Consider the following 230,686-nt stretch of genomic DNA (forward strand, 5'->3'; position numbering starts at 1 on the left):
ATCAAACAAATTTATCAATCACTGGATGCATTTTTTAAAGTTGATCATACTGCACTTGAAGCAGCTGGATTCTTGTACAGTTTCTTGGAACAATATGGCGTGTTCAAACAAATGGGCAACTGGCAACAACAAGCAGTCGACCAAAATGATCTAACTAGTGCTGGACAGCCTGAACAAGTTATCGAGGAATTCAACACAGTTTTAGATGAATATGTGAGCGTATTTGGAAGCGATAAATTTAATAGTCAAAGTTTCATTGAGATTTTAGACGCTGCTTTTGAAAGTTCCCAATATTCGCAAATTCCATCGACTCTAGATGCTGTCAACATTTCAGAAATAGGTATGGTGCAGCCTAACAATCGAAAAATAACCTTCATTTTAGGTGCCACAGTTAACAATATGCCTGGAACATCGGTCTCTAATGGCATAATTGCTGACGATGAAAGGGAATTGATCTCTGAAAATCTTGAAGATGGAAAGTATCTAAATGCTTCTGATGAGGTGATGAATAATTCGGAGCCATATTTGCATGATCTAACTTTTACGACGCCTTCCGAGCGCTTGATTTTTACCTATCCAAATTACACGGAAGATAATAAGCAGCAAGACCTTTCTAGCTACGTTGTAAGAATTGCGGAGCATTTTAATTTGCATGAACAAGATATCTTGCTGAATCCTGATCCTAACGAAGAACAAGAAAATGAGATCCTGCGCTATGTAGGTTCTCCAGAATCAAGCTTGAACTACTTGATCAGAGTTTCTCGTTCGGCAGCAGATAACAAACTTCAACTGTCTAATCAGTGGAAGTATATTCAAAATCGTTTGTTAGACCAAGATCCAGAACAATCTCGATTTGCTTTAAGTTCGTTGGATTATCAAAATATCCCAGTCGATTTGAAGCCAGAAACAGTTGCTAAACTATATGGCGACAATATCAACGTTTCAATTTCTCGACTTGAGACTTTTTATCAAAACGAATACGAATACTTTTTGAAGTATGGATTAAGGTTGCAGCCACGTTCGATTTTTGAGATCAATTCTGCACAAACGGGATCCCTGTATCATGCAGTCCTAGATGGTCTAGTTAAAGTTATCAATGAGCAAAAAGTAAATATTAGAGACTTAAATGATGAACAGTTGTTTGCCTATGTCAAAGACGTTTTTCAAGAACAAATGGAACGTTCTGAAAACAGAATTTTTCAATCGTCAGAACGAATGGGTTACATCTCACAAAAAGCTCAAGATACATTGTTGCAGCTGGTTAAAGCTATTAAACAACAACTAAGTCGCAATAATTTTATTCCTAGAGCAACTGAAGTAGCGTTTGGAAAAATGAATAATACTAAACAAGATCTTCCTGGACTCTCATATCAGATTCCGGGAAATCATTGGATCAACGTCCGTGGAAAAATTGACCGGATCGACGAGATGGAGTTGTCCGATGCAGACTATTTAGCAGTCATTGATTACAAGTCAAGTATGCATGCGTTTGACTTTGACAGCTTTTTAAATGGATTAACCATGCAAATGCCAACTTATCTTGAGAACTTGGTCGCAAATAAAGATAAGTTCTCGACCAGAGAACAAGTGAAAATCGCCGGGGCATTTTATTCACATATTCAAAATCCGAAGATCCAATTGAAAAAAGGAGTTAACGTTCAACAAGAACTGTTGAAGAAATTCAAATTGGATGGCTTGATCGTTGACGACGAAGAGCTTTTGGATAATTTAGACAATTTGCTTGAAAGAACCTCATTGATCTTGCCAATCAGCCAAACTAAGTCCAAAGGCATCACGATCAACAAAAAGAATGCCATTTCTAATGATGACTTATTTAGGATCTTAAATTACAACAAGCATTTAATTACTCAAGCTGGTGAAAAAATTTATTCAGGAAAACTACGGATAAATCCATATCGAGATAGTAACAATCGTACTGGTTTGCAAAACAGCGATTACAAATCGATCTTGCAGTTTGATGCGATGTTGCCTGAAAACGAATATCACGAAATCATTAATCATGGTCGTGAAGCTAAAAAAGAAGTCCTAAAACAAATCCAACAAATTTTAGAGGAAGAAAACAATGCCTGAGTGGACAGAGAATCAGAAAAAAGCAATCTATCATCGTGGTCATGACATCCTAGTTTCAGCCGCAGCAGGTTCTGGTAAAACGACAATTTTGATCGAACGCATCATCGAACTCATCAAAAGCGGCGAAAACGTCGATAATTTACTTGTCGCAACCTTTACCGAACCCGCCGCTCAGGAAATGAAAGACCGTTTGGTCAATCGGATCAAAGAATTAGTGACTAGCTCTGAATTGAACCCTGATGAAAAACAACATATGCAGTCGCAAATTTTTAAAGTGGCGACCGCTAACATCAGTACTTTGCACGCATTTTGTCTAAGCATCATCAAAAAGTATTATTACGTGATCGACTTAGATCCTAACTTCCGATTATTAAGCGATGAGACTGAAACTTCTTTGTTGAAGGATCAAGCTTTTGACAATGTTAGAAACAAATATTATGAGAAATTCGATCAAGATTTTATCGATTTGACTGAAAACTTTACCGATAACAAAAGCGATGACGGCCTTTACCAGACAGTTGACCGCTTGTATAACTTTGCAATCACGAATGAGAACACTTCTGCTTGGTTAGAATCATTGACTCATTCTTACGACATAGGTGACGATTTGATAAATTCTGATTTTTATCAGACATACGTCAAGCCCCAGCTACTATCCGATTTTAATAATTTAATCGAAGAACTAGACAGTTTGCGTGAAATCGCAGCTGACGATACGTTGAGCCAAAATTATGCCGATGTCCTAAAAGAAGGTATCGATAAGTTAAAAGCAATCGAACAAGAAATTCAATCAGATGCTGATTATGATTCTGTGCGTGAGGAGATCGATAAATTCAAATTCGCCCGCGTCAAAGCATTGCCGAAAGACATTCGGGAAACTTCAGACGACGATTCGATTTTGAAAACGGTCAAAGCTCAAAAGACTGACTTAAAAAAACAACTGGACGAACAAATCTACAATGGTTATTTTGTTCAAAATCAAGCCGATACGATTCAAACAGTCAAAAATGCCCGTCAATTGATCGTTAAACTAGTCGAAGTGGAACGCGCATTTATCAAGGAATTCGACCGACTTAAAAATGATGGTCATACTTTGGACTTCAACGACTTGGAACACAAGGCAGTTGAGATCTTAACAACAGAAGTCGATGGCCAAAAAATTGCTTTGGATTATTACCAAAACAAGTTTCATGAGATCATGATCGATGAGTATCAAGACGTAAATGCAATGCAAGAACAAATCATTCAAAAGCTTTCAAACGATAACAACCACATTTTTATGGTTGGTGATATCAAGCAATCGATTTACGGATTTCGCCAGGCAGCGCCTTATATCTTTACTGGCAAATATCAAAGATTTCAGGAAGACGACAATCCTGATGAATTGATCCAACTGTCGAAAAACTTTCGTTCTTCGGTCGCAGTTGACGATTTTGTCAATTCAATTTTTGAACGAATCATGGACCAAAATATCGGTGATATTAATTATGACAAGAGCGTCCAACTGATACCTGGTACAAATTTCCCAGAAGATGTCGATGATCGTAACGAGATGTATGTTATCAACGAAAACCCTGATGATGATGAAGAAGAGTCAGTCGATCTTGAAGAGGTAAATACTGATAAACGGGTCGCAAAAATCGAATTCGCAGCCAAAAGGATCAAGTCCTTAATGGCAAACGATTTTCAAGTTTACGATGCTAAAAAAGGACATTATCGGTCTTTGAAGTATTCAGATATCGCCATCTTGATGCGAAACAAGAATAGCAATACGGATTTGATTTCTTATTTTGCAAACGCCGAAATACCTGTCATGGTAACCGACGCACAAAATTATTTTCAAACTACTGAATTGCAGATCATCATGTCGATGCTAAACATCATTGATAACCCAAGACAAGACATCCCACTAGTTGCTGTCTTGCGTTCGCCGATTGTCGGCTTGAACGAAGAAGAACTAGCCGAGATCAGAATTGTCGATCAGGGCATAGACTATTATTCAGCAATCATCAAGTTTATTAACGATGATAATTCAAATGAAAATTTAACCAAAAAATTGATCTCGTTTATTGAACGTCTTGAAGGTTATCGCGACTTTTCGAACAAGAATAGTCTCGTTAAACTGATCTGGAAAATTTATCAGGAGACTGGGATCTTGGAGTACGTTTCAGGCATGCCTGGAGGAAAACAACGTGCTGCCAATTTACATGCCTTGTATCAACGTGCAAATACTTATGAAAAAAACAATTTCATGGGTCTTCACAAATTCATCACTTTCATTCAACGAATGCAAGATATGAATCGTGATCTTGCACAACCAAATAGTATTGAAACAACTGACGACAGCGTCAAAGTCATGACGATCCACGCTAGTAAAGGTTTGGAATTTCCAGTCGTGATGGTTCTAAATATCGATGATAACTTTAATAACAAGGACTACACAGCCGACACACTCTATGACGTCAAATTAGGGATGGGAATCAGCGTGCTGGACCAAGAGACACGTGCCAATGTCAGAACAGTTCAGCGTGCAGTTATCAGCGACAAAAAACAAATTTCATCAGTTTCTGAAGAGATGAGATTGCTGTATGTCGCTTTGACTCGTGCTAAACAGAAATTGATCTTAGTAGGATACACCAAGGACTCTGTCAAAATGGTCAACAATTGGGAACATGTCCAAAAAAATCAACAAGGAATCATCAATGAAGGCTTTAGATTATCAGCTAAAAACTACCAAAATTTAGTTGGAATGAGCATTTTGCCTGAGTCTGATACTACTAACGAAATTGACGGGTCCATCTATCATAATGAAACTAGTCAACTAGATCTATACCTGGTTAAACCAGGGGATATCGAGCAAACAGTGCTCAACAAACCTCAATTGTTGACTGAACAAAAAGCTGCTAGCGATATTTTTAAAAACACGGTCGATCATACTTTGAACTTTGAATATCCTCATCAAGAGGCAGTCAAGACGACCGCTTATCAATCTGTTTCTGAGATAAAAGGATTGTTCGCTGATCCGGATGAGGCCGAGATGGCAACAGCTGAGATCATCGATCACGGCCGTTATGTCACCAATCAATTTAAAAAGCCAAAGTTTTTGGCTGAAAATAAAAAGGTCTCCGCAACCGATATCGGTTCAGCAACTCATTTGGTATTGCAAAAAATTAACATTGAAAACAAGCCTAGCTTAGATGATTTTGAAGAATTGCTATCAGAACTAGTCCAAACGAAAGTAATCGATAGTGAAGTGGCCAAAAAAATCGATTTAAGTTCCTTAGTCAGCTTTTATGACAGTGAATTGGGAGACGAAATTATTGAAAATAACAACAATGTTGCACGTGAATATCCATTTTCAATTTTGGCCCCAGCTCAAAAGTTATTTAAATCTTCAAAAGATACGTCGACAAATGACGATAAAATACTAGTTCATGGTATTATTGACGGAGTGATTGAACTAGAGGACGGAATAATAATTTTTGACTATAAAACCGACAATGTTAATAGTCAAAACTTAGATGAAAAAATCCACGATTATTCCGGTCAATTAAATTTATATGCTAAAGCTATTTCCATAATCAAAAACAAACCGGTTATCGGAAAATATCTTTATTTCTTAAAGATCAATCAAATAGAGAAATTAGATTAGTGGTGAATTAGTATTGAAAAATTCTTACGCTGTTGTTGATTTAGAGACAACAAATGCCAACTGGCATGACAACGGCCGTATTATTCAATTTGGTTGTGCTTTGATCGAAAATGGGGAAATAACAAAGATATTTAATCAAAAGGTAAATCCAGAGGTTCCAATACCAAGTCGGATTACCGCACTGACTGGATTAAGCGATGAGGACGTCAAGGATGCTCCGACGTTTAAAGAAATTGCACCAGATATATTCAAATTATTAAAAGATAAGATTTTTATCGCCCATAATGTTAATTTTGATCTGCCGTTTTTGAATCGTGAATTAAATCGCGTCGGATTAAATGAATTGAACGTCAAGGCAATCGATACAGTCGAACTTGCGCAGATCATGTTTCCGACTGTTAGCAGCTACAAGCTTCAAGATTTGACCAGCTATTTAAGCATTGAGCACGATAATCCACATAGCGCTGATAGCGACGCTTTGGTGACTGCTAAACTCTTCTTGATCATAGAAAGTCAGATTCGAGACTTGCCAATGACGACACTCAAAAGCTTAGTTAATTTAGGCACACAAACAATTCGTGAAACCAATCTTGTTTTCAAAAATATTTATGAGCAACGTAGTGGCTCGCAAAAGTTGTTGCCAGATTATTTATATGAGAAAAATGGACTAGTTTTGCGCAAAAAGAACTTTCATATCAGCGACCAGATCGATAAACGGAGTTCATATCCAAATACAGAGAATAAAAAACGTGCTGCTTTAAAGGGCAAGCTTGATTACCGTCAAAACCAAGCCGATTTGATGGATCATATCTACAAAACAGCTAACTTGCGTCAGAAGAACAAAAAATGGAATTTGATCGAAGCTCCAACAGGATCAGGAAAAACTTTGGGTTATTTGTTGCCACTTTCTTATATGATCAACAGTGGTCAAAAGTTAATAATTGCAACGACCACCAAAGTATTGCAACAACAAATAATCGAACAGTCCATCCCTTTATTGAATCAAGTTACCAATAATAGTTATCATGCTGAGATCGTTCGAAGCAGTTACAACTTTATCGATCTTGACCGCTTTTATGAATCCATCGAAAATTATCAAGGCCATCGTCACACCGCATTACTGAAAATGAAGATCATGGTTTGGTTGACGATAACAACTACTGGTAATTTAGATGAACTCCATCTGACCAATTACAACAATCCGTTATTTACGATCATTCGTCACCGTGGCGAGGTCAAAGAAAATACGATTTTTGCAAAAGACGATTTCTGGTACTATCAACAAAATCGTTGCCAAGAATCGTTGATTTTAGTAACTAACCAAGCTTATTTAGCTAGACATTTAGATAGTACTCTGTGGGGAGATAACTCTTATTTAGTGATCGATGAGGCTAATCATTTTGCCGATAACCTTCGCAATGTAGCATCGCCAACAGTCGATTTCTTCAGACTAAACGAATACGTCAAAAAATTGAGCGACATCTTATATCAAAACCGAGTCACTCTAAGATATGCGTTTACTGAAGTCACGACTCAGCTTTGGAATTATCAAGATCTCCAAGACATGGAGACTCATTTTGAAGCTATCGATGAATTGATGCAACGTTTGGAATTCAATTTGTTTGAAAACAACGTTGAGAACTTCGTTGGCTTTGAAGATCGAAGCTCATTCGTTCATCTTTTGCTGCAACAGGCAGATTTTCAAAAGGATAATCCGGATTTGATCAATTTGTTGTCAGATCTTATTGTTGAATTGTCGATGGTGGTCAATCGGATCGACGTCTTATTCGACCAGTATAATTTCCAACGCAATTTTATTTCCGTTGAATTATCACGCGTGATTTCGAACTTGATCATTGAAAACGCTAAAATCCGGACGACCTTGGAATCGATGGATGAGTTATTGCAAGTGATCCAAGAACCCGATGCTGCATTTGGTATCGAGATCGATATGAGAGATTATTATGAACCCAACACTTTGAAATTAAGTTGGCGCCAATATGACATCACTGATTTGATCACTGAGACTACCGACTCATTCAGTCAAATTTTTGCAATTGGTGCAGCTATAACCATTCAAAAAGATTTTTCGCATTTTATTTTGGATCTGCAGCTCGATGAGGAACAAATCAATGAAATGCTGATTTTACCAGATTCAAATGATATGGCTCATAACAGCAAGATTTACATTCCAAAAGATGTACCTGACGTAACTAAATTATCCAATGATGATTACTATTCAATGGTCACCAAACATATCGTTGAAATTCTTGATAACATGGATCATCAAACCATGATCTTGTTTAACTCGCTCAGCACGCTTGAGGCAGTCTATAACAAGTTGATGGAAACAGACGTCAAAGAAAAATGGGAGATCTTGGCTCAAGGAGTTACCGGTACCAACGAAAAAATCAAAAAGCGTTTTGCCATTGGCAATCGTTCGGTACTCTTAGGCGCCAACTCATTTTGGGAAGGCGTAGATTTTCCTAATAAATTACTAGAAATTTTGATTGTCACACGAATTCCGTTTGAATCTCCTGAAATGTTGGATGTGAAAGTGCGCCAAGAAGTCATGGCAAAAAATGGATTCAATGTCTTTCAAGCTGACACTTTGCCACGAGCCATCTTGCAATTGCGTCAAGGTTTGGGACGTTTAGTCAGAACGCCACACGATCGTGGTGTGATTTTATTGCTTGATAATCGGATCCTGACGAAAAATTACGGAAAAACGATTGTTAATTCTTTGCCAAGTGGTCTTCCGATTGTTGAGGACAACATGCGTTCCATAAAAAAAGATATAAATAAGTTTTTGAAATAATCAAAAATTGCTATACTATGATTGTTAACTAATTCAAAGGAAAAATTTATGAATAGAAGTACAAAGATTTTACTAACTATTTCATTGGTGATTTTGGCTTTGGTTTCCATGATCACATATGTTAATTTGTCATCTGCCCCGTACTCAAGTGCAAGATCGCAGTCAAACAAGATTGCCAATACGAGCGCCGGAATCGTCAATCCAGATTATTTTGGAAATTATAGTCGGACTGACCAATATTATGCAGTTGGTGGTTTGACACAAAAGAAACAGTATCGCTACGTGATCATCAATGCTAAAACTGGTAAGACTCAAACAGTGAACAAAGGTAATGCGCCAATGAGAGAATCAATTATCAATGGCGTTTCAGAACGTTACGATCCTACTAAGATTTTACATATCGATCTCGGTTTATATAAAAAGAAACCAACTTGGGAAGTAGCATTCAAAAACAAAAATGGTACGATCGGCTATAATTTGGTCGATTTTAAAACAGGCAAGAGCGTACAAGTAATAAACAATATTTAAAGGTACAGGCAGCAATGTCTTGGCCTTTTTTGTTTGGAGTGTATTTATGGACGATAAATTATTCAACCGCTTTTTAAATAGCGGCAGTACAAATATCAGCAATCTGATTATTGAAAATTATCGAAAGCTGGGAATGACCAATCAGGAATTGATCATCTTTTTAAATTTACAGATGTATGCCCAACAGGGAAACCAATTTCCCATGGTGCAAAATATTTCTAAAAATACTGGATTTGAAGAACCAGCAATCTACAACAGTATTCAAAATATGATCAAATTAGGCATTGTTGAGTTGCAGACAGTGGTCGAAAATCACCAGCAACGTGACATATATTCCTTAACTCCAATTTTTGAACGAATCGATGCTCTGCTCAAACAGGAAAATGATTCTAATGCTGAAAAGAAATTAATGAGCGATACCGAAGAATTATTCAAAAAAATCGAAGTAGAATTTGGTCGACCAATCTCGCCAATTGAGCAAGAACAAGTTCATCAGTGGATCGATGACGATCATTACAGCATCAAGCTCATTGAGCTAGCCTTGCGAGAGGCCGTCTTAAATCAAGCTTATTCACTCAAATATATGGATCGGATCCTGATTAGTTGGGAAAAGAGTAATATTAAAACAGCTGAACAACTACAAGAAAGACGAAAGAAGTTGGGATATTAATGTTAAATGACGAACAAATTGCTTGGGCAATCCACCAAATGGAAGACGATATTGGACCTGTTGGTCCTTCACTAGACTCCAGAACACCATTTCAATACTTAGTTTCGGTAATTTTGAGTGCTCAGGCAACTGACGTCTCCGTCAACAAGGTCACGCCTGTTCTTTTCGAAAAATATCCTGAGCCTAAAGATTTAATGGCAGCGGATATTTCCGATGTTGAACAAATTATCAAAAGCGTTGGTTTATTTCATAACAAGGCCAAAAACATTATCAAAACTGCTGCGATAATCCACACGCAATATAATGACGTTGTGCCAGAAGTTAGAACTGAAATAATGAAGTTACCAGGAGCAGGTAGAAAAACTGCTAACGTTGTTTTAAGCGACGTATTTGGTCAACCCACGTTTGCAGTCGATACTCATGTTTCAGCAATTTCAAAACGCCTCCATTTTGTAGATCAAAAGGCTACGCCGATTCAAGTTGAAAAAACCATTGTTAATGCATTAAACCCTGAAGAATTGCACCAAGCTCACCATACGATGATCGAGTATGGGCGAAAATATTCGATGAAGACGCCAGTAGAAAAAGAAACCAATCAGTTGATTTTGGATTGCGATAAATTGAACGAACAGAACGAAGATAAATAAAAAGCTCGAAGTAGGAAAGATTCCTTACTTCGAGCTTTTCGTTTATTCTGGATCAAATGTTTGAGTTGATTGTGTGTTACTTCCTTGAGTACCACCAGTATTACCAGTGTTGCCAGTGTTTCCACCGGTATTCCCGGTTCCACCTGTATTGCTACCAGTATTATCAGTATTTCCACCAGTGTTGCCAGTACCGCCAGTATTTCCGCCTGTAGCAGGTGGGGTAGTAGTGGTACCAGAATTATTATTGGAATTGCCATTATTAGTAGAATTTCCGTTATTCAACGTGCCATCCCCAGTATTGGTATTTCCATTGGTTTCATTAGTATTTGTGTTGTCTTCAGTATCATCATCGTCAGTATTAGTTCTTCTGTTTGGAATTACTTCTTCTTCAGAACTTGAACTTGATGATCTGCTGGAGCTATAAGATTCACCCTTATAAGGATTGTTTGGTGCATGTCCACGAACGAATAGCTCAGTAGTGTACATATTCGATGGAAGTCGTGGGGAAGCTACGATTGGAGTTGCTGATCCGCCTGTTCTGATTGGAAGTGAAACGACCGAACTAGGTTTTTTCCAATTTTTGTTCGTAACTTGTTTGCTGAGATATTGCATCTCAGCTTTATAAATTTTACCAGCGACGTCCTGGTAGTTTGCGGAAACACCGTGAGCATTTGGCGAATCGTAACCTGTCCAGACACTTATAGAATAGTTTGGCGTGATTCCGTTATACCAAGAATCTTTGGCCGTATCGTTCAAATCTGGATTAGCTTTTAGAGCATCATCAGAATAGTTAGTGGTACCAGTTTTACCAGCTTGGTGCAATCCTGAAATTGCTGCATATTCTGCAAATCCTTCACTAGTAGGTACACCCTTAAGAACGTCAGTGATCATGTAAGCAGTTGAAGCCTTCATAACACGTTTTGGTTCTGAGTGATAAGAATGGGTGATACCATCGGCTGTTTCAATTTTTGAAACATAAGTTGGCTTGTAATAATTTCCACCATTTGAAAAGGCTGCATAAGCAGCTGCACCCTGCAAACTAGAGGCATCGGTACCAATACCTGCAGAAGTACCTGAGGTATCAGGGATAGTAATGCCTAATTTTTTAGAGAAGGCCTTGGCTTTTTCAAAACCAACCGCATCTAAAGTCTTAACAGCAGGAACATTACGAGATGTGACTAAAGCTTCTCGTAAACTCATTTGGCCTTTGTAAGTCTGATCCCAGTCCTTTAAGACGATATCAGTACCAGGGTAGACGTAACGTTCATCATCCAATTGATGATAAGTTGACCAGTTCAGATATTCAAAAGCTGGACCATAATCAAGAATTGGCTTATTAGTTGATCCATTACTACGAGAAGTTTGAACTGCTCGATTAAGTCCAAATTGAATGTTTGAGAGTTTTCTACCACCGATCATGGCAATGACTTTACCATTGTTAGGATCAACGATCGAAGCTCCGACCTGCATTTTTGAGTCGGGGAATTGAACGTAATTAGAAGAATTTACGATGTTATACAAACGTTTTTGAGCATCGTAATCCATATTGATGGTGATCTTTAAGTTGTCACGGTAGGGGTCAAAACCTTTATCGTGAACTTCTGAGATAGCTTCTTTGATATATGGATCGGTCATCATCTTATCAGCATCGTTGCCAGTAGTATTTTCTTTGAATGGCTGCAAACCATCATCGATCGGTGTGGCAATGGCTTCCTCAGCTTGAGACTTCGAAATTTTATCGTTATCATACATTGCACGAAGGACCAGGTCGCGACGTTGCTTAGCTTCTGTCGGATGAGTGTATGGATCATAATCGCTAGGCGCATTAGGCAAACCTGCTAGTAGCGCCATTTGTGGCAAGGTTAGTTCCTTAAGAGACTTGCCGTAGTAGTATCTGGAACCAGTTTCAATGCCGTAAATACCATTATTCATATAAACCTTATTAACATAAAACTCAAGAACTTGTTGTTTTGAATAATCATGGCTGACTTTCATTGCTAACCAGGCTTCTTGCATCTTTCGCTTGAAGGTCTGATCTTTAGCATCCGTCGAAAAAGCCGTTAATTTGATCAATTGTTGCGTTAAGGTACTTCCACCTTGCAATGTTCCTTTAGAGACATTGTTGAAGGCAGATTTGACGATTCGGACTGGATCAATTCCGAAAGTTTCACTATAGAAATTTTTATCTTCGATTGAGATAACTGCATCTTGCATTTGTTGCGGAACTTTGTCGATCGTCACGTAATTTCGTTTATTGGATCCCAAAGAACCAATTTGATTTCCTTTAGAATCTACAATTGTTGAAGAACCTCCGCTTTGGAGTGTTTCTTGACTAATTGCAGGTGCTTTGAAGGCGTAAAAAACAAATATTGCTAAAAAAATAGTGACTAACGTTCCTAACAAAATACCGATCCACTTCATCAGGCTTTTGAAAGGAGAAGAAGCTTTACGAGTATTCGGATTATTAGGTGTATTATTCATTATTTCTCCTTTCTGCTTTCAATTAATTTATTTATAGTTTCAATGTAAGGCAAAGTCGGATTGTAATTTGCCGTAATTTCATAAGAATCGTTTACCACTTCTGACAATTGAATGGATTTCGGTCCGTCATTTCTCTGGGCTTCCCAATGAACGAACAGTTTTTGGGCAGGCATGATAAAATATCTTTTGAGAGTGACGTATTTGATAATTACGAAACAAATCCCACCTTGCTTTTCACAAGCACGCAAATGATCGATTTGATGCTGATGAAAGTTCTTGAGAGGAAAAGTATTTTTGTTGGTCGTTTCCTTGGCCTCAAAATCTAAATAATGTCCTTGATAGACTCCATTGTAATCAGTCGTTGACGCCTGGCGAAAATATGCTTCCTTTATTACTGCTTTACTTCGCTTGGGATAATCAACTTTCACAATTTGAATCGGCGTCGGTTTCTTGTAGATGACTGCAATATCGTGTGCTCGATAATACTTATTGCTTTCATTTATCTCATCTTCTAAACGCATGCCACGGTCACCAAAGATGACCTTCTTAGCACCTGTAGTAGTGAGATTTGACGGTTCTGTATGTTGTTTAAACTTACGTCCGTCAGGGTAGTTAAATTTCAATATATCAACTCCTACTTTCAGAATTATACCATGATAGAAGAAATATAAATTATTGGAGCGATCTAGATGATCAAGAATTTGTGGGTCACGGGTTATAGATCCTATGAACTTGGGGTGTTTAAACCAGATGATCCAAAAGTTGAAGTAATTAAAAAATTCTTATATGAGCGATTGATCAATTATGCCGAAGAGGGCACCGAATGGGTTATTACTGGTGCTCAACTAGGGACTGAACAATATATCGGTCCGGTGGTTCAGCAAGTTAAGGATAAGGGTTATAATATCAAACATGCTGTAATGTTGCCATTCGCAAATTTTGGAGACCAGTGGAACGAGTCAAATCAGTCATTACTAAATATTTTTTTAAGAAATGCCGACTATGTCAATAAAATTACTACTTTAGGTTATCATTCAAGTATACAGCTCAGGACTTGGCAGAATTTTATGCTGCAGCATACTGATGGCTCATTGATTTTTTATGATCCAGACAGTGGTGGAAAACCTAAGTATGATTATTCAGCAATGAAAGATTACATTGATAGGGGGAATGATTACTCCTTAGAGTTGGTAGACTTCGATGCAATGCAGGATTTTGCAAACAACCTGTCAGAAGAGTAATTTTACAAATACAAGAATACATAAATACAATTGGGGTGCAAACAATGAACAATATGAATCAAATGAACGGAAATGGATTTAATCCACAACAACCACAAAATAACGCCGGTAAATTCTTCTTGAATTTCCAACCTAACGATATCTTACAAAAAGAATTCAAAACTAAGATGCGTGGATATGACCAAGCTGAAGTTGATCAATTCTTAGATGGCATCATCAAAGATTATGAATCATATTCTGGCGAATTGAATCGTTTAAAGGCCGAGAACAATCGTTTACAATCACAATTGAACTCAATGCCTCAAAACAATCAAGCAGCCAACAATGTTAACCAAACTCAAAACCAAACAACTAGAAGAACTAGCAGAACTATTCCAGTTCAACCAAAAGCTTCTACTATGTCAAACATGAACAATACTGCATCAAAGACTGATGCCTCAACATACGATATTTTAAGACGTATCTCTAATCTTGAAAAACATGTTTTTGGTCATGACTTTGCTAACGGTGTATCAAATCAAAATGTGAACACTACTAAGAATGACGATACTGTGAAGCAATTTGCTTCTGCCGCTGTTCCAAATAACAATATGAACAATAGTAATGTTCATAATCCATTTGAGAGCGGACATAACGAGATCAACCCAGATATGTCAAATATGAACAATAATAATACCACTGATCCTAATAATTTAAACCCAAATCATTTTGATGCAGGACGTCAAAATATGGGAAGTTTCAATCCAAATCTAAATAACAATGGAAATGTAAGCCAATTTTAGGTATAATACTTGCATTGGTAAATTTTGAGTAATCGCGGTCTAGTTATCTAGGCTGAGGAAGGTCCACGCCAGCACGAGCTGAGATGCTTGTAGTGTTCGCGCTTAGCCTAATAAGCTAAGGTACCTTATGGTAACGGCAGTGAAAGCACTAAGGTTAATTCTATGTGTTAATAGCTTGAAAGTGCCACAGAGACGAAGTATCAAGGGAAACCTTGATAGTGGAACGAGGTAAACCCCACGAGCTGGCAACCCAAACTTTGGTAGGGGCGCTTCATAACGAGAAATGAATCTACTGTGAAGGCTTAATTGTAGATAGATGATTACTGACTGTATCGGAAGACCGAGCCGATACTCGAACAGAACGTGGCCTATAGAAATTTATCTGGTGAGGGACGACTTGCTCGTCCTTTTTTTGTACGTAAATTTAACTTTCTTAAAAAAGAGGACAAATATGAAATTAATTGCGACTATGTCGAGTGGTTTTGAATCAATTACTAAAAAAGAACTACAAGATCTTGGTTATGATGTAACTACTGAAAACGGAAAAGTTTATTTTGAAGGCGACTATGAAGACATTGCTAAGACTAATCTTTGGCTACGCAGCGCTGACCGTATCAAAGTAGTTATTGCTACATTTGAAGCACGAAGTTTTGAAGAACTTTTTGATAAAGTCAACGACATCGACTGGGATTATTGGTTGCCACTAAATGCTGCTTTTCCAATTAAAGCAAGGACTGTCAAGTCGCAATTGCATTCTGAACGTGATATCCAGGCAATCACTAAAAAAGCTATTGTCAACAAAATGTCTGATGTTTATAAACGTCGTGGTCGCTTGCCTGAATCAGGTGCAACCTTCCAAATTGAAACGCGGATCCATAAAGACGTTGTCGAAGTTACACTAGATACAACTGGCGATTCATTATATAAACGTGGATACAGAATTGAACATGGTGCTGCTCCTATGAAAGAAAACTTTGCGGCAGCATTGATCATGCTTACAAACTGGCATGCAGATATGCCTTTTGTCGACCCTACCACAGGTTCTGGTACCATCGCGATTGAAGCAGCATTGTTAGCAAAAAATATTGCTCCAGGGATGCTCAGACATTTCTCGTTTGAAAATTTTGATTGGTTTGATCCCAAGATTTTAGAGAAAGAAAAAGAAGCGGCCAAAGAATTGCAGGTCGCTCCTGAATTAAATATTTTTGCTAGCGATATTGATGGTTCAATGATCGATGTTGCTAAACTCAATGCTCATGGTGCTGGAGTATTGCATGATATTAACTTCAAGCAAATCGCAGTCAAGGACTTAAAAATCGAAGGTGAAGATGGCGTAATAATCTCTAACCCTCCATATGGACAAAGAATGAGCGACATGGAAAGCGTCCGCGTACTTTACAAACAAATGGGGGACGTCTTTGAAGCAGCCGGTCCTTCTTGGAGCAAGTACATCGTTACTAGCGATTTGGAATTTGAACAATACTACGGTAAAAAAGCTACTAAGAAACGTAAATTATATAATGGCTCAATCAGAACTGATTATTATCAATATTGGGCTACAGAAAGATAACATCATAAACTATTTCGACGATGAAGGTCCCAGAGTACGAAAATTATCATGGCAATTGTAATGATAATCGACAGTACCCAGGACCATTTTTTGTCTGCAACAGGAAGTCCCATATTCATCCCATAAAAACCTGAAACGATCGTTGGAATACTGAGAACGATCGTGTAGATGGTTAATACTTTCATGGTGTTGTTGACTTGGTTGTCCAAAATGTTATTACTGGTGTTTGATACTCGGTCGATAACATCAGAAGCTAAATCAGCTTCATCTTTGATTTGTTCAATTTCAACCACAGAGTCATGCAGCCGTTCTTTAGTCTTGTCAGTCAAATTGACCGTTTCAGCTTTGCTATTGGCAATCGTATCGATCTGTCGAGCCACGCTGTAGTCGCTGTTGATTGCAGAACTAACATAGATCACTGAATCTTGTAAGTTGGCTAAATCAATGATCTGCGTGTAATTAGTTTTGCGTCGTTCGATGTGAGCTTGGATCCTATCTCGGTGATTATTGATGTCATTGATGGTATCGCTAAAATCATCTGAGATCCGGTCAAACGAATTGAACATCAAGGCCCAGATTCGATCCTCGATATCAGCTGGAAAGTGATTATCAGCACTCATGATATAGTCTTTAACGTAATGCGTGTATTTATTGGTAAATAAAAATAATTTATTCTCTTTGATTACCAAGGCAACTGGTCGGGTAGCCTTTGTAGAATCCTCTTTGGACAACTCATTTTGGACATAATATACCACGAGCCAGATTTGGTTAACATCATCAAATTCCAAACGAGCGCGCTCATTTTCGTCATCAGCGTAATCTAAAATTTCATTAGTCAAATTATATTTTTCAATCAGTTTGGTTCGGTCTTCACTATCAAGATTTACTTTTGAAGAAATATCTATCAATTGGATATCTTGTTTTAATTGTTCTATTTTGATCATAATAAATTCCTCTCAACCAAAATATTATCATAGTTAACGGATACTCCTACGTGTTTATGAACGAAAAAATCTCACCTTCTTGAATTCAAGAATAGGTGAGATTTTTTATTTGAATAAGTCTATCACATCAGATGCGGGGATCCCGCTGAAATATTGATCTAAGTCGATCGACTCGAGTAGCTGAGTAATTTTATCTGAATTATATTCAGTCCCGACTAACAAATTTTTAACATCCTGCGAATCCTTTTTGCCAAAATAATCGCCATAGATCTCAACTGATTCAATCTTTCCGTTTGATACTAAATATCTAACGTCGATCGTACCCATCGTAAAATGTTTACGATTCTTGACCGTAAAATCAGGAGATTTTCCATAGACCCAATCCCAGTTGTAATAATAGTCGTCGTTTAGTTTCTTGATTGCTGCCTTATCGGCATCGGTTAGTTGATATTCCTTGTCGGCAATCTTTGACAAATCATCAGTATGGAACAGTTCCATGATCAAACGGTCTCGAAACTGCTCAGTTGTCAGATCCTGAAATTCTGGCTTCAAGTAAGGCTTTACGTTAGTAACTCTTGATTTAACTGACTTGATTCCTTTTGATTCGATCTTGTCCTTGGGGACATTTAAAGCTTTTGCCAAAACAGATAGATCCACGTCGTAGGCGAGGGTACCATGAGAAAACATCTTTCCGTTTTTAGTGTACATAGCATTTCCAGAAAATTTCTTGCCATCGACCATCAAGTCGTTTCGTCCTGAGACTTCGGCGGTCGTTGCACCCATATCCTTTAGAGCATCGATGATCGGCTTGGTAAGTTTTTGGAAATCTCCAAAATTGTCATCGTCTGAATTGACTACAAAGCTGAAACTAACATTGCCCAAATCATCGTAAACAGCACCACCACCGGAGAATCTCCTCGTGATGGTAATATCGTGCTCTTTGACGTAATCAGAATTTATTTCTTCAAGTGTATTTTGATTGTGGCCAACGATAATGCAGGGCTTTTGAATGTAAAAAAGCACTAGTGGCTCATCAAAGTCGACGTTGTTCATCAGATATTGTTCAGTAGCTAAATTATCACGGATATCATTTGATTTCATTCTATAAAAATACATATTTGCCATCCTTCAAAAAAAGCCTGAGTTTTAGAAAACTCAAGCTGCGGTTAAATTTATGGAGTAAATAATTTGCTTAATTCATCTTGTGGGATGCCCTTGAAGTAATCGTCTAGGTTAAATTTGGCGAGGACGGATAAAATTTCGTCTCGGTCGAATTTAACGCCTAAAAGAGCTTTTTTGATATCATTGGCATCTTTCATTCCAAAGTAATCGCCATAGATCTCAGCATTTTCGATCTTGCCATCTTCAACGTTATATCTAACATCGACTGTACCCATATCGAAATGCTTACGTTGTTTGGCAGTGAATTTAGGAGATTTTCCGTAAACCCAATCCCAGTTGTAGTAATAATCTTCTTTGATCTTGTCGATTGCTTTTTGGTCTTCGTCAGTTACGACGTATTCCTTGTCCTTGATATCTTCAATATTGTCAGCATGGAATAGTTCAAGCAATAGACGGTCTCTGAATTGTTCAGTCGTCAAATTTTGATACTTTTCATCCAGATAAGGCTTGAGGTTAGTAACACGACTTCTGATCGATTTAATACCCTTTGAAGCAATCTTGTCAGCAGGGACATTCAAAGCTTCTGTAAGGACGCTTAAATCAACGTCTAGTGAAAGGGTACCGTGAGAGAATGTTTTGCCATTCTTGGAGTACATTGCGTTACCAGAGAATTTCTTGCCATCAACAAGTAAATCGTTACGACCAGAAACCTCGGCAGTAGTTGCACCCATATCGTGCAATGCATCAACGATAGGTTGGGTGAATGACTTGAAGTCACCGAAGTTTTTGTCGTCAGAATCAACCACGAAACTAAAACATAAATTGCCAAGGTCTTGATAAACCGCGCCACCACCAGAAATACGGCGAGTAACAGTAATATTATGATCCTTTACGTAATCGCTGTTGATCTCTTCCAAAGTGTTTTGGTTATGACCAACGATAATACAAGGCTTTTCAATGTAAAAAAGCACCAATGGTTCATCGAATTCAACATTGTTCATCAAATATTGTTCAGTAGCTAAATTATCACGAATGTCGCGATCTTTCATAAGAACATAGTACATGACAAAAATCCCTCCTTGCTTATATTTGTAAGCGATTTAATATTATCACAACAAAAAAGGATTTGATAATAAGTATACTTATGATTTTCTTAAATGAATTAATTCTTGATGTATTAATGAATGTGCAGCACGATTATCCTTATCAGAAATATGCTTCGCAAAGTACATCGGAAATTTTTCTAGCATGGGCATAATCACATCCACTTGTGCTTGATAGTGCTTCGAATATTTTTTATTGATGCTGTCGATCACGATTTTGCTATCAGAGTGTAACTGGATAATGTCATCTTGCAAATCTTTGTCTAAAATATCTTTTAAAGCGACCTCGACTGCCAAAAATTCTAGGTAGTGATTATCATTGCTATCTTCTCGTCGAACGAATTCTTGAGAGTCGTTTTCAGTTTTGTAAACGTAGGCGATCGCAGCTAAGTTTTGATTAGTATTTAATCCTGCGTCGGTGTACAATTTAATCATGTCAATTAAACCTTTCGGGGGTATTTTATGTCGAAAAAGTACTACATTCAGCCCACTGGGGCATGGGGTATCATACTTTGGTCAGTTGCACTCATTATCATCTTTTTCGGGGTGATTTTGCAATTGGAAATATTTAGCTTAAATGTTATCCCCATTTTGATTTGGATCATTGGGTTAGTTTACATTTTTTACATCATCAAGAGTTCCTGGATCAAGGTCTCTGATAATCAGATAATTATCAAAGCGCCAAATTACCACCGCACGCGTAGCTTTGATCTAAAAAATGTTTCTGTCAGATCAACCAACAAATTTCAGTTGGAATTTGATTTTGACAACCATGATTATTTTCCAGTCAAGATAACCTCAACCACTAAGGTGCTTGAAGAAATTAAAAAAAGAGTAGGTGATCAATAATGGCATTTCCTAGCGATATTGAAATCGCACAAATTAATGAACACGATAATATGAAAGATATTAACGAGATTGCCGAAAAAGTCGGCTTGGACTCTGCTGATATTGAACCTTACGGACACTATAAGGCAAAAATCGGCCGTTCAGGTATCAACAAAGCAATGAAAAATGACGATGGCAAATTGATCTTGGTAACTTCGATCAATCCAACTCCAGCTGGAGAAGGTAAATCCACTGTAGCAATTGGTTTAGCTGATGCATTGCAACGCTTAGGCAAGAAAACTATGCTTGCTTTGCGTGAACCATCATTAGGTCCAGTAATGGGTATCAAAGGTGGTGCTACTGGAGGCGGTTATGCTCAAGTAGTTCCAATGGAAGATATCAACTTGCACTTCACCGGCGATATGCACGCCTTAACTAGTGCAATCAATACATTAGCCGCATTGATCGACAATCATCTTCATCAAGGCAACGAACTTGGGATTGATCCTCGTCGGATCATTTGGAAACGTGCGTTAGATATCAACGATCGTGCATTGCGTGGAACTGTCATTGGACTTGGCAGCCCAATCAATTCAATTCCGCGAGAAGAGCATTTTGAAATTACCGTTGCCAGCGAATTAATGGCGATCTTATGTTTAGCACAAGACATCGACGATCTAAAGGAACGCATCGCTAGTATCTTGATTGCATATACTTATGATCGAAAGCCGATCTTTGTTCGTGACCTTCATGTCGAGGGCGCAATCACGATGCTATTAAAAGATGCTTTAAAGCCTAACCTAGTCCAAACTCTTGAAAATACACCAGCTATTATTCATGGTGGACCTTTTGCCAATATCGCTCACGGCTGCAACAGTATCTTAGCTACAAAATTGGCCATGAAACTCAGCGACTATACTGTCACTGAAGGTGGCTTCGGTGCTGACCTTGGTGGCGAGAAGTTCATGGATATCGTCACTCCTAAACTCAATCACGCACCAAATGCCATTGTTATTGTGGCTACGATCAGAGCACTTAAATACAATGGCGGTCAAAAATTAGCCGATCTCAAGGGTGAAGATCTCAAAGCGTTGACTTTAGGATTTAAGAACTTAAAACGTCATATCCAAAATATGCGATATTACAACGTGCCAGTGGTTGTTTCAATCAACAGATTTGAAACAGATACTGATGAAGAAATCAAATTATTGACAAGTCTCTGTGATGAGGTTGGCGTTGATGTTCAACTCACTGAGATCCATCATAAAGGTAGTGCCGGTGGAGTTGACCTAGCTAAGGCCGTTATCAAAGCGACTGAACAAGAAGCTAACTACACGCGTCTTTATGAAGATGAACAAACTACTGAAGAAAAGATTGCAACAATTGCATCAGAGATTTACGGTGCCAATAACGTTGAGTATTCCGATAAAGCACGTAAACAACTAAAGACTTTGAAGGATAACGTTTGGGATGATCTGCCTGTATGTATTGCTAAAACGCAATATTCATTAAGTGATGATCCAAAACAATTGGGAAGTCCCAAAGACTTTACGCTTCATGTTAAAGAATTGATTCCAAAGCTTGGTGCAGGATTTATCGTTGTATTAACTGGAAATGTTATGACCATGCCTGGATTGCCAAGCAAGCCTGCAGCATTGAATATGGATGTTGACAATACTGGAAGGATAAGTGGATTGTTCTAATGCCCTTTGTATATTTAATTGTATTGATCGGCCTGATAATCGGAGATCAAGCCTTGAAGTTTTACGTATTTTATAATGTACCGTCATTAGGGGAACAACAATTTATCCCTGGTATTTTGTCATTAACTAACATTAGAAATACTGGTGCTGCTTGGAGCATGATGGAAGGGAAGATGTACTTTTTCTACATCATTACCGCGATTGCTGTAGTTGTACTGATCTATCTATTTATCAAATCTGAAAAAAATCAGTATTTGTATCGTTTCTCATTGCTGTTCCTATTTGCAGGAACCATCGGCAATGCAATTGATCGATTCACCAGACAATATGTTATTGATATGTTCAACTTACAATTTATTAATTTTCCAATTTTTAACTTAGCAGATACTTACATCACCGTTGGTGTGATTTTGCTACTGATTTACTTATTCCGTTCGACAGCAGGTGAAAAAAATAGCAAATAATTTAATTACTTTAAAATTTGAGGACGAAGGCAAAATTCGTTTAGACAAATTCGTTGACCAAGAAATGGACGAGCTATCTCGTTCGCAAATCACAAAATTTATTAAAGATGGCGAAATTTCAGTCAACGATAATGTTGTCACTAAAGCTGGCTATAAGTTAAGTTCTGGGGATGTCGTAACATTTACCATTCCAGAAGAAAAACCGATTGAGGCAGTTCCTGAAGATATCCCGATCGATATTGTTTATGAAGATCAAGACGTTTTGGTCGTTAATAAGCCGCAAGGGATGGTTGTTCATCCAGCAGCTGGTCATCCAGATGGAACACTAGTAAACGCCATTTTGTATCATAGTCAAATAAATGACGATGATATGATCAGACCAGGAATCGTTCATCGGATCGATAAAGATACCTCTGGTTTGTTGATGATTGCCAAAAATAATCTCGCAAAACAATCATTGATGAAACAATTGAAAGATAAAACTAACCTCAGAGAATACGTGGCAATCGTTCATGGCAATTTCAAGGAAAAACGTGGGGTGATCAACGCTCCACTGGGACGTGCCAAAAACGACCGTAAGAAACAAGCAATTGTTGATGATGGTCGTCATGCAGTCACGCACTTTGAAGTCATCGAACAATTTGAAGGCTATTCGCTGGTAAAACTAAAACTTGAAACTGGTAGAACTCATCAAATTCGTGTTCACATGCAATACATCGGCCATCCGGTGGCAGGAGATCCTCTATACGGACCTAAGCATACATTGCCAGGACATGGTCAGTTCCTGCATGCAGAGACTTTAGGGTTTGATCACCCAAGGACGCATGAATGGATGCAGTTTTCAGTTGAACCACCTAAGATCTTTCAAGATACTGTTAAAAAATTGCGTGGTTGACACGCAAATCAACATAATTTAATCTAAAAACGTTAATATGATTTTGGTAAAATTATTTATAGCTTACGTTAAGAGAATTTTATTTTGGTTAATACGAAAAAATAAAGCTGGGGCAGTCGTCCTAGCTTTTATTTAGGATAGGGAGTTTTTCTATGGCAAAGGAAATTATTGATGGTCAAACCATGACTCGTGCACTAACACGGATCACATATGAAATAATTGAACGTAACAAGGGTATTGAGGACTTGGTGCTAGTAGGTATTAAAACACGTGGAGTGTTCGTTGCACATCGAATCGAATCTCGACTTAAACAACTCGAAAACATCAGCATTCCAGTTGGAGAACTAGATATCACTCCATATCGGGATGACGTTAACGAAGATGATAAGGATGGCAAGGAATTCAAAGCTGCACCTTTAGACTTCGACATCACTAATAAACACGTAATTTTAACTGATGACGTCTTATATACTGGTAGAACTATCCGTGCTGCAATGGATGCACTTATGAAATCTGGACGTCCTAAAAAGATCTCATTGGCAGTCTTAGTCGATCGAGGACATCGGGAATTGCCAATTCGTGCAGATTTCGTTGGCAAGAACATTCCTACTTCTCAACGTGAAAAAATTAAAGTATTCATGAAAGAAATCGATGGAGAAGACAAAGTCGAAATCGAGTAATTAATTGGAGTTGGGAAAATGAAACGTTATTTAATTTTAGAAGATGGAACAGTTTTCCCTGGCGAAGGTTTCGGATCGTCAGCTATTACCACCGGACAGTTGGTAGTATCAAATAATCGAACTGGAATTGAACAATCTGTTACCGATCCGGATGCAGAAGGACAGATCATTGCCTTTACAATCCCTGGAATTGGCAGTTCAGGTATTAATCGTGACTTTTATGAATCAATTAACTACCAATGCAAAGGCGTTGTAATTGGTTCAAGCAGCTCCGATAGCGTCGATGGTTCGATCCCGTTTGAAGATTGGATCACTAGCCTAAATATTCCTGGCATTAAAAACGTCGATATTCGTGCCTTGTCAAAATATATTTTTGAACATGGCGAAATGAAAGCATCAATCATGGACACTCATGATGAACATGCTATCGACCAGATCAAAGCTCTAGTATTGCCATCAGATTTAGTAAAACAGGTTTCAACTAAACAATCATATCCAAATCCAAATATTGGTTTGAAAATGGTTATCGTCGATCTGGGATTGAAATATTCCATTCTACGACAGTTATCGTACCGGGATTGTAATTCAGTCATTGTTAACTACAATTCAACACCTGAAGAAATTGCTAATTTACATCCTGACGGAATAATTTTTTCAAATGGGCCTGGTGATCCCAACGATCTTCCCAAGACCATTGAAAACATCAAAACGTTGCAAAAACAATTTCCAATCTTGGGAATTGGACTTGGAAGTTTTCTTGTTGCTTTGGCAAATGATTGTCAAATCACTCGATTGGAACAACCACACCACGAATCCTCATTGGCGGTCAAAGAAGTTGCCAGTGGCAAAATTGATTTTGTTAATCATAATCACTCGTATACGATTGATCAAAAGTCAATTGGATCATCAGATTTTATCGTTACCAACATTTGTGTCGCTGATGGAAGCATTGAAGGTATTCGTCACGAGTACTTGCCAATTATCAGCGTTTTATTTGAGCCGGAAGCTGCACCAGGACCAACTGACGGCTATTATGTTTTTGATGAATTTATCGATTTGATACATTCCATCAAGAACCAAGATTGGAGTAGGTAGTTTGGTTACAAGTGGAATTCATAACATTTTGATTATTGGTCCTACCAATAGTGATAAAAATGTCGATCTTTCTACTGCCTTGTACGATACTGCAGAGATTTTGCATAAATTAGGGTACAAAACCACGATCATGGTGGAAAACCCGACATCTTTATTATCTTCTAGTGACTTTTTCGATCGAATTGTCGTCGAAAAAGTTAATGGAGAAAATATCTTGGCATACGTGGATCAATTTCATCCTGATGCGATATTGCCAACCGTCGGCGACAAAAATGCCTTAGGTATCATTTCTGGTCTGAACGGAAAGATATCTTCGACAAAAGTATTGGGGACCGATTATTTTGCTTCGCTATGTACTTTTAAACGTGAAATGTTCATTAGTAAACTGAATGAAAATGATCTGCCGGTCATCAATTTTATTTCTTCAGACGATGAAGACGAATTGTATGACTTCATTCGATCAATCGGTTTTCCAATCATTGCCAGAAGAAGATTCTCAAATCGACATTCAAGTGGATGGACCAATATTAATAACCTATTTGAATTAGATAATTTTATGGCTTTGGAAGATTCTCAAAATGCCAAAATTGAAATTGAACGTAGTATTCGTGGATTTAGCGAATATTCTTGCACAGTTGTCCGTGACCGATTCGACAACTCGGCATTGATCGGAACAATTGAAGACGTTGAACCGATCGGTATCCATCATCTCGATTCCAACCTGGTTTCGCCCGCACTTTCATTAAATGATTCTAAACTTCAGAAATTACGAAATTTAGCAATCAAATTGGCTCGAGTTTTTAATATTGTTGGTGTATGTACAGTTCATTTTGCTTACAATCATAAGTCTGGAGAATGCTATATCACCGAATTTATTCCCAGACTGAGCGAGGAAACAAAATTTTTGGAATACGCAACTAGTTATCCTTTAGCAACGGTCAGCGTTGAACTCAATTTAGGATATCAACTAGACAAGTTGCAACTAGATTCTGGAAATAGTTTTAATGGTGCCAGTGAGCCTTTTATGGATCACATTACTTCAAGATTCCCACAGTGGAACACTACTGAACAAAGATATATTGGACCTAGCAAAACTTCAGATTCGAGTATCATTGTCAGTGGTTTTAGCATAGAAGAAGTTTTCAATAAGGGTGCTTTGAACGACAAATTGAACGACACCTTAAATCGCTATGAGAAATTGCATCAAATGGACGATGACCAACTTTTTGAAAAAATTATTCATCCAACTAATTGGATGCTCGACGTTTTAGTCGAAGCCATCAGGCGTGACTTTGAATTGCCAGTACTCTCGGAAGTCACTGGAATCACAATTCCTTATTTAGTGGCTTTAAAAAATATCAAAGACAACAGTGCTTTGATCCGTGACGATGAGATCGATGAAGATAACATCGAAAAACTCGTTAGCATGGGAGTCAAAGGTGTAGGGTACAGCAAATTACTGTTGGATCGCGATGATGTCGTTACTAAGACTGTTGTCAAAAGCAAAAAATCTGTATCGGTAAATATGGATAAACTGCATCAACAGAACTTTTTCGTCACTAGCGGCATTAGCAATGACTTAAAGTTTTCTGAACGGAATAAAATTGTCGTTCGTTCACCGATCATTACTTCTAAACGAAACATCATGGTCAGACAATTTGTGCTGCTGCAGTTAGTCAAATCAATCACTCAAAATGGATTAGAAGCAATTATCATCGGTCGCGAACCCTGGAGTGCACCATTAGAAATTCGCAATGTTGCATATGAAATTGCCGACCCACATATGGAATTGCAGCATCTCAATTTGATTCATGAAAAACAAATTTTTAAAATAATCGATTTTTCGAAAACTCTCAGTGAAGAAGACACTGAAAATAACGAAGTATTTCAAATCAGTACTAAGCCTATCAAGTCGCTGGACTTAAAAGCTGATATCACGATGCGCGTCATTGTGGTATCTGACGGCAAAAGTTTCACCGTACCATCAGTAATCTTTCGGAAGATGGTTGGAGATAAGAGTTATGAAATCAGTTCATACAACAAATTTATGTCCGAATCCGGTAAAAGAGAAATTCGTGAGATCATTGAAAATGAACTGTCCGAGCAAAATCAGATCAACACTTATAACTTTGACTTTGCCTACAGTCATGATCACTGGATGATCACGAAAATATCTTCAGGAATGAACCAAGATATTATTCGTCACGAATTAGCTAGCTCGGTCCATGTTATTGATACATTGGTTAAACTGATACTTGGTAATAATCTTGGCAAAGATTTGAGTACCGATGAAATTTTTGAAAATGACGATACTGATTTTCTAGTAACGATCAATGACCAAAAATTCACTACTTATGATGAACAAGGTATTTTAGATTTATTGGAAAATACTATCCGTAAGTAAAAATATTAATTAAGCTATAAATACAAAAAGTTCAGAACCTGCATCGATGGCAGATTCTGAACTTTTATTTTTGTCTCAATTTATCTACTAAATTACGATCTGGATCAACTAAGATCGTTGTTTGTCCCTCAAAAATTACGAAACCAGGTTTTGCTCCATTTGGTTTACGAATATTTCTAACTTGCAAATAATCAACAGGGACTTTGGCTGATTCCCGTGCTTTAGAATAATATGCAGCAATCGAAGCTGCTTCAACAATTGATTGTTCGTCTGGATCACTCGATTCTAAGATCACGTGAGAACCTGGCATATCCTTAACGTGGAACCAATAATGATTTTTTTGAGCTAATTTCATCGTTAATTGATCATTTTCAATGTTGTTTTTACCAACAACGACTGGGATACCATTAGAGGTTTCAAAACGTTCTCCGATAGTCTTCTTCTTTTTACGACGGGCGTGTTTCTTCTTCTTCTTGATATAGCCGGATTCTTCGAGTTCAGCAATGATTCCGTCAACATCTTCAATATCAACGTACTCAAGCGATGCCAGAACTGATTCCAAATAGTTAACTTCTGAAGTAGTTATTTCCAATTGCTCATTAATATGCGGAATTGAATTTTGCAACTTCCGGTAACGCTTGTAATAGCTTTGAGCATTTTCAGAAGGCGAAAATTCGGGATTAAGTTTGATTGTTACTTCTTCATTGTTGTAATAGTTAGTCAAAGTGATCGATTTTGAACCACGTTGAATTTGTGACATGTATGTAGTCAACAATTCTCCATACAGATTGTATTCGTCCATGATCTTGGTTTGTTTAAGCTGTTTATTAAGCTTTTTGATCTTGGATTTATCTTTTTTAAGGATAATACTCAAGCGATGGGTGACGCTTTTAGTCTGTTGTTCAATTCGGTCGATCCTGGCGCGATCTAAATAATAATTATCCAGTAATTCGGCTAGGGTAGGGTAGAAACCAACTAGGTTAGTCGTGTTTTTGTATTCGACTGGGAAAAAACCGAGTTTGTTGTTTTTTGATTGTTTAGCAGTATTTGGAGAAACCACCTCATCAAAACTATTAATAAACTCTTTTGGATCCTGTTTTGCCTGCATAATGCTAAGCAACTCATCTGAAGTATCTAGTCCGATACCTTCAAATTTATTTCTAATATCTGCTGCGGTCTCTAAGCCCTGAAAATCTCCATCTTCAGCCGCAAACGGATTCTGCTTGTGTTGTGAAGGTGGTAGTTGATACGTATCTCCCGGCAGTAAGCCTCTAAAACTATTGTTTTCGGGAGAAACACGTTTTACTAAATCAATAATTCTTCCATCGTCATTATTGACTAAGAAGATATTGCTGTGACGGCTCATGATCTCGATCGTCATCGTATAAGAGTGGATATCGCCTAATTCATTTTTAGCACTCAAATCGATGCTGACAACTCGGTCGTTGTTGAGTTGTCTAAATCCTTGAACGATGGCACTAGTAATATATTTTCTTAGCGACATGACAAAAGTCGATGGTTTAGCCGGATTTTCAAATGGTTGATTGGTTATTTGAATTCTGGCATAACTTGGATGTGCAGATAATAATAATTGTTGATTCTTACGTTCGCTCCGAATCGTTAAGATCAATTCGTTTGCAAAAGGTTGTTGAATTTTAGCAATTCGACCGCCTTTTAATTTTGTGTTTAATTCGTTTACCATTGAATGAGTAAACATTCCATCAAATGACATTAATTGTGACCTCTTAATAATTCTTTTTTTAATATGGAGATATTATAATTTGTTGCTATGAATGTGTTAATTCTTATTTTATACTTAATTTTGAATTAGGCATTGATTTTAGAGTGCGATAAATATATTATGCCTTTCATATGATATAATCAAATGGTTATACATCCATTATACGTGAGTAAACGAGGAATTGATAAATTTATGAAAATTGCCATTGTAACTGATAGCACGGCTTACTTGCCAACAGAAATAGTCGAGAGATACAACATCACTGTTGTGCCAATTGAAGTTGTGTTTGATACAAAGTCATATCGTGAAGATATCGACATAACAACGTCAGAATTTTACGATCTTTTACAAAAATCACCGGAATTACCTTCAACAGCACAGCCTCCAATTGGCGAAATGTTGAAACTTTACGACAATTTAGCAAAAGAAGGCTATGATGCGGTTATTTCAATTCATCTTGCCGCTTCGATCTCAGGATTTGTAAATAATCTTAAGAGTGCCGCCGAAACAGTCGAAAACATCAACGTAGTTGTGTACGACTCATGGATCACAGTTCGATTAATGGGTTACCTAGTTCAAGAAGCTGCCGAAATGGCCCAAGATGGAAAAGCCTTAAACGAGATCATCAAACGACTAAATATTTTACGAAACACCATCGACGAATCATTTGTTGTGAGTGATCTTAAGAACTTAGTTAAAGGTGGAAGACTTTCAAATGCTTCTGCCGTGATCGGAACAATGCTTAATATCAAGCCACTTTTGGAATTTGATTCAGTTAGTCACCACATTATTGCTTATGACAAGGTTCGTTCCTTGAAAAAAGCTAAGGGTAAAGCTGAAGACAAACTGAAAAAGGCAGTCAAGGAATCTGAATATCCATTACGTCTATTAGTGATTGATGGAGATGATAAGGAAGCTGGAGATGAATGGGCTGACCATTTACGTCAAAAGTATCCTGATCTAACCCTTGACCGATCATACTTTGGACCAGTCATCGGAGCTCATCTTGGTCGAGGAGCACTGGCAATTGCTTGGATCAGAGATTTTGATAAATCTTAATTTTACGGGATTATTTAGTGCTTAAATTTTATGGGGGATATTATGAAAATTAATAAGAGAAGTATTGCTGTACTTTTTTCAACTGCATTATTAATAACAACAACATTTGGCACAGCTGCAACTAGTTTTGCTGATACTACTACGTCTGACGCCACAACATCTACCGAACAAGTCCAAACAGCTAATCAAAGCTCAGCAAACGATTCTGCAACAACTGCCAAAACACAAGCAACTACAGCTGTTGATGCATCTGCAATCAAAACTGCTATGCTTTCTGAGATCAATGACCTACGTGCACAAAATGGTCTCAATGCTTTAACGGAAGTTGGCGTACTAAATAACTATGCGCAACAAAGAACTGATAGTTTTGCAGGTAATGGTACCGGTATTGACAACCATGTTGGCTGGGATTCAAGCAATATGGCTCCTTACAATTTAACAGCTGAAGAAAATATCGGCCAATTGCCATTGGGCACCTTATCAAATGATCCAACTGAAATCGCTAAGACGATAACTCAAGAATTTTATAACGAAAAAAATGACACGATTCCTAATTATGGACATCGCAAAAATATGCTGAACCCATACGTAGGTTATATCGGAATTGGTGTAACTATTGGTACTAACGGCATGATTTATTTTAGTCAAGAAATTGGAAACGATGCTACATATGCTGCAAAAAGTAGTTTTAATGACCGTAATGTATATTATTTAACTACCAAAAACGATTATGCAAATGCTTCTAAATACGCTTCAGTAGATGCTGAACGTAATAACTCGAATGCTGCTGCGGATTACCAAGCAAAGAGTGATAACAGCTATGTGTTCAGCGATATTCGTGGTGGAGCAAGCACACGAAATAGTTATGTAAATATGTACGATCGCGATGGCAAACTATATACTAACCTTCGACTAGCACCTGGAACCGATTGGGGATCTGACATTGTCGCTGTTATTAATGGTTCTTATTACTTACACGTCTCAAATAACGGTTTCGTTAAAGCCGCTGACGTGTTGCCTTGGGCAAGTTTTTTAGCTGGAAAAGTTATCACCGCAAACAACAACGCTGTTATTTACGATGATTACGGCAACCCAACATCCAGAACTGTTTCAACCGGTTCAAGATGGGCCACTGACCGTAGATCGATTGACTTTAATACTAACGTTAAATATTATCGAATCGGTACGAATGCCTGGTTACTCGAATCTGACTTAGTAAATACTAAAACAAATCCACTTGATTAAGAGATGCTGATGCATCTCTTTTTTAGTGAATCAATTATAGGGGAGATTTATTTTTGACTGAAATATTCGATGATTATATCCACAAAAGCGTAACAAAATATCGACTAAATACGAAATTATCCGATTGGTACCTTGCTAACAAATGGCCTTTGATCGTATTTTTCATTTTTCCAATCATTTTAGACTTAATATTCAATACTTTTGCTGTTTTTAGCATAATCAAAGGTATAATTATATTAATAATCATTTCCGTTTGGGTCTACTTGAAGTACCTTTTTATCAAACATGTACTGGTAGACCGAGACAAACTAATAAAGCCTTGGAAATACAATTTATATAATGCATTATTATGGGGATTAATAATTGCAATTTTAGCTATTCCTTCAACCTTGCAAGATACCTTCAATGGAAGTTTTATCTTAAATCTAGTTATTGTTTATATCTTTGGTGGCCTGTTTTCACTCATTTTTACTAGTTTAGAAATTCCAAGATTTAGAATCTATCTCAACGAAGAATAGAATAAGTTGTTTTTCCAAACAGGGGGATCTATGCGGAAAAACAACTTTTTATTTGCCATAATAATTTTATTTGCTACTTTTACATTCTTCTTGAATCACAATGAGTCACAAGCTAGCAGTTATTCGATCGACCAATATCAGACATTTGTGACCGTTAATTCTAATGGCAGTGCTGATGTTCGCCAGTTGATCAAGTATCACGTTTCCGGCAGCAAGAAGAATGTTGCCTTTAGTCAAAGTCTAAAAAAGGGTTCCAATCCTAGTTTAACGTCGATTCAACTTTTTGATGGGAAAAATGAGGTCCCTTTACGCTACGAAACCTCAGGGGATAACACTTATGATTCGGTGACTGGCGACCACCTGCTGGCGGCTAATATTCGGCATACTATCACTAACAATTCCGCAACTGCCATTTACAAATACCATGTTAAAAAATTCGTGACGAATTATTCCGATACTGCTGAAATATATTGGAGGGTAGTTGGTAATGATTGGGAAAAGAAGATCTCCCACGTAAAAGTTACTTATCAATTCCCAAAGAAAACTCTCAAATCAGTTAATATGTGGGTCAGCGGTCCGAGTGTGTACAATTTGAATAAGAACGAAAAAGCTGGTCAAATGAGTGTTTATATCTCTAAATTGACTAATCATCAACCACTAGACAACCGACTAATTTTTCCGGTGAGTTGGGTGCCTCAAAATAAAAATATCGTTCACCAAAACAAACGTCAGAACATTCTCAATCAACAGCATAAAATTGCACAACGAATAATTTTTAAAAAAGTCGTATTTTGGATGATTGCTGCTGCTTTTATCATTGTGACCGCCATAGTCTATCGGAACCGATTTAAACATTTAAATTACGATAAGTTTGATACCGATTATCAGCTAGGTGATTTACAAAATTGGTTTGATACACCTGACGTTTCTCCTAGCATGGCAAAAATAATTTTGACTAAAAATGAAACTGCTGATCTTTCTAGCTTTATTGGAGAATTAATGATTCAAGTAAAACGAAACCATCTGGGATTAAAACAATTATCTGATACTTATGAAATTTCTTTGATCAAAAAGCCTGATGATGAATTTTACGAATTTCTAGTCACTCGTGTTGGTGACGGAAAATCAGTAACGACCAAACAAATTGCTGAGTATCAAGGATTAGACCTCTGGTATGAATTTCAAAAATGGCGCCGTCGAGCAGCAATTGGTCGTTCAAAATACATTGACGAAAAAAATGATCATGTAAAATCAATGTTAGCTAGCTTAGCTTTGATGACGACTACGTTTGCTGCGATCCAGTTCATTTTAGTGCCGTTCTTGGCTCCTAGTTATTTGATTGCTACTGGAATAATTTGTGGCTTAGTAATAATCCTGAGCTGGTTTATTTTCTATCGTATAAATCGAAAAATAACCGTCTACACCTCCTTAGGACAACGCGAGGCAGCCGAAATAAAAGGATTCAAACATGTCTTGAAATCTATCTCATCTTTAAATTCTGCAAAAATAGGAGATTTGACGCTTTGGGAAGATGTTTTACCATATGCTGTCGCATTTGATCTATCATTAAAAGTCCTTGAAGATCTGCGGATAAATTTTGACACGTCACAATTGACTGATTCACCGTTGAGCATTTATTACGATACCAATCCTGCACTCGGATATGGCTTCATGATAAGCTTGGCTGACGCATTTTACTCCAACGATTTTATCAATCTTGGCGGTTCAAGCAATGATATCTCATCGATGGGTGTACCAACCGGTGGCCTCGGAGATTCATCTGGAATAGGTGGAGGTTCCAGTGGGGGACTTTCATAAGACACTTTAAAAAGCGTGCAACAAAACATGGTGCTTGATGGAATCAGCACATTGTTTGTGCCTGAGCATTAATGTAAAAGAGGATCTAATTCGTATTTTGAATTAGATCCTCTTCGTAGTTAAGCGGAGGGCGCTTTGTTTTGTCGCACGTTTATGCTGCATGTTTGTAGAAAATAGCAGTTATGTCACAGCCCTTTTAGAATACTTATAAATTTTGTAGAACTGCAGCACCCATGGCTTTAGCCGCAATAATTAAACAATCCTCATCCATATAGAAATTGGGACTATGATGCGGGTGATTGGCACCATCTTTAGTTTGACATCCAACGTAGAAAAAGCAGCTCGGACGATCTTGCGCAAAATAAGCAAAGTCTTCAGAGGGGTCTTGTGGACCGCAGTCAAAAATCTTCGTCAATTCAGGAATCTTTGCACCGTCTATTGCTGAAACGACCCTTTGCGTTAAATCAGGATCATTGTATAAGACGGGATAATTGTCATCGTAATCGATTTTAGATGTGACATTGAACATGTCGCAAATGCCATCCGCAATTTTTTCAATCCGTTCTCTGATCAGTTTTCTGGTTGACTCTTTCATGATCCTAACATCGCCTTTGAGTTCAACAGAGGCTTTGATAGCGTTATTTGATCCAACTCCATCAAATGATCCTATTGTTACGCTAGCTGTATCAAATGGGTCAATATTGCGTGATACAACCGTTTGTAATGCGGTAACAAAATAACTTCCCGCTACGATGGCATCTTTTGCTAGATGAGGCATTGAAGCATGTCCACCAGCCCCGGTAAATGTAATAGTAAAGCTGGCTCGTCCAGTTTGGGTTTCTTTTGTGTGATATGCAATCGTACCAGTGGGCATTGACGACATTACATGAGCCCCAATTACATTATCGACATCTTCTAAAACTCCAGCATCGATCATTGACTTGGCGCCACCTGGTGAGATCTCTTCAGCTGGTTGATGGATAATTCTAATTTTTCCATGCAGCTGATTCTTTAATTCATTTAATGTTTTCGCCAAAACCATCATATAAGCTGTGTGACCGTCGTGACCACAAGCATGCATAACACCAGAATTTTCTGACTTGAACGGCAAATCATTGTCTTCTTGGATAGCTAAAGCGTCAAAGTCGGCTCTTAGAGCAATCGTTTTGCCAGGTCGTCCAGAATCGATATCAACTACGATTCCGTATCCAGATCCATAGTTCTTAGTTTCAATTCCTAAATCGTGATAATAATTTTTGATATACTCAGCAGTATGCTGTTCCTTAAATGAGACCTCTGGATGCTGATGAAAATAACGTCTCAAATTGATAATTTCATCTTGATACCCATCTAATTTCGTGAACAATTCTTCCTCTAGTTTCATCTAATGTCCTCCTTGAAAACACCATTACATATACCCTAACACTACTTGATAGTAGAGTGGGGGGAACAATTATAGGACTTATTACTTCGCTTTTATTACAAGACTGCTTATATTCATGGTCAATATAAAAAGAAATATTGATGGTGACTAACAAAAAAATTTAATTAGCTCTGATCATGTTATTCCTGATTGGACTACAGCACTAGATATTGAAGGTTTAAATGCATTTTTAAATGACAATCCAATATTTTATACATACTCAAAATTTACCCAACTGTATAAATTATTCGTTAATGCTTATTGGAAATTCATCAGGGATAAAAACGTACATACCAGAAATGTGTAAAAAATTGCAAACTTAAAAAGGATATTTCTCAAATGTATAAAAGGAGAAATACCCTTTTATTTTTTATTAATATATTCATTGGTTGTTGCTGTAGTTTTGAGATAAAGTGGCATATTCTTATTACGAAACATGAATCATTATCGTTTTTTAGCTGGTGATTCTACTTAATAAGGGGGGGTTCCATTAATAAATAAATTTGGTAAAAAAGAACCCGGTTTTGTAATTCCAAGTTGAGGTAATCATCCCAATGGATGAATCAATTTTATATGTTATAGCTTCAAAATACTTGGATATAATGTTTTAGCGCTTAATTAATGATAGGGAAAAGGGAGAAATTTATATTATGTTTAATACATTACAAGGTAACAACGCTAAGAAAGCTGTTAAAATCAGTGTCATTACATTAGCATCAGCAGTCGTACTTTCAGTCCCATTTGTTGGAACCACCGTTAAAGCTGCAACCGTTGATGGTGCAGCCGCTAAGACAGAACAAGTATCACAAGAACCAGTACAAAAGCAAGAAACATATAAATCAGTATCAGTAACACCTAAAGCAACACAAGAAGTTACACCAGAACAAACAACACCTAAAACAACGGTAACACCTGTAACTTATAATGTTAATTATGGTTCAATAGCTAACGAAACTGATGATGTAAATGGTGGCGTATTTACAGGAGAATCACAAGATACAGGAGAATCACTAGATAATGGTATGGTAAAGAACCAAGATGGTTCATATGGTGTCAAACCTATTGAAAGTGACTTTACACATCAATGGGCACTTCCACATGATTCAGAAGGTTCAGAACCTGTCCAAGGTGCTGCTGCCCCAGCAACTAATTCTTCATCACGCGCAATAAAATCATCTACTACTCCTTCAGTTACTGGCCAATCAACATCATTATCAGCCCCAGCTTCACAATCAGGAATGAAGACGTTCCCTCAAACTGGTGAAGATCACAATCCCATCATTGGTGCTTTTGGTGGTTTATTAGCTGTTATCGCTTCAGTACTGGGATTCAAGAAACGTAACGCATAATTGTATATTAAAAACTTTTCTACAGACATTTTAAAACTTCAAAAATTAACATTAATGAGATTGGGAATACCCGGTCTCATTATTTATTTAAATTACTTAATAACTTTTAGTATTATGGGGATCGAGTGTATACAGATCCATTATTCATTTAAACGACAATTCAATCGATTTAATGGAAAGTACAAATGATTTTGTCAATAATTCCTGCTATAATTTCATCTAATTTTCTGCTTATTAAACCCATCGTATGTGCCCTAACAATTCTTGATAGTAGAGTGGGGGGACACCTTTTTAGAACTTATTACTTCACTTTTATTGTTAACCTGCTTATACTCATGGAGCAATATAAAAAAGGAGTATTGATGATGACTAACGAAAAGAATTTAATTAGCTCGGATGATGTTATTCCTGATTGGGCAACATCAATTGACATTGATGGTCTAAACGATTTTTTAAATGATAATCCAATTTTTCAAAAAACTAAACATCACACTTATACGCAGACAGAAATGGATAATAAACACAAGCTCTTAGTCAGTGCTTATTGGAAATTTCTCTTGGATAAAAAGGATCACACAAAGCAAATTTAAAAAGCAAATGAGATTGAATTTTACGATCTCATTTGCTTTTTTGTTATTTTAATTCATTCCAAGGTATTAGATGATTTTTGAAATAATATTTTTGATCATGCTCGTTGACTTCACGAAGCACTCGAGCTGGATTACCAACAGCGACAACATTGTCAGGCAGATTTTTGGTAACGATTGCTCCAGCACCAGCAATCACGTTATCACCAATTGTGATGCCTGGTAGTACGATTACGCCGGCACCAAGCCAACAATTTTTTCCAACATGGACAGAAGCATTGTATTGGTAGCCAGACTTTCTCAAATCTGGTTGAATTGGATGTCCAGCGGTAGCAATTGTCACATTTGGACCAATTAAAGTATAATCGCCAACATAAATGTGCGTATCGTCAACTAAAGTGAGATTAAAATTAGCATAGACATTTTTACCAAAATGCACGTGGCGACCGCCAAAGTTAGCATAAAATGGCGTTTCGATATAGCAATTTGGACCAATGTCAGCAAACATCTCTGACAAAAGAGCTTGTTTTTTTGCTGATTCTGAATGCCTTAGCTGATTGTAATCAAATAGTTGATCCATGTACTCAGCTTGTTTGTTTGATAATTCCGGATCATCTGGTAGATATAATTCTTCGGTGTGGAGTTTGTCGTGGTTTTCAGTCATAAATTGATCCTCTCAACAAAATTATTTGTGTTCTATGTTTTTTATTATCTCATGAGTTAGTGAGGATTGCGTCAGAGATTTTTGCTTGAGGGGAGAGCTAAATACGATGTAGATTCAATAATCATATTCAAGGTTACATAATATATATTATACGAAGTAACATTTTTGAGAAAAATAACCGACCTCGCGATCAGTTATCTGCCTAATATTAAAAATGATGTTTCCGTAACTTTTTAAAGTAATTAATAACGTCTTCTCGATATCCATATTGCTGATTATATTTTTTCAAGGAATCTAAATCATGTGTACTAGCTTTACCTGTATGCAGCAAATAATCATATAACTCGATATATGGCAACTGCAATTGCTTAGCTAAATCTAGTTCTGCTTTGACGTCGTATGAGGCGCGTTTAAAGGACACGTTCGAATATCCAGACGAATCAATGTCCAAGATGGCGTATTCTGCACGAAGATCATCGCTAAACTTTTGCCAACGTGTGTATGGTTCGCCAATCGATCCAGGGTTGATGATCATCTGGTCCTCAGAAGTCGTACGCATAACTTGATGATGCGTATGACCATAAAATGCCATATCGACCGAGTTATTTTCCACGAGCTCATCAAAGTTTCCTTGGATCTCGTAAGGCAACAGTTCATGTCCAGAATTCTTGAAGGTGAAGTTATGCGATAACTGGAGGTTCAGACCGTTGATCGTCAAATTTTTGTAGGTCGGTGCATTCTTTAATTGCTGATAATTTGCTACGGTCATGGTATCGGATAAGTATTCGACCATTCTAGCAACATGGATGTACCCGTCATTGTCAAAGTCGAGATACTTTTCATTGTCATGCATGATATGAATTACGATATCGTCCCAATTTCCACGAATAAACGCCGTTAAATTAAGGTTATTGAGCCGATCAAAGATATCATTTACTCCAGGTCCAGGAGTCAGAAGGTCGCCTAAAAACCAATATTCGGTAATATTTTCGGTTTGCAGCTGCTTTAAAACTGTATCCAATGCAGTCACATTGCCATGTATGTCAGATAAAATTGCAATTCTATGGTCCATGGTTCTTCCTCCTAGGTGTGGGATTTGTTTGTTTTAGATGTTTTCGTAAAACATTTATTCAAACAAATACTACGAAGCTTGATATTCTTTGATCTCGTGAATGAATTTGTCGCCATATCTTTCTAATTTGGCATGACCCACGCCAGAAACTGTCAAAAATTCTGAGCTATTTTTAGGCATGATCTGCGCCATATCACGTAATGTACGGTCAGAAAAAATCACAAACGGCGGAACGTCAGCTGCATGCGCCAAATTAAGTCGCAATTTACGGAGGCGTTCGAATAATTGTTGATCGTAATTGCCATCATCATCCATGATCGGACGTCTAGCTTGTGTGATTTTCGTCTCTCGACGTTTAACTTCTAACTCGCCCTTGAGTACTTTTAATCCCTTGTGCGTCAACTGGATCAACGGATAAGGTCCTTCAGAAGTTCTCAAATAATCATTGGCAGTCAAAAAATCGATGAACTCTTCAATAAACTTCAAAGTTTCATCGTGCATTAGCCCAAAAGTACTTAATTTACCGAAATTGCGCCAGTCATTTGCAACATCAGGCTTGCCTGCTAACACGCTTGAAACAGTCTTTTTACCATACTTTTGGTCCATTCTGACGACACAGCTCAAAGCCTTTTGAGTTTCTGAAGTCACATCATGTTCTGGCCTTTCATCCAAACAATTCGAGCAATGGCCACAAGGCTCAGTTTTGGTTTCACCAAAATACTTCAGGATATAATTCATCAAACAAAGTTCTGTTTGAGCATATTGATTCATTTCGCGAAGTTTCTCAGTCAAACTTTGCTTGTACTCATCATCTGCATCTGACTGTTCGATAAAGAAACGGTGAAGTCGCAGATCTGCTGGAGAATACAGCAAGATAGCCTCAGATGGTAAACCATCACGCCCTGCCCTACCTACTTCCTGGTAGTAACTTTCGATCGTACCGGGGATAGAATAGTGGATCACATAGCGGACGTTAGTCTTGTTGATTCCCATACCAAACGCATTAGTAGCAATGATCACATCAACTTCATCAAATAAAAATGCTTCTTGCATTTGGTGACGCACATCATCGTCTAAACCGGCATGATATTTACCAACTTTGACACCCTTTTCTTTTAGATCCTCGTAAATTTTTTCAACATCTTTTCGCTTACCAGCATAGATGATTCCCGCTTCTCCAGGATGAGCTTGAACGTACTCTAAAATATAACGTGGTTTATTGACTCCACGTTCAATTTTCAAAGCTAAATTAGACCTTTCAAAACCAGTTTTGACAACATCAGCTGCATCGATGCCTAAAATATTCATCAAATCCTCTTGCACACGGTTAGTCGCAGTAGCCGTCAAAGCTAAAATTGGTGGATTCGTTGGCAATTGATTCAAAGGTTCAATGATATTCAAATAGCTCGGACGAAAATCATGTCCCCAAGAAGATAAGACGTGAGCTTCATCGACGGCAATTAAATCAATTGGCAGATTTGTCAGCCAATTAGAAAAATCCGGATTCTCGATCCGTTCAGGAGCAACGTACAGTAGTTTGACGGCCCCAGATTCGATATACCGCATTCTTTCATTTGCTTCAATGTAATTTAACGTACTATTAATAAAAGTTGCTGGAATATTCATTTCGTTAAGTCCATCAACCTGGTCTTTCATTAACGAGATCAATGGCGAGACCACTAAAGTAACACCTGAAAACATCAAGGCTGGGATCTGGTAGCAAACTGATTTCCCGCCACCAGTTGGCATAATGCCTAAAGTTCTTTTACCATCAAGGACGTTTTGAATTATCTGGAGTTGTCCAGGTCGAAATTCATCGTATCCGAAAGTGTCTTTTAATATTTCATTTGGACTGCTAATCATGAAGACTCCTTAAACATAATTCTTCGTCGTTTGAAAACAACGCCATTGGTTGCATGAAAACTGCAACTATATAATAATAGAATATCATTAACCGACGCAGTTAGTCGACGAAGTAAACTCATCAAAATAATCGAGGTAATCAAGATCCAAACTCAAATTGAAAAAGCCGATGTTGGCGACTTTATGAAGGTATTTGCTTGTACAGCAGTTATCCTCCAATCTGTCCTAGCTTTTGGGATCACGAAAGATCCTTCACAGTTAAGTCAAAGTCTGATCGGCATTATTTACAACTTAGTCAAATTTACGGCACCAGTCTTTATCTTTGGCATTTTATACACCACGATTCGTACCACGCCGGATCAAGAAGAACGTGACTGGATAAATTACGCTAAAAATCAGTGGTCTGCTTTGTTTGTCCCGACGATTTATTGGACATTGATCTATCTAATACTGATACCATCAGTTCAGCAAAAACATCCCTACAATGATCTAGTTAGCTTTTTGTGGCAATTCGTTAATGGCAATGCTGCACCGCACCTTTGGTACAACACGATGATGTTGCAATTTATCATCTTAATGCCGCTATTTGTCTGGATCTACGATCAAAGTATTCGCTCAACCAAATTTTCTCTAATATTTTTCATTGTGGCTACATTGTTGTTCTTGACCTGGATCGGTTTTTATTACGAAAACATCTTTACTGGCAAGCTATCTAACGAGCTGTACTTGTTTGATCGAGTCTTTATCAGCTTTTTCATTTATGCGCTCTTAGGCCTAATGTTCGTCAGATACCAAAATTTCTGCAAAAAAATTTTGACAAAATATTTATGGCTAGTCGTGATAATATTCGCAGTATCATTTCTGTACATCAACTGGGAACTAGCTAAATTCGGTTATCCAGTCAAATTGTCAAATGCACCGTATTACAAATATTCGATGGTTGTTTATGACCTTTCGATAATTTTTTTGATAGCGGGACTAGCCTATTACTTGATCGAACGACAGAGTAAAATTTTACCTCTGATCCATTTCCTCAGTCAATACGCATATCGAGCCTATTTATCCAATGTCTTCTGGCTTTTTATTATCTGGAAATTGCTTGACCTAAATACAAAGTCAACCAACGTCTGGTCAGCAATCATCGTCAGCTATTGCTTTACTTGGCTGTTGTCATTTGCTTCAGCTTACTCATTTCACGAAGCCTGGCAATGGCTCAAACAGCATTTATTACAGATCAAGATTTAAGACGGCGTTTAAAATGCCGTCTTTTTTAATATCAGAAGTAACATAGTCAGCCGCCTTTTGCACATATTCATCAGCATTGCCCATGGCAACTGAATAACCCACGCAATCAAACATTTCTAGATCGTTTTCCTCATCGCCAAACGCAATTGCATTGTCTGGGTCAATTTGAATCTGCTGCAAAAATTTTCTCACGCCGACAGCCTTATTAGATTGAGCCTTGGTAATATCGTAAACAGTCGGAGCAACTTTGACAGCTTTTGCACCAACAGTTTTTAATTGTACCTGTTGGTCTGGTTTGTTTTTGCGGTAGATCATCTGAATGACTTTTTCTGGCAACGTCCCATCAGCAATTTCGACTAGGTCCATGGAACTATCAGGTTCAAACGTATTAGAGCGATGTTTGTACAGAATATCTGCTGTTTCAAAACAGAATGGCACTTGTTGTTGATTCAGTTCGGAGACGATAGACCTTAATTGTCCGTCCTCAAAATAATCCTCCATGATTATTTGACCAGATAATTCAACGAATCGGCCATTATTGGCGATCAAATTATTCAACTCTAATTCCGTCAATAATTCCTTGATCATCCCTCGATTTCTCCCGGTGGCAATAACTGGCAATATCTGATGTTTTTTGAGGATCTTGATAGCCTTTTTGGCAGAATCTGGAACTCGATCTAGTATCGAGGTATTTTGACCATGATTATGAGTAGCCAAAGTTCCATCCACATCAAAAAAAGCGACTTGAATTTTTTTCATGTTTTTCCTTCATCTAAATAATATTAATTCAATTATATCCAAGATTAAGAGTAAATTGTATTTTTTCAAAATTAGTTTCCCCCTAATTTAGTTGACATTTTATTAAAAATAGACCAAGATATTTTTATTCAGCTTTAATATATCTTCTAAGGGGTGCTTTTAATGAGTAAAGTTGCAATTATTGGTTTAGGCCATGTTGGCAGTACAACAGCCTACACTTTGGTCAGTCGTGATTTGATCGATGAACTAGTATTATTTGATAAACATGAGAAAATCGTGACCGCCCAATATAAAGATCTTAAAGATGGCCAAGTCGGATTAAATTCACATGTTGATATCATCCGTCCTGATTTGTCAGAGCTAAAAGATACCGACATTATCATTTTTTCAGCCGGAAAAATTGCTGTTCAACAAGGAAGCGGAAATCGTTTCGACGAATTGAACTATACTAAAAAAGTTGCTGAAGAATGGGGACCAAAGATCAAAGAATCTGGCTTTAACGGCATCTTGATCAACATCACTAATCCTTGCGATGTAATTGCCAGACATTTGCAAGAATTGTCAGGACTTCCTAAAAATCATGTCTTCGGAACTGGTACTTCCTTAGACACCGCTCGGATGAAACAAGCCGTCAGCGATAAGTTGGGCGTGCATGCCAACAGTGTTCACGGTCATGTCTTTGGTGAACATGGTATGACGCAATTTGTTCCTTGGACAAAGGTCAGAATTGAAAACACCATCCTGTCAGATAAGTTGACTCAAGAAGAACAAGATGATCTTGAGAACCAAGCTAAGCAAAACGGCGTAGATATTTTCTTCGGCAAAGGCTTTACTTGCTACGGAATCGCTAATCAAGCTGCTTTGATCGTCCAAACTGTGCTTAGCGACAGTAAAAAAGTTATGCCAGTGTCTGTCTTTAATGAACAAGAAGGCATTTACATTGGCGAACCTGCTATGATCGGTGCAGATGGCATTGAAAAGATCTATCCACTCGATTTCACAGATAAAGAACAAGCCAAATGGGACGCATCAGTTGCCAGTATCAAGGAAATGTATGCTGCAATTTAATTGATTTATTTAAAATATAATGTACGTAGCTATCAAATCAGGTCGATTTTTCGACCTGATTTTTTTTGCGTAATAATAATATTTCATAATTTAATATATTTTTAAACAATTATTGAAATATTGTTTCTTAAGGAATATTCTGTCTTTGTTAAAACGCTTACAGGGGTGATGTTTATGCTGGGATTTTCGTATTACTTAAATGATCCAATCGATACAAAAGCACAAATGTACTTTCAACAGATGGCCGATCACGGTTTTGAAGAAGTTTTTACTTCTTTGCATATACCAGAAGATGATCCGCAAGTTAAAACCAAACGCATGCAACAATTGATGCAGCTGGCTGAAAATGATGGTCTGAGCGTTGTCGTCGATGTCGATAAAGATTCATTGAAGTACTTGCCGCATAATTTAACGGCGAAACTAACCTTAAGATTAGACGATGGCTTTTCACCTGAGGATATTCGCGATATCAGCCAAGAAATGCCGATTGCGTTAAATGCTAGTACCATCAACAAAGATTTGTATTCACAGCTGCATGAATATCAGGTGGATTTTTCACGAATAGAGGCCTGGCACAATTTTTATCCGCGGCCAGAAACCGGTTTGGGGATCGACTGGTTTGCTAAAAGAAATCGTTGGCTAAAATCGTTGGGCTTTAAGACTCAAGCATTCATACCTGGTGACCAGCATTTGCGAGGACCATTAAAGCTCGGTCTCCCTACCCTAGAATCGCAACGAAACAAAAATCCTTTAGCCAACACGATCCAACTACTTGAACTCGGAACTGATAAAGTCTTTATCGGAGACCCAGGACTTTCAACCTCGATGCAGCATAAGTTCAAACAATATTTCGTTCAACACTGCCTAGTTTTGGATTATCAAGCATTTGACGAAACTGTTTTATCTGAGTTGCCAGATATCTTGCACAATCGCTTAGATCCCGCATTAGACGTTATTCGTATTGTTGAAGGACGACAAAGACGGGTTCCAAACATCCCTGCTCAAAATAACGTTGAACGGTCAATCGGTGCTATCACTGTCGACAACGAATTATACGGTCGCTACATGGGAGAATTACAAATTGTTAAAACCAATCTGCCAGGTGATGAAAAAGTCAATGTGATTGGATCCATCACCAAAACCGATCAGTCGCTTTTACAATATGTTGGCGCAGGTCAAAAAATCTTTTTAAATAAATTATCAGGGGGAAATGATGGATCTATCTAAATTATCAACCGAACAAAGAAATCCGAAGTCAATGAACTTAGATCAGATGAGTACCAGCGAGATCTTGCACGTGATGAATCAAGAAGATCACAAGGTCCCCCAGCAGATCCGAAAATCATTGCCGCAGATCGATGAAGCTGTAAAACAGATTATCCACAGTTTCAAACTTGGCGGCAGATTGATTTATTTAGGTGCTGGGACTAGTGGCCGTTTAGGTGTTCTAGATGCTGCTGAATGCGTACCGACTTTTGGAACTGATCCAGACATGGTTCAAGGTCTAATTGCCGGAGGTCCTACTGCGATGACAGTCGCGGTCGAAGGTGCAGAAGATTCGCTGACACTAGCACAAACAGATCTTGAAAAAATCAATTTGAGCAGTACGGACTGTGTCGTTGGTATTGCCGCAAGTGGCCGGACGCCTTATGTGATCGGCGGATTAAAGTTTGCCAATGATTCTTTGGCAACAACGATCAGTATTGCTTGTTCCAATGATTCCGAGATCGGAAAAATTGCCAAATATCCGATCGAAGTGGTATCCGGACCCGAAGTTTTGACTGGATCGACACGTTTAAAAGCTGGTACGACTCAAAAGTTGATCTTAAACATGCTTTCAACTACGGCAATGATCAAGATCGGCAAGGTCTACCAGAATTTGATGGTCGATGTCAAACCGACCAACGAAAAATTAGTTGAACGCGCCAAACGGATCATCGTCACTGCTACTGATTGCGAGTACTCTGACGCAGAAATTGCGCTTAAACAAGCAAACAATGATGTTAAAGTTGCGATCATCATGATCCTAACTGGGAGTTCGGCTGAATCAGCTAAGAACAAATTATCGAAAAACCAAGGCTTTGTTAGAAAGTCGATCGAGGGGGAATAATTATGTCAGAACCAAAAGAACAACGCTTAGCGCGTGAAATATATGCTGCTGTCGGGGGACCGCAAAACGTTCAAAAATTGATCCATTGTATGACTCGTGTTCGAATGACTATCAAAGATTACGATAAGGTCAATATGGACCAATTAAAGGCAATTGACGGGGTTATTGGCGTCATTGAAGAAGATACGCTTCAAGTGGTCGTCGGTCCTGGTATCGTCAACAAAGTCGCTCAGATCATGGTCGATCAAGTCGGCGTGAAATTAGGAGAAGATTTTCCAACAGATTTAAAGGACGATTCTGCTGAACCTGCAAAATCTGAACATCAAAAAGCTAAAGAAGAAGTTTATCAAAAAGCTGCAGAGGTCAAGGCCGAGCATAAGAAAAATATCAAGCCTTCAAAAACCAAGGCTGTATTGAAATCAATCTCGAACATCTTCGTTCCACTGATCCCCGCCTTCGTCGGTGCTGGTTTAATTGGTGGTATTGCTGCCGTGTTATCAAACTTGATGACCGCAGGAACCATCGGCCAAAACTGGTCTGAATTTATCATGGTACTTAAGGTGATCCAAAATGGATTGTTCGCCTACTTAGCCGTTTATGTTGGTATCAACAGTGCCTCTGAATTTGGAGCTACTCCAGGTCTTGGTGGTATCGTCGGTGCAGTTACTCTATTGACCGGCGTTGATCCAAAAGCTCCATTGACCAATATCTTTGACGGTCAGCCATTAGCTGCTGGTCAAGGTGGTATCATCGGTGTTATTTTTGCAGTCTGGATCCTTTCAATCGTTGAAAAACGACTACATAAGATTATTCCTGATTCGATCGATATTATTGTTACGCCATTTTTATCGCTATTAGTTATTGGCGTTTTCACCATCTTTATCGTCATGCCGATTGCGGGTGTAATTTCTAACTCATTAGTCGGTGCAATTATGTGGGTCTTAAAAGTTGGCGGAGCTTTCTCTGGATTTATTCTGGGACTGTTCTTCTTACCAATGGTTATGCTTGGACTTCATCAGATCTTAACTCCAATCCATATCGAAATGATCGACAAAACAGGTTCAACTTTGTTGCTGCCAATTCTGGCTATGGCTGGTGCTGGTCAAGTTGGTGCTGCCTTAGCCTTATGGGTTCGTTGCCATAAAAACAAGAAATTAACTAACATGATCAAAGGTGCGTTGCCAGTAGGATTTCTAGGAATCGGCGAACCACTGATCTACGGTGTTACTTTGCCACTAGGTCGTCCATTTATTACTGCCTGTATTGGTGGTGGTATCGGCGGTGCTGTCGTAGGTGCCTTTGGAAATGTCGGGGCAATTGCCATTGGACCATCTGGTTTAGCTTTGATCCCATTGATCACCAACGGTCATGTTATGGGCTACATCTTTGGTTTGTTAGCAGCTTATGCTGGCGGATTTGTCGTAACGTACTTCTTTGGCGTTCCTAAAGATGCCAGAAAGGCAACTGAATTAGATTAATGCAAAGCGTCTTATTAAATATTCAGCAATCAAGATCTGACCTCACGAAGACCGAACAGACAATTGCAGATTATATTTTGAAAAATCCGCATTTAGTCATCAAAGACAGCGTCCAGGAACTAGCGTCTAAGATTCCTACTAGTCCAGCCTCAGTGGTCCGATTCAGTCAAAAATTTTGTGGAGACGGTGGCTTCTCTGAACTAAAGATCCGACTCTCCGCCGAATCTGGTCTAGAGACTGAATTATACAAAGAGCTATCTCCAAATGATTCGTTTGAAGAACTGGAAAAAAAGCTATCTTTTCGGATCAATCAATCGATCAGTAAGACTAGCGACATCTTAGACGAATCAGCCTTGGAACAAGCTGTTAAATTACTAGATAATCACGAAACTATCCTAGTATTTGGGATCGGTGCTTCAGCTCTTGCTGCCAAGGATCTGCAACAAAAATTTTTACGGATCGGCAAAACTGTTTTAGTGATGGAAGATGTGCATCTATTAAGCACTACCCTACTAGGGCATCCAAGTTCGACTGCGCTGATCTTGATCTCAAACTCTGGAGAAACCGCCGAAATTATTTCTTCTGCAAGTTTGGCCAAAGAACAAGGCGTTCCGTTGATAGCAATCACACAAGCTTCTCAAAACACGCTAAATTATTTGGCTGACGTCAAATTAGAGACTGACAACAGCACCGAAAACGTTCATTTAAGAAGTGCTGCCACCACTTCATTGATTGCTCAGCTTTACACAGTTGACCTTTTGTACTACCGCTTTTTTGCAAACAGTTACGACAATAACGCAAAGTTAATATCAGCTTCACAAAAATTTATCATGAATAATTTCAGGAGATAATAATTATGGGTTTATTCTCTAAAAAGAAACTTGAAACAACTTTAACAGCCCCAATCGATGGACAATTGATCCCGTTAGAAAAAGTTCAAGATAGCGTTTTTTCACAAAAAATGATGGGCGACGGCTTTGCAGTTGAGCCATCTGATGACAAAATCGTATCACCAGTTTCTGGGACCGTGGAATCGATTTTTCCTACCAAACATGCCTTAATGATTCAATCTAAGCGCGGCTTAGAGATCATGGTGCATCTTGGCATTGATACCGTGGAATTAAACGGCGAGCCTTTTGAGATAGAGGTCAAAAAAGGCGACCAGATCGAACAAGGCTCAGCAATTGGCGAAATGGACATTGATGCGATCAAAGCCAAGCAAAAATTACCAACTGTGATCGTTATCGTTTCAAATATGGATCAAGTTAAAAACATTTCTGAAATCACTCCTGAACAAGTTTCAGCCGGGAAAGATGTCCAAACGATCCAATCAAAATAAGTTATTTAAAAATCGAAAGTGAAGACTTTCGATTTTTTATTGCCATCATTAAGTTGAACAAATGTTCTCATTACCCTAAAATTGAACTATCAACTATCGAGGTTACTTATGACAAAAATACCTTTTATCCCAGGCTTTAATGCTTACTTACGGACTCGACGGATCTCAAAACGAGCACATGATGAGTATTTAAACTCGTTGCACGATTTTTTTGATTATCTAGTCGAACACAATAATCAGTTCAAGGCGACATTAAATGTTGCAAACATTCATGACGGCGATATCGTTTCATACAAGCAATACTTGGAGCATGAGCTTTCATATAGTCCGAGTACTATCAACAAAATTCTCAGTAATTTGAATGTTTATTTTGCCTACCTATTTTCTAATAAGATCACCAAAGAATTTCCAACGCTAAATATTAAAAGCCTGACCGTCGAAAAACAATCGGATTTTCCCACTGATGTATTTATGGATTTGCCAAAATATCTCAACGATATCCACCTGCACATCTACACGAGATTATTGATCTTGATCATTTCAAAGGGCTTTAATTACCAAGAGGCCCTATCCAGCGGATTTTATCAAACGTTCGAACAATTAACTTTTGATAGTGATGAAAAATCATTTTTATCAGAATACCGAGAATTCATTGAACCCTGGCAAAGTTTTTGGGGTACCAAAAATCTCTTTTTGAGTCGCAATAAAGGTGCTCAATCGCCGCTTCTTAGCGTCAGTGCCCTTTATCGAAGCTTGAAGGCAGATAGTGAGAAATTAAATTTGGATCTATCAGCTAAAAAATTATCAACCACCATCGTTTTGATTGCACTGAGCCAAAAACGTCCCAACCAAGAGCAATTAAAAATGATCGATAAATTGGATGCTAATTCGTTGCTCTACTATCGCAGACTGCTTCGGGAAACTGACTTCAAAATTTAACAATCATTTAATTAATAGGCAAGGAAAAATTATTTCATTTGAATTATAATATTGTTATCAATCTCATTAATGAATTTATTTAAGGAGCTCATCTATGTTTAAAAAAGCATTATTAAAATCAATTGCCGTATCAGTCGGACTTGTTAGTCTTTCAATCGTTTCACTGGCCCCTCAAGCCCAAGCTGCTGTCGACCAAAATGAAGCTGAAACTACTAATCAACTTTTTCCAACTGACTATCTGAATAACTTTCTCGACGGCGTGCAAACAAACGTCACTCTGTCTAGTTACGATCTAGCTGATAACGTTGACGGCTATTACCGGACTTACGATCAATTCATGAATGGCGACATGGCTAAGTGGCTCGGTGCTCAAAACGTTGCTTATGCTAAGAGCGTACGTAACAGTTCCCTAGTAAACAGTTTCATGTATCGTGTCAGCCCAAGCGATGACGACTACAATACTTTTTACAACACTACTGTCCCCAATCTGAAAAAAGATGGCGGTACTGCCGAATTAAAACTACAAGTATTGAACAGCGATAATTACAGCCAAGTACTCAAAGAATTGCCAATTACCATTACAGTTCCTGCTCCTGAACAGTTAAATGTTGATTACAGCTCAACTACAACCTATACAAATAATGCTACTAAAAACATTTTTACTAGCACCTACCAATTGCCAAGCTTCACGATTACTGATTCAGCAACAGGCAAATCTTATAAGGCAACTAACATAACGCCAGTCAACAACGTTTATATCGATGGTAAAAAGACGGCATTGACTGATCTGCCAAATAACCTGACTGCTGGAACTTACACACAAAGTATTTACTTTACTGTTGCTGGATTTAACGCAACCCAATTAAAGCAACTTGCAGCTAATTCAAAGATAACTGGCAATAATGGCGACTCAACAATTCGTTACTCAAACGGTCAATTGATCGCTGCCAGAACTATTATCGTTAAATAATCGAAAAGTCGAGCTAAACTCGGCTTTTTTGCTATGACTATAGGAGAATTTCATGAAAAAAATTGCAGTGTACTGTGGAGCAGCCACGGGAAATAATCCCATCTATTTACAAGCAGCAAAAGACTTAGGCCACTGGTTGGTGAAAAATGATTACGGTCTGACTTATGGCGGCGGAAGATTAGGCTTAATGGGTGCCCTAGCTGACACAGTTTTAGAAGACGGCGGATACGTCCACGGGATCATTACCGAGGACTTAGCTAACAAAGAACTAACTCACGACAATCTCAGTGAGATCGAAATCGTCAAGTCGATCGACGAACGTAAAGAAATCATGTTGAAAAACTCAATTGCCAGCGTCGCTTTACCAGGTGGGCCAGGAACATTAGAAGAAATGTCGGATGCCTTCTCCTGGACCAGGATCGGTTTGAACCCTGACCCTTGCATTTATTTGAACATCAATCATTATTACGACCCATTATTAATGATGTTCAATCGCATGGCCAATGAAGGTTTCATTTCGGAAAAAGCGAAGAACACCTTATTATTCACTGAATCATTCGACGTTGCTGGAAAATTTATAAAAAATTACGTGACGCCTGCAAGTAGAAAATATAATGTAAAATAAATATGCGTAATGTTTAACATTGAACTGATTGCGTTTTACTATGAAAGTGTCAGGTAGGTATTGGTGATTTCCCTATTTGACACTCCTTAGATTTCTACTTCGTATCAAAAGTATTGGACTCATCACCAAAACTTTGAAGTGGAGATCCCCCACATTATTGGATAGAAGTATTAAGGGCCAGCAGAGATAATCTGCTGGCTCTTATTTTCTACTCACACTAGCATCTACGATGCGTAGTGTGAGTATACGGCAACGCTGCGGAGCACGTTGGCGATTCCCTGCTTTTAAGCACCTATGGTGCATAGTGCGAGTAAACGGCGATACGCGTAACGTAGTGAAGCCATCGGCGATTACTTGATTTTTTAATGATGATCAACAAAAAACGGACCTAATTCAAAATATGAATTAGGTCCGTTTTGTATAAAATCCCAAGAGTCACGATTATCGGTCGCACTCCTGTCAAATTCGATAGATTAGTTTATAAATGCTGTAAGAACTCCGGCAATTACGACTAGCAATAAACCAGCCAAAACTGCACCCATCTCTTTTTTAGTTTTTCTTTCATGAAGAATGTAAATACCACCAAGTGTGGCTAAGATAACGTTCATTTGTGAAAGAGTGAATCCAGTGGCAAGTCCGTTAACTTCTGGACGAGCTGAGATCAAGTATGTCAAAGCTGCCAATGCAAAGAAGAAACCACTGATAATGTTAGTGTATGAACTCTTTGTTCTGAATGGTTTTGAAGCACGATTGCCTTTTGTAGCAAGTGCAAAGATCGTTGCTGCAACTGCCATACCTAAAGCTTGTGGTAGAAAGGCTTCAAATCCGGTAACTTTAACAGCTTGTGGAAAGGCTGAATATGCAAGGTATCCAATTTCAGCACAGAATACTAATGCTACACCTTTAACTGCATTAGTTCCACCGGCTGATTTTGTTTTTCCTTCAGTGTAAGTAGTGAACCAAACACCGACGATGATCAAAACAATTGCAAAAAATCCAACTGCTAGTGATGACATTCCAAAAGTATTTCCACGCCATTCACCTAGGACGATAACGCCCCATAATGAAGCTCCGATCAACTGGAATCCAGTTGAGATCGGCATGGTTCTTGAAACTCCCATTTCAGTAAATGCATAGAAGACAAAAATTTGTCCGATTGACCATGCCATACCAGAAAGGAATGTGAACAAGAACTCTTTGCCTGTTAACAGAGGCGTCTGCGTGAACAGCGCAACGACAATCGCACCAATCAAAGTACCATATGTCGCACCCAAAATTTGATTTACCGGTTTCCCACCAAAGTAACCAGTAAGTACTGGGAAGACACCCCAACCGATCATTGGTATCAGACCAATTAGTATGTTCGTAATGCTCATTGTATATCCCCTTTATATGTAAAAAGTATCTAAAACACCAAAAATGCTGGGGGTCAAAAAACCACCAGCAGTTTTAATGATATATAGATTATACTAAACGGCTACTTTGTTTTCAATGTAAACGTTTAACATAAGTAAAATTTTTTAATACTTTTTTAGGAAAGTTTTACTAAAACTCGTTGTCCAATGGAGGAACAATTTGCTTCTTACGTGAAACTACTCCAGGTAAGGCAGCCTTGTTGTCAGTAACCTTAGTGTTCAAAGCACTTTCAAATTTAGCAATCGCAGCATCGTCACCAATGATCAAACCTGTTGTGTCACTAGTCATAATGTTTGTGATCAACAATACGAACAAGTTGTAGCCATTTGAACTGTTTTCAGCAGTGATATCCTTAACGAACTCAGCTTCTCTTTCAAGTGTGTGTTCAACATCAACTGTGTTTACTTGAGCAATACGAACTGAGTTTCCATTCATATCAAAGCTCTTAGCATCCATATCGATCAACTCTTGAGTCGACTTGTCGTCAAGGTCTGTACCTGCTTTAAGCATGTCCATACCATATGATTCATAGTCGATACCAGCTGTTTCAGCTAAGCTCTTCAAAGCAGCCTTGTCTTCATCAGTAGTTGTTGGTGATTTTAGTAAAAGTGTATCTGAAATAATAGCAGAAGCCATCAAACCAGCCAAGTTACCAGGGATTTCGATCTTTGATTGGTTGTACATCTTCCAAAGAATTGTGCTTGTGCACCCTAGTGGTTCAGCGTGGTAATACAATGGTGATTCAGTTTGGAAATTAGCAATACGGTGATGATCAACAACGTGTGTAACTTCAAGGTCATCGATATCGTCGAAACTTTGTTGTTTTTCGTTGTGGTCAACTAGCATAACTTTTTTAACTTCGCTACCAGCGGCTGTGACAATACGTGGATAATCGTAGTTAAACTTTTCAAAAACAAATTTTGTTTCCTTGTTAGGTTCGCCTTGAGCAACAGCTTCAGTGTTCATGCCCAATTCGTTTTGATAATGTGAATATGAAATTGCTGCAACAACAGCATCTGTATCAGGACTCTTGTGTCCAACTACTAATTCTTTTTCTTTTGCCATTAATTCAATACTCCTTTATTTTATAAAGATTTTAAGCGATCAATATAGCTCTTCTTGCTTAAGAAAGCATCCCATTCGGTGAAGAATTGCTTGATACGTGGAATCTTGTCCTTATCTTCGTGATAAACAAACGTCAAATCACTCGAAATTGCAGGTTCCAGTGGCGTGCGATAGAACGTGAAGTTGCTTTCATTTGCAATACAAAAACTAGCTGGTAATCCTGTATTGACGCCATCAGAATCTTGAACGAATTTCAATAATTGATAAGGTGAAGAAAATCTTGCTACCACCTTAGGAACATCCACTAATGAGTTCTTGAACTTCTCGGTCATCAGATCTGTGAAATAATATCCACGTAAATATGAGACCCAAGGATTTTCAATTGCTTCTTTGTAAGTAGCTTTGCCCTTCTTAAAAATCTTTTCGTTATTGTGAACCAACATTATCGTATCATTAATAATCTTTTTTGACTTATAAGATTTCCAACTTTTGATGGTATTGTCTGGTAAATACATCACAGCGATATCAATCTTGTTGTTTTGGATCTGATCCCAGATCTCGTTACGTTTCAAGAGGATCAAGTCAATTTCGACATTTGGATTGATTCGATTAAATTCAACGATGAAATCTTCGATTACTTTTGATTCAACTGCAGCGATAATTCCAATATTGATCGTACCAGAACTCTCGGAAGATTTTTGCTGAATTTGATCAGTAACGGTATTTATGACATGAAAAATTTGATGAGTTGCATCTAACAAAATTGAACCAGCATCAGTTAGGTAGATTTTTTTACCGACACTATAAAAGAGCGGTGCACCTACGACCTTTTCAATTTTTTTGATTTGCTGGGTCAAGGCAGGTTGCGTGATACCTAAAGATTGGGCAGTTTTGGTGTAACTCATGTTCTTGGATAATTCGTCAAAATAATTCAGTGCTTTAGAACTAAATACTCGTCGTGCATCTTCATCTAACAAAAAATTTCACTCCCTTCAAACAATCAAATATTAACATTTTCTTATTATAATCATACTATATATAATAAAAAAATTATAGCTTTGCTTATTTATTAATATTGATTTTTTCAAATCTCAATGGGTTGCCGTCGCTGTCCGGATCAAGAATAAATGATCCATTAGAATAACGGTCAGCATCGCTATGGGCTGAGAAATCAATTGCAATATCTTTGTTTTGATCAGTGATCACGTGTAATTCGATATCCGGATTAGTCTTTGTGATCAATTTAATTCTATGTGGCGAGCGTTTCAATTCCCGCAATGTCAATACTCCTCGACGAGCGCGGCTAGTAATCGGGATCTCTGAAAGCTTCATCTGCTTGTATGATCCACGTTGAGTCAGTAGTGCAATCTTATCGTTAGTATCATCAGAATCAGCAATAAAGTAACCTGCAACTTTGTCGTCAGTTTTAAGACTCACGAATTTAACGCCGACAGCTTTACTACCAACAACTGGTATTTCGCTCAATGGGAAGGCTGAAGCATAAGAATGTTCTGTAAAGACAAACAACAGTTTTCGTTCGGCTTCTTCTGGAGCAATGTAATCCACATCGATAACGCTAGTTTCAGGATCTTTAAGTTTGATGTATCGACTTGCCCGAGACTTATAAGTTCTTCCTGGCAAGAGATCTTGGAAGTCAACTTGTTTAACATAGTTGTCATTTGTACCTGTGACAAATGTTCCTGTCTCTTTCAAGTCCTTAAAGATAAATGCCTTGAGTACTGATTCGTCATTAGCCAATCCTACTTCTTGCGATAAATGAGAACCAGTATCTTTCCAGCGACTATCATCGAGCTCAAAAATCTGACGATAAATCAAATTACCTTTATCTGTGAAAATAAAAATATGATTCAACGTGTTAGCTTCAACATCCAAAACTGGATAATCTTCGTCTTTTAGACCATTATCTGATGGATCAGAAGCCATAAATGATCGTTGACTACTACGTTTAACGTAGCCGTCGTGACTGACCAAGACGCGGACGTCCTCACTAGCAACCATGACTTTAGTGTCGACCTTGATCTCATCAACTTTCGCTTCGATCTTCGTGCGACGGTCATCAGCGTAATTATTTTTAACTTCCAGCAATTCCTTTTTGATGACTTTCATCAAAGTTGAATGGTTGTTGATGATCTTATCCAACTTGTTGATCAATGCAGTAAGTTCTTTGTTTTCTTTTTCAAGCTCAGTTACGTCGGTATTCGTTAAACGATAAAGTTGTAGAGATACGATAGCTTCAGCTTGAGGCTCAGTAAATTGATATTCCTTCACCAAATTGTTCTTGGCGTCAGACTTATTTTTGCTGGCACGAATCGTTTTGATGACTTGATCTAAGATCGACAGAGCCTTGATCAGACCTTCAACGATGTGCAAACGTTTCTTAGCTTTATCAAGGTCAAATTTCGAACGACGTAAAACAACGTCTTCTTGATGCTTGATGTATTCTGTCAGCATTTGTACCAAACCGACTTGTTGTGGTCTCATGTCAGCAATCGCAACCATGTTGAAGTTATAAGAGATCTGCAAGTCAGTGTTTTTCAATAAATAATTCAAAATTCCTTGTGCATCGACATCTCGTTTAAGTTCGACTACGATCGACAATCCTTGACGATCACTTTCATCACGAACTTCAGCGATTCCATCGACTTTTTTGAGAACACGCACTTCGTCCATTTTTTTGACCAGCACAGCCTTGTTGACTTCATATGGGATCTCAGTGATCACGATCTGAGACTTGTGTCCACGTAATTCTTGAATTGATGTTTTCGATTTCAAAAATACTTTGCCACGACCGGTTTCATAAGCTTCCTTGATTCCACTGGCACCTTGCAAAATACCTCCAGTCGGAAAATCAGGACCTTTAACGATCTGCATCAAATCTTCTAACGTTGCATCGGGGTCATCAATCAATTTGACTGTTGCATCAATTACTTCGCCTAAATTATGCGGTGGGATTTCTGTAGCATATCCAGCTGAAATGCCAGTAGCTCCATTAACTAATAAATTAGGAAAACGAGCTGGTAATACCTTTGGTTCTTTTTCGGTATCGTCAAAATTCCATTCTTCATCAACGGTGCCCTTATTGATATCTCGTAACATTTCAGCAGAAATTTTACTTAAACGGGCTTCAGTATAACGCATTGCGGCGGGTGGATCACCATCCATCGAACCATTATTTCCGTGCATTTCGATCAATGGTGCACGTAACTTCCAATCTTGGGAAAGTCTGACCATTGCTTCGTAAATAGATGAATCACCATGGGGATGAAAATTACCCATGACGTTACCAACACCCTTAGCGGATTTTCTGAATCCCTTGTCGTAAGTGTTGCCATCTAAAAACATTGAGTACAAAATTCTTCTTTGTACTGGTTTTAATCCATCACGAATGTCCGGCAAGGCACGTTCTTGAATGATGGACTTTGAATATCTCTCAAAACGATCCCCCATAATTTTTTCTAATGGGATGTCTTGGATCTTAGGAGAATTATTTGCCAATATGTATCACCTATTCCTTGTTCAATAAATCATCAACGATCTTGCTGTCCATGTGATCAGTGTCATCGACTTTTTCCAAAATGTTGTCGCCCTCTTCAGTACCGTTAAAGCGGACATTCTTCTCGATCCAATCACGTCTAGGCTTAACTTTATCACCCATCAAAGTCGTTACTCGACGTTCAGCTAAAGCAGCATCGTCGATATTGACTCTGATCAAGATCCTAGATTCTGGATCCATAGTTGTTTGCCATAATTGATCGGCATTCATCTCGCCTAATCCCTTAAATCGTTGTAAGTCGTAACCTTTACCGACCTCTTTAATTGTCTTAGTCAATTCTTCTGGCGTCCAAGCATACTTGATTTGTGTCTTTGCTCCGCGACCCTTTTGAACTTTATAAAGCGGTGGCAGTGCAATGTAAACATGTCCAGCCTCAACTAATGGACGCATGTAACGATAAAAGAAGGTCAACAATAAAATTTGAATATGCGATCCATCGTCATCGGCATCGGTCATAATAATGACTTTATCGTAATTTCGGTCTTCTAATTTGAAGTCAGCACCAACACCTGCACCAATCGTGTAGATCATGGTGTTGATCTCTTCATTTTTATAAATATCTTCCAGCTTGGCTTTTTGAGTATTCAAGACTTTACCACGCAGTGGTAAAATTGCTTGAAATTTTCGATCTCGACCTTGCTTTGCAGAACCTCCGGCAGAGTCACCCTCGACTAAAAAGAGCTCGTTTTTATCGGAGTTTTTAGACTGTGCAGGTGTAAGCTTTCCAGAAAGTAAACCGTCAGTCTTTTTGTTTTTCTTTCCATTTCTGGTCGATTCACGTGCTTTTCTGGCCGCATTACGTGCCTCACGCGCCTTGAGAGCCTTTTTAACTAATGTTTGGGCCTGTTCCCCATTCTCCATCAAATAAAAGCTCATCTGCTCGTATACGAGCTGATCAACGGCGGAACGAGCTTGAGGTGTTCCCAGTTTTCCTTTAGTCTGACCTTCGAATTGGAGAATCTCTTCGGGAATACGCACAGAAATAATAGCAGAGAGTCCTTCACGGACATCGCTACCTTCAAGATTCTTGCTATTTTCCTTGAGCAAACCAACTTTGCGCGCATAGTCGTTAAAGGCTTTTGTCAGACCGGATTTCATTCCGGCTTCATGCGTCCCGCCATCAGCAGTCCGAACGTTGTTTACAAATGAAATAATATTCTCGGAATAGCCATCATTGTATTGGCCGGAGAATTCAATCTCAATTCCAGAATTTTCACCTTCAACGTAGAAAATTCCACCAAGCGTATCCTTATCCTCGTTCAAATATTTAACAAAGGATTGAATTCCATCTTCGTAGTGGAAAATTTCTTCACGAGGTTCCTCGCCACGTTTGTCAGTGATTGTGAATTTAACGCCCTTGAGTAGAAAAGCTGATTCACGCAGACGTTCAGCTAGAGTGTCAAAATTAAATTTAGTCGTTTGAAAAATTGAGGCATCAGGTTTGAAGCTGATAGTTGTTCCACTATCCTCTTTAGTCTTGCCAGTCATTTTAAGGGTGCCAACTGGATGGCCACCATTTTCAAAACGTTCCTGATAAACTTTGTGATCACGAACGACCCGAACAGTCATCCATTCAGACAAAGCATTAACAACTGAAGAACCAACACCATGTAGTCCACCAGAGGTCTTGTAACTATTCTCTGAGAATTTTCCTCCGGCATGAAGGACCGTCAGGATAACCTCGATGGTTGGTTTACCTGAAGAATGCATCCCTGTAGGCATTCCACGACCGTGGTCTACTACTGTGATACTTCCATCAGCGTTGATAGTGACATTGATTTCCTTACCAAATCCTGAAAGAGCCTCATCGACAGCATTGTCGACGATCTCATAGACAAGATGATGCAAGCCGCGTCCATCGGTCGAACCGATATACATACCTGGACGCTTACGAACCGCTTCAAGTCCTTCAAGGATTTGAATTGAAGAATCATCATAAGATGATTTAGGCATTTAAATCATTCCTTTTTCAATAAGCTTAATAACAGTGTTTAATTATAGCATGGATCTGCAAATGTAAAGCAAACATATGTTCATTTTTAATTTCTTATTTTTTATTAATATTCCAGAATTTCCTAATTTATTTTCCAAAAAAGGGTATTATGTTCATTAATGGTTTAATTAGTTTCCAGGATGTACACTTTAGATAAATAAGAAATGAGAGCGTGATTCTATGTTTTTAACTAAACTCTTTATTTGTATAATTCTAGCATACCTGATTGGATCTTTTCCGACCGCTTACATTGTTGGAAAAGTATTCTTCCACAAAAATATTTTTGATTATGGCAGCGGAAATGTTGGAACGACCAATGCCTATCGAGTATTTGGACCGATTGCCGGAACGGTAGTACTGTTTGTCGATATTCTCAAAGGAACCTTGGGAGCATTCTTACCCATCTTCATCGGTTTAGATCGTCCTTGGATGTTGTTTGTGGGATTATTTGCAGTCATTGGCCATGTCTTTTCAATTTTCTTGAAATTCAAGGGTGGCAAGGCTGTGGCAACTAGCGCCGGAATTTTATTAGCCTATAGCCCGATCCCCTTCATAATTTGCTTTTTATGTTTTGCATTGATCGTTTACATTACTAGCATGGTCAGTGTTGCCAGCTTGGTAACTATCGTTGTATTTACTGTTTCATCGCTGTTCATGCACGATTGGATCTTAACTTCCGTGGCCTGCGTGGTCACGGTGATCATTTATGTCAAACATATTCCAAACATCAAGCGACTTCTCAAAGGAAAAGAAAATTTAGTTTCAATTGGATTAGCCTATAAGCGACAGCAACGTAAAGAACAAGAAAAAGACGACCACTAGTTGGTCGTCTTTTTCTGTTATTTAAATGAAATGCTGTAATAAGCTTCAAATGTTTGTTCTGGATCTAAAGTGTTAATACCGTATTTGTTGACTAGTTGATGGTCAGTGTCGATCTTGTCAGCAATGCCCCACCAAGGTTCAATACAAACAAAATCGCCCTTTTCAGGATACTGCGACCAAATGCCAACAAATTTAGCATTTCCGGTATCCAATTGAATTTTTTTATCAGTCAGATCACTTTTAATAGTGATAACTGAAGGTTGGCTCAGACTATAAATGATTGCATCATCGACAAAAGCATCATGAGTTAAAGTAAAATCTTGGTCCTCAACTCTTTGTTCCTGGCTTAGATCAATATTGCTGTCCTTTAAAGCGATTCTCGAACGAGTCTCCTTCGGGTCCAATTCAATCTTAAAGTCCGAATACTGCAAACCTTTGACGAATGGCACTGAAAATCCAGGATGTGCACCAATAGCGAAATACATTTTTTCAGCAGTATCTTTATTCTCTACAATATAGCTGATCTGCAGAGTATCCTTCACCAATTGATAAATTATTTGCAATTTAAAATGGAATGGATAAATCGACAACGTCTCTTCGTCATCGTTTAATTCCAAGACCAACTTATTATCATTTTGAGATGCCAGTGAAAAATCACGATCTCGAGCAAATCCATGCTGCGACATTTCAAATTTTTGATCATTGTAGTAGTAATGATCGCCCTTCAAACGACCAACAATGGGAAATAATACTGGCGCATGACGGTTCCAGATCTCAGGATCAGCCTGCCAAATATATTCATTTTGAGCTTGGTCTTGAATGCTAATGATCTCAGCACCAGCTGATTTTACTTGAATCTTTAAAAAATCATTTTGGACAGTGTATGTTTCCATCATCTTCACCTCTAAAGGATATAACGTGAAAGATCTTTGTCTGAAACAATCTTACCAACTTGTTCTTTGACATATTCACGAGTAATTGTAATGTCGCCCATTTGCATGTCAGGGCCTTCATATAAAATGTCACTCAGAATCTTTTCAAGAACAGTTGAAAGTCTTCTGGCACCGATATTTTGGTTAGTATTATTAAGATCAAATGCTACCTTAGCAATTTCTTCAACGGCCTCTTTAGTAAAGATCAAATTGATACCGTCTGCCTTAGTCAAGGCTACGTATTGCTTGGTCAAAGCATTATCAGGTTTTGTCAAAATTTGAACGAAGTCGTCTTCTGTCAAATCTTGCAACTCGACACGAATTGGGAAACGACCTTGAAGCTCAGCAATCAAGTCGCTAGGCTTGCTCTCGGCAAAGGCACCTGAAGCAATAAATAGAATATGGTCAGTTCTTACTGCACCATATTTAGTATTAACTTGAGAACCTTCAACGATTGGCAAGATATCACGTTGAACACCCTCACGAGATACTTCACCAGAAGTACGTTTGTCGCCAGGTGCAATTTTATCGAACTCATCGATAAAGATGATTCCATTATTCTCAGTACGGTCGATCGCACCTTGATAAATTTCATCATGATCAACACGTTTAGCTGATTCTTCACGGATCAAGACTTCACGAGCTTCTTTAACGGGTAAAGTTCTTGAGATCATCTTCTTAGGAATCAAGTTATCCATCATTGAACTCATGTCAATGCCCATTTGTTGCATTTGGTCGTTCATTGGTGCTTTACGAGATTCCTCAACTTGGATCGTAACCTCTTTATCTTCAAGAAGGCCCTTGTCCAATTGTTCCTTGATCGACAAACGTTGGTTTCTGATATCATCAGTAACATCGCGTCCTTCATCAGGATCATCGTTACCGGCTTGGTCGCCGGTATGAAGCATGTCGCCAAGATTTGAAGCGTTGCCCATATTAGTTAGCATTGACATGAAATCGTTCATGCCGTTTTCTTGTTTAGTTTCCTTTTTAATGGCAGGTACCAACAATTTAACTAACTTCTTATCGACTTTACGTTTGACCTCTGGTCTGATCTCAGCGTATTTTTCGTCTTCTTCCATCGTGACAGCGACGTCCATCAAATCACGGACCATAGATTCAACATCACGACCAACATAACCGACTTCTGTAAACTTAGTGGCTTCAACTTTAACGAATGGAGCATGAACAACTTTTGCCAATCGGCGAGCGATTTCTGTTTTACCAACACCAGTTGGTCCGATCATCATTAGGTTCTTAGGTGTAATTTCTTTTTGCATTTGGTCAGGAACTTGCATACGGCGGTATCTATTATACAAAGCTATGGCAACCGCGCGCTTGGCATCGCCTTGGCCAATGATATATTTGTCTAGTGCTTCAACAATTTGTTTTGGAGTTAGATTTTCCATTTATGAGTCTCCTCTAGAATTTGTCTGTAATGATATTTGTATTAGTGAAAATATCGATTCCTGAAGCAATATTTACGCCTTCACGTGCAATATCTTCAGCAGTCATATCCTTAGCATGTCTTTGCATAGCAACTGCGGCAGCTTGTGCAAAGTTACCACCCGAACCGATTGAAATAACATCTTCATCTGGTTCGATAACTTCTCCACTACCAGAAATTAGTAAAACAGTGTCTTTATCTAATGCAATCAACATTGCTTCTAACTTTTGCAATTGTGGATCTTTACGCCAGTCTTGGGCTAATTCAACTGCGGCACGTTTAAGATTTCCAGAGTAAGCCTTTAATTTCTTTTCCAACCAATCTTGAAGAGTGATAGCGTCAGCAACCCCTCCCGCAAATCCGATGATTACTTGGTCATCGAAAATACGTCTGATTTTATGTGCGCTACCCTTCATGATGAACTTTTCACTCAATGTTACTTGTCCATCACCAGCAATAGCAGTTTTTCCATTATGCTTTACAGCTAAAATTGTTGTCATAAAACTATCCTCTCTTATCTAGGAAAATATTTCTTATAGTCTTTTTGTAAATGCTCCATAGTTACATGCGTGTAGATCTGCGTGGTTGACAGACTAGAATGGCCGAGCATTTCTTGAACCGTCCGTAAGTCTGCACCGTTATCTAAAAGATGCGTTGCAAACGTATGACGGATCATATGGGGATGTATATCCGCAGTCAAACTAGTCTTTTTAATGATCTTATCTAAAATATATTCAATTCCTCGACTCGTGATCTGTTTACCACGGTTATTAATAAAAACAAAATCGTGATCTTGTTCATACTTATTCATGATAACTTTACGAGCGTCTTGAAAATATTTCTGTAAAGCAGTCTGAGCATATTCGCCAAAGGGAACGTAGCGATCTTTGTCACCTTTACCGTGAATCAAAACGACCCCGTTAGCAAAGTCCAGCTGCGACATGGTCAAATTAGCACATTCGCTAACACGCATCCCTGTCGCATATAACAATTCTAACAAAGCTGAATCCCTTTGTGAAAGAAGATCGTCACCTTTGACTGCTTCAAAAAGCTGTTTCATTTCATTTTCATAAAAAAATCTTGGTAATTTTCTTCCCTTGCGACGAAGTTGAACTAGTTCAAAGGGATTCTTCGTCAAAAAATTGTTTCTGACTAAGTAATTATAAAAGGAACGCAACGACGAGATTCGACGAGCAATCGTGTCGTCAGAATATTCTTGTTCATCCATAAAAGTCAGATAAGTTTCAACGTCGAATCGATTTACAACTGAAAATCCCTGAAAACCTCCATTTTGGTCCAATGCATGGACAAAATTATTGATGTCTTCTAAATAAGATTTCTTAGTATCATCAGAATAATGACGGTTGATCACTAAGTAATCAATGTACTTATCGACTAGATCTTGTTCGATCATTATTTTTGAACTGCCTCTTCATAATCTCCGTTAGGACAAATAACTTGGCGTCCACCTTTAACTTTCTTTTCAACTAAGTAATGTTGATCCTTAGGACAATTTCTACCGACTGGCTTGTCCCATGAAACGAAGTCGCAGTCAGGATATCTGGAACAACCGTAAAAAATTCGATTCTTCTTTGATTTTCTTTCAATGACTTGACCCTTTTTACACTTAGGACAAACTACGCCGATCTCTTTAACGATTGGTTTAGTATTACGACAGTCTGGAAATCTTGAACAAGCGTAAAACTTACCGTAGCGACCAAGTTTGATGACCATGGGTGCACCACAGATATCGCAATCGATACCAGCCGGTTCATCTTTGATCTGAACTTTTTCAATTTTATCTTCAGCAGATTTCAATTCTTTTTCAAAAGGTTTGTAATAACGGTCAACTACTTTGACCCAATTTTCCTTGCCTTCTTCAATGTTATCCAACTCATCTTCAAGATTAGCCGTGAAGTCGACGTTAACGATATCAGGGAAATAATCTTGGATCAAATTATCAACAATTCCACCTAGTTCAGTCGGTTCAAAGCTTTTACCATTTAATTTAACGTAATAACGTCTTTGGATAGTATCAATAGTAGGAGCATAAGTTGATGGACGACCCACGCCGTTTTCTTCCAAAGCCTTAACTAATGAAGCTTCGGTATATCTTGCAGGTGGCTGCGTGAAATGTTGCGAAGGGTCGTTAGATTGTAGCTTAACTTTGTCGCCTTCTTGTAGGTCAGGCAAGATGTTATCCTTACTATTTGATTCAGCTGTACTTTGATAAACTTTACGATATCCTTGGAATTTCATCTTTGAACCATTGGCTCTAAACATGACGTCATTTTGAGTAATATCGACTGACATCGTATCGAATACGGCTGGTGTCATTTGACTGGCAGCAAATCTAGACCAGATCAAATCGTACAAGCGATATTGATCACGTGTCAGAATATCTTTCAAAGATTTTGGTGTCCTATAAATGGATGAAGGTCTAATAGCTTCATGGGCATCTTGGGCGCCTTCTTGGTTCTTATCTTTACGCATCTTAACTGCTGCAAATGGTTCGCCATATTCTTCATGAATAAATTGCGAAGCCTCGTGGACAGCCACTTTTGAGATACGCTTTGAATCAGTACGCATGTATGTGATCAGTCCTACAGTTCCCTCTTTTTTGCCGAGGTTGATTCCTTCATATAATTGCTGAGCGATCATCATGGTTTTTCGCGTTTTGAAGTTCAATTTACGGTTAGCCTCTTGTTGCAAAGAACTAGTCGTAAATGGTGCAGCAGGGAATCTCTTACGTTCTTTCTTGGTAACTTTTTCAACATCAAAGTCAGCCTTTTTATCGATCTTGCCTAAAACTTCTTGAACCTTGTCGTTGTTAGGTAGATCCATCTTTTTATGGTTAAGTCCATAAAAATTAGCTTTGAATTTTTCTTTATCATGTTTAAAAATCGATTCGATCGTCCAATATTCTTCAGGAACGAACTTCTTGATCTCATTTTCGCGTTCGATCACTAATTTCAAGGCAATCGATTGAACACGTCCAGCACTAAGCCCTTTTTTAACTTTAGCCCAAAGAATTGGTGATATTGAATATCCCACCAATCTATCTAGGACACGACGTGCTTGCTGGGCATCAACTAAGTTCATGTCAATGCTTCTAGGACTCTTGAATGCTTGTTTAACTGTATCTTTAGTGATTTCGTTAAAAACCACACGATTCTTTCCATCAACATCTAATCCGAGTAGATGTGAAACATGCCAGGCAATTGCCTCGCCTTCACGATCCGGATCGGCTGCCAGATAAACACGTTTGGCTTTTTTGGCTTCTTTTTTGAGGTCCTTAATAACAGGACCCTTTCCACGGATGGAAATATACTTAGGCTCGTAGTCGTGTTCGACATCGACACCCATTTGACTCTTTGGCAGATCACGCACGTGACCTAAACTAGCAACTACGTGGTAATTTCTACCGAGGTATTTCTCAATGGTCTTTGCTTTGGATGGTGATTCTACGATCACCAGATTTTTTGATGATGGCACGTAGTGTGCTCCTTTCTGTATAACAATTGGCTCGTTTAAGAAAACTGAACTAATATTAATTATCAATTATTGTTTTGTCAATCAAATAATACATTTAATTTGAATTTTTCGGAAGCGTTTCCTAAATTTCAGTAAAATTGATCAAGGGAATTGCCCCTTGTTGGATCAAATGATTGCATCCTACTGAAAGACTGGAATCGATCGGACCGGGAATGGCATAAACATCTCGATTGGAATCAAGTGCCATTTCAGCGGTTATCAACGCACCCGAGCGATTTTTGGCTTCTGTAATAACAACTTTATCGCTCAAACCAGCAATGATCCGATTACGCTGGGGAAAATGCCAACGATTGATCTTGCTCCCTGGTGGATATTCTGACAGCAATAAACCAACTTCGGAAATTTTTTTCTGAAGCTGTTTATTTTCCGCCGGATAACAGACATCTAATGAACTGCCAATTACAGCAATGGTCTTGCCAGAATTATCCAGGGTCGCTTGGTGGGACCAGGAATCTACGCCTTTTGCTAGCCCGCTTACAACAGTATACCGACCAGTAATTTTTGGCACAAGTCCCCGAATGCAACGGCGACTGTACTCGCTCGCATTCCTAGAACCAACAATAGCCAAACACGGCGTTAAAAGCAAATTTTTATTTCCTCGATAAAACAAAAGTGCCGGCGGATTGTATATATTTCTCAACTTTTCTGGATAGCTTGGGTCTAAAAAAGTAATTGCTGAAATATTCATTAAGTCCGTCTTACTAAATAATAGAAGAAACTGGTTAAACTTCTGCGGACCTAATAAATCTGCCACAAATTTTAATGCATCCGACTCAAAGTGGGCAGATTCCAAATAAAATTTGATAATTTTTAGCATTTGCTGATTTGATACTTGCCGTGTTAAGCGACATCTAGTCAAAAATTCTGTTAATTTATCCATAAAAAAACCACCTTCGTAATTACAAATTACGTAAGTGGTGTTTGATATGACTTATGAATATTTTTGACTGGAGCGAAACTTTCCCGATGGATCGAAGTCTTGCCATATTTTTCTAGGGCATCTAAATGCTTACGAGTACCGTAGCCATCATTATGAATAAAATCGAATTCAGGATAGATACGATCGTATTCTTGCATCAATCTATCACGTGCCACTTTGGCAACAATACTAGCAGCACCGATGGTTAACGATTTAGAATCCCCCTTGATCAACTTGGTCTGAGAAACATTGACCGGTATAGTCATCGCGTCAACTAATATATGACTTGGTTTTAAGTATAAATTATTGATTGCATCTGCCATGACTAATTCCGTCGCATGATAAATATTTTCGGTGTCGATCAAGCGTGGTGAACCTACAGCTACGCTGATATCAATCGCTTGTTGACAGATCAGCTTATACAATTCATTTCGTTTAGCAATCGATAGTTTTTTCGAATCATCGACTTCATATAGCGTATTATCAGGCGGTAAAACTACCGCTGCTGTGACAACTGGTCCAGCTAAAGGTCCACGTCCAACTTCATCGACCCCAGCAACGTACTGACCACGTTCCCAGTAAGGATGCTCAAGATGTTCTTTTTGATGAAATTTCTCAATCAATTGCTGTTTAGCGACTATTTTTTTTTGATAAGCAACCAACAGCTTTTGGACGCCTTTGCGTTCATCAGCTGCTAATTCTTCTAAAATATCATCATTAACGTCTTGTTTTAATAAATCTTTTATTTCGGAGATGGTCCGACTATTCTTCATAAAACTCTCCAGGCACATCGAATGTCAATCGACCGAATTTGAGATTTCTCACGTCCATGATAATTTTTCTGGAAGCTCGATCATAATCTTCTTTGTAGCCAAATTTTTTCGTTAAGTTCATCAACAATTCTGGTGTCGTATGATTAAAAATATCGGCTCTTTCAAGATTATAAACTGACATTACTCGTTCCAAATAATTAGTTTCCAAGAAATTCAAGGCAAATATTGCTACATCATCTGGTGGATAGATCTTATCCTTGATAGCTCCAGACAATGCCAATTTCATACCAACCTTTGGATCTGTAATTTTAGGCCATAAAATACCAGGGGTATCTAGTAAGTCGATTCCATAATTGGTTTTAAGCCAATTTTGATTTTTGGTAACACCGGGTTTATTACCGGTAACGGCAACATTTTTCCCAACCATTTTATTCAGGATCGTCGACTTACCAACATTAGGTATCCCCACGCACATCGCCTTGATCTGATAATTCTTGACTCCGTTACGTTCATACTTGGCGATTTTTTCGGATAATTCTGAACGGATCATAGCATTCAAATGCGCTAATTTATTGTCGTGTTTAGCATCAGATTCAATTGAGGCCGTTCCCTCTTGTTTAAAATTCAAGATCCAATCAGATGTTAACTTAGGATCTGCTAAATCAGATTTGTTTAAAATAATAATGTGCTTTTTCTGATTGATGATTTGTTCCAAGACCGGATTCCGCGACGAATAAGGCAGACGAGCATCAACTATTTCTAAGACGATGTCGACCACTTTGAGCCGGTCTTGAACTTGATTTTTTGCTTTGTTCATATGTCCTGGATACCACTGTAGGGCCATATTTATCACCTATTTTCTGTCTATGTCTTTGTACTTAGCATACGCTTCGTCAAAAATGGTCATCGAAGGTAGATAACCGGCATTTAGTTCCAAATATTCGGAGATTTTCTCATAATCTTGCTCCTGCTTTGGAAACGATTGATCATGAAATGCGTTGTTGGCAAATTCTGCCTCTGGTTCGACACTTTCTGGATTGCGAAGCGTCATTAAAAATTGATAAAAACTTCTTTTCATTTTATTCCTCGTTTGAGTTACTGGTCGTCAGTCATTTTCTTATTCATGACATTAAAGACTAGTTGGTCATTTTTCAGATCGATCTTCTTTGCTCTAAGACTGTATCCCTCTTTGGTAGTAAACTTAGTAAATTTCAATAAAATCGTTTTATCGTTGCTGTTAACATCGACCCAATTGGGAATCTTAAAGCTATTTTTAGCATAGTTCATTACAAATTTAATTGGTAGCGATAATGCCCCAACCTTGATCCTTTTTGCCTTCAATAAGACATCGCCATTAGTTTTTGCATATGGTTCCATTTCCAGATCGAAGTGGATCTTGGAACCTAAGAAGGCGATTTGGCCAGACATGACAGCATCTTTTTTCAATTTGAAACTGTATTGAGCCTTGCCGTTATTTAAGGTGTGCTTCAAATAATACTCCGCCATTTGATTGGCTTGTCTCTTGTCCATATTGACGGTGAAAACTTGTTGACTCTTGGGTTCCATGGTCGAACTGACTTTATAAGTCTCATTAGGAGCGCTGAAAATCTTGGCACTCAACAGACCGCCAAATACGATCAAAATCGTTAATAATGTTAAAAAAGCATACATCCAATAGTTTCTTTTTTTCATATGATTACTTCACTAGCCACTCTTTCTTGGTATTTTGTACTTGTTCAAAAATTTTATTTGTCATCATATCATATCCGGTTGCATTTGGATGGAAATGATCGTCATTTGATAAATAGGGGTTGATCCCAGTTTTTTCAGCTTTTTTATCAGCATATTTAGTCTGGTATAGGCTATTGATATCAACGTAATAAGTATCATTTACTGTATTTGCAACATCTTGAGTGCCTTTGCCCCAATTGATAAAGGCAGTTTTAGCATCTTTAACGTTAGACAAATAAATACTGAAGGGATTATAAATACCAACTAAGTAAATCGGTGCGTTGGCATTATAATGACGGATATCAGCTAATAAGACGCCTAATCTTTGATCGAACGCTTCTTGTTCAGTTGCGATATCTTTTTCAGTCAGATCCATGCCCTTCTTTTTGAGCAAATGCATAAAGTCGTTTCCACCGACTGTGACCGTAATAATGTCAGCTTTTGGCAAAGCGTCGTGAATCTTTTGGTCAAATGAGATGCGGTCAATTATCTGGCTGCTAGTGTTTCCTGAAACCCCAAAATTATCCGAAGTAGCTTTAACATTATATGTCGAGGCAACTTTTCTTTGTAATCTAGTTACATATCCGCCACCGACTGATTTAGAATCGCCGATTCCTTCGGTCAACGAGTCGCCAATGGCGACAATTGAAATATTTTTCTTAGTTGGAACGACTTTTTTCTTCTGACTAACTTTCTTAACGTCTTGTTCTTTTTTGGTAGTAATTTTGGTTTTTTCGGTAGTTAACTCAGAACTACCTGGTCCTTTAGTAAAGTAATATCCACCGCCTACTGCTAATAAAATAACGACGACTAGGATACTAATGATCCATAATTTCTTTTTTCTCATAATAAATCCAATCTTTCAAAAAAAGCTGATGATAAACATCAGCTTTTACTCGGTATAAAATTCAATTGCAAATGCTCCAGAACCCGCGTGGGTCGCAATTACAGGACTCGTAACCCGAATCAACAATGGCACATCCGGTACTATTTCTTGAAGCTGTGCCTTCAACTCGTTTACGTAATCCATACTGTCAACATATGAAATACCAATAGCTTTAATATTTTTCAGTTCTTTGATCTCGGCCATGACATTTTTCATATACTTCTCGATTGTCTTGCGTCCGCGCCCACGTTTAGCAATATCCAAACTGTTATTCTTTAATGTTAACACGAGGTTCAAATTCAAAAGCGTTGATAATGTTCCCGCAAAACGACTTAATCTGCCGCCACGAAGGATATTTTCAATACTCGTAACTCCCATATAGAGATATGTATGATCATGAACATTATTTATTGCTTCTTTGATTTCGTCAACTGATTTGCCTGCTTTGGCCAATTTAGCAGCTGTCAAAACCTGAAATGCCAACGCACGATCAGTAAATTGAGTGTCAATAGCTTCAAAATTTCGATCTGTCATCGTACTGACTTGACGTGCAGCGTTGATAGTCCCGCTGATAGCTTCAGTCATGTTCAATGAAAGAATGTCGGTATAATCATCAGGAACTGCATCGATCACTTCCATAAATGTTCCAATCGACGGTTGGGAAGTTTTGGGCAATTCTTTTGATGAATCCATTTCTTTGACAAACTCCGTACGTGAAATATCAACACCATCTGTGTATGTATTACCATCGATCTCGATTGTCAAAGGAACAACACCAATATTGTTTTCTTTAATTTCTTCTTCAGTCAACTGAACTGAAGAATCAGTGATAATTTTAACCTTGCTCATATTCTCCCTCTTTCATAGGGTTTTCATTGATTGATTGTTTAAATTATACCAGATTTGTACATAATGTATTAACTTTACGATAAAGTATTATTATGGAATTAAACAAATTGAAAGACGGTAATCATTTTGAATAACAAAAGTGTCCAAAAAAATAATCCATCCAAAAAGTTTACTAAAAAATATCGAATTTTAAATGAGATTTTCAGTGCCGTCACGCACGGTATTGGAATCGTACTTGCAATAATTGCAGCCGTATTTTTGCTGATCAAAGGATTTAAAACTGGCAATCCACTGACAATTACAGCATTTTTCATTTATGCATTCACATTATTTTTCTTATATTTGAGTTCGACGCTTTTTCATAGCTTATATTTTACTAAGGCAAAGGGCGTCTTTCAAATATTCGACCACAGTTCAATTTTTCTCATGATTGCCGGAACCTACACGCCTTATTGCCTCGTAGCACTAAAAAGTTCCGCCTTTGCGATCACCCTATTATCGATTATTTGGGCTTTAGCAATCGGCGGAATACTTTATAAGATATTTAACGTTGGGCGATTTAAGTATTTCGAAACCTTACTGTACGTCCTGATGGGCTGGGCAATCGTCATTGCCATGAAGCCACTGTATAGTGCCATTGGCGCGACTGGAACCTGGCTTTTGATCTTTGGTGGCATTGCATTTACACTCGGCGCTGGCGTTTACTTGATCAAAAATTTAAAATTCGTTCACGTCATTTGGCACGTGTTCGTAATGATTGGTACAGCCTTAATGTATTTCTCAGTTTACTTCTACGTTGGTTAAACGCTGATAAGTTTCGAAGGTATATGGATAAAGATTTTTCGCATCCATGGTACCTTCTTTTTTTTCGACCAATTTAAAGTCTTTGTAGTCGATCTCAGACATTTTCGTATCGCCAGAAAACTCATGGTGGATCTTGGTCACGTACAAGGTGTCGACATCGTCTTTAAACATTTCAAAAATACCCTTGCCGCCGATCACCATGATCTTATCATCAGGGTCAACGTGATCATAAAGCTCGGACTTTGAGTTGATCAAAATAGCCGGCTGTTTCACCTGGTAATTTTGATCTCTAGAAACGACGATATTTAATCGATTAGGCAATGGACCATTTGGAAAGCTCTCAAAAGTCTTTCGTCCCATCACGATCGTATTTCCAGTAGTCAAATCTTTGAAACGTTTCATATCGTTTGGCAAGGACCATGGCAAGTGTCCATCGATGCCAATATTGTGCTGTGTATCTTCTGCCCAAACAAATCCTATCATTAAAAAACATCCCATCTAAAAAATTTATACAGCAACTGGCGCTTTAATTGCTGGCTGTGGATCATAGCCATTTAAGGTTATATCTTTCACATCCAGATCAAAAATACTTTTATCGGTCGCAATATTTAATTGAGGACCAACATTTGGCGTCCTTGATAGCTGCTCTTTAACTTGGTCAAGATGATTTAAATAAATATGAGCATCCCCAAATGTGTGGATGAAATCGCCTACTTCAAGTCCAGTCTCTCGAGCGATCAAGTGCGTCAACAATGCGTAACTGGCAATGTTAAACGGAACGCCTAAAAATAGATCTGCACTGCGTTGATAAAGCTGACACGATAGCTTGCCATCATTGACGTAAAATTGGAACAACGTATGACAAGGTGGCAAAGCCATTGTGGGCACATCTTCTGGATTCCAGGCACTAACGATCATTCTTCTTGAATCAGGAGTGGTTTTGATCTGGTCGATCACATTCTGGATCTGGTCAATTATTCCGCCATCGCGTTTTTGCCAGTGACGCCATTGTGCTCCATAGACAAATCCCAGATCACCGTATTTTTCAGCAAATTGGTCGTCATGCAAGATCAAATCGTCAAAGCGACTTTTCTGTTCTTTATACTGTTGATTAAATTGGTCGTCGACTAAAGACCGTCGACCAAAATCGGTCATATCTGGTCCACTGTAGTCTGGGCTCTCGATATATTTTTTAAAAGCCCATTCGTCCCAAATATGGTTCTTGTGCTCTAACAAATAACGAATGTTGGTATCACCATGTAAAAACCATAGCAATTCGCTTTTGATCAATCCAAAAGGAACCTTTTTAGTGGTTAGCAGCGGAAATGATTTCGATAAATCAAATCTGGCTTGATATCCAAACACGCTAATAGTTCCCGTACCTGTTCGGTCACTCTTTTTATGGCCATTATCTAGCACGTATTGTAATAAATCTAAATATTGTTGCTCGTTATTCATGGTGACCTCCTATTCGAATTGACTCAAATATTCCCAGCGTTCCATCATTGTATCGGCTTCTTTATTTGCCTCATCCAGTTCACGCTGATAATCCATTAACTTAGTATAATCATTGCTATCGTCATTTAACTGCGCTTTCAAATTAGAAATCTTATCGTCTAATTTCTCGATCTGAGGTTCTAATTTATCCAGTTCCATCTTTTCAGCGTAAGTAAGTTTGGTTTTTTCGGTCGTTTCATTTTTTTGTTCAGCATGTTGCTCAGATTTCTTTTCTTTTGACTGCTGATGTTTTTCTTGTTCTTTTTTTGCCATCTCTGACAAATATCCAGAATATGAATCGTAGCTTTCAACGATTTGCCCCTGGCCTTCAAAAATCAATAATTTGTCGGCAACTTTATCTAAGAAATAGCGATCATGAGAAACTGCCATTACAGTTCCCTTGAAGTCTTCCAAGTAATCTTCCAAGATTGTCAATGTTTCAATATCCAAGTTGTTAGTTGGCTCATCAAGCAACAATACGTTCGGTTGCGTCATCAAAATTGCTAATAAGTATAAGCGTCGTTTTTCACCGCCGGACAATTCACGAATAAATGCGCCTTGCATCTGATGGTCAAATTTAAAAGTATCCAATAACTGGGAAGCCGAAACCTTGTTGCCTTCCGTAGTATGAACGTTTTGTCCAATATCTTCCAAGTAACGGATCACTCGTTTATCTGGATCCATGTCTTGCGTATATTGCGTGTAATAGCCTAATTTGACCGTCTGACCAGTTTTGACCGAACCTGAGTCTAGTTGTACCTTACCAGCCAAAACGTTTAAAAACGTCGTTTTACCAGATCCATTGGAACCAGTGATCCCGATTCGATCGCCTTTGGTAACTAAATAGCTAAAATCATCGATGATGTCTTGATCGTCGAATTTTAACTCAGCGTCATCGATCTTAAAGACATCGTTACCCAAACGTTGTTGGGCAATATCGATCGACATTTCGCCAGATTCTTCAGGTTTATTCTGCAAGTCGTCTTTCAAGTCATTGAATCTGTCGACACGGGCTTGCTGACGAGTACCACGAGCTTTAACGCCGGCACGCATCCAATCAAGCTCTTTTTTATAGAGCTGTTTCTTATGCTGTTGCACTGCAGCCATAGTTGCTTCATTGGCTGCTTTTTGTTGGAGATATTTTTCGTAGTTACCATCATATTCAGTCACATTTTGATGCTCTAATTCAAAAATTCGATTAGCAACTTTATTCAAGAAATAACGGTCATGGGTAACAAACATTACTGACCCTTTAAATTTATTCAAATAACCTTCAAGCCAGTCAATCGCTTGATAGTCTAAATGGTTAGTCGGCTCGTCTAAGATCAACAGATCAGCATCTGAGATCAATGTCTGTGCCAGAGCCACACGTCTTTGTTGGCCACCCGACAAATCGCCAACGGCCTTGTCCAATTCAGTGATCCCCAATTTATTCAAAATTGCTTTAACGTCTGATTCCATTTGCCAAGCATCAGCGGCATTCATTTTCTCTTGGAGTTCAAAAAATTTCTTTTGGATCTTATCATCATTCGGATGCTTATTAAAATCGTTTAAAGCTGCCTCATATTTTCGGATCAGCTTAAACTGCGCATTTTCACCCTCAAAAACAGCATCCGTCACTGACAATTTTTCATCTAGCTCAGGCTGCTGTCTTAAATAGTTGATCTTGTAATCCTTAGGCTTTTCGATATCGATCGAATTGAGGTCCTCATTGTTGACCATGCCGTCTAAAAGCGCAGTTTTACCGACACCATTAAGTCCTAGTAGTCCGATCCGATCATTTTCACTGATCGTAAATGTAACGTCTTTAAACAACGTTCGATCTCCAAAACTTTTTGAAGCATTTGATACATTTAATGTTTTCACGTAACTCACCACGTATTTTCAAAGTTAATTAATATTTTAGTCGAAATTGGAGCTGAAAAAAAGAGTTGTGCTATAACTTTATATTTATCCAAGATGCAGCATAAACGTGCAACAAAACATAGATCACTGTGCTTAATTACAAAAGGTAGCCAATTCAAATTTGAATTAGCTACCTTTTTACATTAATGCTCATGATCTGACCATGTTTTGTCACACTCTGAACAAAAAAAGCCTCTTGCGTAAAGAGGCTTAATTTAGTGATTATAGTTGGTCTTTGTAGATGTCGTAAACAGTCTTTTCTTTGTTAACTGCAAGATATAACTTGCCGTTCTTCTTAGAAATTGCTGATGATTGATAAGCGTTATCCAATCCTTCGGCATCCTTTTGCTTGAATGGAAGATAAATTTGCATTGGCTCTTTACCTTCTTCTTCGCCAAAGACAATGTCAACCTTTTCTAGATCTTGATATTTAATGATTCGATTGAACATACCATCTGCCATTGCACCCGTTGATACATCAGTATCTTTAATGTAATCAGCTTCAGGTAAGATCTCGATTCTAAAACTCTTGCATGGATGAATCTCTTCCATACGTCCACCATTGATACGTCCAAAACTAGTTGTAACACGTGAAATCCAGACATCACTCATTTCACCATGATTTACTGTCCAAGTATCTTCATTTCTGAAGTAAAATTTCAATTCCTTAAATACGTGTTTCATGCTACCACCCTTTCGAATACTAAAATACTTAACATGGTAATGATACCACGGTTGTTACAATATTAACAAATATCTTTGCAAATCTTTGTAAGAATTTGTAACCGCTTGCGTAACCACAGCTTTTTCAAGGCTGTTCATGTATTCGCCAATTTTGGGACCCGGCTTGATCTGAAGGATATCAATGACATCCTTACCCGTAATTTTCAATGCATGTGAATTTTTTATCGGAATTTCTGAAACCGACTTGTTGATTTTATCTTTATCAATTTGAATCTTAAATAGCTGACAAAGCTCTTCAACTCTAGGGATATTTTGAATCCCATTTTGATAAATATTCCAAATATCAAAATTTCCAGATTGAAAATCATTGAGAGTATTTTCAGTGGCTAGACATTCTTCTCTGACTTGGTTTGAGACTTTCCATAAACGCAAGAAATGATTGAGGTCGTCTCCTGACAAGTTTAATACATGTCCGATCGATACCCAGACCATCGTTTCGTCCAGCATTTGTACGTCATCAGTTTTCAACAATTTTGTCAAATTATTGATGGCATCATGAAAACCGGGACAATGAGCCGCAAGATCTAATCTCAAAAAATCTTTGAAGCCTTTCTTCCAAGCTCGACCAAGCATCATTTTAACGAATTCTTCATGAACTCTTTCAACAGCAATTTTTTCTAGCAATGGTGCATTATCGGCGATTGCTTGTTCAGTTTTTGACTCGATCGAAAAATCCAGTTGCGACTGAAATCTAACTGCACGCATCATCCTTAAAGCATCTTCGTGAAATCGTTCTTCTGCTACTCCAACTGCCTTGATCAGATGATTCTTCAAGTCAGTTAGACCATCGAACTTATCAACAACGTTACCATCGTGATCAACTGCTAGTGCATTAATCGTAAAGTCGCGCCGTTTTAGGTCATCAGTTAATGATCTGACAAAAGTAACTTTGTCAGGACGTCGATAGTCTTGATAGCCTGACTCAGTCCGAAAAGTGGTGATCTCGTAAGATTCATCGTCCATTAACACGGTCACGGTCCCGTGCTTGATCCCAGTATCGATCGTTTTTTTAAAAATTGACTTGATCTCCTCTGGATAGGCGCTAGTAGCAATATCAACGTCGTGGATTGGTAGTCCTAAGATGTGGTCGCGAACGCTCCCGCCCACAAAATAAGCCTCAAATCCAGCCTCTTCGATATTTTTGAGTATTGGTAGTGCCTTTTGAAAATCTTTTGGAAGTTGTTCAAGTCGCATTTAATTACCCCATTTGATCTAATAGTTCTTGCATAGACTCATCGTCAGGATCTTTCCGCAAGTATAGCTTTAAGGCAGCCTTTAGAGCTGGCTTATCTCCACTAGCACGTAGAATATCGATCATATCGTTTAAAAAGTCGAGATTATCCTTATATTCATCAAATACTAATCCAATATTTTCTTGAGCTTGCTTGATGTCATCTGTTTCATAATAAGACTTGGCCAAATTCCAGATCAATTTTGGATTGTTGTTAGTATCAACGCTCTGCAATAGATCCAAATTATTCTTATATTGACCATGAGTTACGTAGAAATCACTCAATTTAATGATCAATGCTAATGGATGCTCGACCGTCTTGATTCCTTGTTTGATGATTTTGAGTGCTTCGTCAGTATTCTCAGACAATCCTGAATCAAAAGCAATTTCATAAAGTTTATCATCAAGCTCATTCAAATTTAGGCCTAGCTGTGCATATTTGAAAGCTTGTTGATTGTTTTTAATATTCAAATAGTCGTCAGCAATAACCGCATAGGCTGTCGGATAATCACGATTAGTATCCAATAACTTTTCTAACGTTTCGATGGACTTATTATAGTTCTTAACTTGATTATACAAAAATCCTAGTTGATATTGGGCATCTTCGTTAAGTTCGATTGCATTTAGCTCCTCGAATTGACTGATGGCTTCTTCATATTTACCCATGCCGGCTAGCGAACTGGCCTTTCTCAATTTCAAGGAAATACCAGAATAATCTTCGATCCCATCGTCTAGAAGAAAGTCGTAGAAGACAATTGCCTTTGCAAACTTATTTTCATCAAAATATAGTTCTGCGATGGCAAATCTGAAAACATCCTCATCAGGATACTTTCTAACGCCCTCTAACAGCTTTTGTTCACTAACTTCATACATTCCTTGCGATTGATAAATATCAGCTGAGACTAGTAAATTTTCGGCATACGAAGGAGAATCCGGACCGATCTGTGAAATATAATCCAGGGCCTGGTCTGAATCGCCGTCTGATACCGATATCTCTGCTAGCCTTGACAAAATTTGTCCTTCATCGGGATACAACGTCAGTAAATGTTCATAGACGACCTTTGCCTGGACTGAAAGCCCACAACTAAGTAAAGTTTCTGCCAATGAGAATTTAGTTTGGTCGTCATCTTGTTCAAGCGATTGTTGGATCAGACCATCTACATCTGAAAAGTCGCCTGCGTCAATTGTTTCAATAACTTCATCTGCTTTACTCAATTTTTTTCCTCCAAAAAATTAATTTTTTCGATAAAAAAAGCGGTCATTCGACCGCCCCCAAGAAATAATACTATTTTACTGAATCCTTTAAAGCTTTACCTGGTTTGAATGCAGGTACTTTGCTTGCAGGAATCTTAATTTCTTCACCTGTTTGTGGGTTACGACCCTTACGTGCAGCACGTTGACGTACTTCGAAGTTACCAAAGCCGATCAATTGAACTTTGTTTCCTTCTGATAAGTTTTCTTGGATTGATTCAAAAACAGCATCTACTGCTGAAGTTGCATCTTTCTTTGTCAATCCTGTTTTGCTAGCAACACTGTCGATAAGTTCTGCTTTGTTTGCCATGTTTGATAACCTCCGGAGATAAAAAAATTTTTAGAAACTATGAACAATTGACGTGTGTGTTCATCATTCCAACTACAAAAATACCATAGCCACGGGCATTGAGCAAGCTTTTACCCGGTTAAAGTGCATAAAACAGGTATTTTTATAAAAATTTTAATCAGTTTTCTGAATATTTGGTCAAAAACCCTTACTTACGCTTTCTAGGAAGGATTTTAATTGGTGTTCCCTCAAAGTCAAAGGTCTCTCTTAATTGGTTGATCAAGAAACGTTCATATGAGAAATGCAACAATTCATTGTCATTGACGAAAACTACAAACGTTGGTGGTTGAATTGCCACTTGCGTCATGTAGTAAATTCTCAATCTCTTACCATTAACAACTGGCGTTGGTGCAATCGAAGTTGCACGCAGCAATAAGTCATTTAACATTGCTGATTGGATTCGACGATGACGGTTGTCGTAAACTTTAGCTACCAGTTCAGGGATCTTTTCTAATCTCTGTCCCTTAATAGCGGAAGTAAAGAGAATTGGTGCATATGATAAGTATTGGAACTCGGTTCTTATTTGATTCTCAAAGTCCCGCATAGTGTAAGTGTCTTTTTTCAAAGCATCCCACTTATTAACTACGATGATGACACCCTTGCCGGCGTTGTGAGCATATCCTGCAACGCGCTTGTCTTGTTCGCGGATGCCTTCTTCGGCATTCAAAACCACGCAGACAACATCAGATTTATCAATGGCACTCAATGCCCGTAATACTGAGTATTTCTCGGTATTTTCATAAACTTTACCACGTTTTCGGATACCGGCAGTATCGATCATGGTAAATTCTTTATCTAATCTTTCATCGGTGTACTTGGTATCAATAGCATCACGAGTCGTACCTTCAATGTTAGAAACGATCACGCGATCGTCTCCTAAAATAGCATTGACCAATGATGATTTACCAACATTTGGACGACCGATGAAACTGAATTTGATCGAATCATCTTCTTCGTGAGTCTCATCGGTTGGAAATGCCTTAACGACCTCATCCAATAGATCTCCTAATCCGGTACCTTGTGAACCGGAAACTGGATTTGGATCACCAAATCCCAATGAATAAAAGTCATAAATATTTTGACGTTGCTCTGGATTATCGGCTTTATTGACCGCTAAAATAACCGGTTTCTTAGTCCGATAAAGAATCTTGGCCACGTCCTCGTCTTCTTTTGTGACACTGTTTTGACCATTGACAATAAATACGATCACGTCGGCCTCATCGATCGCAATTTCGGCCTGATTCTTGATCTGAACTGTCATTGGTTCATCCGACATGTCGATACCCCCGGTATCGATCAAACGAAATTCTTTTCCTAGCCAACTTGCACGTGCGTAAATACGATCCCGGGTAACGCCAGGCGTATCTTCAACGATCGAAAGACGTTCGTTAATGATTCTGTTAAAAATAGTTGATTTTCCGACATTAGGTCGACCAACTAATGCAACTACTGGAACTGCCATGTGCATCCCTCCTTATTTGTGTGAATTAACAATTTCTGAAACTTTTTGAACAACTTGTTCGATGGTCATATCCGACGTATCGACTTCGATGGCATCATCGGCCTTTTTGAGAGGAGAAATTTCACGATGTGAATCCTTGTAATCACGTGCCTCAATTTCATCTTCTAATGTTGACAAAGGAGTATTGATTCCTCTTTCAACGTTTTCTTTGTATCTTCTTTGAGCCCTGACCTTGACGCTGGCGATTAAAAAGATCTTGACTTCTGCATCAGGTAAAACTGTTGTGCCGATATCTCTTCCATCCATGACAATGTTAGTATCATTAGCTAAATCACGTTGCATGTCAACTAATTTTTCACGGACTTCTTTGATTGCTGAAACTTGTGAAACGTTATTAGTGATAACTTCGCTTCTGATCTCATCTGACACGTCTTGTCCATCTAAAAGAACTCTTTGACCATTATCAGTATTTAAAAATGTGATCTCATGTGTATCCATTAATTGTAAAATACCAGACACGTTACCATAATCCACTTGATTATTTTTTGCAAGCAAAGTGACTGTTCGATACATTGCACCAGTATCGCAGTACACAAAGCCTAGATTTTTGGCGATCAATTTTGCGATCGTACTTTTTCCAGCTGATGCTGGACCATCAATTGCAATTTGCATTCGAATTTACTCCTATTAATTATAAATATAAAAAAAGACAGGAATTGACCTGTCTTTTATTTTACATTATTTTGTGCGTAATTGTGTACCTGGAGATAAAGTTGATACTCCTGGATTTAATCCTTTAAGAGCTTCAATAGTCGTTCCGTTATTAACAGCGGCACGATACCAACCCTCGCCTTGCTTAACAGTGTAGTATGATGATCCACTTCCTGTTGAAGCTTGGCCAGATGATTGGGTACTGTTTGAAGCAGTTGTTCCGGTTGAACCAGTTTGGCCATAGCCAGTTGATCCCGTTTGACCGGATGTTTCTGTTCCATAATTACTTGAAGAATTATCAGAGCTTGTTGAATCAGTAGTTTCATTTACAGTACCAGAACCATTGGAGCTGTCGGAGTCTGAGCTAGACTTCTTAGAACTGCTAGATTTCTTGGTAGTAGAACTCTTCTTTTTGGTCGAAGCCTTCTTCTTGGCTGATGATTTTTTTGAGTTTTTATCTTGCTTTTCAACTGATTGCTCAGTTTGATTATTGTCTAAATTGCTGTTGCTGCTGTCCCCATGAAAAAAGTACATTGCAACTGGAATAAACATCAAAGCAATCAAAATAATTACCAAGACTGCAACTAAGGTGTGATTTCCACGTTGCTTACTCTTGCTGACAGCTCGAGAAACATGGCCAGATTCATCTGTATCAGAGTCAAAGGTGTTTTCCCATGGCTTGTCATCTTCTGAATTATTCGCATTTTCTTCACGAGTTGGAGTAGCTTGAGCATTTTCTGCAGAATTCATAGCAGAACCTGCTGCAACTCCAGCTCCAACGGCTGCGGCTTTTTTCTCATCACTTTGTTTGCTGGCTTGTAAATGATCGACTGACCCCTCAGGTACTTGATCATTGGCAGTATTTTGGGTATTCGGATTTGAACGAGGAACGTTGTTCACAAAATCGGAACTTGTCCCAACGTCTTTACCCACAACGCTGTCGGAATTATCAGGCGCTGATTCGTTCTCTGAAGACACCAGATTATACTTACGTAGATCCTCTGGGCTAACCGAACCTTTCCGACTTAATCCCTCAGTCGATGCAGGGATCTTTGAACCGGAAAAATTATTATTGTTATTCTCGGGCATTAAAATCCAACCTCCTAATTTCTATCCTTATTAGAATAGCATATTAAGTTAAATTTTTTCTTAAAAGATTTTTAAAAATGCCTAAGATTGATGCTGAAATTTGAAATGTCCTTGTAATCTTGGATAAATTACCAAGACACCAACGCAAGTCAATAATGACTTAATTACATTAAATGGAATCACACCAGTAGCTACGTACTGTGGAAGTCCCATGTTTAAATGCATCCCGACAACATTCATGTATAGCGGCATCACCACGAATAAATTCAACAATGACATGATGATCGTCATAACCACTGTTCCAGAAACAATCGCCATGGCCTTTTTATTGCGATTCCAAAAATAAGTAAATGGCAGCAATAACGAGACTGCACCCACAAAATTAGAAAAATCGCCAATTAACCCGGCAACTCCTTGACCAGTAATGATCCAATGACAAAGAGTTTTGATAAATGCGATTGAAATTCCTCCGACAGGTCCAAAGAACAATGAACCAATCAGGGTCACGATATCGCTGAGATCAACCTTCAAAAACGGTAGCCAAATCAAAACAGGAAACTCGAAAAACATGATGATCGTTGCTAATGCGGCTAAAATTGCAACTCCAACTAAACTGTGAAACCGATAAGTACTTCTTCCCATAAAATCAACCTCTCCGCTGATTTCCGAAGAAAAAAGGCCTATTTTGGGCATACCAAAACAGACCTTCTCTGTTTTCTTCCATCTAGACTTTAACTATCGGTTTAGGAATCTCACCTAATCAACCAGAAAAACTGGGTAGCGGACTGTACCGCCGGTCGGGAATCTCACCCTGCCCTGAAAACCAACTATTTAATTTATAAATTCACTATATCAGATTATTTTCTTTCCTTCAATAGGGCAACTTCCTGGCGTGTTAAATTGCGATATTTACCCGAAACTAACCCATCTAAAGTCAAGAAATCGTAACGTTCACGCGACAACTTTTCAACTGGATGCTTCACACGTTCGAACATATTTTTAACTTGATGATTATGACCCTCATGGATCGTTAATCTTACTAATGAGGAGTTCTTCTTAGTATCCTTTGATAGCACTCGGACTTTAGCAGGAGCTGAAGTATAATCCTTGAACTTGATCCCGCCCTCAAGCTGCTTGATCTCTTCAGTCGTCAACTGACCTTCGATTTTGGCAACATAAGTTTTGTCGACATGATATCTAGGATGCATCAATTGATTTGCAAATTCCCCGTCGTTTGTTAACAAGATCAAACCTGAAGTATCGTAATCGAGACGTCCAATTGGATAAACCCGTTCAGGAACGTCTTCCTTTAAAAAGTCGGTAATAACTTTACGATCCTTATCATCTTTAACTGCAGAAATAACTCCACGTGGTTTGTACATTAAGATGTAACGTTTTTTTTCAGATCTTAATGGAACTCCATTAACCTCGATTTTGTCATGGTTATCAACCTTAACGCCCATTTCGCGAACGATTTTTCCATTAACGCTGACTTCGCCGTCAGCAATCATTTGCTCTGATTTACGACGGGATGCGATCCCTGCATCTGACATCGCTTTTTGCAAACGAACTTTATCTCCACTCATTTGATTTCCTCGTTTTTTTAAATTATAGAACTTGGTATATTTCTTATTCATTGAACATTGTATAGATTGAGTCTGCCACACGCAACCAATGACCTGATCAAGACCTTAAATTTGCAAAAAAATATAGTCGAACCTTGATTCGACTATAAACATTAAAAATTTACTATTGGTCCATTTCCACGTTGTCAAAAAGATCAATGTTGCCTTGGGGATTTTCAAAATGTTCAATTTTAGGTAATTCATCCAACTCTTTGATTCCAAAATAATCAAAGAAATAATCGGTTACCACATATAAGTTTGGATGACCTGGAACGTCTTTTTTACCATCTTCTTGGATCAATTTTCTGGCGAACAAGGTATTGACGCTTCCAGAACTTTGTACGCCACGAATTTCATCGATCTCGATCCTTGTGATCGGTTGTTTGTAAGCAACGATCGATAACACCTCAAGAGCTGCTTGACTCAATTTGGTTCCGAGACCAGATTTGAAAAATCTCGTCAATAAGTCAGCATATTCACTCTTAGTGACCAATTTAAAAATCTTGTTATATCTGACTAATTTGATGCCAGATGACGTATCGTTTTGTAATTTGATCTCGAGCTGTTCCAGATTTTGACGAACAGCCGAAATATCCATCCCGGTCAAGGTCGCGATATCGGATTCCGTAATGCCTTGATCTCCTGCGACAAATAATAATGCCATAATTTCTGCTTGATACAATGTTAATTCCTCAATTCAATAAATAACTCGCTTCTTAAATCTGCTTGATGTGCTACGATAACTTGATTTCTGACCATTTCCAAGATTGCCATAAAGTCAGTCACGACTTCTTCAACATCGTTCTTGGCTTTTAATAAGGACTTAAAGGCAATCTTACGCTCATGTCCCAAACGACTTAAAATCGACTTTTGCGCAGCTTCAATCGAAATGCTTTCTTCTTCGATCATTTCTGTTTTGGGTGCGTGTTTTGCCTGATTGTGGAGCAATTCAGTATAGACGTTTGCTAAATCGTCAATTGCAACTGAACCAGGTAGTAAAAACTGCTCCAGTTGCGTCTTCGGAACGCTTGGTTCTTTATCGAACAATCTGTCTCTTTTGGCTTCTTTTTCTTGAAAATACTCTGCCACACGTTTAAATGTTTGATATGTCAAAAGTTGCGACACCAACTCATCACGAGGATCAGACTCGTCAAGATCGTCTTCGATCTCATCGGGCGCTTTGGGTAATAAAAGCTTACTCTTGATCGACATCAACGTCGAGGCCATAACTAAGTAGTCGCCGGCAATATCCAGCTGCAAAACTTTCATATTATTCAAATAATCTAAATATTGCTGCGTAATATCAGCAATCGGGATATCATAAATATCAATTTTAGATTCCTTGATCAAATGAAGCAAAAGGTCGATTGGCCCTTCAAAATCAGTCAGCACTAATCGTAATTTTTCCATTTAGTCTGATTCCATTTCTTCTTTTTGACTCTCAGTCCATTTTCTGAGTTCGTCCACTAAACTAAAGCTTCCTAATATGGTGTAATTAGGAAATTTACGTTTGATGTCGTCAAATATTTTGAAATGATTTGACTGTGAACGATAGGAAGGGTTTAAAGAAATATATTCGATAAAAACTGTCTTGGTTGAAAATGACAATGCTACGATTCCAGAATAATCTTCAACATTGCTTTTCCAAAGGTACAATTGGCGATTTTCATCCTCATCGTAGAGTTTCAACTCTTGCTCCAAATTGGACATGTCCTTTAAATCAGGGATATATGACAAAAATCCCATCGCAATTTTCTGATTTTCTTCTCGATTATACTTGGTTAACATCCCTATTTCACCTCCTAAGCACGTGGATGTGCTTGTTCATACACTTGTTTCATTCGAGTCTGATTGATATGAGTATAAATTTGCGTGGTCGAAATATCTGAATGCCCAAGCAATTCCTGGACGACTCTTAAGTCAGCTCCATTAGCCAATAAATTCGTGGCAAAGGAATGTCTTAATGTATGTGGAGTTACATCCTTAGTAATGCCCACTTGTGCAATGTACTTTTTGATCATTCTCCAAATCGATTGGCGCGTTAATTGCTGACCACGGAAATTAAGAAAAACTTGTTTCTTATCGCCATATCTTTCGATTAAATCATTTCTGGTTTTATCAAAATAAATATTTAACCACTTGATGGCAGTCTTCCCAATCGGCAATAAACGTTCCTTGTCGCCTTTACCGATGGTTTTGATCAAACCTAGGTCAAGATGCAAGTCGTCCATTGTCAAATTGATCAATTCGCTGACCCGTAGACCTGTCGCGTACATCACTTCAAAAATTGCCCGATCACGGATACCCAAAGGTTTATCAACGTCAGGAGATTCAATTAGTGAAACGACTTCCTCCATTGATAGGACAACTGGTAAATGCTGCGCTTTTTTAGGTGCATCAAGTTCAGCCATTGGATTAGCTTCGATTTTCCCAATAAGTTCCATCCACTGATAAAACTTCTTTAAAGTCGAAAAAATCCTGATCTCGCTAGTCTTGGATTTCCCGCTCTGATCTTGATATGCAAAAAAATTAGTTATCTGGAAGTGGTCCTCAGGATAACTCTGCATATTATTTTGTTCTAAATAATGACTGTATTCTAATAGATCCTGTCGATAGGATAAAATCGTATTTTGAGATAATCCTCTGTCAAGCCTTAAATATCTTGAATAATCATTAATTACATCTTTCATATATTGGCAGTTTACTTGTACCTTCTCACTCACTCAAAACACTCCTACCCATCACTTCAAATATGTGAAGCCATCCTTTTGTTCAATTTTATTTTGTTTCATTAAATTACCTAATGCTCGTTTAAAACTACCCTTGCTAATACCAAAGTATTCTTTGATATCGTTGGGGTCGCTTTTATCGGTATATGGTATTTTTTTGTCTCTAGCATGTTCTAAGACGGCCATGATCATTTCTGCATCCGGCGTGATCTCTTCGTAAGCACGTGGCTTCATCGATAAATTCAAGCGACGGTGACTAGAACCGATGACACGAGTTTTAACTTCTTGGCCAATTCTTAATGGTCCATCTTGTTCATTAGAGTGGATAAAGCCTAAATAATAGCTGTCAGTCAAAACAAATGTTCCTGATTCGCGAATCGCAATTACGTGGCCAGTTTCATCACGATTTTTTTCCTTATCGCTGGCTGAACGAGCTAATTGCATGTATAAATTCAAGTCAGCCAATTTGCCCCAAAGACGTCCTTTGTGGTCGACGTCAAGCGCAACCATGACACGGTCGTCTTTTTTAGGCCACTCAGAATGCTCGAGCGGCAGGTCATCTAAGGAAACCACGATATCTTTGTCCTTTAAACCAGAATCGACAAAGACACCCAAGTCAGTCCGAACTTCTTTGACTGTTGCGTAATCCCAAATTCCCTTCATGACTTTAGGCATAATAGTAGTTATTTTGTTTTTGTGGCCTTTGGTCTCGTAAACGAAACCAGATAATTCATCCCCAATTTCCGGAATTTCATCTAGTTCGCTTAGATCCATGGCAAAAGTAATACCTTCGATCTGAACAAAGGCTTCATCTTTATTTAAGTCAGTAACTGAGCCTGACAATACATTACCGTACATCTCTGAAATATCCATAGTTCACCAATTTTCTTTAATTTGCTACTTTATTTTACCAGTAAAAATGGTATATATGGCGATTTAACACAATTGTTAAAAGATATTAATAAAAGAATCAAAATTTGCTAAAACACGGAGTAAAATTTTTGAAAAAAAAAGAGTGTGACAAAACATGGTCAGAGCCCTCCGCCTAACTACGAAATCGACCTAATTCAATTTTGAATTAGGTCGATTTCGTAGTTAGGCGGAGGGCTCTATGTTTTGTTGCACGTTTATGCTGCAAGTTTGTAAAAAATAGCAGTTATGTCACAGCCCCTTTGGGATATTAATTATTAATTGGTTCCATCGATAAGAAATCTGGGTTTGGAGTAACACCGAATGATTTAGCGAGATCACGTAGATCATCGTCAGTGATGCTTTGTTCGATGTTGCCGCCTTGGCTTTGAATTGCAGTGTAGATCATGCAGGCCTTTTCGACTGTCTCGATCAAGCCGTATACTTCATCCATGCTGTCTCCACAAGCAAAGATTCCGTGGTGTGGCCACATAACTACTCTAAATTCGTTCATCTTATCGGCAGTTGCTTGGCCAATTTCGTTTGTTCCAGGAGTCATATAAGGGATGATACCAACTCCTTCTGGGAAGACTACGAGAGATTCAGCTTGCATCTTCCATAACAAACGACTTACTGAAGCTTCGTTCAACTCATGAGTAAATGATAATGCGACCCAATTAGTTGGGTGACAGTGCATAACGACACGTTGGTTATTGTCGACTTTTTGACGAGCAATATGCGTCATCAAGTGAGCTGGGAATTCGCTAGTTGGTTGTCCACCGTCATTAAAGCCCCAGATCAAATCAACTGAATTTCCTTCTTCAGTGATTCTAACTAGTCCGGCATCACGTTCTGGATAGTTATGAACATTCTTGAAGTAACGTCCGGTACCAGTTACTAAGTAATATTGACCTGCTAGAGGGGAGGCGTCGAATTTGATTGGAATGTTTCTCAATGTCTTGCCCAAGTCATCAAATTGATCGACTTCGTCTTGAGTCAAACGAAGACTGACGTTACCCCCATTTCTTTCATCCCAGCCATGTTTGTGTAACTCATTAGTGATCTCAGACATTTTTTCAACATATTTTGAATCAATAAACTTCATAATCAAATGCTTCCCTTCTACTTTTTTGAATTAGTTATTTACAAGATTTGTATCACGTTTGAATTGAACGTCTTTTTCATATTGGTGAATGTTGTTCAACCAGTCAGTGCCAACAGGTACATCGTTTTGGAGACAGAATTCATCCCAAACTGCGCCGAATGGATATGATTTAAGTTCTTCTGTTTCAGCCAATCTAGTTGTGAAATCAAAATTTAACTCAGCCTGTTTCAATGAATCGATTGGTTCAAGCATTGCTTGCAAGATTGCCTTTTGAGTTGCACGAGCTCCAACAACCCATGCAGCAACACGGTTGATCGTAGCATCGAAGAAATCAAGTCCAATGTTGGTCTTGCTTAATTCGTTATCGCGAACAAGTGAACGTGCAATACGTACTAAGGCTTCATCAAAGATAACAACATGGTCACTGTCCCAACGTACTGGACGTGAAACATGTAGCATCAAACCTTTGCCGAATGGCAAGAAGGCTGAGAACTTATCAGAAACATCTTCTGTTGGGTGCCAGTGTCCGGCATCAATTGTCCAGAGCTTGTTTCTGCTGATTGCGTAATTGTTATAGAAGAGATGTGAACCGACTGTGTATGATTCGATTCCAGTACCGAATAGCTTACCTTCAAAGGCTTCGATCGTATTCTTTTCGTCGTAATCTTTAGCAATGATCTGGTCGAGTGAATCGATCAATCTCAAACGAGGGGATGCCTTGTCAATTGGGTTGTCTTTAAATCCATCTGGAATCCAGAAGTTATTAACTGATTGTTGACCTAATTCTTTACCAAAGTAGTTAGCAATGGCACGACTTCTCTTACCATGTTCGATCCAGAAGTCACGAACATCTTTGTCTGGACTAGCCAAAGTAAAGTTATCTTTGACCATTGGATGTGAGAAGAATGTTCCGTTCATATCTAGTCCAACATGTTGTTGTTTAGCCCAGTCGACCCAATAGCTGAAGTCTTCGGGTTCTAGTTCATCAAGGTCTTTTTTCTTATCGGTAACCGCATAGATAGCATGCAATTGAACCTTGTGGTCGCCAGGGATCAATGAGAGTGCTTCGCTAAGGTCGCCAGACAATTCATCTGGGGTTCTGGCGATTCCGGGATAATTACCACTTACGCCAATACCACCTGTTAATTCTTGATTTGGGAACAAGAATCCATGGATATCATCTCCTTGCCAGCAATGAACTGACAATTTAACTTTCTTTAAGTCTTTTAGTACTTTGTCTGTATCAACGCCAATTTCTGCGTAACGATCTTTGGCTACTTGATAGGCTTTTTCTACGTTTTCTGTACTTGTCATTTCAAATTCCTCCATTAATCTAAGTGAAATACTTCGTCTAAGTCGACTGTTACAGGACTCTTATCTGGATTGGTATCCATGAGTGGTTCCATATAAGCCCACCATTTTTTAGCTGCGTCAGTTTTAGCAATATCGTTGTACTTTTCAATATCGTCAACTTCTAGATAAGCGAACAATTCGCCGTTATCTTTGTTTAAAAAAATCGAATAGTTGTGTGCTCCGGCAGCTTTTAAGGCTGCTCTCATTTCTGGAAAAAGATTATTGTGTCTCTTGGCGTATTCGTCATAGGCATCTTTATGTAAATACATGATTTGTCCTAATCTTTTCATTTCACAGTCGCCCTTTCATTATTTTCAAGAAATTCTTGATATTTCTGTAAGACATCCCCATATTTATTAGTTTCAGGATGGAACGTCTTGACGCCATATGAATCGCGAATCAATTTTCGAGCTTCAGCAATATTTGTCAAATCGTTTTTCGTGATCATCTGAACGATCAAATTGCCAATTGCGGTAGCTTCGCTAGGCCCAGCATAAACGTTGATGTTAGCCAAAGTACTAGTTAACTGATTCATTAATTTAACGTTTGAGCCACCACCAACAATATTTAGGGACTCCAGTTTGTAGTCCAAGATCTTATTTAGTTGTTGGATCTCGTTTGCATAATAAAGTGCGAGATTTGAATAAATTGCCATTGCTAATTCACCGGGTGTTTCTGGCACCTTTTGATTAGATTCTCGACAATAAGTCTGGATCGCATCGATCATGCTATCTGGATTAGTAAACCGTTCGTCATTAACATTGATGAATTGTTGAAATGGCGTGACTTCCCCAGCTTGTTCAGCTAATTCTGCAAAGCTATATTCATCATTTAGTTCATGTTTGAGACATTGAACCATCCAAAGTCCCATAATATTTTTCAAGAAACGATAGGTACCATAAGCACCCCATTCATTGGTGTAATTACCCTTAAAGGCTAGTTCGCCGTTTTCTGGAACGTTCAATTCGGTTCCTAATAGCGACCATGTACCTGAACTAAGATATGCCCAGTGGTCTCCTTGACCTGGTGTACCTAAAACTGCTGAGGCAGTATCGTGAGTCGCTACGGTAACGACCTCTGTTTCTGGCAAGTTGTACAAGGTATGCCACTTGTGACGAACATTTCCGAGAATAGTTCCAGCTTCAACCAGACGTGGGAACTGATCTTGCGAAACGTTGACCTTGTCCAATAAGTTTTCATCGAACAATCCTTCACGAAGGTTCAGCATTTGCGTAGTTGAGGCATTTGTAACCTCAGTTACGGCATTACCAGTTAATACATAACCAATATAATCTGGGATCATCATGATCTTGTCGGTGTTTTTGAGATCCAATTTGCTTTCTTCATATAATTGATAAAGCGTGTTGAAGTTTAAAAATTGAATCCCAGTCTTTTTGTAGATGTAACTTTTTGGCAGATCCGAGGTTAATTCTTGCATCGCATTCTTAGTTCTCGCATCGCGGTAACTGATTGGATCTTGGATCTTTTCACCATTCATACCGACTAAGACATAATCGACTGCCCAGGTATCAATTCCTAAGGTAACTTTGTCATATCCTGCTTCTTTGACTTTTTCTAGGCCCTTGAAAATCTCATCTAGAATTGAATCGATTGCCCAACGGTCATGGCCATTTTCTTTTGTAAATCCATTTTTAAAACGATGCATTTCTTGAAGCTTCAATTTCTTATCTTCGATCGTACCTAACATGAGACGACCGCTTGAAGCTCCAATATCAACAGCTACATAAGCATTTGCCATATCTAGGCCTTCTTTCCGTCAGAAGTTTCTTCAGCAGTAACGGATGATTCATTAATTGTCTTATCAGTTGAAGTTGATTGATGATATCTTTCATAAGTGATCTCATCAAGCGACTTGCCACGAGTTTGTGGTGTCCAGATTGTACCAATTACTAGTGAAATCAGTAGTAGGACGATCATGAAAATACCGGCTGCTTTGAAGCCCATGGTCGATAAGATAGTTGGGAAAATTATTGACCAAACACCTGTCGTTGCCCGAACAACGAAGAACATAACACCTTGTGAACCGGCACGATATTTAGTTGGGAATAGTTCAGTTGCCCATAATGCATACCAAGCTTGAGCACCAATTCCGGCAGAAACACCCCAGAGGATTACGAATAGCCAAAGGCTAGTCCAACTCATTCCAGTAAAGGTCAAGATGATCCAAGATGCGGCAGCCATTGCAGCACCGACAAAGAAGAAAATTCTGTGGTTAGCTTTGTCGCCATATCTAGCAAATCCAAAGTAAGTAGCTAAGGCTGTAAAGATCCAAAGTACTGCTTGTAGTAAGTTAGCTTGTAGATTAGTTAATCCACCGGCTGTTTCGTAGACGTATGGCATAAAGAATCCCATTGCCCCGGCAACCAAGTTCCAGAACATGTAAACGCCGATCAAGAATAACAATGATTTAACGCTGACTGAACTTGAAAATAGATCTTTATAAGGATGTGGCTTTTCGCCAGTAAGTTTTTCTTTAGCTTTTTGTTCTTCCCACTCTTCTGATTCGTGGAGTTTTCTTTGTAGCGACCAAGCAATAAAGGCAACTACAAACAAGATACCGAATAAAATACGATTACCTAATAAACCAAGTGGAGCAAACAATACTCCGAGAATAAAGATTATTGCTGGACCCATTGACCAAGCAAACTGCGAAATACCAATATTCCTTGCCCGATCATTAGTTTCAGAGGTTTCTGAAATGTAGGTCCATGATGCAGGAACACCAGCACCAACGGCGATACCAGTAACGGTAAATCCTAATAGAAGCATTGGAAAATTCATCGAGAACATTACGATCAATGCCCCTAACATGTATACCAACATGTCATAAGTATAAATAATCTTACGTCCGTACTTATCTGATAGATGTCCACCAAACAAAGCACCGATAGCTGCACCAAACGCGTTGGCGCTTAAAGCTCCCAATAGCCCAACTTCAAAGGTATTGAGATTAAACTGATTTGTCCAAAGAGTTAACCCACTGGCTCCGGCAACAATACAACCTGAATCTAGGAAGTTTGTTAGCGAAACTGTAAAGGTCGTCTTCAATGAACTTTTATTTGAATCACTCATAAGTTCACCCCATTTAATTTTTTGAAGAAAACGCTGTCACCAAATTGCAAGTTAAATATAACCGCTTACATCAAAGTGATACAATAGCAGTTGAACAGATGTTTAGTAACAAATTTACAGGAGGAATATTCATGGATTCACGAGTGTTAGGGCGTTTAAGGCAACATGAATTAGTCGAAAATGAGCAATTAAAAACAGGTCATCATGTCTCTGACCTGCCTAATAAAGCGATAAGCAAACAAAACTCCACTCAAAAAGTTAAAGTCTTGAATAACTATTTTTTTAGAAATAGGGATGTTTATATTAGTAAACACGACCGCTTTGCTGATTACCCGACCCATTCTCATCAGTTTTTGGAGATGAACTATATGCTTAATGGTAGCTGCGATCAAATCGTGGATGGCAAAGAAATTCACCTAAATAAGGGAGATCTACTGCTGATCGATGTCGGCTGTTCTCATTCAATCAAAAAATTAAACGAAGCTGATCTATTGATCAACCTGCTATTTCGTGATCAATCTATTAGTATTAATTTGTTAGATGATATGCGCCGCAGTAATTCAGTTTTGTACGATTTTTTGATCAACCGTGTTTCTGGCTCTGATAATTCGCTAAAATACATCATTTTTCGGAATAATATCGATAACGATATCCAATACACGATGGAGGACATCATAACTGAGTATTACTCCAAACGAGAATTCTCGGATTCCATCATCAAATCCTATCTATCCATACTATTAACGAAACTGGTTAGACACTATCATGTTCCGACGGATCAAAAAAATCCTCAGCAAAAATTAATGGTCCAGATCTTAAAGGATATCTCAACTGACTTTCGAACGATCAATCTGACTGATCTTGCTAAAAAATATGGATATAACAAAAATTACTTGAGCAATTTTATTAAAAAAGAAGCTGGAAAATCCTTTAGTACCTTGGTCATGAACCAGCGCTTGATTCAGGCTCATAGTCAGATCACTTCGACTACCCTGCCGATTTCAGAAATTATTGATAACATTGGCATGAAAAACAAAACTAGTTTTTATAAAAAATACAAAGCCTACTACTTAATGATGCCTGGCGATGAAAGAAAATAACGAAAATCGATTTGCATTTTCTGAATAAATGTGAAATAATACACAACTGAAGAAAGCGTTGCCATAATTTACATTAATTTATGAGGTGGATATTAATTATGAAAATCAAAGCAGCAGTTGTAGATAAGGTCAACGACCCATTTGTCATTAAAGATGACGTTGAGTTAGCTGACGTAGAAGATGACGGTTTACAAGTTAAGGTCGTCGCTTCTGGTATTTGTCATTCTGACGAAGCATTAAGAAAAGGCGATGCAGCTTTTAGTTTCCCAGTAGTCCTTGGGCATGAAGGTTCAGGTATCGTTGAAAAAGTTGGTAAGAACGTTAAGAACTTTGAAGTTGGCGATCACATTATTATGTCATTTTATTCATGTGGCGAATGCGATAACTGTTTAAGAGGAATTCCTACACAATGTCGTAAATATGCCGCATCAAACTTGAGTGGTACTCGTCCAGATGGTTCAGACCACTTTACTGAAGATGGACATCACGTAAGCGATATGTTCAACCAATCATCATTTACTACTCATACCGTTATCAATAAGAGAAACGCCGTTAAAGTTCCTAAAGACCTTGACCTCCGTAAACTTGGACCTCTTGGCTGCGGCTATGTAACTGGTAGTGGTACTGTCTTTAATACTTTACAACCAAAACCTGGCGATACAATTGCCGTATTTGGTACAGGTGCTGTTGGTTTAGCTGCCATGATGGCAGGTAAAATTTCTGGATGTGTCAACGTCATCGCTGTCGATATCGTTGAATCACGTTTGGAACTGGCTAAAAAGCTTGGTGCTACTGACGTTATCAATAGTTCTAAAGAAGATCCCGTTGAGGCTATCAAGAAGATCACTGGCGGACTTGGCGTTAACTGGTCAGTTGATACTACCGGTGTTTCAAAAGTTATGATGGATTCAATCGGTGCTTTGACACAAGGCGGAACTTCAGCAACAATTGCAGTTACTCCACATAATATCGATCTAAGTACTTGGAACGACCTTTGTGTTGACGATAAAAAGGTTGTCGGCGTCAACATGGGTGACTCAATTCCACAAATTGATATCCCTCGTTTGATCAAGTTCTACAAGATGGGGATGTTCCCATTTGACTTAACTGAAAAATTCTTCGACTTTGACCAAATCAATGAAGCTGACGCTGAATCTGTCAGTGGCGAAACGATCAAACCAGTCTTGATCATCGATAAGGATTATCAACCTGGAAAATAATCACCCTTAAACGAGACCTCAGTCTCGTTTTTTGTTTACCCATTTAACGCAAAAAGGGATCTAGAATTTAATCTAGATCCCTTTTTGCGTTTAATTATTTGAATTTATTTCCTGACAATGAGCATTTTCTTGTAGTCTTGATAATAAGACATCGCGAATCCCACTGACCTGCTTATCGCCATCGCGTTGAGATAATCGATAGCCAACAAAGTATGGAGAAACGACATATCGAGGAACGACTTTACAAATTATTTTTGAATACTCTTTGTAAAAGAAAATATTGTAAGAATCGAACTTCCCTCCATAAAAATCATCAAGTACATATTTAACGGTAACTCGAGCGAATTCTGCTAAGTTATCGATATTTGCTGCATCTGTGATAATAATATTAAATTCCACAAATCCCATAATTGGCTTTTTGGAAATGTTTAATTCAATTCGATCGGATTTATAGACACGCATGCCATTAAAGTTTTCAGCCTCGACATGCTTGTAGCCATCGACCTTCTCTAATCCGATGATCTGAAAATGTGGATGACGTAAACTGCCCCCAGACAATGGACCAAAATTTTTGTACATCAAAACACTAGTATATTTATGGCTCTTGATCATTTTATTCCAGCACTTATAAATATATTCAAAAACCTGGCGATTCTTTTCAACGGAATACGTCGAAATATCTGCATCATGGTCACTGGATTCGATCAGTACTGTCTGATTAGTATCGAGCAAAGTTTTATATTTATTTTCCAACCAGATCATATCGTCTTTTTGATCGATGATATTAGTTAAATGTTCAACATCGCAAAATGGACAGTATCCAGAAGCATGTTTAATGTTTTCGGGTTTCCCCTTTGCTTGTTCAATTTCGAACACAAGTACATCTTTATTTGACAAAATTTCACCTCAACATGAATTCAATAATAAAATCATAACTCAAAATAACAAAATATGTTGGAAAATCATCTCAAAAAAAAGAAAGAGACTCGTCAGTCTCTTTCTTAAATAAATTTATTAATTATTGATTAAAGTGAACGTGAAGCACCTTTGTATACAACACCACGTCTTGAGTCAACAGTAACTGTTTCGCCATTTGTGATGATTGATGTAGCATCTTTAGCACCAACAACTACAGGTAATCCCATAGCAATACCAACAACAGCAGCATGTGAAGTTAAACCACCGTTTTCAACAACAACGGCACTAGCTTTTTCAAGAGCTGGTAGGTAATCTTTGTCAGTTGTTTCTGTAACAAGGATGTCGCCTTCGTTAACGTTTTCGTTAGCTTCTTTAGCATTGTGAGCAACTACTGTCTTACCAACAACAGCTTCTTCACCAACACCTTGTCCTTTGACCAATTGTGAACCGATCAATTGAACCTTCATTACGTTTGTTGCACCACTTTCACCAACTGGTACACCGGCAACGATAAGGATCAAGTCTCCTTCTTTAGCAAAGCCAAGTTCTTGAGCTTTCTTAGAAGCAAGATCGAACATTTCATCAGTGTTTTCTGGTCTTTCAGCAACGATAGGATCTACACCCCAGTTAACTGTTAAACCACGTTGTGTCTTTTCATCGAATGTGATTGCCAAAATATCAGCACTTGGACGATATTTTGAAATCATACGAGCTGTGTAACCTGAAGCAGTTGCAGTAACAATTGTGCTGATGTTTAATTCTTCAGCAGTTCTAACAACTGATTCACCGATTGATTCTGTAACGTTTGAACCCTTGTATTCTTCGAAACGTTGGATAGCAAGTTGGTTCTTCTTGTCAAGTTGCTTTTCTGTACGTTCGTCGATGTTAGCCATTGCAGCAACAGCTTCAACAGGATAATCACCGTTAGCACTTTCACCAGAAAGCATAGTTGCATCTGTACCATCAAGAACAGAGTTAGCAACATCAGTAACTTCGGCACGTGTAGGACGTGGGTTTTCTTGCATTGAGTCAAGCATTTGTGTAGCTGTAATAACTGGCTTGCCAAGTGCGTTACACTTCTTGATCAAGTCTTTTTGAACGAATGGTACGTTTTCAAATGGAATTTCAACACCCATGTCACCACGAGCAATCATTAAACCATCAGATACTTGCAAGATTGAATCGATGTTGTCGATACCTTCTTGTGATTCGATCTTAGGGAAGATTTGTACATATTCGCAGTGTTTTTCTTCAAGAATTTCACGAATATCAAGAACATCTTGAGCCTTACGAACGAAGGAAGCTGAGATAAAGTTGATTCCGTTGTCGCAACCGAAACGAATATCTGAAGCATCTTTTTCAGTGATACCAGGTAGACGGATTTCAACACCAGGAGCGTTAACACCTTTTCTTGAACCGATCATACCTTCGTTTTGTACTTCTGTAACTAATTCACGATGTTCGTCATCTTTTTCAGTGATCTTCAAGTCAACAAGACCATCATCGATCAATACGTGACCACCAACATGTGTATCATCATATAGACCAGGATATGTAACAGCAATTTTTTGTGGATTACCAGTTAATGAGTCGTCCATTGAGATACGGATAACGTCACCAATTTTTGCTTCGAACTTGCCACCCTCTTGAGGTGTTGTACGAATTTCAGCACCCTTAGTATCAAGAACGATACCAACAGTCTTGCCAGTGATCTTTTCAGCTTCGTGAACCATCTTCATACGTGAAAGATGTTCTTCATGGTCACCATGAGAGAAGTTGAAACGGAAGATGTTTGCTCCGGCTTCGATCAATTTTGTGATTGTTTCTACATCATTACTTGCAGGGCCAAGTGTACTTACAATTTTAGTTCTTTTCATTAGAATCCTCTTTCCAATTTTTTTATCTGTTACTAGATCTACTATCTACTCAATGATTTGTTCAAATCATAGAGATCAATATCTGGTTTGTGCTTTCCATCGAATAAATCAAGCATATTGTGATATGTCAACTTGTTATCTTCGATACCAATAGCAACTCCACCCTTGCCTTCTTCAAGAAGGTCAACGGCATAAGCACCCATCTTACTTGCTAAAACACGATCTCTGGCAGTTGGTGAACCACCACGTTGAACGTGTCCTAGAACTGTGGCACGAGCTTGGAAGTCTCCATATTGATTAAGTTTATCCATAAACTCATCAGCATGCATAACACCTTCAGCCAAGACAACTAGCATATGCTTCTTGCCTTTTTCACGGCCACGTTTGATACGATCAGCAATTTCTGCGATGTCGAATTCACGTTCAGGAACAACGATCTCTTCAGCACCACCAGCAACACCAGACCATAAGGCGATGTCACCTGCGCCACGTCCCATAACTTCGATAACGAAAGTTCTTTCATGAGATGTAGCAGTATCTCTGATTTTATCGATTGATTCGATAACAGTTGATACAGCTGTATCGAAACCAATTGTAAAGTCAGTGTATGGAATATCGTTATCGATCGTACCTGGAAGACCGACAGCGTTATATCCATGTTCTGTTAGACGCAAAGCACCGTGATATGAACCATCACCACCGATGACAACTAATGCATCAATTCCAAATTTTTTAAGTTGTTCGATACCCTTTAATTGACCTTCTTCTTTAGCAAACTCTGGATATCTTGCTGAATACAAGAAAGTTCCACCGCGTTGAATACGATCAGATACATCTGATGCAGTTAATGGGAAAATATCACCCGCAACTAGACCAGCGTAGCCATAATTGATACCAAACACTTCAAGACCCTTGTCTAGGGCTCTACGTGTGACTGCTCTAATAGCAGCGTTCATGCCAGGGGCGTCTCCACCACTGGTCAATATACCAATACGCTTCATTTATTCACACTCCAAATTTATTTGTTTCTAAAACAAAACCTTATAAAATATAACATTTTTTTCACATTCTTTGTAGGTTTGAAAACGTTTTAATCACAAATTAGTTACCTTTTTTTAGAAAAACGTTCTTTTCACCCAAAAATGTTTCCAATTTTAGTTTAATAGCTTTGTCATATTTAATCCAACGATTTTGCTTGAGAAGTACAGATTGTTTATCAGATTCTCGATAAACGATGACTGGCATGTCGCCGTGAGAAGATTCGACTAAATCGTATAATTCAGTCAACTTATCAGGTTTATCGAGATATTTAGGGACTTTCAAGTACAAAACATCTTTTGGCAAACGAACCATATATTGCTGCGGATCATTGATTCGATCAGCTATTACCTCAAGATCGCCACGCATTCCAGTATTTGGCTTTCCGACAATGACTAAGATCTTTCCTTCTAACGGCTCTGATTGAATCTTTTTGTAAAGTCTTGGAAAAATCGTGATTGAGATACTGCCCGTTTCATCTTCGGCAGTCGCAAATGCCATTTGCTCACCCTTCTTCGTTCGAATCACTCGCATCGACTTGATCAGACCAAGCAAATTGACATTTCTTCCTTGATAATCACTTAGATGACTAATTTTGACCGTGTCTAAATTCAATAATTTATTGCGGTATTTTTCAACCGGGTGTCCCGAAATATAAATACCCAAAAATTCCTTTTCTTGATTGAGCTTTTCAGTCAGCGAATAATCGTCGACTTGATGTTTCTTAGGCTCCAAGGTATCAAACAAGGAGATATTATTGCCAGCCAGCTGCATACTCTCGACCAAGTCACGAATATCCAGCAGCATTTCCTTACGATTACGATTGAATTGATCAAACCCACCAGTTAATACCAAGGGTTCAATATAATCGCTTTTGACAAATCGAGGGTCGATCCGCTGTAAAAAGTTGATTGGACTAATGAACTGTCCGCGTTGGCTTCTTTCATTAACGATCGACTGAGAAAAATCTCGTCTCATCCCTTTAATACTGAGAAATCCAAATCTGATCGAGTCCTTTCCAACTTTGAAGTTGTATGTACTCTGATTAATATCAACATTCAAGATCTTGATTCCTCGATCTTTGGCAGCCTGAACATAATTTGCCGTCTTAGTTTCATTATTCAAATTTGAATTCATCAAGCAAGTAAAGAAGATATTTGGATAATGAACTTTAATATATGCTAGCCAAAATGCAATCATCGAGTATGCAACTGAATGCGACTTATTAAATCCATAATTACCAAATGTCTCAATATAGTCGTAAACATTTTCGGCTGCCTGACGATCGTGGCCAAGTTTGACAGCACCATCGACAAACTTCTTGTGGTTAGCATTCATCAAGTCTTCATTCTTTTTACTAATTGCACGACGTAACAAATCAGCATCTGCCAGTGAGAATCCAGCCATCTCAGAAGAAGCTTGCATGACTTGTTCTTGATAAACTAAAACTCCATAAGTCGGTTTTAAGATTTTCTCCAATGAAGAATCTGGATACTCGACCGGTTCATCCCCATGCTTACGTTTGATGAAAGTATCAATATTTTGCATCGGACCTGGACGATACAGGGCATTAGTTGCCACCACATCGTTAAAATGAGTCGGTTTAAGACGTCTTAATACACTCTTGATACCATCAGATTCAAATTGGAAAACGCCGTCAGTATCGCCCTTTTGGAACAATTCCAGAGTTTCTCGATCATCAAGTGGTATTTGTTCAGGGTGGAATTGCTGACCTGTTTGTTCTGATATCAATCTGATGGAATTATCGAGTATCGTTAAGTTCCTTAATCCTAAAAAGTCCATTTTCAAAAGTCCGAGACTTTCGACGTTATTTTTAGTCTGTTGAGTCAAGTTGATCCCATCGTCTTCCAACTGAACAGCCACGATGTCCGTCATTGGCGACTTACTTAAAACAATTCCGGCTGCATGGGTCGAATAATGTCTGGGAATACCCTCGATCCTCTGAGCCACTTTAAAAATCAATTTATTCTCTTCAGAGTCATTCGTGATCGATCTTAAGGTCTCCGATTGATCCAGCGATTCTTTCAACGAAATATTCAGTTGTTTAGGAATCGCCTCTGACCAGCGAGACATTTGGAATTGGTTTTGACCAAACGTTCTGGCGATATCCCTTAAAGCCATCTTTGCGGCTAAAGTCCCAAAGGTAATGATCTGGGCCATGTGATCGGCACCATACTTATCGTGCATGTATTGGACCATCTCATCCCGCCGGTCATCAGGCAAGTCTAAATCGATATCAGGCATGTTAACCCGTTGAGGATTTAAAAATCTTTCAAACAATAAATCATATTTAATTGGATCAACTTGAGTTATCCCCAAGGTATAGGCAACTAACGAGCCAGCTGCTGAACCACGTCCTGGACCAGTTTTAATTCCAGATTCATGCGCATGTTTGATCACATCCCAAACGATCAAAAAATAATCGGAAAAGCCCATTTCTTCAATTACGCCCAGTTCGTATTTCAAACGCTTTTGATATTTTTCAGAGACTTGTCCATTTAATCGTTTTGACAAACCTCTGACCGTCAGACTCATTAAAAATTGAGCAGATGTTGTGCCAGCGGGCGTTTTGAATTCTGGCAATTCCGTCGACTTAAACTCAATTTTGACATTGCACCGCTGTGCGATCGAGTCTGCAGTTTTGACTGTTTCGATCATATCGACATTACTAAATTCAGCATCCATTTCTTCTGCAGAACGTAAATAAAATTCGCCATTTTCAACTACGTCGTCCAAACTTTCAAATTTATTTCCAGTTCGGATATTGTTCAAAACTTGATAAGCTAGATGGTCATCTTGCTTTAAATATCTAATATCGCTCAATGCAACCATAGGAATTTCGGTTTCATCACTGATTTTTTTAATCCGACGAACGTTGTTGATTTGTTGTCCGAACAATCCTACGCCCAGATAAAGCGAATGAGGATCACTATTTTGTCCAATAATCTGACAATAACTGACGTATTCATTGATGGCTAATACTTCTGAATTTTGTGCAGGCGTAATAATGAACAGATCATGCAAAAAATCTGCGATGACTGAAAACTCAACTGGATCTTCGCTAGACATGATCCGGGAAGAAATCTTGATCAAGTTGTGATAGCCAACATCGGACTTAGCCAATAATATAAGCGGGTAAACATTTTGAGTATCAGTTACACCTAAAGTATTAATTGTTAAACCAATAATTGGTTTTATACCGGCATTTTGACAATATTTATAAAAGTCGATCGAACCATATAAATTATTATTATCAGTCAAAGCCAATGAACTATAACCCATCTGCTTAGCCGAATCTATCAATTCGGGCAATTTTATGGGACTTTGCAATAAACTATAGCTACTCGTTATTTGTAATTGTGTTTGCAATCGTAAGCCCCCTTCGGTTAAAATTATAACAAAATTGATTCAAACTTTATTGGTGAAAGACTTAATTTATGTTAAACTACACAAGAAAGTGAGATGGAAATAATGAGATATGTTGCTGTATTTTTTTGGGCAATCGTTTTAGGACAAGTTGCTGGATTTATTGGTGGTGCTCTTAACCAACAAACCTATAATTTCCAAATGACATTAATTGTTTCAATAATTTTTGCCTTTATTTTCAGTTTTATTCCATTGATGTTAAAAGATAAAAATAGTACTAAGAAAAAAGACGCTTAATCGCGCCTTTTTTTGTTGCTCAGGAGAATTTATAAATGAAAATTTCAAAGCTTGACCATCTTGTTTTGACCGTGCAAGACATTGATGCTACTTGTCACTTTTACGGTGATATCTTAGGAATGGATGTCATTACTTTTGACAACGATCGTCGAGCATTGCGCTTTGGGGATCAAAAAATCAACTTGCATCTCAAAGGACACGAATTTGAACCTAAGGCAGAACATCCAACCTTAGGATCAGCAGATTTTTGCCTGATCAGTTCAACTAAACTAGATTTAATTATTGACGAACTGAATTCGCATCGAATACCAATCGTACAGGGACCCATTGACAAGCATGGTGCGCTAGGTCCAATGACATCAATCTATGTCCGCGACCCAGATAAAAACCTCGTTGAGATCTCAAATTATCAAAATACGTAAAGAGGTTGTGACATAACTTCTATTTTCTACAAATATGCGGCATAAACGTGCGACAAAACATAGCTCCTTCCGCTTAATTTCAAAGAGCCCCTAATTCAAAATGCGAATTAGGGGCTCTTTGAAATTAATGCTCGGGAGCTGACCATGTTTTGTCCCACTCTCTTTTTTGACAGAACTATTTCGTAATATAAATGTAGATTCCATTTGTCGCTAAATTGATATTGTAATGAATTCCATTGGAACTGATCTGTTTCATATTGGAACTATTGCCATCTTTAGCGTTCTTCAATTGCTTGTTAAGATTTTTTAAGACTGATTTACTGTCAGCACCGATCAGCGATGACATCGAATAAAGACTAGTCTCAAAATCCTTCATTCCATTTTTGGATTTCATATTCGACAACGAGCTATATACTGAAATACCCATCAAGTATGATCCTTGCACATTAAAGTGGAATACAGTCCCATTAGGACGTGTATATTTAAAGATTCCATCCTGAGCCACTAATGGTATTTGATCTGTGGGACTACCAGAACTCAAGGCATAATAGTTATACTCCTGAGCAAGCGAAGTATAGTCAGCAATTGGTTTAGCTGACCGGATAGTAATTATTTTAGTAACTTGCTGCTGACCGTCGCTTGCAGTGATCTTGATATCTTGCTCAGAACTAGATACTGGCACTGAGAAGGCAAAATGGCCATCGTTCATTTTGACGGTATGCTGTTTGCCGTCAAGTCCATATGTCAATTTGCTAGCCTTGGTTGCCTTTCCTTTGACAACTGCCACTAATCCTGAAGGCGAATAACTATTGCTTGTGGTATGAATTGCCAGATCAGAACAGCCACTTAGAACTATGAAAAAAATTGGAACTAACAAAATTAGAAAGTACTTTAATTTTTTCATCAGAATTCCCCATTTTATACAAAAAAAGCCAAGCCATTTACGACTTGACTTATTTTAATTAAGCTTCTTGATCGTTTTTAACGTCAACTACTTTTTCACCCTTGTACATACCTGATGGTGAAACGTGGTGGCTTAAACGATATTCACCTGTAGCAACATCAAATTGCATGTTAGGTGTGTTCAATTTAATATGTCCACGTCTTTGACGTTTTCTTTGTTTAGATGTCTTTCTCTTTGGAACAGCCATATGTAAAAACTCCTTTATATTTATATTACTTAATCAAATCTAACGTTTAATATAATACTATCATAATACCTTGACGGCAAGCAAAAATCTAATTTTGTTTGTTTTTTGTTTCGTTTTTCTTTAATGCATCAGCAATTTGATTGTCGCCAGAGATCTTCACGTTAGATAATTCTTTTTTTGCGGAACGAGATAATTTCTTCTCATCTTTGTCTTTTGAACCAGTATTGGCAAGCAACACTGTGATCAAAGCCCCTAAGATCAATGTCACAATGATCAAGACGATCAGTGGCAATTTGATATGTGTAAATCCGAAACTAATCGTAACTGGATTAACGTTTAAGATTGCAAAAATCACTACGATCAACGCAATGATCAAACCTATAACGAATCTCCATTGTCTTTTTTTATTATCCATAATCAAAATCCCCTATTTTCGATTTCCAAACGTTCCTGCTAAATAGTCTCCCACACTTGGAGCCATTTTGTAAAGAATGCTTGCAAGTTCCATATATCTTGGTCGATTGATCTCACGCTTTTTTCGGTTGAAAGAATTGACAATTTCTATCGCCAACTTATTTGGATCAAGAACAAAATTCTTCACAGATTGAAGATAAGTACCACTGTGATCAGCCACTTCAAAAAAGTTTGTATCCACGGGACCAGGATTGACTGTAGTCACCCAGACGTTAAGTGGATTTAATTCCAATCGTAAACCATCTGAAAAGCCAATAACGGCTGCCTTGCTTGCGGCATATGCTGCTGACTTAGGCGTGGCAATTTTACCTGCCATCGAACCGACATTGAAAATATGACCATGTCCTGCAGCCACCATCTGTTTGGCAACTAATCTAGTCATCAACATCAGTCCTAAAACATTCACTTGAAACATTTTTTCAACTGTGTCGAAATCCGTATCCAAGTAATTAGAGAAATCTCCAAATCCAGCCGCATTAACTAGAACGTCAACGGTAGCAAAGTTATCTTCTATAGTTTCCACGCCATCAACGATAGCTTTAGGATCGGCCATGTCGATCGATAAATATTCATGATTAGAGTATTCGCTACCGACTTCGATACACTCTTGTTTGACGCCAGCCAGCTTGTCGCTATTTCTTGCAACTAAGATCAAGTTTGCTCCTGCTTGGGCGGCATTAATGGCAACCATACGTCCAATTCCAGATGACGCACCTGTAACTAAGACCGTTTGATCTAACAAATTGACCATGACAATTCCCCTTTTCTAATTATTGAACGGAACCTCATAAATGTCGAAATCATTGACGACTCTGCTGTTATCAAAAATCTTTCTAGCTTCATTTTGCAAAGTTAAAGCAGCCTTGCCGGTGTAGCGTGCTGAGATGTGGGTCAAAAGCAATCCTTTGGCATGACATTTTTTTGCAACTCGGGCAGCTTGAGAAGCAGTTGAATGAAAATAATTGTAAGCCATTTTCTTATCTTCTTCTGAAAAAGTCGATTCATGAACGATCACATCAGCGTGATCAGCCAATTTATCGATCTCAGGTGTATATCTAGTATCTGAAATCACGGCGACCGTTTTGCCAGGCTTGTCTGGACCAATAAAATCTTTACCGTTAAGCTTCGTGCCATCTGTTAGAGTTACCTCTTGCCCAGCTTTCAACTTACCATAAATCGGTCCATTAGGAATATTATATTGCTTCAGCTTATCAACTAGCAATTCGCCTGTCCGTGGTTTTTCAACGATCCGATAGCCGAAACAAGTGATCCGATGTTCCAGTTTACCGGCATAAACAGTGAATGTCTTATCATTAAAGATCTCGCCGCCATCTTTTAGTTCAATATAGTTGATACGATATCCCAATTTAGTTCCAGTGACCGCTAATGAAGTCTCCACGTACTTTTTTAGGCCAACTGGTCCGTATAGGTCTAGCGGAGTGTTTCCGCCTTGATTGGCCCGACTAGACAATAGTCCCGGCAAACCAAAAATATGATCGCCATGTAAATGAGTAATGAAGATCTTCGCAATTTTTCGAGGTCGAATGGTAGTCTCTAAAATTTGATGCTGAGTGGCTTCACCCACATCAAAAAGCCAAACCTCATTGCGTTCATCAAGTAATTTCAATGCTGTGCTGGAAACATTCCTTCCCTTAGAAGGAACACCTGCACCAGTTCCTAAAAATTCTAATTCCATATAAAAATCCTATCTATTTTTTATCTAAATCTTTCAAGATCTGTTTAGCAACAAACGATGAATAATACATTGAACCATCTGGATTTGGATGGACTTGATCGTCGTAGAACCAATCTGGATGTCCTTTAGCATATCCATTCCAGTCGATCACGGAAAGATTCTTATATTTCTTCTGTGCTTTGAACAATAATTCATTAACTGGTTTTTCCCAAGGTCTAGTTGGAACAAACACGTTGATCCAGAAAACATGCGTCTTTGGACCGACCAGTTTCATGACTTGATCCAATTGTTCTTCGGTGAACGGACCGTTAGTACCAAGACCGACCATGACGTTTGGTGCTAAAGCACCTTTATCCTTGTAGTCTTGTAAAATGTTGACACTGGCGTCCAACTGACGACTGACGGCAGCATCGATCACGACATTTTTATCGTTGAACAGTTTATGGAAGTTATCCAATCCATCAGCCATAACTGAGTCTCCGACACCAGTTAGATGAATGTCTTGAAGTCTTTGAAGATCAAATTGCGACAATCCATACTTTTCAAATTCTTTGTTGACTGGATGAGTCTTGGCAAGCTTCTTGTACTTAGCAATTTGTTCAGGAGTAAGCTTGCTGCCATCTTGTTTGTTTTTATTTTTTCGAATATTTTCAAGAGCCTTTTTATTCGATTTAGTACTATTCTTAGTGTTTTTCTTGATAGTTTGAGCTAATTGACTGTCGTTAGCTTTTGGCTTTGGTACAGTCGTTGCTTTAACGACGCCGTAGCCTCCAGTAATGCAAATCAATGCAATCACGATTGCCAAGACACGGCTAATGGCTGAACTTGACTTGAAGAATTCCTTAACATCTGACCAGCTGGCTTTAGACAATGGTCTTTCAACGAACCGATAAGAGAATTCTGTGATCAAGAAGATCAAAATCACTTCGATGACCGGATAAAGTACCGGATGATCGGCGATATTTTTGAACTTCGCTTCAAAGAAGATCATGACTGGGAATTGGTACAAATATAAGCCATAACTTCTTGCTCCGATATAATGGAACAATTTATTCGACAAAATTTTATCCCAAATTGCACTTGGATGTGCAACCACCGCAATAAAAATACATGTAACTACAGAGAAAATAAACATTCCGCCACGATACAAGAATGGCGATGAATCTTTAACTGTAAAGATCATAAATACCATCAGTGAAAATGATAATAAACCGACAATATTCAAAATTGCTTTATCACTTTTAATGACGCTCTTTTTAAGCTTTTCAGCGGGCCAAATAATTGCTAGACCACAGCCTAAAAGAATTGAAAATAGACGAGTGTCTGTTCCATAGTAAACACGACTAGGATCAACGCCAGGTTGATAAAGAACCGCCATCAAGATTGCAGATGCAATCGAAACGATCATTGCAAATCCAAAGATCCGACTCTTTTTGACACCAAATTTGATGAACAATAATAACAACAATGGCCAAACAATATAAAATTGACCTTCTATTGATAATGTCCACAAATGAGTGAATGGTGATTCGTTGTTTGCAAATCTTTCAAAATAAGACTGTCCATTAAAAATTTGCCACCAATTATATACATTCAAAATATTCGTAACAAATATTTGATCCAGGTGATACAGAAGATCTTTCAAGAACAATACGATATAAGCTCCGGAAGCTAATAGGACAAACACGAGTCCTGGGTACAATCTGCGTACACGCTTCACGTAAAAATTCCCTAATGAGAATTTGTTGCCGGCATCAACGGTATTAAAGAAATGATCCGTGATCAAATAACCTGAAATCAAGAAAAAGATGGGTACGCCTAGGTACCCACCAGAAAAGACGGTTGGATTCAAATGATACATGATAACGCCAATCACACCTAAGGTTCTTAGGCCATCGAATCCACCAATAAATCTTCTTTTTGGTGACTTATTCATAATATATATACCCCTAAACTACTAAATAAACTCAAACGTGAAATCAAGAATTGTAACTGAATCGCCTGATTCGGCACCAGCCTTCATTAATGCATCTTCAACACCCATACTCTTAAGCTTGCGAGCAAAGCGCATAATACCGTCTTGATGATCTAAATTACTCATCTGCAGCATTCTTTCAACTTCGTCACCAGTAACTTCAAAGTCGTGTTCGCCAACACGTTGAACTTTGAACTTGTCAGCCTTAGGTTGATAGTTGTATTCGACCGTTTCATCGCTGACCACATCAAAATGAATTGGTTCAGCTTTAGAAAGAACTTCACTAGTATGGTTCAACAATGCTTTAACACCTGTATGTTGAATACTTGAAATAGCAAAGATATCGGCATCGTCAGGTAATTTTTCTTTAAATTCTGCAAGTCGTTCTTCTGAACCAGCAATATCCAATTTGGTAGGAACGATGATTTCTGGACGACTGAGGATATTTTCATCATAAGTTCCTAATTCTTTTCGAATCGATAAATAATCTTCATAAGGATCACGACCATTTTCAGGATCCATATCGACTAAATGCAGAATAACTCGAGTCCGTTCAACGTGGCGTAAGAATTGAATTCCCAATCCAACACCATTTGAAGCTCCTTCAATCAAACCAGGTAAATCAGCAATAACAAAATCGTTACCGTTATCCAATTTAACCATCCCAAGATTGGGATTTAAGGTTGTAAAATGATACGCAGCAATTTTGGGCTTGGCCGAAGTTGCCACTGACAGTAAGGTTGACTTCCCGACTGATGGAAATCCAACTAAACCAACATCAGCAATCAGTCTCAATTCAAGTCTGAGATGCTTTTCTTGGCCTGGTTCACCATTTTCAGCAACTTCAGGAGCACGATTCTTAGAATTGGCGAAATGAATATTTCCACGTCCGCCCTTTCCACCTTTAGCTACGACTAATTCCTGATTATTTTCAACTAAATCACCGATCAATTTACCGGTGTCTTCATCATAAACAGCAGTACCAGTTGGCACTACGATGAATACGGGGTCCGCTTTGCGACCATACATCGCTTTGATCTGGCCATTTTGTCCAGGATCAGCTTTAAAAATTCGTTTGTAACGAAAATCCATTAATGTATTCATACCTTCATCAGCGCGAAGGATAATATCGCCTCCACGTCCACCATCTCCTCCGGCAGGTCCACCGAGCGGAACATATTTCTCATGTCTAAAGGCAACTGAACCATCACCGCCTTTTCCAGATCTAACGGTGATTTTGACATTATCTACAAACATTTGACCCCTCCTTTCTTCCTATTGTAATTTATTTGATTATCATTTTTAAATTCTAGCACAAAAACACTACTCATAATACTTCAAAACCCAAATGACTGTCCACAACTTTAAATCAAAGATGAATGATTTTGAAATAATTTGAATGTTTTTGAAAGATTATGATTGATTTTGAATGAATTTGATGTATTATTATTTCAGGAGGTGAATGTAAGTGCTTACCGAAGAAAGACATCAAATTATCTTAAAGCAATTGCAGCTTCATAATATTGTTAAGCTGCAAGACCTGATACCACTAACTGGTGCATCAGAGTCGACTTTAAGACGAGATCTGCAAGATCTTGAGGAATGTCACAAGCTTTTGCGGATCTATGGTGGTGCTCAAAGCATCGTGTCCTTTCACGATGAGCCTGCGCTTTCGCAAAAGATAACTGCAAATCCTGATGCTAAAGCTAGGCTTGGCAAGGTTGCAGGTGAATTCGTCAAAGATAATGAAGTAATTTTTCTAGATGCTGGAACGACGGTCCAAACAGTCATCCCTTACCTAGCAAAGTTAACCAATATCTTAGTCGTCACCAACAGCGTTGTGAATGCTTCTACATTAGCCGACTATCAAATTGAAACTTTTGTCCCCGGTGGACGTCTTAAATCGAGCACTAAGGCAATCGTTGGATCTTCCATGACGAAAACCTTAGAGAATTATCATTTCGATAAAGCGTTCATTGGTACCAACGGTTTCTCCGTCAAGGCCGGATTTACCACTCCTGACCCTGAGGAAGCTTCTACTAAAGAGATTGCACTGCAAAATTCAGTTGAGAAATTTATTTTAGCTGATAGTTCCAAATGCGGACAAATCAGTTTCAGTCGCTTTGCTAATTTAAATGAAGCAACTTTGATAACTAATGAGTTGCCAGTAAAATCTCTCGAGTTATTAAATAAATATACTAAGGTTATGGAGGTCAAGTAATTGATTTACACTATCACAGCCAATCCTTCGATCGACTACGTCTTGCAATTAGACGAGTTGACTCCTGGAGCGGTAAATCGAACTACTAGCGATGTAAAATTGCCTGGAGGAAAAGGGATCAACGTTTCACGGATCTTGCATGAACTACAATTGGATTCAACAGCACTTGGTTTTGTCGGTGGAGCTACTGGTTCAATGTTTGAAGAATTGTTAGCTCAACATCATCTTCAGACTGATTTCACAAAAGTTGCTAACGACACAAGAATCAACGTTAAGATCAATGCTACAAAACAAAATGAAGAAACTGAGATCAATGGTACTGGACCAGAAATTTCTGCAGAAGAAAAATCTACTTTTATTGATCAGCTTAAATCAGTTGGTTCCGGAGACGTGGTCATCATGTCCGGAAGCTTACCAAAGAAAGTCGAAGATACATTCTACTTAGATATTGCTAAGATGATCCAAGACCAGGGTGCTGATTTTGTTATCGACACAACTGGCCAAGCATTATTAGATACTTTGCCATTGAATCCTTTGGTAGTTAAACCTAACAACCATGAATTAGCTGATTTATTCCATACCACTTTTAAATCAGAACAAGACATTGTTGATAATGCCCGAAAGTTATTGGAACAAGGTGCCAAGCACGTGTTAGTTTCAATGGCTGGTGACGGCGCTCTTCTAGTTACTAAAGAGCACGTTTACAAAGCCAACGCACCAAAGGGAACTGTCATTAACTCAGTTGGTGCTGGAGATTCAATGATTGCTGGTTTTGTAGGAACATTTATGAAGACTAACGACCCTATCGAAAGTTTCCATGAGGGAGCTGCTTGTGGTTCAGCAACTGCATTCAGTCAAGATATCGCCGTTAAGTCGAAGATCGACGAAGTTTATCAAAATATTAGTATTACTCAGTTAAGTTAAGGGGGAAAAATTAATGGACCTGAAGGAATTACTTCTTAAAGATGCCATGATCATGGATCTTAAGGCTACCACTAAAGCTGAAGCCATTGATGAAATGGTCAGCAAGTACTTTGATATTGGTGTGATCGATGATAAGGAACTATATAAAGCCGATATTTTAAAGCGTGAAGCTCAAACATCAACCGGTATCGGAGACGGCATCGCAATGCCTCACGCTCGTGATAAGGCAGTTAAACGAGCAACAGTTTTATTTGCCAAAAGTAAAGACGGAATCGATTACGATTCACTCGATGGACAACCTACATATTTATTCTTCATGATTGCTGCACCAGACGGTGCCGACAATTTGCATTTACAAGCATTAGCTGCTCTTTCGTCACTTTTGATCAACCCTGATCTAGTTGCTAACTTGAAGAAAGCTACAACTGCTGACGAAGTTCAAAAGCTATTCAACGATGCTATGGCTGCTAAAGAAGCTAAAGACAAAGCAGACGAAGAAAAAGAAAAGGCTCAAGCAAAAGCTGCAGAAGAAGAAGCTAAAAAGACTGCTGCATCTGCTGATAAGAAACCATTTGTCGTTGCGGTTACTGCTTGTCCTACTGGAATTGCCCATACGTACATGGCTGAGGCAGCCTTAAAAGAACATGCTGAAAAACTCGGAGTTGACATTAAAGTCGAAACGAATGGTTCTGAAGGCGTTAAGCATAAGTTGACTGCAGCCGATATCGCTCGTGCCGATGGTGTCATCATCGCAGCTGATAAAAAGGTCGATATGCCTCGTTTTGACGGCAAGCACTTGGTCAACCGCCCTGTTACCGATGGTATCAATAAATCGGACGAATTGATCAACCTAGCCGTTGATCAAAAGGCTCCTATCTTCCACGCTGAAGGTGGTGCAACTCAAGAAGAAGAAAGTACTGAGAAGAAATCTCTTTGGTCAAAAATTTATGCTGACTTAATGAACGGTATCTCCAACATGTTGCCATTCGTTGTCGGTGGTGGTATTTTAATGGCCCTCTCCTTCTTGCTAGAACCAGGAGTTGGTTCACATTCACAATGGTTCCTATTCTTTAATAATGTTGGTAATTACGCATTTAGTTTCTTGATCCCAGTTTTAGCAGCTTATATTGCTGAGTCAATTGGTGATCGTCCAGCCTTACTACCAGGTTTTGTTGGTGGTTATATGGCATCTCAAGCTAGTGCTTCAGTTGTCAGTTCAAAAAGTCCTGCCGGATTTATTGGTGGATTGTTAGCCGGTTTCATTGCCGGATGGGTCGTTATTGGACTTAAGAAGTTACTCAAGGGTCTTCCAAAAACACTTGATGGTCTCAAACCGATCTTGCTTTACCCTGTCCTAGGTTTACTAGCTACAGGTGCTATCATGTACTTTGCAGTCGATCCAATCTTCGCCGTTGTTAACCATGCAATCACAGCCTTCCTAGAAAATATGGGAACTGGTAATGCGGTCATTCTCGGAGGTCTTCTCGGAGGAATGATGGCTGTCGATATGGGTGGTCCTTTCAACAAAGCTGCTTATACTTTTGCAATTGGTACATTTACAGCTACACAAAACGGTGCTTTGATGGCCGCAGTTATGGTTGGTGGTATGATTCCTCCACTAGCAATTGCTATTGCAACTACTTTCTGGGGTAAGAAATTTACCGAACAAGAAAGACAAGCTGGTCTTTCAAACTACGTTCTAGGAATTTCATTCATTACTGAAGGTGCCATTCCATTTGCTGCCGGAGATCCATTGCACGTTATCGTTTCAAGTGTGATCGGTGCTGTTATTGGTGGTGGATTAACACAACTATGGCACGTTAATGTTCCTGCTCCACACGGTGGAATCTTTGTAACCTTACTTGCAAATCACCCACTACTTTACGTCTTGGCTGTTGTCATTGGTGCTGTCATTGCCGGTGTTATCTACGGCGTTTGGAAACCAGCACTCAAACAAGACGCACCTGCTTCAAAATAAAAAAATAACTATTCCGATTGGGACAAAATCCCGATGGAATAGTTTTTTTTTACATTTTTTTATACTTTTTGTGAGTTTCAATATTTGCCAAGGTGATCTTTACTGTCTGAGCAGTCGTTTGCGGAATACCTAAACTAACAATATCCTCCACTGGAGCCTCTTTGATCTTCTTGACCGAACCATATTTCTTGAGCAATTTGGTCCGAGTCTTTGGACCAACTCCTTGAATACCATCAAGTTGTGATGATAAAGCGTTCTTGCTGCGAGTTTTTCTTTGGAAAGTAATGGCAAAACGGTGGACTTCATCCTGAATTCTTTGTAGCAAATAGAATCCCTGACTCTTTCGATCTAAGGTAACTGCTTGCCCTTCTTCGCCAAAAATAAGATGCGAAGTATTGTGGTGATTATCCTTGACCATTCCAGCGACAGGAATGTTGATCCCTAATTCATTTTGCAAGACATCCATCACAGCACGCAATTCAATGATGCCACCATCCATTAAGATCAGGTCAGGCAAGTTCTTTTCCTCTTTTAATAAACGAGAATAGCGACGATAAATAACTTCTCGAGTATTAGCCGCTTCATCAGCTCCTGAATGATTTTCTAATTCATCCTTGATCTTGTACTTTCGATACATACTCTTTTCAGGTCGTCCATCTTGAAATACAACCATGGCAGAAACTGGGTTAGTCCCTTGAATATGCGAATGATCAAAAGATTCGATCACGTGGCCATATGGTAAATTCAAGGCTTTAAAAATTTGTTCTTGTGCACCGTAAGTTTGACGGTTATCTAATTCCATCAATCTAAACTTCTCTTGCAGAACTAGCTTGGAATTTTCCGCTGCCATGTCCATCAAGGCTTTTTTCTGACCACGTTGAGGCGTTCTAAACGGTACGTTTAAAACATCTGACAAAGTCTTCTTATCAATATTATCAGGTACTAAAATTTCCTTTGGCAACACTTGATTTCGCCGATTGTAGAACTGCAAAATAAACGTCGACAGTTCTTCTTCTGGTGAATTAACACAGGCAAAGACACGCTTTTCACGTTTCATCAATCGTGCCTGTCTGATAAAGAATACTTGGATCGAGATCCAGCCCTTTTCAACGTAATAATTAAAGATGTCGCGAGGAGTCGAATCATTGGAGATGATCTTTTGTTTTTCAACTGTGGCTTCAATATATTGGATCTGGTCGCGCAACTCAGCTGCACGTTCATATTCGTGTTTTTGAGCGGCTTCCATCATCTTATTATTTAGATCAGCCTTGACTTCGCCAACATTTCCATCCAAGAAACGTTTGATTTTTTCAATTTGCTGGTCGTATTTTTCCTTAGGGACTTCTTTAAAACAGGCACCTAAACATTGTCCCATATGATAGTACAAACAAGGACGTCCGATATGTCCTTGACAACGACGCAATGGATAAACCTTCTGCAAGAAGTTTAAGGTTCCTGATGCTGCATAAACATTAGGATAAGGGCCAAAGTAATAGGCACCATCTTTTTTTATTTGACCGGTAATCTCCATCTTTGGATCTCGTTCATTGGTGATCTTGATATAAGGATATCCAGTTCCCTTCTTCAGGCGAATATTGTAATAAGGTTGATGCTTTTGAATTAATGTTATTTCTAATAGGAAAGCTTCTTTATCGTTTGAGGTGATGATCGTTTCAAAATCTCTGATCTCAGAAACTAATTTGGCCGTTTTTCCTTCATGAGAACTTTTGAAATAAGAACGGACCCGATTCTTGAGATTTTTGGCTTTCCCAACGTAAATTATCTTTGAATTGATATCTTTCATTAAGTAGCAGCCAGGACGATCTGGTAATAAACTTAATTTATGCTCTAGATATTCAGTTGCCAATTTATGACCTCGTTTCGTTTGATACTAATACATGCTTATATTATTTTAATCTTATATTAAAGAGTTGCAAGCAATTGAGATTTTGAGGGAAACGTTCTATAATGTATTTAAATAAATAGTAAGCACACTAACCTGAAAGGGGCTGATACCGATGGGCTTAACAGTGAAACGTGAAAATGATTTTGGAAGTTTATTTGATAAATTTGCCTCACTTCCCGATGATGTTAAAAAAAATGTAGAACGTGTCGATTCTGCAGATAAGAAATCTTCTAAAAAAACAACAGATTCAAAAGATAAAAAGTAACTTCTCTTATATAGTCTTGTTAACAACCTGCCTGAATTGTTAATGGCTCTATGTATGATATCGTTAGTTCTAAACAAAACCTTTTGATAGTTTTTTAAACGCCATTCAATTATGAATGGCGTTTTGTTTTGTTCAATTTGTTGTAGTAAGATTGAGTTGAAATCGATTACACAAGGGAGAGGATATTTATGGATTTTGTGGATAGAAATTTAAGTAGACATTTTGAAGAAATGATCGAATCTTCGACTAAAGGAACTAATTTGTATCAACACACGGATCTAACTAATTTTCCATATGCCAACGTTGTGATTGCTCACGGCCTAGCAGAACATTCAGGTCGTTATGAAACTCTGGCAAACTTTTTCTTAACACATCATATGAACGTCTTTCGCTATGACCAAAGAGGTCATGGCAAGTCTGAAGGAAAACGTGGCGACCTGACTAACACTCACGAACTTCCGGATGACTGTAAGATTGTCGTCGATATTGCTAAATCGCAATTTCCTGATCTACCGACCTTCTTGCTAGGTCATAGCATGGGTGGACACACAGTCTTAAAGTTTGCGACTGATTATCCAGGCTATGTCGATGGAATCATTGCAACCGATCCACTATCTATCGAATTTGGCACCAAGGTTTCCGGAGATCCTGAATCATATGTACCTAATAATTTAGGCGATGGAGTCAACACGGATCCACGTGTTACTGCAAAATATAACAACGACCCGATGAATCTCAAAGAATATACCGTTAGACTCATGAATACTTTGCAGCAAAGTGCTGCTGAACTTAAAGAGGATCTTCCTAAGATCAGTGATCCACTCTTACTGCTGCACGGCCAAGCTGACGGAATCATTCCAGTTGCTGATTCGTTTGCTACTTATCAAGGAATTAGTTCTGAAGACAAAGAAATCCACGTTTATCCTCACTTAATGCACGAGATTCTGAATGAACCATCAAGAAAATGGGAAATTTATGAAGAAATACTTTATTGGATCAAAAAACATAGCTACTAAGCAAAAACCGTGATGCCAAATCAGGCATCACGGTTTTATTCATATTTTATAAATTGAGCATTGATAATTGGTAAATTTTGGCTAGATTCTTTATCTGCCCCTTCACCATATACTTTGATTTGATCGTTTGCCTTAACATTGGTTATACCCTTGGCTAAATCGCTCAAATGATAATTGATCAGGACTGTACTGGAACCGTTAGGTTCATCTAAATCGATCACTAATTGACGACCGACCTTATCATTGGCAATGACTTTTTTGACTTTGCCCCATTGACTGATCAGTTTACCCTCGTAAAACTGATTATTTTCATGCAATTCTTTTGAAGTTACATAGTCATAATCAGATTCGTTTTCTGCAAATTCGCTAATTGAAACTCTGGGTCTGCGATCGTCACGATCAGCTTGCACTGTCTCAATCGGTTCAACAAATGGAAAGTGTCCAGTCAGCTGCAACGTAGTCGGACTAAACACATAGTATCCAACACAGATGAAGCTGACCAGCAACACACCATAAAGACAATTGTGCAGCCATTTCCTATGAAAAATTTGTAGCATTGCCACAACGATCAGTAATACTAATAATTCCCCGAATAAAACTGTAAGTACCATAAAATCCCCTAATCTATCTACTTGATAACTGTTAAACTTAACCTGGCGTTACGGCGTTGACCTTCGTAATGTTGCCGTTGCCAGATAAATCTTCGACAACCTGAACGTAAGTCAGCTTTCTCGGAAGCTTGACTTCATAAACATTCGTATAAGTATACTCGCCATCAACTTTATTTGCCTTATAACTTACATTATTGACCTTAACATCATGTTCTTGAAAATATTCTTTAATAAATTTTTTGAAGACATCTTTATCAAGATATTGTATTTCCAAATTGCGAACTGGACTGACTCTGACGATTCTCTTCAAGAATGCAATCACTCCATAAACCACTACAAAACTAGCAATAGCAATCACATAGTTACCCATTCCAACTGCTAATCCTAGACAAGCTACAACCCATAGACTGGCTGCTGTTGTCAATCCTTTGATCGAGTGATGCTCAACAATAATTGTTCCGGCCCCAAGGAAACCAATACCACTAACAACTTGAGCAATCAGTCGTGCATCATCTGCGCGAACGATTCCTTTGTATTGTGGATATTGTTTGGCAATCTCCAAAGCATTAAATCCGATCTCCTTTTGAATCAAGGCGATGATGCAAGCACCCAAACAAACTAAAATATGAGTCCGAATACCAGCCGGACGATGTTTCTGTGCCCGATCATAGCCAATCACGCCAGAAATGACCGTTGCTAAAAGCAATCTAACAATCACGGTCACCGCATCCAATTGAAACGTCATTTTGTTCATCCCCTAATTAATTACTATAAAACCATATCATACTTTGAATAACTAATTGGTCTATGCCATGAACTTATTTCAAAAAAAAATCAATAGTTTGCACTATTGAATTGTTTAGTTACTGAGTTTCTTGAGCCAAAGCGGCAAGACTTCATTAAGCTCTTGAAAAGTTCGATCAAAGCGATGATCGTACCATGGATCCTTGATCACTTTATGAACCGACATCACATCATATGCTAAGTGGAGCTTGTCCTCAGTCCCGACTGGTGCCATTTCTTTGAGGTCTTCAATATTTTGATCATCCATGCCAATTATCACATCAGCATTTTCAAAATCATAAGTTGTAATTTGTTTCCCAACATGTTCAATGATCGGAACATGTTGTTTTTTGAGTTCGGCAATTGCCCCTGGATGAGGAGGATTGCCTATTTCGTAAGTAGAGGTAGACATCGATGAAATGTCGAAATTTGCATCTAATCCTTGTTGATGAACCAGATTTGAGAACATCATTTCTGCCATCGGCGATCTACAAATATTGCCAAGACAGACAAAAATTACTTTGACCATTATTAACTCCTATTTAATAAGACCTAATCTTCTCTTAACGTCTTCCAGACGTTTTTCAAGAACGGGATCTTTTCGATTTAAAACATCCAATGTAGAAGCAGTTGTCTTCTCGTTATCCTCAGAACTGTCATTATCTGGTTGGGACTCTTTTACGACAGTCTTCTTTGTGGCTGTAGTTTTCTTTTTGGCTGATTTAGGTTTTGATACATGTTCAGCAGTGTATTTTCTCACCCAAGCAGCAACTTGTTGATAAGAAATACCGTATTTTTCGCCAGTCTTCTTATAGTCGTTTTCGTGCTCTAATGCGTAATTTGCTATTTCTTTTTGTTATTCAGTCGTGAATTTCATTAATTGATACTCCTAATTACTTTATCCTAAAAATTATACCATATTCAAAACTATCAAATTCGTCCATATCGGTAAATACCAATGGATTTTATGTTTAAAGCATGATAAAAAAGTAACAATTTCCAAATTTCAATCAAAATCCGTTACTTATTTTTCTAAATTGATCTTTACAAAAATTTCCCTATATCTTTATGTAATTAGCAAATAACTTTCGGTTATCATTTTGCTAATTTCACAAACTTTTATTGTTGTAATAATTGCATACTTTTAAAATAATCGGTCAAATGTAAATATTTTTTGGTTATATTAATCATAACTGATTGTTATAGTTCATTTATTCAATGATTTTAAATTCCTTTATTTTCACTGGTATTAGCATCAATTTTGGTTTTCATCTGAATTATTAACTGTATTTAGTTCACTTTCTGTTAAAAATACGTCTATTTTGCATTTTATTAGTTTTATTTGCCTTAATTTTTAATTTTTCACAAAATATACTTGTCGGACACTCACATTCATGAGAATATATACATGAATAATTTTATATTTATGTAACCAAAAAAATCACATCAAAGGACGATTAAATGGATATCCATCAAATTAAATATTTAATTACCATCGTCAATAATGATTTTAATCTCACTAAAAGTGCTCGGATCTTGGGAGTTTCTCAACCGGCACTTTCCAAATTGATCAATGAACTAGTGACTAGCGAACAGATTCAAATTTTTACCCACGGCAAAGGTCGTATTACTGGATTAACTGCTCTGGGAGATGATTTAATTGCCCATGGACGCCAAGTTAGTGCCGATTTTGATCAGATGATACAGAGTATGCGCGACAAATCGAATCTAAAACGTGGAACTGTCAAGATTGGTATTCCACCGGTAGTTATTTCAACTATTTTTAATCAAGCCATTCCAGATTTCATCAATGAAAACCCCGATATCAATTTACAAATTGTTGAAAAAGGCGGATTTGAACTACAGAAATTATTGTTACGCGAAGAAATCGATCTAGCTATCATCCCTTCACCAGTTACGAACCCAAACATTGAAAATTCAGTTATTTATCGCAATTCTGTTTCGGTCTGGTTTAACAAAAATCATCGTTTCCACAATATCCAACACCCTATCTCACTCGATGAGATCAGTAAGGAACACGTTTTAACTCTCAACAATAACTTCATGCTTGTCCACGAATTGCAAGATAGCTTCCATGAACGTGGGATCGATGAGCATTTCTATTTTCAAACTAGTGCTTGGGATTTGATTTTAAATATGTGCTTAGAAATGCCGAATACTGTCGGTATTGTCGCATCGCTAGTCGGTAATAATTATTCTCATGAAATAGAGCACCGTGAACTTGACCCATTTTGTCCCTGGATCATCAATATAAGTAATTTGAATAATTCATATTCCAGCAATTTAGTAAAATACACACGTCAATGGTTCATCGATTATTTCACACAATATAATCAATCAGAAGTTTCATAATTAATTTATAAAAAGGAGAACTGAAATCTTTCAGTTCTCCTTTTTGGCATCATAGACCCCATATTTAATCCCTATCCCTTTGATTGTTGTTTCATAGGACCAAGAGACACCCAATCTCGCAATGATGCTTTGGAAGTGATCACATTACCCAAGCTTTAGTTTATCGTCTTACTAACAGACTCATAATCACTAGGTCTACACCATTATATTCTCCATAAACAATTTTGTATACTATGAATAAGTAATATCTTATGATTTATTTTTTCATATCCAACTATCCTAAATTAATGGAACCGTTCCCTTCCTATTAACTTATTGACATAAAATTTGGCAAATTAAAAACCGCCACTCAAAGAGTGACGGTTAAACGGTCAGTTATCTGATATTGATTATGAAATAGATTATATAGGAGTTAGTATTGTTTATAAATCTTTGTAATCATCTCTGATTACACCCACATAGTACAAAGTTTTTTTGAAAAATTCAATTATTAAGAACTACTTATTTAGGTAGATCAGAAAATATCTTAATAATCTTTTCGATATCCCTATCCTTAACGATTGAACTGCGATAGACCAACATCGAATAAAATAATGGAAAATCAATATCCACCACGTTTAATTCTTGAATTCCCGTCATATCTTTTAACGCAGTTTCTGTGATAACGCTGATACCCTTGTTTTCTTTGACTAAATTCAATAGCAATTTGTAATCTGCAGTCTGATAAATAATATTTGTAAAAACGCCATATTTTTCTATTAAATTATTAACTATCAATTGATGGACAGAACTTTGATCAAGCACGATCACGTCTTCTGACTGCAAATCTTTAATACGCAATTCTTTGGGAAAATTTCTTTTTGAACTCGCAATTATTTTGAACTTTTGAGCTTTGATAACGTCATAGCCGAACTCACCGTCCTGTGGGAATCTAGTAGTAGCAATTAGCGATATATCAATGTTTCCCTTATGAACCTCTTGAAGCAGTTCTTTGGAACCTGAGCGAACTGGCTCGATCTTATCTAGAAGTTTCTGGTCATGTAGTTTATCAAAGGCCAAGGGAACGATTGCATCACTAATTATCGGTGGAAATCCCATTTTGATCTTGCCTTGACTGATCCTTGATAAATCTTTTTTATTAAGTTCATCTTCTCGGAGTATTTTATTGGCATGAATCAAAAATTGTTGTCCCGAAACCGTCAAGGTAATTGAATTGGCAAAACTTTTTCGAATAATAAGCTCAGTATTGTATTCCTGTTCCAATCGCTTGATGGCGTAGGAAATAGTCGGTTGACTAACATTAAAAAAATGAGCAGTATCCGAATAGCTCTTTAACTCGACTAATTTAGTGAAGTACTTCAAATCTTTGATATTCATGATTTCACCTATAAATTATTTTTATTGATTATAACATATTTGACTATATTTTTTATATGGTTGTAGAGTATCTCCTGTAATCAAACGGGAGGCTTTTTTATGTCAAAAGGTTTTAATGTATTAAATAACCCATTTTTAAATAAGGGTACAGCTTTTACTAAACAAGAAAGAATCGATTTAGGAATTGAAGGCTTAGTCCCTCCATTCGTTCAAACACTAGATCAACAAGTTGAACAAACTTATGCGCAATATCAAATGAGAGATACAGATTTAGCAAAAAGATTATTCTTAATGGAGATCTTTAATGAAAATCGTGTCTTGTTCTACAAATTATTCAGCGAACATGTCAATGAGTTCATGCCAATCGTGTATGACCCAACCATCGCTGACACAATTGAAAACTACAGTCGTTTATTCGTTGACCCACAAAACGCTGCCTACTTATCAATCAATGAACCAGATCAAATTGAACAAGTACTTAAAAATGCTGCCGATGGTCGCGATATCAAGTTGATCGTAGTTACCGATGGTGAAGGAATTCTTGGTATCGGTGATTGGGGCGTCCAAGGTGTCGATATTTCAGTTGGTAAATTAATGGTTTATACAGCTGCTGCTGGAATCGATCCAAAATCAGTCCTACCAGTTAGTCTTGATGTTGGTACTAATAATCAAAAATTATTAGACGATGATTTATATCTCGGTAATCGTCAACCTCGTGTTACTGGTGATAAATATTATGACTTCGTTGACAAATTCGTCGATGCTGCTGAAAAAACATTCCCTAACATGTACTTGCATTTTGAGGACTTTGGTCGTGACAACGCCGCCAATATCCTAAACAAGTATAAAGATAAAATCTTAACTTTTAACGATGATATTCAAGGTACAGGTATTATCACTCTAGCCGGTATCCTAGGTGCGTTAAACATTTCAAAACAAAAATTAACTGATCAAGTTTACCTTTCATTCGGTGCAGGAACCGCCGGTGCTGGTATCTTAAAACGTATCTTTGACGCTATGGTTGAAGAAGGTTTGTCCGAAACCGAAGCACGCAAACGTTTTTACATGGTCGACAAACAAGGTCTCCTATTTACGGATACCGAAGGTTTGACACCTGAACAAAAACCATTTGCTAGAGATCGTTCAGAATTTGAAAATGCTGATGAATTAACTAATTTGAATGCTGTTATGAAGGCTGTTCATCCTTCGATCATGGTCGGAACTTCAACTCAACCTGGTAGTTTCACCAAAGAAATTATTCAAGAAATGGCTGCTCACACCGAGAGACCAATCATCTTCCCATTATCAAATCCAACAAAATTAGCCGAAGCTACTGCTGAAGATTTGATCAACTGGACTGACGGAAAAGCCTTGGTCGCTACCGGTGTGCCTGCTGAACCCGTCAAGTTAAATGGCGTTGAATACCACATTGGACAAGCCAACAATGCTCTTGTCTACCCAGGATTAGGTCTTGGTGCATTAGCTGTCAACGCAAAACTACTTTCAGATGGCATGATTAATCGTGCCGCACATTCATTGGGCGGAATTGTTGACCCTGATCAACCAGGAGCAGCTGTATTGCCTCCTGTTACTAAACTAGATCAATTCAGTTTGACAGTTGCTGAAGGTGTTGCTGATCAAGCAATCAAAGAAAACCTCAGTGATTCGACAGATGCAAAAGCTGCCGTTGAAAACCTTAAATGGAAACCAGAATATTAATATTAATTTAAAGGGGATAGTGTAATGGGTGCATTTATTACTTCAGTTGAGAGTGTTGCCGAAATCGTGATCGTAATTGCTTTAGGTTATTGGTTGCGAAACTCCGGCCGTCTCGGCGATGAATTTAAAGGCAATATTTCATTCTTAATTATGAATATTGCTTTACCTGCTTCAATTTTCGTATCAGTTTTAAAATATTTAAATCGAGATAAATTAGCCAGCTTGTCTGGCGGTCTGATCTTTGCCTTCGGAAGTTTTGCAGTCAGCTATATTGTGGCTTGGCTGTTGACTAAAATTTTGAAGATCAGAAAAGGTCGTCGTGGAACGTTTATTAATATGTTTGCCAACGCAAATACTATTTTTATCGGATTACCTTTGAACATGGCTTTATTTGGAACTAAGAGTTTACCTTACTTCTTGGTTTACTACGTGATGAATACCATTTCAACTTGGGCAATTGGTGTCTTCTTCATTTCAAACGATGACCCAACCGTTGAAAAAAGCGAGAAAAAAGAATTTAATTGGAGAAAGCTTTTGCCAGCTCCATTAGTTGGATTTCTAGTCTCACTAGTTTTCTTGCTACTAGCCATTCCGATTCCAGACTGGATCACTAAGACTCTAGACATGGTCGGAGGAATCGTTACACCAATGTCATTGATTTACATTGGTATTATCCTAGCGGATGCTGGACTTAAATCAATCAAATTCGATCGTGATACTATTTGGGCATTGCTTGGACGATTCGTCTTTGCACCAGCTATTATGATAGGATTTGTCATGTTTGGTGCTTCAATTGGCCATGGTTTGCCACAACTTGAAGCAAGTACCTTGATCATCCAAGCTGCTGCACCAGGACTTGCCGTACTTCCAATCCTAGTCGATCAAGCACACGGTGACGTTGATTATGCAACGAACTTAGTGACAACTTCAACTGTTCTCTTCGTCGTCGTTGTTCCAATCCTTATGCAGATCGTTAATGTAATTTAATAATGAGATTGATATAAATTTTATTTTTCTAAAAAGTACAAAATTACTTTGCCTCACTAATAAAGGGTAGCCAATTCATATTTTGAATTAGCTACCCTTTTTATTTCATGATCAAATATTTTTTCTAGCGACTAGTTGCCAAGATCAGAATTGTCTGCAAGATCTTATCTTTACCCATCTTTAATTCGGAATTATTGACCTTGATGGATAATATTTGGTCTGCAAAAGTTACCCCAAATTTGGCCGCACACTCTTCTATCTTCGTTGGGCTAATCCCAGAAACGACTAATTTTGAAACAACTTTCCCTTCATCTGAAATATAAGTCATTCCGGAATCAGAGATCGAGCGTAACTTCACGCCGTTTAACGGGCCTACCTCAAAAGGAAATGTAAAATATTCTTTGTTATCCATAATCGTCGTACCTCACTGTTCAGCTTGGTTTTGTTATACTGTCCTTGAAAACTATTCAAGGAGGCTTTTCTTGTGGCACTCATTAATCTTAGCTACAGAACTAATTTCTTACATACTTATTTTAAAACAACTGCCGTGATTCCTGATACTAATAAGTCATCTTATCAAACGCTTTGGCTTTTACACGGATATACCGGCGACGATTCAGCCTGGATCAGACACACTAACATCGAAAAATTGGCTCGAAAGTATGAAATTGCCGTTATCATGCCTGAAGCTAGAAACGCATTTTATACCGATTCAGACTTTATCCCATACTATTCCTATTTCGTAGACGAATTGATTCCAAAAATTCGAGCACTATTGCCAGTTTCAACCGCAGTTTCCGATAATTATATTGCCGGTTCTAGTATGGGTGGATATGGAGCCTTAAAAATTGGCCTAAAAAATCCGGACATTTTCAGCAAAGTAGCCGCATTGTCACCTATTACTGATATCGTCCATTTCCGCAATAATCCGGAAACGCCCATGGCCACCAATACCTTTGATACTATCTTCGATTCTCCAGACAAAATTGCCAAAAACCAATTAGTTAATATCGTCAGCAACAAAAACTATGGCCAAAAGATCATGACAATTTGTGGTAATGAAGATTATATGTATCAAGATAACATTGATTTTAAGAACTTCATGACTCAAAAAATCGGACCTAATTATACATTCCATGAAGTCTCTGGCAATCATTCCTGGGATACATGGACTGCAAATATCGAAACAATTTTCAAATGGTTATAATTAATTTTGAACGAAAAAAACGTCTAATCTTGAAATTAGACGTTTTTTTGATTTGATTTTACCAAACGAATAATCCGACAAATGCTGCTGATAATAATGAAACTAAAATACCTGATAGCAACATATAGCCGACGTTCTTAGAAATAATATCATTCTTGCCCTTATCAACAATACCCTTGAAACAACCGATGATCATTCCAAGTGTTGAGAAGTTAGCAAATGAAGTTACGAATACTGTCAAGACAGCTTTGAAGTGAGGATCAAATTTGTTGATAATTCCGGTAACTTTACCCATGACAACAAATTCGTTCGTAACTAATTTGGTACCCATATATTGAGCCATCTGGAAGGAATCGTGACTGCTCAAACCTAGTAGCCATGCGAATGGATACATAATAATACCTAAAATATGTTCCAAAGTTAACCAAGGGTTAACTAATTGTAAAATTTTATCGATCAATGCTGCCAATGCAACAAAGGCAATTACATTTGCCGTAATGATCAAGATCAATCTTCCTGCTCCTAGGATCGAATCTCCTAAGAATGAGAAGAATGGTTCCTTCTTACCATCGTCATTATTACTACTAATAGTTGCGACGGTATCTTCTTCTGGTTCAACTTGGACAGGGTTTAATAAACTGGTAACGATAATTGCATTAATAATATTGATAGGAATCGCGGTCAGGATGAATTGACCTGGCATCATTTGAATGTACGCTCCAATAATCGATGCAGTTACACAACTCATCGACATCATTGCTAATGTGACATCACGTTCTGCCTTCATTTTCTTTAATTGTAAACTAGAAACCGCCAAAGCTTCGGTGTTGCCTAAAAACATCATTTCAACCGCAAAGAATGATTCAAACTTGGGTTGACCTGTGATAAATGACAAACCTTTACCGATCCACTTAATAATAAATGGTAAAACACCGATATAAGTCAATATGTCAAATAATGGCACGATCAAAAGAATTGGCAGCAACGCACTAGTTACGAAATCCATGCTTTTGACATGGACCCAACTAGGCAAAGCAAACTCAATACCTACGTAAGCAACTTGAACTAGCCAGTTAAAACCAGCAGCAGCACCTGAAACAATATCACGTCCGATACTCATGCTGGTCAAAAACCAGGCTAGTACTAAGTTAAGTACGACCATGATCGCAATTGATTTCCATTGGATACCCTTACGATTCTTCGAGAAAAGTACACCAATGGCAAGAAATACGATAAGACCGATGATATTAACTATTAAATACATACTCATACTATTTAATCTCCTTTTTTACCCCTCCAGTTATTTAAATCATATCATCAGATCACTAATAATACGCCACATATGACCATTTTATTTTTTTTATTAGGTTATAATTCTGAGACAAAAAAAATCGACCTTTCGGTCGATATTTTTATTAAAACGAAACATGTTCATTGATAATTTTATCTATTGCTTCGTGATATTCTTCTATTGAATGCTTGTGTTCTGATTCGTATTCATCGGCGATAATACCCTTGCGTTCAGGCAGGCCAAGTTCTTTTCGAGTGATCGCCGAAAGCTCATCGCCTTCAACTGCATAAACATTGATATCAGAAATGTTGCCTAGTGGCTGTTCATTTTCATAGGCAACCGTTTCTTTCTTTAGGATGCCTGGATCCTTTTGAATGATAATAAATGCTTGTGGTCCTGAAGATAGGTCCCATAATACTTCTTTGACAATTTGATAACGTTGCAAAAAATCATTAACGACTAAATTGAACGAACGACTGATGTAGCGGTTATTTTTGATTCGACCAGGAATTCTCATAGTAATATTGACTAATGCACAATTTTCAGGAATCTCATCAATTAAATAGTTTTCTTCTTCTAACGTTGCTTCCTGACCCTTTTTAATCTGTTCATCGGTCATCGTGTATCCTTCTGAAAAAACATTAACCATATGAATACTCCTATGTAGATTTAATAGTTCAAAAAATTTATAAGTATTTTTGTATAAATTTGTTGTTTTCATTCTACCATGAAATTGCTTCTAAATACCGACGTTTCAATAATTTATCAAGGTTTGATAAACAATGTTTGAAAATCTGTCATATATGACCACATTTAAAATAGTTCATTTTCTAAATTTTCAAAAAATGCTCTAGCGAGTGGGGGTGGTCCATCGCTAGAGCATTTTTATTTTTCGATAAATGAATATTTGAGGTAAGAATACGAATTTAAGAAGGGTAATAAATTGAAAATGATTAATCTAATGAATGTAATTTCTGAATGATATTGTCATAGAAATTGATCATTGGGTTTCTAAGACTTGCAGCTTGATCTGGATCAGCTAGGATAAAGTCTTTGTGATCCCAACCTTGTTCTGGATCATTGTATTGCCATACACCAGTTTGTGTATCGTCAGTAGAATCATCACGGATGGCTTGTTGATTTGATGGGTATTCAGCAGAAATAACTGGAACCTCACCATCATTTGGCCACCATCTTGGATCATTGCCATGTGAACCAATGAAGGCTGCACCGGCAACATCGACAGAATTCATAGTTGAGATTGGAACATAGTGTCCAAGTGCATTAGGTTTTGTTGCAATACCTGAATATGAGAAGTAGTGTTCATCAGGTGCAAGATCAGTTCTTGCATTGATGTTGTTTGCTCCGTTGAATGTTAAATCATAAAGTGAGTTATCAGTAGTCTTCCAAGCTTTGCTATTTACAGCAGCTTTGAGGAAGCTAAGGTTTGATTGACCTGCTTTACGAGTAAGTCCCCATTGATCGAGTTTGTAATCGTTTGAGATAACGATCTTAGGAACTTTGATGCCCATGATTGAGCCTGTGTACAATAGATCTCTAACGACTTGGAGGTTACCAACGTCATTGGCTGTTGGAGTACCGTTGTTAGGTGAAGCTACTGTAACAACAGAGTCGACCCAGTTTTTGCCACCTTGGAATAATGAGCTTGTGTCTGAACCAGTTGCTTGAACTTCCTCTGGGCTACCATTACGTAGCAAAGTATCGAGTTCACGAACAGTTTGACCACCCATTGAGTGACCTAGCAAGTGAATCTTGTTAGTCCCGTTCCATTGTGGATAGATTCCTGGGAATGTTCTGCCGTAACGAGCATGCCCATATTTTTGAGAGTGAACTTGACCATAGTCAACAGTTCCACCCTTGATGTAGTAATACAGTTCTACAGCACGATCGTAGTTACTACTGTAAGGACTTACTGTACCTTCCAGTGCATTGGGATTGCTGCTAGTAGTTCCGTAGTTTAGATCTTTGATAATATCGGTTGTTGTACCGCCCCAGTATAGGTTGTTGCCGTCTTCGCCACGTCCCCAGCCAGTTAGACCATTGACGAATACTACTGGGTAGTCATTAGAAGCAAATGTAGTATTGCTTGATCCGACAAATCCAATAATTGCAAAAACAAGACCAAATAATAAGGCTATTATTGGTTTCTTTTTCATTGTGAAATCCTCTCCTTCCCTATGTCTTCTAGAATACAGTATGTAAGCGGTTCCTTCAAGAGTTTTCACAATTTTTTCGTTTCCATTTTACAAAGATTATTTTCTATTATATGAACTTTTTAATAAGAATCCTTATTTATCAAGGAATTTATCTTTGGACATTGTCATTTTATTCATAAAAAAAAGCCATGATTTTAATCAATCACAGCTTTTTGGTCCAGACCTATTTAATTTTTAATGGTTTCAGACTGTTTTCAATCGTTTCCAAAGGTGAATCGATCTCAGCTAGCGTTGCTGCAGTATATGCACCCTCAACAATAGCGACATCATATTTATGAACGATCTTATCAGTCATTTCAAGGTACATTTCCAAATTCATCTTGGAACTTCCTAAATCGTAAAATGCCAAGATTTCATCGCCAGTATTTTCATCAAATGCCGATTGGATTTTTTCCAAAGAAGAACCAATCTCTCCTTCATCAGTACCTCCCGCATACGTAATCGACAAATGCGGTGCAGCTTGACTGATCAAGTCTTTGATTCCCTCGGCGATTTTTGGTGAATGCGACACTATTACAATACCGTATTTCATAGTTATCCTCCGATCACTTCAACTAACGATTCAAACAAATAAGCGCTTGATTGAGAACCTGGGTCTAAATGACCAACAGATTTTTCCTCAAGATAACTAGCACGGCCTTTGGTAGCAACCATGTCTTTGGTTGAGTTTAGCGCAGATTCAACTTGATCATCACTTAATGAACCTGATTTTAAATCATCCGCAACTGGTTGCCAAACATCGATCATCGTTTTCATTTTGACATCTGATTGTCCACGCCGTTTGATTCCATCAGAACCAATTTGAACCAATTGGGCTAAGTCAGAATCATCTTTAGCTGCCTTTGACATGTCCAAAAATGCCGTACCGTATAGTGGACCGGAAGCTCCACCAACTTTTTGGATCATGGCAAAAGCTGTGGTCTTAAATAACTCTGACAAATCGGCAGGAGCTTTCTTTGCAAGTGCTTCTTTAACTGCTTTTGCTCCACGATCCATATTGGTTCCATGGTCGCCATCGCCGATTGCGGTATCTAATTCATTTAATTCAGCGGAATTATTTTCTAGTTTTTCAACGAATAAATTGATCCACTTAGTTGCGATATCTAATGTTAATTCCATAATTACACCTACCATCCAATTGTCGTTACTGGTTCTTTGAGCCATTTGATCCATTGATCTTCTGCCTTCATGATTGTCAAAGAAATTCCAACCATGTCTAGGGAAGTAGTCATGTTCCCGACTTTCGAAAATCCAACTTCCATCTTCTTTTCTTTGAGTTGGGCAAAAGTATCATGTGCAAAAATATATTGTTCCATCAATGGCGTGGCTCCCATACCATTGACAAGAATTGCAAATTTTCCATCTTTGTCAGCAAATTCACCAGAAATTTTATCAACTAATTCTTTTGATAACTCTTTAGATGGCTTAATTTTTTCAACCGAATATCCTCTTTCGTTATGGATACCAATGCCAAATTCAATCTCATCATCTTTTAATTCAAAACCAGGATGTCCAACTGCTGGGACAGTTGCTGCTTTAAGAGCGATGCCAATTGTTTTAGTGCCGTCAATGACCTTTTGACCTAATTCAGCTAATTCGTCTAATGACTTACCCGCTCTGGCAGCGGCTCCAATAATTTTTTCAACAAAAACGGTTCCGGCAACACCACGTTTTCCTTGAGTAAATTCACTATTTTCGACTGAAATGTCATCATCGACAATGATCGACTTAACCTTGATATCATCGGCCTCAGCCATTTCTTTTGCCATATCAAAATTCATGACATCGCCAGAATAATTTTTGACGATCAGTAAAACGCCCATACCTTTATCTACGGCTTTGATTGCTTCATATATTTGATCAGGTGTGGGTGAAGTAAATACCTCGCCAGCTACAGCGGCAGAGAGCATTCCGTCGCCAACAAACCCAGCATGCAATGGCTCATGCCCACTGCCGCCACCGGAAACAACACCAACTTGTTTTGCAGTCGCAAACTTATCGTCTGCACGCATCACAGCGGTAGTTCCAGGGATTTGTTTAACTAAATCAGAATTTGATTCCACCAACCCTGCAACCATTTCAGGGACGATATCTTCAACATTATTAATAATTTTTTTCATGTGATCCTCCTCCAAATGAAGCTGTACAACAAATCAATTATAACGTAAACGCTTTAATTGTTGAAAAATCTTATTAAAAAAACGTTGTGAACGACCACAATGCTCCGCAACAAAAAAGACCAAACAGTTTTTGCTATTTGATCTTCTTATCTAAAACTCGATTTATTACTTGTGCTACGCCATTTTCATCGTTAGTGCCTGTGATGATGTCGGCGACGTCCTTTACTTCTTCCATTGCGTTATCCATTGCTACTCCGTAGCCTACTCCGCGCAACATTTCCAAATCATTTCCGTAATCCCCGAAACACATAAATTCAGCGATTGGTATCTTTGATACCGCGGAAATTCTTTGCAATCCTGACAGCTTTGTACAGTCGAGAGCATTGAGCTCATAATAAGATTCACCTGAACGACTGATAACTACGGGCATTGACGTGAATGTTTCGATTTTTTTCATTAGTTGAGCAACTCGATCTTCGCTTGAACTAAAACAGACCTTATAAACGACAGAATCTTTTCGGTCATTGATCTCTCTTAATTCAGTCACTGAACCGACTAAAACATTTCGTTTACTGACTCCTTCAAAATAAGTCGCATCGCTCAATTCTGGATCAGTGACATAGGTCGAATCTAATCCGTCGATCACGACTTTGAATCCATAGCCATCAACGCTACGCAAAAGATCATCGACCACTGCTTTAGCAATTGGTCGATCGCTGATTTTTTTATTATCAGGATCAAAAATTACTGCACCATTTAGCAACACCTTATAACCAGGTACTTGTAATGCGTCAAAAAAATTTTGGACGGAGTCCAAAGTACGACCAGAACATATGGCAAAAGTTATCCCCTTGTCGACAGCTGCTCTGATTGCTCTAATATTTTCCTGAGAGATCTCTTTATTACTATTTAGTAGAGTTCCATCCAGATCTGTACCAATGAAACTGATCATATCATAACCCCAATTCTTCTATCTTCCCCTTGGTAAATAACATAGTAACATTTTTCACAAAAATAAATCATTTCAGCAAATTATTTAATAAAATCTTTTTATATTCGATAGGCGTCTCAAAGTGCACATTATGACCAGAATTAGAGACAACAGTTAAAGTTGATCCATGAATCAGTTCATGAAGTCGATGACCAATTTTAATAAATTTACTGTCTTTTGAACCAACAATTATCTTGACTGACAATTTCGATAATTGACCAACATCTGGCCAATAATTAGGTTGTTTGCCGGTCCCCATTTCGAGTAAAGAATTTGCCACATTAATTGGATTTTGATCAATTCTTTGTTGATGCATAAACGTAAAGTCATTTTTAGAAACTGCTTGCTGACTGCTAAATAATGGCAATTTCTCCCAATTTTCAATAAATTTATCCATCCCTTGATCAATCACCGAATGAGCCAATTTTTTGTCATGATTTTGCCTATCCAAACGTTGTTGTTGATCGGATATACCTGCAGTAGTACTTTCCAGAAATAATGAATTGATCCGCTTCGGATATTTCAATGCGTAGGCAATTGCCAACCTTCCACCCATGGAGTACCCGACCAAATTGATATTGACCAAGTTTAATTCTGAAAAAATATCTTCTAGATCTTCCACTTGATTTTTTTGAATAAATCGATCTGGCTCAATATTTTGATCTTTGTTTTCACCAAAACCTAAAAGGTCTAAAACAAGATATTGCTCTGAAAAATCTCCAACAATTTTTTCAAAATCACGCTTGCTGCCAAGAAAACCATGCAAAAAAACAAATGTGACTTGACTTGAATCCCGAATTGATGATTCATAATTATAATCTACTTGATCAATTGTTATTGTTGACATATTTTTCTAACGCCTCTTGGATTGAATTTTCAATCCCTTGATGTTGTTGAACATTTTGAGCACGATTGCTAGTGACCTCGATTATTTGCTGATGTTGGCTATTTTGCAAAGCTTGTGTTAAAGAATCGTAATCATTGGCCAAACTATAATTGAAGTCATATAGCTCTGCGATTTTGTCAATTTTCAAATCTTGAGGTGTTCCAAATAACTCTTCAAAATAATCATCGGCTTTTGACTGTGGCAAGAATGAAAAGATTCCACCACCATTATTATTCGTCACTACGATCGTCATCGGAATCTGATAGCGTTTGGCCATCATCAATCCATTCATGTCGTGGAATAATGCTAGATCCCCGATCATTAAAAAGTTGTTTTTATGACCAAATGCCATACCAAGAGCACTTGATACCACACCATCGATTCCATTAGCACCTCGGTCGCAATACAAATAACGTTGAAGTTTTCCTTGATAAAAATTTTCAAAATCTCTGACCGGCATACTGTTGCTTAAGAATATATTTGAGTTTTCTGGCGCCGTTTCATCAATTAACCTTGGAATTGACATCTCTGAAAACTCAGTCAGATGCTTCGATTCAACTTCAGCTATTAAATAATTGAGTGATGTAAGTAGGTCAAAGTAATTAGCATCAGTAGAAAAATTTTCGGTCAACAGCTGTTCGATTAAGTCGTTTTCAGAAATAGCTATATCTTCAGTCGAACTCAAAGTATGGTCCGCTAAATTTTTATTGGTCAGATCAATAACTTCAATATTTCCACGATTTTTCGACAACCAATTTGAAATCGAGGCCGAGACTAACGTCCCGCCAAATTTGAGAATCACATCAGGCTTAATACTATCTAAAAGCTTCTTAGAAGCAGTCTTCATGATCAGATCAAAGTTATTCAGCGTAACGGACTTTTCGAGGCGTGTATTCGACAAAATGTCTGAAATAAGTGGAATCGACTTCTGGTCGCTTAATTCCATAAGTTTAGTATGATAATTTTCAGTCTCTGGACCAGCGATCATCAAGACTTTTTTATGAGTAAGCAATTGTGTGATTTTTTCGACACGTGTCTTTGTTTGGAAATCATTGGTCAAAACGCTGATCTTGGGATCTTCCGTATTAAACTCTGGCATCAAAGGTTTTCTCAAAGGCAAGTTGATTTGGACTGGCCCCTTCGGAACCCGATCAGCTAATTTGACAATTCTTTGGCTTTCATAACTAATGTAGTCTGGCAAGCTAGCAGCTGGATCTTGAACGTTGATCTCAACAAACGACTTAGTATTATTTCCATAAAGCTGGTCCTGATCAATTGCTTGAGGGGCACCAATATTCGTCAACTCAACTGGTCGATCAGTGGTGATCACAACCAGTGGGATATTAGACAAGTTAGCCTCAGCAACAGCCGAACTATACTCAGTCGCTGCTGTACCTGAAGTACAAATGATTGCCGTAGGTTGGTGCGACTTTTTGGATAAGCCAATTGCAAAAAAACTAGCACTGCGTTCATCAACATCAATGAATAGCCTGATCTCTGGTCTATCTTTTGCAATCTCAGCCAAAAGCAAAACTACCGGAGTTGATCTAGAACCCGGTGAGATCACGAAATCATGAACGTTTTGCGAAATTAGCGACAGTAATAAAATTTTTAAATTGCTGGTCATATTATTCATTAGTTTGTCCCTTCAAGTATTCTAGCAATTTGATCATCGGTTTGAATTTGAGTTCAGTTTCTTTAAATTCTTCCGTTCCAACAGAATCTGGCATAATACCAGCACCTGCAAACATCAAGAATTGGTCAAGCCGCAAATACATCGAACGAATCCCAACAATCATTTCTGAATCGCCAGAAAAGGTAATGTATCCGATCGGAGCACCAAACAATACCCGTGCACGTGCTTCCATCTCTTGAATGATCTTAATTGCATCATTAGTTGGCAAACCACCTAAAGCAGGTGTTGGATGCATATACTTCAATAGCTGAAAAACATTCGTTTGGTCATCAATTTTTGCTGTAATTGGCGTATATAAGTGTTGAACAGTTAAATTCTTAATAATCATTGGCGTTTTATCAAATGACATGTCCGACGTAAAATTCTTCATTCGTTCAGTTATCTCTTGAACCACGATCTGATGTTCAGAACGGTTTTTCGCATCGTTAAACAGCTGCAAGGCCAACTTGTTATCAGCAAGTTTATTTTGCCCTCGGCCAATAGTTCCGGCAACAGCTGCAGTAGAAAAATCGTTGCCGTTTAACATAAATAATCGTTCTGGTGTCGCACTGATAAAGGTTTGATCCTTTATCTTGATAATGAAGTGATAAGTCGTTTGATCAAATTTTCGTAAGGCAGAAATTGCAGCAACAGAATCAAAACCGCCATCGATCCGTCCTTGTTTGTATCTCCCTAAAACTACTTTTTTTAGGATATTAGACTTTCTGATCGTCATGGCTAAATCATCAACCTGCTGATCCCAATTTTCATCCAGATCTTCAATCGAAAAGTCAATAAGATCCTGCTTATTATGTGTCATAAGCACCATTTCATCCAAAGTATCAGCTAACGATTGCTCAGAAAATTGATGTGCTTTTATTTCCGTGATAGTGATACTTTGATCAGTAATTTTGATGATGATCCGTGGCAATATAAAGATGCCTGAAGACCATGGTCCCCACATTCCGTGCGCACTTCGTTGATCAAATGAAAATCCGCCTAAAATAGCAATATCGTTTAAGTCAATTTTTGATGGAAATTGTTTTTTTAACTTTTGATACCAATCGTCAACTTCTTGAATTCGATCATTGCTTTTATCAGGATAGATCCGACTAGTACTGCCAACGCCGATCCATTTTGTTTTTGTGTCGTTAGATTCAAAGTACGCAAAAATCTCTTGCTGCAAAGCAACATTGATCAACTGGTCTATTCTAGTTTGACTTGGCTTCTCTTTTAACTGACGAACATATAACATTTGATCCACTCCATATGTTTTTCTAACAAAAAGGATTGAGAAAAATATCCTCAACCCTTGACCTAATCGTTATTTCTAAAATCAATTAATTCATGATTCATTTCTTTTGTCTGACCATAAACTTGAGAATATATCTGGTAGAGCTTTTGATATTTCTCAACATTTTCAGGGATTGGCCAATAGCTCTTACCCTTTTTAACATAATGATCAGCACAGTCTTCAAGGTTACTAAACCATTTTACCCCAACTGCGGCAATCATGGCTGCACCAAGGCCTGGTTCTTGATCATTTTCGATGGTTGACACCTTCTTATTGAAAACATCAGCTTGGATCTGGAGCCACAACGGACTCTTTGCACCGCCGCCAATTGAATAAACAGTATCAAAGTGTTGACCATGCTCATGGTAGATGTTCAACAGATCTTGGTAAGAGAAGATCACGCCTTCTAAGACTGAACGAACAAAGTCAGCCTTTGTGTTGATACTTGAAACTCCAATAAAACTACCACGAATTTTACTGTCTGCATATGGAGTTCTTTCACCAACAATGTATGGCGTAAAAATCAAGCCGTGGGCACCAACAGGAGCATCATTGGCTGTTTTAACAAATGCATCCAGTGAATCTTCCTCACCGCCAAATGTTTGATACAGCCACTTTAAACTGTGTCCTGCGGCTAATGTAACTCCCATTGAATAAAATTTATCAGGAATTGCGTGATTGAAAAAGTGCAGTTGACCTTGATAGTCATTGGGTTTATCTTCATATCTTAAAACTACTCCGGAAGTACCAGTCGAGATCAAGACCTTGTTGGGATCCATAATGTCGCTTCCAATTGCACCTGCGGCATTATCTGCAGCACCAGCAAATACTTTCGTACTAGTCGACATCCCTGAATATTGTGCATAATGTTCGCTGATCGTTCCAACTTGATCAAGCGAACTGACCAATTTTGGACAAAGGCCAATATCCAAACCGAGTTTATCGCAAACTTCTTTACTCCAAGTCTTATTCACTACATCTAGTAAGACTGTTCCAGCTGCATCAGAATATTCCATGCTTAAATCGCCAGTCATTCGATAGCGTAAATAATCCTTTGGCAATAAAAATGTTTTGGCTTGGGCAAATAATTGAGGTTCATTTTCTTTGACCCACAAAATTTTTGGTAATGTGAAACCTTCAAGTGGCAAGTTCTTCGTGATCTTAACAAAATCTTGACCGCAAATATCCATTATTTCTTTACATTGTTCTGTTGTGCGGGTGTCATCCCATAAAATTGCTGGGCGTAACACTTGTTGATCCGCTCCCAAAAGAACTAGACCATGCATCTGTCCGGAATAGCTGACACCTTCAACATCTTGCAAGTTGACGTGATCCTTTAACGCAAGATTGACAATTGCAACCGTAGTTGCAGTTACCCAATCCTCAGGATTTTGTTCGCTGTAACCTGGTTGTTCTTGTACCAAGGTGAGATTGGAACTTTCTTGGGCAACGGTCTTTCCTGCTTTATCCATGACCGAAACCTTGACCGATCCAGTTCCGAGGTCGATTCCCATTACATAACTCATTTAATAAAATTACTCCTCAAAAAAAACTAGGCATCATAACCTAGTTTTTGGATTATTTAACATTTAGTGTATAACAGATAACTACTTAACACAAAGTTGATATATCGATTGAGCATATACTTCCATGGCGATTCGCATATCAGACTTGCTCCAGCTCTCATCAACTTGATGCATATGATCTGGAGTACTTGGCAACATCGCTCCAAAAGCTACTGTATTCGGCATTGTTCGTGCAAAAGTAGCACCACCAGAAATAGTTGGCTTAGACTTCGTATCGCCAGTGACATTTTGATAAGTTTCCATTAATGTTTTGACCATATGACTGTCAGTCGGCACGTAAAGAGGCGCAACATAGTCAAAATTCTCATATTTCAAATCAAAAGGATTGATAGCTGTTTCTAATTTTTTGATCAAATCATCATGATCCACCTGGACTGGGATTCGTAAATCAATCTGGATCCGAGATTCATTTTTGTTGATCACAAGACTAGAAATGTTAAACGTCAATTGACCGGAAACTTGATCGGATACCTCTCCTAAAATATTGCTGCCAGTAGCATCTTCACCGAATTTACTCAAAAATTCTAACATTGGTTGTCCTGGAAATACATCTGCTAAGGCGATTGCCAATCTGACGACTGCATTGGTACCCTCAGTTGCATTCATAGCATGAACTGAATTACCTTGAACGATTATTTTGTCTTTGTCGGAATCAAATGCAAATTCGTGTGCCATTAGTGCTCTTTTGACTTCTTCTTGTTTAGTCCCATCATACTCAGCTTTACCAGGCACAGCATTGAATGAATTCAGCAAGTTTAACTCCAATGTATCAGAGCCAGGACCAACAATATATGACTGCTGTAAACCTTTTTCAGCGTAGATAAGTGGAAATTCGGCATCGGGAGCGATTCCGAAATCAATTGGTGCCTCATTTTGATTGTATTTTGCCATGCAACGCCAAAGAATCTCTTCATCGGTACCAAAGATTACTCTAATTTTATTTTTTAACTGATAACCCGCGTCAATGATTGACTTAATTGCGTACAAAATAGCAACCGTTGGCCCCTTATCATCTTGGACGCCACGTCCAAACAACTCACCGGATTTTTCGACCAATTCAAATGGATCAGTTGTCCATTCGGACTCGTCGCCAGCTGGTACAACATCAACGTGACAAATAACTCCAAAAGTTTTTGCCCCTTTACCAATATCGGCATATCCATAGTATCCCTCAGGATCTTCAAAGGTTTAAAATCCCAATTCGCCAGCGATTTTTAAAACTGTCTGTAGGGCTTTTTTAGGCCCTGCTCCAAATGGCGCCTTAGCTTTTGCTTCTGAATTAAAAGACGGAACTGCAACCAACTTAGCCAAATCTTGAACCGCTTCATTTTGAAGTACATCGGAAATAAATTTTTTCATTGAAGTTCCTCCAAAAATTTGTTTTATTAATTTAACTCTATCAATAATTTAAAAATTGTACAGGATACAAAAAAATCCCTAACCATACGGTCAGAGATTATTAAAATTAGAATTTAAAAATCGAACAAATTACTAAGAATATAATTGTGAAAACAAACAGTATCAACATCAATTTAGATACATATTTGATCCAAGTCACAATATTAATATGTGCAACTGCTAATGATCCCATGACAATAGCCGATGTTGGCGTAATCAAGTTCACGAACCCTGAAGCCGATTGATAAGCCGTAACTACCAATGAACCACTGACGCCTGAAAAACGTCCTAGAGGGCCCATAATGCCCATTGTAGCGGCAGCCAATCCGGAACTAGATGGAATTAAAAATGACATTGGAATATAGAAAATGTATGTCAAAACGATAAACAAGGATGATGATAACCCGTGCAGTCCAGTTTCACCTGCATGTAAAACTGTTGCCGTAATATTTCCGTCATTCATCACTACTTGAATACCACGTGCCACAGCGACAATGATTGCAACATTCAATAAGTCGCTCATGCCACCCATGAAACTATTGATAAAATCAGTTTCACTCATGTGGAAAATATACATGATCAAAACCGAACCAATTAAGAACAACGTGGTGATCTCGGTAAAGTACCAGTTTCCTAGTGGAACTAAACTCTTACCAATGAAAGCCCCTAAGAATGGTACATTAGTGATCCAATGAGTAAAATCAACGAAGAATGTAAAATTCTTATTCAAACTAGTCCATGGCACCAAACTACAGATCATTACGACGAAGATCAATAGAAATGCGACTAAGACACGTTTTTGGCGCTTCGACAACGATTCAACAATTTCATGATCTGAATTGGCAAATTCCTTAAGGTCATGTTGACGACGTTCGAATACGACTGATTTTGATGGGTCTTCCTTAACCTTAATGGCATAATGCATAACATAAATAATTGCAATAATTACTGTTAATACTAAAAAGATCAAACGAGGAATAATACCCTCACCAGGCGAAATGTGGATTGTTTCTGATGCAACACCAGTTGCAAAGGGATTGACTGTCGATGCCATACAACCAACTTGCGAACCAATCAACGATATCGAAATGGCGGTAATACTATCGTACCCAACTCGCACCATGATTGGAACTAAGATTGGCACAAAGGCAATTGTTTCTTCACCCATACCAAAAGTTGATCCACCAATAGCAAATAAAATCATGAGAAATGGTATCAAGATTTTTTCACGGCCGGCATATTTTTTTACAACTGAACCAATGCCGTCATCCAGCATTCTAGTTTTCGTTGTAACACCTAAAAATCCACCAATAACCATGATGAACAAAGATACCGAAATTGCTCCCTCAGTCGTTTTTGTACCAACCATACCATTGATTGGTGCTTCAAATATATTCCATAATCCCTGCGGAGTACTAGATCTACTTTGATAAGTCCCAGCAATAATGTTACCCGCTTTAGTAGTTTCATATTGACCTGCGGGAACGATCCAGGTCAGTATCGCGACAAGGATGATCAGCAAAAACAGAATGGTAAATGCTGATGGCATCCGTAATCTCTTATTTAAATTAAGCATCGATTTATCCCCTATCCTACAATGTTTCTATGATACGTGTAATCACATCAAAAAACAATACATACATTAGAAAAATTTTAATAAAGAATCATTAACTTAGCAAGATGCTAATTAACTTTTTCAATAAAAAAAGACAACTCATTTATAGAGTTGTCAATTAAATTCTAATTTAGTAGAGATAGTCTGTAGCAATTTTTTTATAAATGTCCACAAAATCAAAATACATGTCTTTTGGAACTGACTCATTTGCCATATGCATCGTCAAATTTCCAGGACCGGTGATGACTAACGGAAAATCAGCTGGTTTATTCTTTAAAAATTTGGCAGCATCTGTGGTACCAGGAATTCCGATCTTAACGACTTTATTGCCAAAATATTTGGATTCGATATTTGCGACTAAATTGATCAACGAACTGTTCTTCCCCGCTTGAACCACTGGCAGATCCAAAATGATCTCAGTCGTTAACTGAACTTTTTCATCTTCATTAACTTCATCGACCAACTTTCGAACCTCAGCAATAACTTGATCGTTATTGAATTGGGGAATAGTCCGAAAATTGATCTCGACTACTGCATCGCTAGGGATGGCATTAACTTGCGTCCCTCCAGCAATTGTATCGATATTGTATATAAATGGTCCCAGAACTGGATCAGAAACTTCAATATTGTCAAAGGATTTCTTAGCTTTGGACAAGAAATCCAGTAAAGGAACGATTGCATTAAATCCTTGGCTTGGTAATGACGCGTGTGCAGCTTTACCCTTTGATGAAATGCGAATGTCTAAAGAACCCATATGAGTATAACCTAAATTATATGCCGAAGGTTCTCCAATAACTAATCCTGAAACATCATCCATGTATCCATCGTCAGTCAGCTTTTCAGCTCCATATTCAGATACTTCTTCACCAGCAGTGACTAATAGGCGTAATTTACCGTTGAGTTTTACTTTGCTTTGCTTTAACTCGATCATGGCGATGACCATAGCTGCTAAGCCAGCCTTCATATCAGTCGTTCCACGACCGTATAGTTCGTTTCCGTCTTCAGTCATTTTGAAAGGAGAATGATCCCAGCCATCTCCTGCCATGACCGTATCCATGTGTCCAGAAAATGCCAAGATCTTATCGCCATCGCCGATTTCAGCTACTAAATTGGCTCGATTTCCTTCCAATGGCAAAATTTCACTAAAAATTTCGTGCTCATCAAATAAATCCTTAATAAAGTATGCTAAATCTTTTTCATTGTCATTAACAGTTTTGATTGAAATGAATTTTGATAAAATGTTCAATTTTTCAGCTTGTTCCATGTGATTCATCTCCAAACTTTTTCTAATCTAATCAGTTAAATGACCCAACAATTCTTTCTCGTTTGAAAAATTAGCTTTGCGTGCATTCAAACGGTCCGCATATCCTGCCACGAGGTATCGTTCTTCCTCAGATTCAGGAACTAGTGTTGGAAATTTGACATCGCCGTACTGTTTCAAGGTAACCAGCGTACAAAAGCTACTAAATGCGATTTTAGACGCTTGCGTCTTCAAGTCAATCGCAGAAATCTTTGTAAAAACCTCGATTGCCCGGTTATTGGCACCTGTCACGTACGAGACGATCTTGATCGAATCTTGTGTCGTAATGGGATTCCAAAAATTCATATGATCGTAATTGGCAGTTGCAAATTTTACGTTAGTGAATTTAAAAGCCGCTAATCCGGCATTCTCATCCAACAAACTTAAGGTCGTTCCACCAAAAAAAGTTCCCTTGTCATTTAAGTCTGAATCAAAAACTAATTGTTCCCTAGTTGCTCGAGTTTGTTTGCACGTGATTTCTTTCATTGATATTACCTCGGTATGATTGTCTAGCTGAACATCTCAGAAATTATTTCTGCTGCAGGTTTAATCTCATTTACTTCACCAGCAATTTGGCCAGCCATAAATGATCCATCGGCTGCATCTCCATCATAAACAGCTTTTTTCAAAGAACCATCTAGCAAGTCACGCAGTTGTTGCTTCGTGCTACCTGATTGTTCTAATTGAACAATTTTTTCAACTAACGGGTTCTTCAAGCTTCTAACTGGATCTCCTAAAGTGATTCCAGTAATTGCCGTTGAATTGTCATTTGCAGAAATGACCATTTGTTTGTAGATCGAACTAATTGGCGTTTCTTCAGCGGCCAAAAAGGCGGTTCCTACTTGAACTCCTTGAGCTCCTAATACTAAAGCAGCTGCGACTCCACGTCGGTCAGCGATGCCACCGGCAGCTATAACGGGAATATTTACAGCATCAGCCACTTGTGGAACCAACGTCATGGTTGTCATTTGACCAATGTGTCCGCCTGATTCCATCCCTTCAGCTACTACAGCGTCAACGCCTAATTGTTCCATTTTCTGAGCAATTTCTACATTTGGAATCACTGGGATTACCTTGGTGCCATTTTCGTGTAAGGCTTCAAAATAAGGAGCTGGCGTTCCTGCACCGGTTGTAACAACCGGAACTCTTTTTTCAACTAAGACCTCAACTAATTCTGGAATATTGGGTTGTTGCAACATTAAATTTACGCCAAATGGCTGATCAGTCTCATTTCTGATCGTATCTATCTGTGCTCTTAATTCTGCTTGATCCATGCCCACAGAAGTCAAAATGCCCAGACCTCCAGCGTTGCTGACTGCAGAAACAAGTTCGTGTCGAGAAATTCGAGCTAGCGAACCTTGGATCAAGGGATATTTGATATTTAGCAATTTTGTTATATTCATAAATTCATCCTCGTATGTCTAATGATTAGAATATCATATTTTTATGTTAACGTTTTCCAATATCAAATAAAAAAAACACCAAAAGGTGTTCGTTATGACAAATTATGAATAATTTTGGCTTCTGATAGTTGGCGATTGATCTGTTCGATCTGTGTTGGTCCGTTATAAATGAACCCAGTATAAACTTGCACCAAGCTAGCTCCAGCATCCAAAGCCTTTTGAGCATCTTGGTAATCAAATACGCCACCCGAGAACATGATAGGCAATTCTGATCCAAATTTGTTATGAATTGCTTTGGTTAACGCCAATGATTTTTCAAATAGTGGTTTACCACTTAAACCACCCTTTTCAGTTTGGTTAGTGGATTTAAGATCATCCCTCGATAAACTAGTATTCGATAAAATCACGCCGTCCATCAATGTCCCAGTTTGATTCAAAATATCGATTAGTTCTTCAGAGGTCAAATCACTGCTAAATTTGCAAAAAATTGGTTCATCGATCATTAAGTCGCCAATCTTTGTCAGTAATTCAATCAAAGTTTCTGGTTTTTGCAACGACATGACACCAACTTGATTAGGGCAACTTAAATTGAGTGCAATATAGTCAGCTGAATCATGAGCTTTTCGAACATCATCGATCAACTCGTTTATCATTTGATCAGTATTTAAACCATGAGATGGTGCCAGGCTTAAGCCAATTTTTGTCGAACGCATACCTGATTCCAAACGCTTTTTAACCGCATCAAGACCAGTGTTATTCAAACCCATCCGATTGATGATAGCTTGGTCTTCTGGCAAACGGAAAATTCTCTTTTTCGGATTCCCAGCTTGTGGATTTTTAGTAACTGAACCCACTTCAACGAAACCGGCACCCAAAGCACCTAAACTATTATAAAATTGGCCGTTTTTATCAAAACCAGCGGCAATGCCGATTGGAGAATCAAACGTAACACCTTTAACAACCGTTTTTAAATTGGCTCGTTTTTTAGCATAAAACATCTTTTGGAGCAATTGCGGATTGCGATTAAAAATCCGCAATCCATCTGCTACGATATGATGATCCATCTCAGGGTCAACCGCAAAGATCATGGGTCTGAGCATGTGGTACCAATCCATTATTTGCACCAGCTTTCTGGATCCTTATACCACTGGTGTAGTAAATCCATATCCTCAGCTTCAACGTAGCCTAATTTTTGGGCCTGTTCGATCATGACTGGATAGTTAGTCAAAGTCTTTAAAGTAGTTTTGTGAGCTTCAACATTTTTGTCTGCTTCAGGCAAATTATAAGTGAAGATTGCGGCAGTTCCGACTACTTCAGCACCTTCTGCTCGAACAACGTCAACAGCCTCTAAAATACTTCCAGCAGTTGAAATCAAATCATCGATCACAACTACTTTATCGCCTGGTTGAATTCGGCCTTCAATTTGACTTTTTGTACCATGATCTTTTGGCTTTGAACGTACATAGTTCATTGGAAGTCCTAAAATATTAGCTACTCCGGTCGCATGTGGAATACCAGCTGTAGAAACTCCACTGATAACATTGGCATCAGGATAATTTTTTTGAATCAAATCAGCTAAATCTTGGGCAATTTGTTGTCTGAATTCTGGATATGCGATTGTCATTCGATTATCGGTGTAAATTGGTGATTTAATACCACTGATCCATGTAAAAGGTTCTTTTGGACTTAGCTTAACTGCCTTGATTTTTAATAATTGACTTGCAATATTTTCAGCAACTTGCTTATTTTCCATTATTTCCACTCCTGATATATGTCTTTATATGCGAAAAATCCGTCTGAAGCCTGTGTGATCGGACGTCCAACAACAATTGCATCACTGCCTAATTCACGAGCTTGAGCAGGCGTTGCAACACGTTTTTGATCACCGATCTGAGCGGACTTAGGTCGAATACCTGGAGTCACGCAGAGAAAGTCTGGGCTAGTTGCTTCTTTGATCATAGGGACTTCCAGTGCTGATGAGATCACCCCATCGGCGCCATTATTGAAGGCCAGACTTGCCAAGTGAGTTACATAGTCTTGAGATTTTAAAGGTATTTGCAATTCATCTTTAAGTTCAGTTTGGCCAAGAGAAGTCAATTGAGTAACTGCTAATAACTTAGTGTTGCTAGAAGATAGACCTTCTTTAGCAGCAGCAATCATTTCTGAACCACCACTGGCATGCACCGTCAGCATTTGAACATCCCATTTAGCAATCATCTCGCAAGTTCGTCTAACTGTGTTAGGAATATCATGCAATTTCAAATCTAAGAAAATCTTGTAGCCACGATTTCTTAAACTTCTCACAAATGGGTATCCAAATTGACAAAACATCTCTAATCCAATTTTTAAAAATAAATCAGTATCTTTTGGAAATTGGCTTAGGAACTGAATACATTCAAAATCATCTGCAAAATCTAAAGCAACTATCACTGGTTTATCCATATATCTACGTTTCCCCTTCAATTACACTTTAATAAACTTGTTTTCCATTAACGAACGTCTTTAGTACTTTACCTGATACGAGATCTCCGATGAAAGGACTGTTGACACCTTTGGAAATGAAGTCATTTTCAGCAATTTCATACTGTTGGTCAAGATCAATAATTGTAAAATCTGCCGGTTTGTTGAACAAGATCTGTCCAGCATCTTGCAATCCAAAGATCTTAGCTGGTTTTACAGCCATAACTTGCAATAATCCTTCTAAAGTCATGATACCCTGTTCAACCAAGTTGGTATACATTAGTGGGAACGACGTTTCGATCCCCGTAATACCAAACGCGCTTTTTAAAAAGCCTTGATTCTTTTCATCTTTAGCATGTGGTGCATGATCGGTTGCAATCATGTCGATTGTTCCGTCTTGGAGACCGGCGACTAAAGCAGCACGGTCAAACTCGCTTCTTAGCGGAGGATTCATTTTAAAGTTAGCATCGTCTGTAACGATATCTGAATCGCTTAAAAGCAAGTGATGAGGACTAACTTCTGCGGTAACGTTAATACCCGCATCTTTGGCAAGTCTCACTAAACTGACACTATCTGCTGTTGAAATGTGACAAACATGATAGTGAACTCCAGTATCTTTTGCTAAAAGCAGGTCACGTGCCAATTGTGAAGTTTCAGCAGCTTGTTTGATTGCTGGTAAACCAAGACGTGTTGCAGTTTTACCTTGGTTGATGACACCGTGATCAAACAAACTTTGATCTTCCACGTGTGCAGCTAAGGTTGAATTTAGTGCAGCAATTCTTTCCATCGCTGAATACATTGTTTGAGCGTTATCGATTCCATGACCATCGTTTGAAAAAGCCATCGCTCCTAATTTATCCAATTCTTCAATCGGACTTAATTCAGTGGAAACTTCGTCTTTAGTCACAGGTGCATACTGCAACGTATTGATTACTGAATTTTGATGATTTAATTCTAATTGCTTTTGAAACTTTTCCGGAGTATCTGGTACAGGCACAACATTTGGCATTGCTCCTACAGTCGTAAATCCACCGTGAGCAGAAGCTTTTGAACCAGTTTCAATTGTTTCCTTATGAGTTTGTCCCGGTTCACGAAAATGTACGTGGACATCGACTAATCCAGGTGCAACTAAATTGTGGTCTGCATCGATCACTTCGGCGTTTCCCGGTTCAAGATGTGCCTGCACTCGTTCAAATTTGCCATCCTTTACCAACAAATCGGCATCAGAAATTTTATTATCGTAAAATAATTTGGCGTTTTTGATTAATAAGTTCATCAGTAGAATTCTCTCCTTGTAGTACAGCTTCGATCATTGCCATTCTCATGAAAACACCATTTTGCATTTGCTTGAAGATATATGACTTGTCGCATTCAACAACATCATCGGCAATCTCAACTCCACGATTTACTGGAGCTGGGTGCATGATCATGGCATCTTCTTTCATCATATCAACTCGACGCATGTCCAGTCCATATTGTTGGAAGTAATCTTCCTTAGAAAAATTCTTGTTCTCATCAGCTGACAAACGTTCATGTTGAACTCTAAGTAACATGACAACGTCCATTTCGGAACATAGGTCATCAACTGACATGTGTGGTCCAATTTCAGCAAATTCATTTGTATACCATGAATCTAAGCCACCAAAGCTTACCTCAGCACCTAATCTGGTTAAAATTTCGGCATTTGAATGTGCTACTCGAGAATGAGTTAAGTCACCAATAATACCAATTTTCAAACCTTCAAATTGACCAAAATGTTCAAAAATCGTCATCATGTCAAGCAATGATTGTGATGGATGCTGACCAGTACCGTCACCGGCGTTGATGATTGGGATATTGATATTTCGGTTCAACAATTGATTATAAAATTCGTCTTGGCTATGACGAATAACTGCCACGCTGGCACCGATGCTTTCAATCGTTTTGACTGTATCGTATAAAGTTTCACCTTTAGTTGTTGAAGAAGATCCTGCCTCAAATGCGATTTCGCGCATTCCTAAATTCATTTCTGCAACTTGGAAACTTGATTTTGTTCGGGTGCTGTTTTCAAAGAATAAGTTCATGGCGTATTTGTCCATGCCGACGTTTGAAGTCTTTCCTTCTTTAAATTCAATGGCACGATCAATTAGATCGTAAACCTCTTGGTTCGAGAATTGTGACATAGAAAGTATATTTTTCATTGTTTTCCTCCAAATAAAAAGGACTCCAGTTTTCACCAGCGTCCTCACGGTAGAGTTTCCCCTACAAAATCTTTGAGACCTCACTGGATCTGATTAAAAATTCCTCTTATTTTATTTTTTATGGTAAACAAAAAACTTCCTATCCCACAAGGTTAGGAAGTTTACACTTTTAGCTTAAATGTATGAACCTTCCAAGCCTCACAGGACTTGTTTAAAAGTTTTCGTTGCAAATAATATAATTTAAATCTCAGAATTAGTCAAGTTCTTTTGCTACATTTTCGACAGCATTTCTGGAAGCCAAACTGTCTGTCTTGTAGTTTTTACCAAATACGAAACCGAAGATCACGGTTAGTAATGGATTCAACCAAACATAAAATGCAAATGGAATAAATACCAATGGACTTACGCCAAGGATTCCTGAAATAAAGATTCCGCTGACGCCCCATGGGACTAATGCATTAATATCGGCACCACCAGTGGCTAAAACTCTTGATAAGTATTCTGGATTAATATGTTGTTCTTCAAAGTTCTTTCTAAAGGTCGTACCAGGAAGAATGATAGAGATGTATTGTTCACCAACTAAGAAGTTAACGCCGATGGCGGAAATAATCGAAGTTAAGATCAACTTACCTGGCGTATTAACTTGTTCTTTGAGTTTACCGATCAAATTATCGACAACGCCTAGTTTTAAGAGAACTCCACCCAAAGTTAAGGCAACTAAAATCAAGGAAATACTATCTAACATGCTAGATACTCCGCCACCAGAAACAATGGCGTTGATTTTTTTATCAGGTGAATTGAGTTTGTATCCAAGCATGATCTGATTACTAATAGTTGAAAAGCTAGGATGATCAATAAAAATATGCATGACGATTGCCACGATCGAACCTGATAGAAGCGTTGGAATAGCTGGAACTTGCATCACAGCACATATGATCAACACAGCGATTGGAATCAACATCCATGGCGATACAAAAAAATTGCTCTGCAATGCATTGATAATATGATGAACTGAGCTCATGTTGGGATTTGCTCCAGTATGACCAGCAACCAAAAAGATAATTGCAGCAATGATTGCTGATGGCAAGGCTGTATGAGAGATCGTCTTGATATGGTCAAAAACATTATCGACCCCTGCAATACCAGTTGATAAGTTAGTCGTTCCAGAAAGCGGCGACATATTGTTACCGAATAATGCACCAGAAACAATTGAACCAGCCGTCAGAGCCACATTAATATCCATCACATGGCCAATACCCATAAATACGATTCCTAAGGTACTGATAGTTGTAAATGATGAACCTACGATCACACCAACTAAACAGCAACTGACGAAGACAGTGAATAAAAAGAAACGTGCATTTAACAATTCAAGTCCATAAACCATGATCGTTGGGATCACTCCTGACATTAACCAGGCAGCTACCAAGACGCCAATCATGATAAAAATGATCATCGGAATTATACCTGGTTTGACACCATCGATAATTCCCTGCTGGAGTTCATTCCACGAGAATCCACGAAATTTTCCATAAAACAGCAACAAAGTAAATGTTAGAAGGATCGGGATCTGCGGCGTCATTTTTAATTTGATCATCATAGTTCCCAAAAGTCCAAACATCACAAGCATGATTATTAAACTTTCCCAAAATGTTAATCGACTTTCTTTTTTCATAACTGTCATCTTCTTTGATCTATTTGATTATTGCTAAAAAGTACTTCTTCTTACCACGTCTAATGACGATATATTTTCCGTCAAAAGATGTTTTTGGATCAATATTTAATGTCGTATCAGTCAATCTTTCACCGTTGATCCTGATGGCACCATTTTGAATATCTTCTCTTGCTTGACGTTTTGATTTGTCGACATTTGCGGCGATCAATAGATCGACTAAATTGATCTCAGCATTAGAAATTTCAGCACTTGGTACACCATTAAAGGCTTGTGAAACTTCCTCAGTAGTCAATTCTTGGATCTCGCCAGAGAATAAGACTTCAGTGATCTTTTGAGCAACTTGCAATGCTTCTTTTCCGTGGACAAAAGTTGTTACTTCTTCAGCTAATTTGCGTTGTGCTTCACGTTTTTCCGGTTGAGTTTTAACTTTTTCAGCCAAATCATCAATCTCTTCTTTTGACAAGAACGTAAACTTCTTCAAAAGATTGATCACGTCTTTGTCATCTTGGTTGAACCAGAATTGGTAGAATTCATATGGCGAAGTCTTTTCAGCGTCCAACCAAACTGCACCGCCAGCTGTTTTACCAAATTTAGTTCCGTCAGCTTTTAACAACAATGGAATTGTTAGAGCATAAACTTCAGCATCTTGACCTTCTGCCTTGTGGATCAAGTCCAATCCAGCTGTTAAATTACCCCATTGGTCTCCACCACCAACTTGCAACTTGACGTTGTGTTGACGGTAAAGAGTTAAGAAATCAAGCGATTGTAAAATTTGATAAGTGAATTCAGTAAATGAGATACCTGTTTCCAAACGACTTGAAACGATTTCCTTATTCAGCATTGTGTTAACGTTGAACAACTTTCCGTAATCTCTCAAGAAGTCTAGAATTCCGATATGAGCTGTCCAATCATAGTTGTTGACCATCGTAAAGCTTGGAAAAATTCGATGAGCTTGTGAACTCAAAGCATCAACGTTATGTTGAACTTGTTCCATTGTTTGCATAGGACGTTCAGCCTTTTTACCACTTGGGTCACCAATTGAACCAGTGGCTCCACCGATAACGATGTATGGATGATTTCCATCGTTAGCAAATCTTTGCAAAGTCATAAATGGCAACAAGTGGCCGATGTGCATGGAATCTCCAGTTGGATCCATTCCACAATAAAGCGAAATATCTTCTTTTTCAGTCAGTTTCTTCAAACCTTCTTCGTCAGAAGTTTGATTGACCAATCCACGCCATTTAAGTTCGTCAATAATATTCATTAAAAAATTCCTCCTAAAATTATCCTACGGGAATAAAAAAAGAGCGTCTCTGCATAATGCAGGGACGCTCTTTGCGCGGTACCACCCAAAATTCGAATAGATAGTCTATTCGCTCTTTACTCCTGTAACGTAGGACACGAGACTTTGATTCCGTATTTGGCTATGATATCCTGCTTGACTTTCACCAACCGTCAATTCTCTGAACACTGAGATATCTTGCTACTTGAAATAAAATCAAAATCAATTTATGTCTAAAATAATAGCAGAGCTGTAAAAATTTGCAAGTCAGAAAATTAAAAAATTCCAATGTTGTATAATAATTCTAATTTAAAAAATCCAGGTGATAACATGCTTATCGATGATTTTGACGACCAAAGTCCAGAAATTTTACATCCTGATCAACGTAACCAACCAATCGCAAATTTTCCAAAAATAATTGTTGCCCCTTTTTACGGAACATTAATGCAAAAATTTGCCATCGACAACGGTTTGCAAACGATTGGAATATCCCAATCTCTAAATGGTGCTAATTATGTTTATAAATATCAATTGGGAGATTTAACCATCGGGATGATCATGGCGCCTGTTGGAGCGCCACAATGTATTTCCACGTTTGAAGACCTACGGATCATGGGCGCTTCAAAGTTCATTACTTTTGGGACTTGTGGAGTTTTAGACAACACGATTGGATTTGGCAAAATCGCTATCCCTACTAGAGCTGTTCGTGATGAAGGGACCTCATATCATTATCAACCGGCTAGTCCAGAAATATCAATGTCTGATCCGACTAAAGTCTTGATCGAGCGCGCCTTGTCCAACCAAAGCATCCCCTACATTGAAGGCAAAACCTGGACAACAGATGCAATTTATCGCGAGACCAAAAATACCTTTCTAAGTAGAAAACAAGCTGGCTGTTCCTTTGTCGATATGGAGGCTTCAGCAATCCTTGCTTGGGCAAAATTCCGTCAGATCAATGCCTATCCATTTTTTACGACTGCGGATAACTTGGATTCAAAAATGTGGCAAGTACGTTCTGATTATCGTGATGAGATCCCAATTGCGATGAAAGCTGCCTTTGCCATCGCCAAAGAAGTTGCGAAAACAAAATAACGGTAAATAAAGATGTACATCGCATAATTGTCATTTCTGTTGACTCGTAGCTTACTGTGCATCAAAACATATCTCCACAAACTAGAAAAGGTATCTAATTCAAAAAATACGAATTAGATACCTTTTTACGTTAATAGTCAGGAGCTTAACACGTCCTATCAGACTCTTGATTATCCAACTGTTCCTTCCATCTCGTAGGAGATCAGACGGTTTAATTCAACTGCGTATTCCATTGGTAATTCTTTAGTAAATGGTTCCACGAATCCCATGATGATCATTTCTGTTGCCTTGGCTTCGCTTAAACCACGGCTCATCAGATAGTAAAGTTGCTCTTCAGAAACTTTTGAAACTTTCGCTTCATGCTCCATCGAAACATTACCATTCAAAATTTGGTTATAAGGAATCGTATCTGAACTAGATTCTTCATCCATGATGATCGTATCGCACTCAACATGGGCTTTTGAACCATCAGAATTTCTGCCAAATCTGACTGTTCCACGATAATCAACTGCTCCACCGTCTTTTGAGATCGATTTTGAAACAATTGACGAAGAAGTATTTTTGGCATTGTGGATCATTCTGGCTCCAGCATCCTGATCAACGTTATGTCCAGCAACGGCAATTGACAGCATTGTTCCACGAGCACCTTCGCCATCAAGATAAACTGATGGGTATTTCATGGTGATCTTTGAACCCAAGTTTCCATCGACCCACTCCATTGTGGCATTTTCCATTGCCTGAGCACGTTTTGTCTCAAGACTGTAAACATTATTCGACCAGTTTTGAATCGTTGTATAGCGAACGTATGCGTCTTTTTGAGCATATACCTCAACTACAGCGGCGTGCAAACTATCTGACGAGTAATTAGGTGCAGTACATCCCTCAACATAATTTACGCTTGAGCCCTCGTCGGCAATAATCAAGGTCCGTTCAAATTGACCGGTATTTTCAGCATTTAATCTAAAGTAGGACTGAATTGGAATATCCAATTTGACACCCTTTGGCACATAGATAAATGATCCACCAGACCAAACGGCTCCATTCAACGCCGCAAATTTATTGTCATTTGGATGAACAAGTTTTCCGAACCATTTTTTGAATAGCTCTGGATATTCTTTTAGAGCTGAATCAGTGTCAGTAAAAATAATTCCTAACTTATCGAACTCATTTTTCATATTGTGGTAAACCACTTCTGACTCATATTGAGCAGATGAACCTGCTAAATATTTACGTTCAGCTTCAGGAACGCCTAAACGGTCAAATGTATCTTTGATCTCAGTTGGAACATCTTCCCAATCACGGTAAGTTTTGTCAGTTGGCTTTTGATAATAGAGCATATTTTTAAGATCAAGGCCTGAAAGGTCTGGTCCAAAGTCAGGCATTGGCATCCGTTTATAAGTTTCGTAGCATTTCAAACGAAAATCCAACATCCACTTAGGCTCGCCCTTTTCTTTGGAGATCTGGCGAACAACGTCTTCCGTTAATCCACGGCCAGTTGAGAATACAGGCTTAACATCGTCGTGAAATCCAAAATCGTAATCTTTATCTAGATTGAGGGCTTCAACAGACGATACAGCTTCTTCATTATTCTTAGTATTTTCTGTTTCTGGCATAATTTCACCTTCCTGCAATTATTTTATTTTTCATTAAGTGCTTTATGCAGCGCTTTCCAGGCTAGTGTTGCGCATTTGATGCGGGCAGGAAATTGTGAAACGCCCTTTAGGACTGCCGCATCATCTAAAATATCTGTATCAGTATCTTCGCCTAAGATCATATTTGAAAAATCTTCGACCATATTTTCTGCAGTTTCAACATCTTTATTCATGACCGCATCAGTCATCATGCTGGCTGATGCTTGACTGATCGTGCATCCGTAGCCACTGAAGGCAATATCAGTAATTTTACCATCGTCTACTTTGACGTCTAATTGCAGAACGTCTCCGCAAGTCGGATTTTTTAATTCAATTTCATTGGTTGAATCATTTAATTCTCCGTGATGGTGCGGATGTGCAGAATGGTCCAAAATGACTTGACGATATAAATTATCCATTTTAGATAGTGCCATTTTTGAAGAACTCCTTTGTTGCAATAATTGCTTTAACTAATGTATCGGCATCGTCAAATGTATTGTAAAAATAAAAACTTGCTCGTGCAGTTGCTGACACGCCCAAGTATTTCATCAATGGCTGTGCACAGTGATGTCCAGCTCTAACAGCAACGCCTTCCATATCTAGTCCAGTAGCCAAGTCGTGTGGATGCAAATCATCAAGATTAAATGAGATAACGCTAGTATGCTTTTTGGGATCATGTGGTCCGTAGACCGTCAATCCATCAATGTCCAACAACTTGGGTAGGACGTAATCAACTAATTTTTTCTCATAATCAAAGATCTTGTCCATGCCGATCTCATTCAAGTAGTCCACTGCATGTCCCAACACGATTGCTCCTCCAACATTTGGAGTTCCAGCTTCAAATTTCCAAGGGAGATCATTCCAATCAGTTTCGTACAAATGGACAAAATTGATCATTTCGCCACCAGAATCGACTGGAGACATTTGATTCAATAGTTCTTCCTTACCGTATAAGACGCCAATTCCAGTTGGACCAAGCATCTTATGTCCTGAAAAAGCTAAAAAGTCACAATCAAGATCTTGAACGTCAACAGGCATGTGTGGTACCGACTGGGCACCATCAACTACCATCACCGCTCCATGCTGATGAGCTAGTTTGGCTATTTCCTTAACTGGATTGATCACACCCAAAACATTGGAAACATGGGCAATTGAGACAATCTTGGTTTTATCAGTGATTTTTTTCTTGGCATCGTCAAGATCAACGAAACCATCGTTATCCAATTCGATGTATTTTAAGGTTGCATGTTTTTTGATTGCTAATTGTTGCCAAGGCACAAGATTACTGTGATGCTCCAAATATGAGATGACGATCTCATCGCCTTCTTCAATATTTTCTTCACCGTAACTTCTGGCAATAATATTTAAAGAGTCAGTCGTACCCTTGGTATAAATTATTTCATCGCTATGTTCAGCATTGATAAAATGTTGAATTTTTTCACGAGCTTGTTCAAATTGCTCAGTCGAACGTTCAGCTAACGTGTGAACTCCACGATGAACATTGGCATTGTCGTGAGTATAAAAATCCGTAATATCGTTGATAACTGTCTGAGGTTTTTGCGTCGTGGCTGCGTTATCTAGATAGATTAGACCTTCATCGTTGACCTTTTGATCAAGGATCGGAAAATCCTTTTTCCAAGGATTATTTTTGTTGTCCATTGATCAGTTTCCTCTCGATCATATCAGTCAGACGAACTCGGACTTCTTTTTCAGGGATCTCGGTGATCACTGAACTCAAGAATCCACGAATTACCAATCTCTGAGCAGTCTCCTCATCAATACCACGACTCATTAAGTAATACATTTGATCTTCATTGACGCGTCCGACACTAGCAGCATGTCCAGCTGTGACATCATTTTCATCGATCAAAAGGATTGGATCAGCATCGCCACGAGCAGTTCTAGATAGCATCAAGACACGGCTTTCTTGCTGTGCATCAGATCCACGAGCACCTTTGACAATGTGACCAACACCATTAAAGGTCAATGTTGATGATTGCAAGATGACCCCGTGCTGCAAAATGTGCCCAATCGAATGCTTACCGTAGTTAGTTACCTTAGTATCGATTCCAGTAACTTGTTCGCCGGTAGTAATAGCCACAACTTTGGCTTCCGTGTGTGAACCTTCTCCACGTAAATCAGTCCCGAAGTCGCCAACAACTTTACCATCGTTCATAAAGCCAATGGCCCAGTCTAATTCAGCATTATTGCCGACATAACCATGACGATTGAGGTAAGTCGAAACATTTTCGCCGAATTGGTCCAAAGCAGAAAAATGGACGTGTGAATTATCTTCGGCAACGACCTCAACGACAACATTTGCAATGTTTTCAGCATCAGTTCCTTGACTCAAAAAGTTTTCTAGATAGGTAACTTCACTACCCTCATCAGCAACTACTAAAACATGATGGACAAAATCTTTTTGCTCATGGTTGTCTTGCAAGTAAATGGCCTGAATAGAATCTTTGACTTGGACATTCTTAGGAACGTACAAGAAAGAACCACCGTTCATCAAAGCTAGGTTTAATGAGATCAGTTTATTTTCAGTTGGCTTCAAAGCTGTCGACAATAGGTACTTCTGAACTAACTCTGGATAGTCTTTTAAAGCTGTCCAAATATCAGTAAAGATCACGCCTTGGTCAATGAGCTTTTGATCAAGTTTTGAAACTAAGGTTTGGTCGCCATTTTGAACTAATAAATTCTTAGTCTCTGGCAAATCATATTGGTTATCGTTTGAAGGTGTTTGAAACGGAGCCTTAGGATGATCCAAACGCCATGAACGATAATTGATCTTTTCATAGACAGGTAGTTTCAATTCATCAGAATGATTTAAAGCTTCTTCACGCATCTTTTGAAACCAAAGGGGTTCATTATGGCTTTTTGAAAAAGCAATCGTATCATCGACAAAATTTTCTTTTATACTTGGTCGCATAATTATCCCCCTTAAATTTCGTCCGTTAATTTAACATCTAGATTTAAATCATCACGTAAACCAGCATATCCCTCATCTTCAAGTTTTTTAGCAAGGTCAGGTCCGCCATTTTCTACGATTCTACCATCCATCATGACATGAACTTGATCTGGAACGATATAGTTCAACAATCTTTGATAGTGAGTAATGATAAGTGATCCAAAGTTGTCGCCACGCATAGAATTTACGCCACGCGAAACGACTTTCAAAGCATCAATATCAAGACCAGAATCGATTTCATCTAAAATTGCAAATTTAGGTTCGATCATTAATAGCTGCAAAATTTCGTTTCGTTTTTTCTCACCGCCAGAAAAGCCTTCATTCAAATATCTTTCAGACATTTCATCGGTCATATCAAGAATTTCTTGTTTAGCATCGAGTTTTTTCATGAATTCCATAACTGGAATTTGGTCATCTTCATCGCGGCGGGCATTGATGGCTGCACGCATGAATTCCACATTAGTAACTCCAGGGATCTCAGCTGGATATTGCATAGCCAAAAACAATCCTTTACGAGCTCTTTCATCAACTGGCATATCCAAAATACTTTCCCCGTCTAATAAAATATCGCCAGATGTGACTTGATAAGCAGAGTTACCCATAATTGCTTGTGATAGTGTTGATTTACCAGTACCATTGGGACCCATGATCGCATGAATCTCACCGGTACTCATTTTGAGATTTACACCTTTTAGAATTTCTTGGCCTTTGCCATTTTCATCATCAGTTACTGAAACATGTAAATCTTTAACCTCTAAAGTTGACATCATATTCCCTCCGTTACTAAAATGATAATTACACCTACATTATGCGCTTTTATTTCATTAAATAACAAAAGAATATAAATAATATTCCATTAATAAATATCAGTTATTCAAATAATATATACACAAAAATAAAATGAAATTAGTTCTATTTTAATACAAAAAAACCAGAACAGCTAAATGTTCTGGTTTTTATTTCATATGATTTTCGATCCATTCCCAAACTTCGTCTTTTCCTGACTTAGTTTCAGCACTAAATAATTGTAATTGATCTTTTTGATTAATATTCATGGTCTTATTTACTTGGCTAACGGTCTTATTCCACTGATTCTTTTTGACCTTATCCATTTTAGTAGCAACGATCAAGGTTGGCAGATGGTAATAACTGACAAATTGGTACATTGAAATATCGTCGTCGCTTGGTGCATGTCGACCATCCACCAGGATGATTACGCCACGCAATACTTTTCTGGTCGTTAAATATTCTTCGATCATAACGCCAAATTCTTCGCGTTGCTTTTTTGAGACCTTCGCGAAGCCATAACCAGGAACGTCGACTAAATATAATAGATCTTCAATATTATAAAAATTCAAGGTCTGCGTTTTTCCTGGCGTACTGGAAGTTCTCGCAAAACTTTTCCGATTGATCAAAGTATTGATCAATGATGATTTACCAACATTTGATCTTCCCAGTAGAGCAATCTCCGGATAGCCCTCATCTGGATATTGTTTTGAACTAACTGCGCTTAAATTCATGGATACGTTATTTACTTGCATAATTCACCTCAGTGCAATTATTTTATCATCATGAGAGCAATAAAAAAAGGTCGCCTTAGGCAACCTTTCCATCTTTCAAGATCAATTCTGGTTTTTTAACTTTTCTAACTGCGTCTTTAGTAACCTTAACTGTATCTACATCGTCTCTAGCTGGTACTTCATACATCGTATCAAGCATCGTTTCTTCAACAATAGAACGTAGTCCACGGGCACCAGTGTTTCTTTCGATTGACATCTTGGCAATCTCATTTAGGGCACCGTCAGTAAATTCTAGTTTGACGCCGTCAATATCCATTAGTTCCTTATATTGCTTAATAAGGGCATTCTTAGGCTTTGTAAGGATGTTGACCAAATCATCTTCTGTTAGTTTCTCTAAGGCAGTGACGATTGGAATACGACCAATGAATTCGGGAATAATACCAAACTTCATCAAATCCTCAGGAATAATTTGTTGCATCAAACTCTTTTGTTCATCGATTGATTCTTTTTGTTCCGCACCAAAACCGATTGTCTTATCGCCCAATCTATTCTTAACGATATTTTCAATGCCGTCAAAAGCACCACCAACAATGAATAGAATGTTAGTTGTATCGATTTGGATCAATTCTTGCTGTGGATGTTTTCTTCCACCCTGTGGTGGCACGCTGGCAACTGTTCCTTCAAGAATCTTCAAGAGAGCTTGTTGGACACCTTCACCAGAAACGTCACGAGTAATCGAAACATTCTCGCTCTTCTTAGCAATCTTATCGATTTCATCAATGTAGACGATTCCATGCTCTGCCTTTTCAACATCAAAGTCAGCATTCTGCAACAGTTTTAAGAGGATATTTTCAACATCCTCACCGACATATCCTGCTTCAGTCAAAGTTGTTGCGTCAGCAATAGCGAATGGAACCTTCAAAATTCTAGCCAAAGTTTGGGCTAAGAAAGTTTTACCGGATCCTGTAGGACCGATAAGCGCAATATTGCTCTTTTGTAATTCCGTATCGCCATCTTTGGAATGTTCCATTTTGTTGATACGTTTGTAGTGATTGTAAACGGCAACTGACAATGCACGCTTGGCATCATATTGTCCAATCACATATTCGTCTAGAATCTTTTTGATTTCAACAGGTGTGGGAATGTTTTCCAAATCTAATGGAGTATCATCGCCTAATTCCTCGTCGATGATCTCTTTACATAGATCGATACATTCGTTACAGATATATACACCAGGTCCAGCCACGATCTTTTTGACTTGGTCTTGAGTCTTTCCGCAGAAAGAACAACTAATTGTACCTGTGCCTGTAGTTTCTGTGCTATCAAACATATATTCATTTCTCCTTAAGTAGTTCCAATACTTTGAAAAGCTTAGCATTGAAGGCGTTAAGAGTAAAGCAATAAGCCCATAAAAAAATAAGAAGCCTACTGGCTTCTTATAATTTTAATTATTTTTCAACAGATGAATCAACGATCAATTCAATAGCCTTTTTAGCAGCAATATCATGAGCAAGCATATCGTCTGTCAAAGCACCACGAACAGCCTTTTCGTCCATCTTGTATTCATCAGCCAATGACTTGATCTCATTCTTGATTTCGTCTTCAGTTGGTTTGATACCTTCTTTAGCAACGATTGCTTCGATAACCAAGTCAGTTTTAACACGTTCTTCAGCATCTGAAGCAAATTGCTTCTTAAGGTCGTCTTCAGTAGTACCTGTCATTTGATAGTACAACTTAGGATCGATTCCTTGACGACGTAAGTTAGCCAAGTATTGGTTCATTTGGTTGTTAACTTCTGTGTCGATCATTGCTTGTGGAATTTCATCAATAGTAGCATTCTTTACAGCGCCTGAGATTGCTTCTTCTTGAATATTTTCTTCAGCAGTTTCTTTCTTTTGTTCCTTGATTTCGTCATGAAGTTTCTTCTTCAAGTCATCAAGTGTATCAACGTTTTCGTCAACATCCTTAGCGAAGTCGTCATCTAACTTAGGAAGTTCTTTAGATTTGATTTCATGAACAGTTGTCTTGAAAATTGCGTCTTTTCCAGCAAGTTCTTTAGCTTGATAGTCTTCTGGGAAAGTAACTTTAACGTCAACAACGTCACCTTTACTTGCACCGATCAAACCATCCTCAAAGCCAGGGATGAATGTGTTTGAACCCAATTCAAGTGAGTAGTTTTGTGCACTACCACCATCGAATTCTTTACCATCAACAGTACCAACATAGTCGATAACAACTGTGTCGCCTTCTTCGGCTTTACCATCTTTAAGAACTAATTCAGCTTGTTGTTTTTGCATGTCTTCAAGCTTCTTTTCGATATCAGCTTTTAGAACATTGCGTTTTTGCTTCTTAACAGCAATTCCTGTGTAGTCACCAAGTTTAACTTCTGGTTTAACAGTGATTGTTGCACTGATTGCCCATGGCTTGTCTTTTTCCATTGATTCAACAGTAATTTGTGGTTGGTCAACAGGATCAACTTTAGCGTCGTCAACAGCCTTTTGGTAAGCATCAGGTAAGACAGCGTTCAAAGCATCTTCATAAAGTGCTTCTTCGCCGTACATACGATTAAAGATTTGACGAGGAACTCTACCCTTTCTAAATCCAGGGACGTTCAAGTTCTTCTTAACACGGTTAAAAGCAGTATCTAAACCTTTTTTAATTGTGTCTTGATCAATTTCAAATTTTAATTCACCTGTATTTTTTTCTTTTTTTGTAAATTTAGCCTTAGCAGACATTTTATCCCTCCGGTATTTCACGATCTCATACTTTGTAATATTACCTTAAAATCGTACGGTTGTAAATGTTTCGTATGATTTAATCGTTTTTCTGGATATTTTTTTATAAAAAAAAATCGAGACCAAAGTCTCGACTTTTTAAAAGCGTTCAAGTTTAGTTCAGATTAGTCCAAGATGTCTGTAACAACACCGGCACCAACAGTACGTCCACCTTCACGAACAGTAAATCTTGTACCTTCTTCAATAGCTACAGGAGCAATCAAGTCAACTTCAAAAGTAACTTGGTCACCAGGCATAACCATTTCTACACCATCTGGCAATTCAATAACACCAGTAACATCAGTTGTATGGAAGTAGAATTGAGGACGATAGTTTGAGAAGAATGGAGTATGACGTCCACCTTCTTCTTTTGTCAAGATATAAACTTCACCCTTGAACTTAGTATGTGTTTGGATTGAACCTGGTTTAGCAAGAACTTGTCCACGTTCGATTTGATCACGGTTAATACCACGAAGAAGAACACCAACGTTATCTCCGGCTTCACCAAGATCCAATGTCTTACGGAACATTTCAAGACCAGTAACAGTTGATTTTTCAATTTCTGGCTTCAAACCAACGATTTCAACTTCGTCGCCGACTTTAACTTCACCACGGTCGATACGACCAGAAGCAACAGTACCACGACCAGTAATTGTAAATACATCTTCAACAGGCATCAAGAAAGGCTTGTCGTTTTCACGTTTAGGTGTTGGGATATATTCATCAATTGTGTCAAGAAGTTCTTCGATGTTCTTGATTTGTTCTGGATCACCTTCAAGAGCTTTCAAAGCTGAACCACGGATTACAGGAATGTCATCCCCTGGGTAATCGTATTCTGAAAGCAATTCACGAACTTCCATCTCAACTAAGTCAACAAGTTCAGGGTCATCAACAAGGTCAGTCTTGTTTAAGAAGACAACGATGTATTCAACACCAACTTGGTGAGCAAGCAAGATATGTTCACGTGTTTGTGGCATAGGACCATCAGTAGCAGCAACAACAAGGATAGCACCATCCATTTGAGCAGCACCAGTGATCATATTCTTAACGTAGTCAGCATGTCCTGGAGCATCAATATGTGCATAGTGACGCTTTTCAGTTTCATACTCAACGTGAGCAGTATTGATTGTGATCCCACGTTCCTTTTCTTCTGGGGCCTTATCAATATCAGCGTAATCCTCAGCTTTAGCTAAACCTTTGTCAGCTAAAACCTTTGTAATTGCGGCTGTAAGTGTTGTCTTACCGTGGTCAACGTGACCAATTGTCCCAATATTTACATGGGGCTTAGTTCTCTCATAATGTTCTTTTTCTGCCATTACAAAGAATCCTCCTAAAATTTCATTTCATAAGATTATCCAAAGAAAGTGTTCTTTAGACGGCTCTTTACTGAAAAATTATACTACTTTCAGAGGTGAAAGCAAAGGCATTTCAGCTCAAATCACCAACTAAAAATATACTCTTTGAATTATACGGTGCACGATTTGAATTGTAAACACCATTTTGAAAAAAACTCTTATTTATTGCTGAAAAGAGTTAATTAACGAATCAAATCGTTTGATCCAGTTCTCAACGTCAGTTCTTTCAGAACTTTCTCCCACCTGTGATTCGTCCAATAAACCATACCGCAATAGGAATACTTTTGTCCATAGAGAAGGGTCTTTTATTATTTCAGACCCAAAAGGATAAACCATTGCCGCATAAAGGGACAGCTCACTTCGAAGGTTTTCAAGCTGCACTTGGTTTTCACTATCGATCAAAATCTTTTCAAGTTCATCGCACATTGCTAAGTACACATCCGTTGACATAATCGGCTTTAGACGTGCAGGATTGCAAGTTTTATTTTCTCCATAAAATGAAATATTCAACTCTTCATCAACGCCGAGCTTGAAAACATTTTCTAAAACTTCGCTTTTTAGCAAAGGATGCAACAGTGGATTTTGAAGCAGCAATTTTACGCATTCCAAATAATTATCTTTGTCAAATTCACGCAAGCTACGGATCAATTGAATCTGGTCCACTACATTCATAGTCACGATCGTGCTGATCTGTTTAGTAATAATCGACATTTTGGGCTTAAATGATCGATTATGCCGTTCTTCAGACAATTTAACTCGTGCCTTGAATTCATCAACAAAATTCTTTTGGATCGTTGATAGCTTATTTTCATCATAAAAATGAATCATCTGATTTGCCAACAAATAATCATTATTTTCAACGACAATATCAACTGCTAGCTTGGCCGCTTCTGGATCGCTCAAATAATAATTAAAGTAATCCAGGATGACCGATTCAGCCTGATCCGCATTTTTTTGGTTTAACAGAGCTGCTGCTAATCCTTGATTGATCGAAAATGTTTGCTTGATGCTATATGCTTGTGAATAGTAATCGACCGCATCTTCCCAATTTCCCTTTTCAAATGCGTCATCAGCCTGCTCTAAGATCCTCTTTAGATTATCTGAATCGTCCATTTATTTACCTCGTTATAATAAAAGACCGCATTAAGCGGTCTATTTTTTGGCCTTACGATGTCTATTTTGGTTAACTTCCATAATAACTGGAAGGATTACCGGGTGACGGTTAGTTTGTTCATATAGGAAATGATTTAACTTTTCACGTACACCTTGTTTCAAGTCTGACCAGTCAAAATCTTTGCTGTTTTGTAAATAATCAGTAATTTCTTTGACGATCAAGTCAGAACTTTCACTCAATAAGTCACGACTAGTTCTCATGTATACAAAACCTCTAGCTGTGATCTTAGGCTTTGCAACTACTTTTTTCTTCTTACGGTCGATTGTTGCTACAGCGATGAATACCCCATCATCTGCCAACAATTCACGGTCACGTAAAACAATACTTCCAATATCTCCGACACCGATTCCATCGATTATAGTATCCCCAGCATCGATTCCCTTACCAACATAAAATTGGCCATTTTCGTAATTTAAGACATCGCCTTTTTTAGTTAAGAAGATGTTTTGATAAGGAATACCTGTTTGATGTGCAATACGTGCGTGAGCATCCATCAAACGATATTCACCCTGAATCGGAATGACGTTCTTGGGTTTTAATAAGTTGATCATAAGTTGAAGATCAGTCTTGTTTGCATTACCAGATGGATGCATATCATCGCCTAATGCCTTAACTTCAGCATCAGTCCGATAGATCATATCTCTAGTTTTTGCAAAAGTCGTATCCAAAGAATGTGAAGGCGTCGTAGCAATGAATACTAAATCGCCTTTTTCAATGTTGAACTTAGTTTTAGCTGCAGGATTAGCCATCTTTTGAAGTAGCTTGATCGGCTCGCCCATCTTACCAGTTTCAATGACGACTAGGTCCTTTTTATCGACCTTGCTTAATTCCTTGTTAGTGATGATCAATTCTTTGTTTTTGACCTCAAGATAGCCTAGTTTCATGGCTGTCTTAAGAATCTTCTCAGCATCCATTCCTGATAAATAAACTCGACGATTAGTTTTATCAGCCGCATCTAGAATTTGTTGCATACGTTGGATGTTTGAAGCCACTTGAGCAACAATGATTCGACCATCGTGATAACTGAATGTATCCACAATATAATCGTAAATGTCAGTTTCATTTGAATTTTCAAATGGTGATTCAGCATTAGCTGAATCACTCAAAAGTGCAAGTACGTTGTCACTGCCAATCTCAGCAATGCGTCCAAAATCAGTTTTATATAGTGGAAGCGCTGCTTGATCAAATTTGAAATCGCCAGTGTATACGATCGAGCCTTCTTGAGTTTTGATCACAGTACCTAATGAATCAGGTACTGAGTGCGTTGTCTTGAAAAATGAAACAGTTGCTTCATTAAAGTCGATCGCTGTTTTTTCATCTATTACATGGAAGTTATTGAATTTCTTGCTGCGCTTATCATTTGAACAAACGATTTTAGCTAATTCAATTGTCATTTTTGCACCAAAGACTGGAATATCGTAATCACCGACTAAATAAGGCAAAGCACCAATGGCATCAGCATGTCCGTGGGATAAGAAAATACCGACAACTTTGTCGATGTTATCCTTAATGTAAGTCATATCAGGCACGACCACGTCGATACCATATAGATCGTTATCTGGATATTGAAGACCAATATCTAGAATGTAAATTTCGTCATTAACCTCAACAGCATACATGTTCTTACCTGTTTCACGTACACCGCTCAGGATCATTATTTTAATTTTTTGACTCATTTTTTCATCTCTCATTTCATAGTAAATAGCATAGATCACAAATTAAATTGCGTTATTTTAAGTCAATAGATGACTACTTGAGCTATACCTGAATAACATTTTATCACAATGTAAAGTACAATAAAAATATAATAAAAAAAGGAGACTCCTTTCGGAATCTCCTTTAACAAGCGATATATTAACGACGTAAGCCAAGTGACTTGATCAATTCACGGTAACGTTGAACATCCTTATTTCTAAGGTATGAAAGTAAGTTACGACGGTGACCAATCTTCTTAAGAAGACCAACATATGAATGGTGATCTTTCTTGTTAACTTTCAAGTGGTCGTTCAATGCGTTGATGTCATATGTTAAAACAGCAACTTGAACTTCTGGAGAACCTGTGTCTCCTTCTTTACGTGCGTATTGTTTAATGATTTCGTTCTTTTTTTCTTTTGAAATAGCCATGCATTTCACCTTTTCCTATAAAATTTAGCCATACTATGCAAAACGTTGGTGACTCGTTGAACAGAGCAATGGTTAACACAGCTATTAACATTACTATATTTAGTCATTTTTTTCAAGTAGAGTTTTTTTTATAACTATTCATTGCATTGAATCTCTACCTTCGGTATAATACACGTATTGTGTTTATAACAAACAAGTAATCGGAGGTGAAACCTATGCCACAAATTAAATCAGCTATCAAACGTGTAAAGACTGCCGAAAAAGCTAACCTTCGCAACAACGCTCAAAGAAGTGCTATGCGTTCTGCAATCAAGAACTTCGAAACAGTTGTTGCTAATGACGGTGATAACAAAGAAGAAATGTACAGAACAGCTGCACGCGCAATTGACATGGCCAAATCAAAAGGCTTGATCAAAGCTAACAAAGCTGCACGTGACAAGTCACGTCTTTCTAAAAAAGTAAACTAATCAAACATTAAGCAGCCTGCGGGCTGTTTTTTTTCCTATTTAGTGAGAGTTACGCTAAATGCGTATACTCTCATTTAACGCAACGCTCCGTGAGGACGTTGCGATTCATTTTATTTTGCGCTAAAAGCGCGTACTCTAACTATACGCAACGCTTTGAAGAACGTTGCGATTCCTTTTTCCTTAGAGCTTAAAGCGTATACTCTCATTTAACGCAACGCTTCGAAGAACGTCGCGATTCCTATGAAAAAAAGCCAGAATTTTAACAAAAACTAAATCACTTAGACACACAATCCAATTTAATGCATACCAAATTAGGTTGGATTTCTCTGCTTATAGAATAAGTCCACCAAAAAAGCCGCTAACTCATAGCGGCTTTTTGAATACAATGATTAAGCGAATTTAGCAATAAACAGATCAAACAATAATTCTTTATCACCCTGCCCGGATTTTACCTGGTAGTCGAGATCCACAATTTGCTGGAACATTTGCGATAAAGTCTGAGTCTTTAATCGACGCGATTGTTGCAACGACATTTTGACTCGATATGGATGAATCTTTAGTTGTTTGGCAATCGTTGCTTCACTTAGTCCCTTTTGACTCAAAATCTTTGTTTGAATTAAAGAACGTAGTTGCGACGTCAAGATTGCAGTCAATAAGATTGGATCGATCTTTTGCAATAAGAATTGATGATAAAGTTCTTCTGCTTCAAAAATATTTTTATTTAGGATCTGATTCATTAATTCAAACACGTTATCATCTAAACTTTGCGGAACTAACTCATTTACCGCTTGAACATCAATCTTTTTCGTCTTAAGTGCATATAATTTCAGCTTATCTAATTGATTCAATGCTTGTGAATAGCTGCCCTTGGTCTTATTCACCAATAGGTCTAAGGCCTGTGGTTCAATGGAAAAGTCAGATTGACGTAACTCTTGATTGATGGTTTTTGCCAACAAATGACTATCGAGCTTGCCAGCATCTACCGGCGTTGCCAACTTTTTAAGCTGTTTCGTGATTTTTTTACGGCTGTCCAACTTCTCATACGTTGCAAAAATCACCAAAACTGTTGTTGGTGCGGGATTTTGAATGTAATCGATCAATAAGTCGGGATTTTGTTCGACAGAATGTTTGATTTTTTCACCGGTTAAAAAATATGGGTTTTCGGCAAATACTAATCGTCTCTCACCAAAGAATGGTGCGGATATAGCTTCGCCAATCATATCCTCTAACGATACATCCTCAAGATCAAAACTGGAGAAGTTCATATCGATTTCTTCTGACGTTAATAATTTTTTAAAAGAAGTCTGAATATCATTAATAAATGCGGTTTCTTGCCCCGTGACTAAGTAGATATTATCAACTTGCTGGTTATTGAGGTTTTTCTTCAATTCGTTAAGTTTCAATTATTTCACCCTTAAATAAGTTCTTACGCCAGATATTTGGCTAATTGGAAAGTAATACCAAGATATCATACCATAACCAGCGGTATTAAGATGCGGCACATGATGGTGGTCCAGACGATCGATTGTTTCTTTATTAGGATGACCGTAACGATTATTCACCCCAGCAGAGATCAATGCCAGACTTGGATCAGTAATCTTCAGCAGTTCATCGCTAGTGGCAGTCTTTGAACCATGATGGCCAGCTTTTAAAAAATCAACATGAAAATGTTGCAGCGATAGAATCTTATGTTCATTTTCTATATCCAGGTCTCCGGTAAACAACCATTTTTTCCCACCGAGGTCAGCTAATAGCGTCAATGAATCGCCGTTTTCTCCCATGGCTTTGTGATCAGGCCACAATACTTGCCATTTACTTCCACCTACAAAAAAGTTTTCTCCCCTTCGATGACTGGAAAACTTAACATCTGGATGATTATGAATAATTGATTTGATCCGCTGATTTTGATCTAAACCAATTCCAAAATTCACCTGTCCAACGGGAAATTTAGTCAGTAATGTATCTAAATTACCAATATGATCAACATCTTTATGAGATAAAAACACTTGATCCAGTTTGGATATCCCCCGAGATTTCAAATATGGAATGGTTGAGAGTTCAACTTGATTTTTAGAATCATGTTTCTTCCAGTCTGGCGATGGGAATTTTAATTTCCCGCCGGTATCGATCAGGATCGACTTTCGAACAAATGGAGTCGTCACTAATATGCTATCCCCTTGCCCAACATCGATGATCGAAACCATCCCAAATATCGGAAACTTCAAATAAATTATTCCTAAAAAAAATAATGCTAAATAATATTTGAAGTATATGTTAACAATTCTTTTACGGTTTAACTGCAACAACCCTAATAAAACTAAAGCTACCGTTATTAAAATCGGTATTTGCCCAACGACAATCGTAGAGAATTTTGAATCGGATAATTTAGACATACTTGAATACAACAGTTCAAAAAAATTGTTCAACTGGATCCAGCAACCTCTCAATGAATTGGGGAAAATAGCACTCAAAATTGCACTTGGTAAAATTAGATAAGTAAATATCGGTACAAAAATTATGTTCATTAACCAGATCCAAATGCTGAATTGAAAGGTATAAAAGCAAATGATTGGCAGGCTCAAAAGATTCATCTTCAAACTAGTCATTAAATATCCTTGCTCATTCAAATATAACAACGCCCCAGACAAAACAAAGCTAAGTTGACCACCCATCTCGATTAACGCAAACGGATCTAGCAATAGACAAATCAAGATAGTGATTCCAAACAGATCAAGTCGACTAAGATCAATTTTAAACTTGTCTACGACAATCAACATCATCGCTAAAACTATCGCCCGCATGATTCCAGTTTTTAAGCCCACGAATATTCCGAAAATCGGCAGGATCAACAATAATGTCCAATCAACTAATTCTTTGTTGATTCTGAGAAATGAACAGGTCTTTTGAATAATAAAAATCAGCAAAAAGATGTGCAATCCCGACAAACTGAACAAGTGGATCACTCCAAGCACGCTTAAAACATCGAATAAATTTCGACTGTCTGGTCCAGAGTAACCTGCTAAAAGTCCTTGCGCTTGAATCTTCATCCAATGAGGCAACTGTGATAGATAGTTTAAAAAATTGACTCGATATAAATGGATGCTATCAAAAAAACTATTGGGAATATATTGCATAGATCGGTCAATCCTATCAATGGTAAATGATTGGAAAATATTTTGATGATTTTCATATTGTTTAAAATCGAATTCGCCAGGATTTCTCGGACCAGGAATACCTTGCTGACGACTAGCTTTAAATTCAATCAAAACTGGTGACCTTAGATCATCCCAACTTTTCTTTTCGGTTTGACTCTTTAACTGGTAATTGAATCTGGCCTTCTGATCTGGTAACTTAATGACTCCAGATAATTGATCCCCATTAATTTTGATCTCATCCGGAAAAATGACTCCCGAATCAGCTGAGCCAATCAAATGAGAGGCCATCTGTTGATGGAGAACGAACGCAAAATAAGTACCCATCAGAATTGAAAAAACAATCACTGTCTTTAAAACTTTGTTCCGCTTTAAAAACAAAATTCGAATCAATGCCAATATCCAAGCACCTATCATCAAATATCTTGGTGAACTAAAAAAACACGCCGACAATATACCAGCTGATACAGCTGGAAATATCCAAAAATTACGCATTATACAACCAACTGATCTCGCCAAGAATCAATTGTTTTCTTGCCAATTCCACCAACCTTGCTTAGATCATCTAGCGACTGATATCGACCATTCTTATCACGATACTCAATGATCTTTTCTGCTTTTTTCGGACCAACACCCCTCACATCTTTGAAATCTTCAACTTTTGCGGAGTTAATATTGACCTTTTGATTTTTAGTAGCTGTAGTTCCAGCTGGATTATTTTGATTTTGAACTGTCTCTCCTTGAGCTGGGATGTATATCTTCATCTCGTCTGCCACTTTTTGTGCCTGATTGAGCTGTCTGATATCGGCATTATCGTTCAAACCACCAGATGTCTTAATCACATCCTGAACAATTGAATCTTTTTCCATCCGATAAACGCCTGGATGTTTGACTTCACCTTGAATATCGACAGTAAATCTTTTTGGACTTTTTTGGTGTTCAGCTTTTTGGGGCTTTGCTTTCGCAACTTGTTCAACCTTTTGTCCCGTATCGACTACCGATTTTTGTTCAGAACGGTGAACAAAAAAGTACCCGATAATTAAGAGCGTTAAAATTCCGATGATCCATTTATTAGCTTTGATTTGTTGAATTATTGTTTCCATTTTCATCACCTCAAACCATATTACGCAAAAAGAGCTTCTGATACTTTCGTATCAAAAGCTCTTTATTTTTCGAGATAATTAATTGCATCATCCAATTTTTTAACAGGTACGATCTTCATCTTAGTATTGATCTTTTTAGCAGCCTGTTTGGCCAAATGATAATTATTAACGTAATGAGGGTCATACTTTTTAATTTCTTTAGTAACAGGATCATCAGGAGCAAAGAAGATCGTGGCTCCTTCTGCTGAAGCAGCAAAGACTTTCTTATCGATACCGCCAATTGGTCCAACTGTACCGTCGGGACTGATCGTGCCAGTTCCAGCAATCGTTCTGCCCTTCTTCAAGTCCTTATTTGCCACTTGTGAATAAACTTGTAGCGTAAACATTAATCCGGCTGAAGGTCCACCGATATCGCCGGCATTAATTGTCGTTGGCGGATTACCCTTTGCTACAGAATCATCAGTTAAGGTGATTCCTAAGCCGTAACGTTTAGTTTGCTCGAGTTTGACTAAACCGCCAGTGGCAGTTTTAGTCTTTCCATCTCGGACGAACTTGATGGTAACTTTAGAGTTTTTATCTTGCTTCTTAACGTAATTTATAAAAGAAGTTGAACTCTTAAATTTGTATCCATTGATCGAATTGATCGTATCACCAACTTTAAGCTTATTCTTAAAGTCAGAATTATCAGTGATATCCATGACGTAAACACCCTTATAGACTTGCTTAAAGGGTTTATGAGCCTTAGTATATGCGGCTTGGATGGCGTTATTAGTAGCAGATTTCATGTAATATTGTTGAACTTGGAAATACTGGGAAGAAGTCTCATTACCCATTAGCTCATCTTTAGGATAGGCAGTTTCAAAATCATTTCCCATCGACTTTACCAATAAGAACGGACTGGCCGGTTGTATTCCCACTGTTGTCAGCAACAAATCGCCCTTTTTCTTGTCGTGTTTGCCATCTACTTTAACGTATTGGGCAGTCGATTCAGCGCTACCAGGAACTTCTAGATAATATCCAGTTGGATAAGTGAAAAATAAAATAATAATGATGACAATAAAAATACCGCCAATAAATTTGTTCCGTGATTTATTAAATTTCAAGCGTTCAATTTCCCTTCTGCAACCGTTTAGTTAACTCTTGTGCGACATGCTTAGAAACGAACTTCGTAATGTCACCATTAAACTTAGCAACTTCTTTGATCATTGACGAAGAAATCGTACTGTATTTTGTGTCTGAAATCAAAAAAATAGTCTCGATATCATCATCCAAGGCTTTGTTAATTGATGACACGCCTGATTCATAACCGAAGTCATCAGCATTTCTCATCGAACGGACTAAAAAAGTTGCATGGTATTGTTTTGCCAAATCGGTCGTCAATTGATCTTTTCCATCAACCACGATCACGTTAGCAAGATCTTGAGTCTCTTCTTCGATAAAGATTTTTTTCTCAGCATAACTAAAGAGATATCTTTTTGATGTGTTTGTCATTGGAGCAACTATCAGCTTATCAAATAACTTAGCAGCCCGTCTAATTATATCGACATGACCATTAGTAATGGGATCAAAACTACCTGCATAAAGTCCAATTTTTTCAGCCATTATTCTCCTCCAAAATGATACAAAGCAACCTTCGTATCTTTGTAGTCTTTTTGTTTCAACAATGTGATTTCTGGAATGGTCGATAAATCGACCTCATAGTCGGTCTCATCAACTATGACTGCATCCTTCGCCAAAAGATCTTTATCGATCATATCTTTGATCAACGTTTCAGTTATTTTCATTCGGTATGGAGGATCTAAGAATACCAAATCAAATTTAACTTGATTTTCGGAAAAATTTTCAATTGCTTCTGTGGCAGACATCTTGAGAATCTTAAATTGGTCAGAACTATGCGTTTTTTCGACATTTTCTTTGATCACTGAAATTGCTTTATAAGCTTTATCAACTAAATATGCCTGACTATATCCGCGAGAAACAGCCTCGATCCCAAGGGACCCAGTTCCGGCAAATAAATCTAAAGCAACCCCATTATTAAAATAAGGCATGACCATACTGAACATTGCTTCTTTAACCTTGCCAGAAGTTGGGCGAGTATTTTTGCCGGGAACCGGCTTTAAGTTTAGACCACGAAACGAACCTGAAATTACTTTCATTTTTCCTCACTCTCAGTATCTTTACTGTTTGCTTTCATCTCAAAATGTTCGTCCAATTCCTTACGATGTGCTAATGAGATGCGCTTGACGTACTTTTTAGTTTGCAGTTCTTTTTGTACCTCAGCTAAATTATTTGAATTAACGTAGATCATCACGTATTTCATTTTTGGAGAAGTGTAGTAAATCGTGCCAAATCTTTGCAATTTACGTTTCCACTTCATCGAATACAGCCAGACGTAAAGCGCCTGACGTTCTGTTTTTTTGAACATTGAATCACCTTAATTTTATAGAATCATATTTTTCTTCTGCTTCAAGATTTAAAACGATACCCAATGCTAGCGAGAGAATCATCATACTTGAACCACCATAGCTAATAAACGGTAGCGTAACACCTGTCAATGGAATGATTCCCAAAAGACCACCAACATTTAGAAAAATCTGTGTCATCATCATAGTTGCCACGCCATACATTACTAATGATGTATAGACGTTCTGTGAACGAATCCCAACTAATAGCATTCTTAGAACTATTGTTGCTAGCAAAAGCAAAACGATCACGACGCCGACAACTCCCAACTCCTCGCTGATTATCGCTAAGATAAAATCAGTGTGAGGTTCAGGCAAATAGCCACGTTTTTGGATACTATTACCTAAACCCACTCCAAAGAGTCCACCATTACTGATGGCATAAAATGAGTTAACTAACTGCGCACCAGCACCACGCTCAAGAGCAAATGGATTTTGCATTGCTAAAAATCTTTGATATTGATAACTTTGAGCAAAATGACCAGGTTTAAATGTGAATAAGAATGTGACGATCATCCCCACAACTGCGACTAAAGAGACATCCATGGAAATGATCAATTTTGATGGAATGGTCGATGCAGAGATCATAACTATACTGATCAAGGTTAAGACCATCGCACCACCAATATCAGGTTGGATAAGAACTAAAAAGATGGTTCCTCCTAAAATTACTATTTGTTGAACGTTAGTCCGCAACATTTCCTTAAACGTGACGTCCATCAATACCTTACGCTTGTTAGACAATACTAAGGCTAAGTACATGACGAAGAAAACCTTCGCCATTTCGAGCGGTTGATAATTAAACAATCCTAAATTGACCCAAGCAGAGGCACCATTAACTTTACTGCTAGGAACCAATATTCCCTTGAAGACTAAATATAAAAGGACTGGAATCGTTATTCCGGCTAAAATCGTAATGACACCACGACTTTTTAAGATGCTAGTTTTCAACATATACCCTAAAAAACAAAGTACCATCCCGATAACTGCAAAAATTGCCTGTTTAACTAAATATTGTGTTGTACTTCCACCAACCATCATATTGTTATAAAAACTGGCGGAATAAACCATTACCACGCCAATCCCTAATAACAGGATGTATGGTATCACGATCCAAAAATCGATCAATTTCGCATTTAATTTTTTCACATCTAAACTCCTGAAATCTAATAATAAGATTATACCACCAAACAATTTAACCTTACTACAAGTCAGTTGGATAAAAAAAAGAAGTTGAGACATTTGTCTCAACTTCTAATTGCTAATTAAGCTTTTTTAGACATTTTACGTTGCTTGTCATACTTCTTACGTTCGTTTGTATCAAGGATTTTCTTACGTAGACGGACACTTGTAGGTGTTACTTCACAAAGTTCATCTTCGTTCAAGAATTCAATTGATTGTTCAAGAGACATATCTTTAGGAGTCTTGATAGCAGCAGCGTGGTCTTTACCAGAAGCACGAGTATTAGTAAGGTTCTTACCTTTAGTAACTGTAACAGCGATATCTTGATCACGGCTACTTTCACCAACGATCATACCTTCATATACGTCAACACCGGCACCGATAAATAATGTACCACGATCTTCAACTGATTGAAGTGAATAAGTAGTTGATGGACCTTGGTTGATTGAAACCAAAGCACCAGTTCTTCTACCTGGTTCCCAGTTCTTAACAACAGGCTTGTATTCTGAGAAAGTATGGTTCAAAATTCCGTAACCACCAGTCATTGAAAGGAATTCTGTTGAGAATCCGATCAAACCACGTGATGGAGCTGAGAATACCAAACGAGTTTGGTTGTTACCAGTACTTTCCATGTTAGCCATGTCACCCTTACGTTGTGACATTGCGTCAATAACTGAACCAACGTATTGGTCAGGTGTATCGATAGTAACTTCCTCATAAGGTTCTGAGTTTACGCCATCGATATTCTTGTAGATAACTTCTGGACGTGATAGTTGTAATTCAAATCCTTCACGACGCATTTCTTCAACAAGAATTGAAAGGTGAAGTTCACCACGACCTGAAACTAGCCATTGACCAGCTTGGTCTGTATCTTCAACTTTAAGAGAGACATCAGTATGAAGTTGTCTTCTTAAACGGTCATCGATCTTTCTAGCAGTAACTTCTGTACCTTCGCGACCAGCGAATGGTGAGTTGTTTTGTAAGAAAGTCATTTGAAGTGTTGGTTCATCAATACGTAACAATGGAAGTGCTTCTTGGTGGTCAACTGGTGTAACAGTTTCACCAACATAAATATCTTCCATACCTGAAACAGCAATTAAGTCCCCGGCCTTAGCCTCATTGATCTCAACACGATCTAGACCCATGAAACCAAATAGCTTAGTTACACGGAAGTTCTTAGTTGAACCGTCAAGTTTCATAACTGTAACATTGTCACCTACCGCAATCTTTCCACGGAAGATACGTCCGATACCAATACGACCAACGTAGTCATTATAATCAAGTAAAGCAACTTGGAATTGTAATGGTTCGTCTGAATTGTCGATTGGTGCTGGGATTGTCTTGATGATTGTGTCAAACAATGGATTCATTGTGTGTTTTTGATCTGCAGGATCTGATGAGTAACTTGATGTACCGTTGATGGCTGATGCATATACAACAGGGAATTCAAGTTGGTCGTCATTTGCGCCAAGTTCGATAAACAATTCAAGAACTTCGTCAACAACTTCTTCAGGACGAGCACCTGGTCTATCGACCTTGTTAATAACAACGATTGGTGTCAAATGTTGTTCAAGAGCCTTTTTAAGAACAAAACGTGTTTGTGGCATTGTTCCTTCATAAGCATCAACAACTAGCAATACACCATCAACCATCTTCATGATACGCTCAACTTCACCACCGAAGTCCGCGTGTCCTGGTGTATCCAAAATATTGATCTTCTTGCCATCATAGTCAACCGCTGTGTTTTTGGAAAGGATTGTGATACCACGTTCTCTTTCAATTGCGTTTGAATCAAGAGCACGATCTTGGATTTGATAGTGTTCTCCTAATGTGTCTGATTGCTTTAGCATTTCGTTAACTAAAGTAGTTTTACCGTGGTCAACGTGGGCGATAATAGCAATATTTCTAATATCTTCTCTTATTTTAGTCAAATTACTTCTTCCTTCCATATAACATCAGTGATTTGTTCACTGGCAATAAAAAAACTGTGATAGTAGTTCACAGCTTAGTTTGAGTTTTTAACTGTCTGAAGTACTTCAGAAACAACTTTCTGAGTACCAGCTATTACGACTTGTGATTTTAGCATATTAACAGGCTCTCCGTCAACTCCAACCACCTTTAATCCCAAGGTCTCACAAAGAACTCTTCCGGCAGCTAGATCCCAAGGTCTTAAATATGACATATATAGGACCTCTTTGCCCGTCATGACGTGTTTAAAGACCACTCCGGCACAACCTAATACCCGCAAGCCACTGCTCTTGTGGACGACTTCTTGAGTGTTTAAATAATTTTTCAATACCATTGGTCCACTGATAACTACCAAACCATCTTTGAGTTCGATATCGTCAGGCTGGCTCAGCTTCTTGCCGTTTTGGAAAACGCCAATCTCTGGACCACCGTGAAAAATCTTTTTCTGCATAACGTCAATGATGGCACCAACAAATGGCTTACCATCTAAATAAACCCCGATCATAGATGCAAAACTTTCATGACATTTCACAAAATTCATCGTCCCATCGATCGGGTCGACAAAAAAGACCAATCCATCCATTGATTTCACGTCATCTCCAAAACCCTCTTCGCTAACTATCGTGGCGTTTGGATACTGTTTTTTGATGGTGGTAACAATCATCTTTTCCGTGGATTTATCAAAATTTGTGACTAGATCGTTTGGACCTGATTTAGTATCAACTTGCTTATGTTTTGTAACGTCTTTACGTAGGTCTTCACCCACCCTAGTTAAAAGATCGACTAAGAATCTATCTATTTCTTGACTTTTTTCCTTCATAATGAAGCCTTACTTTCCCGTTGCTTGGCGTTGATTGACATTGCTTAAATACTTGATAGATCGAATATCCTGACTCAACTTGAAATTCTTTATCGAGTCGTCTTTGTTCCATTTTCATGGGTACGATCTGACAAAATTCACGGTACTTTTGCAAAAAGTCTTCTCGCTTGATACCTGACTCATAAGCTTTCTCGACGGCATTGTAAAGTGCCATGACACCGACGATATCTGAGTTTGACCACTCTTCATCGAGAGGATAGCTATAATTGTCTCGCATTGTCAAAGTCCTCCATTCGTTTACCTCTTAACTATACAAAAAAAGCGATGCAATTGCATCGCTTTTTAGTAATTAAATATGTGTAGGATAACCAATCAAGATATCTGCAGCTTCTTGAACAGGTTCGCCTAATGTTGGATGTGGGTGAATTGTCAAAGCAATATCTTCAACATTAAGTTGACAGTTAACTGCTAAGCTTAATTCAGAAATCAATTCTGATGCACCAGGTCCAACGATTTCGCCTCCGATAAGTGTGCCAGTCTTCTTGTCTGAAACCAATCTTACAAATCCTTCAGCTTCATCCAATGAAACGGCACGTGCGTTACCTGCAAATGGGAACTTAGCAACATCTGCATCAATACCCTTATCTTTTGCTTGTTGTTTATTTAGACCAACACTAGCTAATTCTGGGTCTGTAAAGCAGACTGCAGGAACGCCAATGAAGTCGTTTGCTGTGTTTTTGCCTGAAATAGCACCAGCTGCAACTTTAGCCTCAAAGAATGCTTTGTGAGCCAAAGCTGGACCAGGTACGATATCACCAACGGCATAGATGTTTGGAACAGATGTACGTCCTTGTTCATCAACTTCGATCAAACCACGGTCATTAGTTTTAACGTTTGTCATTTCAAGACCAAAGTTATCTGTATTAGGACGACGACCAACAGTAACCATGCAGTAATCTGCTTTAACTGTTGATTCTTTGCCGTCTACTTCATAAGTAACAGTAACGTCATTATCTGTTTCATCAGCCTTTTTGGCCATGGCATTAGTAATGATTGTTACACCTTTAGATTCAAGATTCTTCTTAACAATTGATACCATATCTTTATCAAAGTTAGGAATAATTTGTCCTGTACCTTCAAGAATTGTTACGTGTGCACCGAGGTCAGCATAAGCACCAGCTAATTCTGATCCAACGTATCCACCACCGATAACAACGAATTCCTTAGGAATTTCTGGAAGGTTAAGTCCACCAGTAGAATCAATGATTCTCTTGCTGAATTTGAATCCTCTGATTTCAACGGGACGACTACCAGTTGCAAGAATCAAGTTCTTGAATTTAATAGTTTGTCCGCCACCATTGTCCATGAATTGACGAGGGCCACTTGCCATAACACGTAGTTGATGGTCGTTATCTAAGTATGCTTCGCCGTTGATCAATTCAACTTTGTGCTTCTTCAATAACATACGAACACCGTTTGTCATACGATCAACAACTTGTTCTTTTTTCCATGCTTGTGTTTTTGCAAAGTCAATTTCTGCACCAGTTGTTGTGATTCCATAAATTGATGAATCACGGTCTTGCTTTAATCTGTTACCAGCAGCAATCAGTGCTTTTGAAGGTACACAACCAACGTTAAGACAAACTCCACCTACAGTGTCTGACTTTTCGATGACTGTAACACTTTGTCCATATTCGGCAGCACGAATAGCTGCAACGTATCCACCAGGACCTGAACCAATAATAACTGTGTCTTTTTCGATTACATTTTCTGCCATTTTATAACTAGCCCTCCATTAACAACATATCTGGATCATGTAGAAGTTTCTTCAATAAGTTCAATGCATTTTGTGCCAAAGCACCATCAATAAGTCTGTGATCATAACTTAGTGAAAGTTTAAGCATCTTACCTACTTGAATGTTGCCCTCTTCGTCAACATATGGTTCGTTAGCAATCTTACCTACACCCAAAATAGCAACTTCAGGGTAGTTGATAACTGGTGTGAACCAGCCACCACCGATTGAACCAACATTACTGATTGTGATAGATCCGCCAGACATCTTGTCCATGCTTAGCTTGTTGTCATAAGCAGCTTGTGAGTTTTCTGTGATTTCCTTGGCAATTTCAAACATACCTTTAGAATCAACGTTCTTAACATTAGGAACGTATAGTCCATGTTCAGTATTTGTTGCAATACCAACATTGTAATAATGCTTGTAGACAATTTCATCAGTTGAATCATCGATTGATGCATTCAATTCTGGATATGCCTTCATAACAGCTACCAAAGCTTTAACAATGTATGGTAGGAATGTTAGATGGATATCTTTGTCAGCAGCAATTTGCTTGTACTTCTTACGGTTTGCCATCAAAGCAGATACTTCGACGTCATCGAAACTTGTTACGTGAGGAGCTGTATGTTTACTTGTAAGCATTGCCTTAGCAATAGCTTTTCTAGTCATTGACATCTTTTCACGTGTTTCAAGTTCTGGTGTAGCAGACTTGTAAGGTGTGATTGGTGTTGCTTCGGCTGCAGATGCAGCAGAACCAGCTGCGGCTGCAGGTGCGGCAGCTGCTGGAGCACCACTCTTGGCAGCGTCAACATCAGCAGTTGTGATTTGTCCATGCTTACCAGATGGTGTAACTGTTGATAAGTCGACACCATTATCACGAGCATATTGGCGAACTGATGGCATTGCTAAATAATTAGCATTTGCTGAACCAGTTGCAGCTGCTGGGGCTGCTGCAGCAGGTGCTGCGGCGGCTGCGGGTGCGGCCTTTTCGTCGGCAGCTGGAGCAGCTTCTTCTTTAGCTGCAGGAGCTTCATCATCGCCAGTATCAGCAGAACCATCATCAATGATGATCAATGTGTCACCAATTTCAACAGTATCTCCCTCTTGTGCAACGATTTGTTTTACGGTACCAGAAACTGGAGAAGGTAATTCCTCGACTGATTTATCATTTTGGATTTCAACTAAAGAATCGTCTTCTTTAACTTGGTCTCCTTCTTTGACTAACCAGCTAGCAACTTCACCTTCGGCCATTCCTTCGCCTAATTCAGGTAATTTAAATTTAAAGGCCATTTTTAGAACCCTTCCCTTCCATGCGGATTAATTAGTAGTTTAAAATTTCGTTTGCTTTTTCTACGATTTCATCAGCACCAGGGATCCAGTAGTCTTCACCTTGGGCGAATGGATAAACACTGTTTGGAGCAGCAACTCTACCAATTGGTGCATCAAGAGAAAGAATGGCATCTTCAGAGATAGCTGATGCAACTTGTGCACCAACACCGGCCATTTTTTGAGCTTCTTGTACAATAACAACTTTATGAGTCTTCTCCAATGACTTGAAGATTGTGTCTGTATCGATTGGTGATACAGTTCTTAAGTCAATAATTTCAACAGAGACGTTGTTTTCAGCTAATTTTTCAGCAGCTTTCTTGGCTTCATTAACTTCAGCACCGTAAGCTACGATTGTAAGATCAGTACCTTCTTGAACAACATTAGCTTTGTCTAAAGGAACTGTGTACTTGCCATCAGGAATATCATCCTTCATTGAACGATATAGCTTCAAGTTTTCCATAAATAGGACAGGGTCATTGTTTTCAATTGATGAAATCAACAAGCCTTTAGCATCGTATGGATTACTTGGCATAACAACACGTAGTCCTGGAACTCCTGTAAAGAAGTTTTCCAAGTTATCAGCGTGCATTTCAGCAGTATGAGTACCACCACCATAAGGTGTACGGATTGTCATAGGTGAAGTTTGTTTACCATTGAAACGGAAACGCATTCTGGCAGCTTGGCCAACGATTTGGTCAATTGCTTCGAATGAGAATCCCATAAATTGGATTTCAGGGATTGGACGGAAGCCTTGAACGCCAAGTCCTGTAGCTAGTCCTAAAATTCCTGATTCGGCTAAAGGAGTATCAAAGACACGGTCTTCGCCGTATTTGTCTTGTAATCCTTGTGTAGTTCTAAATACACCACCGTTTTTACCGACATCTTCACCAAAGATCAATGTTTTTGGATCATCTTCCAAGCAGATATCCAAGGCATCGGTGATTGCTGCAATATAAGTCTTCTTTGACATTATTCATTCGACTCCTTTGCTTCAAATTTTTCGATTTCTTTTCTCATTTCTGGAGTTGGAATTTCGAAAGTACGTTTCAACATGTCAGATACTTTATCCTTAGGAGCTTCATCGGCTTCTTTGATAGCATCCTTGAATGAAGATTTATATTCTTCAACAAGTTTGTCTTCTTGTTCATCTGACCATAGTCCCTTGTCTTCAAGTACCTTTCTCAAACGAATGAGTGGATCTTTTTCATGCCAAGGTTTAACTTCTTCTTCAGTTCTGTAACGTTTAGGATCATCACCAGCACTTGAGTGAGCACCGTAACGATATGTAAGTGTTTCGATCATTACAGGACCATTTCCGGCTGTGATGTAATCACGAGCTGCTTTAGCAACTGTGTAGCAAGCCAAGATATCCATACCATCTACTTGAACACTTGGAATACCAGCAGCAACAGCTTTTTGTGCTAATGATGGAGCAGCAGTTTGTTTAGCTCTTGGTGTAGAGATAGCGAAACCGTTGTTTTGAACGATGAACAATGTTGGTGTTTGGAAAGCACCGGCAAAGTTCATACCTTCATAACTATCACCTTGGGAAGTACCACCATCACCTGTATAAGTGAAGGCAATCTTGTCTTCTTCCTTGTTCTTCTTGATTCCTAAACCAACACCGGCTGCTTCATCGTATGCAGCACCGATAATGATTTGTGGCATCATTGCATTAGCTTCATATTCGTTACCCAAAACATGTCCTCTTGACCACAAGTAAGCTTCAGTTACTGTAGCACCATGTTGAATGAGTTGTGGAATATCACGATATGCAGGAAGTAGGTAATCTTGTTTCTTCATTGCTAAAACAGTACCCATTTCTGATGCTTCCTCACCTTCGGTAGGAGCATAAAATCCCATCCGTCCTTGACGAGAGAAATTCATAGTTTGTTCGTGCAATGCACGTTCCCAAACCATCTTTTTCATAAATTCAACTAAGTCATCGTCAGAGAATGAATCAAATGTCTCTTGATCCACCACCTTGGAGTTTTCATCCAAAACTTGGATTGGCTTAGGTAAATCTGCCAAGTCTTTCTTAATTGCTTCAAAATCAACAACTGATTTATTTGCCATTATTCACATTCCTTCCATAAAAAGCTAAAACACTCACAGCAAAACTGTAAGGGTTTTCAATATCTTTAGTTTATCATTCTTACAAGAAAACACAAGAATTTTTCTGTAACAAATTTTCAATATTTAATTTATGTCAATTTCGTTATTTGATGTACCATTCTTCAATTCGTCAACCATTGAATTTAGGGAGATCGTTGCCATATTTTTTACGGCAGTGGTTGTATAAAAAGCAATATGTGGAGAAACAATAATTCTTGGATTATCGATCATGTTAGATAATAATTGGTCTTCAAGTTTCTCATTGCTGCGATCGGAGTTGAAAATCCCAACTTCATTTTCATAAACATCAAGAACTGCTCCATAAAGCTTTTCTGAAACAACTGCATCGTACAGATCTTGCGTGTTGATCAAGTCGCCACGACCGGTATTTACGACAATGGCATGATCTTTCATCTCAGCAATAGTGTTTTTATTGATCACAGTATTGCCCTTGCCAAGACTTGGTAAATGCAAAGTTACGACGTCTGAATTTTTCAATAATTCATCTAATGTATCAACGTATAGTCCTTGTTTTTCAATATCTGGATTGCGATATTTATCAAAAGCAATGACTTTTGCGCCGAACCCTTGATAAATTTTAATTGCAGCACGTCCAATACGTCCTGTACCAGCGACACCGACAGTTAGTTCGTTCAATTCGCGACCAATATCCGGTGCCCATAAAAAGTTATGCTTATCAACTTTTCTGATCATTGATTTCATACTTCTCAACAAGATCATTAGACCAGTCACTGAATATTCAGCAATTGCAGTTGGAGAATAGCTTGGAACGTTCGTTAATTTAATGTCGTTTTTCTTTAAAGCATCAAAAGGAACATTATCAACACCAACGTTTCTTAATGAAAGTACATGGATACCGTATTCGTTCATCTTGTCAAAAATAGCAGGATCATATGGCAATTGCTGATAAGCGACAACGCCATCGTATCCATTTGCTTGTTCAATTGTTTCTGGATTCAATAAATCTGAGACGATCTTAACTTCAATATTATTTTCCTTTGACCATTGTTCAATATATGGTCTTTCGTCTTCTCTAACACCATAGTCAATGAGTTTCATACTTAGTTCCTCCATAAAATCAATTATTTTTGAATACACTTTCATAATAGTAGGTTAATTAAACTAAACCAACCCATTTGGCAAATATTGGTACAACTAAATCTGTTACTACACCAATGACAACCAACGAGATGGAAGCCATAGCTCCTTGGATCGATCCAAGCTGAACTGCTTTAGCTGAACCAACAGTTTTACCTGAGGTACCTAAACCAAGTCCAACACCGATTGGATCCTTATCAAGTCTGAACCAACGAACTAATTGATCCCCAATTGCCAAGATGATCACTGCATTTAAAATACAGGTCATCGCAGTAATTGCTGGTTCTCCACCAATACCTTGTGCTAATGGCATGGCAATCGCAGTGGTTGCTGCAGTTGGCAATAGCGAACTGATTTCTGTATTAGATAATCCGAGTGCTTTAGTGATCACATAAATGATCGATAGTGAAATAAACAATCCGACTATCAATGCCAATAAGATTTCGACCCAGTATTTTTTGACCAGATCATTTCGTTTATAAAGTGGAACAGCAAATGCAATCGTAGCTGGACCTAACATCCAAAATAGGAAGTTAGCACCAATAAAATTGTTATTTCCACCCTTCCAATATGCGTTGTAAACTGTTTCCGGTGAAGCACCGGTCAAATGTTGGATTGTCCATAAGGTGAAGATACCTAGGACCATCCCTACAAAAAGTGGTTGAAACAAAAAAAAGCCCTTCGATTTTCTAAACAGGAAAACTCCGATCAAATAAACAACGACCGAGACAAAAATCCCGAAAAATGAATTATTAATTATTTGCATCATTTCCCTCCTTAACTTGGCGAGTAATCACCGGAGTATGTGCATTACGTAATTTAGAACTAATAAAGATGAAGAATTTTGCAGTATATGAAATCACTACCAGTAATACAATCGTAGAAATGATAATCGCAATGATCAACATAACTCCATCCTCTTTGATGATGTTCAGATGCGTATATAGTTGCACACCAGAAGGCACGAACAAGAATCCGATGATACTGATCAAGAAAGTCGACATTTTTTCAACTTGCTCAACCTTGACGATTTTAGTCGTCAATAAGAAATATAAGATCAATAACCCCCACACAGGTGCTGGTACCGGAAATGATTTCGGCATTAACATTGATAAAATGTTAGAAACAAACAAAACGCCAACAAAGATGGCGATTTGAATCAGAACATTTGATGGCTTCTTGACATCCTCTTTGGTATTGGCCTTAGTACGTTTTGAGTCATCCATATATCCCTCTCCTTATATATGTATTTATGTAACCGCATACATTTGCTACACCTAAGGAGTTTATCATATTTCACAAACTTTAGGAACTAGAATATTCTTGAATAAATAATATTTATTTAGTAAAAAAATTGGCAAACTACTTTATAATGTAGTTACTGATTAACTAAAGATTTTTTTAGGAGGCAAATATGTATTTAATGAAAGACATCGTCCGTGATGGCGATCCCGTATTAAGAAAAGTAAGTCAAGACGTGAAATTCCCTCTCAGCGACGAAGATAAGAAGCTTGCAGCTGACATGATGGAATACTTAGTAAATAGTCAAAATGAAGAATTCGCAGAAAAGCACCAACTTCGTGCTGGTGTCGGTTTAGCCGCACCACAAGTTGGCGTATCAAAAATGATGGCATCAGTTTTAGTTCCAAATGAAGAAGATCCTGACAAGCCATTGCTAAAGATCACTTTGATCAACCCAGTCATTGTTAGAAATTCTGTTCAAAATGCTGCTCTAGAACAAGGTGAAGGATGCTTATCTGTTGATAAAGACGTCCCTGGATTTGTACCTAGATCTGACCGCATTACTATCAAATACGATGATTTTGATGGAAACTCACAAACTCTTCGCGTTAGAGATTATCCTGCTATTGTTTGTCAACACGAGATCGACCATTTAAATGGCCACCTTTACTACGACAAGATCAACAAGAAGACTCCTTTCGAACTTGATCCAAGTACAGTTGTCATCCAATAATCGCGACATTTAGACCAGTCGATAAAGTATACTTACATATGTAGATATGTTAAAATTATGTTACTTGTTGATTATTCAACCAAATGGACTGAAGAATGCTTAAATAGAGCGGTTTGTCACTTTATTTAAATGACATAAAAGGAGAAATTATAGTGATTTATAAAGTTTTATATCAAGAAACTAAACAAGATAACCCCCGTCGTGAATACACACATTCACTTTACATGGATGCAGAATCAAGTATCGATGTACGTGAAGCAGTTGAAAAAAATACAAATTATGATATCGAATTGATTCAAGAGTTAGATGAAGCACATCTTGAATACGAACAAAAGAGTCCTAATTTTAAACTAACGGAGTTTTAATTAATGACTCTAAACGTAAAAAATAATGAAGTTTCCGTTTTTGCCATTGGGGGCCTTGGCGAAATCGGTAAAAACATGTACGGAGTTGAATACCAAGATGAGTTGATCATCATCGATGCTGGTATCAAATTCCCTGAAGATGAACTATTAGGAATTGATTATGTCATTTCTGACTACAGTTACCTAGTGGAACATCAAGATAAAATTAAGGGACTTTTCATCACTCATGGTCACGAAGACCACATTGGTGGAATCCCCTACTTACTACAAAAGTTACCAAACATTCCAGTTTATGCAGGCCCATTAGCATGTGCCTTGATCAAAGGTAAATTGGAAGAACATGGCTTGTTACAATCAACAAAGCTAAATGTTTTGAGTGAAGACTCAGTGATCAAATTTCCAAAAACAAGCGTTTCATTCTTCAGAACTACCCACTCTATCCCTGATACGTTAGGTGTTGCGGTCCATACACCTGAAGGAATCATCGTTGAAACCGGAGATTTCAAATTTGATTTAACACCTGTTGCTGGTTTGCCAGCACCTAATCTTCAAAAAATGGCAGCACTTGGACAAGAAGGCGTCTTGCTTTTGATGTCAGATAGTACCAATGCCGAAATTCCAACTTTTTCTAAATCAGAAAGATCAGTTGGTTTGACCATTCACCAAATTTTTGAAACGATCCAAGGTCGTATCATCTTTGCTACCTTTGCTTCAAATATTTACCGTGTTTCTCAAGCTGTCGATGCTGCGATCCAACAAAACCGTAAGATTGCAGTCTTTGGTCGAAGTATGGAACAAGCAATTGAAAATGGACGTGAACTAGGCTATTTGAATATCCCTGATGAAATGATCATGGATCCACATGAGCTTAATCACACTCCAGCAAATGAAACTTTGATCTTGTGTACAGGTTCTCAGGGTGAACCACTTGCAGCTCTTTCCAGAATTGCCAATGGTACTCACCGTCAGATCAGTATTCAACCTGGTGATACAGTTATTTTCTCAAGTAACCCTATCCCAGGTAACACGATCAGCGTTAACCATTTGATCAACCAACTTTCAGAGGCTGGTGCAGAAGTGATCCATGGTAAAGTTAACAATATCCATGCTTCAGGTCACGGTGGCCAAACTGAACAAGAATTAATGCTCAGATTAATGAAGCCTAAATTTTTCATGCCAATTCATGGTGAGTATCGTATGCTCAAGATCCATACTGAATTAGCTCAGCTATGCGGCGTCCCAGAGGATAATACCTTCATCATGGAAAATGGTGACGTATTAGCTTTAACTAAAGACACTGCTAGACGAGCTGGTCACTTCCCTGCTGGCGACGTTTACGTCGATGGTAAAGGGGTTGGCGATATTGGAAACGTTGTTATCCATGACCGCCAATTGCTTTCAGAGGAAGGTATGGTCGTTGTAGTTGCAACTATCGACTACAAGAAACATATCGTCCTTGCTGGTCCAGATATCTTGTCTCGTGGATTTGTCTACATGCGAGAATCAGGCGAGTTGATCAATCAAGCACAAAAACGTGTCTTCCACTTGATCAAGAATTCATTTGACGATGAAGACACTAAAGTTACTGAAGCTCATTTGAAACGTATTATTATTGATGGATTACAAGACTTCTTGTACAAACGTACAGCTAGAAATCCTGTTATCTTACCAATGTTAATTTCAACTTCAATCTAAGCAGATCAATTGATCTGCTTTTTTATGTATAAGGGGTCCTACCACTCATGTCCAAAATCACAAAATTGGAAGTAATCTTTAACAAACGTGCCGGCAACGGCCAATCAAAAAGCACCTGGAAATTAATTGCAAAATTTCTAGAAAAAAATCAAATACCATTTGAATTGCATTCAACTAAAAGCGATGGAGATGGTGTCAGAATAGCTAAAGAACTGGCAGATAATTTGAATGACACCGAACGGATATTAGTTATCGGTGGCGATGGTACTTTGAATCAATCGCTAAACGGCGTTAAAATCTCTAGTCGACCAGAAACACCCTTAGCGTATATTCCTAGCGGTTCTGGTAATGACTTCAGTCGTGGCATCAAAATTAAAAAGCAAAAGCCATTGGTCTTGCTGCAAAAAATCTTGGCCATGAATGAACCGGTCATGATCGATGTCGCAAAAGCCACCAATCTCAAAAACGATAAAACCAAGTACTTTGTCAACAACATAGGTATGGGCTTTGACGCTAGTGCGGTTTATTACACTAACCATTCCAAACGCAAAGATATTTTGAATACTTTAAAATTGGGTACGCTCGCCTATGTTTCTAGCTTGATAAAAGTTATTAAACTGCAAAGTGGTTTTCCAATCGATGTGATATACGGCGACAAGAAAAAACATTTTGAAAATGCCTATATTGTCACAGCAACCAATCATCCCTACTTTGGCGGTGGTATTGCCATTGACCCTAAAGCACAGCCTTTTGATCATCGACTCGACCTAGTTGTCGTCAACAAGATTACGGGCAAAACTTTCATCAAATTGTTCACCAAGCTTTTGACTGATGGTTCCCACTTAGATGATGAAAACGTCTGGTATATTCAAGAACCAGAATTCACTATTCTGGATCATCTTCCCGAACAAGGACAGATGGATGGCGAAGAATTGGGAGAACATGAATTTGAGATTCACTTCCAATCTACTGAACATGCTTTTTGGCTCCCAATAAATTCTAATGACTACTAAAAAAGGTTTGAAAGCCAATGACTTTCAAACCTTTTTGTTTGCTATTTTTCAGAAGTTACCGGACCGTGCCAGTCCAACATCCCACCCAAAACGTTGACCACATCATAACCTTTTGCAGTCAACTTCTTAGTTGATTTTCGTGAATCAACGCCTGAATGACAGATGATATAAGTTTTTTCAGCAGTTGGCTGGTAATGACCCTGTTTGATCTGTTTCCAAGGAATATTCGGAACATTTGGAATATGTTCTTTTTGATATCGTTCAGGAACGCGAACGTCGATAATTTTGATTGACGGATCCTGTTTTAACTTTTGCTCGAGTTCGGTCGTGGTAATGTTATTGATTCGTGTAAAAATTGACATTTAAGTTTCCCCCTAAACATTTCTGAGTGAAAAAATTACGATCAGTTGTAACAATAATGCGATGCTAAAGCTCAGTAAATCATACAAATACAGCGGATTAGCAATATTTGCAGGCGTGACCATAAATACGATCAAGATCACTAAAATTATCAACAACCAGAAGTACCTTAAGTATCGGCCTAAATATTTGATTTGGATTCGTTGGATCGCCCATCTGATCAAGACGACCAACCCTATCAAGCCGATAATCAAGCTGACCCAAAATGCGATCTTAACTGGATATTCTTCATTCATAAATAAAATTTGTCTCATGAATCCTAAACGTGTGTTATAGAGGTTGTCCAATTCTGTTGGCAACCAGATAAAAATAATTTCTAATAAAAACAAAATAATGGTAGTAATTCTCTTTCCCGTACTCATAAGTAGTCCCCTATTCAAAATAACTATTCAATCGTTGTAGCAATAACTCATTTAATACTGACATATCTTTGATCTGATAAACTAAGTTTATTTTATGACCATTTGGAAGATTTGCCAACTTGATCATTCCGTGCTTTAAGTCCTTTGGCGTAGGCTCAATGTAGACATCCTTAAAAATAAATTGTTCTGGCTGTAAGAATGCAAATGCTGTTACCCCATCCCAGTTGATAGTGCCATCTAAATTCCACATCTTGATATTTTCGTCAAACCAATCATCAAGTACTGACTTCAACCATTTTGCACCAGGATTATCCTTGGTAACCAAGCCGGTATCGATATTTTTTCGAGACAAGATACCGTCTAAAATGTACTGTCCACTTACTAAAGTAATATTGGCCTGACTATTTAAAACTGTTTGTGCAGCTTCATTGGAAATTGAAAGGTTTAACTCATCGACAGCAACCCCATTGATCATTAACGGTTGAAATATTCCACCCATTATGACAATTTGAGCTGTCTTTTGCAAAAGCCCAGGCTCAAAAAATTCGACTTCCGCCAAATTGTTCTGGCTACCTGTTGCCAAGATCGTAATTTGTTGAGGATATTTCTTGATAGCTTCGATCATGAATTTGGCAGCGGGCGATGGTTTGCCTAATCTAAATGAAACGTTTTTTTCTAGCCCAATAAACGTTGGTATATTTAATTGAAACAACTCAGCCATTTTTTCAGTGCAATGTTCAACTTCCTGGACAGTTCCATTGCCGAAAGTCAGTGTATTTCCAAGTAGTTCTACTTGAGGTTCTTTAACCAAATACAACAACGTCAATCCATCGTCGACGTCTCTTTGTGGTATTCCGGTCGTATTATCGCAATCATAGATCACTTTCATTATTCAGCCTCCAAGTATTCTTTAACTTGATCAAAGTCTTTGGAATAATCAACGTCGACCAACGTTTTAGCTACCGCGAACTTCACGCCAGATCCTTTGATCAAATCTAAGGTGCTGTCATAGACCGAGCTAGTACTCCAACTAATATCGGCCGTTAAATAAGGCTCAGGGTCGAGCTTATTAGTTCCAAACAAATAGTAACCCCCATCTAATGATGGTCCGATCACTAGCTGACTACTCTCAAGTTGTTCAAAAGCATGCTTGATTATTTCACCATTGAGTTGGGGGATGTCGCTGCCTGTCAAAACTACTTTTTGAAATCCTAATTTCTGAACTTTTTGGATAGCAATACTCATTTTTGACCCAATAGTTTCACCTGTTTGTGAAAAAACCTGGATCTGTTCAGGCAACTGGGCTAAAAATTGTTTTTCAGTCGCATGATCTTGAGCATAGTAAGTTAAAAACACCTGACAGTCATCATCTATTTGCTCGCTAATATTGATCAACTGAGCAAGCATTCTTTGCTGCAAAGTTGCTGCCTCTTGATCCGAATAATCAGGCATCAATCGAGTTTTAACAAATCCTGCTTCAGGTATTTTGGTAAAAATTATATAAGCATTAGGTTTCATATTTGAACTCCATATTGTTCTAAGACTGGTTTTGAAAATTTGAATGTCAAAAATTTCTGGCAACGATGCAATATTTCTTCATTCTGAATTGGCTTTTGATCATAAGTTGCAATCAGCATCCCGCACCATGACAATGCTCTCAACAGTAAAAATGGCATGTAGAGCGAAATATTATCGACTAGCTGCTTCTTTGAACTTCCGGTCAGGTCAGCATATTCGGTTAAAAAGCCATCAATTTGTTGATCAGACAATGTTTCTTCAGTTCGCCAAAGCGTTGTCGTCGGTGACATGAATTGTGTTAAATCTTGGACTGAGTTGCTATATACAGGCTTTTCCCAGTCGATCAAATATCCAAAATCGTCTGTGATCAAAAAATTATTTGAATTAACTTCAGTGTTAACTAAGCACTGGGATTGCTTAGCAAAATATCCATCATCTACATGCTCGACGCACCATTTATATAGCCCAGTCAATATTTGTTTAGCATCATCAGTTACTTGCTGAGACCCATGTACAGGTTCCAAAAGCCGTTTAGCTTCGTTAAGACGGTCGCTACAAATATTATTTTCTTGTTTTAGCAACTGAATTTCTTCAGTGGTTAATTTTAAATTATGAATCGCCGCAAAAATCTTAGCAGCCTCAGAAAGATCTTGATGATACACTAACGGTTCTCCTGGGAGGAATTGTTCTATCAAGATATCGTGGTCAAAATATGCTTTCGAATCGTCTAAATACAAAGGCTTAGGTGTTCGACCACTGGGCTCTAAAATTTTAAGCGCATTGAACTCATAGCGAGCTTGCTTAACGACATTTATTTGTGATCCATAATTGAGTCGAAAAACAAATTTTTGATCACGTGTATCCGACACCACGAAATTCCGATTATATTCGCCTTGAGCTAGAAACGAAACATCTTTTACCTCAGCCATATTGCACTTTTCTCGCAATGTTTCATTGGCTAAATAATTTATGATCTGTTGTTTGATATCGTTAGTCATTTTTTCTCCCATAATAATATTTGATCAGTGTCTTTGGCGAAATTCCCAGGGCATACGCCAGTTTGTAAACTTGCATCTTCAGAAAAAGTCGCAAATGGCCTTCCTGCTGGTACTTTCTAGAACTAGTGATGATTGTTATTGGCAATTGGGTGAACTGAAAGCCAAGTTGTTTAAGTCTGCGACTCATTTCATAATCTTCCATCAGTGGCTGTTCGGAAAATCCACCAACTTGTTGATATATTTGAGCACTAATGAAGAAGCTTTGATCGCCAAAAACTAATTTTCCAACACTAGCTCGTAAATTCGAACCGAACGACATGATCTTAAAAAATTTGCCTGGATCATCAAATTGCAACTGACAATAACCTAATTCAGGTGCATGTTTTTTCAGCCAGACGATCGGATCGACCTCAAATTTTGAATCTGCATGCAAAAACCAAAGATATTGCCCTGAAGCTAGAGCTCCGCCTAAATGCAATTGAATCCCGCGATTAGCGTGCTTGATCGAAAAATAATTGACCCGTTTAGGAATCCACTCAGGATGATCACGCACTTGACCATCGACAATAATTATTTCAACATCATCCAAATCGAATTGTGCCAACTGACCAAGTAAGTTTTTTAAGGCTAGGTCATCATAATAAGTCGGTATAATTATCGAAAGCCACATTTAAAACACCACCGGTAACTGTTTGAAGTAAAACGAATAATTTTGACCTACTGTCAGATCATCCGTATAAAAATTGAATTCCAACTCGTGATCATTAACTAAAAGTTTCACTCGACTGCCGTTGCCGATCCAAGAAACTTCTTCCACCATTCCTGAAAAGGCAGGATGATCAGTTGGCTCAACTTGCAATAGATTGGAATATGGCAAATACAGTTGATTATTTTCAACTGTTGCGATGGAAATTGGTCCAGAGTATATATCAGAATCAAATGATCGACCTGAGATTTTTCCTGTAACAAAATTAGCTTGCCCTAAAAATTTTGCAACCGCTAAATTCTTGGGATGTGTCTCTATTTGTTTCGGAGTCGAAATTTGCTCGATTTTCCCATCGATCAAAACTGCAATCTGGTTGGATAACAAGTAAGCTTCAGTCTTATAGTGAGTGACAAAAACGATGGTCAAATGAAATTGTTTCTGCAGCTGTTTCACGAAATTCAACATTTCTAAGCGCAGATTTTCGTCCAAACTAGAAAATGGTTCATCCATCAATAGTAATTTTGGTTTTAAGATCAGTGCTCGAGCTAAAGCTACACGTTGCTGTTGCCCACCTGACAATTGATCTGGAAATTTATCTTTTAATTCAACGATTCCCATGACAGCCATGATTTCTTCAGCCTCGTGGTTGATTTGATCCTTTGGTAGTTTTTGTACTCTTAATCCAAAGGTGATGTTTTTCAGCACTGTCAGATGCGGAAATAGCCGAAAGTCCTGAAAGACTAATATACCCTTGGGATTTGTTTGTCCATCTGCAATAAACTGGCCTTTTGTCGGTCGATCAATACAAGCCAAAATATTCAATAAAGTCGTTTTACCACCACCGGAAGGACCTAAAATGGCCAAAATATTATTTTCAGGAATCTCTAAATTAATATCGGTCAAGATCTGTTGCTGATCTTTGGTTTGATATAAATGCTTCAAATAGTAGGTCATTTTAGTTCACCTCCTGAGTATTTTTGATCAAAAATTTATCAATCAAATATAGTGGGATCATCGTGACCACAATAAAAGTGATCGCATAAACTGCCGCAATCTTATACCTGCCCACTTGCGTAAATGGAAACATCCTCACTGACAGCGTCAAGAATTTTCCGTCGCCAATCAGTAATGTCGATAAATACTGTGTCATCGAAACAATGTAGGTCATCAAAATTGCCCCTTGTAGGCCTTGATTACTCATCGGTAAAGTCACTTGCAAAAAAGTTTGGAGTCGGCTAGCTCCCAGATTGCGACTAACTTCAGAAAATTTACTGCCGTAAAGACTCAAATTATCAACAAGCAGCTTGATCGCATAAGGCAGACAGAATAGCGTATGGACGATCACAATTCCAATAAAACTACCATTGAGTCCAAATTTGATCATCATAAAATCGATATTAGTAATGATTGCGATACTAGGAATTACCAGTGGCAAATAAACGAGAACAGACAATAATTTTTTGGAAACGAATTGATAATTTGCTAGAGCAATTGCAGTTGGATAGGCAATTACAAGCGTCAAGACAATTGTTCCAAATGCCAAATAAATGCTATTTAAGAGTGAACTGATCAATTCTTGGTTAGTGAATAACATTTTGAAATAATAGCTTAGATCAATTTTTTGCGGCAACAGGGCTGGATAGATCCAGGCTTTGCCGATTGCAAGCAAAACGATGGTCAAAATTGGCAACAAAATAAAGATCATTACCAACAAACTTAGCGTATTAGTCCACCATTTTCTCATTTTAATCCCCCCAAATGTCCACCAGGCATTGAACGAGAAATTTTCAGCATCAGAGCTGCAAACAAAATTGAAAATAGCGATAATAAGATATTCAAACTCATTACCAACGGCAATTTGGTAAAGTCCCCTTGCACATAAAAATCATAAATATAGACAGGTAGCAATTCTTTTTGTTGGTTTCCTAGTAAAAAGGGAACCTCATAAGATCCAAAATTGAATGAGAAATTAATGATGAAAACATTGATTAAAGCCGGTTGCAACAGGGGCAAAGTAATTTGCCAAAAAATCTGCCACTTGTTAGCGCCTAAATTTTTAGCCACATCTTGAAAATCAGAGTTCATCTGTCGCAAGATCAGCAACAACGACACAATGACAAAAGGTATTTCTTTCCAAAGGTATGTGATCAATACTCCAATTTGCCAGGGATCATTCAACAACAATGGGAAGTCGTTGCTTGATTTTAACCATCCTAAATTGGTCAACATCCCTGATAATACGCCAGTCTGACTAATAAGTTGAAATAATGCCAAAATTACAAAAATATGAGGCAGCATCACGGGTATCTGGATCATTTTAGTTAACATACCATTTTGATCTGCAAGTTTATTTTTAAAGATCAAAGCTAGCATAAGTCCGATCGCACAGGCGAGAAATGCACTGAATACGGAAAATAAAAAAGTGCGTAAGCTAATCATCATAAAGCTTGAGTCGCTTACGGCACTTAAATAGTAATGAAGCGTAAAACGTTTCATATTCAAAATTGGATAATATCCAAAACTAGTAACTAATGATTTGAGCAAGGCACTGCAGAAAAATAGAAAGAAAAATAAATAAAATGGAATTAACAATAGTATTATTTTCTTTCTAGTCACCATTAAGTACATGCTCCTTCCACAGTTGTTCAATAATTGGAATCTTGTTACCAGAGATTTCTGGTAAACGCTTTTTAGCTAGTTCATCGGTTGGGATCGTATGATCCTTTTTGACTGAATCATTCAATTTAGTCGTCATATCAGCTGGAATCTTGTCGGCAGAATATGGTGAAACTGTAGCGCCGTATTTAGGATCCAAACGTTTGGTTTGTGCTTCCTTACTTAACATCGTATTGATCAATACAATTGCTGCAGCTTTATCGGGAGCTGTCTTTGGAATTGCTAAATAGTTAAAGTTACCAATTGTTCCCTTGTCGAAAACAAACGTCTGCGCGTCATCAGTAAATTGTCCTGACGCTTTTTGAGTGGCAACGTACATTTGGTTATACGACATATCCATCGCTACTTGATGATCGGCAAACATTTTATCTAATTGGGCTGTGGTCTTAGGATAAGTCTTACCCTGTTGCCACAAATAAGGTTTAAGCTGATTTAGATAGTCTAAGCTTGGCTTAATAACCTTATAGACACCAGCCTTGGTTGCAGGTGCATCATTGATGGCCTTGTAACCGACCGTTTCATAAATGATATTCCTGACGAATGCACTACCGGTAAAGTCAGGTGGTGCGACATAAGTTAACTTGCCGGGATTTTCTTTAGCCCAATCCAACAATTTTGCCGCTGAAGTCGGATAGTTGCCCTTGAACATCTCATTGCTTCCAATCAAGACAAACTGGGCATTTCCATAAGGAATCTCCTGTTGATCGATTGGTGTATTCATATCTCGTTTCGTATCTGGATCAGAACTTGAAATGTACTTTTTCATATTAGGAATCAATGATGGATCGATTTTTTCAAGCATGCCAAGTTTTTTAGCATTGTAAAAGTTCTCGCCATTGATCCAAAGAACATCCATACTACCTGTTTGTTTATTGGCTTCTTTTTCAGTGGTCAATTTATTGATGATCGTATCGATATCCATTGGCACACGTTTAACCGTGATGCCTTTTTTCTTCATCATTGGCGTGACCACATCATCGACCCAACGATTTTGTGTATCAGAACCACCAAAACCGTAGTATGTCACGGTCTTTCCCTTAGCCTGTTTTTCAGCTTGCTGATAACTAGTTGGCATTTCAGATTGACTCTTCTGGTTGTTAGAACAGCCAAATAAAAGCAAGACTGGCAACATTAAAACAATTAATGTTAAAAACTTTTTCCCCTTCAAAATTGCACCCCATCTTAAATCATTTTTTTGTGTTGACCGATTTTTTTCGGAATATAAGTTAACAAGAACAAAATCACGCCAAAAATCGTGAATTTAATCGTTAATGACATTGACACCCCTTCTGTCAATATATCTGAAGCCATATATGCGTAGATGAAGCAGGCTGGCAACATTGTGATTCCAGAGATCAGTGAAAATCTCCAAAACTTCATTGGCGTCAAAGCATACGCATAACTTTGAATCGCATATGGAAAAATCGGAACTAATCTCGTTAAGATCAAAAACGATATTCCGTTTTCGTCGACTCCCTTCATGATTTTTTTGAAAGTCGGCTTATCGCCATATTTTTTGTTGACTTCATCACGTAACAAAGTCCGTCCCAAGATAAATGAAATACTTGCACCGACAGTGCTGCCAATAACTGTCAACAGTCCGCCAATAAATCCTCCATAGGCAATTCCGGCAACGATTGCTAATAGTCCTCCAGGCAACATGAAAACAGCTGTTACAATGCATAATAAAATAAATGCGAAATATCCGATCCAGCCTTGACTTTGAAACCAAGCCTGCATATCTGGCACATTATGAAGTTCATTGACCAAACCAGTCTGATAAAAGATGAAAAAGCCAACAATGATCAATAACACAAATGCGATAACTTTTTTCATGTCCTACTCCTTACCCTTAACAAGATTTTCTTTGTGACGTTTTTTTTGAATAACTTTTCGAGCAAACAACGAGGCTGTTACCAAAATAATAAATGTGATTATTCCGATAAACAACAAAGTTTTGTTGCCATCCAAACTACCACCAACAAAAGAATACACGATCGTAGCTGGCAATTGCCCAATTCCAGTTGCAATCAAAAACTTTCCTACCTTCATATCAGTAAAGCCTGCTCCATAGCTAACTTCATCGAAGGAAACAAATGGCAATAATCTCAAAATAATTATCGTGTAATCTCCGTAGTCGTTGAAAAAGCCATCCATTTTTGCCAACGCATTCTTAGTAATGATTTTTTCAGCAAAGGGTCGACCGATCCCTCGAGCGATATAAAAGCACAATAATGCTCCAAGCATCGAACTTCCCCACGACAAGGCCGCACCGAAATACCAGCCATATAAGTAGGCATTGGCAAACGTTAAGACGAATGCCGGCAACGGAGCTACAACAGACTGAAAAACCATTAACAGTGCTGAGATCAAAGGTCCCCAGGCTCCGAAGCTATTGATGTAATCACGCAGGGCTTTGATATCCATCCTCATCAATAAAACACTGACACGATTGATAAAATCATGGTAACTGGGAATTACGTAATAACCGACTACTAATAAGACTAAAAATAAAATCGTTAATACTAGACTGATCTTGCTCTGCAAAGTCAATTTAGTGATCTCAGAACCTGATTCAATTTTTACAACGGGATGAATCCTCGCATCAATTCCTAATGCTATCAACCAAATCAATAATACTGCCAGTACGATCAGGCCAATCACCTTTTCAGGCATAGTCAGGAACAACATTTTTTTAACGATCGCTCCATGAACGACAATTAGCGGCTCCAAATGGTAGGCCGCTAATAGAATCGTAAATGAAATTATCGTTATCCAAAGTGTCTCACTGAATCTAAAAATTGCCCAATTTTGACGTAAGTGCCTTCCGTAATAAATATATAAAAGATATGTGCCGACTATTATTAAAGGAATCAACCATCCTACAGAGAGGTTGAAATTCCACCAGTTCAGCTTAGTCAGCAATGTCGCCAACAAAATACCAATGACAGCGCCGTTAAAAATAATTCTCAGTTTTGTCATCACGTTGACCACATCCCCTATCGTTTACTATGAGTTATTACTTTAAGATCTTTACGTTCTTGGAACGTGGGTCTCCAACTTGTACTTGGTATTTAGAAGGATTCTTCTTGTGGGCTTTATCCCAGGCATACCAGCCACCGTCAAAGACGTGGACATTTTGCCATCCAGCTTGATAAGCGATGAAGAAAGCTGTCGTAGCTCTCCAACCAGTACCACAGTAAAAGTCGATGTTACTTTCTGGAGTAATTCCCCATTCTTTCCAAGTTGGTGCAATTTCAGCAGCAGTCTTGACTGTGCCATCTTTGTGAAGCAAGTATGCTACGTCAGAACTAGTCTTACTTGACTTGGCATAAACGGCACCCTTTGGTTCACATTTGTCTTTAATGTAAGAATATCCACTGATCTTACCAGTGAATTCTTTCCATGAACGAGTACTTGCTAAAATAACGTTTGGATCAGCTTTTTGTTGCTTCTTGAAATCTGCAGGTGTCTTGATTTCATATTTAGCATTAGCTGGTACCTTAGTGCCAAAGTTGGTTGCAGCAATAGCTTTCTTCTCTGTACCCTTTTGGACTTTATAGTTTGCCTTTGTCCAGGCATTGTAGCCACCGTCAACAACCTTGATCTTGTTAACTCCGACCCAGAATGCAGCAAAAGCAACACGACAAGCGGCGTTAACGTCAGTTGAATAAACGATCAAAGTAGTTTTGCTAGTAACGCCATGCTTTAATAGCATCTTTTGAATTTGTTTAGCAGACAAAAGATTCCATTGGTTAGCTTCTGACTCGACTGAGTTTGTGTTGATGTGCATAGCACCAGGGATGTGACCCTTCTTAAAGGTACTATCGTTACCGTATGAAGCTTCAAAAACTTTGTAATTTTTGACCTTAGTCTTGTTATTGATGACCTTGTTAGTCCATTTTGGAGTAACAAAAACTGTTGGACCAGCTTTAGGCGTGGTAGTTGCATTTTGATCAGTTTGATCATCAGCAGCTTTGACACTGCTACCGAAACTTAACGTTACGCTAGAAAGTGCTAAGACTAATGTCAGCGCGATAAGAATGACTTTTTTTATTCTTTTCATATTTTCCCCTCAAAAATTAAGATATGAAATCAGACCCTAAATAATTTCAATTGTTACACTTTGAACAATTCGACGTTTTCATTATAAACATGAAAGTTTATAAAAACAATTAACTTTCGATAATGATGTAGCATAAAAATAATTGAAAATTAAAGAAAATTTGTATAAATTTCTTATCTTGCTGTCTATATCACATGTTGATAGTCGTAATTGCTATGTTAGCGGTTTTTTTGAATTAAACATGATTAGAATATTTTTCATTTTATGTGAAAACGGAACCAATTAATTTCCAAAAAATTTATTCTGTATTTGAAAATATGATTTAACATCCGATTAATGAAATGTTTAACAAATTACAGCAAATCACTAAAAAAACAGCTACTCGTCAATGAGTTAGCTGTTTAGAAATTTTTTACGATAATTATTTATGTTCCTTCATAAAATCATATGGTGTGATGTTATCCATTCCAATCATCGGATCGATTGAATTGGACATGACCATGTTTAATGTCAGATGTTGCTCAGTTGGCTGATCACTAGATTCTTCAGGCTCATTTTTAACTTCAGAAGTCGGATTTTCCACTGTCTTTACCTGCGATGCAGCCTCATGAGTCTCTTCTTTAGTCATCGATTCGACTGGCTTTTTGAAGACGTTGCTTAGTCTCATTAACAAAGTTGTATTTCTTTGAGTAGATTTATCCTGAATTGCACGTGTAAATGCCGATTGATCGCCAAGCATGACCAATTTTTCTTTCGACCTAGTGATTGCTGTGTAAAGCAAATTTCGACGTAACATTCTGGATTCTTCATTAACTAGTGGCAGGATCACAATTTCAAATTCAGAACCTTGTGCCTTATGGATCGACGTACAATAAGCCAAAGCAATATTGTTCCAATCTTTTCGGTCTAGCGTCACTTCGTTGCCATCAAAATCGATCACGATCTTGTCGACCTTATCGGTATTTTCTTTGGCCAAAATAATTCCAACGATAATTCCAATTTCACCGTTAAAAACGTTATCCTCTGGAGAATTTACCAGATAGACGACTTTATCTTTGATCCGATAATGAACGTTTCCGACGGATACTTCTTTTCTCTTTGGCCCCATGGGATTGACGACATCTTGAATGGTCGAATTTAAGTTGTCGATTCCAGCTGTACCACGATACATTGGTGCCAAGATCTGAACATCAGCGATATTAAAGCCACTTTTTTCAGAATGTTTGATGATCTGAGAAACAGCATCAGGAACATTGCGACTGGAAGCATTGAAAAAGCTGCGATCGCCTTTATTTTCGAAAATATCCTGATTAACGATTCCTTCATTGATATCATGCGCTAGTTGAATAATATTCGAATCATTATCAACACGATGTATCTCAGTCAAGATCGAAGTTGAAAAGACATCGCTATTGATCAAATCAGCAAAAATTTGACCTGGACCAACTGAAGGCAACTGGTCACGGTCTCCCACTAAGACCACTTGCGTTCCTGGTTGAACTGCGGTGATCAGAGTCTTAAATAGCCAAGTATCGACCATCGACATCTCATCAATGATCAAAAGTTTACAGTCCAAAGTTGGCTCAGCGGATTCGTCATCATCCGTACCCGTCAAACCCAGCAAACGATGAATCGTCATTGCCGGCAAGCCAGTAGCCTCACTCATGTTTTTAGCTGCTCGACCAGTTGGTGCCGCTAAAGCAATCGCATAATCTTCTGAAGCAGGATCGAGCGTGGCATCGTTTAATTTGGCATACATAGCAACTATTCCATTTATGATGGTCGTTTTACCAGTTCCTGGACCACCTGTTAGTAGAAAGACTGAATCGCTCACAGCCGCCTTAATGGCCTTTTGTTGAGACATGTCGTATTGAACTTTAAATTGTTCTTCGACTTTCTTGAGATCAGCTTGGTATTCTTTTTCAGACCAGTCTGTTCCCGCAAAACTTCCCGTGATCATCTTCAAGGATTGCGCAATCGCCCATTCACTATCGAACACCATTTTGTCGTAAACACGGTGGTCCTCGACGATCAAGGTTCCCGAATTGACCAGATCAGCTAATGATTGTTTGATCTTGTCCTCTAAACTACTATCAGTTTGTGGAGAACGTAAGGTCTTCAAGGATTCTCTCAACAACTCATTTTCATCTACGTAAGTGTCTCCAGTGTTATTAATGATGTTAGTCACGATCTGCACGAGAGCACCTTTGATCCGTCTAGGATCGTCTTCAGGGATCCCCAGTTGTTTAGCCAATTCATCGGCCCGTTTAAATCCGATCCCACGAATCTCAAGTACTAATTTGTAAGGATCTTCATTCAATTTTTCTAACGTATTAGCGCCGTACTTTTGATAGATTCTGGCAGACAATACATTGCCAAATCCATAATTGCTCAGCTTAAATAACGTCTGCTCGGCTTGATTGCTGTTGGCAATTTGGTCAACCACTAATTTAGTCTTGTCTTCGCCTAAATTAAGAAAATCCAAAGCCTTAGGGTCATGCATGATCTTATCGATCGCATTGTTGCCGAGTTTATCAACGATCTTCTCAGCGGTCTTTTTACCAACGCCAGGAAATTCATCGCCTGAAAAAAAGCTGATCAGCTCTTTACGACCGCTTGGCTGACTGTGATGATAAGTCTCAGCTTGAAATTGCTTTCCATATTTAGGGTGGTCGACCAAATGACCAATGAACTTATATTCTTCTTCTTCCGAGATCTGACCGAAACTACCTGTAATCACAATATCCGAGGCATCCCAATCAGTATTTGTCTTTTTAACCTTGATCGTGAAAATCTTAAACAAATTCTCAGGATTCTCAAAAAAGATTGCTTTTACAGTACCAACAAAATATTGTTGATCATCAGTTTCAGTCATTGCTGCCTCCATTCTTGGCTAAAAATTTTTGTAAGTCAGCTAATTTTTTCTCATGCTCGACATAATAATGTTCATCCAGGGATTTAGATTGTTTTAAATAATCTTGATAAGGCTGTTCTAAATTCATCGCGCAGATCGCTAAATTAAAATTGGCCTTAGCACTCGGTTTTATTTCGTTAACTTTTGAATAGTATTGCTGAGCTGATTCAAAGTTTCCATTCGCCATTAAAAGGTCAGCCAACAATTCGTTTGCCGCTGAGTCTTTGGGCATCTTTTCTACAGCTGTCAGTGCAAAAGCAATTGCCAAAGATTTCTGACCTTGTTCGTCTAAGCTTTTGGCCTTCATGAAATAAGCTTCAGCCCCGTAATTTTTGTTGATCAATTGGTCAAACAATTCATTAGCTCGATCGTATTTGTCGGCCAGAAAATACACATTACCCAAGTTATAAATTAGATCTTGATTATCAGGAAATAAAGTAAGAGACCTTGCCAGCAATTCTTCTGCCTGTTCAAGGTCACCAACATCAACTAGATTTGCGGAAAGCTCCAAGATCACATCTAATTGTCTATTATTTTGATTTAAACGTGCGACTAACTTTTGAATGTGGGCACGCTTTTTACCTTCTTGTGGATTACTCATTTAATTACCTCAAATTAAATCGTATCGGTACTTTCTAACTTCTTATTTAAAAATTTTGTCTCGTTCCATTTGACGAGCGAATACTTGCCATTCTCATATTTCAGATGAGTCAAACTTGAATTTGATAGACCGCCATTTTTGCGTAAGTCAGCAATTTTGGTCCCCAGTAACGCTTGGATCATCGCAACCAATGCGGCCCCATGACTAACTAATAGAATCGATGCATCAGGATCAGTCTTAGCAACGATCCGATTGATGGCGTCATTTGATCTCTTGATCACTGACTCAAACGATTCCCCATGAATCTTTGTGGCATCGTATTTTGCTGGTTCTTGGCGGAACGCATGAATAACATCAGGTATCCGCGCCTCAAGATCAACGAACTTCTTACCTTCCATGTCGCCAAGATCAAATTCTTTTAAGCCATCGACTTCAGTCAGTGGAATCTTTTTACCCAGGTCTTCTAACAATATCTCAGCTGTGCGTCTAGCTCTTAAAATTGGGCTTGAGTATGCGTGACGAATTGGGATATTCTTCAATCTTTTTGCTAATAATCCAATATCATGAATGCTTTCGGGTAAAAGTGGCGAATCTCCATGACTGCCTTGATATTTGCCTTCTAAATTCCATTCTGTTTTACCATGTCTTACAAAATACAAATCCATACTAATACCCCTCGTGAATGTTAATACTACAATTATGGAGATTTAGCCTACTTTTTTCAAGGGTTTAGCGGGTGAAAAAAAGAGCTGGGGACATTCCCCAGCTCGATTGCATTTAAATATATTGTAACTTCTTTGCGTTCATGTAGGCGTTGTCGATTGTTGCTCCACCTAAGCACTCCTCGCCATCGTAGAACACTACCTCTTGACCAGGTGTGATTGCACGAACAGGATTGTCAAAGTCAACGCTGACCTTGCCATCATCCTTGATGTTAACTGTTACGCCAACATCTTGTTGACGATATCTAAACTTGGCTGTGGCATGGAAAGTCTCTCCATAGTCCAGGCCAGTAATAAATGACAAATCAGAAGCTTCCAAATGATCAGCATACAATGCTGGATTCTCGTATCCTTGGTCAACATAAAGAATATTCTTCTTCATATCCTTGCCAACTACGAACCATGGCTCATTTGACTTGCCGTTTCCGCCAAGACCTAGACCAGATCTTTGACCAATTGTGTAGTACATGAGTCCCATGTGGTTACCCTTAACTTCACCATCCGGTGTCATCATTGTTCCAGCTTGTGCAGGCAAGAACTCGCCGAGGAACTTTCTAAAGTTTCTCTCACCGATGAAACATACACCAGTAGAGTCCTTTTTCTTGGCAGTAGCTAAGCCAGCCTCTTCAGCAATACGACGTACTTCTGACTTTTGCATTCCACCGATTGGGAATAAAGCCTTTTGTAGTTGATCTTGTTGAACAGTACTTAAGAAATATGTTTGATCCTTGTTGGCATCGCCGCCACGCAACAAATGAACTACGCCATTGTCGTCACGGAATGTTTGGGCATAGTGACCCATAGCAATGTAATCTGCATTCAATTGGTTAGCATAGTCCAAGAATGCCTTGAACTTAACTTCCTTATTGCACATTACATCAGGGTTAGGAGTTCTACCCTTGCGATATTCTGATAGGAAATATTGGAATACGCGATCCCAGTACTCCTTTTCAAAGTTGACGGAATAATAAGGAATTCCGATCTTGTTTGCTACCTTGGCAACATCCTCGTAATCTTCTGTTGCTGTACATACGCCTGAATCATCTGAGTCGTCCCAGTTCTTCATGAAGACGCCGATTACCTCGTAGCCTTGTTGTTTCAACAAAAGAGCACTGACAGAAGAATCAACTCCTCCACTCATTCCAACAACTACGCGCTTTTTTGCATTATCCATAAAATAACCCTCTTATTTCTTTATCAGGATGTCCTTTTGCTCCAAAAAGTTCATCATGAATTTATAATCATCAATTTCATCTTTTGTATCTTTACCCTTGTAGATGTTTAAGTTATGAAGACCACTTTTATCTGTGATCGCCATTCTTAGACGTTTGAACTCGTCAGAAATCGTGATTTTTAATAAATATCTAGCATCATAAGGTGATGTACCTGAGATGGGTCTAGATAATTTAAAATGATCATTTCTTCCCTCGACAAAACCGGCATCCATTAATGAATACTTTTTGATGTCTGGAGCGATTTCGTATACGTCTGTGTCACCTAATACTTGAGCTTGATTTTCTTGCATAATAGAGTCCCCTTAATTATTAAATTCTCAATAATTAGTTTGCTCATTTTTTATTAATTAGTCAAGTCCTTAACGATCTCGACCATCTTATTAGTAAATGTATCAATTTGTTCCATTGTGTTTCCGGCACCAAAACTGATCCTTACAGAATCGTTGATCCGGGGATTATCTTTACCAAACATTGCGACTAAAACATGCGATGGTTCAAGGCTTCCGGCAGTACATGCTGAACCTCCAGAAACTTCAAATCCCTCTAAATCTAATCTAGTCAACAGCACGCTTTTTTCGATGCCTGGCAAATATAAATTGAAAACATGATTGAGTCCGTGAGAATCTTTGGGACCATTGATTTCGTATTTAATGTCATTTTGATCAAGAATCTTTTGGATCTCTTGTTTAAATGAATAATATTTCTCGCGACGGTGTTTCTTTTCTTCATCGCTGGCCATTTCTACAGCCTTAGCAAACCCAGCAATTGCCGGAACATTCTCTGTCCCAGCACGACGCTTAGTTTCTTGATCTCCACCCTTAATGTATGAAGGAATGTGGATATCTTTATTTTCATATAAAAAGCCGATGAACTTGGGGCCATATAGTTTATGAGCCGAAGTCGACAAAAGATCAATGTGTTCAGCCTTCACGTCAATATCTTCAGTTCCATATGCTTGAACAGCATCTGTATGAAAATATGCTTGGTGATCTTTTAAAAGATCACCAATTTCTGAAATAGGATTTAAAGCTCCAACTTCATTGTTACCGTACATAATAGAAACTAAGATCGTGTCATCAGTTAAAGCCTGTTTAACTTGTTCGACTGTGACTGCGCCAGTTTCATTAGGTTTTAGGTAAGTAACTTGAAATCCGATCGATTCCAAATATTCCATTGGTCTTAAAACTGCCTCGTGTTCAGTTTCATCTGTAATAATGTGTTTACCTTTATCTTGACGTGATAATGCAGTTGAAATAATAGCTGTATTATCGCTTTCGGTACCACCACTAGTAAAGATTATTTCTGAATCACTTGCATTGATGCTTTGAGCAATCGTATGCCTACTTTCGTCCAATACTTTACGCGCCTGGCGGCCAAAATAGTTAGTGGCAGATGCGTTACCAAAATTATTGAGCATTTGGTCGCGCATTACCTCTACTACCTCCGGGGCCGTAGGCGTTGTGGCAGCATTATCTAGGTATGTATACTCCACTTTAAAAATCCCCTTCTTGATCTATTCCTGATCTAAAAAATTTAACAACATTTTGACAGACTTTTGTCCTGCTTCGACAACAAATTCATCAAAGTTGACACTGGCGTTTTCGTCTCCAACATCACTCATTGAACGAATCACTACAAAAGGAGTGCCAAATTGCGTACATACTTGTGCAACTGCTGCACCTTCCATTTCAGATGCTAATGCATCAGGAAATGCCTTTTTAATTGTAGCAATTTTAGCTTTATCGTCAATGAATTGGTCTCCAGATACGATCAAGCCCTTGTGATAGGTCAGGTTTGTTCTATCGGCTGCAATTTCAATTTGATTAATATAGAAAGGATCTGCCTCAAAATACAATGGACTTCCTGGTAATTGTCCCATAGCATATCCAGATTCGGTCACGTCAACATCGTGATAAGCTAGTTTATCGGAAATAACAATGTCGCCAATCTTGAGTCCTTCGCCAATTCCGCCGGCTGAACCAGTGTTGACGATCAGATCTGGTTGATATTTTTCATTAAGGATCGTAGCAGTCATTCCTGCTTGAACTTTACCGATACCACTTTGAGCCAAAATAACTTGATGGTCGCCGTACTCACCTTCGGTGAATTCAACGTTAGCTAAAGTTTCAGTTTTAACTGCGTCCATACTTTCCTTAAATAATTTAATTTCTTCTGCCATGGGTACGATTACGCCAATTCTCATTTGTGATAGCTCCTTTTTCTATATAAAAAATAAAATTAAAAATACAATAATAATTAAGCCGAATACTGTAATAATCGCAATATTTAGCTTTTTTTTCAATTTATTTGTCTTATTCTCAAAAGATAATTCTTTTTCTTCTCTAATTTGATCAGGATGTTCCTGTTGATACTCTTGTTCAACTTCACGACGCTTTTGATCAGCCATAGCACGTTGACGACGTTGAAGTTCTTCTTCGGTCATAACTGAACTAGTTTGTTGCGGATCGTTATTTGTGTCATTAGTTTTGTTGATCAAATTTTTCAGTCTGGAAAACATGTTATTCACCTTTTGCTAATAGAAGTTTCCAGTACGTGATCGCAAAAATTGTTTTCGCATCGCAAATGGATCCATCTTCAATATATTTTTCTGCTTCTGGTAACGTTAAACGTTCGACGTTCAAAAATTCGTCGCTGTCGAGTGGACGTTTGTTTTCAACTTCAGTCAAGTTCCTAGCTGTAAAAATCGTGATTTTCTCATTGGAATAGCCAGGACTAGCATAAAACGCAGTGACCTTTTCCAGCTGATCAGTTGTTAGACCTAATTCCTCATTCATTTCACGTAGAGCAACTTCCTTTAAGTCATCGCCTTCGTCTTCGTCGATCTTACCAGCTGGGATTTCCAAAGTTTCCTGTGCCATTGGTGCTCGCCATTGACGTACAAAAATCATTTTATCGTCGACAAATGGAATAATACCCACAGCTCCATGATGTTGAACAATTTCTCGAATGTCAGGAATTCCATTTGGCAAAATCACTTGTTGAACATCCACGTCAAAAATTTTGCCACCGAACATTCTTTTTGAAGCAACGACCTCTTCGTAATATCTAGAATCTTCTTTACGCATACCGAAACCTCACCTAAGTTAAATTTAAATCTGCAATAGTTATTGTAACATGCAAAATAGCATAACATATCCATTTGCTAAACTTTACCGATCATATCAAAAAAATTTTAAAGTAGACATAAAAAAGGAGCTGCACTTAGGCAACTCCTTCATTGATTGTAATATTAACAGCTTGAGGACCCTTATATCCAGGAGCAATCTCAAAATGAACGTCTAGACCATCTTGGATATAAAAGTCATCACGATTTAAAATCGAATCCGCAAAGAAGAAAATATCATCTTCGCCATCATTGATAAAACCAAATCCTCGCTGCTTATTAAATCTTACTATTTTACCTTCAAACATATTTATACCTAGTCTTCAAAGCCTTCGCCGATAGTTTCTGGATATTCTTCAGTAACTATCTTAGCACATCTAGCACAGAAGTCAGGATAGTTTGAGTCAGAACCTACATCGGTCTTAGTCATCCGACATCTAGAACATACCTTACCTTCAGCTTTTTCAACTAATACGCCACCATCTTCGTACTTATCGACATTTTCAGGTGCCTTTTCCGAACTAGCTTCGAATTGAGAAACGATCAAAAGTTGACCAATATTGCTGTCGACCTTATCTAGAGTTTCTGATAATTCCGTTCCAGGATAAACAGTAACTTTAGCTTCTAATGATTTACCGATCAACTTTTCGTCACGTGCCATTTCAAGCGACTTTTGAACTTCATCTCTAAAGCTCATGAACTTACTCCAAGTATCAGCGATGTCGTCAAAGTCATCTTCTTGTTTGGCAACGGGCATTTCAGCAAGTTGAACGTATTCTTCAGGTTCTTTCAAGTATTCCCAAACTTGTTCCATTGTATGTGGCAAGATTGGTGTCAATAATTTAGATAAAGCAACAGTAGCATCGTAGATAACTGTTTGCATTGAGCGACGTGAATGCGAATCTTCAGGGTCAATGTAGACAACGTCTTTGGCAAAGTCCAAATAGAATGTTGATAGATCGTTTGTCAAGAACTTAAGAACTTGCTTGTTTACACTAGCAAAATCATAACGATCGTAGTCTGCATGAACTGATTCGATCAACTCGTTCAATTTCATGACGATATACTTATCTTCTGAACGTAGATCATCGTAGGCAACACGATTAGTCTTTGGATCGTAGTCAGTTGTATTAGCTAACATAAATCTGATCGTGTTACGGATCTTACGATAAGCTTCAGAAGTTTGTTTGAATGAGTCAACAGATACTTGAACATCTGAACTAGCATCGACTGAAGCGACCCAGAGACGGATGATCTCAGCACCAAATTGTCTTTCAATATCGCTAGGTGCAATGACATTACCTAGTGATTTACTCATCTTAACGCCATTTTTATCCAAAGTGAATCCTTGTGATAATACCGCTTTATAAGAAGCTTCGCCAAATGCAGCAACTGATGTTAACAACATTGAGTTAAACCAGCCACGATATTGGTCAGAACCTTCAAGAATCAAGTCAGCAGGATAAGTTAAGTTATCACGTAATTTAGCAACACCAGCATGCGCTGTACCAGAGTCGAACCAAACATCCATGATGTCTGTTTCTTTAGTAAATTCGCCATTTGGACTATTTGGATTTGTATAACCCTCAGGAAGCAATTCCTTAGCTGATTTTTCAAACCAAACGCCTGAGCCATATTTTCCAAACAAATCAGCAACATGGTCGATGATCTCTTTAGTCATGATTGGTTCGCCATTTTCAGCATAGAAAATTGGTAATGGAACACCCCAAGCACGTTGTCTTGAGATAACCCAGTCGCCACGGTCACGGACCATGTTGTAAAGACGTTTTCTACCCCATTCAGGGATAAAATTGATTTTTTCAATTTCTTTAAGCGTCTTGTCTCTGAAACCATCAATTGAGGCAAACCATTGTGGAGTGGCACGGAAAATAACCGGTTTCTTTGTACGCCAGTCATGTGGATAACTGTGAGTGAAGAATGACAACTTCAAAAGCGAGCCATTTTCTTTCATTCTTTCAGTGATCATCTTATTGGCATCATCATAGAAGACACCCTTATATTCAGGAATTTCGTCCGTGAAGCAACCATGTGCATCGATTGGTGAAAATACTGGCAACTTATATTTCATACCAACAACAAAGTCATCAGCACCAAAGCCTGGAGCTGTATGAACTAATCCAGTACCATCATCTAATGTAACGTGGTTGCCTAAGATAAGGAGTGATTCTTGGTCATAGAAAGGATGTGTTGCTGTTAATCCTTCAAGATCAGTACCCTTGAATTCTTTTAAGATCTTAACATTTTCCCAGCCAAGTTGTTCCTGAACAAAACTCAAGCGGTCTTCTGCAACAACGTACTTCTTACCGTCAGCGTCAACCTGAACATAGTCAAATTTAGGATTAACACAGATAGCTTCGTTTGAAGGAATTGTCCATGGTGTAGTTGTCCAAATAATGAAGGAAGTATCTTTGTCTAACAGATTCTTGCCATCACGCACTTTGAATGCAACAAAGATCGATGGCGATTTGATATCTTTATATTCAATTTCAGCTTCAGCCAAAGTTGATTCTGAAGATGGTGACCAGTAAACAGGTTTTTTACCACGGTAAATGTAACCTTTGTCGACCATTTCACCGAATACTTTGACTTCTTCTTTTTCAAATTCTGGTTGGTAAGTAATGTATGGGTGATCCCAATCCGCTGAAACACCTAGACGTTTAAAGCCAGCCATTTGTTTCTTGATTTCTTTTTCAGCAAATTCTTGACACATCTTACGATATTCAGACATGCCGATTTCCTTACGTTTAACGCCTTTTTTAGCCAATTGTTGTTCAATTGGAAGACCATGAGTATCCCAACCTGGAACATATGGTGAGCGGAATCCATTCATAGATTTGTAACGAACGATAATATCCTTTGAAACTTTGTTTAAAGCATGTCCCATATGGATATCGCCATTAGCAAATGGAGGTCCATCTAGTAATTCAAACGTAGGTTTGCCTTCATTTAATTTTTGTCTTTTTTCGTATACTTTATTTTCTTCCCAAGCTTTTTGCCATTCGGCTTCCTTGTTTGGAAGATTTCCACGCATTGGGAATTTTGTCTTCCCAAGATTCAATGTGTCTTTAACTCGCATTGTTTCACTCCCTTTATAAAATAAAAAAAAGAACCCATCCAAATTAGGACGAATTCTTCGCTGTACCACCTATTGGTATAAAACACTATTTTGTTTAGAAAAAGTCGATATACTCACTCTACTTAATTTACTGACCTCGCACCAACGTCAGCTCGCTGAAAATGTTTTAGAGTGGCACTATTCTTTTTCTTGATCAGAATCAAAATTAAATGTCGGACCATTTTGGTCGTTATTAATTGTATAAGAATCTGACGTTTTATTATCTGGAATGTTTTCATTATAATCCTCTTGATTCTGTTTGGAAACACCCTCTTGAGAATTCTGAAAATCATCCATTGGCCCTTGTGGATTTTGATCGATCATGTTCTGATCATCCGGATGAGCCCCGATACGTTGCTTGAGGTCTTCAGTTGAAGTTTGTTCAAGCATCTTATTCCATTCTGGACTCTCAACGTAATCAAGTTGCTGTTGAAGCATCTTTTGCAATGTAGCTCTAAATGCACTAGTTTTACCTTTCAAGTCATCAGTTTGGATCGTAACTTGTCGAGCCTTATCAGAAGCATCTTCCAGGATTTGATTGGATTTATCTGTTGATTGGTCAAGTAACTCTCGAGCCTTTGACTGAGCCTCTTCAGAAATAACTTGTGCTTCTTTTTCTGCATTAGCCTTAACTTTGTCAGCTGCATCTTGAGCAACCAAAATTGATTGGTTCAATGCATCTTTCATTTCCGTGAAATATTTTAATTGAGATTGGGTTTGTTTTAGATCCTTTTGCAATTGGGCATTTTGTTGCAATGCCAAATCGTAGTCATTAACTATTTGATCTAAAAACTTATCAACCTCTTCACGGTCATATCCACGAAATTTTCGATCAAATTCCTTGTTATGTATTTCGATAGGCGATAATACCATCAAACCACACCCCCAATTATTTTTTAATCACGTTCACAAAAATTATATATTTATTATTCTTGGATTTTCCCATTATGTTGTTAACTCTGATCCGTCCGTATCCATGGACACTGATCGTATCGTAAATTGTTGCAAAAGCACTCGGATTTCTATTTGGGACCCAATTCAATTGCACTTTGCCATGTTCAACCATAGATTTGGTTTGAGTCCTTGATAGATCATAAGCTTCGGCAATAATCGTATCTAATCTCAACGATTGGACATTAATAGTTTCGTCATCTGATTCATCGATTGGCATCAATAGATCATTTTGAAAATCTTTCTTGATCAGATGAACTTTAAATGAACCGATTTTATCTACTTGTTGTTCAATATATTTACTAATGTCATCAAATACAAAGAACTGCCATCTCTTACCATCGGTAATAATATCCCCAAAATGATCACGATCAATTCCAGATCCAGTTAATGAGCCTAAAATTTGTCCATGATGCAAGTTAGCAAATCTTTCAGGGTATCGCACCTCATAAAGAGCAATCTTGAAATCGGATTGCTTAGGTACAAAATAATCAGGAGCAATAATGCCCCTGACTCTTTCTGCACCTTCATATCCACCATAGTAATGAACAAAAAGATCGTCGTACTTGTTCACTAAGTTATCAAGAATTGCTCGCTGACGTAGGTTTAAAAAGTCAGTCAACTGAGGTATATACATAGATTGTGTTCGTAGCAATAAATCACCGATCTTGTCGATAAAAGGCTTTTCTTCTGGCCGGAAAAATCCACCATTCATATTTACCTTTTCTTTATCACTCATTATAATATCCTAAAAATTACACTTTCTAAGACTTGCACTAAAATCAGTGCGACGATTGGAGAAAAATCAAACAGACCAATTCTCATTGGAATCACTCGTCTGATCAAGTTCAAAAATGGATCTACGATCGAGCTGATGAATCCAGCAAATCTGCTTTGTGCAAGACCTGGGATCCAGCTCATAAAACAATAAATAAAAATAGCTATTTCATAAAGTCCAAAGAGACCGCCAATAACCCTAGGCAATCCGCTTAACACTTGCGCCATTTAATATCCTCCGTTATTCACCTATGTCAGGAATACTACCATCTATTTGGAATTTAGGTGGTGTACAAAGGAAAATCTTGTCCCCTACACGTTTGATCTCGCCATTTAATGCGAAAACAGTACCTGTAAGAAAGTCCACGATTCTCTTTGCTTGGTCGTCGTTAATGTTATTAAAATTAACAATAACGGCTTTATTATTCAATAATTGTTTGGCAACAACTTTTGCATCTGCATAAACTCTTGGTTGATAAATAGCAATTTTGCTACTTGCAGGCTTAGTTGAATTGCCTGAATCAATTGAAACGACTTTTTCATTGTCAGAATAATCTACTGAATCAGTAGTTTGAGTTTGATTTGATTGTTGGTCTTCAAAATTGTCATCTTCACTGATGCCAAAGAAGTTTCCTAATTTTTCAAATGCCATTGTCAATGCTCCCTAATTATTTATTTCTACGTTTGAAGATTGGTGGTGTTGAGTCATCGTCATCATCGCTTAAATCAATTGTTTCTGGTTTTTGGAAAATGTCGAAATCACTCTTTTCACTGGCGTTGTTACCAGCGTTTCTAGCATTGGAATCGTTAATATCCCAATTTGAGAAAGGATCTGAAGCTGGTTTTTGAGTTTGTGCTGGTTGGTCAGGGTTTTCTGCACGTTCTTGTCCATCAAAAACCGCATTAGGATTGTTTAAGTTAGGACGACGGTTGTTTTGTTTCTTGCCATCTTCAGTTTCGACACCGGTTGCAATAACTGTAACCTTAACTTGATCGCCAAGTGTTTCGTCGATTGAAGTACCAAAGATAATATTAACGTCCTTAGTAGCTTGGTCAGTAACGATTTGAGCGGCATCTTGTGCTTCAAACAATGAAAGATCAGGACCACCAGTAATATTAAGCAAGACTTGTTTAGCACCATCAATTGATACTTCAAGCAATGGTGAAGAAATAGCTTTGTTAGTTGCGTCTGTGATTCTGTTTTCGCCGTTAGCCGTACCAATACCCATAAGAGCTGAGCCTTGATCTGACATAACAGTTTTAACATCAGCAAAGTCCAAGTTAACAAATCCAGGTGAAGTAATTAAATCAGAGATACTTTGAACACCTTGTCTAAGAACATCATCAGCGATACTGAAGGCTTCATTCATTGGAGTCTTCTTATCGACGATCTCAAGTAATTTACTGTTTGAAATAAGCACCAAAGTATCAACGTCTTTTTTAAGTTCGCTAATACCATCAGCTGCAAAGCGTGAACGCTTTGAACCTTCAAAGGCAAATGGACGTGTAACAACGCCAACAGTTAAAGCACCGCTTTCTTTAGCAATGTTTGCAACGATTGGAGCAGCACCTGTACCAGTACCGCCACCCATTCCGGCAGTGATAAAGATCATATCTGCACCCTCAAGTGCTTCTTTGATTGCTTCTTCACTCTCTTGAGCTGCCTTTTGGCCAATTTCAGGGTTTGAACCAGCACCTAATCCACGTGTTAGTTTAGGTCCTAATTGAATTTTAGTTTCTGCTTTAGAACTTTCTAAAGCTTGAACATCAGTATTGGCTGCAATAAATTGTACGCCCTTGATACCAGTGTCAACCATGCGGTTAACAGCGTTACCACCAGCTCCTCCAACACCAATAACTTTAATAACTGCCCCCATATTTTCGCTTGAATCTAATGAATATTCCATTAAGGAGTTCCTCCTATTACCTGTCTTGAATATAGTTAACTTTTTAATTAATCAAAAAACTTGCTCCAGAAATTCTTGAGACCTTCCATACGAGATCCTTTAGGCCGTTGCTTCTTTTCCACTGGTTTCTTCTTGGGTTTGGCAACCGGCTTTGATTCTGAAACCTTCTGACTTTCATCAGAGGTAGACTTTGGTTGAACATTTGGTCTTGTAGCTGAATCATTTTGATTAATTGCAGCTCCGTTGACTACATTGTCAGCAATAATTCCAATATCGTTCAAATTTGATGCATATGTCACTAGACCTAAACCTAGTGCATATGAAGGATGTCTCATTCCCATTTGCTCAGGAACGTAACTTCTCACCTTGACACCAAATACTTGCTTGGCAAGCTCCTCAATTCCTGATGTTGCCGCAACACCACCTGTTAAAACAATTCCACCAGGCAATGATAAAGCACCTGCATTTTGCAAAGGTCCTTTTAGTCTAGTAAAAATCTGTTGGATCCGAGCTTCGATGATCTCTGATAAATATTCTTCAGAAATGGTTTCAGGTTCAGATTGTCCGACTACATCAACACTGATTGTATCATCAGTATCGGCATTTTCCGAATTAGCCGTACCGTAATATGATTTTAATTGGTTAGCATTTTCCATCGTGGTATTTAAAACGACAGAAATATCATGTGTAATGAAATCTCCACCCTCAAAATCAACAGTTGATAACTTCAAGTTATAGTCATGTACGACTGAAGCTGTCGATTGACCAGCTCCAAGATCCATGATTATAGCACCAAAATCACCTTCGCCTTCATTTAATGCAACTTGGCTCAAAGCCATTGGCGAAATAACCTTGTGTACGATGTGTAATCCGGCTTTTTGGATTGCCTTTTTCGTATTGTGAACGATTGTTTTTGGAGCTGTGTAGATAATCCCCTTCATCTCCAAACGGACACCTATCATGCCTCTTGGATCACGAATATTATCAAAACCATCCACAGAAAATTGCTTAGGAATTAGAGATACTACTTCACGCTCGCTAGGTAGGTTTTGGATCATGGCTGCTGCCATTACCTGCCGAACATCATTTTCAGTGATCTCCTTTGATTGCGTTCCAACCGCGATCATTCCCTGACATTTTTCAATTTGAAGCATATTGGCAGAAATGCCAACTACTACCTCTTTAATAGTAATGTTGGCTTGCGTCTCGGCCTTCTTGACAGCGCGCTTAATTGCACCTGCAGCTTTGTCAATATCGACGATAACGCCACGACTAACCCCTTCAGATCGTTCACTTCCGACACCTACGACATTTAATTTATCGTCTGATGCTTCTGCGACCACCACTTTAATTGAGTTTGTACCAATATCAAGACCAACAAAGAACTCAGAATTGTCCATAGACAGTGGTTGCCTCCTTAACTAGATAAAAAACCATTCATTAAAAAATTTTAACACAAAAATGATTATATTAAACCTATTTCTTGCTATCAAATGGATAAGAATAAGCACCCACCTCTAAATCAATGACTCCTTTTTTCTTCATCTGTGAAGCAATGCTAGGATAATATTTCATTTTTTTATCAACAGTACGCGTATCCGCAATAATCTTATTACCATCATTCATATCTATTTTGATTCGATATGGGTTGATTTTAGTTTTAGCATTGTGGATCTCGGAAATATTATTTTTGACGCTTTCTGGCATTTTCTTGTAGATTTGCGTAATTTTGATCAAATCGGATTTTTTATCAAAATCCGTGTAAATTGGATAATTGCCCGTATACGATTTCAACTTATTCGATAAAATCTTGCCATTGTCGATGATCCGATAGTAGTAACCATCTTTGAAAATCAATCCTAAAGTTGGATATTCGTGAACAACAATCGTTAAATCACGCAAGTTTTTGGTTTTAAATGAAACAGATTTTACTGATGGCAGTTGCTTATGAGTTTTTTCAGAAATTGAATTCTGTCTCACAAAAACTCCGACTAATAAAGAATTATCATTGATCTGCGTTGCATCAATGACTTGCTGGGCACCGAGATCACTAACTCCTTTAACAGTTATGTTTCTAACTTTGCTCAGCGGAGATCCTAGATATGCCAAGATAATTATTAAGATAGCAGCAATGATAATTAGGATACTTTTTGCGTAACTTCTTCGTTTTTTTGACATAATCGACCTCGATAACTATTTCTTCACTAGACCAGTTAAGACCTCGATCAACTTATCAGAAGCATCAGGCACGCCAATTTCCTTGGATGCATCAGACATATCTTTCTGAATTTGCTGATCGGTCAAAATTTCTGACACATTATCAAAAAGTTTATTAGCAGTCAATTCAGATTCTGGAATCACTCTGGCCGCACCATTTTCCGCAACTGAACGTGCATTGATGGTTTGATGATCATGAGTCACATAAGGACTAGGAATAAAAATCGCTGGAATACCTAATGCTGTGATCTCAGCAATACTAGTAGCCCCACTACGACCGACGATCAATTTAAGATCAGGCAAAATTTCTGGCATGTTGTCAATATAAGGTTGAACCGAAATATTTGAAAGATCTAAATATTTTGGATCGATACGCTTAATGACGCCATCATAATGAACTCTACCCGTAACGAACAGTAGTTGAAAATCTGATTTACTGAAATCTTCAAGTGAACCGATAACAGCCTTATTGATTGGCTCGGCACCACGAGAGCCACCAAAGATCAAGACTGTTGATTTATCAGGATCTAAATCAAAATCTTTTAATCGATCATTTACTTTGATAGCGGCAGCTTCTTGAGCTCGTGGATTGCCTGTGAAGACGATTTTCTTTTTCTCAGAAAATTGGTTAGCAGCTTGCTTGAAGGCAATCGCTATCTTATCAACAAAATGGCCTAAAAACTTATTGGTCACACCAGCAATTGTGTTTTGTTCGTGGATAACAGTTGGAATTCTCAATTGATGTGCAGCATAAACCACTGCACTGGAAACATAGCCTCCGGTTCCAACAACAATATCCGGATTAAATTTTTTAATTATTTTCTTGGACCGACCGATCGATGACAAGAACATATTCATTACTTTGATATTCTCAAAAGTAAGCTTTCGCTTGAACCCACTAATCTTGATTGTTTCAAAGGCAATGCCTTCACGAGTAACGATCTTGCTTTCAAGACCATTCTCAGTACCGACGTATAAAACATCTTCAATCATGTCACGTTCTTTTAATCGCTTTATCAGTGCCATCGCTGGGTATATGTGACCGCCAGTTCCACCACCGGAAACGATTATCCGCAATTTAGTCATGTTGGTTCCCCTTTAACTTTTCAACATCGTCAATAAACTGATCTCCACGTTGTTCGAAAGTATCGAATTGATCCCAACTAGCTGCAGCTGGCGAAAGCAAGACGATATCTCCTGCAGAACTTTGCTTGAAAGCTTCTGGAACAGCTTGTGACAAGTTTTCAACTTCGACAATGTTGCCAATTTCGGCCTTCTTAGCAGCATCGATCATTTTTGCAGCTGTTTGACCGTAAACCACAATGTTCTTTACCTTACCCTTAAGTGATGGAACTAAATCATCAAAGGTATTTCCACGGTCTAATCCACCAGCAATCAAAGTGATTGGTTGCTTAAATGCCTGTAAGGCAACTATAGTAGCTTCGATGTTTGTAGCCTTTGAATCATTGTAAAATTTACGATCAGAGAATTCATCGACGTATTGAATTCGATGCTTAACACCAGCAAATTTACTTAGTACTTCGATGATATCTCCATCTGAGACGCCAAAAATTTTGGCAACATTAATTGCAGCTAAGGCATTTTGAACATTATGCTCACCAGGAACACGGATATCTTCTTCATTCATGATCAAATGACGATTGTAGTAAATGTTACCTTCAAAGGCATAAGCGCCAAATCCTAGTTCTTGTTGATCAGAAAAAGGTATGATCTGAGCATCGGAGCGTTTTGCGAGCTTTCTCCACTCGTCAGTGTTCCAGTTAACAATAAAGTAATCATCTGGAGTTTGATTTTTAGTAATATGCATTTTGGCATTGATGTAATTCTCACGAGTTTTGTGAAAATCCAAATGAGCTGAATAAATATTATTCAAAACAGCAACGTGTGGATGAAGCTTAATCGTGCCCTCAAGTTGAAAACTTGAAAGTTCAGTTACGACAACATCTTTATCGGTTGCTTTTTGTATAACATCTGAAATTGGAATACCAATATTCCCAGCATAGTATGAATTATTAAATTGTGGGGAATGATCTAGCATCAATTGAATTAGTGTCGTGACGGTTGTCTTTCCGTTTGTCCCTGTAACACCAACCATAGTTGCGTCTGAACAGCTGTAAGCTATCTCAGGTTCGGTAATAACTGGGATATCCAATTCTTCAGCATGTTTGATCAAATCGTTTGAGTATGGAATACCGGGATTTTTAACCAAATAATCGTATGAATCATCGATCAACTTCGGATCATTATTACCAGTGATAACATCATACCCGTCATCAATCAAAGCTTTTGCTTCATCATTTCCTTCGAGGGGATTTGAATCAACAACTGTGACCTGACAATTGATTTTTTTGAGCAACTTGGCAACCGCATAACCACTCTTAGCTAAACCAAGGACCATCATTTTTTTGTTTGCATATATACTATCTTTCACCATGTCATACCTTCTAAATAAATATTATTAAATAAATTGCTGAACAAATAATTCCAAAGATCCAAAATACAATGTCGATTTTCCATTCATTCCAACCGAGCATTTCAAAATGATGATGAATTGGAGTCATCTTAAAAATACGACGGTGAAATACTTTGAATGAGAACACTTGTAGCATTACGCTAGCTGTTTCGATCACGTAGATCAGCCCGATCAACAATAATGACCAGTAACGTCCGAGTAAAATTGAAATTGCTGCTAATCCTGCACCTAGTGCTAATGATCCAACGTCACCCATAAAAATCTTGGCTGGTTTGTGATTAAAAATTAGAAATGCTAACAAACCACCTACGACTGAGAAGCACACAATTGCGATATCAACGCGATTTTGATTCAAGGCAATAATTGCATATGTGAAGTATGAAATGGCTCCTAGGCCACCTAGAAGACCGTCTATACCATCTGTTAGATTAGTTGCATTTGAAAAACCAACTAACCAAAAAATTGTAAATAGAACAAAGATCACTTTTGAATCGATCGAGAATAGACCTGGAATCGAAAAGTTGATTGGTAAATTATCGTTAAAGTATACGTATAAGAAAATAATGGCAACGACAATTTGGAGGATCAACTTTTGAAGTGCCTTCAAACCGAGATTACGTTTTTTGAAGACTTTGATAAAGTCATCAATAAAGCCGATACATCCAAATAGTACAATCACTAAGGTCGTGATCATCAATGCATGAGTCATTTGGTGCATCCAGGCTCCAACCCAAATATTAGTTACAGCCATCCCTAATAAAATCAGGAGACCGCCCATTGTAGGCGTTCCTGATTTTTTTTCGTGCCACTTAGGTCCTTCTTCACGAATTGACTGTCCTTCTTTATGTGCGACCAAATAGCCAATCAGAAAAGGCATAAAGATGGCAACAATTGCAAAACTGCTGATTATGTCGATAAATATCTTACTTAGTTCCATGGAAAATCCCCACTTAATTATTATTCTTCAAAGTTACTATAATTTTACCACTGTCATTAATGATTTTTCCTGGTTTAATGGATTGTTCTGTAACATATCCATCCCCCTTGGTGGCAACAGTCCTGCCAGTGATCTCGGCAAACTTCAAAACATCGTTCTTCGACCAACCAGTCAGATCTGGCATAGTCATGGCCCCGTTGGTCAGCATCACGATTCTTTGGCCTGGCATAACCTTCTCGCCACTAGCTGGAAGTTGTTGCACGATTTTATCGCCAGTTCCAATGATCCCGGCTTGCAAGTCAAGTTTTGAGATCTGCTTATTAGCGCTTGAAACTGATTTATTTAAGAAATCAGGCATGTCAACATACTGACTACCAGGCTTTACGTCAACTCCACTGTCATCTTCTTGAGTCATCAATCTCTTAACTAAAGGATTAAAGATCTCAGAAATCATTGTCTCAGCAGCAGTCGACATTATTTGAGGCTGTTTCATCGTAATGTAGACAATATACCGTGGCTTATTGTATGGAACCATTCCAGCCACAGAGAAAATATAATTGCTAGCACCGGTCAAATAACCACCTGTTGGCGAAGCCACTTGCGCTGTACCAGTTTTAACTCCGACTTTGATTCCAGGAACCTTGTAAGCCATTCCGGTACCATATTCGGCGGTTACAACTTGTCTCATTGCACTTCTAACTTGTTTAGCAGTATCTGCCTTGATCGGATGTCCAACCACCTCGGTCTTATATTTTTTAGTCGTTTTACCAGTATTAGGGTCAACGATTTTTTGAACGATTTGTGGTTTGACCATTTTTCCGTCATTAGCAACTGCTGAAAATGCTTGAAGCATTTGCATATCATTGACGTTGACACTTTGACCAAATGAAGTCATCGCTTGATCGGATGCATGCTTATAAGAAATTCCACCAGCGATTTCATCTGGCAATTCAATTCCTGTTTTTTCACCGATCTTAAATTTCTTCATATATTTCATCCAAGTGTCTGCACCCATCTCTTGTTCAAGATGGACCATGCCGACGTTTGAAGATCTTGGGAAGGCCTCAGACATTGGAATAGAACCCCAACCAACATCATTCCAGTCTTTGATCGTACGTCCACCGACTTCTACAGTACCTGATTGATAGTACTCGTTAGGATCGTAGTGCCCTGAGTCGATTCCAGCTGACAAAGTCAAAATCTTCATCGCCGAACCTGGTTCAAACTGATCGGCCACCAAGGTATCTCTCCAACTAGATGACATTCCTTTACCTGTAGTTGGATTAAATGTTGGACGCTGAGTTGCAGCCTTGATCTGTCCAGTCTTTGGATCCATTACGACAACTTGGAGATCTTTAGGTTGATATTTATTTTGAACATTTTGAGTCAAGATTTCGACGTATTGTTGAATTTTACTATCCAATGTCAAATAAACGTTGGACCCATTAACGGCTTGTTTTTCAACCATCTGCGAACCAGGTAGTTCATTTCCGTGAGAATCGATCTTAGTGATCTTTTTACCGCCGGTACCAGATAAAACTTTATTGAAATATCTTTCAATACCCATTAATCCACTAATATTCGTGTTTGGGTCATTGATGTCGTCTTGCTTAGTAATACCAACTTGATTGGTAGCAAAAACACCATTGGGATAGTTTCTTGAAGGATACTCAGTAAATTTAATACCAGGTAAATTTTTGGCTGCAATCTTATTTTTGATTTCAATTGATAAATTTTTACCTTCAGGTCCAAATTCGACTTGATATTGTTTTTTATTATCAGGTGTTAAATAATTCATCAATTGTTTTTTAGACAATGGCAAATATTTTGATAATTCCTCAGCAGTTTTTTGCTTATCTTGAACATAATCAGGCTTGCCTTTAGCAGTGCGAGAATTCTTAGACAAAACAGCATAAACATTATAAATACTGGAATTTCCAGCAATCATATCACCATTAGAATCTAAAATATCGCCACGACGAGCATTTACTTGATCAACATGTTGATATTTTTGGCGGGTCTTTTCACTCAGATTTACGCCAGCATACTCCTTGGTGGTGGCAACTGCGGTGAATCGATAAATAAAAATACCAAAAGAAAAGGCAGTCAACACCGCTATGATAATTCCAACTACATAGTGATTGTTTCGTGCCTTATTGTGGGTTATTAGTTTAAAAAATTTTTTCATTTTGAAACGTTCCTTACATTTTGATTGCTCATTTTTAGATTATGCTTTTTGGCAAATTTTGAAAGTCGATCATAACTAGTAAGTTCTGAGACTTCCTGTTGCAAGTTTACGTTATTGGTGGTTGTGTTTGAGATTTGTGTGGTAACAGTATCTAGACTGTTTTGTGCAGAAGTTAGAGAAACTTTCATCGTAACTAAAGCGGTCATCAAGACAACTGTCAGAATACCTAGTCCGACTAGTAGCAATGATTCCGTCTTTGAGATAGCGACTTTATGAGTAACTGCGACAGCTTTGGTTTGAGTTTGTTGTTGTGGTTCTGCTGCCACTGTTTCATAGTTTTGTAAGTTTCTGGCTGTACTTTCTAACATTTCCTACACTCCATATTAAATCTTTTCTACAACTCGTAACTTCGCACTATGTGCTCGATTATTTTCAGCTAATTCTTGTTCATTAGGTAAAATTGGTTTTCTGGTGATCAACTTGAGATTTGGCTGGATATCTTTCGGGATAACCGGTAAACCTCGAGGTACATCAACCTCAGATTCCTCTTTAAACGTATGTTTAACGATTCTATCTTCAAGAGATTGAAAGGTAATAACACTGATACGTCCCTTCGGACGAATCAAGTCAATTGCCTCTGCCAATGACTTTTCAAGGGAGCCTAATTCGTCGTTAACGGCAATTCGGATTGCTTGAAAAATTCTTTTGGCTGGATGTCCCCCAGTTCTTCGACGTGCGGCTGGAATAGAGTTCTTAATGATGTCGGCTAATTCCAGTGTCGAAGTGATTCGGTGATCTTCGCGAATCCGTTCGATCGAACGGGCAATTTGTTTTGAAAATTTCTCATCGCTATATTTGAAGAAAATTCTGACTAAGTCATTGTATGACCAATCATTCACAATCTTCTCTGCATCCAGATCTTGTCTTTGATCCATCCGCATGTCTAAACGTGCTTCCTTCTTATAACTGAAACCACGTACCGCGTCGTCAAACTGTGGAGATGAAACCCCTAAGTCATAAACTACGCCGTCAACTGAGTCGATATTCAACTCTGCCAAGCGCTCTTGCATATTTTCAAAATTATCGCGAATCAGCACCAATTTGTTGTCACCAATGATGTTTTGATCGTTTTCAATCTGTTCGCCAGTCTCAATCGCACTTTCGTCACGATCGAAGGCGTAAACAGTACCGCCATGAATCCGACTTAATAATTCTTTGGTATGCCCGCCACGACCAAAGGTTGCATCAATATAAATGCCATTGTCCTTTGGATTAAGCATATCGATTGTTTCTTTTAAGAGAACTGTCTTGTGTATAAATTCATTAGAAGTCAAAATCTGTCATCTTCTCCGAGATATCTTCAAAGTTTTCTTCGGCCTCTTCACTGAATTTGGTCCATTTCTCTTCGTCCCAAATTTCAATACGGTCGGATACTCCCACAATAACACAATTCTTTTGCAATTCAGAGAACTTTATGAGCGGAGCTGATAAATTTATCCGTCCTTGCTTATCGAATTCTACTTCCATTGCTGCGGAATAAAAGAATCTTGTGAAGGCACGAGCATCTTTCTTTGTTAAGGGTAACTTATCGAGTTGAGCTTCTAGTTGTTTCCATTGATCCATTGGATAACAGAATAGGCATCCGTCCATCCCACGGGTAACGACAAATGATTCACCAATTTCTTGACGAAATTTAGATGGAATAATTATTCTGCCTTTACTATCAATTGTGTGATGGAATTCACCCATGAACATCTAGAGCTCACCTCAAATCTTTAACACTTTCTAATTTACCACAATTAACCACAATTAACCACATCATCTTAAAATAAACAGATTTCATTTAAATAAAATGCTCAAAACGCTTGATTTACATGCTTTTGTAAATGTGGGGGCTGGTTGGGGAAACATTACCAAATTTTAACGAAGTTGCATAATTAGTGGAGGTGAAGTAATATTTCAACTATAAATGAACTAGGTGGTGTCAGTTTTGAACGATAAGAAACCAAAGAGTACATTATCCAAAATTATTCAAGTAGTTGTTTGGATGATGATCATAGTTACCATCCTTGGTGTTGTTCTTGGTGCTTTGCCAGGACTACTTCAATAAAAAAAGACTTGTTGAAATATTCAACAAGTCTTTTTTTATTGCTATTTATTAATTTCTACCGAACATTCGGCTCATAAAGCCACGTTTCTTTGGTTGGTCGAACAATGTCAGTGGAACGTTTTCGCCCAACATCCGTCGAGCAATATTTTGATATCCTCTACCGGCATCGCTGTTAGGATCATCCACAACGGTGTGACCACTATTAGAAGCAGAAATCACTTCGTCTTCGTCAACGATTACGCCGATCAGAGGAATCCCTAAATGATTAATGATATCTTCGATCTTCATCGAAGTACCCTCATTGATCATATTCTTTCTAATTCTGTTAATGATCAGATGCGGCGTGATCGGCATATCGAGGCTCTCGAGTATTCCGACAACTCGATCAGAATCACTGACTGAAGCAATTTCCGGATTGGTAATAACTAAAGCGGCATCGGCAGCAGAAACAGCATTTTTGAAACCATATTCAATTCCGGCTGGACAGTCGATCATCACAAAATCAAAACGTTGTTTTAAATAATCAATGATTGTTTTGACCGAATTGATATCCAAAACATATTTGTCAGAGAACTGTGAAGCTGCTAATAAGTATAAGTTGTCTCCAAATCTTGGGTCTCGCACTAAGGCTTGAGACAAAACAACTCGTTCCTGGGCAACATCAACGATATCGTAAACAATTCTATTGGTTAATCCCAAAACAGCATCTAAGTTACGTAACCCGATATCCAAATCGACCATACAGACTTTTTTACCCATAGATGCTAGTTCGGTACTGACATTTGCAGTGGTAGTTGTTTTACCAACTCCCCCTTTACCAGATGTCACAACAATAGAAATTCCCATACTACTCGGTCCTCTTTCTTGATTCGTTTATTACTTCTTTAAAGTTCTTTAGATCCTCAACACTGATCGTGTGAAGATCGTCAATGTGTGCAAATTTGTAATTTTGAAATTTATCTGAATTATCTTCAGTGACGATTTCTACGACGTCTGCGATTCGATACTGAGCTGCGCCGTTTAAATTACCGATGATTGCTGCATCTGTATTATCAGGAAATCCTGCTTGAACTACTCCATGAACATTTCCTATTAGATAAATTGAACCATTGGTTGATATTTGAGCACCTTCATGAAGTGTGCCGAGAAAAATCAAATCGCCAGTATATTCTCTTTTTTGACCAGATCTAACGATCCCTGTTTCGATGTTGACTTTGTTTTCTTCAATCAACTCATCAGACTCAGTCTTTAAGATTACATTGGATTCGATCTTGAGTAACTCAATTTGGGGATATTTTGAAAAAATATCTTCGACCCTTTTAGTCTGTTCCTCGTTTAACAAACGATTTCCAGTTCGAACGGTAAATTGAATTACATCATCTTCCTCAGTACCAATTGTTTGTTCAACAATCATATTCTTAAGTTGTGCAATTGCATCTTCAAAATCGCAGGAGTCGTCGATTACTGCAGCAAAACCGTCTTTGATTCCTTTTAGAGTGACAACACTCATTTAGTTCCCCTCCTATATTTAACTAACCAGTCGCTGAGATTGGCAAAAGGAACATACAGTACAAAAAATACCACGATATTCCATAGCAAGGTCGGACCTAGAATGAAGGTAATAAAATCCCCAACGTCTGCTGAAGCCAATCTGAATAATTTTTCAAGTAGAAAAACTCCGGACTGAAGTGCAGTTAAAGATAGGAAATAAACTGACATTTCTAATCCAACTGAAGTTTTGGAAAACAAAAATTTATAGTGATCGATTCCGACTAAAATCAATGGCAATAAAATCGTATAAAGACCAATGATCCCAAAGTAATACGAGTCATAGATCAAACCAAAAATGATTCCATAAGTCAAAATCATACGTCGACTATCGATTCTGATCGTAAGCATAACCAAAACCATCAACATCAACTGAGGAACAAATGTTAGATCCCCAGTATTCATGTTGTTTAGAAATGCCCACTTTATCAAGCCATCAAGGTAAAATGCCAGCATTATGAAGACAACTTGACCAATTATCTTGCGAGTTTTGATCGGCATTATTTTTCACCGCTAACTGTTGAGCGAATGACTGTGACAACTGTAAAGTTTCTTAATTCTGCTGCTGGCGTAATATAAACAGAATTAGTCATACCATAGTCATCTTTTTTGATGCCGTAGACCTTACCAATAAATAAACCTCTTGGAGTTCTGCCCCCAAGTCCTGAAGTGATCACGCGTTGGCCTTTTTTAATTCCTTTGACGGAATTAACATTCTCCATGACCAAGTCGCCAGTACTGTTATCAAAGCGACTAACTACTCCGGTCACGCTATTCTTATTATCGTCTAGTATTTCAGCAGCAAACTTGTCGTTGATCTCATTGTCGGTCGAGATCAGTTCCACTTTGGAACTAACTTTATCAACTTCAATAATACGTCCGATCAATCCCTTACCTGACATAACTGGCATATTTTTCTTGATGCCACTAGTTTGTCCACGATTGATGGTCAAATAGTTTTGCCAACTAGAAGGAGATCTCGTTAAAACTGCTGCGTTGATTGAATCATAATCAGTTAAGGTACTGTTTAATTTCAATTCTTGTTTGAGTCTTTTGTTCTCATCTTGAGCAACTTTTAACTTAACTTGATTTTGAGCTAAATCGTCAACCTTAGCTTTGAGACGACGATTTTCTGCATAAGTATTATAGAGATTTGAAAATTCTGAAGAAGCATTCTTAACTGCATTGGTCGGATATGAGAAAACTCCACCAACCAAACTGACGACATCATTACCAACTTGTTGAACAACAGGAGGAGTTTCTTTTTTATTTCTGACGTTAACAGAAACCGCCAAAAGTCCAAAAGTCACAATAATGATTACCATTAAAATAATTAACTTTTTATTTGAGAAAAACTTTTGCATTTCTTCCTCCTACCTTCAAACAAATAAAAAAGCGGGGCATCCCCGCTTATTTTTGACGACGCATTACACCGATATTCTTAAGTGATTCTCCAGTACCGATGGCTACACAATCTAGTGGGTCTTGAGCTATAAATACAGGCACTCCAGTTGCTTCAGAGATAACCTCAGGTAAATGATGCAACAAAGCTCCACCACCAGTTAGAACGATACCGTGATCAATAACATCAGCAGCAATTTCAGGAGAAGTTTCTTCAAGTGTCTCTTTGATTGTTTCAATGATTTCTTGAACGTCTTCGTGGATAGCTGTGGCGATATCTTCACCAGTTAGTTGAATAGTCTTTGGAAGACCTGTTACTAAATCTCTACCACGGATTTGCATTGATTCGAGTCCTTTTGACTTTTCAATTGAAGCTGAACCAACTTGCATTTTAACTTCTTCGGCTGTTCTTTCACCAATTTGCAAATTAAAGTTTGTCTTGATATATGCTGAGATCGATTCGTCGAACTTATCACCAGCTACGCGAATAGAACGTGATGAAACAATTCCACCAAGTGAAATGGTAGCAACATCTGTTGTACCACCACCAATATCAACAACCATGTTACCAGTTGGATCCATTACAGGAAGTCCAGCACCAATAGCAGCAGCAAATGGTTCTTCAATTACATATGCTTCTTTAGCACCTGCATGTTGAGTTGCTTCAATAACGGCTCTCTTTTCAACTTCAGTAACACCACTAGGAACACAAACCATAACTGAAGGCTTTGAATTTCCAGTTGTCTTTTCGATGAAATACTTCATCATTGCGGCAGTTGTATCGTAATCAGCGATAACACCGTCTCTCATAGGACGAATGGCAGAAATACTACCAGGTGTGCGTCCAATCATTTCTCTTGCGTCTGAACCTACAGCGACAATTTCGCCTGTGTTGTTGTTCTTTGCAACAACTGATGGTTCATTTAATGTAATACCCTTGCCTTCAACGTATACAAGCGTATTAGCTGTACCTAAATCAATACCAACTTTTTTTGATCCTATACCAAACAATTTTATATTCTCCTTTAATTGCACACCACATTTACACTAACCAAAATTATATCATATAACGTGTCAATTTAAAGTAACAGAACGGTTGAACATCAAATTAAATCTTGAGCTTTGAAGCTCAAAAATTCTTGACGAGTCACAATGATATGATCAACTAAATTTATGCCGACTAATTCACAGCATTCCTTCAATCTTTGCGAAAATCTGCGGTCCTCCGGCGAAGCTACTAGACTTCCTCCGGGATGATTGTGGCAGATGATCAACTGCGGAGCACCAAGCTTTAATCCCACGCGTAAAATATCGCGTGGATGAACGGTCGCTGAATCAACTGTACCCATAAAAACTACCTGCTCTTTGATCACATGAAACCCATTATCCAAATATACTGCTATTAATTTCTCCTGTGGTGAGTTGCCAATTTTGTTGATGAGATGTTTTCCCAGTTTTGACAATGAAATCTGTTCTTTGGGCAGAACGTCTCTTTCTATCTTTCTTGCACCTAGTTCTACTGCTGCCAAAAGCTTACAGGCTTGAGCATTACCCACGCCCTTTTGCTTCAGCAATGAATCGAAATTCAATTGTCTTAAATTATCTGACTCGATCAGCACTTGCGCGGAGAGCTTAGTAATGTCACAGTCTTTGATCCCTGTGCCTAAGATCACGGCAATCAGCTCTTGAGTCGTTAATGAATCCGTACCATATTTTTGTAATTTCTCTCGTATATTTATCATCATGTAATAAATTACGATTTAAAATGACTTTCTAACTCCGAAATCAAATAAAATGATCCAGTTATTAGAAAAATTTGATGATCAGTCATTGTCGAAATTATTTGATCAATTTTGGCGTGGTAGTCACTCACAAATTCGATATTGTTAAATTCGGACAAATCATAATCTTCTTTTTTGGCAGCCCTTGATAATAAAAGATTTGATACATATACCGATTGAACTTTTGGAGCGATGATCTTTAAGATATCGGCTCTATCCTTGTCCTTCATCCCTGTATATAAGACAATTGTATCTTTTTTAGGCCAGTTTGCATTTAAAGAATTTATTAAATTAGCAACTGCATCGATATTATGTGCTCCATCCATTAATACAAGTGGATGATTTTGAACGATTTGTTCTCTTCCTAGCAACTGATGATCATCGATATTTTGGACGACAAACCGGCTAGATAACTGGGTTTGTGCCATTTGCTCAATTAAGATAAAAGCTTTGATTGCAATTGCTGCATTTGCAGCGTCTGTTTTTTCAAATCCGAAAACCTGAATGTCTTGAATTGTAACTAATTTTTCCCAATATGTAAATTGATTTCTATAATCTTTGGTTTGAAAGCCTTTTACAAAAAAATCTTCTCCTAGTTCGAATAGACCACTTTTTTCTTTTTCAGCCTTGTCTTGAATGATCAATTTCACGGAATCGGGCAACGTCCCGCATACCACCGGTACTTGCGGTTTTATGATTCCAGATTTTTCAATTGCGATATCTTGAATGGTTGGACCAATTATTTTTTCGTGATCTAATCCAATTGAAGTAATAATAGAAAGAATTGGCGTAATAACATTTGTCTTGTCGTGTTCAGCACCTATGCCTACCTCAATAATAGCAATGTCGACTTTTCCACGGAAATACAAAAATCCCATTACGGTCACAAATTCAAATTCGATCAAGTTGATCCCTTGAGTCTTTTCAATGATCTCATTGACCAACTTAACAATCTCCTGGTCGCTGATCATTTG

The 230,686-nt window shown here is 38.2% G+C and carries 219 protein-coding genes, 1 other RNA gene, 3 pseudogenes and 1 riboswitch (2 of these 224 only partly in view); of the genes and pseudogenes, 55 read left to right on the forward strand and 168 right to left on the reverse strand.

The window, feature by feature from the left end; translation table 11 throughout:
- The 6 genes in view from LKF16_RS01810 to LKF16_RS01835 are tightly spaced (at most 48 nt apart) and all read left to right on the forward strand, a layout consistent with a single transcriptional unit that may run on beyond the window.
- A protein-coding gene (locus LKF16_RS01810; protein WP_291468113.1) for a PD-(D/E)XK nuclease family protein crosses the window boundary here: on the forward strand, positions 1-2,091 show its 3' portion. It extends 1,434 nt beyond the left edge of the window; 2,091 of the gene's 3,525 nt are visible here — the last part of the coding sequence; the start codon falls outside the window, past its left edge; the stop codon is at positions 2,089-2,091.
- Complete coding sequence (addA, locus tag LKF16_RS01815; protein ID WP_291468115.1) at positions 2,084-5,743, forward strand: helicase-exonuclease AddAB subunit AddA; 3,660 nt, start codon at positions 2,084-2,086, stop codon at positions 5,741-5,743. Before LKF16_RS01810 ends, addA begins: the two co-directional genes overlap by 8 nt.
- A 13-nt stretch (positions 5,744-5,756) precedes the next feature.
- Positions 5,757-8,561: a helicase C-terminal domain-containing protein gene (locus LKF16_RS01820; RefSeq protein WP_291468117.1), complete on the forward strand. Its 2,805-nt coding sequence runs from the start codon at positions 5,757-5,759 to the stop codon at positions 8,559-8,561.
- A 48-nt stretch (positions 8,562-8,609) separates the two neighbouring features.
- Positions 8,610-9,089, forward strand: coding sequence for a hypothetical protein (locus LKF16_RS01825; RefSeq protein ID WP_291468118.1), 480 nt, complete (start codon positions 8,610-8,612; stop codon positions 9,087-9,089).
- 46 nt (positions 9,090-9,135) lie between these two features.
- A complete protein-coding gene (locus LKF16_RS01830; protein WP_291468119.1) occupies positions 9,136-9,759 on the forward strand; it encodes a DnaD domain-containing protein in 624 nt (207 codons plus the stop codon).
- On the forward strand, positions 9,759-10,406 hold the full coding sequence (locus LKF16_RS01835; RefSeq protein ID WP_291468120.1) for an endonuclease III domain-containing protein: 648 nt from the start codon (positions 9,759-9,761) through the stop codon (positions 10,404-10,406). The genes LKF16_RS01830 and LKF16_RS01835 overlap by 1 nt, the downstream gene beginning before the upstream one ends.
- A 42-nt stretch (positions 10,407-10,448) precedes the next feature.
- Here LKF16_RS01835 and LKF16_RS01840 read toward each other — a convergent pair whose 3' ends face one another.
- Both LKF16_RS01840 and recU read right to left on the reverse strand, forming a co-directional pair.
- The gene (locus LKF16_RS01840) at positions 10,449-12,887 is read right to left on the reverse strand and encodes a transglycosylase domain-containing protein (RefSeq protein ID WP_291468121.1); all 2,439 of its coding nucleotides are present in this window, start codon (positions 12,885-12,887) and stop codon (positions 10,449-10,451) included.
- Positions 12,887-13,510, reverse strand: a complete 624-nt coding sequence (recU, locus tag LKF16_RS01845) for a Holliday junction resolvase RecU (protein WP_291468123.1) — start codon at positions 13,508-13,510, stop codon at positions 12,887-12,889. Before recU ends, LKF16_RS01840 begins: the two co-directional genes overlap by 1 nt.
- A gap of 66 nt (positions 13,511-13,576) precedes the next feature.
- On the opposite strand from recU, the gene LKF16_RS01850 reads away from it, so the two are divergent.
- The 4 genes and pseudogenes from LKF16_RS01850 (at position 13,577) to LKF16_RS01865 (ending at position 16,480) form a co-directional block, all read left to right on the forward strand.
- A complete protein-coding gene (locus LKF16_RS01850; RefSeq protein WP_291468125.1) occupies positions 13,577-14,128 on the forward strand; it encodes a DUF1273 domain-containing protein in 552 nt (183 codons plus the stop codon).
- Between the two features lie 167 nt (positions 14,129-14,295).
- Positions 14,296-14,607 (forward strand): annotated as a pseudogene (locus LKF16_RS13115) (DivIVA domain-containing protein); the annotation flags it as partial.
- A gap of 323 nt (positions 14,608-14,930) precedes the next feature.
- Positions 14,931-15,286, forward strand: an RNA gene (rnpB, locus tag LKF16_RS01860) — RNase P RNA component class B.
- Positions 15,287-15,361: 75 nt separating this feature from the next.
- Positions 15,362-16,480, forward strand: coding sequence for a THUMP domain-containing class I SAM-dependent RNA methyltransferase (locus LKF16_RS01865; protein WP_291468129.1), 1,119 nt, complete (start codon positions 15,362-15,364; stop codon positions 16,478-16,480).
- A gap of 2 nt (positions 16,481-16,482) precedes the next feature.
- Here LKF16_RS01865 and LKF16_RS01870 read toward each other — a convergent pair whose 3' ends face one another.
- The 4 genes from LKF16_RS01870 to LKF16_RS01885 form a co-directional block, all read right to left on the reverse strand.
- Positions 16,483-17,424, reverse strand: coding sequence for a magnesium transporter CorA family protein (locus LKF16_RS01870; protein WP_291468131.1), 942 nt, complete (start codon positions 17,422-17,424; stop codon positions 16,483-16,485).
- Positions 17,425-17,529: 105 nt separating this feature from the next.
- Positions 17,530-18,540 carry a lipoate--protein ligase gene (locus tag LKF16_RS01875; protein ID WP_291468132.1) on the reverse strand — a complete coding sequence of 337 codons (1,011 nt, stop codon included), beginning with the start codon at positions 18,538-18,540 and terminating at the stop codon, positions 17,530-17,532.
- A 56-nt stretch (positions 18,541-18,596) separates the two neighbouring features.
- Complete coding sequence (locus LKF16_RS01880) at positions 18,597-19,610, reverse strand: lipoate--protein ligase (protein WP_291468133.1); 1,014 nt, start codon at positions 19,608-19,610, stop codon at positions 18,597-18,599.
- Between the two features lie 78 nt (positions 19,611-19,688).
- A complete protein-coding gene (locus LKF16_RS01885; protein WP_291468135.1) occupies positions 19,689-20,084 on the reverse strand; it encodes a reverse transcriptase-like protein in 396 nt (131 codons plus the stop codon).
- 27 nt (positions 20,085-20,111) lie between these two features.
- Here LKF16_RS01885 and LKF16_RS01890 point away from each other — a divergent pair, with 27 nt between their 5' ends.
- The 7 genes from LKF16_RS01890 to LKF16_RS01920 all read left to right on the forward strand — a co-directional run bounded on the left by LKF16_RS01890 (position 20,112) and on the right by LKF16_RS01920 (position 27,718).
- Positions 20,112-20,498, forward strand: a complete 387-nt coding sequence (locus LKF16_RS01890; RefSeq protein WP_291468136.1) for an EbsA family protein — start codon at positions 20,112-20,114, stop codon at positions 20,496-20,498.
- Entirely contained in the window at positions 20,498-22,180 is a 1,683-nt protein-coding gene (locus tag LKF16_RS01895) for a formate--tetrahydrofolate ligase (RefSeq protein ID WP_291468137.1), read from the forward strand. The genes LKF16_RS01890 and LKF16_RS01895 overlap by 1 nt, the downstream gene beginning before the upstream one ends.
- Positions 22,180-22,644 carry a signal peptidase II gene (gene lspA / locus LKF16_RS01900; RefSeq protein WP_291468139.1) on the forward strand — a complete coding sequence of 155 codons (465 nt, stop codon included), beginning with the start codon at positions 22,180-22,182 and terminating at the stop codon, positions 22,642-22,644. Before LKF16_RS01895 ends, lspA begins: the two co-directional genes overlap by 1 nt.
- Positions 22,634-23,539, forward strand: a complete 906-nt coding sequence (locus LKF16_RS01905) for an RluA family pseudouridine synthase (RefSeq protein WP_434735173.1) — start codon at positions 22,634-22,636, stop codon at positions 23,537-23,539. Before lspA ends, LKF16_RS01905 begins: the two co-directional genes overlap by 11 nt.
- A 152-nt stretch (positions 23,540-23,691) precedes the next feature.
- The gene (gene pyrR / locus LKF16_RS01910) at positions 23,692-24,219 is read left to right on the forward strand and encodes a bifunctional pyr operon transcriptional regulator/uracil phosphoribosyltransferase PyrR (RefSeq protein WP_291468143.1); all 528 of its coding nucleotides are present in this window, start codon (positions 23,692-23,694) and stop codon (positions 24,217-24,219) included.
- 18 nt (positions 24,220-24,237) lie between these two features.
- The gene (locus tag LKF16_RS01915; RefSeq protein WP_291468145.1) at positions 24,238-25,314 is read left to right on the forward strand and encodes a carbamoyl phosphate synthase small subunit; all 1,077 of its coding nucleotides are present in this window, start codon (positions 24,238-24,240) and stop codon (positions 25,312-25,314) included.
- Position 25,315: 1 nt separating this feature from the next.
- Positions 25,316-27,718: an ATP-binding protein gene (locus LKF16_RS01920; RefSeq protein WP_291468147.1), complete on the forward strand. Its 2,403-nt coding sequence runs from the start codon at positions 25,316-25,318 to the stop codon at positions 27,716-27,718.
- A gap of 64 nt (positions 27,719-27,782) precedes the next feature.
- Here the strand turns inward: LKF16_RS01920 and LKF16_RS01925 are convergent, their stop codons facing one another.
- Positions 27,783-29,450: an Rqc2 family fibronectin-binding protein gene (locus LKF16_RS01925; RefSeq protein WP_291468149.1), complete on the reverse strand. Its 1,668-nt coding sequence runs from the start codon at positions 29,448-29,450 to the stop codon at positions 27,783-27,785.
- A gap of 201 nt (positions 29,451-29,651) precedes the next feature.
- Between LKF16_RS01925 and LKF16_RS01930 the strand changes: the two genes are divergently transcribed.
- The 4 genes from LKF16_RS01930 to LKF16_RS01945 are packed head-to-tail and all read left to right on the forward strand — an operon-like array spanning position 29,652 to position 34,099.
- Complete coding sequence (locus LKF16_RS01930; RefSeq protein WP_291468151.1) at positions 29,652-30,518, forward strand: DegV family protein; 867 nt, start codon at positions 29,652-29,654, stop codon at positions 30,516-30,518.
- Positions 30,519-30,560: 42 nt separating this feature from the next.
- Complete coding sequence (locus LKF16_RS01935) at positions 30,561-31,763, forward strand: CAP domain-containing protein (RefSeq protein ID WP_291468153.1); 1,203 nt, start codon at positions 30,561-30,563, stop codon at positions 31,761-31,763.
- Positions 31,764-31,816: 53 nt separating this feature from the next.
- On the forward strand, positions 31,817-32,281 hold the full coding sequence (locus LKF16_RS01940; protein WP_291468155.1) for a hypothetical protein: 465 nt from the start codon (positions 31,817-31,819) through the stop codon (positions 32,279-32,281).
- Between the two features lie 30 nt (positions 32,282-32,311).
- Positions 32,312-34,099: a DUF2207 domain-containing protein gene (locus LKF16_RS01945; protein ID WP_291468157.1), complete on the forward strand. Its 1,788-nt coding sequence runs from the start codon at positions 32,312-32,314 to the stop codon at positions 34,097-34,099.
- A 205-nt stretch (positions 34,100-34,304) separates the two neighbouring features.
- On the opposite strand, the gene LKF16_RS01950 is transcribed toward LKF16_RS01945, so the two are convergent.
- On the reverse strand, positions 34,305-35,483 hold the full coding sequence (locus LKF16_RS01950) for an amidohydrolase (protein ID WP_291468160.1): 1,179 nt from the start codon (positions 35,481-35,483) through the stop codon (positions 34,305-34,307).
- 689 nt (positions 35,484-36,172) lie between these two features.
- On the opposite strand from LKF16_RS01950, the gene LKF16_RS01955 reads away from it, so the two are divergent.
- On the forward strand, positions 36,173-36,871 hold the full coding sequence (locus LKF16_RS01955; RefSeq protein WP_291468162.1) for an LPXTG cell wall anchor domain-containing protein: 699 nt from the start codon (positions 36,173-36,175) through the stop codon (positions 36,869-36,871).
- Between the two features lie 365 nt (positions 36,872-37,236).
- A complete protein-coding gene (locus LKF16_RS01960) occupies positions 37,237-37,461 on the forward strand; it encodes a hypothetical protein (protein ID WP_291468164.1) in 225 nt (74 codons plus the stop codon).
- A gap of 43 nt (positions 37,462-37,504) precedes the next feature.
- Here LKF16_RS01960 and LKF16_RS01965 read toward each other — a convergent pair whose 3' ends face one another.
- The 3 genes from LKF16_RS01965 to recQ form a co-directional block, all read right to left on the reverse strand.
- Positions 37,505-38,122 carry a sugar O-acetyltransferase gene (locus tag LKF16_RS01965; protein ID WP_291468165.1) on the reverse strand — a complete coding sequence of 206 codons (618 nt, stop codon included), beginning with the start codon at positions 38,120-38,122 and terminating at the stop codon, positions 37,505-37,507.
- Positions 38,123-38,330: 208 nt separating this feature from the next.
- Positions 38,331-39,194, reverse strand: coding sequence for a metallophosphoesterase family protein (locus LKF16_RS01970; protein WP_291468166.1), 864 nt, complete (start codon positions 39,192-39,194; stop codon positions 38,331-38,333).
- A 69-nt stretch (positions 39,195-39,263) separates the two neighbouring features.
- Positions 39,264-41,057 (reverse strand): DNA helicase RecQ, encoded by a 1,794-nt coding sequence (gene recQ, locus LKF16_RS01975; protein ID WP_434735153.1) that lies wholly within the window; start codon positions 41,055-41,057, stop codon positions 39,264-39,266.
- A gap of 183 nt (positions 41,058-41,240) precedes the next feature.
- Here recQ and LKF16_RS01980 point away from each other — a divergent pair, with 183 nt between their 5' ends.
- The gene (locus LKF16_RS01980) at positions 41,241-42,302 is read left to right on the forward strand and encodes an acyltransferase (protein ID WP_291468167.1); all 1,062 of its coding nucleotides are present in this window, start codon (positions 41,241-41,243) and stop codon (positions 42,300-42,302) included.
- Here LKF16_RS01980 and LKF16_RS01985 read toward each other — a convergent pair.
- Complete coding sequence (locus LKF16_RS01985) at positions 42,285-43,061, reverse strand: Cof-type HAD-IIB family hydrolase (RefSeq protein WP_291468168.1); 777 nt, start codon at positions 43,059-43,061, stop codon at positions 42,285-42,287. The two genes, LKF16_RS01980 and LKF16_RS01985, sit on opposite strands and share 18 nt — an antisense overlap.
- Before the next feature lie 162 nt (positions 43,062-43,223).
- Here LKF16_RS01985 and LKF16_RS01990 point away from each other — a divergent pair, with 162 nt between their 5' ends.
- The 9 genes from LKF16_RS01990 (at position 43,224) to LKF16_RS02030 (ending at position 51,590) form a co-directional block, all read left to right on the forward strand.
- On the forward strand, positions 43,224-44,129 hold the full coding sequence (locus LKF16_RS01990) for an L-lactate dehydrogenase (protein ID WP_291468169.1): 906 nt from the start codon (positions 43,224-43,226) through the stop codon (positions 44,127-44,129).
- Positions 44,130-44,303: 174 nt separating this feature from the next.
- The gene (locus LKF16_RS01995) at positions 44,304-45,356 is read left to right on the forward strand and encodes a MupG family TIM beta-alpha barrel fold protein (protein WP_291468170.1); all 1,053 of its coding nucleotides are present in this window, start codon (positions 44,304-44,306) and stop codon (positions 45,354-45,356) included.
- Positions 45,343-46,239 carry an N-acetylmuramic acid 6-phosphate etherase gene (murQ, locus tag LKF16_RS02000; protein WP_291468172.1) on the forward strand — a complete coding sequence of 299 codons (897 nt, stop codon included), beginning with the start codon at positions 45,343-45,345 and terminating at the stop codon, positions 46,237-46,239. The genes LKF16_RS01995 and murQ overlap by 14 nt, the downstream gene beginning before the upstream one ends.
- A 2-nt stretch (positions 46,240-46,241) precedes the next feature.
- The gene (locus LKF16_RS02005) at positions 46,242-47,717 is read left to right on the forward strand and encodes a PTS transporter subunit EIIC (RefSeq protein ID WP_291468174.1); all 1,476 of its coding nucleotides are present in this window, start codon (positions 46,242-46,244) and stop codon (positions 47,715-47,717) included.
- A complete protein-coding gene (locus tag LKF16_RS02010; RefSeq protein ID WP_291468176.1) occupies positions 47,717-48,568 on the forward strand; it encodes a MurR/RpiR family transcriptional regulator in 852 nt (283 codons plus the stop codon). Before LKF16_RS02005 ends, LKF16_RS02010 begins: the two co-directional genes overlap by 1 nt.
- A 5-nt stretch (positions 48,569-48,573) precedes the next feature.
- The gene (locus tag LKF16_RS02015) at positions 48,574-49,056 is read left to right on the forward strand and encodes a PTS sugar transporter subunit IIA (protein ID WP_291468178.1); all 483 of its coding nucleotides are present in this window, start codon (positions 48,574-48,576) and stop codon (positions 49,054-49,056) included.
- A gap of 108 nt (positions 49,057-49,164) precedes the next feature.
- The gene (locus LKF16_RS02020; RefSeq protein WP_291468180.1) at positions 49,165-49,995 is read left to right on the forward strand and encodes a phage integrase N-terminal SAM-like domain-containing protein; all 831 of its coding nucleotides are present in this window, start codon (positions 49,165-49,167) and stop codon (positions 49,993-49,995) included.
- 94 nt (positions 49,996-50,089) lie between these two features.
- The gene (locus LKF16_RS02025; RefSeq protein ID WP_291468182.1) at positions 50,090-50,965 is read left to right on the forward strand and encodes a hypothetical protein; all 876 of its coding nucleotides are present in this window, start codon (positions 50,090-50,092) and stop codon (positions 50,963-50,965) included.
- 52 nt (positions 50,966-51,017) lie between these two features.
- Entirely contained in the window at positions 51,018-51,590 is a 573-nt protein-coding gene (locus tag LKF16_RS02030; protein WP_291468184.1) for a TIGR00730 family Rossman fold protein, read from the forward strand.
- A 473-nt stretch (positions 51,591-52,063) separates the two neighbouring features.
- Here LKF16_RS02030 and rbsU read toward each other — a convergent pair whose 3' ends face one another.
- The 5 genes from rbsU to parE all read right to left on the reverse strand — a co-directional run bounded on the left by rbsU (position 52,064) and on the right by parE (position 59,598).
- Positions 52,064-52,966, reverse strand: coding sequence for a ribose/proton symporter RbsU (gene rbsU, locus LKF16_RS02035; protein ID WP_291468186.1), 903 nt, complete (start codon positions 52,964-52,966; stop codon positions 52,064-52,066).
- A gap of 169 nt (positions 52,967-53,135) precedes the next feature.
- Complete coding sequence (locus LKF16_RS02040; protein WP_291468188.1) at positions 53,136-54,071, reverse strand: manganese-dependent inorganic pyrophosphatase; 936 nt, start codon at positions 54,069-54,071, stop codon at positions 53,136-53,138.
- Between the two features lie 20 nt (positions 54,072-54,091).
- Positions 54,092-55,048, reverse strand: coding sequence for a LysR family transcriptional regulator (locus LKF16_RS02045; protein ID WP_291468190.1), 957 nt, complete (start codon positions 55,046-55,048; stop codon positions 54,092-54,094).
- Positions 55,049-55,133: 85 nt separating this feature from the next.
- On the reverse strand, positions 55,134-57,587 hold the full coding sequence (gene parC, locus LKF16_RS02050) for a DNA topoisomerase IV subunit A (protein WP_291468192.1): 2,454 nt from the start codon (positions 57,585-57,587) through the stop codon (positions 55,134-55,136).
- Positions 57,588-57,597: 10 nt separating this feature from the next.
- Positions 57,598-59,598: a DNA topoisomerase IV subunit B gene (parE, locus tag LKF16_RS02055; RefSeq protein WP_291468194.1), complete on the reverse strand. Its 2,001-nt coding sequence runs from the start codon at positions 59,596-59,598 to the stop codon at positions 57,598-57,600.
- 220 nt (positions 59,599-59,818) lie between these two features.
- Between parE and plsY the strand changes: the two genes are divergently transcribed.
- A complete protein-coding gene (gene plsY, locus LKF16_RS02060; protein ID WP_291468196.1) occupies positions 59,819-60,460 on the forward strand; it encodes a glycerol-3-phosphate 1-O-acyltransferase PlsY in 642 nt (213 codons plus the stop codon).
- A 17-nt stretch (positions 60,461-60,477) separates the two neighbouring features.
- On the opposite strand, the gene LKF16_RS02065 is transcribed toward plsY, so the two are convergent.
- From LKF16_RS02065 to LKF16_RS02120, 12 genes are all read right to left on the reverse strand, one after another.
- Entirely contained in the window at positions 60,478-61,356 is an 879-nt protein-coding gene (locus LKF16_RS02065) for an aldose 1-epimerase family protein (RefSeq protein ID WP_291468198.1), read from the reverse strand.
- 8 nt (positions 61,357-61,364) lie between these two features.
- On the reverse strand, positions 61,365-62,801 hold the full coding sequence (gene hslU / locus LKF16_RS02070; protein ID WP_291468200.1) for an ATP-dependent protease ATPase subunit HslU: 1,437 nt from the start codon (positions 62,799-62,801) through the stop codon (positions 61,365-61,367).
- A gap of 13 nt (positions 62,802-62,814) precedes the next feature.
- Complete coding sequence (gene hslV / locus LKF16_RS02075) at positions 62,815-63,339, reverse strand: HslVU peptidase proteolytic subunit (RefSeq protein WP_291468202.1); 525 nt, start codon at positions 63,337-63,339, stop codon at positions 62,815-62,817.
- A gap of 14 nt (positions 63,340-63,353) precedes the next feature.
- Complete coding sequence (xerC, locus tag LKF16_RS02080; RefSeq protein WP_291468203.1) at positions 63,354-64,253, reverse strand: tyrosine recombinase XerC; 900 nt, start codon at positions 64,251-64,253, stop codon at positions 63,354-63,356.
- On the reverse strand, positions 64,253-66,334 hold the full coding sequence (topA, locus tag LKF16_RS02085) for a type I DNA topoisomerase (RefSeq protein WP_291468204.1): 2,082 nt from the start codon (positions 66,332-66,334) through the stop codon (positions 64,253-64,255). Before topA ends, xerC begins: the two co-directional genes overlap by 1 nt.
- A gap of 121 nt (positions 66,335-66,455) precedes the next feature.
- Complete coding sequence (gene dprA, locus LKF16_RS02090) at positions 66,456-67,274, reverse strand: DNA-processing protein DprA (RefSeq protein ID WP_291468206.1); 819 nt, start codon at positions 67,272-67,274, stop codon at positions 66,456-66,458.
- Between the two features lie 26 nt (positions 67,275-67,300).
- The gene (locus LKF16_RS02095) at positions 67,301-68,086 is read right to left on the reverse strand and encodes a ribonuclease HII (RefSeq protein WP_291468208.1); all 786 of its coding nucleotides are present in this window, start codon (positions 68,084-68,086) and stop codon (positions 67,301-67,303) included.
- Entirely contained in the window at positions 68,076-68,930 is an 855-nt protein-coding gene (gene ylqF / locus LKF16_RS02100; RefSeq protein ID WP_291468210.1) for a ribosome biogenesis GTPase YlqF, read from the reverse strand. Before ylqF ends, LKF16_RS02095 begins: the two co-directional genes overlap by 11 nt.
- 9 nt (positions 68,931-68,939) lie before the next feature.
- The gene (locus tag LKF16_RS02105; protein ID WP_291468212.1) at positions 68,940-69,164 is read right to left on the reverse strand and encodes a YozE family protein; all 225 of its coding nucleotides are present in this window, start codon (positions 69,162-69,164) and stop codon (positions 68,940-68,942) included.
- A 17-nt stretch (positions 69,165-69,181) separates the two neighbouring features.
- Entirely contained in the window at positions 69,182-69,778 is a 597-nt protein-coding gene (locus LKF16_RS02110; protein ID WP_291468213.1) for a YpmS family protein, read from the reverse strand.
- A 4-nt stretch (positions 69,779-69,782) separates the two neighbouring features.
- Positions 69,783-70,664, reverse strand: coding sequence for a DUF459 domain-containing protein (locus LKF16_RS02115; protein WP_291468215.1), 882 nt, complete (start codon positions 70,662-70,664; stop codon positions 69,783-69,785).
- 45 nt (positions 70,665-70,709) lie between these two features.
- Positions 70,710-71,552 (reverse strand): DegV family protein, encoded by an 843-nt coding sequence (locus tag LKF16_RS02120; RefSeq protein ID WP_291468217.1) that lies wholly within the window; start codon positions 71,550-71,552, stop codon positions 70,710-70,712.
- Between the two features lie 126 nt (positions 71,553-71,678).
- Here LKF16_RS02120 and trhA point away from each other — a divergent pair, with 126 nt between their 5' ends.
- A complete protein-coding gene (gene trhA, locus LKF16_RS02125) occupies positions 71,679-72,356 on the forward strand; it encodes a PAQR family membrane homeostasis protein TrhA (protein WP_291468219.1) in 678 nt (225 codons plus the stop codon).
- Here trhA and LKF16_RS02130 read toward each other — a convergent pair.
- The 22 genes from LKF16_RS02130 to LKF16_RS02235 form a co-directional block, all read right to left on the reverse strand.
- On the reverse strand, positions 72,333-72,839 hold the full coding sequence (locus tag LKF16_RS02130; protein WP_291468221.1) for a dihydrofolate reductase: 507 nt from the start codon (positions 72,837-72,839) through the stop codon (positions 72,333-72,335). The two genes, trhA and LKF16_RS02130, sit on opposite strands and share 24 nt — an antisense overlap.
- Positions 72,840-72,863: 24 nt before the next feature.
- The gene (locus LKF16_RS02135; protein ID WP_291468224.1) at positions 72,864-73,814 is read right to left on the reverse strand and encodes a thymidylate synthase; all 951 of its coding nucleotides are present in this window, start codon (positions 73,812-73,814) and stop codon (positions 72,864-72,866) included.
- Between the two features lie 9 nt (positions 73,815-73,823).
- On the reverse strand, positions 73,824-75,719 hold the full coding sequence (gene abc-f, locus LKF16_RS02140) for a ribosomal protection-like ABC-F family protein (protein WP_291468226.1): 1,896 nt from the start codon (positions 75,717-75,719) through the stop codon (positions 73,824-73,826).
- 261 nt (positions 75,720-75,980) lie between these two features.
- Entirely contained in the window at positions 75,981-76,442 is a 462-nt protein-coding gene (locus LKF16_RS02145) for a hypothetical protein (protein ID WP_291468227.1), read from the reverse strand.
- 54 nt (positions 76,443-76,496) lie between these two features.
- Positions 76,497-77,696 (reverse strand): CCA tRNA nucleotidyltransferase, encoded by a 1,200-nt coding sequence (locus LKF16_RS02150; RefSeq protein ID WP_291468228.1) that lies wholly within the window; start codon positions 77,694-77,696, stop codon positions 76,497-76,499.
- A 4-nt stretch (positions 77,697-77,700) separates the two neighbouring features.
- Positions 77,701-78,948, reverse strand: coding sequence for a tetratricopeptide repeat protein (locus tag LKF16_RS02155; RefSeq protein WP_291468229.1), 1,248 nt, complete (start codon positions 78,946-78,948; stop codon positions 77,701-77,703).
- Positions 78,949-79,018: 70 nt separating this feature from the next.
- The gene (locus tag LKF16_RS02160; protein WP_010623460.1) at positions 79,019-79,294 is read right to left on the reverse strand and encodes an HU family DNA-binding protein; all 276 of its coding nucleotides are present in this window, start codon (positions 79,292-79,294) and stop codon (positions 79,019-79,021) included.
- Positions 79,295-79,481: 187 nt separating this feature from the next.
- Complete coding sequence (gene der, locus LKF16_RS02165; RefSeq protein ID WP_291468233.1) at positions 79,482-80,795, reverse strand: ribosome biogenesis GTPase Der; 1,314 nt, start codon at positions 80,793-80,795, stop codon at positions 79,482-79,484.
- Positions 80,796-80,807: 12 nt separating this feature from the next.
- Positions 80,808-81,467 carry a (d)CMP kinase gene (cmk, locus tag LKF16_RS02170; RefSeq protein ID WP_291468234.1) on the reverse strand — a complete coding sequence of 220 codons (660 nt, stop codon included), beginning with the start codon at positions 81,465-81,467 and terminating at the stop codon, positions 80,808-80,810.
- 66 nt (positions 81,468-81,533) lie between these two features.
- Positions 81,534-82,595, reverse strand: coding sequence for a LysM peptidoglycan-binding domain-containing protein (locus LKF16_RS02175; RefSeq protein WP_291468236.1), 1,062 nt, complete (start codon positions 82,593-82,595; stop codon positions 81,534-81,536).
- An 81-nt stretch (positions 82,596-82,676) separates the two neighbouring features.
- Positions 82,677-83,237, reverse strand: a complete 561-nt coding sequence (locus LKF16_RS02180) for an ECF transporter S component (protein ID WP_291468237.1) — start codon at positions 83,235-83,237, stop codon at positions 82,677-82,679.
- Between the two features lie 66 nt (positions 83,238-83,303).
- Positions 83,304-83,423: riboswitch (FMN riboswitch) on the reverse strand.
- A 29-nt stretch (positions 83,424-83,452) separates the two neighbouring features.
- On the reverse strand, positions 83,453-84,181 hold the full coding sequence (locus LKF16_RS02185) for a pseudouridine synthase (RefSeq protein ID WP_291468239.1): 729 nt from the start codon (positions 84,179-84,181) through the stop codon (positions 83,453-83,455).
- A gap of 163 nt (positions 84,182-84,344) precedes the next feature.
- Positions 84,345-84,902 carry an SMC-Scp complex subunit ScpB gene (gene scpB, locus LKF16_RS02190; RefSeq protein WP_291468241.1) on the reverse strand — a complete coding sequence of 186 codons (558 nt, stop codon included), beginning with the start codon at positions 84,900-84,902 and terminating at the stop codon, positions 84,345-84,347.
- Positions 84,903-84,904: 2 nt separating this feature from the next.
- Complete coding sequence (locus tag LKF16_RS02195; protein ID WP_291468243.1) at positions 84,905-85,630, reverse strand: segregation and condensation protein A; 726 nt, start codon at positions 85,628-85,630, stop codon at positions 84,905-84,907.
- On the reverse strand, positions 85,631-86,008 hold the full coding sequence (locus tag LKF16_RS02200; protein ID WP_291468245.1) for a RibT protein: 378 nt from the start codon (positions 86,006-86,008) through the stop codon (positions 85,631-85,633).
- A 14-nt stretch (positions 86,009-86,022) separates the two neighbouring features.
- On the reverse strand, positions 86,023-86,910 hold the full coding sequence (gene xerD / locus LKF16_RS02205; RefSeq protein ID WP_291469379.1) for a site-specific tyrosine recombinase XerD: 888 nt from the start codon (positions 86,908-86,910) through the stop codon (positions 86,023-86,025).
- A gap of 51 nt (positions 86,911-86,961) precedes the next feature.
- Positions 86,962-87,822: a CvfB family protein gene (locus LKF16_RS02210; protein WP_291468247.1), complete on the reverse strand. Its 861-nt coding sequence runs from the start codon at positions 87,820-87,822 to the stop codon at positions 86,962-86,964.
- A gap of 307 nt (positions 87,823-88,129) precedes the next feature.
- The gene (gene rhaD / locus LKF16_RS02215; RefSeq protein ID WP_291468249.1) at positions 88,130-88,963 is read right to left on the reverse strand and encodes a rhamnulose-1-phosphate aldolase; all 834 of its coding nucleotides are present in this window, start codon (positions 88,961-88,963) and stop codon (positions 88,130-88,132) included.
- 30 nt (positions 88,964-88,993) lie between these two features.
- Complete coding sequence (locus tag LKF16_RS02220) at positions 88,994-90,277, reverse strand: L-rhamnose isomerase (RefSeq protein WP_291468251.1); 1,284 nt, start codon at positions 90,275-90,277, stop codon at positions 88,994-88,996.
- Positions 90,278-90,291: 14 nt separating this feature from the next.
- The gene (gene rhaM / locus LKF16_RS02225) at positions 90,292-90,606 is read right to left on the reverse strand and encodes an L-rhamnose mutarotase (RefSeq protein WP_291468253.1); all 315 of its coding nucleotides are present in this window, start codon (positions 90,604-90,606) and stop codon (positions 90,292-90,294) included.
- Positions 90,603-92,075 carry a rhamnulokinase gene (rhaB, locus tag LKF16_RS02230; protein WP_291468255.1) on the reverse strand — a complete coding sequence of 491 codons (1,473 nt, stop codon included), beginning with the start codon at positions 92,073-92,075 and terminating at the stop codon, positions 90,603-90,605. Before rhaB ends, rhaM begins: the two co-directional genes overlap by 4 nt.
- Positions 92,076-92,077: 2 nt before the next feature.
- Positions 92,078-93,409, reverse strand: a complete 1,332-nt coding sequence (locus LKF16_RS02235) for an MFS transporter (protein ID WP_291468257.1) — start codon at positions 93,407-93,409, stop codon at positions 92,078-92,080.
- Between the two features lie 131 nt (positions 93,410-93,540).
- Between LKF16_RS02235 and LKF16_RS02240 the strand changes: the two genes are divergently transcribed.
- Together LKF16_RS02240 and LKF16_RS02245 are read left to right on the forward strand one after the other, a co-directional pair.
- Positions 93,541-94,509 carry a helix-turn-helix domain-containing protein gene (locus tag LKF16_RS02240; protein WP_291468259.1) on the forward strand — a complete coding sequence of 323 codons (969 nt, stop codon included), beginning with the start codon at positions 93,541-93,543 and terminating at the stop codon, positions 94,507-94,509.
- 98 nt (positions 94,510-94,607) lie between these two features.
- The gene (locus LKF16_RS02245) at positions 94,608-95,729 is read left to right on the forward strand and encodes an NAD(P)-dependent alcohol dehydrogenase (RefSeq protein ID WP_291468260.1); all 1,122 of its coding nucleotides are present in this window, start codon (positions 94,608-94,610) and stop codon (positions 95,727-95,729) included.
- 90 nt (positions 95,730-95,819) lie between these two features.
- Here LKF16_RS02245 and LKF16_RS02250 read toward each other — a convergent pair whose 3' ends face one another.
- The 4 genes from LKF16_RS02250 to dnaE all read right to left on the reverse strand — a co-directional run bounded on the left by LKF16_RS02250 (position 95,820) and on the right by dnaE (position 102,952).
- Positions 95,820-96,626, reverse strand: a complete 807-nt coding sequence (locus tag LKF16_RS02250) for a DUF4931 domain-containing protein (protein WP_291468262.1) — start codon at positions 96,624-96,626, stop codon at positions 95,820-95,822.
- Positions 96,627-96,754: 128 nt separating this feature from the next.
- The gene (gene pyk / locus LKF16_RS02255) at positions 96,755-98,524 is read right to left on the reverse strand and encodes a pyruvate kinase (RefSeq protein ID WP_291468264.1); all 1,770 of its coding nucleotides are present in this window, start codon (positions 98,522-98,524) and stop codon (positions 96,755-96,757) included.
- A gap of 41 nt (positions 98,525-98,565) precedes the next feature.
- Positions 98,566-99,525, reverse strand: coding sequence for a 6-phosphofructokinase (pfkA, locus tag LKF16_RS02260; protein ID WP_291468266.1), 960 nt, complete (start codon positions 99,523-99,525; stop codon positions 98,566-98,568).
- 100 nt (positions 99,526-99,625) lie between these two features.
- Positions 99,626-102,952 (reverse strand): DNA polymerase III subunit alpha, encoded by a 3,327-nt coding sequence (gene dnaE, locus LKF16_RS02265; RefSeq protein WP_291468268.1) that lies wholly within the window; start codon positions 102,950-102,952, stop codon positions 99,626-99,628.
- A gap of 102 nt (positions 102,953-103,054) precedes the next feature.
- Here dnaE and LKF16_RS02270 point away from each other — a divergent pair, with 102 nt between their 5' ends.
- Both LKF16_RS02270 and LKF16_RS02275 read left to right on the forward strand, forming a co-directional pair.
- Positions 103,055-103,246, forward strand: coding sequence for a YjzD family protein (locus tag LKF16_RS02270; RefSeq protein WP_291468270.1), 192 nt, complete (start codon positions 103,055-103,057; stop codon positions 103,244-103,246).
- Between the two features lie 35 nt (positions 103,247-103,281).
- A complete protein-coding gene (locus LKF16_RS02275; protein WP_291468271.1) occupies positions 103,282-103,668 on the forward strand; it encodes a VOC family protein in 387 nt (128 codons plus the stop codon).
- A 175-nt stretch (positions 103,669-103,843) separates the two neighbouring features.
- Here the strand turns inward: LKF16_RS02275 and LKF16_RS02280 are convergent, their stop codons facing one another.
- The 7 genes from LKF16_RS02280 to obgE all read right to left on the reverse strand — a co-directional run bounded on the left by LKF16_RS02280 (position 103,844) and on the right by obgE (position 110,221).
- On the reverse strand, positions 103,844-104,572 hold the full coding sequence (locus LKF16_RS02280) for a hypothetical protein (protein ID WP_291468274.1): 729 nt from the start codon (positions 104,570-104,572) through the stop codon (positions 103,844-103,846).
- Positions 104,573-104,630: 58 nt separating this feature from the next.
- On the reverse strand, positions 104,631-104,819 hold the full coding sequence (rpmF, locus tag LKF16_RS02285) for a 50S ribosomal protein L32 (protein WP_291468276.1): 189 nt from the start codon (positions 104,817-104,819) through the stop codon (positions 104,631-104,633).
- An 88-nt stretch (positions 104,820-104,907) separates the two neighbouring features.
- The gene (locus LKF16_RS02290; protein ID WP_291468278.1) at positions 104,908-105,234 is read right to left on the reverse strand and encodes a LapA family protein; all 327 of its coding nucleotides are present in this window, start codon (positions 105,232-105,234) and stop codon (positions 104,908-104,910) included.
- 12 nt (positions 105,235-105,246) lie between these two features.
- On the reverse strand, positions 105,247-106,044 hold the full coding sequence (locus LKF16_RS02295; protein WP_291468280.1) for an SDR family NAD(P)-dependent oxidoreductase: 798 nt from the start codon (positions 106,042-106,044) through the stop codon (positions 105,247-105,249).
- A 15-nt stretch (positions 106,045-106,059) separates the two neighbouring features.
- The gene (rnz, locus tag LKF16_RS02300) at positions 106,060-106,989 is read right to left on the reverse strand and encodes a ribonuclease Z (RefSeq protein WP_291468282.1); all 930 of its coding nucleotides are present in this window, start codon (positions 106,987-106,989) and stop codon (positions 106,060-106,062) included.
- Between the two features lie 13 nt (positions 106,990-107,002).
- Positions 107,003-108,925, reverse strand: coding sequence for an acyltransferase family protein (locus tag LKF16_RS02305; RefSeq protein ID WP_291468284.1), 1,923 nt, complete (start codon positions 108,923-108,925; stop codon positions 107,003-107,005).
- A 21-nt stretch (positions 108,926-108,946) separates the two neighbouring features.
- Positions 108,947-110,221, reverse strand: coding sequence for a GTPase ObgE (gene obgE / locus LKF16_RS02310; RefSeq protein ID WP_291468286.1), 1,275 nt, complete (start codon positions 110,219-110,221; stop codon positions 108,947-108,949).
- 211 nt (positions 110,222-110,432) lie between these two features.
- Between obgE and LKF16_RS02315 the strand changes: the two genes are divergently transcribed.
- From LKF16_RS02315 to LKF16_RS02325, 3 genes are read left to right on the forward strand one after another with little or no spacing between them, the layout of a single operon-like run.
- Entirely contained in the window at positions 110,433-111,185 is a 753-nt protein-coding gene (locus LKF16_RS02315; protein WP_291468287.1) for a DeoR/GlpR family DNA-binding transcription regulator, read from the forward strand.
- Positions 111,186-112,109: a 1-phosphofructokinase gene (gene pfkB, locus LKF16_RS02320; RefSeq protein WP_291468288.1), complete on the forward strand. Its 924-nt coding sequence runs from the start codon at positions 111,186-111,188 to the stop codon at positions 112,107-112,109.
- A gap of 13 nt (positions 112,110-112,122) precedes the next feature.
- Positions 112,123-114,087: a PTS fructose transporter subunit IIABC gene (locus LKF16_RS02325; RefSeq protein ID WP_291468290.1), complete on the forward strand. Its 1,965-nt coding sequence runs from the start codon at positions 112,123-112,125 to the stop codon at positions 114,085-114,087.
- 49 nt (positions 114,088-114,136) lie between these two features.
- Here LKF16_RS02325 and uvrC read toward each other — a convergent pair whose 3' ends face one another.
- Entirely contained in the window at positions 114,137-115,954 is a 1,818-nt protein-coding gene (gene uvrC, locus LKF16_RS02330; protein ID WP_291468292.1) for an excinuclease ABC subunit UvrC, read from the reverse strand.
- Between the two features lie 151 nt (positions 115,955-116,105).
- Between uvrC and LKF16_RS02335 the strand changes: the two genes are divergently transcribed.
- Both LKF16_RS02335 and LKF16_RS02340 read left to right on the forward strand, forming a co-directional pair.
- Positions 116,106-116,258: an SPJ_0845 family protein gene (locus tag LKF16_RS02335; RefSeq protein ID WP_291468293.1), complete on the forward strand. Its 153-nt coding sequence runs from the start codon at positions 116,106-116,108 to the stop codon at positions 116,256-116,258.
- Positions 116,259-116,446: 188 nt separating this feature from the next.
- Complete coding sequence (locus LKF16_RS02340) at positions 116,447-117,274, forward strand: alpha/beta hydrolase (protein WP_291468296.1); 828 nt, start codon at positions 116,447-116,449, stop codon at positions 117,272-117,274.
- A gap of 35 nt (positions 117,275-117,309) precedes the next feature.
- On the opposite strand, the gene LKF16_RS02345 is transcribed toward LKF16_RS02340, so the two are convergent.
- From LKF16_RS02345 to LKF16_RS02365, 5 genes and pseudogenes are all read right to left on the reverse strand, one after another.
- A complete protein-coding gene (locus tag LKF16_RS02345; RefSeq protein WP_291468298.1) occupies positions 117,310-117,885 on the reverse strand; it encodes a hypothetical protein in 576 nt (191 codons plus the stop codon).
- A 37-nt stretch (positions 117,886-117,922) separates the two neighbouring features.
- Positions 117,923-118,630 carry an MgtC/SapB family protein gene (locus tag LKF16_RS02350; RefSeq protein WP_291468300.1) on the reverse strand — a complete coding sequence of 236 codons (708 nt, stop codon included), beginning with the start codon at positions 118,628-118,630 and terminating at the stop codon, positions 117,923-117,925.
- A 114-nt stretch (positions 118,631-118,744) separates the two neighbouring features.
- Positions 118,745-119,197: a low molecular weight protein-tyrosine-phosphatase gene (locus tag LKF16_RS02355; protein WP_291468302.1), complete on the reverse strand. Its 453-nt coding sequence runs from the start codon at positions 119,195-119,197 to the stop codon at positions 118,745-118,747.
- A gap of 9 nt (positions 119,198-119,206) precedes the next feature.
- The gene (locus LKF16_RS02360) at positions 119,207-119,428 is read right to left on the reverse strand and encodes a hypothetical protein (RefSeq protein WP_291468303.1); all 222 of its coding nucleotides are present in this window, start codon (positions 119,426-119,428) and stop codon (positions 119,207-119,209) included.
- A pseudogene (locus tag LKF16_RS02365) lies at positions 119,416-119,518 on the reverse strand (helix-turn-helix domain-containing protein); the annotation flags it as partial. The pseudogene LKF16_RS02365 and the gene LKF16_RS02360, both read right to left, overlap by 13 nt.
- 611 nt (positions 119,519-120,129) lie before the next feature.
- Between LKF16_RS02365 and LKF16_RS02370 the strand changes: the two are divergent.
- Positions 120,130-121,041, forward strand: a complete 912-nt coding sequence (locus LKF16_RS02370) for a LysR family transcriptional regulator (protein WP_291468304.1) — start codon at positions 120,130-120,132, stop codon at positions 121,039-121,041.
- Positions 121,042-121,542: 501 nt separating this feature from the next.
- Here LKF16_RS02370 and LKF16_RS02375 read toward each other — a convergent pair.
- Positions 121,543-122,418: a LysR family transcriptional regulator gene (locus LKF16_RS02375; protein WP_291468305.1), complete on the reverse strand. Its 876-nt coding sequence runs from the start codon at positions 122,416-122,418 to the stop codon at positions 121,543-121,545.
- 99 nt (positions 122,419-122,517) lie between these two features.
- On the opposite strand from LKF16_RS02375, the gene LKF16_RS02380 reads away from it, so the two are divergent.
- Both LKF16_RS02380 and LKF16_RS02385 read left to right on the forward strand, forming a co-directional pair.
- A complete protein-coding gene (locus LKF16_RS02380; protein WP_291468306.1) occupies positions 122,518-124,137 on the forward strand; it encodes a malolactic enzyme in 1,620 nt (539 codons plus the stop codon).
- A gap of 24 nt (positions 124,138-124,161) precedes the next feature.
- Positions 124,162-125,124, forward strand: coding sequence for an AEC family transporter (locus tag LKF16_RS02385; RefSeq protein WP_291468307.1), 963 nt, complete (start codon positions 124,162-124,164; stop codon positions 125,122-125,124).
- Positions 125,125-125,248: 124 nt separating this feature from the next.
- Here LKF16_RS02385 and LKF16_RS02390 read toward each other — a convergent pair whose 3' ends face one another.
- A complete protein-coding gene (locus LKF16_RS02390) occupies positions 125,249-125,536 on the reverse strand; it encodes a DUF1828 domain-containing protein (protein ID WP_291468308.1) in 288 nt (95 codons plus the stop codon).
- A 72-nt stretch (positions 125,537-125,608) separates the two neighbouring features.
- Between LKF16_RS02390 and LKF16_RS02395 the strand changes: the two genes are divergently transcribed.
- Complete coding sequence (locus tag LKF16_RS02395; protein WP_291468309.1) at positions 125,609-126,331, forward strand: alpha/beta hydrolase; 723 nt, start codon at positions 125,609-125,611, stop codon at positions 126,329-126,331.
- Positions 126,332-126,389: 58 nt separating this feature from the next.
- Here the strand turns inward: LKF16_RS02395 and LKF16_RS02400 are convergent, their stop codons facing one another.
- The 23 genes and pseudogenes from LKF16_RS02400 to tyrS all read right to left on the reverse strand — a co-directional run bounded on the left by LKF16_RS02400 (position 126,390) and on the right by tyrS (position 151,706).
- The gene (locus LKF16_RS02400; protein ID WP_291469381.1) at positions 126,390-127,595 is read right to left on the reverse strand and encodes a NupC/NupG family nucleoside CNT transporter; all 1,206 of its coding nucleotides are present in this window, start codon (positions 127,593-127,595) and stop codon (positions 126,390-126,392) included.
- 151 nt (positions 127,596-127,746) lie between these two features.
- The gene (locus LKF16_RS02405; RefSeq protein WP_291468310.1) at positions 127,747-128,271 is read right to left on the reverse strand and encodes a citrate lyase holo-[acyl-carrier protein] synthase; all 525 of its coding nucleotides are present in this window, start codon (positions 128,269-128,271) and stop codon (positions 127,747-127,749) included.
- 304 nt (positions 128,272-128,575) lie between these two features.
- Positions 128,576-129,799, reverse strand: a complete 1,224-nt coding sequence (locus tag LKF16_RS02410) for an esterase/lipase family protein (protein ID WP_291468311.1) — start codon at positions 129,797-129,799, stop codon at positions 128,576-128,578.
- A gap of 223 nt (positions 129,800-130,022) precedes the next feature.
- Entirely contained in the window at positions 130,023-130,391 is a 369-nt protein-coding gene (gene dhaM, locus LKF16_RS02415) for a dihydroxyacetone kinase phosphoryl donor subunit DhaM (RefSeq protein ID WP_291468312.1), read from the reverse strand.
- Between the two features lie 2 nt (positions 130,392-130,393).
- Positions 130,394-130,978: a dihydroxyacetone kinase subunit DhaL gene (gene dhaL, locus LKF16_RS02420; protein ID WP_291468313.1), complete on the reverse strand. Its 585-nt coding sequence runs from the start codon at positions 130,976-130,978 to the stop codon at positions 130,394-130,396.
- 8 nt (positions 130,979-130,986) lie between these two features.
- The gene (gene dhaK / locus LKF16_RS02425) at positions 130,987-131,979 is read right to left on the reverse strand and encodes a dihydroxyacetone kinase subunit DhaK (RefSeq protein WP_291468314.1); all 993 of its coding nucleotides are present in this window, start codon (positions 131,977-131,979) and stop codon (positions 130,987-130,989) included.
- Between the two features lie 133 nt (positions 131,980-132,112).
- The gene (locus LKF16_RS02430) at positions 132,113-132,931 is read right to left on the reverse strand and encodes an HAD family hydrolase (protein ID WP_291468315.1); all 819 of its coding nucleotides are present in this window, start codon (positions 132,929-132,931) and stop codon (positions 132,113-132,115) included.
- A gap of 67 nt (positions 132,932-132,998) precedes the next feature.
- Entirely contained in the window at positions 132,999-133,817 is an 819-nt protein-coding gene (menH, locus tag LKF16_RS02435; protein WP_291468316.1) for a 2-succinyl-6-hydroxy-2,4-cyclohexadiene-1-carboxylate synthase, read from the reverse strand.
- Positions 133,798-135,492 (reverse strand): 2-succinyl-5-enolpyruvyl-6-hydroxy-3-cyclohexene-1-carboxylic-acid synthase, encoded by a 1,695-nt coding sequence (menD, locus tag LKF16_RS02440; RefSeq protein ID WP_291468317.1) that lies wholly within the window; start codon positions 135,490-135,492, stop codon positions 133,798-133,800. Before menD ends, menH begins: the two co-directional genes overlap by 20 nt.
- Positions 135,485-136,786 (reverse strand): isochorismate synthase, encoded by a 1,302-nt coding sequence (locus LKF16_RS02445; RefSeq protein ID WP_291468318.1) that lies wholly within the window; start codon positions 136,784-136,786, stop codon positions 135,485-135,487. Before LKF16_RS02445 ends, menD begins: the two co-directional genes overlap by 8 nt.
- A gap of 62 nt (positions 136,787-136,848) precedes the next feature.
- On the reverse strand, positions 136,849-138,351 hold the full coding sequence (gene xylB / locus LKF16_RS02450) for a xylulokinase (RefSeq protein ID WP_291468319.1): 1,503 nt from the start codon (positions 138,349-138,351) through the stop codon (positions 136,849-136,851).
- Positions 138,352-138,432: 81 nt separating this feature from the next.
- A pseudogene (locus LKF16_RS02455) lies at positions 138,433-139,770 on the reverse strand (M20 family metallopeptidase).
- 106 nt (positions 139,771-139,876) lie between these two features.
- Positions 139,877-141,385 carry a YfcC family protein gene (locus LKF16_RS02460; RefSeq protein ID WP_291468320.1) on the reverse strand — a complete coding sequence of 503 codons (1,509 nt, stop codon included), beginning with the start codon at positions 141,383-141,385 and terminating at the stop codon, positions 139,877-139,879.
- Between the two features lie 169 nt (positions 141,386-141,554).
- Positions 141,555-142,688: an ArgE/DapE family deacylase gene (locus LKF16_RS02465; protein ID WP_291468321.1), complete on the reverse strand. Its 1,134-nt coding sequence runs from the start codon at positions 142,686-142,688 to the stop codon at positions 141,555-141,557.
- A gap of 27 nt (positions 142,689-142,715) precedes the next feature.
- Positions 142,716-143,210 (reverse strand): acyl-CoA thioesterase, encoded by a 495-nt coding sequence (locus LKF16_RS02470; protein ID WP_291468322.1) that lies wholly within the window; start codon positions 143,208-143,210, stop codon positions 142,716-142,718.
- A gap of 23 nt (positions 143,211-143,233) precedes the next feature.
- Positions 143,234-144,127 carry a DUF561 domain-containing protein gene (locus LKF16_RS02475; RefSeq protein ID WP_291468323.1) on the reverse strand — a complete coding sequence of 298 codons (894 nt, stop codon included), beginning with the start codon at positions 144,125-144,127 and terminating at the stop codon, positions 143,234-143,236.
- A gap of 92 nt (positions 144,128-144,219) precedes the next feature.
- Positions 144,220-145,242, reverse strand: coding sequence for a quinone-dependent dihydroorotate dehydrogenase (locus tag LKF16_RS02480; protein ID WP_291468325.1), 1,023 nt, complete (start codon positions 145,240-145,242; stop codon positions 144,220-144,222).
- The gene (gene pyrE, locus LKF16_RS02485) at positions 145,242-145,880 is read right to left on the reverse strand and encodes an orotate phosphoribosyltransferase (RefSeq protein WP_291468327.1); all 639 of its coding nucleotides are present in this window, start codon (positions 145,878-145,880) and stop codon (positions 145,242-145,244) included. Before pyrE ends, LKF16_RS02480 begins: the two co-directional genes overlap by 1 nt.
- Positions 145,880-146,569 carry an orotidine-5'-phosphate decarboxylase gene (gene pyrF, locus LKF16_RS02490; protein WP_291468329.1) on the reverse strand — a complete coding sequence of 230 codons (690 nt, stop codon included), beginning with the start codon at positions 146,567-146,569 and terminating at the stop codon, positions 145,880-145,882. The genes pyrE and pyrF overlap by 1 nt, the downstream gene beginning before the upstream one ends.
- Before the next feature lie 28 nt (positions 146,570-146,597).
- On the reverse strand, positions 146,598-147,863 hold the full coding sequence (locus LKF16_RS02495) for a dihydroorotase (protein ID WP_291468331.1): 1,266 nt from the start codon (positions 147,861-147,863) through the stop codon (positions 146,598-146,600).
- Complete coding sequence (locus LKF16_RS02500) at positions 147,823-148,767, reverse strand: aspartate carbamoyltransferase catalytic subunit (RefSeq protein WP_291468333.1); 945 nt, start codon at positions 148,765-148,767, stop codon at positions 147,823-147,825. The genes LKF16_RS02495 and LKF16_RS02500 overlap by 41 nt, the downstream gene beginning before the upstream one ends.
- Before the next feature lie 253 nt (positions 148,768-149,020).
- Positions 149,021-150,442 carry a Na+/H+ antiporter NhaC gene (gene nhaC, locus LKF16_RS02505; RefSeq protein WP_291468336.1) on the reverse strand — a complete coding sequence of 474 codons (1,422 nt, stop codon included), beginning with the start codon at positions 150,440-150,442 and terminating at the stop codon, positions 149,021-149,023.
- Between the two features lie 19 nt (positions 150,443-150,461).
- Positions 150,462-151,706, reverse strand: a complete 1,245-nt coding sequence (tyrS, locus tag LKF16_RS02510; protein ID WP_291468337.1) for a tyrosine--tRNA ligase — start codon at positions 151,704-151,706, stop codon at positions 150,462-150,464.
- A 348-nt stretch (positions 151,707-152,054) separates the two neighbouring features.
- Between tyrS and LKF16_RS02515 the strand changes: the two genes are divergently transcribed.
- A complete protein-coding gene (locus tag LKF16_RS02515) occupies positions 152,055-152,816 on the forward strand; it encodes a nucleoside phosphorylase (RefSeq protein ID WP_291468338.1) in 762 nt (253 codons plus the stop codon).
- Positions 152,817-152,986: 170 nt separating this feature from the next.
- Here LKF16_RS02515 and sufB read toward each other — a convergent pair whose 3' ends face one another.
- From sufB to rpsO, 12 genes are all read right to left on the reverse strand, one after another.
- The gene (sufB, locus tag LKF16_RS02520) at positions 152,987-154,429 is read right to left on the reverse strand and encodes a Fe-S cluster assembly protein SufB (RefSeq protein WP_291468340.1); all 1,443 of its coding nucleotides are present in this window, start codon (positions 154,427-154,429) and stop codon (positions 152,987-152,989) included.
- A 23-nt stretch (positions 154,430-154,452) separates the two neighbouring features.
- A complete protein-coding gene (sufU, locus tag LKF16_RS02525) occupies positions 154,453-154,881 on the reverse strand; it encodes a Fe-S cluster assembly sulfur transfer protein SufU (protein ID WP_291468342.1) in 429 nt (142 codons plus the stop codon).
- Positions 154,868-156,106, reverse strand: a complete 1,239-nt coding sequence (locus LKF16_RS02530) for a cysteine desulfurase (RefSeq protein WP_291468344.1) — start codon at positions 156,104-156,106, stop codon at positions 154,868-154,870. Before LKF16_RS02530 ends, sufU begins: the two co-directional genes overlap by 14 nt.
- Positions 156,090-157,379 carry a Fe-S cluster assembly protein SufD gene (gene sufD, locus LKF16_RS02535; protein WP_291468345.1) on the reverse strand — a complete coding sequence of 430 codons (1,290 nt, stop codon included), beginning with the start codon at positions 157,377-157,379 and terminating at the stop codon, positions 156,090-156,092. The genes LKF16_RS02530 and sufD overlap by 17 nt, the downstream gene beginning before the upstream one ends.
- Before the next feature lie 11 nt (positions 157,380-157,390).
- Positions 157,391-158,185: a Fe-S cluster assembly ATPase SufC gene (sufC, locus tag LKF16_RS02540; protein ID WP_291468347.1), complete on the reverse strand. Its 795-nt coding sequence runs from the start codon at positions 158,183-158,185 to the stop codon at positions 157,391-157,393.
- A 189-nt stretch (positions 158,186-158,374) separates the two neighbouring features.
- A complete protein-coding gene (gene yihA, locus LKF16_RS02545; protein ID WP_291468349.1) occupies positions 158,375-158,959 on the reverse strand; it encodes a ribosome biogenesis GTP-binding protein YihA/YsxC in 585 nt (194 codons plus the stop codon).
- Between the two features lie 55 nt (positions 158,960-159,014).
- Positions 159,015-160,268, reverse strand: a complete 1,254-nt coding sequence (clpX, locus tag LKF16_RS02550) for an ATP-dependent Clp protease ATP-binding subunit ClpX (RefSeq protein WP_291468351.1) — start codon at positions 160,266-160,268, stop codon at positions 159,015-159,017.
- A gap of 118 nt (positions 160,269-160,386) precedes the next feature.
- Positions 160,387-161,673 (reverse strand): trigger factor, encoded by a 1,287-nt coding sequence (gene tig, locus LKF16_RS02555; RefSeq protein ID WP_291468352.1) that lies wholly within the window; start codon positions 161,671-161,673, stop codon positions 160,387-160,389.
- Between the two features lie 164 nt (positions 161,674-161,837).
- Positions 161,838-163,028 carry an elongation factor Tu gene (gene tuf, locus LKF16_RS02560; protein ID WP_291468354.1) on the reverse strand — a complete coding sequence of 397 codons (1,191 nt, stop codon included), beginning with the start codon at positions 163,026-163,028 and terminating at the stop codon, positions 161,838-161,840.
- 201 nt (positions 163,029-163,229) lie between these two features.
- On the reverse strand, positions 163,230-164,180 hold the full coding sequence (locus LKF16_RS02565) for a tetratricopeptide repeat protein (RefSeq protein ID WP_291468356.1): 951 nt from the start codon (positions 164,178-164,180) through the stop codon (positions 163,230-163,232).
- A gap of 39 nt (positions 164,181-164,219) precedes the next feature.
- Complete coding sequence (locus tag LKF16_RS02570; protein ID WP_291468357.1) at positions 164,220-165,917, reverse strand: ribonuclease J; 1,698 nt, start codon at positions 165,915-165,917, stop codon at positions 164,220-164,222.
- Positions 165,918-166,095: 178 nt separating this feature from the next.
- Complete coding sequence (gene rpsO / locus LKF16_RS02575; protein WP_291468358.1) at positions 166,096-166,365, reverse strand: 30S ribosomal protein S15; 270 nt, start codon at positions 166,363-166,365, stop codon at positions 166,096-166,098.
- 215 nt (positions 166,366-166,580) lie between these two features.
- Between rpsO and rpsT the strand changes: the two genes are divergently transcribed.
- Positions 166,581-166,832 carry a 30S ribosomal protein S20 gene (rpsT, locus tag LKF16_RS02580; protein WP_291468360.1) on the forward strand — a complete coding sequence of 84 codons (252 nt, stop codon included), beginning with the start codon at positions 166,581-166,583 and terminating at the stop codon, positions 166,830-166,832.
- Positions 166,833-167,221: 389 nt separating this feature from the next.
- On the opposite strand, the gene holA is transcribed toward rpsT, so the two are convergent.
- The 18 genes from holA to LKF16_RS02670 all read right to left on the reverse strand — a co-directional run bounded on the left by holA (position 167,222) and on the right by LKF16_RS02670 (position 185,101).
- Complete coding sequence (gene holA / locus LKF16_RS02585) at positions 167,222-168,235, reverse strand: DNA polymerase III subunit delta (RefSeq protein WP_291468362.1); 1,014 nt, start codon at positions 168,233-168,235, stop codon at positions 167,222-167,224.
- Complete coding sequence (locus LKF16_RS02590) at positions 168,236-170,383, reverse strand: DNA internalization-related competence protein ComEC/Rec2 (protein ID WP_291468363.1); 2,148 nt, start codon at positions 170,381-170,383, stop codon at positions 168,236-168,238.
- A 95-nt stretch (positions 170,384-170,478) separates the two neighbouring features.
- Positions 170,479-171,087, reverse strand: a complete 609-nt coding sequence (locus LKF16_RS02595; RefSeq protein WP_291468364.1) for a helix-hairpin-helix domain-containing protein — start codon at positions 171,085-171,087, stop codon at positions 170,479-170,481.
- Positions 171,088-171,149: 62 nt separating this feature from the next.
- On the reverse strand, positions 171,150-172,190 hold the full coding sequence (locus LKF16_RS02600) for a SepM family pheromone-processing serine protease (RefSeq protein ID WP_434735154.1): 1,041 nt from the start codon (positions 172,188-172,190) through the stop codon (positions 171,150-171,152).
- 4 nt (positions 172,191-172,194) lie between these two features.
- Positions 172,195-172,689, reverse strand: coding sequence for a pantetheine-phosphate adenylyltransferase (gene coaD, locus LKF16_RS02605; RefSeq protein ID WP_291468365.1), 495 nt, complete (start codon positions 172,687-172,689; stop codon positions 172,195-172,197).
- The gene (gene rsmD, locus LKF16_RS02610; protein WP_291468367.1) at positions 172,689-173,243 is read right to left on the reverse strand and encodes a 16S rRNA (guanine(966)-N(2))-methyltransferase RsmD; all 555 of its coding nucleotides are present in this window, start codon (positions 173,241-173,243) and stop codon (positions 172,689-172,691) included. The genes coaD and rsmD overlap by 1 nt, the downstream gene beginning before the upstream one ends.
- A complete protein-coding gene (locus tag LKF16_RS02615; RefSeq protein ID WP_291468369.1) occupies positions 173,240-173,512 on the reverse strand; it encodes a YlbG family protein in 273 nt (90 codons plus the stop codon). The genes rsmD and LKF16_RS02615 overlap by 4 nt, the downstream gene beginning before the upstream one ends.
- Before the next feature lie 4 nt (positions 173,513-173,516).
- On the reverse strand, positions 173,517-174,698 hold the full coding sequence (locus tag LKF16_RS02620; protein ID WP_291468371.1) for an FtsW/RodA/SpoVE family cell cycle protein: 1,182 nt from the start codon (positions 174,696-174,698) through the stop codon (positions 173,517-173,519).
- A gap of 116 nt (positions 174,699-174,814) precedes the next feature.
- A complete protein-coding gene (gene typA / locus LKF16_RS02625; RefSeq protein WP_291468373.1) occupies positions 174,815-176,662 on the reverse strand; it encodes a translational GTPase TypA in 1,848 nt (615 codons plus the stop codon).
- Between the two features lie 74 nt (positions 176,663-176,736).
- Positions 176,737-177,519, reverse strand: a complete 783-nt coding sequence (locus LKF16_RS02630; protein ID WP_291468375.1) for an inositol monophosphatase family protein — start codon at positions 177,517-177,519, stop codon at positions 176,737-176,739.
- The gene (locus tag LKF16_RS02635; RefSeq protein ID WP_291468377.1) at positions 177,491-177,796 is read right to left on the reverse strand and encodes a UPF0223 family protein; all 306 of its coding nucleotides are present in this window, start codon (positions 177,794-177,796) and stop codon (positions 177,491-177,493) included. The genes LKF16_RS02630 and LKF16_RS02635 overlap by 29 nt, the downstream gene beginning before the upstream one ends.
- A 72-nt stretch (positions 177,797-177,868) precedes the next feature.
- Positions 177,869-179,296 carry a dihydrolipoyl dehydrogenase gene (gene lpdA, locus LKF16_RS02640; protein ID WP_291468379.1) on the reverse strand — a complete coding sequence of 476 codons (1,428 nt, stop codon included), beginning with the start codon at positions 179,294-179,296 and terminating at the stop codon, positions 177,869-177,871.
- Positions 179,297-179,303: 7 nt separating this feature from the next.
- Positions 179,304-180,602 (reverse strand): 2-oxo acid dehydrogenase subunit E2, encoded by a 1,299-nt coding sequence (locus tag LKF16_RS02645; protein ID WP_291468381.1) that lies wholly within the window; start codon positions 180,600-180,602, stop codon positions 179,304-179,306.
- A 31-nt stretch (positions 180,603-180,633) separates the two neighbouring features.
- Positions 180,634-181,611 carry an alpha-ketoacid dehydrogenase subunit beta gene (locus LKF16_RS02650; RefSeq protein ID WP_291468383.1) on the reverse strand — a complete coding sequence of 326 codons (978 nt, stop codon included), beginning with the start codon at positions 181,609-181,611 and terminating at the stop codon, positions 180,634-180,636.
- Complete coding sequence (gene pdhA, locus LKF16_RS02655) at positions 181,611-182,717, reverse strand: pyruvate dehydrogenase (acetyl-transferring) E1 component subunit alpha (protein ID WP_291468385.1); 1,107 nt, start codon at positions 182,715-182,717, stop codon at positions 181,611-181,613. Before pdhA ends, LKF16_RS02650 begins: the two co-directional genes overlap by 1 nt.
- A gap of 123 nt (positions 182,718-182,840) precedes the next feature.
- The gene (locus tag LKF16_RS02660; protein ID WP_291468386.1) at positions 182,841-183,836 is read right to left on the reverse strand and encodes a D-2-hydroxyacid dehydrogenase; all 996 of its coding nucleotides are present in this window, start codon (positions 183,834-183,836) and stop codon (positions 182,841-182,843) included.
- Between the two features lie 58 nt (positions 183,837-183,894).
- Positions 183,895-184,641 carry an LrgB family protein gene (locus LKF16_RS02665; RefSeq protein WP_291468387.1) on the reverse strand — a complete coding sequence of 249 codons (747 nt, stop codon included), beginning with the start codon at positions 184,639-184,641 and terminating at the stop codon, positions 183,895-183,897.
- On the reverse strand, positions 184,628-185,101 hold the full coding sequence (locus tag LKF16_RS02670; protein ID WP_291468388.1) for a CidA/LrgA family protein: 474 nt from the start codon (positions 185,099-185,101) through the stop codon (positions 184,628-184,630). Before LKF16_RS02670 ends, LKF16_RS02665 begins: the two co-directional genes overlap by 14 nt.
- Before the next feature lie 188 nt (positions 185,102-185,289).
- Between LKF16_RS02670 and def the strand changes: the two genes are divergently transcribed.
- The 4 genes from def to LKF16_RS02690 all read left to right on the forward strand — a co-directional run bounded on the left by def (position 185,290) and on the right by LKF16_RS02690 (position 188,923).
- A complete protein-coding gene (gene def / locus LKF16_RS02675) occupies positions 185,290-185,850 on the forward strand; it encodes a peptide deformylase (protein ID WP_291468390.1) in 561 nt (186 codons plus the stop codon).
- Positions 185,851-186,002: 152 nt separating this feature from the next.
- On the forward strand, positions 186,003-186,215 hold the full coding sequence (locus tag LKF16_RS02680) for a DNA-directed RNA polymerase subunit epsilon (RefSeq protein WP_291468391.1): 213 nt from the start codon (positions 186,003-186,005) through the stop codon (positions 186,213-186,215).
- Positions 186,216-186,218: 3 nt separating this feature from the next.
- Positions 186,219-187,910, forward strand: a complete 1,692-nt coding sequence (rnjA, locus tag LKF16_RS02685) for a ribonuclease J1 (protein ID WP_291468394.1) — start codon at positions 186,219-186,221, stop codon at positions 187,908-187,910.
- A gap of 47 nt (positions 187,911-187,957) precedes the next feature.
- Positions 187,958-188,923 (forward strand): diacylglycerol/lipid kinase family protein, encoded by a 966-nt coding sequence (locus LKF16_RS02690; RefSeq protein ID WP_291468396.1) that lies wholly within the window; start codon positions 187,958-187,960, stop codon positions 188,921-188,923.
- Between the two features lie 41 nt (positions 188,924-188,964).
- Here LKF16_RS02690 and LKF16_RS02695 read toward each other — a convergent pair whose 3' ends face one another.
- From LKF16_RS02695 to mraZ, 38 genes are all read right to left on the reverse strand, one after another.
- Positions 188,965-189,285: a rhodanese-like domain-containing protein gene (locus tag LKF16_RS02695; protein ID WP_291468397.1), complete on the reverse strand. Its 321-nt coding sequence runs from the start codon at positions 189,283-189,285 to the stop codon at positions 188,965-188,967.
- Positions 189,286-189,297: 12 nt separating this feature from the next.
- Positions 189,298-189,705 (reverse strand): hypothetical protein, encoded by a 408-nt coding sequence (locus LKF16_RS02700; protein ID WP_291468399.1) that lies wholly within the window; start codon positions 189,703-189,705, stop codon positions 189,298-189,300.
- A 10-nt stretch (positions 189,706-189,715) separates the two neighbouring features.
- A complete protein-coding gene (locus tag LKF16_RS02705) occupies positions 189,716-190,594 on the reverse strand; it encodes a nucleoside hydrolase (protein ID WP_291468401.1) in 879 nt (292 codons plus the stop codon).
- Positions 190,594-191,223 carry a TIGR04282 family arsenosugar biosynthesis glycosyltransferase gene (locus LKF16_RS02710; RefSeq protein ID WP_291468403.1) on the reverse strand — a complete coding sequence of 210 codons (630 nt, stop codon included), beginning with the start codon at positions 191,221-191,223 and terminating at the stop codon, positions 190,594-190,596. Before LKF16_RS02710 ends, LKF16_RS02705 begins: the two co-directional genes overlap by 1 nt.
- A complete protein-coding gene (locus LKF16_RS02715) occupies positions 191,220-192,221 on the reverse strand; it encodes a phosphotransferase family protein (RefSeq protein ID WP_291468405.1) in 1,002 nt (333 codons plus the stop codon). Before LKF16_RS02715 ends, LKF16_RS02710 begins: the two co-directional genes overlap by 4 nt.
- Positions 192,214-192,891 carry a TIGR04283 family arsenosugar biosynthesis glycosyltransferase gene (locus tag LKF16_RS02720; RefSeq protein WP_291468407.1) on the reverse strand — a complete coding sequence of 226 codons (678 nt, stop codon included), beginning with the start codon at positions 192,889-192,891 and terminating at the stop codon, positions 192,214-192,216. The genes LKF16_RS02715 and LKF16_RS02720 overlap by 8 nt, the downstream gene beginning before the upstream one ends.
- Complete coding sequence (locus LKF16_RS02725; protein ID WP_291468409.1) at positions 192,892-193,881, reverse strand: ABC transporter ATP-binding protein; 990 nt, start codon at positions 193,879-193,881, stop codon at positions 192,892-192,894. It lies immediately after the preceding gene.
- 1 nt (position 193,882) lies between these two features.
- Positions 193,883-194,671 (reverse strand): ABC transporter permease, encoded by a 789-nt coding sequence (locus LKF16_RS02730; RefSeq protein WP_291468411.1) that lies wholly within the window; start codon positions 194,669-194,671, stop codon positions 193,883-193,885.
- Entirely contained in the window at positions 194,668-195,546 is an 879-nt protein-coding gene (locus LKF16_RS02735; RefSeq protein WP_291468412.1) for an ABC transporter permease, read from the reverse strand. Before LKF16_RS02735 ends, LKF16_RS02730 begins: the two co-directional genes overlap by 4 nt.
- Complete coding sequence (locus LKF16_RS02740; protein WP_291468414.1) at positions 195,536-196,771, reverse strand: ABC transporter substrate-binding protein; 1,236 nt, start codon at positions 196,769-196,771, stop codon at positions 195,536-195,538. Before LKF16_RS02740 ends, LKF16_RS02735 begins: the two co-directional genes overlap by 11 nt.
- Before the next feature lie 14 nt (positions 196,772-196,785).
- Entirely contained in the window at positions 196,786-197,439 is a 654-nt protein-coding gene (locus LKF16_RS02745) for a TVP38/TMEM64 family protein (protein WP_291468415.1), read from the reverse strand.
- 3 nt (positions 197,440-197,442) lie between these two features.
- Positions 197,443-198,585, reverse strand: a complete 1,143-nt coding sequence (locus tag LKF16_RS02750; RefSeq protein ID WP_291468417.1) for a TVP38/TMEM64 family protein — start codon at positions 198,583-198,585, stop codon at positions 197,443-197,445.
- 37 nt (positions 198,586-198,622) lie between these two features.
- Positions 198,623-199,669, reverse strand: coding sequence for a sulfurtransferase (locus LKF16_RS02755; protein ID WP_291468419.1), 1,047 nt, complete (start codon positions 199,667-199,669; stop codon positions 198,623-198,625).
- A 421-nt stretch (positions 199,670-200,090) separates the two neighbouring features.
- Positions 200,091-202,544, reverse strand: coding sequence for an SF1B family DNA helicase RecD2 (recD2, locus tag LKF16_RS02760; protein WP_291468421.1), 2,454 nt, complete (start codon positions 202,542-202,544; stop codon positions 200,091-200,093).
- Positions 202,537-203,184 carry a tetratricopeptide repeat protein gene (locus LKF16_RS02765; protein ID WP_291468422.1) on the reverse strand — a complete coding sequence of 216 codons (648 nt, stop codon included), beginning with the start codon at positions 203,182-203,184 and terminating at the stop codon, positions 202,537-202,539. The genes recD2 and LKF16_RS02765 overlap by 8 nt, the downstream gene beginning before the upstream one ends.
- Positions 203,185-203,198: 14 nt before the next feature.
- The gene (locus LKF16_RS02770) at positions 203,199-203,849 is read right to left on the reverse strand and encodes a histidine phosphatase family protein (protein ID WP_291468423.1); all 651 of its coding nucleotides are present in this window, start codon (positions 203,847-203,849) and stop codon (positions 203,199-203,201) included.
- A gap of 112 nt (positions 203,850-203,961) precedes the next feature.
- Complete coding sequence (mnmA, locus tag LKF16_RS02775; protein WP_291468425.1) at positions 203,962-205,080, reverse strand: tRNA 2-thiouridine(34) synthase MnmA; 1,119 nt, start codon at positions 205,078-205,080, stop codon at positions 203,962-203,964.
- 12 nt (positions 205,081-205,092) lie between these two features.
- Positions 205,093-205,431 carry a hypothetical protein gene (locus tag LKF16_RS02780; protein WP_291468427.1) on the reverse strand — a complete coding sequence of 113 codons (339 nt, stop codon included), beginning with the start codon at positions 205,429-205,431 and terminating at the stop codon, positions 205,093-205,095.
- Between the two features lie 53 nt (positions 205,432-205,484).
- The gene (locus LKF16_RS02785; protein ID WP_291468429.1) at positions 205,485-206,633 is read right to left on the reverse strand and encodes a cysteine desulfurase family protein; all 1,149 of its coding nucleotides are present in this window, start codon (positions 206,631-206,633) and stop codon (positions 205,485-205,487) included.
- 21 nt (positions 206,634-206,654) lie between these two features.
- Positions 206,655-207,344: a 5'-methylthioadenosine/adenosylhomocysteine nucleosidase gene (locus tag LKF16_RS02790; RefSeq protein ID WP_291468432.1), complete on the reverse strand. Its 690-nt coding sequence runs from the start codon at positions 207,342-207,344 to the stop codon at positions 206,655-206,657.
- Positions 207,345-207,362: 18 nt separating this feature from the next.
- Entirely contained in the window at positions 207,363-207,659 is a 297-nt protein-coding gene (locus LKF16_RS02795) for a hypothetical protein (protein ID WP_291468434.1), read from the reverse strand.
- Position 207,660: 1 nt separating this feature from the next.
- Positions 207,661-208,227 (reverse strand): NUDIX hydrolase, encoded by a 567-nt coding sequence (locus LKF16_RS02800; protein ID WP_291468436.1) that lies wholly within the window; start codon positions 208,225-208,227, stop codon positions 207,661-207,663.
- A gap of 136 nt (positions 208,228-208,363) precedes the next feature.
- A complete protein-coding gene (locus LKF16_RS02805) occupies positions 208,364-208,573 on the reverse strand; it encodes a cold-shock protein (RefSeq protein WP_291468438.1) in 210 nt (69 codons plus the stop codon).
- 8 nt (positions 208,574-208,581) lie between these two features.
- Entirely contained in the window at positions 208,582-211,362 is a 2,781-nt protein-coding gene (ileS, locus tag LKF16_RS02810; protein WP_291468440.1) for an isoleucine--tRNA ligase, read from the reverse strand.
- A 177-nt stretch (positions 211,363-211,539) separates the two neighbouring features.
- Positions 211,540-212,274: a DivIVA domain-containing protein gene (locus LKF16_RS02815; RefSeq protein WP_291468442.1), complete on the reverse strand. Its 735-nt coding sequence runs from the start codon at positions 212,272-212,274 to the stop codon at positions 211,540-211,542.
- A 16-nt stretch (positions 212,275-212,290) separates the two neighbouring features.
- Positions 212,291-213,091, reverse strand: a complete 801-nt coding sequence (locus LKF16_RS02820; RefSeq protein WP_291468444.1) for a YlmH family RNA-binding protein — start codon at positions 213,089-213,091, stop codon at positions 212,291-212,293.
- Positions 213,091-213,357: a YggT family protein gene (locus tag LKF16_RS02825; RefSeq protein ID WP_291468446.1), complete on the reverse strand. Its 267-nt coding sequence runs from the start codon at positions 213,355-213,357 to the stop codon at positions 213,091-213,093. Before LKF16_RS02825 ends, LKF16_RS02820 begins: the two co-directional genes overlap by 1 nt.
- A 13-nt stretch (positions 213,358-213,370) precedes the next feature.
- A complete protein-coding gene (locus tag LKF16_RS02830) occupies positions 213,371-213,781 on the reverse strand; it encodes a cell division protein SepF (protein WP_291468448.1) in 411 nt (136 codons plus the stop codon).
- Between the two features lie 16 nt (positions 213,782-213,797).
- Positions 213,798-215,036, reverse strand: a complete 1,239-nt coding sequence (gene ftsZ, locus LKF16_RS02835) for a cell division protein FtsZ (RefSeq protein WP_291468450.1) — start codon at positions 215,034-215,036, stop codon at positions 213,798-213,800.
- A 47-nt stretch (positions 215,037-215,083) separates the two neighbouring features.
- Positions 215,084-216,436, reverse strand: coding sequence for a cell division protein FtsA (ftsA, locus tag LKF16_RS02840; RefSeq protein WP_291468452.1), 1,353 nt, complete (start codon positions 216,434-216,436; stop codon positions 215,084-215,086).
- A gap of 76 nt (positions 216,437-216,512) precedes the next feature.
- Positions 216,513-217,214, reverse strand: coding sequence for a cell division protein FtsQ/DivIB (locus LKF16_RS02845; RefSeq protein ID WP_291468454.1), 702 nt, complete (start codon positions 217,212-217,214; stop codon positions 216,513-216,515).
- Between the two features lie 15 nt (positions 217,215-217,229).
- Positions 217,230-218,330 carry an undecaprenyldiphospho-muramoylpentapeptide beta-N-acetylglucosaminyltransferase gene (murG, locus tag LKF16_RS02850; RefSeq protein ID WP_291469385.1) on the reverse strand — a complete coding sequence of 367 codons (1,101 nt, stop codon included), beginning with the start codon at positions 218,328-218,330 and terminating at the stop codon, positions 217,230-217,232.
- A 1-nt stretch (position 218,331) separates the two neighbouring features.
- On the reverse strand, positions 218,332-219,708 hold the full coding sequence (gene murD, locus LKF16_RS02855) for a UDP-N-acetylmuramoyl-L-alanine--D-glutamate ligase (RefSeq protein WP_291468456.1): 1,377 nt from the start codon (positions 219,706-219,708) through the stop codon (positions 218,332-218,334).
- 10 nt (positions 219,709-219,718) lie between these two features.
- A complete protein-coding gene (gene mraY, locus LKF16_RS02860; RefSeq protein WP_291468458.1) occupies positions 219,719-220,684 on the reverse strand; it encodes a phospho-N-acetylmuramoyl-pentapeptide-transferase in 966 nt (321 codons plus the stop codon).
- Between the two features lie 13 nt (positions 220,685-220,697).
- Positions 220,698-222,872 (reverse strand): penicillin-binding transpeptidase domain-containing protein, encoded by a 2,175-nt coding sequence (locus tag LKF16_RS02865; protein ID WP_291468460.1) that lies wholly within the window; start codon positions 222,870-222,872, stop codon positions 220,698-220,700.
- Positions 222,869-223,240, reverse strand: a complete 372-nt coding sequence (gene ftsL, locus LKF16_RS02870; protein ID WP_291468462.1) for a cell division protein FtsL — start codon at positions 223,238-223,240, stop codon at positions 222,869-222,871. Before ftsL ends, LKF16_RS02865 begins: the two co-directional genes overlap by 4 nt.
- Before the next feature lie 15 nt (positions 223,241-223,255).
- Complete coding sequence (gene rsmH / locus LKF16_RS02875; protein WP_291468465.1) at positions 223,256-224,206, reverse strand: 16S rRNA (cytosine(1402)-N(4))-methyltransferase RsmH; 951 nt, start codon at positions 224,204-224,206, stop codon at positions 223,256-223,258.
- Positions 224,196-224,627 carry a division/cell wall cluster transcriptional repressor MraZ gene (gene mraZ / locus LKF16_RS02880; RefSeq protein WP_291468467.1) on the reverse strand — a complete coding sequence of 144 codons (432 nt, stop codon included), beginning with the start codon at positions 224,625-224,627 and terminating at the stop codon, positions 224,196-224,198. Before mraZ ends, rsmH begins: the two co-directional genes overlap by 11 nt.
- Positions 224,628-224,862: 235 nt before the next feature.
- Here mraZ and LKF16_RS02885 point away from each other — a divergent pair, with 235 nt between their 5' ends.
- Positions 224,863-224,982 carry a DUF4044 domain-containing protein gene (locus LKF16_RS02885; RefSeq protein ID WP_291468469.1) on the forward strand — a complete coding sequence of 40 codons (120 nt, stop codon included), beginning with the start codon at positions 224,863-224,865 and terminating at the stop codon, positions 224,980-224,982.
- A gap of 48 nt (positions 224,983-225,030) precedes the next feature.
- On the opposite strand, the gene minD is transcribed toward LKF16_RS02885, so the two are convergent.
- From minD to LKF16_RS02920, 7 genes are all read right to left on the reverse strand, one after another.
- The gene (gene minD, locus LKF16_RS02890; protein WP_291468470.1) at positions 225,031-225,828 is read right to left on the reverse strand and encodes a septum site-determining protein MinD; all 798 of its coding nucleotides are present in this window, start codon (positions 225,826-225,828) and stop codon (positions 225,031-225,033) included.
- A 1-nt stretch (position 225,829) separates the two neighbouring features.
- Positions 225,830-226,492: a septum site-determining protein MinC gene (locus LKF16_RS02895; RefSeq protein WP_291468472.1), complete on the reverse strand. Its 663-nt coding sequence runs from the start codon at positions 226,490-226,492 to the stop codon at positions 225,830-225,832.
- Positions 226,489-227,031 carry a rod shape-determining protein MreD gene (gene mreD, locus LKF16_RS02900; protein WP_291468474.1) on the reverse strand — a complete coding sequence of 181 codons (543 nt, stop codon included), beginning with the start codon at positions 227,029-227,031 and terminating at the stop codon, positions 226,489-226,491. Before mreD ends, LKF16_RS02895 begins: the two co-directional genes overlap by 4 nt.
- Positions 227,031-227,894 (reverse strand): rod shape-determining protein MreC, encoded by an 864-nt coding sequence (gene mreC / locus LKF16_RS02905; protein WP_291468476.1) that lies wholly within the window; start codon positions 227,892-227,894, stop codon positions 227,031-227,033. Before mreC ends, mreD begins: the two co-directional genes overlap by 1 nt.
- Positions 227,895-227,940: 46 nt before the next feature.
- A complete protein-coding gene (locus tag LKF16_RS02910; protein WP_291468478.1) occupies positions 227,941-228,942 on the reverse strand; it encodes a rod shape-determining protein in 1,002 nt (333 codons plus the stop codon).
- Positions 228,943-229,034: 92 nt separating this feature from the next.
- Positions 229,035-229,676 carry a RadC family protein gene (gene radC, locus LKF16_RS02915; protein WP_291468480.1) on the reverse strand — a complete coding sequence of 214 codons (642 nt, stop codon included), beginning with the start codon at positions 229,674-229,676 and terminating at the stop codon, positions 229,035-229,037.
- An 8-nt stretch (positions 229,677-229,684) separates the two neighbouring features.
- A protein-coding gene (locus LKF16_RS02920) for a bifunctional folylpolyglutamate synthase/dihydrofolate synthase (RefSeq protein WP_291468482.1) crosses the window boundary here: on the reverse strand, positions 229,685-230,686 show its 3' portion. Its footprint extends 267 nt past the window's final position; the window shows 1,002 of its 1,269 coding nt (coding positions 268-1,269); the start codon falls outside the window, past its right edge — the gene reads right to left on this strand; its stop codon occupies positions 229,685-229,687.

Origin of the sequence: Companilactobacillus sp. (genome assembly GCF_022484265.1) — a bacterium.
Lineage (GTDB): Bacteria > Bacillota > Bacilli > Lactobacillales > Lactobacillaceae > Companilactobacillus.

What these genes read in the sequence shown, in the direction of transcription:
- addA (WP_291468115.1), top strand. Translation starts at nt 2,084, where the DNA reads ATGCCTGAGTGGACAGAGAATCAGAAAAAAGCAATCTATCATCGTGGT.
- LKF16_RS01825 (WP_291468118.1), top strand. Translation starts at nt 8,610, where the DNA reads ATGAATAGAAGTACAAAGATTTTACTAACTATTTCATTGGTGATTTTG.
- LKF16_RS01830 (WP_291468119.1), top strand. Translation starts at nt 9,136, where the DNA reads ATGGACGATAAATTATTCAACCGCTTTTTAAATAGCGGCAGTACAAAT.
- LKF16_RS01835 (WP_291468120.1), top strand. Translation starts at nt 9,759, where the DNA reads ATGTTAAATGACGAACAAATTGCTTGGGCAATCCACCAAATGGAAGAC.
- LKF16_RS01840 (WP_291468121.1), bottom strand. Translation starts at nt 12,887, where the DNA reads ATGAATAATACACCTAATAATCCGAATACTCGTAAAGCTTCTTCTCCT.
- LKF16_RS01850 (WP_291468125.1), top strand. Translation starts at nt 13,577, where the DNA reads ATGATCAAGAATTTGTGGGTCACGGGTTATAGATCCTATGAACTTGGG.
- LKF16_RS01865 (WP_291468129.1), top strand. Translation starts at nt 15,362, where the DNA reads ATGAAATTAATTGCGACTATGTCGAGTGGTTTTGAATCAATTACTAAA.
- LKF16_RS01870 (WP_291468131.1), bottom strand. Translation starts at nt 17,424, where the DNA reads ATGATCAAAATAGAACAATTAAAACAAGATATCCAATTGATAGATATT.
- LKF16_RS01875 (WP_291468132.1), bottom strand. Translation starts at nt 18,540, where the DNA reads ATGTATTTTTATAGAATGAAATCAAATGATATCCGTGATAATTTAGCT.
- LKF16_RS01880 (WP_291468133.1), bottom strand. Translation starts at nt 19,610, where the DNA reads ATGTACTATGTTCTTATGAAAGATCGCGACATTCGTGATAATTTAGCT.
- LKF16_RS01885 (WP_291468135.1), bottom strand. Translation starts at nt 20,084, where the DNA reads ATGATTAAATTGTACACCGACGCAGGATTAAATACTAATCAAAACTTA.
- LKF16_RS01890 (WP_291468136.1), top strand. Translation starts at nt 20,112, where the DNA reads ATGTCGAAAAAGTACTACATTCAGCCCACTGGGGCATGGGGTATCATA.
- LKF16_RS01895 (WP_291468137.1), top strand. Translation starts at nt 20,498, where the DNA reads ATGGCATTTCCTAGCGATATTGAAATCGCACAAATTAATGAACACGAT.
- lspA (WP_291468139.1), top strand. Translation starts at nt 22,180, where the DNA reads ATGCCCTTTGTATATTTAATTGTATTGATCGGCCTGATAATCGGAGAT.
- pyrR (WP_291468143.1), top strand. Translation starts at nt 23,692, where the DNA reads ATGGCAAAGGAAATTATTGATGGTCAAACCATGACTCGTGCACTAACA.
- LKF16_RS01915 (WP_291468145.1), top strand. Translation starts at nt 24,238, where the DNA reads ATGAAACGTTATTTAATTTTAGAAGATGGAACAGTTTTCCCTGGCGAA.
- LKF16_RS01925 (WP_291468149.1), bottom strand. Translation starts at nt 29,450, where the DNA reads ATGTCATTTGATGGAATGTTTACTCATTCAATGGTAAACGAATTAAAC.
- LKF16_RS01930 (WP_291468151.1), top strand. Translation starts at nt 29,652, where the DNA reads ATGAAAATTGCCATTGTAACTGATAGCACGGCTTACTTGCCAACAGAA.
- LKF16_RS01935 (WP_291468153.1), top strand. Translation starts at nt 30,561, where the DNA reads ATGAAAATTAATAAGAGAAGTATTGCTGTACTTTTTTCAACTGCATTA.
- LKF16_RS01945 (WP_291468157.1), top strand. Translation starts at nt 32,312, where the DNA reads ATGCGGAAAAACAACTTTTTATTTGCCATAATAATTTTATTTGCTACT.
- LKF16_RS01950 (WP_291468160.1), bottom strand. Translation starts at nt 35,483, where the DNA reads ATGAAACTAGAGGAAGAATTGTTCACGAAATTAGATGGGTATCAAGAT.
- LKF16_RS01955 (WP_291468162.1), top strand. Translation starts at nt 36,173, where the DNA reads ATGTTTAATACATTACAAGGTAACAACGCTAAGAAAGCTGTTAAAATC.
- LKF16_RS01960 (WP_291468164.1), top strand. Translation starts at nt 37,237, where the DNA reads ATGACTAACGAAAAGAATTTAATTAGCTCGGATGATGTTATTCCTGAT.
- LKF16_RS01965 (WP_291468165.1), bottom strand. Translation starts at nt 38,122, where the DNA reads ATGACTGAAAACCACGACAAACTCCACACCGAAGAATTATATCTACCA.
- LKF16_RS01970 (WP_291468166.1), bottom strand. Translation starts at nt 39,194, where the DNA reads ATGGACCATAGAATTGCAATTTTATCTGACATACATGGCAATGTGACT.
- recQ (WP_434735153.1), bottom strand. Translation starts at nt 41,057, where the DNA reads ATGATTAGCAGTCCAAATGAAATATTAAAAGACACTTTCGGATACGAT.
- LKF16_RS01980 (WP_291468167.1), top strand. Translation starts at nt 41,241, where the DNA reads ATGAAGGTATTTGCTTGTACAGCAGTTATCCTCCAATCTGTCCTAGCT.
- LKF16_RS01985 (WP_291468168.1), bottom strand. Translation starts at nt 43,061, where the DNA reads ATGAAAAAAATTCAAGTCGCTTTTTTTGATGTGGATGGAACTTTGGCT.
- LKF16_RS01990 (WP_291468169.1), top strand. Translation starts at nt 43,224, where the DNA reads ATGAGTAAAGTTGCAATTATTGGTTTAGGCCATGTTGGCAGTACAACA.
- LKF16_RS01995 (WP_291468170.1), top strand. Translation starts at nt 44,304, where the DNA reads ATGCTGGGATTTTCGTATTACTTAAATGATCCAATCGATACAAAAGCA.
- murQ (WP_291468172.1), top strand. Translation starts at nt 45,343, where the DNA reads ATGGATCTATCTAAATTATCAACCGAACAAAGAAATCCGAAGTCAATG.
- LKF16_RS02005 (WP_291468174.1), top strand. Translation starts at nt 46,242, where the DNA reads ATGTCAGAACCAAAAGAACAACGCTTAGCGCGTGAAATATATGCTGCT.
- LKF16_RS02010 (WP_291468176.1), top strand. Translation starts at nt 47,717, where the DNA reads ATGCAAAGCGTCTTATTAAATATTCAGCAATCAAGATCTGACCTCACG.
- LKF16_RS02015 (WP_291468178.1), top strand. Translation starts at nt 48,574, where the DNA reads ATGGGTTTATTCTCTAAAAAGAAACTTGAAACAACTTTAACAGCCCCA.
- LKF16_RS02020 (WP_291468180.1), top strand. Translation starts at nt 49,165, where the DNA reads ATGACAAAAATACCTTTTATCCCAGGCTTTAATGCTTACTTACGGACT.
- LKF16_RS02025 (WP_291468182.1), top strand. Translation starts at nt 50,090, where the DNA reads ATGTTTAAAAAAGCATTATTAAAATCAATTGCCGTATCAGTCGGACTT.
- LKF16_RS02030 (WP_291468184.1), top strand. Translation starts at nt 51,018, where the DNA reads ATGAAAAAAATTGCAGTGTACTGTGGAGCAGCCACGGGAAATAATCCC.
- rbsU (WP_291468186.1), bottom strand. Translation starts at nt 52,966, where the DNA reads ATGAGCATTACGAACATACTAATTGGTCTGATACCAATGATCGGTTGG.
- LKF16_RS02040 (WP_291468188.1), bottom strand. Translation starts at nt 54,071, where the DNA reads ATGGCAAAAGAAAAAGAATTAGTAGTTGGACACAAGAGTCCTGATACA.
- parE (WP_291468194.1), bottom strand. Translation starts at nt 59,598, where the DNA reads ATGCCTAAATCATCTTATGATGATTCTTCAATTCAAATCCTTGAAGGA.
- plsY (WP_291468196.1), top strand. Translation starts at nt 59,819, where the DNA reads ATGTTTTTAACTAAACTCTTTATTTGTATAATTCTAGCATACCTGATT.
- LKF16_RS02065 (WP_291468198.1), bottom strand. Translation starts at nt 61,356, where the DNA reads ATGATGGAAACATACACTGTCCAAAATGATTTTTTAAAGATTCAAGTA.
- hslU (WP_291468200.1), bottom strand. Translation starts at nt 62,801, where the DNA reads ATGGAAAATCTAACTCCAAAACAAATTGTTGAAGCACTAGACAAATAT.
- hslV (WP_291468202.1), bottom strand. Translation starts at nt 63,339, where the DNA reads ATGACAACAATTTTAGCTGTAAAGCATAATGGAAAAACTGCTATTGCT.
- xerC (WP_291468203.1), bottom strand. Translation starts at nt 64,253, where the DNA reads ATGATCGAACAAGATCTAGTCGATAAGTACATTGATTACTTAGTGATC.
- dprA (WP_291468206.1), bottom strand. Translation starts at nt 67,274, where the DNA reads ATGGATAAATTAACAGAATTTTTGACTAGATGTCGCTTAACACGGCAA.
- LKF16_RS02095 (WP_291468208.1), bottom strand. Translation starts at nt 68,086, where the DNA reads ATGAAGAATAGTCGGACCATCTCCGAAATAAAAGATTTATTAAAACAA.
- ylqF (WP_291468210.1), bottom strand. Translation starts at nt 68,930, where the DNA reads ATGGCCCTACAGTGGTATCCAGGACATATGAACAAAGCAAAAAATCAA.
- LKF16_RS02105 (WP_291468212.1), bottom strand. Translation starts at nt 69,164, where the DNA reads ATGAAAAGAAGTTTTTATCAATTTTTAATGACGCTTCGCAATCCAGAA.
- LKF16_RS02110 (WP_291468213.1), bottom strand. Translation starts at nt 69,778, where the DNA reads ATGAAAAAAAGAAACTATTGGATGTATGCTTTTTTAACATTATTAACG.
- LKF16_RS02115 (WP_291468215.1), bottom strand. Translation starts at nt 70,664, where the DNA reads ATGAGAAAAAAGAAATTATGGATCATTAGTATCCTAGTCGTCGTTATT.
- LKF16_RS02120 (WP_291468217.1), bottom strand. Translation starts at nt 71,552, where the DNA reads ATGAGCAAGGTTAAAATTATCACTGATTCTTCAGTTCAGTTGACTGAA.
- LKF16_RS02130 (WP_291468221.1), bottom strand. Translation starts at nt 72,839, where the DNA reads ATGATAGGATTTGTTTGGGCAGAAGATACACAGCACAATATTGGCATC.
- LKF16_RS02135 (WP_291468224.1), bottom strand. Translation starts at nt 73,814, where the DNA reads ATGAATAACGAGCAACAATATTTAGATTTATTACAATACGTGCTAGAT.
- LKF16_RS02145 (WP_291468227.1), bottom strand. Translation starts at nt 76,442, where the DNA reads ATGAAACACGTATTTAAGGAATTGAAATTTTACTTCAGAAATGAAGAT.
- LKF16_RS02150 (WP_291468228.1), bottom strand. Translation starts at nt 77,696, where the DNA reads ATGCGACTTGAACAACTTCCAAAAGATTTTCAAAAGGCACTACCAATA.
- LKF16_RS02160 (WP_010623460.1), bottom strand. Translation starts at nt 79,294, where the DNA reads ATGGCAAACAAAGCAGAACTTATCGACAGTGTTGCTAGCAAAACAGGA.
- der (WP_291468233.1), bottom strand. Translation starts at nt 80,795, where the DNA reads ATGGCAGTTCCAGTAGTTGCATTAGTTGGTCGACCTAATGTCGGAAAA.
- cmk (WP_291468234.1), bottom strand. Translation starts at nt 81,467, where the DNA reads ATGCAAATTGCAATTGATGGTCCAGCATCAGCTGGAAAAAGTACGATC.
- LKF16_RS02175 (WP_291468236.1), bottom strand. Translation starts at nt 82,595, where the DNA reads ATGCCCGAGAATAACAATAATAATTTTTCCGGTTCAAAGATCCCTGCA.
- LKF16_RS02180 (WP_291468237.1), bottom strand. Translation starts at nt 83,237, where the DNA reads ATGGGAAGAAGTACTTATCGGTTTCACAGTTTAGTTGGAGTTGCAATT.
- LKF16_RS02185 (WP_291468239.1), bottom strand. Translation starts at nt 84,181, where the DNA reads ATGAGTGGAGATAAAGTTCGTTTGCAAAAAGCGATGTCAGATGCAGGG.
- LKF16_RS02195 (WP_291468243.1), bottom strand. Translation starts at nt 85,630, where the DNA reads ATGGAAAAATTACGATTAGTGCTGACTGATTTTGAAGGGCCAATCGAC.
- LKF16_RS02200 (WP_291468245.1), bottom strand. Translation starts at nt 86,008, where the DNA reads ATGTTAACCAAGTATAATCGAGAAGAAAATCAGAAAATTGCGATGGGA.
- xerD (WP_291469379.1), bottom strand. Translation starts at nt 86,910, where the DNA reads ATGAAAGATGTAATTAATGATTATTCAAGATATTTAAGGCTTGACAGA.
- LKF16_RS02210 (WP_291468247.1), bottom strand. Translation starts at nt 87,822, where the DNA reads ATGGATATTTCAGAGATGTACGGTAATGTATTGTCAGGCTCAGTTACT.
- rhaD (WP_291468249.1), bottom strand. Translation starts at nt 88,963, where the DNA reads ATGAAGTTTATTGATTCAAAATATGTTGAAAAAATGTCTGAGATCACT.
- LKF16_RS02220 (WP_291468251.1), bottom strand. Translation starts at nt 90,277, where the DNA reads ATGACAAGTACAGAAAACGTAGAAAAAGCCTATCAAGTAGCCAAAGAT.
- rhaM (WP_291468253.1), bottom strand. Translation starts at nt 90,606, where the DNA reads ATGAAAAGATTAGGACAAATCATGTATTTACATAAAGATGCCTATGAC.
- rhaB (WP_291468255.1), bottom strand. Translation starts at nt 92,075, where the DNA reads ATGGCAAATGCTTATGTAGCTGTTGATATTGGAGCTTCAAGCGGTCGT.
- LKF16_RS02235 (WP_291468257.1), bottom strand. Translation starts at nt 93,409, where the DNA reads ATGAGTGATTCAAATAAAAGTTCATTGAAGACGACCTTTACAGTTTCG.
- LKF16_RS02240 (WP_291468259.1), top strand. Translation starts at nt 93,541, where the DNA reads ATGGATTCACGAGTGTTAGGGCGTTTAAGGCAACATGAATTAGTCGAA.
- LKF16_RS02245 (WP_291468260.1), top strand. Translation starts at nt 94,608, where the DNA reads ATGAAAATCAAAGCAGCAGTTGTAGATAAGGTCAACGACCCATTTGTC.
- pyk (WP_291468264.1), bottom strand. Translation starts at nt 98,524, where the DNA reads ATGAAAAGAACTAAAATTGTAAGTACACTTGGCCCTGCAAGTAATGAT.
- pfkA (WP_291468266.1), bottom strand. Translation starts at nt 99,525, where the DNA reads ATGAAGCGTATTGGTATATTGACCAGTGGTGGAGACGCCCCTGGCATG.
- LKF16_RS02270 (WP_291468270.1), top strand. Translation starts at nt 103,055, where the DNA reads ATGAGATATGTTGCTGTATTTTTTTGGGCAATCGTTTTAGGACAAGTT.
- LKF16_RS02275 (WP_291468271.1), top strand. Translation starts at nt 103,282, where the DNA reads ATGAAAATTTCAAAGCTTGACCATCTTGTTTTGACCGTGCAAGACATT.
- LKF16_RS02280 (WP_291468274.1), bottom strand. Translation starts at nt 104,572, where the DNA reads ATGAAAAAATTAAAGTACTTTCTAATTTTGTTAGTTCCAATTTTTTTC.
- rpmF (WP_291468276.1), bottom strand. Translation starts at nt 104,819, where the DNA reads ATGGCTGTTCCAAAGAGAAAGACATCTAAACAAAGAAAACGTCAAAGA.
- LKF16_RS02290 (WP_291468278.1), bottom strand. Translation starts at nt 105,234, where the DNA reads ATGGATAATAAAAAAAGACAATGGAGATTCGTTATAGGTTTGATCATT.
- LKF16_RS02295 (WP_291468280.1), bottom strand. Translation starts at nt 106,044, where the DNA reads ATGGTCAATTTGTTAGATCAAACGGTCTTAGTTACAGGTGCGTCATCT.
- rnz (WP_291468282.1), bottom strand. Translation starts at nt 106,989, where the DNA reads ATGGAATTAGAATTTTTAGGAACTGGTGCAGGTGTTCCTTCTAAGGGA.
- LKF16_RS02305 (WP_291468284.1), bottom strand. Translation starts at nt 108,925, where the DNA reads ATGAATAAGTCACCAAAAAGAAGATTTATTGGTGGATTCGATGGCCTA.
- obgE (WP_291468286.1), bottom strand. Translation starts at nt 110,221, where the DNA reads ATGTTTGTAGATAATGTCAAAATCACCGTTAGATCTGGAAAAGGCGGT.
- LKF16_RS02325 (WP_291468290.1), top strand. Translation starts at nt 112,123, where the DNA reads ATGGACCTGAAGGAATTACTTCTTAAAGATGCCATGATCATGGATCTT.
- LKF16_RS02335 (WP_291468293.1), top strand. Translation starts at nt 116,106, where the DNA reads ATGGGCTTAACAGTGAAACGTGAAAATGATTTTGGAAGTTTATTTGAT.
- LKF16_RS02340 (WP_291468296.1), top strand. Translation starts at nt 116,447, where the DNA reads ATGGATTTTGTGGATAGAAATTTAAGTAGACATTTTGAAGAAATGATC.
- LKF16_RS02345 (WP_291468298.1), bottom strand. Translation starts at nt 117,885, where the DNA reads ATGGTACTTACAGTTTTATTCGGGGAATTATTAGTATTACTGATCGTT.
- LKF16_RS02350 (WP_291468300.1), bottom strand. Translation starts at nt 118,630, where the DNA reads ATGACGTTTCAATTGGATGCGGTGACCGTGATTGTTAGATTGCTTTTA.
- LKF16_RS02355 (WP_291468302.1), bottom strand. Translation starts at nt 119,197, where the DNA reads ATGGTCAAAGTAATTTTTGTCTGTCTTGGCAATATTTGTAGATCGCCG.
- LKF16_RS02370 (WP_291468304.1), top strand. Translation starts at nt 120,130, where the DNA reads ATGGATATCCATCAAATTAAATATTTAATTACCATCGTCAATAATGAT.
- LKF16_RS02375 (WP_291468305.1), bottom strand. Translation starts at nt 122,418, where the DNA reads ATGAATATCAAAGATTTGAAGTACTTCACTAAATTAGTCGAGTTAAAG.
- LKF16_RS02380 (WP_291468306.1), top strand. Translation starts at nt 122,518, where the DNA reads ATGTCAAAAGGTTTTAATGTATTAAATAACCCATTTTTAAATAAGGGT.
- LKF16_RS02385 (WP_291468307.1), top strand. Translation starts at nt 124,162, where the DNA reads ATGGGTGCATTTATTACTTCAGTTGAGAGTGTTGCCGAAATCGTGATC.
- LKF16_RS02390 (WP_291468308.1), bottom strand. Translation starts at nt 125,536, where the DNA reads ATGGATAACAAAGAATATTTTACATTTCCTTTTGAGGTAGGCCCGTTA.
- LKF16_RS02400 (WP_291469381.1), bottom strand. Translation starts at nt 127,595, where the DNA reads ATGTATTTAATAGTTAATATCATCGGTCTTATCGTATTTCTTGCCATT.
- LKF16_RS02405 (WP_291468310.1), bottom strand. Translation starts at nt 128,271, where the DNA reads ATGGTTAATGTTTTTTCAGAAGGATACACGATGACCGATGAACAGATT.
- LKF16_RS02410 (WP_291468311.1), bottom strand. Translation starts at nt 129,799, where the DNA reads ATGAAAAAGAAACCAATAATAGCCTTATTATTTGGTCTTGTTTTTGCA.
- dhaM (WP_291468312.1), bottom strand. Translation starts at nt 130,391, where the DNA reads ATGAAATACGGTATTGTAATAGTGTCGCATTCACCAAAAATCGCCGAG.
- dhaL (WP_291468313.1), bottom strand. Translation starts at nt 130,978, where the DNA reads ATGGAATTAACATTAGATATCGCAACTAAGTGGATCAATTTATTCGTT.
- dhaK (WP_291468314.1), bottom strand. Translation starts at nt 131,979, where the DNA reads ATGAAAAAAATTATTAATAATGTTGAAGATATCGTCCCTGAAATGGTT.
- LKF16_RS02430 (WP_291468315.1), bottom strand. Translation starts at nt 132,931, where the DNA reads ATGATCAGTTTCATTGGTACAGATCTGGATGGAACTCTACTAAATAGT.
- menH (WP_291468316.1), bottom strand. Translation starts at nt 133,817, where the DNA reads ATGTCAACAATAACAATTGATCAAGTAGATTATAATTATGAATCATCA.
- menD (WP_291468317.1), bottom strand. Translation starts at nt 135,492, where the DNA reads ATGAATAATATGACCAGCAATTTAAAAATTTTATTACTGTCGCTAATT.
- LKF16_RS02445 (WP_291468318.1), bottom strand. Translation starts at nt 136,786, where the DNA reads ATGTTATATGTTCGTCAGTTAAAAGAGAAGCCAAGTCAAACTAGAATA.
- xylB (WP_291468319.1), bottom strand. Translation starts at nt 138,351, where the DNA reads ATGAGTTATGTAATGGGAATCGACCTCGGAACTGGATCGGTCAAGGTT.
- LKF16_RS02460 (WP_291468320.1), bottom strand. Translation starts at nt 141,385, where the DNA reads ATGCTTAATTTAAATAAGAGATTACGGATGCCATCAGCATTTACCATT.
- LKF16_RS02465 (WP_291468321.1), bottom strand. Translation starts at nt 142,688, where the DNA reads ATGGAACAAGCTGAAAAATTGAACATTTTATCAAAATTCATTTCAATC.
- LKF16_RS02470 (WP_291468322.1), bottom strand. Translation starts at nt 143,210, where the DNA reads ATGAAAGAAATCACGTGCAAACAAACTCGAGCAACTAGGGAACAATTA.
- LKF16_RS02475 (WP_291468323.1), bottom strand. Translation starts at nt 144,127, where the DNA reads ATGAATATAACAAAATTGCTAAATATCAAATATCCCTTGATCCAAGGT.
- LKF16_RS02480 (WP_291468325.1), bottom strand. Translation starts at nt 145,242, where the DNA reads ATGGATTGGTACCACATGCTCAGACCCATGATCTTTGCGGTTGACCCT.
- pyrE (WP_291468327.1), bottom strand. Translation starts at nt 145,880, where the DNA reads ATGGAAAATAAGCAAGTTGCTGAAAATATTGCAAGTCAATTATTAAAA.
- pyrF (WP_291468329.1), bottom strand. Translation starts at nt 146,569, where the DNA reads ATGGATAAACCAGTGATAGTTGCTTTAGATTTTGCAGATGATTTTGAA.
- LKF16_RS02495 (WP_291468331.1), bottom strand. Translation starts at nt 147,863, where the DNA reads ATGAACTTATTAATCAAAAACGCCAAATTATTTTACGATAATAAAATT.
- LKF16_RS02500 (WP_291468333.1), bottom strand. Translation starts at nt 148,767, where the DNA reads ATGAAAAATATACTTTCTATGTCACAATTCTCGAACCAAGAGGTTTAC.
- nhaC (WP_291468336.1), bottom strand. Translation starts at nt 150,442, where the DNA reads ATGAAAAAAGAAAGTCGATTAACATTTTGGGAAAGTTTAATAATCATG.
- tyrS (WP_291468337.1), bottom strand. Translation starts at nt 151,706, where the DNA reads ATGAATATTATTGACGAACTTAAATGGCGTGGATTGGTCAATCAAACT.
- LKF16_RS02515 (WP_291468338.1), top strand. Translation starts at nt 152,055, where the DNA reads ATGCTTATCGATGATTTTGACGACCAAAGTCCAGAAATTTTACATCCT.
- sufB (WP_291468340.1), bottom strand. Translation starts at nt 154,429, where the DNA reads ATGCCAGAAACAGAAAATACTAAGAATAATGAAGAAGCTGTATCGTCT.
- sufU (WP_291468342.1), bottom strand. Translation starts at nt 154,881, where the DNA reads ATGGCACTATCTAAAATGGATAATTTATATCGTCAAGTCATTTTGGAC.
- LKF16_RS02530 (WP_291468344.1), bottom strand. Translation starts at nt 156,106, where the DNA reads ATGGACAACAAAAATAATCCTTGGAAAAAGGATTTTCCGATCCTTGAT.
- sufD (WP_291468345.1), bottom strand. Translation starts at nt 157,379, where the DNA reads ATGCGACCAAGTATAAAAGAAAATTTTGTCGATGATACGATTGCTTTT.
- sufC (WP_291468347.1), bottom strand. Translation starts at nt 158,185, where the DNA reads ATGTCAACTTTAGAGGTTAAAGATTTACATGTTTCAGTAACTGATGAT.
- yihA (WP_291468349.1), bottom strand. Translation starts at nt 158,959, where the DNA reads ATGCAAGTAAATAACGTATCCATGAATTTAAGCGCAGTTAGTTCAAAA.
- clpX (WP_291468351.1), bottom strand. Translation starts at nt 160,268, where the DNA reads ATGTTTGATAGCACAGAAACTACAGGCACAGGTACAATTAGTTGTTCT.
- tig (WP_291468352.1), bottom strand. Translation starts at nt 161,673, where the DNA reads ATGTCTGCTAAGGCTAAATTTACAAAAAAAGAAAAAAATACAGGTGAA.
- tuf (WP_291468354.1), bottom strand. Translation starts at nt 163,028, where the DNA reads ATGGCAGAAAAAGAACATTATGAGAGAACTAAGCCCCATGTAAATATT.
- LKF16_RS02565 (WP_291468356.1), bottom strand. Translation starts at nt 164,180, where the DNA reads ATGGACGATTCAGATAATCTAAAGAGGATCTTAGAGCAGGCTGATGAC.
- LKF16_RS02570 (WP_291468357.1), bottom strand. Translation starts at nt 165,917, where the DNA reads ATGAGTCAAAAAATTAAAATAATGATCCTGAGCGGTGTACGTGAAACA.
- rpsO (WP_291468358.1), bottom strand. Translation starts at nt 166,365, where the DNA reads ATGGCTATTTCAAAAGAAAAAAAGAACGAAATCATTAAACAATACGCA.
- rpsT (WP_291468360.1), top strand. Translation starts at nt 166,581, where the DNA reads ATGCCACAAATTAAATCAGCTATCAAACGTGTAAAGACTGCCGAAAAA.
- LKF16_RS02595 (WP_291468364.1), bottom strand. Translation starts at nt 171,087, where the DNA reads ATGGAAACAATAATTCAACAAATCAAAGCTAATAAATGGATCATCGGA.
- coaD (WP_291468365.1), bottom strand. Translation starts at nt 172,689, where the DNA reads ATGGCTGAAAAAATTGGACTTTATGCAGGTAGTTTTGATCCCATTACT.
- rsmD (WP_291468367.1), bottom strand. Translation starts at nt 173,243, where the DNA reads ATGAAAGTAATTTCAGGTTCGTTTCGTGGTCTAAACTTAAAGCCGGTT.
- LKF16_RS02615 (WP_291468369.1), bottom strand. Translation starts at nt 173,512, where the DNA reads ATGTTCAAAAAAACAGAACGTCAGGCGCTTTACGTCTGGCTGTATTCG.
- LKF16_RS02630 (WP_291468375.1), bottom strand. Translation starts at nt 177,519, where the DNA reads ATGAAGGAAAAAAGTCAAGAAATAGATAGATTCTTAGTCGATCTTTTA.
- LKF16_RS02635 (WP_291468377.1), bottom strand. Translation starts at nt 177,796, where the DNA reads ATGCGAGACAATTATAGCTATCCTCTCGATGAAGAGTGGTCAAACTCA.
- lpdA (WP_291468379.1), bottom strand. Translation starts at nt 179,296, where the DNA reads ATGGCAGAAAATGTAATCGAAAAAGACACAGTTATTATTGGTTCAGGT.
- LKF16_RS02645 (WP_291468381.1), bottom strand. Translation starts at nt 180,602, where the DNA reads ATGGCCTTTAAATTTAAATTACCTGAATTAGGCGAAGGAATGGCCGAA.
- LKF16_RS02650 (WP_291468383.1), bottom strand. Translation starts at nt 181,611, where the DNA reads ATGTCAAAGAAGACTTATATTGCAGCAATCACCGATGCCTTGGATATC.
- pdhA (WP_291468385.1), bottom strand. Translation starts at nt 182,717, where the DNA reads ATGGCAAATAAATCAGTTGTTGATTTTGAAGCAATTAAGAAAGACTTG.
- LKF16_RS02660 (WP_291468386.1), bottom strand. Translation starts at nt 183,836, where the DNA reads ATGAAACTCATTGACTATGGTGTTAGAGAAGACGAAAGACCATATATT.
- LKF16_RS02665 (WP_291468387.1), bottom strand. Translation starts at nt 184,641, where the DNA reads ATGCAAATAATTAATAATTCATTTTTCGGGATTTTTGTCTCGGTCGTT.
- LKF16_RS02670 (WP_291468388.1), bottom strand. Translation starts at nt 185,101, where the DNA reads ATGGATGACTCAAAACGTACTAAGGCCAATACCAAAGAGGATGTCAAG.
- def (WP_291468390.1), top strand. Translation starts at nt 185,290, where the DNA reads ATGTATTTAATGAAAGACATCGTCCGTGATGGCGATCCCGTATTAAGA.
- rnjA (WP_291468394.1), top strand. Translation starts at nt 186,219, where the DNA reads ATGACTCTAAACGTAAAAAATAATGAAGTTTCCGTTTTTGCCATTGGG.
- LKF16_RS02690 (WP_291468396.1), top strand. Translation starts at nt 187,958, where the DNA reads ATGTCCAAAATCACAAAATTGGAAGTAATCTTTAACAAACGTGCCGGC.
- LKF16_RS02695 (WP_291468397.1), bottom strand. Translation starts at nt 189,285, where the DNA reads ATGTCAATTTTTACACGAATCAATAACATTACCACGACCGAACTCGAG.
- LKF16_RS02700 (WP_291468399.1), bottom strand. Translation starts at nt 189,705, where the DNA reads ATGAGTACGGGAAAGAGAATTACTACCATTATTTTGTTTTTATTAGAA.
- LKF16_RS02705 (WP_291468401.1), bottom strand. Translation starts at nt 190,594, where the DNA reads ATGAAAGTGATCTATGATTGCGATAATACGACCGGAATACCACAAAGA.
- LKF16_RS02710 (WP_291468403.1), bottom strand. Translation starts at nt 191,223, where the DNA reads ATGAAACCTAATGCTTATATAATTTTTACCAAAATACCTGAAGCAGGA.
- LKF16_RS02715 (WP_291468405.1), bottom strand. Translation starts at nt 192,221, where the DNA reads ATGACTAACGATATCAAACAACAGATCATAAATTATTTAGCCAATGAA.
- LKF16_RS02720 (WP_291468407.1), bottom strand. Translation starts at nt 192,891, where the DNA reads ATGTGGCTTTCGATAATTATACCGACTTATTATGATGACCTAGCCTTA.
- LKF16_RS02725 (WP_291468409.1), bottom strand. Translation starts at nt 193,881, where the DNA reads ATGACCTACTATTTGAAGCATTTATATCAAACCAAAGATCAGCAACAG.
- LKF16_RS02730 (WP_291468411.1), bottom strand. Translation starts at nt 194,671, where the DNA reads ATGAGAAAATGGTGGACTAATACGCTAAGTTTGTTGGTAATGATCTTT.
- LKF16_RS02735 (WP_291468412.1), bottom strand. Translation starts at nt 195,546, where the DNA reads ATGGTGACTAGAAAGAAAATAATACTATTGTTAATTCCATTTTATTTA.
- LKF16_RS02745 (WP_291468415.1), bottom strand. Translation starts at nt 197,439, where the DNA reads ATGAAAAAAGTTATCGCATTTGTGTTATTGATCATTGTTGGCTTTTTC.
- LKF16_RS02750 (WP_291468417.1), bottom strand. Translation starts at nt 198,585, where the DNA reads ATGACAAAACTGAGAATTATTTTTAACGGCGCTGTCATTGGTATTTTG.
- LKF16_RS02755 (WP_291468419.1), bottom strand. Translation starts at nt 199,669, where the DNA reads ATGAAAAGAATAAAAAAAGTCATTCTTATCGCGCTGACATTAGTCTTA.
- recD2 (WP_291468421.1), bottom strand. Translation starts at nt 202,544, where the DNA reads ATGACTGAAACTGATGATCAACAATATTTTGTTGGTACTGTAAAAGCA.
- LKF16_RS02765 (WP_291468422.1), bottom strand. Translation starts at nt 203,184, where the DNA reads ATGAGTAATCCACAAGAAGGTAAAAAGCGTGCCCACATTCAAAAGTTA.
- LKF16_RS02770 (WP_291468423.1), bottom strand. Translation starts at nt 203,849, where the DNA reads ATGGATTTGTATTTTGTAAGACATGGTAAAACAGAATGGAATTTAGAA.
- mnmA (WP_291468425.1), bottom strand. Translation starts at nt 205,080, where the DNA reads ATGGATAATGCAAAAAAGCGCGTAGTTGTTGGAATGAGTGGAGGAGTT.
- LKF16_RS02780 (WP_291468427.1), bottom strand. Translation starts at nt 205,431, where the DNA reads ATGCAAGAAAATCAAGCTCAAGTATTAGGTGACACAGACGTATACGAA.
- LKF16_RS02790 (WP_291468432.1), bottom strand. Translation starts at nt 207,344, where the DNA reads ATGAGAATTGGCGTAATCGTACCCATGGCAGAAGAAATTAAATTATTT.
- LKF16_RS02795 (WP_291468434.1), bottom strand. Translation starts at nt 207,659, where the DNA reads ATGTTTTCCAGACTGAAAAATTTGATCAACAAAACTAATGACACAAAT.
- LKF16_RS02800 (WP_291468436.1), bottom strand. Translation starts at nt 208,227, where the DNA reads ATGCGTAAAGAAGATTCTAGATATTACGAAGAGGTCGTTGCTTCAAAA.
- LKF16_RS02805 (WP_291468438.1), bottom strand. Translation starts at nt 208,573, where the DNA reads ATGTTTGAAGGTAAAATAGTAAGATTTAATAAGCAGCGAGGATTTGGT.
- ileS (WP_291468440.1), bottom strand. Translation starts at nt 211,362, where the DNA reads ATGCGAGTTAAAGACACATTGAATCTTGGGAAGACAAAATTCCCAATG.
- LKF16_RS02815 (WP_291468442.1), bottom strand. Translation starts at nt 212,274, where the DNA reads ATGGTATTATCGCCTATCGAAATACATAACAAGGAATTTGATCGAAAA.
- LKF16_RS02820 (WP_291468444.1), bottom strand. Translation starts at nt 213,091, where the DNA reads ATGAGTGATAAAGAAAAGGTAAATATGAATGGTGGATTTTTCCGGCCA.
- LKF16_RS02825 (WP_291468446.1), bottom strand. Translation starts at nt 213,357, where the DNA reads ATGGCGCAAGTGTTAAGCGGATTGCCTAGGGTTATTGGCGGTCTCTTT.
- LKF16_RS02830 (WP_291468448.1), bottom strand. Translation starts at nt 213,781, where the DNA reads ATGGCATTTGAAAAATTAGGAAACTTCTTTGGCATCAGTGAAGATGAC.
- ftsZ (WP_291468450.1), bottom strand. Translation starts at nt 215,036, where the DNA reads ATGGAATATTCATTAGATTCAAGCGAAAATATGGGGGCAGTTATTAAA.
- ftsA (WP_291468452.1), bottom strand. Translation starts at nt 216,436, where the DNA reads ATGGACAATTCTGAGTTCTTTGTTGGTCTTGATATTGGTACAAACTCA.
- LKF16_RS02845 (WP_291468454.1), bottom strand. Translation starts at nt 217,214, where the DNA reads ATGTCAAAAAAACGAAGAAGTTACGCAAAAAGTATCCTAATTATCATT.
- murD (WP_291468456.1), bottom strand. Translation starts at nt 219,708, where the DNA reads ATGGTGAAAGATAGTATATATGCAAACAAAAAAATGATGGTCCTTGGT.
- mraY (WP_291468458.1), bottom strand. Translation starts at nt 220,684, where the DNA reads ATGGAACTAAGTAAGATATTTATCGACATAATCAGCAGTTTTGCAATT.
- LKF16_RS02865 (WP_291468460.1), bottom strand. Translation starts at nt 222,872, where the DNA reads ATGAAAAAATTTTTTAAACTAATAACCCACAATAAGGCACGAAACAAT.
- ftsL (WP_291468462.1), bottom strand. Translation starts at nt 223,240, where the DNA reads ATGTTAGAAAGTACAGCCAGAAACTTACAAAACTATGAAACAGTGGCA.
- mraZ (WP_291468467.1), bottom strand. Translation starts at nt 224,627, where the DNA reads ATGTTCATGGGTGAATTCCATCACACAATTGATAGTAAAGGCAGAATA.
- minD (WP_291468470.1), bottom strand. Translation starts at nt 225,828, where the DNA reads ATGGGAATTTCTATTGTTGTGACATCTGGTAAAGGGGGAGTTGGTAAA.
- LKF16_RS02895 (WP_291468472.1), bottom strand. Translation starts at nt 226,492, where the DNA reads ATGAGTGTTGTCACTCTAAAAGGAATCAAAGACGGTTTTGCTGCAGTA.
- mreD (WP_291468474.1), bottom strand. Translation starts at nt 227,031, where the DNA reads ATGCCGATCAAAACTCGCAAGATAATTGGTCAAGTTGTCTTCATAATG.
- mreC (WP_291468476.1), bottom strand. Translation starts at nt 227,894, where the DNA reads ATGCAAAAGTTTTTCTCAAATAAAAAGTTAATTATTTTAATGGTAATC.
- radC (WP_291468480.1), bottom strand. Translation starts at nt 229,676, where the DNA reads ATGATGATAAATATACGAGAGAAATTACAAAAATATGGTACGGATTCA.